The following is a 230,686-nucleotide window of genomic DNA, read 5'->3' as shown; positions in this document are numbered from 1 at the left end:
ACAAAAAATATGGTATTTTCACAGTCTGCCGTTCGTGGAAATTACAATAGATAAAAAATGAAAAAAATAAATAGTTATTTTGCAATAGGATTGCTTTGTGTTTTTGGTCAAAACGATGTTTTGGCACAATGGGATACTGATAATCAAAACCGGATTTTCGTTTCCATAAACCCAGAAGGTTGTCCTGTTTACGATCATCCTGATAATCGTGAACTAATTGATACTATTCCATTTGGTAGGCTTCTTTCTAAAACCAACATCAGCGAAACAAAGTACGATTCGATTTACTGTGGTTCATGGGTTTCACGGGGCATTTTGAAGAAAAACCCTAATTCATCCCCAACATTATGTGCTGGATATTGGCTAAAAATTAACCTCCAAGGCAAAGTAGGTTGGATTTGGGACGGGTTTATAAGAAACTTGGATCATGTTGTGGATAGTGGGTTGGGGATGGTTAAGCAATTCTATCAACCAGAATTTCGAAGTGATTTTATTTTATTGAGAGCAGGAGTATCTTACCAATCAGAATTTAAATACAACCATGAATGGCATTGGTACGGGCTTTCCCAGGTAGGTTGTAATACTGTTCTACATGAAATAAGCGGTTTATCTCATTTTATTTCAATCGATGGGGACAAAATGAAATAACGGTATGTTACGACTGCATACTCAAACTACGAACTTGATTATATTATTGGTTCCAAAAACCAATTGAGAACTGGAATTTTGGTTGGTAGTTTTCCTGAACTGTCTGACGCTATTGAACAATCTGCTTACTTTGAGGCTGCCCGGCTTTGGGTTGACCCAATTTCGAAGGAAGTAAAAGATGGTGAAACTAAAATTGGAGAAGTATCAGATATCTATGTTGTTGGTAATACAGATAAAAAGCAAAAGTTAGATGCAGGAATAAGCGTTGGAACTTTTGGAGAAACCCTATATGGATTTGACAGATTGGAATGGTTTGGTCAGTTAGATGGCGACAATCAAACCGATTATATTATTTGTTTTTTATCCCCTCATGGGGATATGGTTACACGGCTTTATTTAAGTTCAACGGCAAAAGAGGGTGAATTAGTTTCGCCCGTTTCCGAACTGATTTACTTTGATGTCCCATAGCCTACTCTCAATGAATATTTCCTCGAACTCCATATGGTCGCCTATGTTTCCCAAAGCTCAACGCTCAAAGCCAACGCAGGGCAGTACAGTGTCCATACTCACGTTATTGGTAAATCTATGACGATAGTGCTAACCTGAAAGTTGGTACTAAAAACAACCGACGGCCACGACCAAACAATTCATAAATTGACAGTTGATAAATTATTTCACAGGACAGCTTGCTACTTCAAATCTTTATCGTAATATTGCAATCTAATTATCAGAAATGGGAGCGACAAAGAAAGAACATTTTACAGACAAACAAAATGCCATTGCGACACTCGCAAAGGCATTGGGACATCCTGCAAGGCTTGCTATTATGGAGTATTTAATGAAGGTGGACACTTGCATTTGTGGCGACATCGTTAATGAATTGCCTTTAGCACAACCTACAGTTTCTCAACACTTAAAAGAACTCAAAAACGCTGGACTTATTAAAGGCAGCATTGAAGGTAACGCAATTTGTTACTGCATTGACGAAAAAGCATTGAGTAAACTCCAAAGCTATTTCACAAACATTTCTGACAAATTAAAAAAGAAAAAAACTGATTGTTGCTAACACAAAAATTAAACAAAATGAAACTATCAACTTTCAAACAACACTTGAATAATTTAAACGCTGTAAACTTTATTCAACCAAACGGAATATATGTTCCAAGACATTTTCACTTAACAGAAGCAGGACTAATCACAAAATACTTTATTGACTGCGGTGGGACAGTAAGAGAAGAAAAGGTAATAAACTTTCAAGTTTGGGTTGCAAACGACACCGACCACAGATTAGAACCCAATAAACTTCTTCGAATTATTGAACTCACCCAAAAACTATTCGGAAACGAGGACTTAGAAATTGAAGTAGAATACCAATCCGACACAATCGGTAAATACGGTTTGGACTTTCAAGACGAAAACTTTTTACTGACAGCAAAACAAACCGACTGTTTAGCCAAAGACAATTGCGGAATACCGAAAGAACTACAATTTACCGAATTGGAAACAAGTCAAGGGTGTTGCACACCTGGAGGCGGTTGCTGCTAAACTTATGAAAGCGTATATCATTAAATATCGTAAGCCAATAGTCATAACGTTTGGCATTACACTCTTAAATATTGTCTTTGGATTTGATGCTAGGTTTACAATCATTAACTTACTTTGGCTGACTGTATGAAAAAAGTATTAGTACTATGCACAGGCAACAGTTGTCGAAGCCAAATTGCCGAAGCTTACTTGCGACATTTCGCTGGTGATAAAGCAGAAATATTTAGTGCCGGTGTAGAAACTCATGGAGTAAATCCAAGAGCAATTGCCATAATGAAAGAGGACGGCATTGACATTTCGAAACACAGATCAAAAAATATTGACGAATACTTTAATATTGATTTCGACTTTGTAATAACAGTGTGCGACAACGCCAAAGAAAGCTGTCCGTTCTTTCCGACCAAAGCCAAAAAAATGTTTCATCAAAACTTTCCTGACCCTGCAAAATCAACAGGGACAGAAGAAGAAATTTTAGAACACTTCAGACAAGTTAGGCAAATGATTAAAAGCTTTTCACAACAGTTTGTAGCCGACAACTTGTAACCACCGAGCATTGAACGAAGGAAGAAAAGCTACCGATAACACACAAGGATTGAACGAAACTTTCCTTCGATTTAATTCTGCGTTGAATGAAGCATAAGCCTCCAGCTAATCATCCGATCATATGGGAAATCAAAATTTATGGAAAGTGTAGAAATGGTACTCAAAAGATTTCATGTACTTCAATTTGATTATATTTCTTTTAATGTGGGTGCATATAGCGAGTTAGATTCTTAAATTGGGGCAATTGTATATCGACTCGATTATGGATTCACTCGTTTTGACTTCCTGTTTTTGCAAATGCAGGTGGAAAATCATCTGCGAAGTATTAGCGCTGAAGGTCAATATTCGGATCATCTTACCTGATTTACAACCAGGACATGAGTCCGGGTCGAAAATGACATCTGCTTTCAAGAAAGACCTTAGCATTTCTAAGAATTGGCTTGTATTAAGCCTGTAGGAGTGCTTATTATTCTGCGAACTATTCGGCCATCTAAAAAAATGTTGCCTTTTAGCCATCAAAACTCGGATATATTAATTATATCAAGGTATTCTATGTTTTCAGAAACAAAAAAATGGTATTTTCAAAGTCTGCCATTGCACAAGGCAATAAGTTAACGGCACGATGAAAAACCTATCAACTTAACATATAAAAATCGTAACTTTGAGAGACATAAGTCATTATAAAAAGTGAAACAAAGAATTTACATAGACACATCAGTTTTTGGAGGACTTTTTGATGAAGAGTTTAAAGAATATACAATTACCCTGTTTGAAAGAATTAAAGATGGTGAATTCATAATTCTATACTCAACTGTAACGCAGGACGAACTTGAAAACACACCTGAAAAAGTAAAAGACCTTGTAAAAAACCTTAAAGCCGACTTAACTGAGTTTATTGAAACAACTGATGAAGTAGTGGACTTAGCGAAAGAATACATAGCTGAAAAAGTTGTTGGACACACAAGTTTTGCTGACTGTTTACACATTGCTTTGGCAACTATTAACCGAGCAGACTTTTTAGTAAGTTGGAACTTTAAACATATAGTAAACATCGAAAGAATAAGGGGATACAACTCAATCAACATAAAAAAAGGTTACAAACAATTAGAAATACGTTCACCTAGAGAATTTGAAAAATATGAAGACGACTGAAAAAACATTTGACGCTGTAAAATTTATGCGTCAACAACGAGACAAATTGAGCGAGAAGTTATCCAAAATGACGAAAGAAGAAATTTTGGAATACTTCAAAAAAAGCAAAACACAGACTACAATAAAGCCCTGTGGATAACGTACAAAGCTTTAACAAAATATTCCTTCGATTTAATTCTGTGTTGAATGAAGCATAAGCCTCCAGCTAATCATCCGATCATATGGGAAATCAAAATTAAAGGAAAGGATAGAAATGGTGCTCGGAAGATTTTCATAAGCCAGATTTTATGGTTATTTGATTTGTATGGTGGTAGACAGGCGAGTATGATCTGTTTTAGAAACAATTAAAATCCTACCAGTAATTCAATGATTGATTTGGAGGTCGTAATGAAAATCAAATTGTCAATACAATCTTGTATAAAATTGAGCATTGTATTTTCAGATTGGATAATTCCCAGTAAAATTCAATAACAAAGATCGGTTTATAGCATGAACCGGACGAAGGGCTTGGTGCGGAAGCACGGAGCGAATAGCGAACCCCGCAGGAGGGCGACCCGCAGTCTGTTGCAGACAAGGGACATGCCCACATGGTGATTTGTATTGTGAAAACAGGGGATAGGCAATATTCGTATTGCGAGAACAGGCATTTCATAGAATCTTACTAACTTGGCAGCTAAAGCTAATCTCATACGATGGAGCAAACGAAGCAAACCAACTATGGCGCAATGTCTGTATTGATCACCGTATTTTTTTTCTGGGGCTTCATAGCTGCCGGAAATGGAGTATTTATACCATTCTGCAAACATTATTTTAAACTCGATCAATTTCAAAGTCAGCTCATTGATTTTGCATTTTATGGCGCATATTATATAGGTGCGCTGCTCTTGTTTATCTGGGCCAATATCAGCTCTCGTGATGTGGTATCGTCCTGGGGCTACAAGAAGAGTATCGTGTATGGTCTCTTGTTTTCATTATTGGGTGCCATAGCCATGATACTCGCTGTGTTGTGGAGTGATGCGGGTTCAGGTTTTGGGTTGTTTCTGGGAGCTTTTTTTATTCTTGCACTGGGATTTTCTCTCCAGCAAACCGCTGCTAACCCCTTTGCTCTGACATTGGGTGATCCTGCTAGCGGAGCTCATCGTATCACTTTGGGAGGTGGTATCAACTCATTCGGCACTGCGATCGGCCCTATAGTGGTAGCCTTGGCCTTGTTTGGCACACCAAATATCAGCGATACCATGATCCAATCATTGAGTTTGAATAAAGTGGTAATCCTTTATGTCTGCGTAGGTGCGCTTTTTCTGATCGCCGCCGGCATGTTTTGGTTTTCAAAAAAAGTACCGGATGGGGTTCAAGACAGCACTGTTGAACCGGCAAGAAAAGCGATGTTTCTCATGATTGCCATCACCTTAGTGCTCGTGATCTGTTTTCTTTTCGTGTTCAATAGTTACAAATTAACGGATGCCGGATTGACCGTGGATGCTCTGCACGAATTGGAATCATATCGGATGAAGTGGTTGATTGCAGCTTTGCTTTCAGTCATCATAGGTTTGCTCACAGCGCGTATAGCTTCATCACAGAATGCAGAAGGCTGGGGAGCACTAAAATATCCTCAACTCATCCTGGGCATGATAGCCATTTTCGTGTACGTAGGCGTAGAAGTCACGATACAAAGTAATATGGGTGAATTGTTACGCAGGCCTGAGTTTGGGTCCATCCAGTCGGCGGATATTGCACCTTATATTTCAATGTATTGGGGTAGTCTGATGGTAGGTCGCTGGACAGGGGCCATCCCTGTTTATAAGACATCCGCTAAAGTCAGAAATTTGTTGACATTCGGTGTGCCTCTGATCGCATATATAGTCGTCTTGTTGGTCAATATTATCGCACAAAAGAATGTATCCGCACTGTATTACTATGTTTTCTGCATTCTTGTAATGGTAGCAGCTTTCTTCATGACTCAGAGTAAACCCGTGGCAACACTTTTGTTATTTTCTTTACTTGGAATCGTTGCCATGTTGATCGGTATCATGACAAGCGGTATTGTATCGATATATGCATTCTTGAGTGGAGGTTTGTTCTGTTCAATTATGTGGCCATGTATTTTCTCACTTTCACTTGCTGGTCTTGGAAAATTAGAAACACAAGGGGCCGCATTTCTGATCATGATGATATTGGGTGGTGCCATTATTCCACCATTACAAGGGAAGCTGGCTGACCTTCCGGCGATTGGTATCCACAATAGTTATTGGATCACTGTAGCCTGTTTTGGATATCTTGTCTTTTTTGCCTGGCAAGTAAAAACTGAGCTCGCGAAACAAGGGATAGATTATGATCAACAAGTTAGTATGTCTCACGAATAAAATATTCTCCTATTAAGCAAATCAATATGAAAATTTTAAAGCCTATCATCCTGATCACATTTGCAGCCATTCAGTTGCTGTCTGCTCAAAGCGTAGGGTCGGAATTCTCCATTCAAAAAGATAAAAAAACCATCAGGCCATTAAATTCTCAGATGGATGTGGATCATGTCATCGCAATGCTGCCTCAACTCTTGCAACTCCAGGAAGGAACTCAAATGATCAGCATATCCAAGGAGAAAGATTTCATCGGGTTGACGCATGAAAAATTTCAAATGATTTATTCAGGCTATCCCGTTGAAGGCGCACAATATATAGTCCATTCGCGTGGTCAGATTTTTATAAACTCGAATGGTAAAATTCCGGATGCAGTTTTTGCTGATCTAGGAATAAATATATCACCTTCGGATGCGATTCAGATCGGTATGGGTGACAGACAGGCAAATGAATATGCCTGGCAAAATATTGAACTTGAGAACAGACAAAAAGAATTGGAGAATAATTCAAAGGCAAGTCTTTATCCAAAACCTGAATTGGTATGGGCTGATTTCGTCACTCCTGGAGTGTTCGAACTGTGCTATAAATTGGATTTGTTTTCGACTCAACCTGAAGCTCGGGAATGGATTTATGTTCATGCTTCAAATGGTGTGATCATCCAAAAAATAAATCAGATCTGTACTATTCAAGTGGAAGGTCTGGCTAAAACAAAATTTGCAGGAACTCAAAAAATTATCGTTGATAGTCTGGCAGCAGATCGATTCATTTTGAAAGATGAAAGCAGAGGAAATGGCGTTCACACACTCAACTCCAAAACCGCGAGCAGCTTCGAAGATTCTGAAGAATTTGTGGATTCTGATAATTACTGGAATAATGTCAACGGAGCTTTGGATGAAGTTGCGACAGATGCGCATTTTGGAGCGGAGAAAACCTATGATTATTTTTTTCAAAAATATAAGCGCAACAGTATTGACAATAATGGATTTAAGATTTATTCATTAGTGCATTACAATTCTAATTGGAATAATGCCAGTTGGAATGGACAGACGATGAATTACGGTGATGGAGATCGAACCACATATCATCCTTTTACTTTGCTGGACATTTGCGGTCATGAAATCACCCATGGTGTGACTTCCAATACGTCAAATTTGGTATACCTCAACGAATCCGGTGCACTGAATGAATCCATGTCAGATATTTTTGGAAAACACATCAAAACCTGGGTTTTCGATACGACTGCAAGTCAGTGGACATTGGGCACAGGATTGATGAAGTCAAATGCCAACTCCGGCTTGCGTTCATTTTCTGATCCAAACCTGTATCAGTGCCCAAAATACTACAAAGGAAAATACTGGATTTTTGGACCTGAAGACAACGGTGGAGTACATTACAATAGTGGGGTATTGAACTATTGGTTTTATTTACTTACAGAAGGAAAAAAAGCTAAGAATGAGATAGGAAAGACGATAGACGTCGCTAAAATCGGAATGGACAAAGCAGCAGAAATAGCATATCTGATGAATTCTGCTTATCTGACCAGCAGATCAAATTATGATGATGCTGTAGAAGCTTCCATGCTTGCTGTGGAAGCATTGTACGGTCAATGTTCTGCAGAAGAAAGTGCAGTACAGGCTGCTTGGTATGCTGTCGGACTGAGTCAAAATTCAGGCAAAGTTTACGATGTTTTTGCAGAGAATAATAATAGCATCAATTCAAGCTGTTATCTGGGAGCCAACGAAAAATATACTCATGTGCTCCGATATGAAAACTGCAATAGAGTCATTCCACAAGGGACAATTTTTTACCTGGGAGCCAAACTCGATAATTCAACTATCTGGACAGATACCATGGAGTTGAATCAAGATCTTAAAGCTGGTGATCGTCTAGAAATTGATGTACCGGTCAACATTGATCTGGATAAAATAGGAAAACACGTTTTGAAAGTGTATCACCAATTTTCTAACGATGGATTTTTGGAAAATGATACTGCAACCATATCAATCGAAAAGTACGATCCAAAAAATAGTGATACTCAGTTAAAGCTAGCATCTTTTGGAGCAATTAATTTAGGCTGTGAAGAATCAGGACCGCTGCGCGGTTTTTTTTACACCAAATACAATGGCTGTGATTCATTGACTACAAATTCACCGGTGAGCTTGGGTGCATCCATCAATGGCGAGATCGTCACCGGATCTATGAAATTAGGAAAGACTATATTCAGAGGGGATTCTAGTTTGAGTTATTTTGACCTGGACCTGACTAAGATTTTACCTTACACAAGTCTTGCTGTAAAAGTCTTTTTGGATCAAAATAAGGATGCAAATCCATTTAACGATACACTGCGCGTAAATCTCACGCGAAAGCGGGAATTGACTAAAGATATTGTACTCGAAATTTTCAATACCGTGAAGGCCAGAGATACACTCAATATTATTCCGGGTTTGAACGCAAATGCTACGGTAGGCAATAATCGTCCAATCGAGGGACCTGCTTCTATTAGAATGAGTGGTGGAAATATTAATGTTGAAGGAGAAAGGGTCGATGCTCCAAGGGATGAAAGTGAGATCTGGACAAAAAATCAAGCCAATCGCTCCAGGATTTGTATTTGTGCCAATGCTGAAAATATGACTCATGTCACATTACAGTTTGACTTAAAACAAAATGTGATTCAGACTCATGAATTTTATTTTAAGGATTACAATCATTTACTCTTTTCAACTTTGCGCGTCACAGTGGATGGAGTACAACAATCTCCTAATTTGTTTTTAGCTTCAAAAGAAGACACTTTAAAAGTGTTCAGGAAGGAAGTAGGTTTGGATGCATTTGCAGGAAAAGAGTTTGAGTTTTGTTTCGAAAATTTTGCAATTCTTGAACAGAATTATGATCAGCTTCGGATAGGTGATGCAACGTGGATCGACAATATTGTATTGAAGGATCAGGTGCTTGCAAGTAAGGATATCTCTACAGATGAATTTCAAGCGAATATCATATATGACGGTAAAGATGGATTGCCAAAGTTGTATCTGGAAAATGCACAAGAAGGGCAGATTTATATTGCAATGCACGACATTTTAGGCCGATCTGTGGGTAGTCTGAAACAAGGTGTCAATGCAGGTGACCGGATATTGGATTTGCCGATAGAAAAATTGGTTCCCGGTTTATACTCTTGTTCCGTTCGCAATGATTCAGGGAGAATTAAAAGCATGCTGTTTTACAGGTAAAAAAGTCCGTTAATATAATCGAAGTCGGAGATGAGAGATTTCGTCATGAGGAGTGACGCCTATGGCGAAACGAATGGATATATTTTCAATTCCTGTTTACCGGAAAATTGGCTTACAATCGTTCCAATACTGCAGCTATGCCCTGACCTCCACCTACACAGGCGGTAACAAGGCCATACTTCTGATGGCGTCTACCGAGTTCGGCGAGCAAAGTCATGGTCAAGCGAGCCCCACTGCATCCCAAGGGGTGCCCAAGCGCTATAGCTCCACCATTCACATTGACCCGATCAGGATCCAAACCCGCTTCACGAATGACGGCAAGTGATTGTGCTGCGAATGCCTCGTTGAGTTCTATCAGATCGATATCGGACAAATTTTTATTGGCCATCTGGAGCGCTTTTGGTATTGCTTTGCAGGGCCCTATTCCCATATAGAGAGGATCCACACCTGCGACTGCGCATGAGACCAAGCGACCCAGAGCTTGCAAGCCAAGCTGCCTGACGATGTTTTCACTACAAACGAGGGCAAATCCGGCACCGTCGCTGGTTTGAGAAGAGTTACCAGCAGTAACAGAACCTCCCAGGGCAAATGCCGGTTTGAGGGCAGCGAGTGCCTCCAAACTTGTATCCGCTCGTATGCCGTCATCAAGTTTTACAGTTGATTTGCGACTCGTCTTTTTGTCATTGACCACTGAAGTCTCTTCAATCTCAATCGGGAATATCTCGTCGTCAAAGAGATGATTTTGCTGTGCTTTGGAGGCGAGCTGATTGGATCGAAGCGCAAACAGATCCTGATCTTCTCGGCTCACATTATATTTTTTTGCCACCGCCTCTGCGGTGAGTCCCATACCAATGATATAGTCCGGATGCTCGCTGGCTACCATATAATTGGGAGCGAGTTTGTAACCTTCCATCGGAATCTGGCTCATGCTTTCTACACCGCCGGCTACGTAACATTCTCCCATACCTGATCTGATTTTTGCCGTCGCTATGGCAATAGTTTCCAGACCCGATGCGCAGTAGCGGTTGACAGTTACTCCCGGGGTAGATTGTCCCACTGCCCGCAATGCTATTTGTCTACCGATTTGTAATCCCTGCTCACCCTCTGGATTTGCACATCCAACGATGACATCATCTATGAGCGAGGTATCCAGTTGAGGGGTCTTGGCAAGTAATGCCTTGATGATGTTCACCGCAAGATCATCTGATCTGGTAAATCGAAATCCTCCTTTTTTTGCTTTTGTAACTGCACTGCGACAGAACGAAACGATGAATGCATCATTCATACAATCTTGTATTTAGAAGGGTAAATATAATACCAAATAAATGTTGGATCAAGAAAAATAAATGAGGTCAAAAGAGCTTGTCACAAAAATCCCGCACCATGCTTCCACCTGAAAAAGGCCTGAGTCGTTCTGTATTTGCGGAACTATTTGGAAGTCATTTATTTCGTGCTGCTCTTGGATCTTTTTGACATAAATGGTTTTTCAAAAAAAATGAAAAACAAGGTGGAAACCATCATTACTGCAGAGACCAGAATCGCAGTATATTGGATAAACGTTTTCGGGAAAGAGTTGTCATGATATACATTGAACATGAGATGACCTAGTCCCTGAATAATCGGATTGTGCAAGAGATAAATAGAGTAACACATCCCACCGATTATACAAATCAAGCTGCTTCTGGTAAACAAGCTTCCCCATCCTTTGATCAAGATCAGATAAAAGAATAATATCAATAGCAGTAATTGTAAAGTGCTGAGAAGGACCTTGAGCGAAGGATGCATAGAGCCCATATAAGTGATGTCTGTATGCTTCATACCAATCATAATGCACGCGAGTACCGGCAATAAAAATGTTGATCTAAGGAAATCATTTCTTTCGGGAGATGCGAGGAAATTTTTATCGAGAAAATATTCGCATATTAAAATTCCTATCAGAAAAAAATGGAAGTATTCATACAAACTGATGTATTGAGGTTTTGTAAATTTTGTCAATGCAGATAAAGAGAGTATGAGAACCATCAACAATATTTTACGGTATTGAGCTTGCTTGATTTTGTACAATAAAATCATCAGGAACGGTGCCAGAATATAGAATTGAATTTCTACTTCAAGACTCCAGGTGACATTGTTTATCAGAGGTAAAAATGATCTGTCATGTAAAAAATTATGACTATAAAATAAGGAAGCCAAAAAGCTCTTCCACAATTCCTGAAAGCTGTGAATTTTTAGTAGGAGTAATGCAATAAAGAAGATGAATAAACTGATTACATAAGGCGGCTCCAGACGTGTAAGCCTTCTCCGAAAGTAGGAACGCAAGGAAGGAAAAGTGGAACCATTGCGCAGCGATTCAGCGAATGGCAGTGCAAGTATAAATCCACTGATTGCAAAGAAAATATCTACACCAAAAAAACCGTGACTCATCCAGCTGTGCAATCCTGAATAATTTGATTTGTTCTGTATAAAAAAAGATTGCGGTTGCCGAAATATTAATTCACTGATATGAGAAAATACGACCATCGCGATTGCAATGAAACGCAAAGCATCTATTTCCGGTATATATTTTCCGGAACTGGTGACACGTTTTAGAGAACTGAATAACATGTAGAGATCAAAATCTTTCCATCATGAGGATGGACATGAATCCCCACATGAGCTTGTAAAAGTAAAAAATCTCACAGAATTGAGATGATTTCTGGGAATGGTCTTCATGAATCAGAGAGCAGCGGGATCCGGATGTCACCTGGAAGAAAACTTGATTTTAAGCGCTTTTTGCAATGACATAGTGGAGGATGGCTTATTGAATATCCATTTTTCGGTTTTTTTTATCGAATCGGGATTTATACAGGTTCTATAAAGCAAAATCGGATTGTCAGGAAAACAGGTATTTTTTATATATAAATAATCCTTAATATGATAAAAGCGATTAATTTTGCCAATTGACTCAAGGTCTTATGTGGTACTTTTCCACATTCACTTACAAGAAAAGGCGTAGAGTTCAATATTAATCGATCATAGTATGTCAGAAAAACAAAACTCGGAATCTCATCAGGGACATATCACGACACTGGATGGAATGTACCAGGACTATTTTTTAGACTATGCCAGTTACGTGATACTGGAAAGGGCGGTACCGGCTATCGAAGATGGACTCAAGCCTGTTCAAAGGCGAATATTGCATAGCATGTACGAGGCTGAAGATGGGAGGTATCACAAAGTGGCCAATCTCATCGGGCAGACGATGCAGTTTCACCCTCACGGTGATGCAGCTATAGGTGAGGCTCTGGTCAACTTGGGTCAAAAAGATCTGATGATCGACACACAGGGCAACTGGGGAGACTATAGGACCGGAGATTCGGCTGCTGCACCGAGATATATCGAAGCCAGACTGAGCAAGTTTGCACTTGATGTGGCCTTCAACCCGCAGCTTACTGAATGGCAGCTTTCTTATGATGGCAGAAAAAGAGAACCCGTAGCCCTCCCTATGAAATTTCCTCTGCTTTTGGCACAAGGAGTGGAAGGTATAGCCGTGGGACTTGCTACAAAAATACTGCCTCACAATTTTATAGAACTGATCAAAGCGAGTATTCAAATATTAAAAGGCAAAAGCGTTCAAATTTATCCCGATTTTGAGACCGGAGGACAGATCGACATCAGTGATTACCAACAGGGATTGCGAGGCGGTAAAGTAAAAATCCGTGCGAAGATGGAGGTGGAAGACAAAAAGAACATCATCATTCGCGAATTACCCTATGGCGTAACTACAGGCTCACTGATCGAATCCATCATCAAAGCCGCGGATAAGGGAAAAATTAAAATCAAGCAAGTCTCTGACAACACTGCAAAGGATGTCGAAATATTGATCGAACTTCAAAGCGGAGTCTCTCCCCAGGTGACCATTGATGCGCTGTATGCTTTTACACAATGCGAATTCTCGGTTTCGCCAAATGCCTGCGTGATCGTTGACGATAAACCCGTGTTTCTGAAAGTAAATGAGTTGTTGCGTATTAGTACCGAACATGCCAAGTATCTTTTGCTCAAGGAATTGGAAATCAAGAAGAGTGAAATTTTGGAAAAATGGCATCTCAGTTCCCTGGAAAAAATATTTATTGAAAATCGCATATATAGGGACATTGAAGAGTGCAATAGTTTCGAAGCAGTAATAGAAACCATCCACAAAGGCTTGCGCAAGTTCGTTGCCACTCCTTCAGAAAAAGCAGTTGCTTCTGACAAACGCATTAGACTCAACCGAGAAATAACCGATGATGATGTCACTCATCTGACAGAAATCCGTATCAAGAGAATTTCCAAGTACAATAAATTTCAGATGGATGAAAATCTGAAAGCGCTCGAAAGTGAGTTGAAGAAAACGGAACATGATATTGAACACATTACAGACTTTGCGATCCATTATTTTGAAAATTTATTAAATAAATATTCCAAAGGCAGAGAACGCAAAACGACAATCATGGAGTTTGAAGCCATACAGGCAGTGCAAGTTGTCGCAAATAATTCAAAACTGTACGTCAACAGAGAGGATGGCTTTGTAGGATATGGCTTAAAGAAAGATGAATTCATCAAAGAATGTTCTGATATAGACGATATCATCGCATTTCGGGGAGATGCGAAAATGATGGTTACACGCATTGCTGAAAAAACATATGTGGGAAAAGATTTACGTCATGTAGATGTCTGGAAGAAAGCTGACGAGCGCACAACGTACAACATGATTTATCTTGACGGAGAAACGGGTAGGGCAATGGCTAAGAGATTTAATGTCACGGGAATTACCAGAGACAAAGAATACGATCTGACAAAGGGTCATCCCAAATCGCGATTGCTTTATTTTTCTGCAAATCCTGAGGGCGAGGCAGAAATCGTATCAGTTTATCTTACTGCAGGATGCAGTGCAAAGATCAAGCAGTTTGATTTTAATTTTGCTGAACTTGAAATCAAAGGTAGATCGTCCCAAGGAAATATTGTCACCAAGTATCCGGTTCGCAAAATCAGCCTGAGGGAAAAAGGGCAATCTACTTTGGGATCTCAAAATGTCTGGTTTGATCCACACACGGGCAGACTCAATGCTGAAGAACGAGGTTGGTTTTTGGGAGGATTGAATAAAGGTGATAAATTACTCGCTATCTATAAAGACGGCAGCTATGAAATTACAGAATACGATATGCAAAATAGATATGCTTTTGCTGAATTGTATTCTATGGTAAAGTTCAAAGAGGATATTGTAGTTTCCACAGTTTACTTTGAAGGTGAAAAAAAATGGTCCATGGCAAAGAGATTTAAAATTGAAACCAGTAGCCTCGGACAAAAATTTCAGTTTATCACTGATCACAAAGATTCAAAAATGTATTGGGCAGGAACAGGGGAAAATCCTGAAGTGCTATTCAGTTACAAACGCAAAAATGAGAAATCAGAAGAGATCCTCACACTTGTTGAATTTGTCGATATAAAAGGCTGGAAAGCCATCGGCAATAAAATCGAAGATATACCATTGGTAAAAGTAGAATCTTACCAGCAAACCAAGAATCCTCCGGGTCCAAAATTGAAAATCGGAGATACCCTGGAGTTTGATTTTTAATTCGAGAGATCGTATTTTGTGTAGAAAATTTTTGTAGCATTGAGTATTGCAATTAAGGAAACGCCTACATCAGCAAAAACTGCTTCCCACATAGTCGCCAATCCTCCTGCGCCAAGTACCAATACGATGGCCTTTACCAAGAATGCCAATGCAATATTTTGCCAAACAATTCGCTTCGTTTTTTTGCCTATGAGAATAGCGGTCAGAATTTTGCTGGGATGATCGTCTTGAATTACTACATCAGCGGTTTCAATAGCAGCGTCACTACCTTTGTCTCCCATCGCAATTCCGATATCGCTGATCGCCAATACGGGAGTGTCATTAAATCCATCACCAACGAAGGCAACGCTTTGATATTGAGATTTTATTTCTTTTAATTTCTCAACTTTATCTTCAGGAAGCAATTCTCCAAAAGCGTTTTTTATTCCCAGTTGCTCTGCTATCTTTTGGACAATTGTATTCTTGTCACCGCTTAGCAATGTGATTTTAATATTCATTGACTTCAATCGTTCTGCGGTCATTTTTGCGTCAGATTTTAAGCTATCGGCAATGGTGATATAGCCTACAAATTTTTTATCAAGTGCTATAGCTATTGAAGTGTGGAGAATAGTGGCAGGGTCAATGTCATATTGAATATTATTTTTGTCCATGAGTTTAAAATTTCCACATAGAAAGTCCTTATTTTGGAAAACAGCCTTTAATCCATATCCACCGATTTCTTCTACATTTTCTAAACGTATGCCGTGATCTATTTTGCCAACGTAGTCATGGATAGCAGTCGCCACAGGATGTGTACTATGACTTTCCAACGCGTTGACCAATTGCAGAATTTCCTCTTTGTTCCATTCAGGTCCAAGGGCAATCTCTTGAACTTTAAATACTCCTTCAGTAAGTGTTCCGGTTTTGTCCATGACCACATGTTGCACATTGGCAATTCTGTCAAGAAAATTTCCGCCCTTAAATAATATTCCATTTTTACCGGCAGATCCGACTCCACCAAAATAAGCTAAAGGAATGGAAAGCACCAGAGCACATGGACAAGAAATTACAAGAAAAACCAAAGCTCTGTAAAACCATTCATTAAACACATACCGGCTGTCAAGAAAGAAGGGGATGATAGTAATGGCAATGGCGATTATAACAACAAATGGAGTATAAATTTTAGCAAATTTTCTTATAAATAGTTCTGTAGGAGCTTTTTGCAAGGAAGCATTTTGGACCAAATCCAGTATTTTGCTCAGCTTGCTGTTTTGATAATTGCTCGTCACCCTTACCAATGTGGTAGTATTTAAATTGACAATACCTGCAAATACAGTTTGTCCTTTGGTTTTTGTTTCAGGTAAACTTTCTCCGGTAAGAGCAGAGGTGTTGAAGGAAGCTTTTTCTGATATCAATTCTCCATCCAATGCCAATTTTTCTCCGGGTTTGAGTTGTAGTATATCGCCAATATTGACTTCTTCTGCTTTGATGATTATCCTCGAATTATCCTTCAGAATACTCACTTCGTCAGGTCTTTGATCCAGTAATGACTTGATGTTGGCTTTAGCTCTCCGAATAGCCAAAGTTTGAAATACTTCACCTATTGCATAAAAAGTCATTACTGCTACACCTTCCGGATATTCACCTATGACAAATGCGCCGATAGTAGCTATTCCCATGAGAAAAAACTCTGAGAATATTTCTGCTTTACGCATCGCCTCAATAGCAGATTTGAGGACCGGAAATCCAACCGGCAAATAACCAATCAAATACCAGAGCAGTCTAATATGAGATGTAAACCATGTGGGTTTTATAAAATTGTCCAGAGTCAATCCGGTGATCAATATGAAAACTGAGATTGCTGGTGGAAGGAACATTTTTAATTTGCCGTACTCGTCGTGTCCGGTGACACTCTCATGTTCGTGATCATGATCATGATGGTCGTCAGTTTGATCTGCAGTATCTGTTGGGTATTGAATTAATTTTTCTGCCCCTGCATTTTGATATATTTTTTGCGTTTGAGTACAACAGAGTTGTTTGCCTTGTGAATCGTATTTGTGTTTATGTTCCATTTTAATGTTGGCCGGAAATTTTGTTTTAAGCAATATATCATTATCATTTCATAATTCGCGTCCTCAGTATTTACTCAATCGGTTTAATCCATTAATAATCAATTTGATTTTGGGATATGAAATGGTATTGAATTTAATAGACTTCACACTGTTAATAAAATAGTTTGGAGAGCAATAAGTTGATTGAATTGTGGATATATTATTACTAATTTTTTGAAGTGGAAGAAAGTATCTGGTTTGTCCAAACAGGTGGTGGATATTTTTATTTGTATCAATGAACATGACCCGGTGCTGTATTGAATTTGGCATTGATAAAAAATGCACCTTTGGTCACAATTTTTACATCTTTCGGTAAGTTAGAGAAAGGAGTAATCGCTGTGTAACCCATATTTGTAATTCCCTTTGCTACCTCGATTTTTTCAAAATTCACGACCGCCTGATGTTGGTCCTGTTCTTCCGTTTGATGATCCATATGATGGTCCTCGTGGTGAGTCTCTGCATTTTTGTCTGTAACTATAAATATATAGAACTTTCCCTGAGATTCAACGATGGCATCTGAGGGCACTGCAGTCGTTATGTTCTTGCTCATGCTTACCATAGCAGTGATGTTCATACCATCTATTAAGTTTGATTTGTTTCCGCTGACAGCACAATGCACTGGAATTGTTTTGCTCTCATTTTCAAAGGCGGTCCCTATACTAAAAACAGTAGCGTCGTATTCCTGTGATGGATTATTGGTCAATGTGAAGTGAATCGTCTGGCCGATTTTAATCAAAGGCAGATCTTTCTCAAAAACATTTAAATCCAAATGCAGGGCATTATTGTCAACAATTTCTGCTACAGGTGAGGCGACGTCGATATAACTTCTGATTTTTGCAAATACATTGCTGATAGTTCCCGGAATTGGGCTGGTGACAAGCAATGCTGATTTCAAATTACTGTTTGATATTTGACTGGGCTTGATACCCATCAGCTCAAGTTGTTTGTGGAGACCGGCTTTGCGCGTCAGGAGAATTTTCAATTCACTTTCGATATTTTGTAAATTCTTTTTTGCTCCTGCTTGACCTTCGACCAATTCTTTTTGTCTGTCTAACTCTTGTTCAGCTAAGTTAATCTTACTCAAAATAGTAAGGTACTCCTCTTGTAGTTGGATAAATTGAGGATTTACAATAGTGGCCAGTACTTGTCCTTTTTTTACCTTAGTTCCGATCTGCGCATGTAGTGATTGGATTACGCCACCGTAAAGGGAGCTGGCGTTGGCTTTGTTATTGTTAGGCACTTTAAGCACTCCCGTAGCTTTGAGAGTAGCGGTAAGTTCTTTTGATTCTATAGTGCCAAAATTGATACCGACTGCTTTGATTTGTTCCTCTGAAAGTTCAGCGATCGTTGATGATTCATCTTCATGATTGTCTTCCGGATCAGTTTTTATTGTCTCATGTTCTTCACCATGAGAATGATTATCACCCTCCTTGTGATTGTGACAAGAAGTTAGACTTATGAATATGCAACAAGCAATAGTCGGAAGCTTGGATAAATATATTTTATCGGATTGTAGTATCATCAATTTTGGTTTTTATTGATTAGTTAAATTTAAGTAGGCGATTGCAGATTGGTTAATCTGCAATATGCTTTTCAGGTAATTTAAACGCATGTCTTTTGCCGTTTGGAGAGTGTACAAGTATTCTACATAACTGATCTCTCCTGTACGGTATCCAAGTTGTGCTGCTTTCACTGTTTCTTCGATCTTGGGAAGTGCAAGGTCCCGATAATAATTAAATTGCAGAACATCTTGCCTATATTGAACTAATATGTTTTTTAATTGCGCTGATAGTAAAAGTTCTTGTTGTTTTACATGTGCATCCCTGGCTTGAATTTGATATTCGAGAGACTTCAATTTTGCTTTGTTCGTACCATAACTGATTGGAATGCTAATTCCCAGACTGACCGAACTGAAGTGATCTTTTTCATCAAAGTACACCTCCTCATTATTGATCGTCTGTACACCTGTGATGGATTGATTGTTGTAAGCTATACTAAAATCCGGCATGGCTATAGCTTTCTCAACTTTTTTAGATTGTTTTAAAGCAGACAACTCTTTTTCTAATGCTTGCAAGCTGGGATGAATGGAAATAAAATTTGTATCCAAGATCTCGTTTATGACTATTGGACTATAGATCAATGGATGGATGATATTTAAACTGTCAGTAGTATTGAGCAAAACCTTCAGGTGTTGGTAAGCATTTTCCAGAAATACCTGATTCTGTAACATCAATAAATTGATTTCACCTTTTCTGGTTTCTGCTGAATAAAATTCTATTTTACTGGTTTCTCCGGTTTTATATTTGAGTTGTGCTACCCGGATAAATTCATTGTACAAGCTATCCAATTCCCATAATACAGTCTGATTGTTTTGATAAAATTCGATTTGGGAGTAATAATTTCTTACCTCTTTTTTCAACTCATTTTTTGAAATTTGGATCTGTACCTCCTTGCTCTCGGTTTGGACTCTGAGCAATTCTTTTTTAGCCTTGAATACTGTTGGAAATGGTATGGTTTGCGATAACAATATTGCATTGTCAAATTGATTACTGTTGAATTGGCCGAGTTGGACATCCAATGCCAGCTTGGGAAGTTCAAAGGCAGTTCGCTGTAACGCTTGTTGTGCCTGTACTTGGAGAGAACTTTCTTTTAGGCTAAGATTATTTTTAAGTGCGATGTTGATTGCATCATCACTATTTCTAATGATTAAAGTCTGTGCATTTGTTTTTGCTGAGATCAGTATGCATAGAATCAGCATGCTGTTGATAGCAATTTTCATATTTGAGCGTGGATTTAATTTTGAATTGAATATGATGTATAAAGCAGGCAATACAAATAATGTCAAAAAAGTGGCAGTGATTAAGCCGCCAATAACAACGGTCGCAAGTGGCTTTTGAACCTCTGCACCGGCACCTGTACTCAAAGCCATCGGAAGGAATCCTAAGCTTGCTACCATGGCAGTCATCAGTACCGGTCTTAATCTGATTTTAGTACCTTCCATAACGCGTTTTATAAGGTCTGTCCAACCTTCTTTTTCCAGCGTATTGAATGTGCTGATGAGCACGATACCATTGAGTACTGCCACGCCGAATAATGCAATGAAGCCGATCCCTGCACTGATGCTAAAAGGCATTCCTCGCATCAGCAATGCAAAAACACCACCTATGGCACTCATAGGAATGGCAGTAAAAATTAAAAAAGTTTGCCTCATACTGCGAAATGTGAAATAGAGCAAAAAAAGTATGAGAAATAAAGCAATGGGTACAGCTATCATCAATCGATTGCTGGCTTTTTGAAGGTTTTCAAATGTACCACCATATGTGAAGTAATAGCCGCTGGGTAAATTGATTTGGCTTGATAGTTTGTCATGTATTTCTTCCACAATACTTTGCACATCTCTGTCTTTCACATTAAATCCAATGACAATTCTCCGCTTTCCGGATTCACGACTGATTTGTGCAGGTCCTAGTTTATAGCTCACGTCAGCCAGCTGGGATAAAGGTATTTGATGACCACCGTGAGTTGGAATCAACAAATGAACAACATCGTCAATATTGCTTCGAAAGTTGCTGTCTAGTCGCACCACCAGATCAAATTTTCTTTCATTTTCGTAAACTACTCCTGCTGTTTTTCCTGCAAATGCCGTACTGACGATATCGTTGATATTTTCAATGTTGAGCCCGTAGTTTGCAATTCTGGCTCTGTCATATTCTATATTGATTTGTGGTAAGCCTGTTATCCTTTCTACCTGGGGCGTGGTAACACCGGACACGCTTGATACAACATGGCTTACCTGATTGGCATAAAAGAATAAACTGTCCAGATTTTCACCAAATATTTTCACAGCTACATCCTCTCTGATACCTGTCATAAGTTCATTAAATCTCATCTGGATAGGCTGATTTTTTTCGAAAAATATTCCGGGTATTATTTCCAGTTTTTCCATCATTTCGTCGGCCAAATCTTCGTATGATTTATTGTACTTCCATTCTTTGGGAGGTTTTAATATGATCATCATATCCGTTGCTTCAGGAGGCATTGGATCAGTAGGAACTTCCGCTGCGCCTGTCTTGCCGATAACCATTTTTACTTCATCAAAATCTTTAATGATTCTGCTCGCTTGCATTGAAGTTTCAATACTTTGACTAAGAGAGCTCCCTTGCGGCAGAATGCAGTGAAACGCAAAGTCACCTTCATTTAATGTGGGAATAAATTCTCCGCCCATTTTGGAAAATATATATAAGCTGATGAAAAAAAGAATTGCAAATATTCCTACAAGTAAATATTTAATTTTTAGCAACTTTGTTAAAAGCGGTTGATAAAATGAATACATAAAAATCATCATTTTGTCTGAGAAATTTTGTTTGTAATTCATCTTTTTGGAAAGAAATAATGAGCACATCATTGGGATATATGTGATCGAAAGCAAGAGTGCTCCAAGAATTGCAAAACTTACAGTTTGGGCCATAGGTCGGAACATTTTACCTTCAATACCTACTAAACTGAGAATAGGAATATATACAATCAGAATAATGATCTCACCGAATGCAGCACTATTGCGGATTTTGGAAGCAGACTGAAAAATCTCAGTATCCATCTCCTCTTGTGTCAATATGTTTTTATCTTTTCTCAAGCCCAGATGATGCAATGTGGCTTCTACTATGATTACGGCGCCATCTACTATCAAGCCAAAGTCTATGGCACCCAGACTCATTAAATTGGCACTTACTTTAAATACATGCATGAGACCTAAGGCAAACAACATCGAAAGCGGAATGGCAGATGCTACAATCAAACCGGCTCTGAAATTGCCTAAGAAAAGTACCAGAACAAAGATCACGATCAGTGCACCTTCAATGAGATTTCTCTCTACTGTACTCATGGCACTTTTTACCAATACAGTCCTGTCCAGGTAAGGTTCGATTACGATGTCTTCAGGCAGAGACTTTTGTATTGTAGGTAATTTTTCTTTGATTTTATTCACCAGTTCATTGCTGTTCTCTCCTTTTAACATCATTACCACTCCTCCTACTGCATCAACTTCGCCATTGTAAGTCAAAGCGCCATATCTGGTTGCACTGCCGAATCTCACTTCGGCTGCATCTTTGATGAAAATTGGAATACCTGTATTTTTTATGGCAATGTTTTTTACATCTTCCAATGAAGTCAACAATCCAACACCGCGAATAAAATAGGCATTGGGTTTTTTATCGATATAAGCACCACCCGTATTTTGATTATTATGTTCCAGAGCCAAAAAAATATCTGTAATACTTACACCCATTGCTTTTAATCGATTTGGGTTTACAGCAACTTCATATTGTTTTAATTCTCCGCCAAAACTATTTACCTCAGCAATGCCGGGAGTACCTCTCAATTGTCGTGCTACAATCCAATCCTGCATGGTGCGGAGATCTTTGGCATTGTATTTTGATTCACTCCCTTTTTTGGGATGGATGATGTACTGATAGACCTCACCAAGTCCGGTACTGACGGGAGCCAATTCCGGAGTTCCAATTCCTCTTGGGATATTTTCACTTGCTTCAGTTATTTTTTCATGGATCAATTGTCGGGCAAAATAAATGTCCACATCATCAGAAAAAACTAAAGTAATGACAGAAAGTCCAAATCTTGAAATGCTTCTGGTCTCTTCAAGCTGAGGAAGATTTGCAATACTTTGTTCAATGGGAAAAGTGACAAGTTGTTCTACTTCCTGACCTGCGAGTGAAGGACAAACAGTGATGATTTGTACCTGATTGTTAGTGATATCCGGGACAGCGTCTATGGGCAATTTCGAGGCGCTCCAAACGCCCCAAATGATGAGCAACAAAGTCACCAGACCTATGACCAGTTTGTTGCTTATACTGAATTTTATAATTTGATTTAGCACTAATTTTCTTCTTAATGTTGATAAATGGAATAGGCTCCAAAGCACATACTCATGTATGGTGTGGTATCATGCAGCAGAACAATTTGTAGAAGCGCTCTTCAGCTTGTACAAATCAAGATTTAACGAGACAAATTTTTCTAATAAATTAAGCAGAAAATTTAGGAGGCTGCCAGATATTGGCTACAGATTCATTGGATAAAGTTTCATTATAGTAAGGTATCATTTTTAATGCAATACCAATTCTCTGGATTTTGATGTGAAAATTTTTGAATACTGTGAGCAATGCAGCTGTTCCGCAACAGCTACAGCTACAGAGCGGATTGCAATTGTCTTTGTGTGGATGACGCTCGTGTCCATCATGTTCTGAATCATCAGGAAGATTATCCTCCAATTGATGTACATGAAAAAAATCGGAAGAATTATTGCAGTTTTGAATAAAATCCCGGCATGGTACAAAACTCAAGCCTAAAAGATATATCAAAAAACTGATTGCAAAAGATTTCACTTTACAAAACTAACTATAAGGTTGAAATTGTCGATCAATTACATTTTAATTTTTTGTTAAAGTAAATTTATATTATAGTATTTTTGAAAAATATAAATGAAAATAGCAGCCTATGAATAGAAAAAGATATTCATGTCACAAATGGATTCATTGTGAACAATCCAAATTGGAATTTGCGAGATGAGTTTTGCTTTGCAAATGACATCCATTGCGCATTGATTTTTGGTTCATTGTGCCACAGAATGAATCATGGGATCTGAGTTTTGGATTCTATTTTAGAATTTTTCAATAAACATTAGGCAGCTATTTCAGGTTTTAAGGATTCTATTTCAACAAAAGGTGTTACTATGTTTAGGAGTATTTGGATTTGGATTGTGCTTCTGATTGCCCACTTTCAAGTGAAAGCACAGATTGCTTGTACTCATGTAGGGGATTCATTGATTCTGGTGGAGCTGTATCAGAATACGAATGGACCGGCGTGGACCCGTACTTGGGATCTCAACAGCCCTGTAAGCACCTGGTTTGGGATTAGTCTGAACGGAAATGGTTGTGTCAGCGGAATAGAATTAAACAATAATCGACTGACAGGAACATTGCCTGAAAGCATTTGTGATTTGGGAGGATTGCAGATATTAACCCTGAGCAACAATAAGCTCACAGGAAATTTGCCTCAGTTTTTGGACCGACTCAAATCGCTTGAAGTACTTGTTCTCGTTGGAAATCATCTGAATGGATATATTCCGCCGACTATTGGCCTATTGCCTTCGCTCGTAACTCTGGATTTGAGCAAAAATGATTTTGAAGGAGAACTACCATTGGAGCTTGGATACTTGCCTATGTTAACATCTCTCAAAATATCTGAATGTATTTATTTATGGGGTGGTCTGCCTGAAGAGATTGGAAATCTCAAATACTTAGAAGTCCTCATGATCACTAAGAATAATATCACCGGAATCATACCAGAGAATTTTAAAAAACTTGAATCTCTCAAGCGTCTGGATTTGTCAGATAATCACTTGAGTGACACATTGTCGGCAGAATTTGGCAAACTGAATAAATTAGAGTACCTGTACTTGGATTTCAATCAATTGACAGGATCCATCCCGGCTACTTTTGGCCAGCTCAGCGAACTTGTACATTTTTCCGCTTCGCACAATAATTTAAGTGGTACCATCCCAACAGAACTGGTTCAGGCAAAGGCGATTACAAATCTGAACCTGGGGAATAACAATTTGAGTGGATCAATACCTCCCCTGAGCAATAGTTTGTATCAGTTGAGTTTGAAGTACAATCAACTGACAGGGACTATACCTGAAAGTATTTTCACAAGAGGAAGTCTTGCTGCACTTGATCTGTCTCATAATCAACTTACTGGTAATTTGCCTCTTGGCATAAAATACTCACCCAATCTTTTCCATTTGGATGTCTCCTACAATCAACTCAGTGGTCCGTTGCCGTACACGATGTCAGAACTCCGCAATCTTAGTTATCTGGGGCTTTGTCCAAATAATATTTCTGCTCCTATCCCTGACCTGAAGGCGAACAGAAGATTGGACCTTTCCGGAGTTGATTTTTCCTGTATCATGGGCAGGACGATCTCAGGACATGTGTTTGCAGATCCCAACATCAATTGCAATGCACTGGGTGGCCGGCCTTTAATTGATAAACGAGTCACGCTGGATACAAATTATTTTACTTTTACTGACGCACAAGGTTATTATTCTTTTTTTGTGAATGACGGTGACCATGTATTGGAGATGCCGGATTCATTATATTTATATCAGCTGGCTTGTCCGGCTTCAGGCAGACATGAATTCAATATCAGCGCTGCAAATACTCGCTTAGATACTTTTGACTTTGGTCAACGCACTGTAAAAGATTGTGCGTTGCTGTCAGTGAAGGCAGTCCTTTCCAGAATGAGATTGTGTGAGATCAACAATGTCACTATCCGAGTGAGGAATGAGGGCAACGCCACCGCGCAATCCGTTTTTGCTACGATCAAGATACCTGATTTTATACATAATGTGCTTGTCAACAGACCATTCGTCAATAACTTTGGTGGTGAGTATCGGGTACAGCTGGGCGATATCGGCCCCGGCCAGGAAAATCAGTTTTTATTGAGTTTCAAAATACCATGCGACTCAATGATTCTTGGACAAAAATTGTGCATCCCAATATATGTGACACCAGATCACAACTGCAGTCCTGTAATTGCAGGTAGCGACCATGATATTTACATTCAATCATTTTGTCAAATGGACAGTGTGAGATTCAGAATATTCAATCATGGCAGTACACCGATATTTTCAGCCTATGAGATTTTTAAAAATTTTCTCAGAACGGATTCTGTGCCAATTATTTTAGCAGCCAATTCATATCAGGATATATTAACTGAAAATAATGCACAACAAATTTCAATTTCTGTAGACGATCTGACAGGTGATCAAATTATTGAAGATTGGGAAGGAATCGAAAACTGCACAGGTAATGAATTTAGTTCATACGCAGATATTTTTAGCGGTGTTTCTAAGCCGACACAAACCATGATCTGCGGGATCATCAGGGGCTCATTTGATCCTAATGAAAAATATGCTGTACCCATTTCTAAAGCAGAGATTGCCAGCGTGTTGAGAAATCAACAACTGCAATATATTATCCGGTTTCAAAACACAGGAAATGATACGGCATACCGGGTGCGCGTGACTGACGTCATTGATACCAGTGTGCTGGATATTAAAACCGTCCAGCTCGGATTATCCAGTCACCCTTTCAAATTGCAGGTAGAAGGCAATACCATGAATTTTGTGTTTGAACCGATCGCACTCGTTGATTCAAAAACAGATGAAACAAATAGTCACGGATTTGTCCAGTTTTTTATACAACAGAAGAAAGATTTGCGCGTAAATACATTGATCCACAATCGTGCTGGAATTTACTTTGACAGCAATCCTGCAGTGATCACCAATGTCGTTTCTCTGCTGGTAATCAATCCTGAGAAAAAGACTACGGGAACCAAAGATATTTACCTGCCTTCGGTCATCTCTGTTTATCCGAATCCATCTACCGGACTGATCAAATTATCATATGAAAATGATTTTGTGCCATTCCGGATCGTGGACAGTTACGGGCAGTTGATCCTTTCTCAAAATTCTCCTGTGAATGAAATTTTTATTACACAGCCGGGAATTTATTTTATCCAATCCCAAGGTGTGACAGCAAAATTTGTAATTACAAAATAAAAGATCCTGCTCTGAAATAAATCCAGGTTGCAGCTCAGGAAAATAATCTGATTTGACGATTACAAGCCTGCTATTTCTCGCACTTCTTTGACAGTCTGCCAGGCACGCTCGCGTATCTTTTCAGATGATGCCTTGATTTGATTTTTGATGTCTTTTTTGTTTTCCTGAATTTGTTGTAAATTCTCGTGGAATGGTTTAAGTTTTGCAACCAGCGCCTCAGCGACGGCTTCCTTGAGAGAAGAATACTTCAATGGTTGTGAGTGATATTCCCGGATCAGAGAATTGTATGAGTTTAGATCACCGCAAGCCTTCAAGATTTCGAACAAATTTTTCACACCTGCGCTCATTTCATTTCCTGATGATTCACCTGCATCCGTTACGGCAGATCGTATTTGTTTGCGGATCTGAGCTTCTTCGCCGAAGACATTGATATGATGTTTTTCTCCCAGAGATTTACTCATTTTTCGTGTGGGATCTGCGAGTGAAAGTATTTTTGGCGTCTCAGTAAAGAGAGGATCGGGATGATGAAAATATTCTTTGTTGTACAGAAAATTGAATCGTTGCGCGATGTTGCGCGAGAGTTCGAGATGTTGTTCCTGATCTTTTCCGACAGGTACCAGGTCAGCATGGTAGATCAAGATATCGGCAGCCTGAAGCACCGGATAATAAAATAAACCTGCTGAAATGACCGAATCCTTGCCTTTGTCGTTGAGTTGTTCGGATTTGTCTTTGAACTGTGTCATTCGCGATAGCTCTCCATACGAGCATACACATCCCAGAATCCAAGCCAGTTCTGTATGTTCCGGGACAAGCGATTGAATGAAAAGATTCTCGACCTTTACGCCACAGGCGAGTATCTGGAAGGCCATTTTCCAGGTATTTTCCTTGAGTTTCTTAGGGTCATAAGGCATAGTCATAGAGTGATAATCCACGACACCATATGTACAAAGGTAGTTGTCTTGCAACTTGACCCAATTGTCGATAGCACCAAAATAGTTGCCAAGATGTATGTCCCCTGTAGGTTGGATACCTGAAAGAATTTTTTTCATCAAAAATGAATTTGGATTGGACGGCAAAGTTAACATGTTCTCCATGCAAAAAAGTACGAATCACTCATCCAATTTGCATATTTGCAATTCATCTTTGATGAATACCAGAGCTCTTGATCTGACCAAATGGTTTCGCAAATCGAAAATCTGGTGGATGTTTCACCCGATCTTGCAGGAACCGGGCAATACTTTGCCGGGCCTTATAATTGACCTCAGGAGATTAAATCAGTGATCTCTTATTCTTGAGTTTAGATTCGTTTTGAAGGAACCAAACACATTACACTATCTTGAATAATTCATTTCTTTGGAATCAAGCAAAGCATATAGACTTGAGGGTGCAGATCAAATGGATCATTATTGAATTTCATCTCATAATCTTGATGGAAGCATTTTTGCGGGTAGTTAAAATAATTTTTAGAAGCGATTTTGCAGTACCGGCTTTGGGAAGTTGTAATTCATTTTCTGTCCTTTATTTCTGAGAAAATTCTAATACATCGCTGCAAGAACGAATATCGCGGGATTGTCTTCCAAGAGATTGAAATCATTTGTTTTTTTCCATTGCTTGATGGTGTAAGTGTGGATATACTCTTTGTCAGTTTCCAGTCCTGCAGCAACACAGAGAGTAAATTGATCCGGTACATGGCCCAGCAGCATCTCCATCATCTGTGTGTTCCTGTAGGGAGTTTCCATGAAAAGATAAGTTCTTTTGTTGAGTCGGATTTCATTTACAAGTGAAACAATTTTCTGACGCAGGGCATCTTTCTTTGCCGGAAGATATCCCAGAAAACAAAAGCTTTGTCCGGGTAATCCTGAGGCCATCAGAGCCATCATCATCGAGTTTGGGCCACTCAGCGGCACTACCTGCACCCGATTGATGTGTGCCTGTGCAACGAGTTCTGAGCCCGGATCTGCTATAGCCGGCATCCCTGCCTCAGACATCAGTCCGACATCCTTTCCTTCTTTGATGAGAGAGTATAATTCCGGCCACACAGCCAACGGCGAATTCCGATCTATTTCAACTATCTGGTATTGGGAGATCGCTTTGGCTGTGCCTGATGCTTTAATGAGTTGTCTCGCTGTTTTGGCATTTTCCACTACAAAAGTATCCAGCTGATGTATCATGGCGATGACTTTAGCTGAAAGCACCTCCATTGAACTACCACCCAAAGGTACTGGCACGAGATAGATTTTACCCTGGATCATGTATCGCTTTACTTTACAGGGCAAATTTCATCAAATAAACGCAAACTCTTCAGATTTACAATCCAAATTCACGTATAGATTGGTTTTCCATACCATCTGGACTAATAAGTTCTAAACCATAGAATATGAAAATTATATATATATAATATTTATGTATATGTGGTTTGAAAGTGTTTACGGTACAGGGTAGACATGCATCGATTGAACTGCCTGAAATTGGAGAATTCACCATACTGGGCAATTGCGATTGTATTCAAAAAAATGGAATAGCTATGGGATTTAACATACCGTATGGATAAATGAGTCATTTTTGCGCTATCTTCGCCAACCCAATCGGAGAGCTTTGGAAAGTTATAAAATCAAATTGCAACAGTTCGAGGGTCCCTTTGACCTGCTATTGTTCTTTATAGAGAGGGACGAGCTCGATATTTATGACATTCCGATCTCTCGTATTACTGAAGAATTTCTAGAATATATCAGACAATGTGAGTCATTGAATCTTGACCTTGCAAGCGAATTTATCCTCGTAGCAGCAACCCTGATTCGCATTAAAGCCAAGATGCTCATCCCACGTAAAGAACTGGACGAGAACAATCAAGAGATAGATCCTCGAGCCGAGTTGGTTCAAAAGCTTTTGGAGTATAAAGCTGTAAAGGAAGCTATCGATGATCTCAGCAAGATGGAGGATGATCGGTATTTTAGGGTTACAAGAGGCAATATTGTCTCAGAGTTCAACCAACTGGCGCAACGGGCACTGGTCGATGCAGAGTGGGAGACTCTCAATCTTTTCCACTTGCTAAAGGTGTTCCAGAAGTTGGTTGACAAGTTTCAGCAACCCACCACAGTCGTACACCAGATCTACAATTACGAATATACCATTGCAGAGCAGCAAGCCAAAATCAATCATATTCTCTCGACCAAACCTAAAGCAGCGTTCGAAGAGATCTTTGAAGATTGCGAAAACCGTGTGCATGCCATTATCACCTTCCTGGCTCTCCTGGAATTGATCAATCTGCAGGAAGTCACTCTCGTCAATGGCAATCAGGTCAATCAATTCTGGCTGGAATTCAAGCCGGAAGATGAAAGGGAAGAAATCAACATTCCTACACTAGAAGAGGAGTAATTTTCAAAATAAAATGGTGAAACCATGAGGAATCACACATAAACTTTTATTCGCCATAACGAATGAGTCGGTTGGATCGTTATAAACGTATTCCATTCATCCAAACCATTGCACAAATGACATAAGCGATACTTACTCATCACAAATCCTCGGTACCTATGCAATCCATAACCTTTAGATTTAAACAAAGCTCATTTATATTTTCCCTGTTACTATTCGCCCTGATTTTGGGGATTAGTTTGGTGATTGGCAAGTTCTATAGCATTGACGGACCTGCACATATGTATAATGTGAAAATCATGACCGATTTTCTTAAAGGTGGAAATAATTATGCAGAATATTTTAAGGTAAATTCATGGACGATTCCCAACAACTTGAGTCATTTTATATTGATGGGACTTTGTCAGTTGTTTTCTATGGAAAAGGCAGAGATCATTTTTCAGTTTTTACTCTGCGTATCTATCCCGCTGAGCATTGTCTCTTTTTTAAAAAATTGCGGTACAAAACTTCATCTCGTCCATTTAATATTATTGATTATCGTGCCGTTCAATTTTTTCCTGTTGATGGGTTTTTACAATTATCTGTTGGCTGTTGCACTCATGTTTTGGACACTGGCTTGCCTGTCTCGTTATATGCTATCTGATACCTGGTGGAACAGAAAGTTGATGTTGATCTTCATTCTGTTTTTACTCAGCTTTCAGGCACATGTGTTTGTATTTATATTTTTATGCGCATGCTCAGTTTTATTGGTGATTTCTTATTCCATATCAAGTCAAAACAAAATTAACCGGAAGAAATTACTAAATTTAATTCCGGTCACTATTCTACCCGTTTTTCTAACAGTGCGTTATCTGGCAGGCAGAGATAATTCTCTTCAAAAGGAATATAAAAAATCATCAGAGATACTAACACATTTTGTCCAACTGGATATTTTTGGATTATTGTCTGAGAGGGAAAGACTATATACCTACCTGATGTTCATTTCGCTGTTTTTTTTACTCAGTGCAGTAATTTTTTTGATATTCCAAAAATTAAAATCCGGTCAGGAAAGTTGGAGAAGGTGGTCGCCGACTCGGCTATTTTTTGTTTTGGTGTTTTTGATGTTTATTGTGAGCGCATTTTCGTTTCCTGACAGTGATGGACATGGAGGATTTATTACCTATCGACTTATATTTTTCTTCTATTTGTTCCTAATTGCCTGGCTCATCAGTGAGGCAGAAATTGTCTCAGCGATCTATCTCGTAGCGCCATTTATTGTATTGGCGATGTATTTGAGAATAGATTATTACCGATATGAGATGAAAAAATTGGCAGCTCTGACGGATCGGGTTCATCATGCGATAGAGGATATTCCGGAAGGATCATTGGTATTGCCGATCGATGCGACGAATCATTGGATGTTGGGCCATTTGGGAAATCATTTGACTTATTCTGACAAAAAGATAATCATACTCGAAAACTATGAAGCTACAGTAGATTATTTTCCTTTGAGATGGATCAGTGACAGAATGCCATTTTCAAATTTTCAAGCTTTGATGTTGCAGGCTTGCTCTAATGAAAGATTCGTGTACGACAGCCTTGCTTCACGCCGTATCGATTATTTGTTCGTTGCGGGGCAGGTAGAAGCTAATCGGCATCCTTGTCAGACACAGTTGCTTGCAGTTAAAGATAATTTGGAATTGTATAAAGAGTATGATGGATTCAAACTTTACAAATGGAAATCAGTGAAATGATAGGTTTCATGTAATCGGCTAAATATGGTACGTTTTTTGTAATAGATTGCAAGTTTTACAGCGATGGCTACACTTTCTATAGTTATACCGGTTTACAATGAGGAAAGGACAATACATCTCATCCTCGACAAAATCATTCAGGCTCAACTGCCTGAAGGTATAGATCGTGAAATAATTCTGGTTAATGACTGTAGTAAAGATAATAGTGAAGGGGCGATTCAGAAATACATGAATGCGCATCCCGGAGAACAATTTTCCTATTACAAACATGAAGTTAACCAAGGGAAAGGAGCTGCTTTGCATACAGGGATCAGAAAAGCTCAGGGAGACTATATCATCATCCAGGATGCTGACCTAGAGTATGATCCGGAAGAGTATCGTCTTATGCTCAAACCCATCTTGGATGGATTTGCAGATGTGGTCTTTGGTTCACGTTTTATGGGAGGGAAACCGCATCGAATCCTGTTTTTCTGGCATTCTATAGGGAATAAAATTCTCACCACAATATCCAATGTATTTACTAATCTCAACCTGACCGATATGGAGACCTGTTATAAGTTGTTTCGCAGGGATATCATTCAGTCATTGGATTTGAAGGAAAAGAGATTTGGTTTTGAGCCGGAGGTTACAGCTCGGATCGCTCGCATTCCAAATATCCGTATTTATGAAATAGGAATCTCATATTATGGAAGAACCTATGCTGAGGGAAAGAAAATAGGCTGGCGCGATGGTTTCCGAGCAATATATTGTATTTTGAAATACAATATATTCAGGTAGAGTATTTTGTTTGCCTGTATCAAGTTTGAACATGATTTTATTCGATAGTCCACCCCTTTCATTATTCATGCTTTGTGTAGAGCGGCACTGCTGATTTCTGTGATGAGCTCATTCCACCCAAATGATGTTTAAATCAAGATTATTTGTTTTTAGCAATACTGATTAAAAATATTATCCAAAATCTTACTTGACTTAACAACATCCTCTGCATCAATTTTTGTGCCATCGGGATTGCTTTCTTTGCCGTTTTTGAGGGTAGCAAATCTTTTAGCAAGTCAGATAGCTACACTCTAGATGGCGGACTTAGCTGAAAACTCCAAAAGTAGAAATTCTTGATGGAGATACCGAAATAATTTTGACCGTCTAATTTTCAAGCTGAGCATTATATGTAAGTACCAATTTTGGTTTATTTGGATCAAGACAAATGGACAATGAGAACAGTCAACCAATAATTAAATTGGTTCAAAGCCAAAATCATTGAAAAAATATTCAATATCTAAATCCGGCCTTTTTCATTTTAGTTTTTGAATGAATACAAAGTCGTTAAGAAATGAAAACAGCCTTGATCTTTTGGTTCTTTTGGATCAAGCCAAAAGAACAATGAAAACCATAGGCCAAAAGTCAAAGAACTCCAGGCTAAATTAACTTACTCCGAAGTTTAATAAAATACTCAATTAGTTTAAGCACATGGTTAGAATAAAGAATAAGCATTGCATTTTGAATACACTCCTTCAAAACTTGCGCTATATCGAGTCAGTATCATTGATTTCTTATTGATCACTGCTTCGTTGTTGATCACTTGTATATGGGTCTTTGCCGATTATGAAAGTGTCATCATTTGATGCTGTGAGACCGTAAGATGAGTTTACTGATTTATGTGCGACTGCATAGTCGAAGATTTGCACATCTTGGATTGGGACAGGAGTAACAAGTGGAAGAGCCGCCAATGTATAGGCTGCGGTGGTGTTTTTAAGGCTTTCACAAAGCTGTGCAAAGCTTTGCACAGTTCGCTCACTAAATCGTGACTCCGTGTCACGATTTTCCGATTGAAAATCGGATCGTTTACTCACTATTAAGATAGGGACGTCTTTGATGATACAACTGTAGATTCCATATAGGCAAAATCCGGACAAATATCATATTCACAAGGTATAGTAGTACCTTCCAAAGTTTTCATTTCAGCTATGCCAAGCCAAAAGAGTTCGCCATTATCCCCGATTTGCACTTCTTTGAACTTATCCCCTTCAAATACTTTTTGAGCGAATGTTCCATTTCTGTCAAGAACATTCTCAAGATTTAACATCCTTGTCTCTCCATTATCAAATTTGCATATGACTACGTATGGATGTGAAATTTTTATCTCAACTATCTTTCGCATTATTGTAGAGGGTCTATTGTGTGAAAATTTTTAGAATGCCACATTTCATTAAGTTCATCTTTGTGAATTTCTGCCCAGGCACTCACAAGTTTTAACTTACTAACAGGTAGATCACCATCTAAAATGGACCCATTGCTTATAAGAACATTAGCTTCGAATTCAGCATATTTTACTTTAAAATGAGGTGGATTATGATCATTAAAGAACATATAAATAATTATCCCATAAAATCTACTAATCTCCGGCATAAATCTCCAATTTACAAAGATAATGCAAAAAAGTGGTAGCGCTTTAGGACATCGGTGAGGGATAACTTGCTTTTGATGTCTTTGATCTCCATAAATTTTACTTTGTGAGTATTTAGAACATCGCAAAGTTAAATAAAAGTTCTATATTAGAACTATTTAGTTTTCTATTTTAGATCATTATTGCATTTTTTGTGCTACTATCGTACCTTTGTGCGATAATTTCATAATCATGAAGATAGGCGATAGTCTTAAAAAGCTTAGGGAAAGTAAGGGTTACACTCAGCAGCAAATGGCTGATCTTATCCATACTCATCGGTCTTGTTACTCCAAAATGGAAAACAATCAATAGGAAGTACCTATTGATTGTCTTATCCTTATCGCTAAAAATTTTGGTATGTCTGTAGATAATGTCATCTATTTCAATGATACAAGGGTATTTCTAAAAACCATCTTTTGTAACCATCCGCTAAAATTGTGTTGTTAATTTTCATTTTTGTATAAAAAGTGGCTAAACTTTGAACCGATTATGTCGGTTTTGTTTTCTTATTTTTTGTTTTAGCTCGTTTTGGTCAATCATGGACACACGTATCCCATCAAGCCTTCATATAATAACTATATCGGAATAAATTGTATGTTAAATTCAACAAACCGATTTTTAATTTAGCTCCTATCGTTCTTATTATAACCCCGCCAGTACTTTGATGCATAAACCCAAACACATGTTCCACTCGTGCTCGGATTTTACTCTTCTTACTATTCATTTCTTTCTGACCTTCACTTAATGGATTATTACGATAACCCTTCTCGTGAATTTTATTTTTCATACCTATTTTACTTACCGCCTTTTCAAATGCCTCTCCCGTATATGCGCTGTCTGCATGAAGGGATTGTCCTTTATCCTTCTTGCTCAATAAATCTAATGCCCCTACACTATCATGAACACTAGCCTCTGTAACCTGGTAGCTATCAATAAATTTTTTCTTGCCATCCACCTTCACGTGATCCTTGTATCCAAAATAATTCTTGTTGTTCTTTTGTGTCCATGTCGCATCTACATCCTTATGACTAGATTTCTTATCACTCCATTCCTCTGGTATTTCACCTCTTTTAATTTGATTATTCTCCTCGCGACTATTGCGTTGCTTCGGAGCGTTCATTATTGTAGCGTCTATTATTTTTCCTTTATTCACAATTAAACCTTGTTTCACTAGTTCCTTTCCAAATTGATTAAATAACTTTTCCATCAATGCGTCTACTTTCATCTTCTCCCGAAAATTCCATATCGTATTTCTATCCGGTACTTTGCTATGTATGCGTAACCCTAAGAAACGCATAAAACTGAATCTGTCTGTTATTTGATATTCCATCTGTTCGTCGCTCAATCCAAAGTATTCTTGCAATATCAAAATCTTGAACATCATTACATAATCAAATGGCGGCCGACCACCTGGTGCAACTCCTTCAACTTTCAAGTGCTTGTTTAATATTGAACGAAAAATCTCCCAGTTTATCGTACTGTTCAATTTCTCTAATGGGTCGCCTAACTTACTAATTCGTTCTAACTTGTACTCCTCATCAAACAATCCAGCTCCTTTATTCATATAATCTATTTTTTACACAAGATAATATTTTCATTCATTATATCCTAGAACATTCATTGAGTTTTTGGAACTACCCACAAATTCTATTCCTGCTGATATCTCCATTGCTGATAAAGCTGCTATCGAACAACTCCAACTCATCAACGAACTCGATGAAGAAGAAAAAAATATTCTCCTAAAGCTCATCGAGACTTTCGTATCTAAAAAAAGATTTAAAGAGTATTTGCAGCAAAATATTGCTACGCTTTGATGACTAAATCTTTACAACCATAATCTTTATAAATTATACTTGTTAAGATGTTGTTTACGTTTACTCCATAATACATCTTATCATATCCAATCCATCTAATTTCTTGTAAACTACAACGACAAAACTGTATTACTAAATCTTTCGAAGTAGTGCTGATTTTTAAGTTTTTGCATTCAAAATTTATTGATTTAGAAGCAAATTCAATTTGGCCGTAATTAAAACATGGAATTCCTATTTCAATATTTGATATAACTATATCATTTATAAATGCAATCTCTTTATAAATTAATAAATTTACTTCATATAAATATCCAACTTCATCGGCCCATATTTCTATATCTGTGCCTTTATGGTTTGTTATACTTATAAATTTTGTCTCGCTGTCAGATTTCAAGTAAGGAAATTTCAAGGTAATAGTTGGGTCATGGTATGAACATGAAGGAATGACTATACTTTTTAGTCTTTCAGTCATATTCTTGGTGTCCATCAATTCTATTTTGAGTTTATTCAAATTTTGCATGATACATTTTGATTAAATTGCCATTGCCATCTCCTGCTTTAAATATGAATTCCCATTTACCAGAATATATTTTTTTGTCATACTTGTTATTAGTTATTACATCTTGAATTACATTATTGATATTGGGTAACATATCACTCATCTCAATTGCAAATCTATTTTCCGCATCTTTAATTGGAATTTTAAAAGTAAATTTATCGTTATAAGCATCAAAACCTGGTTTGAACATCGTTTCATATATATGCTTAAATCCAGATTCTGGGATGAAAATATCACCTGCGGTAGTTTCTAAATTTATCCTTTTAGGAATATTACTTCCCTTTAATTTAATTACGTTTTTGAAAAATGCCAGTAGATCTGCAAAGCTACATCCATTATGCACCACAACACCCACATCACCTACTAAAAAATTATGCAAATCTTTAATCTCCAGATTATACACCGCTTCACTGCCAGCCTTCTTTTCATTGCTGAGTACAGTCGCTTCACCATGATAGGTAAGTACTTTCTCACCGACTTCAAGGTCTCCAGCCAGTCGCCAGTCATTGTGAGTGGTAGAGAAGATTGGATGCGGAGCAGTGACTCCGAGAGTCTCGTTATTATCAAAAGATATATTGTGTACTTGATTACTATGATGGATGAATAAACCTGTGACCGGCCTATATTCCCACTCATCATTTGGGTCTTCATCCACAGGTTTTTTCTGCGGTATGATGTGCTTGATAGATGTGATTTTGAATGGCCCTGAGATGCCTTGCTCAGTTAGGTTCATGTTTATGATACCATCGACAGTATAGTCATGATTTGTAATCCAGTCATTATGCAATGCAAGTTTACAAGTCGATGATCCATTGACTTCTTCAAAGGCTACTTCATTCCAATCAGTATCGTTGATTTCGTATTGATCTCGGCTTCGTTGCTGATCACTTGTGTATGGGTCTTTGCCGATTATGAAAGTGTCATCATTTGATGCTGTGAGACCGTAAGATGAGTTTACTGATTTGTGAGCGACTGCATAGTCGAAGAGTTGCACATCTTGGATTGGGACAGGAGTGACAAGTGGAAGAGCAGCAAGGGCTAAAGAATAGCCGGTATTCTTAAGGCTTTTGTATAAGCCGAGCCAAGCTTGGCTCGGTTCATAATCTATGAAGCCATCTCGTATGGCTTCATTCTCAGCTTGCAGCTGAGATCGATCACTCACCATTAAGACAGGAGTATTTTTAGTAAAGCACCCGAGAAAACTAGTACATTTGCGCACATCGCTACCTTTTTTGATACAAAACTCCCCACTTATTTTAACCAATTCGTATCCTTCATCCAATTTTTTTAATATAAACTTTACAGCAAAATTGTTCTTTAGAACCTCTCGCATGAGATTTATGCCTACCTGAGCATACATCATAAATCTGGTCATCGCAGTAGCTAATTTTGTAAGGGGGATAAGATTAGCGATAAGTGATACAATGGATATGACGGCTGTAATATAATTGATCACCGGTTGAGTAAACTCTAATATAATGTCCTTCATACTGACAAATAATCCATATCCTCCCATTTCAAGCAATACATCTAATATAATCGGACCCAATAAATGTGCCAAAAGTATTCTTCCTTCAGGAGTACTCACCATGGTGACGATATTCTGAAATGTACCTACAATAAATGAAGTGGTACTTTGCACTACTTCTTGAAATATCATACTTGCGAAATTACTAAAAGAAAGAACAAGAAAGCGCGCATTTCCACTTTTTGCTTTATTGTATAACTGTAGGCATAAATCGTTATACTTTGATTTGTTTTTGAATAATCATTAAATTACCCTGATAAGCCCGAATTAGCTATAATAATGTTTACATCAAAAGCTTCGCATCTTGTATTAATTTTATTTTCCCACAAAGATTTTTCGTATCTACTTAGGTCAAAAATAATATTTTATCTCGGAATTAAAAAAATAGGTATATTTGTGTTCCTACCAATAGAAGATAATTGAATCAATACTCATCAAAAGATTCAAGTTATCCATAAATTAGAAGAAATATTATTAGAATTAAATAAACTACGGCAAGAAGTAGTTGAACTTAGAGCAGAGAATGCCCAGCTTCGAGTGGAGAATGCAATACTAAAGGAGAGAATAAAGGTATTAGAACTTAAAAATAAGCAAAATAGTAAAAATAGTCATATGCCTCCTTCTTCGGACCTATACAAGACTAAGAAGATAAAGAGTGCATTTACCAGGAAACAGAATAAGAATTCAGGTGGGCAAAAGGGTCACGAGGGAAAGACTTTAGATAAAGTAGAATTTGTGGATGAGGTTATAGTTTTGGAACCGAAACGATGTCAATGTGGAGCAGATCTTACAAAAGTCAAAGGTGTAATAATTGAAACAAGACAAGAATTTGATATTCCTCCACAGGAGATCCGGATAATAGAATATCAACGTAAAGAATGTATATGTCCGTACTGTCAGGCTATAACTGCCGGACATTTTCCAAATCACATACAAGCGCCGACGCAGATGGTTCAACCATAAAGGCTGTATGTGTAATAATGAGTGTAAATTATAAAATTCCACTGGCAAAGATTGTCCAGTTGATGGAAGATCTATATCAGATCAGAATAAACGAATCCAGTATTATCAATTGGTTGAAACAATCTTATAACTTAATGAAACCAACAGAAGATCAGGTAAAAGAACATTTACTGAATAGCAAATTAGTGCATGCGGATGAAACAGGAGTTAATATCAATGGTAAAAATTATTGGAATCATGTAGTATCGACTGACAAACTAACTCACCAGTTTATAAACGAGAAAAGAGGTCAAAAAGCAATTCGAAATGAAGCTTCCATATTACCATATTATAAAGGAATACTAGTGCATGATTGCTGGTCTAGCTATTTTACATTAGAACAAGTTAAACATGTAATATGCGGAGCACATCTCATAAGGGAACTCAATGCATTAATAGAAGATAAATCAAAGTGGGCTTTTCGATTTCAAAAATATTTATTAGAACTACATAATTCACCGATAGCTAAAAATAAGAAAAATAAAAAACAAATACTTCTTGACTATAACAAAATACTACGACAAGGAATTCATGAAGAACCGCCACCAAGAAGAACAAGTTACAGAGGTCGAATTAAAAATTCAAAAGGATTGAACTTAATCAACAGACTAATTAAATATAAGGAATCTGTATTGGGATTTGCCTTCAGCAACTTAATACCATTTACAAACAATCAAGCAGAACGCGATATTCGCCATTGCAAAACAAAACAAAAAGTGGCTGGATGCTTTAGATCTCTGGAAGGTGCGAAATACTATATGCGTATTTCCTCCATAACAATCACTTTAAGAAAAAACTCAGTGAATGTGCTCGATTGGATAAAATCTCTATTTGCTGAAGGTATTTTTACCTTACCTTTGACCTAAGTAGTTACGATTTTTCTATTTTATGAGCTAATAATGCCGCACGTGCTATTGAAAACTTCGACAATCGGATTGGAATTACAAAATTTACAAACAGCGGCTTAATCCTGAAATGTACCAATGCAAAGTGGGTCCTTTATCCAATAATCGGACTGAAAAGCTTGAAACAATTTTTGGTTACTAATGGAATCTAAGTAGGTAAAATAAAATTTTATCTTCGATAACGCATATGATCCATTTTTTTCTTGTTTCTCTATCAATTCAAGTTGAGAAATTTTTACTTCCGTTAAAATACTTAACATATCAAGAATTAATATAAATTCATAATTAATATTATTGCGTAATTTGGATGATATCACAACTCCTCGACGAACGCTAACTAGCAATTCAAGTGTTTTGTTATTTCCTTTATTTTCAAGAAAAATTACAAAAGCTGATGGGCCAAGACTAATTGATGCATTCTTTTGAAAATCATATGAGTAAAATAGTGATGTATCTTTTACGGATAGATTCTTCAAAAAAAGTACAAAAGCATCAAAACTGAATTCATTTACTTGAACTATATTTTCCATAATTATTTTTTTTTAAATTAAAAGATAAATGCTACAATTAATAAAATGATGATATATATTCTCCTATAATATATAATTATTCCGTTCTTCACATCATTTATTAGCTAGTATTTAATATCTAATATTCATTAAATGTTCAGTAAATGAAATATTATTATTTATAATAAGGATCTAAATAAAATGGATCTTTAATCCATAATTTTCCTTGAAAAACTTGATGTATTAAATCACTTTTAATATTATCTAAAAAGCTAAAGTAATATTTTATATTCTCATTTGGATTTGTCAATTCTAATACCTGCATATTGTACAGATCATAACTGGTGATTTTTACTTTTAGTACTACATATATCAAATTATTTATATATATTTTTTGTTCATCAATAGTATTATATATTGAACCATCTCCTACAATTCCCTGATTTAAAAATACCATAATATTAAATACTTTATTATTCGCTTTATTTTCAAAAAAAAGATCTAGAATATCTGGTTTAATTTCAACTGTTTTTTCCTGCATGAAAATGTAAGAATAAAAAATTGAATTCTTGTTTTTGGAAAGTGTATCCATGAAGAGTAAAAAATTGTTTAAATTTAACTTTTCTTTTTTATTTAAATCAAATTGATGGTTGCTGAATAATTTTCTAATATTCATATTTGTCGGTTTTGAAGTTACTTAAAACCAAGGAGCGATTTTTCCATTTCATAGAAGAAACTTAAATGTTTCCCCAAAGGATTTCCCATATCTATTATGGTATATCCTTCATACAATAATTTTTTAATCCATTCTTCATTCATTTTAAACAAAGCCGAAGCTTTTGTATCTATCTCACTTACTCTATTTGGTTTAGTCTTAGCGATTAATTCTTCAAATTTTTTTAAAGCTGCCTGATAACCAGAGGTATTTGTAAATAATTCCACAGCAATATTTTGTTCATGCAATATATTAGCTGCTGGTGATACAACATCATCCATACTTCTTCCAATAATAGCAATTTTATCACCACTACCATGCTTGACATTTTGAATTGCAAAGCTACCAATTTTTACACCTTTAGCAAACAAATATTCAGTTATTCGCCTTGTAATACCATTTTCAGAGATATGTACTGCTCCATTAATTTTTAAAATTCTGGCTTCGCCGCTTAGAATTTTAGCTTTGACCAAAGTTGACAATTTGCTTGAGTTTTTAAAAATTATCAGCAATCTACCGATCCCTATTGCCCCTTCTATGCCCTCTTTCAATACTCCTATTATCTCGCCTACAACTACAAGATCTAATATTGCTAGGCTTATATCTATTATTCCTGAAATATAATTTCCAGCATAAAAATTAATAGCAGCAGATCCTAGGTTTATTGAAATGGAAGTTAATGGATTGAGATGTCCAAAAATTTGTAAGGTAATGGATGTTACAGTCAATCCTAGTAAGGTCCAATCTTCAATACTCTTTGGCGCGAATTCATTAATTAGATTGAATAGTTTGACTTTTATTGAATTAAGACCTTCATAACATATGTTAAATGTATTGTATAGTTCTAACCAGGAATATGGCGTATTAAAATTTCTATAATTATTTTGATTTAGCTGTAAGATTTTGTTAAAGAAATTATTATATGAATTTGAGCCGCCATTCTTATTAAAGTCATCCAGATAATCACTTAATCCAGTATAATTTACCGCCTCTTTTATATCTAATAAATTTGCTCTTGAACTTATTTTTTGTTTTTGTAAAGCATCAACTGTTTTATATAGAATCAGTGCCGTTTGAGCAATTTTTAATGTTACCTCTGTTGGTTTTCCTTTTTTATGAATGTTTGCTAGAATTTCACATTGTAATTCCGGCTTTGATTTTAAGAATGATTCCAACTCAGACTTTAAAGCTCCTTTAATGTTCAAAAGATTTAGTAGATTATCTCTTCCATTGCATTGACCCTTAGCACAGTCCTGCTGAAAATTAATTGCGTAACAGCAACTTTCGGTCATATACTTGAAGTAATCCCTCAGATCGGCCGTGGCCTTAGCGAGATTGGTGATATAAGTAGTAGGTCCTGTGTTTTCGTTATTCAGCAGATTCTCGAGTTCCTGAGCCTTGATATCTACATCTTCCTGTGACAGACAGTTGGCTACTAAGGGTATCTTGAGCTTGACGGTAAATCGATTGAGGACGCCTTCCGGATTGCTTTCTTTTCCGACAAGGAGGAAGTATGGACTTTCGCTCGCGGCTTGTGTCTCTGCGTTGGCCATGATCTCTTCTGTGAGGCCTTGCTCACCGTTATGGATATAGTACCCGAAGTCAATGACTTTGAAGGATCGGTAGATTTCGGGCAGGGCTGCATTGGCTTCATCGGCCAATGTCGCTATGTTGCCCGTCCCCGTATTGTATCCTGACATATCTGCCAGTTGGACATAGTTGGATTGAGCTATGACCAAGTTCCGGCACAGCAGCACCAGAAAGAGGTGAAGAATGATATTTTTCATGATGTTTCTGTTGAGATGTTTAATTATTGATTTTGATCGTCCGGTACACGTTTACGCCTGCAAATGGAATTTTGTAATTCAGATCCAAATACAATGTATGATCTGAATCAATAGTGAATTCGAATTCTTCAGACCAAAGGAAGGCTATTCGGTTTCCAAAATTCTTTGCAATTACGTCTTCAGGAAGATTTAATCCATGTGCTGTGCCATCCATAACAACCTATGATACCTTGGCAAAACTTACAAACTAAATACTATGGTGCTCTTTAAACTTGTACTGATTACTTAAGGGCTATTATACTTTGGTCTTCTAGTAAATACTATCAAATTCCTGACCAATCCATGGAGCATGGATAATGCTTTCCTAATATAGCTCACTTGAAAACTGCACCTACAAGGGGATCGTTTAGTACATTTTAGTTGAGTTCTGCAATTAAATTCATTGGGTATTCTAAAATAATAAAGCCGCCTTTTTTGCTATTAAGAACAATATCAATTTTCTGAGTTATTAAAACGGGATAATTTTTGGGATAATTTGTTGACTCGAATTTTATTTCTTCATTTAATTGGATCAGGATTCCATTTTCAGAATTGCAAACCAAATCAAAAAATATTTTCTCACTTTTAGTATAAACTATTTTATCCAAATTGCTTATGTCAAAACCGCTATGTTTAAACTTGGTACAAATAATTTTCATTATCAGATGACTCTCATCATGACCAATTACTTTAAGACCATCAACTTTAACACTGATACCTTGGATGCTGATCATTGATTTAAAAGAATTGATACCATTTTTTCTTATTCAGTGGCTCTGATTTTTTATTCGGTCTATAGATGATTCCTTCCTGGTCATCAAAAACTACAAGATTATATTTATTTGCCGTTTTTACTAATTGTGGCATCACCTCTTCAACATATCCTGAACTTATTCCAAGTACTGACATTTCACTATGCACACTTGTAGTTGGATCGTCTAACCAAATATCATCATCAAATACTTCTTCATCTTCTATTGAATCAAGTCTAGATTTTTGCATTGGATATTCCTGCAACATTTCTTCTAGAAATTTCTGCAGTATTGGATCAGGTGTATTTTTATCATCGTGATAGCGCTCGTACATTTCCCAATTTTGCTTCCAAGCTATGTCATCATCTGATGAAATTACATTTTTCGTTATAGATATTACAAAACTCATATTGAATCAGTTTGACAAATAAATACAAATTTAATATATATTCTTTAAGTGTCATATTATTCTAAATTTATATTGGGATCATATTGATTTAATGCATTCTTTAGATTATTATAATAGTCGATTCCGGCTTGTTCTGTGGCCTTTGATCGATAATTGTTAAAGATATCTTTAAACTCAGGATGCTTAGAAATATATGCGAGTATTATTTCTTGATACGGGTATAAACTTAAATTATATATATTTTTCCCATTTGATCGAAAGACTAAATTAGCACATTTTTCTACCGATGAATTGGCCAAATAGAAATCTTCTACAATATTCCAATTTGATTTAAGATGTGTTGCCATATCTATCAATTGCTTTTCTGTAGAGAAGTGATCTTCTGAATTTCTATCTTGTTTATATAAACCTAATTTGGATCCATTTATGGCATAAACACTCCGGTATCTCCAGTTATCTTTTGGATTTTTTATAAAGAGGTTATAGATATCAGAATAGACGACAAATTTTACTCCGACATAATAACTAAACTCAAACCAAGGCCCACTCAAATAGGTTACATTAAAGCTAAATTCACTATGGCCTTCAGCAACTTCTCTTCTATACTCCATATCTTTTGGAAAATATTCAAATCCTCTTTCTAGTAAAAAATCATGGACTTCTATCTTAAACCTCATGTAAATATCTCTTCTAGTCTTTTTCATTATTATTACAATTTATTTAAAAATAAGGGGAGGAATTAAATCATTATTAACATCGTTGGTGACAACTTTAATTTTATTTGATATCAATATTTCATCTCCCTTGAAATATGTTTCGCCTCCGATTTTTGTATCATACTCCAATTTTACCACTTTATTTCCATTTGAGTTAGCTATTTTGGGAAAAGCCACTTTTTGGTTGGTGGTATATTTCAATCCTTCAGTATACTCTCCATTTTCCAATTCATATTTTGTGCCAGATTTATGTTTTGCTTCAATAATTTCAAAAATTATAGGTGGACCTTTTTGAGTAATTTTTAAACCATCAGGTTTAATTACTGTACCATCAACATTCAAAGAAACTTGTCGTGCATCTACTTTATAAATATCCATTACTTTATCTTCATGTTGCTGCCATAATAGGTTGCGTACCTTAACAACATCCTCTGCATCAACTTTCGTGCCATCGGGATTCTCTATTTTTACTTTTCCGTCTTCGTAGGTGGCTCTACCTCTTTTTTCGTTGAGGTATTTTCTCAGTTTGGCCATACCTGCAGAGCCGTACTTGTCGATAGCCAAATAAAATTTGCGTAATGGCCCTACAGCCTTCACCAGCTCTCCTATACTCTTCCAGACCTTTCCCCAGGGGACGTAACCCGCTATGGTGGTGATAATATCAACCGCTCCCCAAAATACATTTCCGGCTGCGATGGAACTGGCTGCCTCAACAAGGCTTTGCAGGTCAGAGAGCTTCGGCATGAGTACAGCAAATGCTATGGTGGCAGCTACTCCAACCAGGACGTAACAAATTAATTGTATGTCTTCGCGACTTAGTTTTCTGATTGTATTTAAGAAGCTTTCAAACTGGCCGGCTATCTGACAGGTTATCTCTGATAGGGCAGCAAGTGGTTCAATCAAGAAATCGATAGCATTCAATTGGGAACCAAAGGCAAGACCTCCGCATTCTTCGTATAAGCTGTTAAAAATAGTATGGTACTTTGCTTTTTTCTGATCATATTGAAACAAGTAATCACTTAGTCCTCCTGCTCTGAAGTAGTATTCTAAATCCAGGGAGCCTCTGATTTTAATCCTGTTAAAGTAAAGAGAATAAGCATCCTTGGCCATTAGCATAGCCGTTTTGATCATTGCCTTTTTTACTTCTTTTGAACTATGTAGTTGTACAGGGTTGTTGTACAAATTGTAAGCCTTACAAACTATTTCATCATGAGATTTAAAAAACTTAAGGTCATCATTGGTAAAATTGAGTTGGGGTAAAAAATCCGATGGCACATTGCACATAATGCCGCTACACATTTCTCCCGTAAAGCCAGATATGCCGGCGTAACAGCAGCTATCGGTCATATACTTGAAGTAATCCCTCAGATCGGTCGTGGCCTTAGCGAGATTGGTGATATAAGTGGTAGGGCCTGTGTTTTCGTTATTCAGCAGATTCTCGAGTTGCTGAGCCTTGATATCTACATCTTCCTGTGACAGACAGTTGGCTACTAAGGGTATCTTGAGCTTGACGGTAAATCGATTGAGCACGCCTTCCGGATTGCTTTCTTTTCCGACAAGGAGGAAGTATGGACTTTCGCTCGCGGCTTGTGTCTCTGCGTTGGCCATGATCTCTTCTGTGAGGCCTTGCTCACCGTTATGGATATAGTACCCGAAGTCAATGACTTTGAAGGATCGGTAGATTTCGGGCAGGGCTGCATTGGCTTCATCGGCCAATGTCGCTATGTTGCCCGTCCCCGTATTGTATCCTGACATATCTGCCAGTTGGACATAGTTGGATTGAGCTATGACCAAGTTCCGGCACAGCAGCACCAGAAAGAGGTGAAGAATGATATTTTTCATGATGTTTCTGTTGAGATGTTTAATTATTGATTTTGATCGTCCGGTACACGTTTACGCCTGCAAATGGAATTTTGTAATTCAGATCCAAATACAATGTATGATCTGAATCAATAGTGAATTCGAATTCTTCAGACCAAAGGAAGGCTATTCGGTTTCCAAAATTCTTTGCAATTACGTCTTCAGGAAGATTTGATCCATGTGCTGTGCCATCCATAACAACCTATGATACCTTGGCAAAACTTACAAACTAAATACTATGGTGATCTTTAAACTTGTACTGATTACTTAAGGGCTATTGTACTTTGGTCTTCTAGAAAATACTATCAAATTCCTGACCAATCCATGGAGTATGGATAATGCTTTCCTAATATAGCTCACTTGAAAACTGAACCTATCGAGGTATTAAGTAAGCGATATGAAATTCACATAGTATTAGAAGCATAATAAATATAAGCTGTTAGCGTATTTATTATGAATTTTATACAGAGTCTGTTAACTCAAGATCATATAATGGCAATTCAGTAACTATCGCAGTTATTTCATGTTCAAGGACATCGTTTATGTTTTGAATAAAAAGTCCTTCATTGTTTATATAGAAAATATATTTAAATGGAACTTCACATTTTTCGCCCATTAAAATAGCATCATCATCAGTACAAATTGTTAAACCTGTTTTGAACAAGTCTTTTACTTTTGAACCAATTCCAATGCCATGTATTGTTTTACCTTTATACTTACCAAAGTAAACAGTTCTAAAAATGATGCCAGATGCTATATTAATCGAAACACGAATTGAGCCAAAGAATGATATATTAATCTGGAAACCAAATAGGGATATTTCTTTTTCATCATTTGATGTATCATGAAGAATATCAATAAGACTGCTCATATTTTTTCCTATTTGAAATTCTTTTGTTCCGAAATAGGGATGAATTGTTTTATTTAGTAAGTCCATATAATTTAATTTTTTAAGACCTTTCCTGTAGGCCCATCTATGATTTTTGAATTCTCAAATCTCCACTCGTCGCCATAGTTTTTTACATCTATAACTTTCGTATTTTTACCTGTAAATTTCACTATTTCAGCACCTTCTAGTTTATAATATACAGCATTTTCATGTCTGCTGCCCTGGTAATTGAATACTATTGAGCTTTTGCCTGCTTTCCCTCCATCAAATGTATAAAGAACAGCATCTGAATTTCCTTGATATTCAGATTTTTTCCATCCTTTGCTTGTTAAAAGATCATCTAGATCTGTGTGCTTCTTACCCCAAATTTTAGAAGGGTTTTTGAATAACTCTTCTAAGTTTGTAATACCAGCTCTTACAACATCCTCTGCATCAATTTTTGTGCCATCGGGATTGGATATTTTTATTATTCAACCTTAGAGGGTAGAGAGAATCAACATTTTCATCTACCGACCAAGCTTAAACTGTCCGATTTAATTGAAATCTTCCAATGCGAAAATATTGAAAACCAATGGACAAGTATAAAAAATATTTGTGGCATTTCAGTGTTCTTTTAGATTTTGGGATTCTATTTGGAATTGTTATTAAGACTTCTCCACTTTTCAAGCTGTTCTGCCCATTCTTTCATGAACTGATATATTTCTGATGAGGGCACTTCGTTACTACATTCATTATTAATTTAATGGTAGTATTGAATTATTCCTATAATTACAGCAGGTCGCTGTAATTATTAGTTTCCAACTGTAAAGAACTTCAGCAAAAATTATAAATCTATATAGTCTATTCTCTGGTTATTAAATATTGGTTAAGTATATTAACATCTAATTTACATCGGAACAAGAATATCTTTTAAGCTTTTAATTTGTAAATTTGATATCTTCTCCTTTAGTAGTAGTTTGCGGAGATTAGCTGTAATTAATAGTGATAAATTGTTAGATGCCATAAATATATCAGATCCATCCCAGCCATATATTTTTTTATTTGTATAATAATTTGCCCAATTTCCAGAGTATGTGTTTTGAACCGGAATGATATCATAATGATCTTTTAAGCTATCATTACAACGCCCTGTTATTCCTAATATTTTATAGTCTGTCCTAACCTCACCATTTTTTTGCCGCAACTCAGCGTCATATAATTTGAAACCGCTAATTTCATTATCATCTAGTATCCTTTGCAATTTACTTGAAATTAAATATACGAATCCATAGGGACGCAGAATGTCGGTGAAATTTTTTCCTCCGTAATAAGAAAATTGAAATATTCTATTTGAATTATCAACTTTACCATATAAAATTCGCAAACTCATGTCATAATCTATTTCGTCACATTGAAAACAAATGTTACTGTTGTTATCTGAAGTATAAATTTTATAGAAATCCATTGTTTAAAAATTTACTTTAAATCCATAATCCTTCATCAGCTCTCGTCCTTTTTTAAGGACTTGTTCTTTATTTGTAAAGCGATTTTCATCAATCCATTCTTTCCATTTTAAATTATACTCATATGCCTTTTGTTGATGTGCAGGAGTAGGCCACCAAGTGCCATGCACAGGATCATGAATATCAATTCCTTTGGATTGGAAAAATTGTGCCAAATCTGTTTGTTGAGGAAAAACATGATGTGCTTGGGAATTGGCAGGTATTTCATCAGTTAAAATTGCTAAGTTATCCCTAAAATTATCTTTGGTATAAGGCTTTTTAAATACTTTACCAGCTCTTACAACATCCTCTGCATCAATTTTTGTGCCATCGGGATTGGATATTTTTACTTTTCCGTCTTCGTAGGTGGCTCTACCTCTTTTTTCGTTGAGGTATTTTCTCAGTTTGGCCATACCTGCAGAGCCGTACTTGTCTATAGCCAAATAAAATTTGCGTAATGGCCCTACAGCCTTCACCAGCTCTCCTATACTCTTCCAGACCTTTCCCCAGGGGACGTAACCCGCTATGGTGGTGATAATATCAACCGCTCCCCAAAATACATTTCCGGCTGCGATGGAACTGGCTGCCTCTACAAGGCTTTGCAGGTCAGAGAGCTTCGGCATGAGTACAGCAAATGCTATGGTGGCAGCTACTCCAACCAGGACGTAACAAATTAATTGTATGTCTTCGCGACTTAGTTTTCTGATTGTATTTAAGAAGCTTTCAAACTGGCCGGCTATCTGACAGGTTATCTCTGATAGGGCAGCAAGTGGTTCAATCAAGAAATCGATAGCATTCAATTGGGAACCAAAGGCAAGACCTCCGCATTCTTCGTATAAGCTGTTAAAAATAGTATGGTACTTTGCTTTTTTCTGATCATATTGAAACAAGTAATCACTTAGTCCTCCTGCTCTGAAGTAGTATTCTAAATCCAGGGAGCCTCTGATTTTAATCCTGTTAAAGTAAAGAGAATAAGCATCCTTGGCCATAAGCATAGCCGTTTTGATCATTGCCTTTTTTACTTCTTTTGAACTATGTAGTTGTACAGGGTTGTTGTACAAATTGTAAGCCTTACAAACTATTTCATCATGAGATTTAAAAAACTTAAGGTCATCATTGGTAAAATTGAGTTGGGGTAAAAAATCCGATGGCACATTGCACATAATGCCGCTACACATTTCTCCCGTAAAGCCAGATATGCCGGCGTAACAGCAGCTATCGGTCATATACTTGAAGTAATCCCTCAGATCGGCCGTGGCCTTAGCGAGATTGGTGATATAAGTGGTAGGGCCTGTGTTTTCGTTATTCAGCAGATTCTCGAGTTCCTGAGCCTTGATATCTACATCTTCCTGTGACAGACAGTTGGCTACTAAGGGTATCTTGAGCTTGACGGTAAATCGATTGAGCACGCCTTCCGGATTGCTTTCTTTTCCGACAAGGAGGAAGTATGGACTTTCGCTCGCGGCTTGTGTCTCTGCGTTGGCCATGATCTCTTCTGTGAGGCCTTGCTCACCGTTATGGATATAGTACCCGAAGTCAATGACTTTGAAGGATCGGTAGATTTCGGGCAGGGCTGCATTGGCTTCATCGGCCAATGTCGCTATGTTGCCCGTCCCCGTATTGTATCCTGACATATCTGCCAGTTGGACATAGTTGGATTGAGCTATGACCAAGTTCCGGCACAGCAGCACCAGAAAGAGGTGAAGAATGATATTTTTCATGATGTTTCTGTTGAGATGTTTAATTATTGATTTTGATCGTCCGGTACACGTTAACGCCTGCAAATGGAATTTTGTAATTCAGATCCAAATACAATGTATGATCTGAATCAATAGTGAATTCGAATTCTTCAGACCAAAGGAAGGCTATTCGGTTTCCAAAATAATATGTAATTACATCTAACGGTTTTTTATTTCCATTTGACTTGCCATCTATAACAACCTATGATACCTTGGCAAAACTTACAAACTAAATACTATGGTGATCTTTAAACTTGTACTGATTACTTAAGGGCTATTGTACTTTGGTCTTCTAGAAAATACTATCAAATTCTTGACCAATCCATGGAGCATGGATAATGCTTTCCTAATATAGTTCACTTGAAAACTGCACCTACAAGTGGATCGTGTAGTACTTTTTAGTTGAGTTCAGCCTCGTTTAAAATCGTGACTCAGTCTTGCATCGCCTCTGCCTTACAGCGACCTCCGATGAACAAGGGAATTAATTATCATGCTAAATGTCTGACCTTTTTGATACAAATATTGAAAAAAACGGGTGTTATTCCGTTTCAAAAAGAACCAAATCTTTTGGGTAATACTGGCAATCTATAAAGCTACTATCTTCCAAACCCATTATTTTTACCACTGCTGCAGTTTCAAAACTCCAATAACCACAATATATATCATGTTTACTTTTATGACTATTATACCAACCAGCTTCTTTATGATTTGTGTACCAAACTTTGGTAATAAATTCTTGTACTAATTTTTCAGCTTTAGTTTTGTCCGTTTCATTAATGGCTAGACGTAGCTTTTCAAAAGTATGCTTTACATGGAAAAAAGTTTGGTAGCTTTCTTCTAATATTGCCTCCCTATTTTTGAACTTTGCTCTAATGATAAATTCATATAAATAATCTTTTACTCCATCTCGGTCTATTACTTCAACTAATTTTAGAAAATCCTCATTAAGTACATTTAATAAATGGCTTAATGATAACAATGATAACATTTCTTCGTAACCAGATAAGGTATATTGATTTAATTTTTTACCGTTAAAATTGTAATTCCAAAAGCCGTCCCAACTTTCATTGCATATTTTAATACATTTTTGTAAATCTTCTTTTAAACTGTTTAAGTCATAGTTATTGGAATATTTGCATTGTATCAAACAAATATAATCTTGTACTATTCCACGCTTTACATAATTAATTCTTTCTTGAGGTGTGGTTCCAATTTCGATCCAGTTCAATTGGGTTTCAATACTCTCATTAAAGGTATTAATCATTTTATCAAAATAAGCCTTATTTTTTAATTTGTCTCTCATTTTTTAAGGGTTAAAGTTTCCAATTACATTAGCGGCTGCATCCATCTCTTTATAGACGATTGTTCCATCGGGTGCTGCTTCAGCCAATATTCTTCTGTAACCGGAATTTCTTATTGCATTTACAGTAGGTTGATCTCCTACAGCAATTCTCAATCTATTGCTTCCGTTGATCCAAGGATCACTCATTTGCTTTCCATCTGCAGCGTAATTTAAAGTCGCTGTGCCTTTGTATTTTGCTTCCACTATATAATAATGACCATTTTTTTCAAAAACTCCATCGATACCTTTTTCACCCCAACCATCATTTATTGAGGTTTTTCTAGAATGCAATGGTTTAAACCCTTTTTCAGTTAAAGCTACATCAGAGCTAATCTCTCCAAAAGCACCTTTGGCATTAGAAGAAGCTTTAGAAATAATATTTTTGTTTTTTTCAACTACAGATTTTTGAAGATTATAAATATCATCCAAAATCTTACTTGCTCTTACAACATCCTCTGCATCAATTTTTGTGCCATCGGGATTGGATATTTTTACTTTTCCGTCTTCGTAGGTGGCTCTACCTCGTTTTTCGTTGAGGTATTTTCTCAGTTTGGCCATACCTGCAGAGCCGTACTTGTCGATAGCCAAATAAAATTTACGTAATGGCCCTACAGCCTTCACCAGCTCTCCTATACTCTTCCAGACCTTTCCCCAGGGGACGTAACCCGCTATGGTGGTGATAATATCAACCGCTCCCCAAAATACATTTCCGGCTGCGATGGAACTGGCTGCCTCTACAAGGCTTTGCAGGTCAGAGAGCTTCGGCATGAGTACAGCAAATGCTATGGTGGCAGCTACTCCAACCAGGACGTAACAAATTAATTGTATGTCTTCGCGACTTAGATTTCTGATTGTATTTAAGAAGCTTTCAAACTGTCCGGCTATCTGACAGGTTATCTCTGATAGGGCAGCAAGTGGTTCAATCAAGAAATCAATAGCATTCAATTGGGAACCAAAGGCAAGACCACCGCATTCTTCGTATAAGCTGTTAAAAATAGTATGGTACTTTGCTTTTTTCTGATCATATTGAAACAAGTAATCACTTAGTCCTCCTGCTCTGAAGTAGTATTCTAAATCCAGGGAGCCTCTGATTTTAATCCTGTTAAAGTAAAGAGAATAAGCATCCTTGGCCATAAGCATAGCCGTTTTGATCATTGCCTTTTTTACTTCTTTTTGAACTATGTAGTTTTACAGGGTTGTTGTACAAATTGTAAGCCTTACAAACTATTTCATCATGAGATTTAAAAAACTTAAGGTCATCATTGGTAAAATTGAATTGGGCTAAAAAATCCGATGGCACATTGCACATAATGCCGCTACACATTTCTCCCGTAAAGCCAGATATGCCGGCGTAACAGCAGCTATCGGTCATATACCTGAAGTAATCCCTCAGATCGGCCGTGGCCTTAGCGAGATTGGTGATATAAGTAGTAGGGCCTGTGTTTTCGTTATTCAGCAGATTCTCGAGTTCCTGAGCCTTGATATCTACATCTTCCTGTGACAGACAGTTGGCTACTAAGGGTATCTTGAGCTTGACGGTAAATCGATTGAGCACGCCTTCCGGATTGCTTTCTTTTCCGACAAGGAGGAAGTATGGACTTTCGCTCGCAGCTTGTGTCTCTGCGTTGGCCATGATCTCTTCTGTGAGGCCTTGCTCACCGTTATGGATATAGTACCCGAAGTCAATGACTTTGAAGGATCGGTAGATTTCGGGCAGGGCTGCATTGGCTTCATCGGCCAATGTCGCTATGTTGCCCGTCCCCGTATTGTATCCTGACATATCTGCCAGTTGGACATAGTTGGATTGAGCTATGACCAAGTTCCGGCACAGCAGCACCAGGGAGAGGTGAAGAATGATATTTTTCATGATGTTTCTGTTGAGATGTTTAATTATTGATTTTGATCGTCCGGTACACGTTAACGCCTGCAAATGGAATTTTGTAATTCAGATCCAAATACAATGTATGATCTGAATCAATAGTGAATTCGAATTCTTCAGACCAAAGGAAGGCTATTCGGTTTCCAAAATAATATGTAATTACATCTAACGGTTTTTTATTTCCATTTGACTTGCCATCTATAACAACCTATGATACCTTGGCAAAACTTACAAACTAAATACTATGGTGATCTTTAAACTTGTACTGATTACTTAAGGGCTATTGTACTTTGGTCTTCTAGAAAATACTATCAAATTCTTGACCAATCCATGGAGCATGGATAATGCTTTCCTAATATAGTTCACTTGAAAACTGCACCTTTCGAGGTATTAAGTAAGCGATATGAAATTCACATAGTATTAGCAGCATAATAAATATAAGCTGATAGCGTAATTATTATGAATTTTATACAGAGTCTGTTAACTCAAGATCATATAATGGCAATTCAGTAACTATCGCAGTTATTTCATGTTCAAGGACATCGTTTATGTTTTGAATAAAAAGTCCTTCATTGTTTATATAGAAAATATATTTAAATGGAGCTTCACATTTTTCGCCCATTAAAATAGCATCATCATCAGTACAAATTGTAAAACCTGTTTTGAACAAGTCTTTTACTTTTGAACCAATTCCAATGCCATGTATTGTTTTACCTGAATAAATTCCGAAGAAGGAAATACTAAAAATACATCCAGTTGAGATATTTATAGAAACTGTTACAGCATTATATAAGGTAATAAATATTTGATTATAAGTAAGTTCTATTTTTCTATTTTCAATTGAAATGTTTTTAAGAAAATTATTTAAAATATACATATGTGCACCTACACGAAAATTTTTTGTTCCAAGAAACGGATGAATTGTATCATTTAAAAAGTCCATAAATCAATATTTTAATATTTTACCTGTTGGTCCATCAATTATTCTAGAGGTTTCTTTATCATAAGAGCCATAAGTTCTTTTATCAATAACTTTCGTATTTTTACCTGTAAATTTCACTATTTCCGCCCCTTCTAGTTTATAATATACAGCATTTTCATGTCTGCTGCCCTGGTAATTGAATACTATTGAGCTTTTGCCTGCTTTCCCTCCATCAAATGTATAAAGCACAGCATCTGAATTTCCTTGATATTCAGATTTTTCCATCCTTTGCTTGTTAAAAGATCATCTAGATCTGTGTGCTTCTTACCCCAAATTTTAGAAGGGTTTTTGAATAACTCTTCTAAGTTTGTAATACCAGCTCTTACAACATCCTCTGCATCAATTTTTGTGCCATCGGGATTGGATATTTTTATTATTCAACCTTAGAGGGTAGAGAGAATCAACATTCTCATCTACCGACCAAGCTTAAACTGTCCGATTTAATTGAAATCTTCCAATGCGAAAATATTGAAAACCAATGGACAAGTATAAAAAATATTTGTGGCATTTCAGTGTTCTTTTAGATTTTGGGATTCTATTTGGAATTGTTATTAAGACTTCTCCACTTTTCAAGCTGTTCTGCCCATTCTTTCATGAACTGATATATTTCTGATGAGGGCACTTCGTTACTACATTCATTATTAATTTAATGGTAGTATTGAATTATTCCTATAATTACAGCAGGTCGCTGTAATTATTAATTTCCAACTGTAAAGAACTTCAGCAAAAATTATAAATCTATATAGTCTATTCTCTGGTTTTTAAATATTGGTTAAGTATATTAACATCTAATTTACATCGGAACAAGAATATCTTTTAAGCTCTCAATTTGTAAATTTGATATCTTCTCCTTTAATAGTAGTTTTGCGGAGTTTAGCTGTAATTAATAGTGAATAAATTGTTAGATGCCATAAATATATCAGATCCATCCCAGCCATATATTTTTTTATTTGTATAATAATTTGCCCAAATTCCAGAGTATGTGTTTTGAACTGGAATGATATCATAATGATCTTTGTAAGCTATCATTACAACGCCCTGTTATTCCTAATATTTTATAGTCTGTCCTTATTTCCATTTTTTTGCGCAATTCAGCGTCATATAATTTGAAACCGCTAATTTCATTATCATCTAGTATCCTTTGCAATTTACTTGAAATTAAATATACGAATCCATAGGGACGCAGAATGTCGGTGAAATTTTTCCTCCGTAATAAGAAAATTGAAATATTCTATTTGAATTATCAACTTTACCATATAAAATTTGCAAGCTCATGTCATAATCTATTTCGTCACATTGAAAACAAATGTTACTATTGTTATCTGAAGTATAAATTTTATAGAAATCCATTGTTTAAAAATTTACTTTAAATCCATATTCCTTCATCAGTTCTCGTCCTTTTTTAAGGACTTGTTCTTTATTTGTAAAGGCATTTTCATCAATCCATTCTTTCCATTTTAAATTATACTCTATGCCTTTTTGTTGATGTGCAGGAGTAGGCCACCAAGTGCCATGCAAAGGATCATGAATATCAATTCCTTTGGATTGGAAAAATTGTGCCAAATCTGTTTGTTGAGGAAAAACATGATGTGCTTGGGAATTGGCAGGTATTTCATCAGTTAAAATTGCTAAGTTATCCCTAAAATTATCTTTGGTATAAGGCTTTTAAATACTTTAGCAACTCTTACAACATCCTCTGCATCAATTTTTGTGCCATCGGGATTGGATATTTTTACTTTTCCGTCTTCGTAGGTGGCTCTACCTCGTTTTTCGTTGAGGTATTTTCTCAGTTTGGCCATACCTGCAGAGCCGTACTTGTCTATAGCCAAATAAAATTTGCGTAATGGCCCTACAGCCTTCACCAGCTCTCCTATACTCTTCTAGACCTTTCCCCAGGGGACGTAACCCGCTATGGTGGTGATAATATCAACCGCTCCCCAAAATACATTTCCGGCTGCGATGGAACTGGCTGCCTCTACAAGGCTTTGCAGGTCAGAGAGCTTCGGCATGAGTACAGCAAATGCTATGGTGGCAGCTACTCCAACCTTGGACAAGTATTGGATATTTAGAATCTAATGTTGGAAGACTTCAAACCAATGACCAAAGCAGGTTGAGGTTCTTTGATGTCCCTTTTCTCTATATTGATATGATTAGAGTGAGAGGCTCCATTTGAGATCAAGTCATGCGATAAATCGCAAATGATTAAGGAAAGTTTACTTTACATACGGATCGTAGGGCGGAGGTTCTAAATGCCAGTATGGAGTTTGAAAAACCTCTTTCAATTTTGGACAGTCCATTGAGTTTAAATAATGTAAATAATTTCTTAATCTTTCGTATAAATCATTGCCCCCATATTCCTCCAATTTCACAGAAATTTCTAACTCTGATGAAATGCCACATAAAGAATACAATATATTGCCCACTGTTAGTTGCTCATCCGAGTTCAAATTTAATACATCTAAATATATTTTCTCATGCCCTTCGGTTACTAATATATTAATAATTTTCCCCGAATGGATATTAGACAATTTAATACTAACAGAAGGGATGTAAGAAAAGTCTTTAAATTTAATAATATGATAATTATATAATAAGCAATTATCAAATGAATTTTCCTCGATAATAATCTTTTTTATTTTCTCTATTTCCATCTTAGTAATTTCTTTTATACATTTACTTATACTTAGGATCCCAAGGGTATGGATCTGAACACCAGTAGGACAGTCGAAAAATTGCTCCCAGTATTGGACTGTTAAATGTGTTCAAATAATGAAAACAGTTTTTTATTCTCTCAGCAATATCATTGCCGCCAAATTGCTCTAATTTGGCATGCATCGATAAATCTGTCGAAATTCCACATGAAAAATACAAAATTCTACCCACTCTAAGTAACTCATAGGTGTTTAAATCGAATATTTCTAATAATATTTTTCCATATCCACCATATATTGTTATATTAATAATTTTACGAGCATGGATATTTGATAAAGTAAAGGTAACGGCAGGGGAATATTGAATATAATTGAAATCAATAATATTATAATTATATAATAAACTATTGAAGTCATTATTTTCATTTAATATAATTTTCTTAATATTCTCTATAACCATCCTAACAATTTTTTTTCTGCATTATAAAATATACTAATTCCTAGACCTAGAGGATCCCCCATATCAATTATTGTATAAGCTTCATCCAGCATTTTTTTAATCCATTGCATATCGGCTTTAAAAAAAGCGGCACCTTAAATTACGGACTTTGTTAGTTTACATAAAACACCAAAATTTTATTGTAGAAATTTCAGTGGATTTTTGATGTAAATATTATAAAGAATTGCGATAATGAAGTGTATTTCTTTAAATGCTGGATTTTTTAAGTTCTTCATATGCTATCTTTGCATGATATGTTGTTTGGTAGCAATACAGAAACTATTCAGGAGCATCCATCAGAACCCTTCGTGGAAGGAGTTCGGCTTTGGTCTGGATCACTGCCCGGTCAGAGTGAATTACTGGATGGCTTTTCAAGCCTGATGGCACAAGGGCGAATGCCCCACTTTCTCGTTTTGGGAGGCCAGACCGGTTGTGGACAGTTGATCGCTGCGCTTAGCATTGCACAGACATTGTTGTGTTCAAATCCGACAGCTCCTTGTGGGCATTGCCGGGCTTGCAAAAGAGTGGGGGACCTCAAACACCAGGATCTGCACATTACATTTCCCACCATAGGCGCAAAAGCGGTTTCACTCGATTTTTATGCTCAATGGCGGGATGCCTTTTTTGAAAACCCCTATATGAATGTCACGGAATGGGTCTCCGTGATAGACAAGGAGGGGAAGCTTCCCAATATCACGGTAGCTGAATGTGAGGCCTTTGAAGAACAATTCAGCATGAAAGCATTCCTTGGGGACAAGAAAGTTTTTGTCATTTGGTTGCCCGAATATTTGGGAAAGGAGGGAAACAAACTTCTTAAAATCCTTGAGGAACCACCCGCAGATAGTTATATTATCATGGCTACTGACAATGAATCTGCTCTACTGCCAACGATCAGATCAAGAGCACAACGCTATCCGATGTATTTGCCTCATGTAGACCATTGCATCGAATATATTGTAAGGTCACAAAATGTCAGCGAGATTGAAGCAAGGACATGTTTGTTGATTGCTGACAATAACCTCGCACAAGCCTTGCATTGGAGCCGGGATACAGAAAGCCCTTATCTGGAATTGACTAAAGCACTTTTTAGGAGTGCATATACCGGGCAAACTGTCGGTATGATGGAATGGGTGGAGAAAGTCAGTACACTCGGACGAGATAAGCAGAATGCTCAACTCAAATACATATTGCAAATGCTTTCTCTGGCATTGAGAATGAAAAATAATGTATTACATCCGGTTGAGTTCCAGAACGATATGCTGGATTATGTGTTTAAACTCTCTAATGGCTTGTCAGAGCCGCAGATCGAAAAAATCTCGGATCTGATTGATGATGCAATCGTGGCGGTCAATCGCAATGCAAACGCAAAGATCCTCATGACAGATTTCATCATTCAATTAGCCGCATGTCTAGTACTTAAAAAATAAATTCTTATTATGGCGTGTACTTCATGCTCAACAGGAAAAAATGGTATGCCCTCGGGCTGTGGAAATAAAGGACACTGTTCAACCGGTGGATGTAATAAGCTCAACACTTTTGACTGGTTGACGACATTAGACATTGAGGATCCGACAGTTTCTAATTATGCAGAAATTAGTTTTAAAAATGGAGCCAGGAAGTCGTTTTACAAACTGCCGGTGTCGTATAGATTTACGACAGGAGATTTGGTTCTGGTAGATACTGGTAGTGGTGGATATGATATCGGTAGAGTGAGCCTCATGGGAGATTTGGTTTTGCTCCAGATGAAACGGAAGAATTATTCCAAGGACAAAGTCATGTATGAGGTCATTCGCCAGGCTAATCCCAGAGATATCGAAAAAATGGAGGAAGCCAGAGCTATGGAAGAACCCGCTCTGGTAAAAGCTCGTGTCATAGCCAGAACGCTCGGTTTGAACATGAAAGTGGGTGATGTAGAATACCAGGCCGACCTCAAGAAGGCTACTTTCTTTTACACTGCGGATGGATGGGTTGATTTTAGGGAATTGGTGAAACAGTATGCGAGAGAGTTTAGAGTAAAAATCGAAATGAGGCAGATTGGAGCACGACAGGAATCCGCTCGAATCGGTGGAATAGGTGCTTGCGGACGGGAACTCTGCTGCTCTACATGGTTGACAGATTTTAAATCGGTAAACACTACTGCTGCCCGATACCAGAATATCGCTATCAACCAATCGAAACTCTCAGGTCAATGTGGCCGACTCAAGTGTTGCCTGAATTATGAGCTGGATCTGTATATTGACGAACTCGATAAGTACCCCTCTGATGTAGAAACACTGAAAGCAAAAAATGGTAGAGCTTCATTAGTCAAAATCGATATTTTCAAAGGCATGATCTATTATCAATATGAACCACTCAAAGGGAGAAGTATAGTGATGCCGCTGAGCCCGGATGAAGTCCGTAGAATAAAATCACTCAACGATCGTGGAGAAATGCCGGATGATATCGTCGCTTCCCAAGAGGAGAAAGCTGATGATGCAGAAGCTGAACAAGGATATGCTGACGTGACAGGAGCCATAGAACTACCTGCTGATAAAAGGAGGAAAAAGAAAAAGAACAAAAACCGCCAGAATAAAAATCCAAATCAAAATCAGGCTGGGCAAACTCAATCCCAACAGCAAAAGCCTCAAAACAAAAACACGCATTCAAATCAAAACAATCCAAGAAATAACGGAGATCAAAACCAGGATACCAAATCAGCAGATTCAAATAAAGGTAATGGTGGCCAAAATCCTAATGAGCGAAGACCGGAACAAAACAGACCAAAAGGACCGCAACCACCTCAACATAAAAATCGGGGGGATCAGCGCCACCACAACAGACCCAACAGAGAGCAAAATCCAAAAGATCCTCCAACGGACAAACCGGTAGAATAAATCATGAAAAAAGTATTAATCATCGGTTCCGGACCCGGAGGGTATGTCTGTGCGATCAGGTGTGCGCAGTTGGGCATGGACGTGACTCTGGTCGAAAAGTATGCTTCGTTGGGAGGAACTTGCCTCAATGAGGGATGTATTCCATCTAAGGCTTTGCTGGATAGCTCCGAACACTACCATTATGCAAAACATCAAATGGAAGTGCATGGTATCCAAGTTTCAGAAGTGAAGCTGGATTTTGCAAAAATGATGGACAGAAAGAAGTCGGTTGTTGAGCAAAATACCAAGGGTATTGAGTTTTTGATGAAGAAAAATAAAATCCATGTAAAGCATGGGTTCGGATCCTTTGTCAATGGTCATACGGTAAGCGTAAAGACTGAAGCAGGATCTGAAGAGCTAATACAGTTCGACTATTGCGTCATTGCGACAGGTTCAAAACCTTTCATTCCCCAAGCTTTTGGGTTTGATGGACATCGGGTGATTAGTTCTACCGAAGCCCTTTGTTTAGAAAAAGTTCCCGGGCATCTCGCGATTGTAGGGGCAGGAGTGATTGGTTTAGAATTGGGTTCAGTGTTCGCTCGGTTGGGATCGAAAGTGAGCATGATTGAGTTTCAGGGTCAAATTTTGCCGGGTATGGATACGGATGCAGCAAAAGAACTTCAGAAAATCCTGCAGGGTTTGGGCATCACTTTTTATCTCCAATCAGAAGTAAAAAGTATCCTTACTCAAGGAGAGCAAGTTGAGCTCAGTTTTACGGTAAAGGGTAAAGAGGACGCTGTCCAAGACATACGAGCAGATTATGCACTCATCGCTATAGGCCGCAGGGCTTATACTGATGGCTTGCAGCTTGAGAATATAGGTTTGAAGTTAGACGCAAAAGGTAAAATTCCTGTGCAAGACAACTGCTGCACTTCAATCCCTCATATTTACGCGATTGGTGATGTCATAGACGGCCCGATGCTGGCGCATAAAGCAGAGGAAGAAGCCGTTTTTGTGGCGGAAACTATAGCAGGACAAAAACCGGTTTTGCACTCACATTTAATACCCGGAGTAGTGTACACCTGGCCGGAATTTGCCTCAATAGGTTATACCGAAAACCAACTCAAAGACCAGGGCAGACAGTACCGAATTGGAAAGTATCCTTTCAAAGCTTTGGGAAGGGCTAGGGCGAGTATGGATACGGATGGATTTGTGAAGGTGCTGAGCGATGCAACGGGAGACGAGGTGTTGGGTGTTCATATCCTGGGTCCAAGGGCCGCAGACCTTATTATGGAAGCCGTTGCAATAATGAACTTCAAAGGTGCTGCGGAAGATATAGCAAGGATTTGTCATCCTCATCCGACATACTCTGAGGCAATCAAAGAGGCGGCCTTAGATGCATGTGGTTTGGGAGCCATTCATAAGTAAGTTTAGACCATAAGTTTAATATATTACTTTCACATTCAATTAATTATTTTTGTGCGGTGAGCAGACTTTTATCTGTTGGTTTAATATTTTTAATTCTTTCCATCGCTTGGAGGGATCTACTCATTTGCGCACAATTTATTATTGAACGTGAAGAGATCTCTTCAAAATGGTGCATCAATAGAAGTAAGCCTTTACTCATGTGTAATGGCAAATGTTTTCTTCAAAAATCATTAAAGACGAGTAAAGAAAACGAAAAAAAGTCCACGGTGAATGGAAGAGTTGACTTTGCCAAGTTCGTTTGTGCTAAATTACCTCAGATTTTTAATCACGTTGATTTTTATATCAAATATAAAGTATATCCCTTTATATATTTTAAACAGATAATTTCTCAAGATTTCCTGCTTTCCATATTTCATCCTCCACAGTTGATTTAATTTAACATAGTTTTATTTATCAGGAAAATTAATAAGTATGAAATTGATTACAATTTCTATCATAGTTATTTTATTCGCTATGACGGAAAAATTATATGCTTGTGATGCCTGTGGATGTAGCATCCATAATTCTGAAATAGGTCTTATTACCGATTTTAAAAAGAATTACTTCAAAATGAGTTTTAGTCGTTTTGGATTTTATTCATTTTCTGAAACCGGTAAGGGTTCAACCGATTTTTTTAATAAAGGCAATTTGTCATTTCGGTTTGGATTGGGTAAAATGAAGAAAATTCATCTTGCAATGCAAGTTCCATACATAGTAAATTCTAGAAAGGGACAAGAAGGATATCAAAGCGTTAAGGGGATTTCTGATGTAAATATGAGTTTGTATTATGAATTAATACCAAACAAATGCTTAGGGTCCGCAGGGAGTCTTTATTTTGAAGTTGGAGCTGGAGCCAGCGCCCCCACAGGATATTATAATGCTCATATACATAATGAAAACTTACCTGAAAATTTTAATATAGGTAAGGGTACATTTTATTTCAACACACAAACGAATTTGGTTTTTAGGTGGAATCAAAGTGGATTAGTATGGAGTAATTTTTTTCAATGGCTTCCAAAAAGTAAAGATGATTATCAATTTGGTAACTCGTTAAGTACACAGCTTACAGTATTCCATGAATTTGGATTAAATAATGTCAAATTCATCCCAAGTACAGGGGTTTATATGGAGTCTGTCGCAAAGGATGTTTTTCCTTCAGGTTTGAGTGTTGTTGAATCTGGTGGAAGATCAATTTTTTGTGGCTTTGGTACAAATATTAAATTTTCAAAATGGATAGCAGGCTTTATTCTATCCAAACCTTTAGTGAATTCTTATGCGAACGAATCCGTCCAAGCAAAACTTAGATGGACCAGTCAGCTTTCTTTTAATTTTTAACAAAAAAAAAGTTTTATTATGAAAAAAATATTATTATTTTCAGTTTTATTCAGTGGTGTTTTATTTTTTTATTCTTGTAAGAATGATGATGACTCAAATGTCGATTATGAGTATCATGCACATGTTCATTCTCCCAATACTGATAATAAATATCTGGGAGATACACTGAACCTCGATATAGCTTTTGAAAGCCACAGCGGCCTTACAGTACACCATGTTAACGTTCGCATCTATAGAAAATCAGACAAAGTAGTGATTTACAGTATGCCCGTTGATGAGAATATAAATGCTACTAGTGGTACATTCGAATGGAATGATACTTTTGTCCTTTCTGTGGAAAATGGTGTCACAGCTAATACAGATTTAGTACTTGAAGCAAAAGTTTGGGGAGAAAAAGAAGGGGAAGGTGAGGAAATTGAGACTGTGCAATTCCATGTGCAGCCGTAGCTTTCTCTTTAAATGAATTTATTCTTAAGAGCAAGTCGATATTTCGCTTGCTCTTTTTTTAACTATAAGAATTTCCTTAGAAAACCAGGTCGTGGGAAACAATTTCATAATAGCAAAGTTATAATACTACACATTCCTTGCATGTTTGAAAGGATTTCCTCAAAAAATTTGAAATTTATGCGCTCCATATTTTCATTACAATACTTATTTATTTTCATATTGTTAAGCGGATATTATACTGTTTCAACAGGACAATCTGAGTCAGATTCTATTAAAATTCAAACCTTGAGTCCTGTGACAATTCAATCCTGGAGAGTAGCTACTGATGTAGCCAGATTGAATGCAGTCATTGGGACATATCTGGTTGAAGGAAAAAAGAATGAAGTAATCAGTTTAGATCAGATGTCTGCAAATGTAACCGAAAAAACTGCGCGACAAATATTCGCAAAAGTACCGGGAATTTTTGTTTACGATATGGATGGTGCAGGCAATCAAATCAATATTGCTACCAGAGGTTTGGATCCTCACCGGGGATGGGAGTTTAATATTCGCAAGGATGGAGTCATCACCAATTCTGATATGTATGCTTATCCTGCAAGTCACTATAGTTTGCCAATGGAAAGCATCGATCGCATTGAACTGGTACGTGGAACAGGATCTCTTCAGTATGGAGCTCAATTTGGTGGAATGTTGAACTATGTAACTAAACAACCCGACAGCCTGCGGCGTATTGCTTATCAGAGTTACAATACTCTGGGTTCATATCATCTTCTGAGCACTTATCATAACCTCAATGGTACTTTAGGCAAATGGAATTATTACGCCTACTTTGCAAAGAGATCCCGGGATGGTTATCGACGCGGAGAGCATACGGATTATGATGCCGAAGGTTTAATTATACATGGTCATCTTTTGAAATCTCTGGCTATGCGGGCGGAGTGGTCTCGATCCAACTATCTGTATAAAATTCCTGGGCCACTTTCTGATGCCATGTTCGAATCTGATCCAAGACAAGCAAGTCGCACGAGAAATTATTTTAGTCCTGCAATCAATATCCCCTCATTAAGGTGGATATGGACTCCTTCGAAAAGTACTACACTGGAATTGACGAGTTCCGCAGTGATTGGCAAGAGAAACAGTGTAATGTTTGATAAACCGGCCACAACAAAAGATAGCATCAATGCATCTACATTGACTTATAACCTGCGGCAAGTGGACATTGATCATTTCAACAGTTATACGAATGAGCTGAGGGTATTGCAAAAGTATAATTGCTTTGGCCACCAACACATTCTTATCGCAGGAGCGCAAGTAATGTATAATGATTTGCACAGGACACAACAAGGCAAAGGAAGTGCAGGAAGTGATTATGATCTTGACTTGGTCGATCCGAATTGGGGAAGGGATATTCACTTGAAATCAAATAATACTGCTGTATTCGCAGAAAATAGTTTTAAACTGATTGATAAACTTACGATAAATTTTGGTGCCAGAATGGAGATAGGAAAAAGTGAAATGTCAGGCAAAATTGTTTATCTGCCCAATGAAAAAGTACCTCTTACTTTGGATAGAAAATTTGCCCTTTTCGGCGGATCCTTACAATATTCAGGATTAAAGAATGCAAATATTTATGCCGGTATTGCTCAGACCTACCGACCTATGATATTCAAAGATCTGGTGCCTTCAGATGCTTATGAAAAAGTAGATCCGGATTTGAAAGATGCCAATGGGTACAATGCAGACTTTGGAATCAGAGGAAAATATCAAAGGATACAATGGGACATTTCAGGGTTTCTGTTACAATACAATCATCGATTTGGAATTTTACTCCAGCAAGAATCTAATGGCGAAATTTATACATTAAGGACTAATATCGGGGATTCTCGAACTATAGGAACTGAAATTTTTGCTCAAGGTAAATTTCCATTGAATAATAGACTTCACCTCACTTTATTTACCTCTACGACATTAATGGACGCTAAATATATTAAAGGAAGTGTGAAGTCCGGAAACCAGAATGTCGATATCAATGGAAATAAAGTCGAGAGTGCTCCGGATTTGATTTCTCGCAATGGTGTCACACTCCAGTATAAATCATTCGCATTGTCTGTATTGTACAGCTATACTTCGTCTTCTTTTGCGGATGCACTCAACACCAATACTCCTTCTGCTAGTGGCTCGGTAGGTCTCGTTCCCTCGTATGGCTTATTGGACATCAATTGCAGTTTTCCTATAAATAAGTATTTGCGTTTGCGAACAAATTTCAATAATGTATTCAACAAACAGTATTTTACAAAGAGACCATTGTTTTATCCTGGACCCGGCATATGGCCTTCAGATGGAAGAAATGCTAGCGTTTCATTTGTGATTAGTTTATAAAGTAATCCGTATTGTTCCATATTACTGTTGTACTTTGAGCTCAAATTAAATTGCATACATTCCAATTTGTGAAAAAGTATCAGAAATTTGAGACAGAACGATTATTTATCAGACCAACAACAGAGGAAGATGCGGCTTTTTTGTTGGAGCTGATGAACAGCCCTAAATGGTTGAAATTTATAGGAGATCGCAAGGTCCATTCCATACGTGATGCATTGCAATATATTCGTGCAAAAATGTTACCACAACTGCGTCACTTAGGTTTTTCAAATTATACAATTCTCCTTAAATCAAACCAACAGAAAATTGGCACCTGTGGCTTATTTGATCGGGAAGGTCTTGAGGGTATCGATATAGGTTTTGCATTATTGCCTGATTTCGAAAAACAAGGATATGCTTTTGAGGCAGCCAGCATTATGCGCGATTCTGCTTTTGAATTATTTGGAATCCGATTCCTCAGTGCGATCACCACTGATGACAATCATTCATCCCAGAAACTAATCACCGCACTGGGTTTGGTTTTTGATAGGCATATCAGCATTCCGAATGATGAGGCAGAATTGAGACTGTACACGATGAACATAGACCAATACAAGAATTTGATTTCCACAACTAATCACTAGCGGAACGATCTTGCAACTTTCTTGCACTCCTCGCGGCTTCCTTTTAGGAAATTATTTGCCTTTTTATATAGAAAGATTTATTTACTGATTCCTGATAGATAAAGCTTCAAAATAGTAAAGTCCGTAATCTAACAAGGAGGATAACGTAGCTAAAAAACAACAAATGGCAAATAAAAATTGGGAAAACCGAATTAATCCTCCTAGGTATAGAATGAAATAATGAAATAATATGAAATTACAGAATATAGTATTGTAATTTGTTAAAAATTTAGCTTATATACTTAAATTATCTAAAAATAAGATATATTATACTTGATGAAGATGTATTTATAAGTAATTATTTGTGAAGATTGTAGAAAAATAAAAAAAAATTTCGCATTATGCTTTAAAAAACTAATCTTTTTAAAACCCATTTTGTTGAATATCTGGATGAGAGATTAAAATGAAAATGATCGATTTTAGCCAAAATGCAATAGTATCAAACAATTAGACATAAATCCAATATGAAAAGAATTTTGATTTTAGGAGCAGGTACAGCGGGTACAATGATGGCAAATCATCTGCACAAGGAGCTTGACCCCAAAGAATGGGAAATTATCATCATAGATGAAAGGAAACTACATTATTACCAGCCAGGATTTTTGTTTCTCCCTTTTGACATTTATGATGAGGACGACATCTACAAAAACATTGATGATTTTATCCCAAAGGAGGTAAAATTGTACAGGGAAAAGATTGAGAAAATTGTTCCTAAGGAAAATGTAGTTAAGCTTTACAATGGTGATCAGTTTCATTATGAAATATTGATTATTGCAACTGGTGCAAGGATTGCTCCTGAAGAAGTTGCAGGAATGCAAGGTAGCGAATGGCAGAAATCGGTATTCGATTTTTATACCTTTGAAGGTTCTCTGGCTCTAAGAAATAAACTGCGCAACTGGGAAGGAGGAAAATTAGTAGTTCATATAACAGAAATGCCAATAAAGTGTCCTGTAGCCCCTCTTGAGTTTTCATTTTTAGCAGACAGTTATTTCAAAAATAAGAAAATGCGAGATAAGGTTGAGATTACTTATGTTACACCGCTGAGTGGTGCATTTACTAAACCAAAAGCTACTGAAACATTGGATCATCTTTTGCATGATAAAAATATCAGCATCGTCAGCGACTTCGCCATTATGGAAGTCGATAATGAAAACAAGAAAATTATAGATTATGGGAATAAGGAAGTACCTTTTGATTTATTGGTGACTGTGCCAACTAACAAAGGGGATGATTTGATTGAAAGATCCGGATTGGGCGATGAGTTGAATTTTATTCCTACAAATAAGGCAACATTACAAAGCAAAGCTAACGAAAATATTTTTGTGATCGGAGATGCTACTAATATACCTGCATCAAAAGCTGGTTCAGTAGCGCATTTTGAAGCTGAGATTCTGACAGAGAATATTATCAGATATATCAAATCTGAACCTTTGAAAGAAGAATTCGATGGACACGCGAATTGTTTTGTCGAAACAGGTGGTGGTAAAGCATTGTTGATCGATTTTAATTATACGCATGAACCGGTTGAAGGAACTTACCCATTTCCGGGAGTGGGACCATTGAGATTGCTCCAGGAAAGTAGGATGAATCATATGGCCAAGCTAGCTTTTAGATGGATCTATTGGAACATGTTGTTGAAAGGAACACATATTCCATTTACAACTGCAACTATGCAAGAAAGCGGAAAAAAATTTGATTAAAAAAACTAAATAAATAAACCTTATGGAAAAAATTGTCAATGGAATTGGTATAGAAGTCAACGAAGAAGGATTTATGATCAACTTCAACCAATGGAACGAAAATATTGGGCAAGCACTAGCTATAGAAAATGAAATTCAATTGTCCCCAAAACATTGGGAAGTCATCAAATATTTGCAGACAGAATACAAAAATGATGTTCCGCTGAGTATAAGGAAAATTGGAAAGAGTGGTGTAGTGGATATAAAAGAGTTTTATGCATTGTTTCCTAATGCGCCTCTAAAAACTGCCTCAAAAATAGCAGGGATACCTAAACCGGCAAGTTGTATTTAAACCTATAATTAAATAATCTAACGATGAAAGAATTTCATGGAGAAGTAAGCAAAATGATGATCATCCTTTCCAAAGCCACTCTGGAAAATGTTTATGCAGCATTTGTGTTGGCGAATGGTGCTAGAATGGAGGGGATAGAAGCTGAGATATTTTTTACATTTTTTGGTCTTGAGGCAATACACAAGGAGAAATTGGAACATCTGCATGTTGCTACGGTTGGAAATCCAGCGATGCATATTCCCACTTTGATCGGAGGCCTTCCGGGTATGGAGTCATTGGCAACAAATATGATGAAAAAGGAAATGGAAAAATTGGATTTGCCCGGTGTTGAGGAGTTTATTGATATATTGGATGCGTCCGGTGTGAAAATGTGGGCTTGTAAGTTGGCAATGGATATGTTTCATTATAAAAAAGAAGACCTCCACCCCGCAGTTTCGGAAGTAATAACTGTAGGGGATTTTTATAAAAAAGGATCCGGACTAGGGACGCATATGCTGTTCATCTAGTCAAAAATTTATGTAGGTCTAAATTATTGGAGAATTGGAAATACTTTGATTTTTTTCTTTTGAAGAAAATGTGTATTCTCCAATTCTTTGATATTGGACACAGATGGCAATTCGTGTTTTTAAGGATTCTGATCATTTGCTTATATCTGTTTTGAGCGTGTGTTTTTTTCAAATTTCGTCAGGTAGATTTAGCACCCCTGCCTTCAAGATAGAGGATATAAAATTTGAAATTGCAGTTTGGCCTTGTTTGATTTCCATCTGAATAAGTTAGGTTTTTATTATTTGGCAGTTCAAAAATGGCAGAGCTTATTTTTTTTGATTCAGAAATGAGTTTCAGACAGTGGTTAGAAAATAATCATGACAAAGAAACTGAGTTGGAGGTAGGGTATTACAAAGTAAATTCAGGAAAACCAAGCATGACCTGGTCTCAGTCTGTAGATCAGGCTTTGTGTTTTGGTTGGATAGATGGTGTCCGTTATTCTATCGATTCAGAAAGTTATAAAATTCGTTTCACTCCTAGAAAAAAAACGAGTATCTGGAGTCTGGTCAATATTAAAAAAGTGGAACATTTGATCAAAAGTGGTTTGATGCATCCCGCCGGACTTGACGTTTTTAATTCGAGAAATGAGATCAAATCAGGCAGTTATTCTTTTGAACAGGAGGAGATCAAACTGTCCGAGGAATTTGAAAAAAAATTTAAGAAGAATAAAATTGCCTGGAAATATTTTGAAGCACTACCCAAAACTTACCGCAATCCTTCAATGCATTGGGTCATGAGCGCAAAACAGGAATCGACTAGACAGAAACGCTTGGAAGAGCTTATGAAAGATAGCGAAAATGGCACAAACAAATGGAAGCACAATAAATATAAAAAATAGATCTTTCTTTAAAAAAAATGGATTGTTATAAACTCAAATAGATTGGTCAAATCAGTAATTTTTGTCCGTCAAATTTATGGTTAATTCAACGATTTAATGATTGGTAGAAAGATGTAGCCAAACATATATAACTAACTAGATTTGAAATGAGCTAAGTGCTGTTTTTTTTTATTTATATACTGTGGTAATCCGTATTGAATTTTACATAAGCCTAAAAACGACAATAGATAGAGCGAGACGATAGAATTTCATTCTACGAATAATATAAATAATTGGATAACTCTACCCTTTAGGGTGGAGTTAGAATGAACATATAATAAAGAGTTTTTAGCCCTGAAATCAACTTTAAATGCATTGTGTACTTATACCGGTATGGACTTGTCTTTGGTGATATAGAGTCATTATTGAGTTGCAGGCTAATTTAGTCAATTTTAAATTGCATTTGTGATATGCATCTGTAATTTATTGTAAAGTTTTGGGTATTCGTACTAAATTTGGCTGGTCAATACATTTTCATTTTACAAAGGATGAATCAGGATATATTCCATTACCACAATAGTCTTCCTGCTGAAGATAAGATAGTTTGTGATCAGCTATATAGTATCATTGATGCGAAACTTCCTGATGCAGTTTCGAAAGTATGGCATGGACATCCTGTTTGGTTTTTGAATGGAAACCCCATTGTAGGATATAGCAAACAAAAGAGTGGAGTCAGGCTGATGTTCTGGAGCGGGGCTGGATTTGATGAAAGCGGTTTGAATGTAGTCGGAAAAAAATTTAAAGATGCTTCTGTGTTTTATCAATCTGTATCTGAATTAAAACCGGAAGAGATGCAAAGATGGCTGGACAAATCCCGAATTATCCAGTGGGATTACAAAAACCTGGTAAAGAAAAAAGGTCAACTGGATAAATTATTATCAAATGAAAGAATCTGAAAAGCAAAACGAGAGAATAGCTCATATGACCTTTGCTTCTGTTTATCCATACTATATCATAAAAGTGGAGAAAAAGGGGAGAAGCAAGGTTGAACTAGATAAGATCATCTCATGGCTCACCTCTTATTCTGAATCTCAGATTGCAGAACTCGTCAAAGAAAAGGTCACCTTTGAAACGTTCTTTGAAAATGCAAAATTGCATCCCAATGCAAAACTCATTACAGGACTCATCTGTGGGTACAGAGTAGAAGATATTGAAAATGAACTTACCAGAAATGTGAGATATTTGGACAAGATCGTCGATGAACTGGCAAAGGGTCGCAAAATCGAAAGTATCATGAGAACATGATCCGATTATCTTCTATTAAATTGAGTTTGGTAAGCTTTCAATAAATAAAATTGAATTTTTTATATTTTTACCAAAACAGGTAAAGCATGAAAAGAATGATGGACAAAACGCCTACAAGAGAGACGACAAAAATGTAGTCGGCTATCGTTTCAAGCCTGATCGAATATCTGCTGTTTTCAGTCCTCAATGAAAAAAAAGAAAAAATCGATGAGACAGCAAGTAATAATGCTACCAATGAGGTAAACTCGTCAATCAGGTTGTCGTCGGCCTTATTGGAGAAGTGCAAGGAAGTAATTACAAATAGACAAAATCCAAGCAAGTTCGTGGATGTGGATAAGATGTGTTGTGATGTTTTAGAATTCATCAGGATCATAATTTATTTTCTAAAAACGGATAATAAGATATCATACTATAAAAAAAATGTTAAGTATTTTCTGTTTACTTTGATTGGGAACTAAAATATAATCGTATGTCAAAATATGGATTAATTCTAAGTTTGCGAATCAGGCGTTGAAACAAAAGCAACAGACAACTGTTTAATTTTACTCAAAACAACTGCTTAAATCAACTTTTATGGAGTGGATGCAACAACCGGAAATGTGGATGGCTTTCCTGACTCTGGTAGTCATGGAGATTGTCTTGGGAATCGACAATATTGTTTTTATTTCGATTCTCACCGGTAAGTTGCCCAAAGAGCAACAGAGAAAAGGTCGCATTTTCGGTTTGGCTTTTGCGTTAATTACAAGGATACTTTTGTTACTATCCATCACCTGGGTGATGACACTTACCCAACCATTATTTAATGTGGCAGATTGGTTTAATATCCATGATGCCGACTGGCACCACAGGTTGGAAATTTCCGGCCGTGACTTGATACTTATTATAGGAGGATTCTTTTTATTGTATAAAAGTATTGTCGAGATTCATGGCAGTTTGGAAGGTGATAGCGAAGTAAAAGATGTAAAAGGACTGACATTTATTAAAACTATCATTCAGATTGGTTTATTAGATATAGTATTTGGATTGGATTCCGTGATTACTGCGATAGGAATGGCGGAAGATGTGAATGTGATGATTGCGGCTGTGGTAGTTTCAATGGTATTTATGGTTTTTGCCGCTCAACCTGTCGGTGATTTCGTAAATAAACATCCGAGTATAAAAATGCTTGCACTGTCATTTTTAATTTTGATCGGAATATCGTTGATGGCAGAAGGAATTGAAAGACCGATAGCCAAGAGTAATATTTATTTTGCAATGGGATTCTCAATTTTTGTTGAAATACTTGTGATTCGAATGTCTAAGGGCAAGAAAGAAGATCCGGTACAATTGAAGAGAATGATCAATGAAGAGTATATCGAACGTTAAATGATTTTGCCTTAATTTTATTTGGTATGTACAATATTTGCATAATTTCTTCCAGCGTGCGGATTGATAGAATGAGTCATAGAGCCGCAATGTATTTTCAAAATCGACTTGAAGCTCATCCGGAGTTTGAATCCGAAATTTTAGACCTGAAGATCTACAATTTTCCGATCTTTGAAGAGAGGCTGAGATTTCTAAAAAATCCGGATCAAAATATATTGGATTTCGCCGCCAAAATTAAAAATTCTGATGCTGTCCTGATTGTTACTCCGGAATACAATGGCAGTATGCCTGCATCTTTGAAAAATTGCATTGATCTCTTATACGGAGAATGGAAAAGGAAACCTGTCGGCATTATTACCTGTTCGTCAGGTAGTTTCGGTGGAGCTCAGGTACTTGGTGATTTGCAATTCGTATTATGGAAAATCGGCGCACATACAATCCCTGCTATTTTTCCGATTCCGAAGATTCAGGATGTCTTTGATGAAAATGGAAAGGCAAATGACCCGGATGCGATGACGAAAAGAGTGGAGCCTTTCATTGATGAATTGATGTATTGGTTACAATCGAGACCCGCCAGGACTACCGATGGCTAGCTTTTGCTTCGGTTATAAAATACATGAGGTGAATGTAGCGCTTCAGGACACATTTCTCAGCATTTTCTCTATCGAGGGATGACGGCATTCCATTTTGAATACTTGAAATTTAATCAGATATGGATTATATTTGATGAAGCAATATCCTTTATTGATTACCTCATGACCTGGTTCAAGAATGGATGTCCTTAAATTGATAAAGAATAACTATTATGCATAGAATTTCCATTTCGGTGTTGAATGTTGTAGGGCTCATATTTTTAATGAGCTCGAGTAATGCATTCGGTCAATGTGATCGAAAAACTGATTCACTTGAGCTGGTAAAAATTTACAATAGCACTGTAGGATACAATTGGAGCTCTCCCTGGCCTCTGTACAAACCAATCAATCAGTGGCAGGGTGTCCATCTCAATATTGATGGCTGCGTAGATTCCTTGGAGTTAATTGTGCAAAACCTTGGAGGTCCATTGCCGGATTTGAGTTTTCCGGAATTGAAGTATTTTGAAGTAACTCATAACGAACATGAAGGACCGGTGCCTCAATTGGAATGTCCCAAACTCAAGTATTTGGAATTAGAATTGTGCAGTCTGGTGGGTAAGATACCGGATTATCAAAATTTAAAAGAACTCGAATTTCTCTCTTTATTGGACAATCATATTGAAGGTCCAATACCGGATTTTAATATGCCAAAACTTGAGCATTTGTTGCTGGGAAGGAATAATATAGCTAGCTCAATTCCTCCGTTCTCCAAACTGAGTAAGTTGAAATATTTAAACTTGAATATAAATCAATTTTCAGGAGAATTGCCCCATTTTAGTTTGCCTGAACTTGAGGTGCTGTTTCTGGGTGGTAACGAGCTAACCGGTGGATTGATTAATTTGGAAGGTTTGCCAAATTTGAGAAAATTATATGCAGGCGGGAATTATTTTTCAGGGGAAATTCCCGATTTTAAGAATCTGGATAGTTTGGAAATATTGGATTTGGCCGATAACTGTTTAACTGGAAACATGCCGGCATTAGCTGGTTTAAAAAAATTGACCTTCATCAATGTTTCAGGAAATCAATTATCGGGGAGTATTCCGAATTTCAATTTACCCGAAATTACTGCCCTCGAAATGAATAATAACTATTTTTCAGGTCAGTTACCACATTTTAGTTTTCTCAAAAAGGTAAGCAATCTCGATGTGAGTACCAATCTTCTTTCAGGGAGCATTCCTTCATTTGATGAGAATAAAGCATTGATGTTTTTAGATTTAAGTAACAATAGATTGTCTGGTGAAATTCCGGTTTTAGATTTGCCATCTCTAAACTTTTTATACCTGAACGGAAATCGCTTTTCAGATAGTCTGCCCAATTTGAATTCACTCCCTGTGTTGAGTAGGTTGAGGATTCAGGATAATCAATTTACGTTTACAGATTTGTACAAAGCAAAAAAGATAAATAAATTCTTGTATTCACCGCAATTATCTTTTTATCATGATACAACATTTTATTGGAAGAAAAATGAGCTGGGAATCATTGATCTTAATATTGATTCATCTATAGATAGCAATCAATATCAGTGGATTAAAAATGACATCCCTTGGTCAGTTCCTCCCGGGAATTCAAAGCACTCTAATATGCTTATATTTCAGAACCTGAATCATGATGATTATGGTAGATATTACTCAATTGTAACTAACCCTGAGTTTCCTGATGTAAACCTGATGAGCAAGGAAATTTCTGTGCGAGTGTGCGACGTAGAACAGGATAGTTTGCAATTGGTCAAGTTGTATCAAGCCACATCAGGTGACAGCTGGTTCAACAGATTGAATTGGCTGCAGTCAGGTACGTCAATTTCTGATTGGTATGGTGTCACAACGGATAAATTCGGTTGTGTGCGATCATTGCAGTTGAATGGAAATAACCTGACAGGAAATTTGCCTGATTTAGAAATGAATACTCTGGACAGTTTAGATGTTAGTTCCAATAATTTGCAAGGAAATTTGGCACATTTCAATATCGATTTCATCAAATTACTCAATTTGAGATCTAATTATTTGACAGGAAATTTACCAGTAGAAATTAAAAACTGGAAAGAGTTGGAGCATCTGGATCTGGGAGACAATCAATTTACAGGAGAACTTCCTGAATATATTGGAAATCTACACGATCTAAAGACATTGAGATTAGATCATAATTCTTTTTTTGGTAAAATTCCGGGGAGTATTTCCAATTTGGAACATCTTCGCATAGGACAAGTGAACTTAAGCTTTAACCAATTTGATACTTTAAATCAGAGCATGGTACTATTCTGCCCTCTTGGCGTTAAAATTCTTGAGAATACTCCTGTTGATAATCAATTCATACAAATTTGCAGTGCTAGATGTAATGGATTAGATTGGGAAGATATGCTAAAAGCCTCATGGCTAAAGGATACATTAGCTGCATTACTTTGCGCTAATCCTGACCACATTGTAAGGAGGTTCAGATCAAATGCAGGTTTCGTTGAATTCAGGGGATTGAAATTGGTTTATACCAAAACATCGTATTATGATGTGTCAAAAAATACATACCGGAATATCGAAACAAATTTTTATGATTGTGCTGGAAATTTGATAGAACAAACAGTAGAGGAAGGCAATAGTTACAATTCGCGTTTTGGTAATTTATCGGATGAAATGTACAGGCAGTTGAATTATGACGAGGAGTGGTTTTGTTGCAATAGTATACCTATTCCAACTGATAATGAAGAAACTGTTCCGGAAAAAAATAAAACTGTTCACTCGGTTACTCAGCTCAACTGTTTCCCCAACCCTGTAGGTGATTATTTGAAGTGTTCTGTTGATGCCCTTGTGACACAAATCAAACTAATAAATCTCCAGGGAAGGATCTTTGCAGAGTTGGATCGGGATAGAATTCAGGATAATCAAGTCGTGGTAGATTTTCAACAGGTTCCTTCAGGGATTTATTTTATTGTAATAAACAGCAGCTCAGACAGAAATTGTTTTAAAGTAATAAAACCTTAGTTTTTATTACCTGATTTTTGTCAAAATGTATTCATAAGGATTTAATGTTGATCTGATGCATGCCATTCTGCAAACGAACTTGGAGTTTCTCTCAAGACGATTCTACAGAGCTTCTCTTGACCTCCAAATTGATCTTTGATGTTTTCTAGAAAATGGATCAATAAATTTTCACAGGTAGGCTGGAATGGCACAAGAATTACTTTTTCAAATTCATTTGTCAATATTTCTGCTGTAACATATGGAGCATTTTCATTTAAGACTAGCGCATGATCAAACTTATTGATGATTTTCTCCTGTATGATTTTTTTTAATTGACCAAAATCAATGACCATACCATTTTTTGGATCGGCAAGTTCAGTTATAGGTGAGCCCATCACGGTTACTTCCAAATGGTAAGTATGCCCATGAATATTCTTGCATGGACCATCATAACCATACAGAGCATGAGCCATGTCTATTGTAAAATGCTTTGTGACTCTGATGATTTGATTGAAGTTGAACATGTTTGTTTTTATTTACTGGTTTGATGGATCTGAATAATATGGACAGGGCAGTTGTCTGCTGCTCTTCGATTTTCGTCATACTCTTGATCCTGTATTTTAGTAGTGAAAATTCCGTTCTTTGATTCAGCACCGACGAGGGAGCATTTTCCGTCCTTACGAGAAATTCTCCATCTTGAAGGAGCAGCTTCCACACATGCATTACAGCCTATACATTTTGCTCTATATTGAATTATGGTGTATGACATTCAGATAGTTTTTATGAATTTACGAGTTTATACAATTTATCTGAAGGTCGAATTTTTTGTGCCATTGGAATCGTAAAATTCTGTCCTTGTTCTGCAGTAGGTACAGATGTTCGATTCACATGAATGACATCCACCTCCATTTGGATGTAGCCGGTGGTTGGTCCGCTGATGATGATTTCATCACCCACAGATATTTTGTGAGCTTCGCATTGGAATTCTGCTACCTGAAGTTGATCGTAATACTTGACACCTTTTGCAAGGTATATTTTTTTCTTTGTTGCTTTGGATCCATAAGCATCACTCCACTCACCCATCTTTCGCCCCAGGTAATATCCATCCCAAAAACTCCGATTATAAACAGTACTGAGCTGAACTTTCCAGGATTCAATTTTTTCTTTGGAGTAGGTTCCTGCATGAATAGAGTCCAAAGCTTCCCTGTAACATTTTGTTGTGGTGTACACATATTCTGATGCTCTACCTCTACCTTCTATTTTAATCACCCTTGTACCGGAATCAATGATCTTGTCAAGAAAATCAATCGTGCACAAATCCTTCGCAGACATAATGTTTTCGTTTTCTATCTCAAACTCTATGCCTTCCTCTTTGTCTGTGACGATATAAGATCTCCTACAATTTTGTACGCATGCACCTCTGTTTGCGGATGCATAATGAGAATGCAGACTCAGATAACATTTGCCTGAGACAGCCATACACAAAGCACCATGTGCAAAAATTTCCAACCTCACGAATTCACCACCTGGGCCACGGATATCCCTACGGCGAATCTCTCTGGCCATATCCTTAACCTGCATCAGACTCAACTCTCTTGCCAATACCATTACATCCGCATACACCGCATAGAATTCTACCGCTTCCACATTAGAGATGTTTGCTTGAGTAGAAATATGTACCGGCATATTTTTTTTTCTGCAGTAGTTCATTACAGCATGATCCGAAGCGATGATGGCATTTACTCCTGATTCTTGTGCGCGATCCACTATGTCACGCATCACACTCAGGTCATGGTCATAGAGGATTGTATTCAGTGTCAAGTAGCATTTTTTATTATTTTCCCGGATGATTTCAGTGATTTGAGGGATTTCGTCCAGGGTAAACAAATTTGCTGAGCGGGCCCTCATATTGAGTTGTTCTATACCAAAGTATACAGAATCACAACCGCCCTGGATCGCAGCTCTAAGCGATTCAAATGAACCTGCGGGTGAAAGCAATTCTACGGTCTCTTTCATCTTTTATTAAAACTTTAAAAAGGCTGCAAATTTATACTATTTTTCAGGCAAAGAAAATCACTCATCTGATTTTAGTCATATGCTGATATAGTCTCTTGTTACACATTCTCTCCCCAATTTTTTAGTTCTTCCTCACTCCACAATTCCGGAAAGAATATTCTCCTTTGATATTTTGGTAACATGTATTTGCGCCAGTCCGAACCTCCTGTCGCTTCTCCACCACCAATATATTTTTCAGCTGCATGATAATGTGCCATCACCCACGATATATTTACCGTATAATCGTAATGTCTCATCATTTTGATAAGCTCCGGGTTAGATTGAGTTTCTGGCGGCAGACTTTTATATTTTGTATAGAGATTGGTTTTATTGTATGATTCCATCTTCATCAGAAACATATCTTTATATTTTTTCTCAAAAAGTCTGATCAGAATAGATTTTTTTCCGGTGATGTGGTCTTTACCGGCTGCTTGCCAATACAAATGATCATATGCATGTTCATAAGGAGTATTGCGGTCTATCGTTGCTCTGAATCTGTAATCGATCAGATTGATTAATTCAGTAGATGCAAATTCAATAAGCCTGTATTGGGCACTCTGAAAACCGCTTGCCGGAGTCAGTGTATTGCGGAATTTCATGTATTGCGCTTTTTCCATTCCATCGCCCATGATGTCAAATGAACTTGACAACATGTCAAAATATCTGGAAATTCGCCTGAGTTTTTCTATGAAAAAATTGGCTTCGGGTTGATCACTTTTACTTACCTGATCGATTTCCCAAAGGATCATTTTGAAAAGAATTTCATTCACCTGATGATACATCACAAAAACCATTTCATCGGGCAAATTTGTTCGTTGTACTTGCAAATTGAGCAAGGCATCGGTCATTATGTAATCCCAGTAGGTTATCGGTTTAGCAAATAACAGACCTTCAAGATGCACATCTGTAAGCTGATCGATGGATTGAAATTTTTCGTCCAACTTTTGAATTAAATTCTCTCGATTTGTCATGACAATTGGTAGTGGTAATTTTTAGTTTTGTTTAAATTTTTGGTGTATGATAGCGTCGATTTCACTTTCACTTGTTTCAGGGTTTATCTTGTAAGTTTTGATCATGTCTCTGATGCGTTCTTCTTGTTCATTTCCTTTTTCCAGAGCAGTGCGATATTCGATTTGTGAAAAGGAAACCATACTGTACAATGGAAAATAAGATTCAGGATATAAATAATTAATTCTTCTCTCCAATTTCTGAACCAACTGAAAATGTGGGTCCATTACTTTGTCTCGCATCACAATATAATTCTGGAGACTCAAATCCTGTACTGCATCACCGTTCGGCTTCCTGAGAAGCTGATATTGTTCGAATATAGTACTCCAATCTTGTCCATGGCTTTGCATCAGTTGCCACAATATTGTACAATCCTCAAAACCGCAATTCATCCCTTGTCCAAAAAATGGGACAGTCGCATGAGCTGCGTCTCCCAGTAGAGCCAACTTCCCGTCAGTCCATGGAAAACATCTGATGATTGCCAGTGAGGATAGTGGATGTTTGTCCCAATCATCGGCAACAGAAGGCATGAGCTGATAAAAGTCCGGAAATACTTCCTCAAAAAATTCTATAATTTTAGCTTTATCGGTGAGCTGATTGAATCCATATTTTTCATCTTCAAAAGGCATGAATAATGTACAGGTATAAGAGCCATCCAAATTGGGCAATGCGATCAGCATAAATCTCCCTCGGGGCCAAATATGCAGTGTGTTCTTTGCCATTTTTTGGTCTACAGCTTCAGTGCGTGGGAGCAATATCTCTTTGTATCCGTCAGGCAAATATTTTTGGGAATAATCGAAGCGATCTTTCTTTTGTAATCCGTGGTATCTACATGCTGAAAAAGCGCCGTCTGCTGCAAATACCAAGTCTGCGCGATCCTCAGTAATTGCTCCGGTGATCGTATTTTTAAACTGGCAATATCCATCTTCAGGCCTTACCGCAACACATTCCTCATCAAACAGGATGCGGACATCCTGATTTGAGGATGAGATGTCCATCAGTTTTTTATTGATCTCTCCTCTGGACACAGAATATATCGCCTGTCCGTGATTACCATAAGGCTGGTAGTTTTGGCTTCCGTCAGGATGATGTAAATTGCGGCCATACATAGGTATGGCAATTTCTCTGATATCCTCGCCTATACCCATTTCGTCCAGAGCTTTCCAACCGCGATAAGAGACGGCGAGATTGATGGATTTTCCAGCAGAAATTCTCGCTTTTCTCATGTCAGGTCGTCGTTCGTACACCTTGACCTGATAACCGGCTTTGGAAAGGTATACGGCCCAAAGCGACCCAACCAATCCGGCTCCTACAATGATTACTCTCTTTGTTTTTCCGGCATTTGACTCTGATTTCTGTTGCTGCGACATATTTACTCCTTCATTGAGAAAAGCAAATGTACTGATATAGTTTTACAGTGTGCCGCGTCTTGCCTGTTCAGCTTCTATACTTTCAAATAATGCCTGGAAATTGCCTTTGCCAAAAGATTTGGCTCCCTTGCGCTGAATAATCTCAAAAAACAGAGTCGGTCGATCCTCCACCGGCTTAGTGAAGATTTGGAGTAAATATCCGTCTTCGTCACGATCTACCATAATCCCCAGAGATTTGAGAATCGCGAGATCTTCAGCAATAGATCCCACTCGGGCTGGAACAGTATCATAATATGTTCCGGGAACATGGAGAAATTCTACTCCGCGTTTTCTCATTTCGGATATAGTATATACTATGTCATCTGTTGCTACGGCAATGTGTTGACAGCCTGCACCGCCATAAAAATCCAGGTATTCCTCTACCTGAGATTTTTTAAGTCCTTTGGCAGGTTCATTGATAGGAAATTTTATTCTTCCATTACCATTGGTCATCACTTTACTCATCAGCGCTGTGTATTGTGTGGAGATGTCTTTATCATCAAAGGTGATCAGATTGGCAAATCCCATTACCTTTTCATAATAGGTAGCCCATCGATTCATGTCACCCAATTCGACATTACCCACCATATGGTCGATATATTTTAAGCCTGTGGTGCCGGGATTATACTCGGATTCCCATTTTTCGAAACCAGGTAAAAAGATGCCTTTATAATTCTTTCTTTCTACAAAAATATGGATCGTTTCTCCATAAGTCTTGATACCGGATTTGATCACTTCTCCGTCGGTATCCTGAAATACGGTGGGTTCCATTGCAGATTCAGCTCCCCTCTTTATGGTCTCCTCGTAGGCTGATCTCGCATCGTTTACCCATAGTGCAATGATTTTTACACCGTCCCCATGTTTTCTGATGTGATGTGAAATTTCACTTTCAGGATTGAAAGGTGTGGTGAGTACCAGCCTGATTTTATCTTGTACCAGGACATAGGAGCAAAACTCTTTGTTGCCGGTTTCCAATCCTGTGTAAGCGAGCGATTGAAATCCAAATGCAGTTTTATAATAATGTGCTGCCTGCTTCGCATTTCCTACGTAAAGTTCTACATAATCAGTACCTTGGATAGGAAGAAAGTCCTGAGCTTTGTCAAAAATTTTATCTTCAGAATAACTGTAATTTTTGACGTCGGTCAAATTTTTTGTTTCCATATCAAATTGAATTAATTCATGTTGTTTAAATAATGAGCAATGCCCTCAGCTGATGCTACAAGACTATCCTTTTGAGGATTCCAGTTGGCAGGACAAACGTCACCGTTTTCCTCATGAAAATTAAGAGCATCTACCATCCTCAATGCTTCATCTACATTGCGACCCAACGGCATATCATTGATCAGCTGGTGACGTACAATACCTTTTTTATCGATTAAAAAAAGACCTCTGTAAGCTATCGGATTTCCTTCAAAAAGCAATTGATCTTCTCTCACGGTATATTCTCCCGCGAGTACGCCATATTTCATGGCGATCACCTTGGAATGATCGGCCACTATAGGATAACTGACACCCATGATTCCTCCGTTTTGTTTAGGAGTGTGAAGCCATGCCCAATGGGAATATTGTGTATCGGTAGAACAAGCGACGATGACAGTATCTCTCTCTTCAAAATCTTTTATTCTATCTTGGAAAGCAATCAACTCTGTAGGACATACAAACGTAAAATCCATCGGGTAAAAAAAGAAAATTACATTCTTCTGTCCCAAATAATTTTCGAGGCTAAAGTTTTCTACGAATTGATTACCGTCTATCACCGCTATTTCATTGAAATGCGGTGCTTTTTTTCCAACGAGAACTTCCATGTTGAGAACGTTTTTATTTTTTGCAATTGATTTTATAACCATGATTTGTAGTAGTCCTGCACCTCTATGTCGATGGCATCCTGTGTGACCATCACCGGCATGAAAGGATCGATCATGACTGCCAGTTCTTCTGTTTCTTTTTTGCCAATACTTCTTTCGATCGCCCCCGGATGTGGACCATGAGGAATTCCTCCCGGGTGCAATGTGAGCTGACCCTTTTGAATATTGTTTCTGCTCATAAAATCACCGTCCACGTAATACAGAATTTCGTCACTATCAATATTGCTGTGATGGTATGGCGCAGGAATTGCCGAAGGGTGATAATCGTAAAGACGAGGCACGAATGAGCAAATCACAAATGTTCTGGCTTCAAAATTCTGATGGATAGGAGGAGGCATATGGATTCGACCAGTGATAGGTTCGAAATCAAAAATTGAAAAAGTATATGGGTAAAAATGGCCATCCCAACCTACCACATCGAAAGGATGATTCGCATACACATAGGGAAACATAGTGCCTTGTTTTTTGATAAAAATGTCAAATTCCCCTGCCTCATTAAAAGTGCGCAGATTCTTCGGACGAACGATGTCTCTTTCACAAAATGGGGAGTGCTCCAATAATTGTCCAAAATCGTTCCTGTACCTCCTGGGTGTAAAAATGGGATCAAATGATTCTATGTAAAGCAAACGGTTGTCTCTTTCATCAAATTGAATTTGATAAACGGTTCCTCGTGGTATCAAAATATAATCTCCGTACTTGAAATCAAGTTCACCAAACATCGTCAATACCTTGCCACGACCTTTGTGTACGAATATCAATTCATCAGCATCCGCATTTTTATAAAAGTAGTTAGTCCCACTTGTTGGCGCTGCTAATCCGACATGGAGTCCACTGTTTACAAAAAGCGTTTTTCTGCTTTTCAAATAATCATCATCCGGATTGACCTGGAAGCCGTTGAAACTCATTGCGTTCAGACTATTTTCGATGACGATTTTGGGTTTGACGGAGTAGGGTTCATCCTTTTGTCTTACCCTGGTCGGTGGATGAAGGTGATAAACCAAAGAAGACATTCCGGCAAAACCCTGTGTTCCCACGAGCTCTTCCTGAAGCAATTGGCCTCCACTTGTCTTATTGACTACGTGTCTTTTGTGTGGGATATCGCCCAGCTGATGATAGATTGGCATACAGATTAATTTTAATTGATCGTCAAGACGATTTTGACCTTGCAAAAATATCGGACCATTTACTCCGAAAATGTGACCCAGATCACATTGTGTAAAAAAATCAGACTGGTGAGTGCAAGACTACTTTAGATTCGGTAGCACGGCTGATCAATGGAAAGCTGTCCGAAGTAATTCAGGTTGTATAATTTGGATATTCTTTCCTTGAATTTGTATGGCACCAAGGGTAGTCAAGTCTTTCAACATCCTTGTCACCGTCTCTCGAGTGGTACCTGCCAGAGCGGCCAGGTCTTCTCTGCTCAGATGGACATTGAGTGTTTTTTGGTCGGCCTTGTAACCGAAGCTGTCGATGAGTCCTAATAAAACAGAGGCTAGTCTGCTCCTCACGGAGGATTGTGCCATATGGGTGATTTTCATTTCAGCTTCCTTAAGTTCGTCAGCGAGAAGCTCCGCGATCCGAAAGGAAAGCTTTGGAGAGACATGTATAAGCTGCATGAATACTTCACGGGGAATAAGGCAGATCCTGCTGTCCTCCATTGCCACGCCGGAACAGGAGAATCTGTCGCCGCCACAAAGTGCCCGATGACCCATGATATCTCCCTTTCCGATCAGATGTACGATTTGTTCCTTGCCGTCGTGGCCTGACTGAAATACTTTTACTTTCCCTTCAAAGACACAGAACAAAGCTTTGGGAAATGAATTTTCCTTGAATACCAGCTCTGATTTTTTGTAAACTTTACATTGCTTGTTTTTATCCAAAAAGGCAATCTCTTCTTGAGTCAAATGCTCTAGAATCCTGATTTGCCGTAAAGGATGGAGATCTGCCATAAAACCGAGAGAATCTTCTACAAATAAAGGGAAAAATTATGAGGCAGCAGATGATATTTAAACAAAGGACCAGACCATTTCTCTTTAGAGCAATGAAGGAATGAAATACCCGATCAATTGATATGAAGTAGCTTTTGTATTGAATGATTTGCTAGCCCTGATACCATCTATTCCTTTTGGTATTGTGTTTTAAAATCTTATACCTTTGCTACATGCATCTTCCAGGATTTGCAATATTATTCGGAATACTGTTTTTTGGTGGTGGGCTCAGCACTCAGCCTTCTCATGACAGTTGGACCATTGAACTGAACAAATTTGTCGACGAAAACGGGTTTGTAGATTATCAGTCTTGGAGGAATGACAGAGATGGACTCACAAAATATTTGGCAAGCCTACAAGCTTATCCACCTCAATCCTCATGGTCGCGTTCAGAGATCACGGCTTATTGGATCAATGCTTATAATGCATACACGATTGCTTTAATTCTCCAGCATTATCCTGTGCGTTCCATCAAAGAAATTGGTGGCAAAATACCAAAAATCAATTCTGTTTGGGACATCAATTTCATCCCCTGGAATGGTCGGACGATCAATTTGAATGAAATTGAACATAACATTTTAAGGAAGAAATATCCGGATCCCCGCATCCATGCCTGTCTGGTATGTGCTTCTTATTCTTGCCCTAAGCTGAGACGAGAGGCCTTTGTCGCTCGTGATTTGGATGCACAGATGGATGATGCTTGCCTGAGATTTTTAAAAGATCCAAATAGAAATCAGTATGAACCTTCCGGGTCGTCATTATCGATGATTTTTAAATGGTACGCTTCTGATTTCGGAGGAATTGAAGGTGTGAAGAAATTTATCAAAAAATATGTTCCCGAAGCTTTCCCTCATCCAAAAACCAAAATGAAATATCTAGACTACAATTGGGCTCTCAATGATTCGAAAATCTATAAGCAACCTTAATCTATGAAGTGGTCAGCTCAATTGGTTTCCATTCTGTTTCATCCGCTGTTTTCTGTATTTTATGGATTGTCAGCCATGCTATTGATAAAACCACACTGGTTTTCGGTGATATACTGGCAAGATGCGCATCTGATCATGTTGTATGTTTTTATTTACACCATTTTTATTCCTGCGATAGGAATTTTTCTTTTATTGAAAACAGGCTTTATCAAAAGCCTCGAGATGACGCAAAAATTTGAGAGAATCGCACCACTTATACTGTGCATGATTTTTTATTTTTGGTTGTTCATCAATTTAAAAAATCAAAATAATATTCCAAAAGTTTTTCAGACTTTTCTCCTCGCCTCGGTGATCTCTCTTGCACTGAGTTTTGTGTTAAACAACTGGATCAAAATCAGTCTGCATATGGTTGGAGCAGGAGCATTGGTCATGCTGCTTTTTTTTATAAGATTTTCTTTTTCAGAAGACGGTTTATTTTATTTGAGATTTCATGCAAATCAAGTATCCGGTTTTCATTTGAATTCTCTCATCGTTTCTACTTTAGCCATCAGTGGGATAATAGGTACTGCCAGAATGATTCGGGAAGCGCATTATCTTGAAGAAATCGCTCTTGGATTTTTTATTGGTGGATTTTCCACTATTCTTGCATTTTCATACAGTTATTAGTCAAAAAAAATGAATCCATTATTACAAACCATAGAATCAGCTTGGCAGGACAGAAATCTGTTGCAAGATAAAATAGTACAGGATGCTATTCAAGAGACCATTGCTCTGCTGGACAACGGAAAGCTCCGGGTTGCTGAATGTATCAGTCCGGGAAATTGGAAGGTGAACGATTGGGTGAAGAAAGCCATCCTCTTGTATTTTCCCATCTCACAAAACAGATATATCCGTGCAGGTGATCTCACTTTTTATGATAAAATCCCTGTGAAGGGCAATTACGAAGAAATCGGCGTTAGAGCGGTGCCTCATGCGATTGCCAGATATGGTTCGTTTATCGAAAAAGGAGCTATCCTCATGCCCAGTTATGTCAATATAGGTGCTTATGTCGGATCAGGAAGCATGGTCGACACATGGGCCACTGTCGGCTCCTGTGCACAAATCGGTAGCAATGTTCACCTTGCAGGCGGTGTTGGTATCGGTGGTGTCCTCGAACCTCCACAGGCACAACCCAACATCATTGAAGATAACTGTTTCATAGGATCCAGGTGCATCATCGTAGAAGGGGCGGTCATAGAAAGTGAAGCAGTTCTCGGAGCCAATGTCGTCATCACAGGATCGACTTATATCATCGATGTGACAGGTCCGGAACCGATACGCTACCAGGGGCGCGTACCAGCAAGGTCTGTGGTGATACCCGGTTCTTATACCAAATCATATCCTGCTGGCGATTATCAGGTGCCTTGTGCTCTGATCATAGGTCAACGCAAGGAATCTACAGATAAAAAAGTATCCCTCAATGATGCATTGAGGGACTTCCAGATCAGTGCTTGATCATTTTTCAACTATGCATCTTTCTGGTTGTTAGATTAGACAGCTACCGGGAATTTTTAAACCTTTTCTTACGTTCAACAGATTGAAGGAGAATTATGCAGTGGAACCAAAATTATTATGAAGAACTCATCCACAAGGTGGATGCTTTCACGCGGAAGTATTATATCAATCAACTGATCCGCGGTAGTCTTTATTTTATAGGGCTCGTTACAGTAGTGTTCCTAGCTTTCAACTTGCTTGAACATTATTTCTATTTTTCTAAGGCAGTCAGGAAAATTTTATTTTTTAGTTTTATTGGACTCTTTGGACTCAGTTTGTGGCATTGGGTGATCACACCGATGATGCATTATTTTAAACTGGGCAAACTCATCAGCCAGGAAGAAGCCGCTAAAATCATAGGCACGCATTTCTCTAATGTTAAGGATAAGTTGATCAACGTACTTCAACTTAAATCTCAGTCCGTAGGTTATACCGATCGCACGCTGATCGATGCGAGTATCCAGCAAAAAGCTTCAGAACTTAAACCCGTTCCATTTGTCGCCGCCATAGACCTCCAGAAGAACAGAAAATACATTCAATATGCGATACTGCCATTGTTCCTCCTGGGTTCACTGTGGCTGTGGTCTCCTTCGCTGATCAAAGATCCAACTACAAGATTAATTCAAAATGACAAGGAGTTTGAACGTGAGGCATTATTCCATTTTGAACTTTCGGCTCAAGAGCTCAAAGCAAGGCAGAATTCTGATTTTACGATACATGCAAAAGTCAGTGGAACTGTCATGCCTTCGGAAGCCTTTATCGTAATTGATCAGTTTCCTTATCGAATGCAGAAAATTTCTGACGACGAGTATAGCTATACTTTCAACAATATCCAACACGACACTGAGTTTAAACTGAAATCAGGTGAAATAGAATCATCCGCTTTTCAATTGAAAGTCATCAGGCAGGCAGTGTTAGAAGGATTTGATGCGAAGTTGAATTATCCGGGATACACTGGGAGAAAAAACGAGACACTTCGGAATACAGGTGATTTGAATGTTCCTCAAGGCACTCGTGTCGATTTTCTTTGGAATACGATAAATGCAGATGAATTGAAAGTGCGTTGGGGCAATCAGTGGAACAATGAACTTCAGCGGAGTGGAGAGAATAGCTTTCAATCTTCTTATAGAGCGATGAAAGATCAATCGTACACACTTTATTTTAAAAATGCAGAAGCAGATTCTTATGATTCTGTGACTTATTCGATCAGTATCATTCCTGACCAATATCCTGAAATCAGGGTGGATCCTTTTCAAGACAGTACCGACACAAAAGTAGTTTACCTCGCAGGGGATGCATCGGATGATTATGGCCTGAATAGACTTGAATTTTTGTACCAAATCAAACATGCAAACGGCCAGCCGGAAGCTTTGCAAAAAGTACCAGTAAACTTACAATCCGGACAAGGCACAAATTCGGCTTTCAGACATGTCTTTGATATGACAACACTGAATCTCCTTCCGGGAGACATGGTGAGTTATTATTTTGAAATTTGGGATAATGATGCGGTCAATGGAAGCAAATCCTCAAAGAGCAGCATGCTTGAGTTTAGACAACGTTCCACCGAAGAGATGACAAAGCAGGAAGAACAAAATAATGCTGACATCAAAGCAGAGATGGAGAAATCAGTAAGGGATGCCAAAAAATTACAACAAAAACTAGCTGACTTCAAAAATAAAATGCTGCAGGAAAAAGACGTTCAGTGGCAAAATAAAAAGGATCTCGAAAAACTTATGAAGGAACAAGAAGACATCCAGAAAAATTTTGAGGATGCAAAGAAAAAGTTTGACGACAATCTAAAAAACCAAAATCAACATAGCCAGCCTGACGAAAATCTACTGGAAAAACAACAGCAATTACAAAAAATGATGAATGAATCTATGTCTGATGAAATGAAGCAACTCATGAAACAGATCCAAGATCTCATGCAGGAGTTGAACAAAGATCAGGCTGTTCAGATGTCAGAAAAATTTGAAAATAAAACTCAGGAATTGACCAAAGAGATGGATCGCCTCCTTGAATTATTCAAAGAACTGGAATTGGAAAAAACAAGAAAAGACGAGATAGATAAGTTGCGGGAATTGGCAGATGAGCAGAAAAAGCTTGCTGAAAAAACAGAGAAAAAAGAAGAGTCTAAAGAAAACCTGGAAAAGAAACAAGATGAACTCAACAAGAAGTTTGACGATATTCAGAAAAAACAAGAAGATATCCAAAAGAAGAACAAAGAGCTAGAGAAACCAAAGGATATCAAGGATCGTAAAGCTGAGAGTGAAAGTATCAAGAAAGATATGGAGCAGTCTAAGGATAAGTTGAATAAGTCTGAAAACTCATCTGCGTCAGAAAAACAAAAAGAGGCAGCAAATAAAATGGAAGAGCAGGCTGAATCGATGGAACAAGAAATGCAATCAGGAGAAAAGGAACAACACGAAGAAGATATAAAAGTCATCAGGCAGTTGTTGGAAAATTTGGTTGCACTGTCTTTTGATCAGGAGTCGTTGATCAAAGAAATGTCACAAACCAATCCTCAGACACCACATTATGTATCGTTGGTGCAGGATCAATTCAGGTTAAAAGACAATTTTAGACTCATCGAGGATACTTTGACAGAACTAAGCAAGCGAGTTTTTGAGATTTCAACTTATGTGATGGACAAGGTCGATGAGATCAATGACAATTTTAAACAGACCATAAATCACCTTGAAGCCAGATCAGTCTCAGCGGCGAGCGGAAATCAGCATCGAGTGATGAAAAATGCGAATGACCTTGCTGTGATGCTCTCAGAAACTCTATCTAAAAAACAGAAGAAAGCTGCATCCTGTAATAAGCCCGGAAACGGTTCCTGTAACAAACCCGGTGGTACCGGAAAGAAGCCTGGAAAGAGTAAAAGTCCGAGTGATAAAATTTCTCAGGGGCAAACAAAACTTGGTGATGATATGAAAAAGCTGCAACAAAAAATGCAGAACGGCGAAGGGAAGTTGAGCAAAGAGTTTGCAGAGCTTGCTGCTAAACAAGCACAGCTCAGAAAAATGCTCCAGGAACTCGAACAAGAGAAGAAAGAGCGTGGAGAGGGAGGAGGCCAACTGAAGGACATCCAGAACGAAATGAACAAAACAGAAAAGGAGTTGGTCAACAAGCAGCTTACAAATGAAACGCTCAAAAGGCAACAAGAAATAACCACTAGACTTCTGGAGGCTGAAAGAGCAGAAAGAGAACGAGAATACAAAGAGGAGAGAAAATCAGAAACTGGTACGAATATTGATCGAAAATTTCCGCCACAGCTCGAAGAATATATCAAACAGCGTCAAGCAGAAACAGAATGGTTCAAGCAAGTATCTCCGGATCTGAAACCCTTCTACAAGAAGTTGGTCGAAGATTATTATCAAAGTCTGAAATCCCGTTAATGATTAGAATTGCATCATTGCCGGCTAACATTTGTCTGATCGAAGGATATTTGGATCGGATTTTTGACGAGTATCATCTGGACAAACGCATATACCCGAATGTACTCGTGACACTGACCGAAGCTGTCAATAATGCCATCATACACGGTAATAAATCTGATGAAAACAAATTTGTGAATCTCAAGACCGTTTATGGTCCTCAATTCATCACGTTCCGCGTATCTGACGAAGGTAGCGGATTCGATCCCCAGGCTATTCCGGATCCTACGCTCCCTGAGAATCTCGACAGATGCGGTGGTCGAGGTGTATTCTTGATGCAAAAATTGTCAGATCAACTTGTTTTTTCTAATGATGGAAGAACTGTGGAGATCTGTTTTACGATCAATAGTTAATTTCTATCAGTTTTTCTTTATAAAGAGTTACTTGTATTATTTCTTTTGCGTTATGTCAAATCTGCCATTGCGAAAGTCTTCCACCGCTTGAATAATTTCCTCGTTTGTGTTCATCACAAATGGACCGTACGCAGCAATAGGTTCATCCAAAGGCAGTGCCGATAAAATTAAAACAGTCGCATCTTTTGAACTGCTGATGTCGAATTCATCACCGTCATATGACATAAGAACCAATTGATTGTTTTTTACGGATTGGTCGTCATTTATTTTTATTTCTCCTTCAAGTACCAACAATGCAGTCCTGTAGTGTTTTGGAAATTCCAGACGTATGGATTTGTTTGAATACAAACTCAATTGCAAAATATGGATCGGAGTAAAAGTCCTGGCAATACCGTCGATACCTTTGTATTGGCCTGCAATCACTTTTAAGTTTCCTCCTTCCTCAGGTAAGGAAATCATAGGAATATTCTTACCGGAAATGCTTTGGTATTGAGGTGCAGTCATTTTTGAACTTGAGGGCAGATTGATCCAAAGCTGGACCATTTGAAAATCTCCACCTTTTTCACTCCATTCTTTTTCATGAAATTCCTGGTGTAAGATTCCGGATCCAGCTGTCATCCATTGAATGTCGCCTTCTGCTATTATCCCACCTCCACCTGAATTGTCTTGGTGTTCTACTTTTCCTTTATAGGCAAATGTCACTGTTTCAAATCCTCTATGTGGATGTATTCCTACCCCGCGAGGAGTTTTAGAAGGTTCGAAATAGTGAGGAGCATTGTAATCTAATAGGATAAATGGATTCATTTCTTCCATGCTCAGACCAGCTTGTGATGGTATGAAATTGTGTACTAAAAATCCGTCTCCTACAAAATGAGCTGTTGGTGCACTGTATATCTTTTTAACATTTTTAGTATTCATAATGATGATTCAACAATGTACTTTGGAAAAAGATGATTCGGTACAATAAAAAAGGCGTCCATCTGAACGCCTTTTTATATTAAAAATGTGATAGGTAAAATCTGAATCGATCATTGTTTCACAAATCTTAGACTGATTTGTTCTACATCTGATTGGATCATTGCTGTATAAACTCCCGGTGCGAGGGAACTGAATTCATCCACATTTTCGTAGACAAGACCTTCTGTGATCTTCAGCTTGCGGTTCAATAATATTGTTCCTGTTGTGCTAGCTATCTTGAGATCTGCTTGGGTTCCTTTCAATTTTCCTTTGATGACAGCTGTAAGATTGACAGGATTTGGTTGAAGAAGCAACTCTGATTTTGGTTCATTGTCTACATCATTGTTCGCAGTAGTCGTGCCAATGGTGAGAACCGGTGCAGCGAGTTCCAGATTTTCGTCAATGACCAAAAGCGGAATCGGATATTGTCTTATGTCAAAGGCCTCACTAACTCTGCAGGATTTCAAACATTGTATGGTGAGTTTGATGAACGATCCTTGAACATTAAAAATAGATGCTGAAGGAGACATTACAAAACTTCTCCAATCACTGGAATTGATTATATAATCTACTTGCGGAACCAGATCAATATTCGGTAAATTTCCTTGAATATTTTTGAGGGATATTTTTGTAGAATCAAACAACTGTCCAATTTGAAAAGCATACAAGTTGTAAGATTTGTTTGTCTGTAGCCACAAGTCGTAGGTTTTTCCGGCCTCAAGATTTTGTTCTTCTATAAAAAATTGGAATTCCAATCCCTCTCTAGCATTGATTTTTTCATCTTTAAAGAGATAACCTGTACTATTTACATCACCTTTCAATACGGCCACAAAGTCAACATCTTTGCGTGGTAAGCCTGTAAGTAGAGTTGAACTCAACAATTGAGGATTTTTTGGATCAGCTGTGTAACATTGTACGGAATTACAACTAAATTGATTTATAAGACCAAGTATTATTCTGCGAATATCAAATAAGTCATATACATTGATCTCATCATCGCAATTCACATCTGCGGCGATTTTTTGGAAAGCATTTAATTTGCTATTTCCAAATAAATACTTCATTATATAAGCAATGTCTGCCGCACTTATTCCATTCAGCCGCCAGTTCATATTGTATTTTGGATGAAGATAGCCAGAGGTGATATGATAGTTTGTGTCAATACAAGTTTGATAATTATTTCCTGAATCTATAGGGCTACAGTTTGCTAATTGAATTAAAGGATTCTGATTTCCGGGATCAAAAGTAAAATCAAACTGATTTACCAAATGCCTTGGATTGAGATAGTAATCAAGTACATTGCCTCCAATGAAAGCGGTTTTCCCTGATTGTGTTGGTTTACCAATAACGTGCAGTGTAGTTGTACACATGCTTACATTACCTGATTCGTCAGTGACAAATACATTGAGGTGAATATCTTGTTCTCCTAAGGGTGTGTTGATAGTCTTTGTTGATTCTGTACCTAATCGATCAAAGCTAAACGAAACTGAACTACATACGTCATAGCTTCCATTGTCAAAATCATCAGCCCAAACAGTTGCTTGCGATAAATTTTGAAGATCAATTGTCAAAATTTGTACACAATTTGCGATGGGAACATCGTTGTCAAGAGAGCAAGACACTTCAATGGTCTGAGTTTTGTTGTAAATGGTTTGGGTACACAAATCTTCGATGGTCCACTTTCTATAATAGCTTGTAAAGTCAGCGCAATTTGAATTGTTTACTACTGCAGAGTCAGTAAAACTATAGTTCAAATTACTGCTGACAGCTACAGGAAAGCCCGAAGATTCAGGATCAGGTGCTCCATTGGATAGTTTTTTCCAGCTATTGGAGCAATCGAATTTTGCGACTGGTTGCAGTAGCGGAAAGTTAGGATCTATTTGTCGAATAACTTTGATGATTTGTGTACAAGTGGTAAACTGTCCATTGGGCAATTGAGCTATCCAGTTTCTGCGTAATATTGCTGTGAATGGATTAGAACAATCCAGGTTTTCAACACTGTCTTTGTATGTCATTAATATTGAACCACATTGACTGGAATCTAAAATTGCTAGAATGTTTTTGCCTTGAATGTTTACTTTAAATCTTGGATCAATGGGTACACCAATAGCACTTGGCGAACTGCTGGAAGTAATTGGAATTATTTTTTCTGTACAATTAAATTTAAAATTTTCAATAAGATCGCAATCGTATTTAGAAAGCTTTGCAATTCCCCAGCAAGAATTTAGTGTCTTGCTATCTATAATTCTAAATTGGAATCGGCTTGGTAATTGATCATTGATGATAGTTAGTTCAGTCCAATAAGTGGTATTAGGGTCGCTTTTCAAGTATTCAATTTTATATTTTCTATCGGGACAATAGCTACCTGCCAAAAATAAGCCAGGTTCTGCATTAATATTTTTTCCGGGAGGCACCGCAATATTGACTTCATCTAAACATACCATTGAAACAGGACAATTAATAATGGATACTTGGCTTGTGACTGCTGTAGTGTTGCCACTAAGATCACTTATATAACAAATGATAGTCATCGGGAAATTTGAATTCCTTGAGATGATCAGAATACTGTCTGAGCTGCGAGGATGAAAAGAAAAGTTGATTTGGTCCAATGGAGTGCAATTGTCAAAGACAAAACTTACGAGTTCTTTTGCATGGAGCCTATAGTTTTGGAGGGTGTCTAGTGGAATATCATATTTTCCTATTGGTGAAACAGAAGGTGGTTCAATGTCCGGATTACACTGAGCATTTGCTGAGAAAAATCCAGATAACGATGTCCACAACAGGAATATGAGTAATAATTTTTGTGGCATGTGTCTTGAAATAATAGTCATAATTGATTACTTTTATGTGTGAATTAAATAGATTAAGCAATTGATCTGGAGGTCGGCATGCCCGCCGGCCTTTTTTATTTTCGTTTAAAACTTCATTCTTATTCCGGAAACCAGTCCCCAGGAACTGTAAGTTTCCTGAACTGAATTCTCCGTAGTTTTGGAGAGACTCATTTCCATTTGTCTTTGGAGCCCTACGTTTAGATCCCATCTGCGACGTATATGATAGATTACCTCTACACCCATAGAAACGTTGCATGTCCATGGAGATTTTTTTGTAAAATCTGCATAATCCTGAAGTTGAATATCATGTGCCCCAGTCTTAATGATTCTCCCTGATCCTTGTGTATATACAGGGATAAGAACTCCAATATTTGCTGAGAAATCCAAACTATTGTAGAGTGAACGCGCATAACGCAATTGAATCGGAATCGAGATTCCGGTGCGGTAATTATTGAGTCTTCTATTGATTTGCGAATATTGCTTCACTTGGATTGTTCCTGTATCTCTATTCGTCTGTCCAAGCGAATTTGTTTTTTCTGAAATAATCTGGCCAGACATCCAAACCTCGGATGTGTCCTTGAAATTCTGGGAAAACGAAATTAAATCCCACCTGTAATCCATTCCCGTACTTACTCTCCAATGAGGCATAAATGAGTATTCTGCCAAAGCTTTCCACGAATGTCTCCACAATGCTGTTTCTGTTTCTGACCGGCCTGTTTTTTGACTTCCATATCCTTTGAAATGTTGTGTCAAAAATCCGTTATACACTTCTACTGCAAGCAAAAACTTAGATGCTTTTTTGATCGGATCCAGTTTATGTTCAGCCATTTTCACCAAAGGAAGGTCGTCCGGATAATGATTGATTGCAATGGTTTGCATGAGACTATTAATTGTTTCCATGCTGCCGGTGTGAAGTGGGATGACTTCCTCTTTTTTTGTTATCAGTAAGGATGGTAACATGTCATTATTCGAAAGAGGAGAGTTTTGGATGAGCACAACAGTACTATTATTTATTGGATTTGTTGTGGTTTGGGATGAAAGGTCTTGATTCTTGTTTGAGGTATAATTAAATTGAAATTTTACATCCGAAATTTTATTTTTTTGTTTGCTTGTTTGCACTGTTGCAGATTTTGGATTTGGGGTATTATATGGCACTAATAAATTTTCTTCATTTTCAGAAGTGAGTTCAGAATTTTGGCTTGCATTGTCATTTGGATTAACTGCTGGCGATGCAATTGAGTTATCTGAGAGCGCAGATATTTTATGTTTTGCAGTATCAATCGATCCATACTGATTTTCAGATGTTGGTATTGATATGTAAATGCCATAGCCCAATAAAACGAAAGTAGTTGCAATACCCAGCCACCAAAAAGGAAAGAGAAATCGTCTCGATTTCTTTTTTTCTTCCAGATGAGGCAATAACAAATCCCATTCTTCATCCAAGTTTATCGTTTCTTTGTGAGAAGAGAAGATGTTTCTTAACCAAGTTTCAAATGATTGTTTTTTCATATTGATGCGAAATATGGTTTTCAATAATTTTTTTTAGAGAGAGTTTCGCTCTCATGTATTGAGATCTGGAACTAGATTCTTTGATTTGAAGGACGTCTGCGATCTCTTTGTGACTCATTTCTTCAAATACGTACATGTTGAGTATGGTTCTGTAACCTTCAGGCAATTGTTTTATCAAATCCAACAGAGATTGTGAATCAAGGTCGTAATTTTGAAATTCTTCTTCTTCATTCAAATCTACTGATGAATCTAGTTCAGTAAACTTAATTTTATTCTTTTTTAAATAATCGAATACAACATTTTTTGTGATAGTATAAACCCATGCATCCAGATTACCTAAAGTTAGATTGAATTGATCTATGTTTTTGAATATGCGTATATAACTCTCTTGAAATAAATCTCTAGCCTGCTCCCGGTCAAAACAGTATCTCTTGCATGTACTCATGACTTTTGGAGATGTCAATTCAAATAGTTTCTTCTGTGCAAGCCTGTCATTGGCTTTGCAGTCAGAAATTAATTGTTGGAGATCATCCTGGGATTGTTGGACCATTCGGGAACTGAATTCAGTTGATTACTGCTTTGAAATAAATCAAGGATGATATGCTGTTTTGCTGAGTTGTTCTATTCTGTACTGCCAGATTAGGAAGAGAACATTCTAATATTTTAAAATTTCCATCCTGAATAAATTGCATTTCAGGTGGACTGATTACCTCTTTGAAAATGTACTTGTCATATAGAAAAGTACCTTGAGTGATTTTCCACAATTGGCCACCCTGCGGATGCGCTGACCTTTCCAGGAATATTCTCTCTGCAAATTGATTTGATTCACTACCAAATTCGAATATAAATACTGCATTCGTCTGATTGGGCTGTGAAATTATTTTAACCCTGCAGTTCATGAATATTGTGTCCACAGTTTCAATTACAAATCTGGCTAGACCCATTGATTTATTTTCACAAATCCGAAGGTCTAAGGTTCGCTTGGTATTTGTACTGATTTCAAGAGGTGAACTTCTTTCACTTGTTTCTGGATGAATTACAGACACTATTAATTTTTCATTGGCACAGGGAAAAATATTGAAGTGGAAATTTCCATCTCCATGTATTGGGAAATCGACAATACTATTTTGGTCGAATTCCACTCTCAAGTATCCATTTGTAATCGTAAGCCCATTGCAGTCGAGGGCAAATCCATTTAATGCATATGCCTCAATCGAATTTGAATCGCACACAATGTCGAAATTCTGATGAGTTTTTTGGGTCTGAAAAGATGCCGAATAGATGTGGTCCTTGCAGGTGCTTTCCACGCTAAGCTGATACTGATTATCGGACGGTAGTACCCATCTGAAGCGTCCTGAAGCACTAGTTAGCGTATTTTGTGATCTGGAATGTTGATCTTGTGTCTCCAGTTCTGAAAATGCCAAGCCCCATCCCTTTTTAGTTTTTGCAGTTCCTTCCACAATGCTGAACTCTGATTTCTTTCCAATTGAAATGAAATCTGTTTTTTTCAAATTTAAATATGTGCGACCTTCTGAGTTTTTGTGTATCTCTGTAGGTGACCATTTGCGCAAGTCAAGCTCGTAAACTATAGCAGCATGTTGATCATCCTGAACCATAGAGCTTGGTAGGAAAAATTCTATTTCTTTGCTCAGAAAAAGTCTTTCATTTGTTTTTACAGACCTGAATTCCATAGCAAAGCCACCGGTCTCTGACAATAGATTTGCTGAACCCTTGTCTGTAAAAACTAAATTTTGGTTTGCATCAATGCCTTTTTGAAGTGAATATTTGGCAGAGACTTTATAGATACCTGAGAAACTTGAACCATTGGCAGTGACCAAAGCCTGTGCAGGAATATTGACATCGTAAACACCGGCATAATCAAATGTCGCAGGAGAATCACTAGAAAAAGAACTGGAAAATATTTTATCTACCAAACCGATTTGCTGGTAACTGTAATCCCCTGCAAAAGCATGGACACTAACTTGTTCCATGAAGAAACCATCTTTCGAAACGATCAAATGATCTTGTGGATCCGAGACCCACACATTTGAGAACTGAAAATGACCATATTCATCTGTTTCTGTACTTTCCTTGCCTACACTCACTTTAGCCCCGATAACAGCCTTGCCATAAGCATCGAAGACTGAACCTGTGAGATTGGATTGGATATACTTGGGCGGAAAAGGTATGTCTACTTTAGTATCCACCTCGTCCGTTTGTCTGCAGCCCGCCAATAAAATGGTCAGGAGACAGATACCAAGGAATATGAATTTCTGATGAAAGAGGCTTTTCATATAGGTAAATACTCAGTAGGCTACCAAAACGTTGCACGCGGTTGCAAATTTATCTATTCCCTATGAAACATAATCCTTTGTGTCTGAAATTAAGGATAAAGCATTGAGTTGAGTTGTTTTGTTCCTTCCCTGGTGGGTGTAAGGTGAAAAATGAGCCGGTGGAAGACATTTTTTTTAATTAAAAATTTTATAGGACAAAATAGGGATATTTCGATCCAAAATTCTGAAATATATAAAAACGATCATGCTTTGTTTCCAAGCAGAGAGGAAAGGCAAATGATCTTTTTGAGCGCAAAAGGCGCTTACAGGTAATCCGCGAAAGGTTTGTCAAATTGATGTATGAATTTAAGAATTTGAGAAGTAGCTTTGCAACAACTCAAAAATTTACTACTCATGGGTTGGTTATCCAGGTTTTTAACTTCCTCGATTGGCCAAAAGCTGATTATGAGTTTGTCGGGCATATTTTTAATGGTATTTCTCATTATTCACTTGCTCGGAAATTTACAGCTTTTGAAGTCAGACGGAGGTGAAGCATTTAACACTTACGCTTACCTTATGACGCATTTTGTTCCGATCAAAATCGTCTCCTATGTCCTTTATTTGTCTATTTTAGTACATGCAATTCAAGGTACTCTGCTCTTTATAAAAAATCGTGGAGCCAAGGGGAGCAAGTACGCTGTCAACTCTAATATCGGCTTGCATTGGGCATCCCGTTATATGATGCATTTTGGGGCAATCATTTTTATATTTTTGATGATTCACCTGTACCAGTTTTGGTTGCAAATGAAAATGGGAGTATTGGAGCAAGTGGAATATACCTCGCTTGACCATAAAGTGTACAATTTGTACAAACCTTGTATAGAAGTGTTTTCCAACCCTCTGTTTGTCGCTTTTTATGTCGTTTCGATGCTGGTACTCGCCTTTCACCTGGCACATGGATTTTGGAGCGCTTTTCAGACTTTGGGTATCAGTCACAAAAAGTATCAGCCTTTGATTAAGTTTGTGGCATTGGTTTATTCTATACTCATTCCTCTGGGTTTTGCTGCAATTCCAATCATTGTATATTTCAGCAATCAATAATTCATTGTAAAAACCAAGACCGGAGAAAGTCCGGGAATATAAAAATTGCGGTTTTATGTCATTAAATTCAAAAATTCCTCAAGGAGAACTCGCTTCCAAATGGACGAAGTACAAATCCAGCATACCTCTGGTTTCTCCTGCAAATAAAAGAAAACTGGATGTAATCGTCGTAGGTACTGGACTCGCAGGAGGTGCAGCAGCTGCCAGTCTGGGAGAGCTCGGTTACAACGTGCATTGCTTCACCTTTCATGATAGCCCTCGGAGAGCACACAGTATTGCAGCTCAGGGAGGAATCAATGCAGCAAAAAACTATCAAAACGACGGAGACAGTGTGTACCGCCTTTTCTATGATACCATCAAAGGCGGTGATTACCGAGCTAGGGAGGCTAACGTATATCGTCTTTCTGAAGTCAGTGCGGCAATTATTGACCAAGCCGTTGCACAAGGTGTTCCTTTTGCCAGGGAATACGGTGGATTGTTGGAAAACAGGTCTTTTGGTGGTGTTCAGGTATCGCGAACATTCTACGCAAGGGGGCAGACCGGTCAACAATTGTTGATAGGCGCCTATCAGTCCTTGTCACGTCAGATTGCTTTGGGAAATGTAAAAATGTACAACAGGCACGAGATGTTGGATTTGGTCATCATCGATGGCAAGGCCAGAGGCATCATTGCCCGCAATCTGCTTACGGGCAAGCTGGAAAGATTTGGTGCTCACGCCGTGGTACTTGGTACGGGTGGATATGGCAATGTATTTTATCTCAGCACAAATGCCATGGGTTCCAATGCTACAGCTGCCTGGAAATCCGTGAAAAGAGGAGCTCTAATGGCCAACCCTTGCTTTACCCAGATACATCCGACATGTATTCCGGTTTCCGGTGACTACCAGTCCAAATTAACGCTCATGTCCGAGTCCCTCAGAAATGATGGCAGGATATGGGTACCAAAGAAAATAGAGGATGCCAAAGCCATCCAGCAAGGTCAAAAACTAGGATCGCAGATTCCCGAAGAAGATAGAGATTATTTTCTGGAGAGGAGATATCCTGCTTATGGTAATCTTGTACCACGGGATGTCGCCTCCAGAGCCGCGAAAACCGAGTGTGACAAGGGCCATGGAGTATCGCCTACCGGTCTGGCGGTGTTTCTTGATTTTTCTTCTGCGATAGAGAGGTATGGACGGTCAAAGGCCAATACCTTGGGAATCCATGATGTCACAGCGGACAAGATCAGGGAACTAGGGGAGCAAGAGGTATCAGAAAAGTATGGTAACCTCTTTGAGATGTACGAAAAAATTACAGGTGAAAATCCGTATAAGACACCTATGAAAATCTATCCGGCGGTTCATTATACCATGGGTGGATTATGGGTTGATTATAATCTGGAGACGAATATACCGGGCTTGTTTGCAACCGGAGAATGCAATTTTTCGGATCATGGTGCCAACCGATTGGGAGCATCGGCTTTGATGCAAGGGCTTGCAGATGGTTATTTTGTTTTACCATATACGATAGGTGTATTTCTGTCTCAGGAGATCAAAACGCCGCACATCGACACCAATCGTCCTGAGTTTATTGATGCAGAAAAGTCTGTCAGACAAAGTCTGCAAAAATTACTTGATATTAAAGGTAATCAGTCTGTTGAATCACTCCACAAGAAGCTGGGCAAGATCATGTGGGATTACTGCGGAATGGCGCGTAACAAAGAAGGATTGGGTAAGGCAAGAGAAATGATTCGTGAGTTGCGAAAAGAATTCTGGAATGACGTGTTTGTTCCCGGAAGTATGGAGGAGTACAACCCTGAGTTGGAAAAAGCCATGAGGGTAGCAGATTTTATGGAGCTCGGTGAACTAATGGTAGTGGATGCTTTGCAGCGCAATGAATCCTGTGGAGGACATTTTAGGGAAGAATATCAGGAAGCAGATGGTGAGACCAAGCGTGATGACGAAAATTACAAGTATGTCGCTGCCTGGGAATGGACAAATGTCGACCAGGAGCCACAACTCACCAAGGAACCATTGGATTATGAAGTAATCAAAATCGTGGCCAGGTCTTATAAATAGGAATATATTTTAATAGTAAAGAAATTTAAATGAGTTTTATAAAAAACTGAACATGTCAAATCTGAATCTCACTCTCAAAGTTTGGAGACAAAAAAATAAAGACACCGAAGGTAAATTGGAGACATACAAAGTGCAGGCAAATGAGCACATGTCTTTTCTTGAAATGATGGATGTGTTAAATCAAAACCTTATCGAACAAAAGCTAGAACCGGTGGCCTTTGATCACGATTGCAGGGAAGGTATTTGTGGCGCTTGTAGTATGGTCATCAACGGCAGACCTCATGGACCTCAGGGAGGGACCACTACCTGTCAGTTGCATATGAGATTCTTTAAGGACGGCGAAACCATCACAGTTGAGCCCTACCATGCCAAGGCTTTTCCAGTGATCAGAGACCTGACTGTGGATCGCAGTTCTTTTGACAGAATTATCCAATCCGGAGGATATATTTCGGTCAATACTGGCCAGGCACAGGATGGAAATGCTATCCCAATAGACAAGGATACTGCGAGTAAGGCTTTCGATGCAGCGGCATGTATTGGGTGTGGTGCTTGTGTTGCCGCCTGTCCCAATGGATCTGCGATGTTATTTACAGCCGCCAAAGTGTCCCATCTAGGATTGCTGCCTCAGGGTAAAGTGGAACATTCCAGGAGAGTGCTGGCTATGGTTCACCAGATGGATGAGGAAGGATTCGGCAGATGTAGCAATGTTGGCGCCTGCGAGGCAGAGTGTCCTAAAGGGATTAGCCTTGAAAACATTGCCAGGATGAACAGAGCATATATAGGAGCCAATTTGGCTAGTGATTTTTAATCCCGGATTTTTTTTCGAGGTACCAGTGGATTAGTTGATGTCCATTGCAGCTGTTAATTATAGTGCTAGAAAATTTATTCTTTCAGCTTGACGAATTTCAGTCTTTCGTGTATGGTGGAAATTGTGGATTTTACCGGATCCAGGTATGGAATATCCCCATAAATCTTTCACAAAATCAAATCTGAATTTTTGGTCTGCATGAGATTCTCCAATTTTTTGATACGCATTGACAATCCATAAAATAATATCTTTCCTTGTTTTCAATAATTCCTCGAATTAACACATATGGATATCTGTAAGCAGCCGAATTAACTTCGGATCTCATAAATCCTCCTTACAATCATTTTCAGGTAAATCCGTGCTATCGGTTTTCCTTGGATATGAACAAGCGGATAGAAGGCCAAAAATATATCAGACGAAAAAAGCAGTAAGCTCTGTATTATTGATTGCACGCAGAATATTTTTCCAAAACGGTCAATCATCTTCATCAATTACTCCTAATGTCAATTCGGCATACTACCTGTTATTTCAGGGAGTTTTGAATCGCTTTTCTTGGGATCTATTTTAGACCAAATTGCAAGGTCAGAAGTGACTGGAAGTGTATTTTTCTTGAGTAGTGGACCTGCCTGGAAAAAACCTTTGGACCGGAATTTCATCAATTCAAATGGCACAGGGTTCTCAAGTCAAGACTAAAGCTATTTCTGATACAGATGTTGCCGTTTCACCATGGAAAAGTATTAGATCGGGAATATAATTCTGTGTCAATTGCAGGAATTCGTTTTTGATTATTGAAAAGAAAGAGTATCCATGAAGTATCCATGATGATTGAAATGGGCAGACAAAATCGGGATTTTTATCTTTTTATCCTTCGTCTGTTCTCATCAAATTTAAAAATTGCCAAAATTTATAGGTCAGAGGTCGGGTAAGTCTGAGGAGTGTCATGATATTATTTCACAACACGTCCTGATTGGAATTCGATCACTTTTTGAATGTTGTGGCGATCTAGCCTTTATGGTTTGAAAAATCGAAAGATTTTAAATTGGTTTGCAGACCGGATTTGCAGATAGTAATAACCAGGTAATAGTTCAAAAAGATCAAGAGTAGATTGACCATTCAACTGCCTTGAAAAATATTCTCTTCCTTGTAAATCATGACAGGACACAACATATCTTGATTCCGAATTCTCCGGTACTATTGTGACCTGACTCGCATTAGTGTTATATTGAACCTCAAGATTTTGTAATCCTGTAGTTTGATTGATTGCCGTTGTTGTTTTGGTCTGACTAAAAAATCTCCAGATTTCTTTGCTGGCGGAAATATCCTGATTGGTCACTCCAATGTTGATGATTGCACCAGGCCAGGTATGTCCTCCGCCGATAATTTTGAAATGCTCCACCGAAGCAGAGCTACCATAAGCTGGATATATGTAATGTTCGGCTGTGCTGTTATCGTTGACATTCGTGTCCAAGACTTTAATCACCTGAGGAGTGGTTGGAGTTTTGTTGAGTTGTATCCAAAACTTCAGGACTTCATTTATGCTTTCTACTCCTGAAGAACCATCATATGGCACCACTTCATCCGCAGTACCATGGATCTCCAGGACAGGGATCGGAGTACTACGCCCACAGTTTTGCAACATCGGCGTCGTCATGCTGCCGGTCACTGAGGCTATAGCAGCAAATCGGTCGCTGTTACAGGCCATAAAGTAGCTCATAAAACCACCATTGGACATTCCGGTACAAAAGACCCTCGAGAGATCGATGGGATACTGAAAGCTCAATGTATCCAGAAGTGCCTCCAGGAAGCCCAAATCATCAACGCCTGAAGGTTCAACCCCGACATTCCAGTAATTCTGTCCCAGTGAAGGATGCTTGGTGCCATCCGGATGAACGATGAAAAAACCTGCCGTATCGGCTATTTTTCTGAAATCTCCGTAAAATTCTTGTTGGATTCCATTTGAACCAAGACCATGAAGATTGAATACCAGAGGAAGTTTCTGGCCGGCATTGAGATTCTGTGGGATATAAAAACGATAAGTTCTTTGCAAACCATCATGTGTGATTTTTCCCGTGACAGTGCTTTGCGCTGACAGCGTAAGACCAGTGGTCAGTACCAAGAAAAGAGATAGCATCCAATTTTTCATAATATCTAAATACAGCCTAAATATAAGCTAAATGTCTGACAATGGAAATTCGTCCTTAAACCGCGGTTTGGAAGAAATCTATAGCCACATGAGCAGGAAACTGTGTTTTCTTTTCTGTCTAAAATGTCATTTTGACTTATCTTTGGGGCCTTTCAAAAAGAGTTCGTTTGAATCCTACAAATACATCTAATCCGGAGTATTATCACAAGGTAGTGGACTGTCAGTATGCCTGTCCCGCCCATACTCCTGTGCCGGAATACATCCGACTGATTGCCGAGGAGAAATTCACGGAAGCATATATGATCAATTGGGTTTCCAATGTTTTTCCAGGTGTGCTTGGGAGAACCTGCGACAGACCTTGCGAGCCAGCCTGTAGGCGGGGTAGAGTTGAGGAGGAACCTGTAGCCATTTGCCGCCTCAAGCGTGTTGCTGCAGATTACAAATCCGATATAAGTCATCTGTTACCGGAAATCCCCAGCCAAAAGAATGGGAAAAAAATTGCCCTGATCGGAGGTGGTCCTGCGGCTTTAACTGTAGCGAGAGATCTAGCTCCCTTGGGTTATGAGATCCATCTTTTCGACGAGCAGCCGGCAGGTGGGGGCATGATGCGCAGCCAGATACCTTCATTCAGATTGCCCGCTCAGGTACTCGATGAAGAAGTGTCTTATATACTCAACATGGGAATTCATACTCAATTCAAACGCTATATTAAAAGTCTGAAAGAAGAAATCCTCGCGGCAGGTTATGATGCCATTTTCGTGGGAACTGGGGCTCCAAAGGGCAAAGATCTGCTTGACTTACCAGGCCGAAAAGAAGCGGATGCTCATGTACATATAGGGATCAATTGGTTGGCAAATGTGGCTTTTGGTCACAATGACAAGATTGGTAAAAAAGTCCTCGTCATCGGAGGAGGAAATACAGCTATGGATTGCTGCAGAACTTCTAGGCGTGTCGGAGGTGAAGATGTCAGAGTAGTCGTGCGAAGCCCTTTCAAAGAGATGAAGGCATCGCCTTGGGAGATCGAGGACGCACAAAGAGAAGATATTCCATTCTACAATATGCACTCACCCAAATCTTTTGTCATCGACAATGGCAAAATGAAGGGTATGACTTTTGAAATTGTTGAAGCCAAATACGACAACGGAAAACGCACACTGGTACCTACAGGCCAGGAAGTCACAATGGAGGCAGACGAAGTACTCATGGCTATCGGTCAGGAGAACAGCTTTCCATGGATAGAACGCGATCTGGGCATTGAATTCGACAAGTGGGATATGCCAAAAATTGATCCCGTAACGTACCAGTCCACATTACCAAAAGTTTTTTTTGGGGGTGATGCGGCTTTTGGACCGAAAAATGTCATTACAGCAGTAGCTCAAGGTCATGATGCAGCTATATCCATAGATTTGTACTGCCAAGGCAAAGATCTGGTAGCCGACAGACCATCTCCAATGACCAATCTCGTCAGACAGAAAATGGGAATCCATGAATGGTCTTATGACAACCAGACCATCAATGATTTGAGATATGCCGTGCCTCATGAAGAAAAAGAGAAAACACTGAAAAATCGTCTGGTTGAAGTAGAGCTTGGGTTTGACAAAGCAATGGCTTATAAAGAAGCACGTCGATGCCTGAATTGCGATGTACAGACGGTATTCACCACTTCAAAATGTATTGAATGTGACGCCTGTGCGGATGTTTGTCCGACCAGTTGTATTACTTTTACCGACAATGGTACCGAAGAGGACCTGAGAAGCAGGTTGAATGCCCCTGCTAATGACCTCAGTCAGGATTTGTTAGTATCCGACCCGCTCCCTACCAAGAGAGTGATGGTCAAAGATGAAGATGTCTGTCTGCATTGTGGATTATGTGCTGAGAGATGTCCTACAGCAGCATGGGATATGCAAAAGTTCTTTTATTCCGCAGCGAAAGCATGTCAAATATGAATGAAAAAAATTTGATCAATGACCTGGTCGTAAGGTTTGCCAATGTAAATGGTACAGGCTCGGCCAGTGCCAATAATCTCTTTGCGCGAGCAATATACACGATGGGTGTACCGGTGTCACCCAAGAATATTTTTCCTTCCAACATTCAGGGCTTGCCAACATGGTACGAAGTGCGTGTCAGTGAAAAAGGCTACCTGGGAAGAAAAGAAGGGATAGACATTATGGTGGCAGTCAATGCACAGAGCTTCGACGCAGATGTAGCTTCGGTCAAATCAGGAGGCTACCTAATCTACGATTCCACCAAAATGTTGGCAGAGGAAGACAAGCGTCCGGATATACATTATATTGGAATACCGATGATGAAGATCTGTCTGCAGCACTATAGTGATGCAAGGACGCACCTCCTCATGAAGAATGTCATCTATATCGGTGCTCTGGCAGCTTTGCTAGATATGGAGATTGATGTCTTTGAGGCATTGATCCAAGACCAGTTCAAGAAAAAAGAGAAATTGATTCCGGGCAATATCCAGGCGCTGCATTTAGGTGTCGATTTTGCAAAACAGCTGGATTGCTGCCCTTTGCCTTATCAGATTAAAAGGGCAGACCTGATTGGTGACAGGATCCTGATGGAAGGAAATAATGCATGTGGTCTGGGTGCTCTGTTTGCCGGTGCGACCTTTGGTTCATGGTATCCGATCACACCATCGACCTCTGTGATGAATGCTTTTGAAAAATGGTGTTATCGTTTTAGGGTTGATCCTGATTCAGGAGAGCGTAAGTTTGCCATTATCCAATCTGAGGACGAGCTGGCAGCTATCGGAATGGTACTAGGAGCTTCCTGGAACGGTGCTCGCGCTTTTACAGCGACGAGTGGACCGGGATTATCGCTGATGAGTGAATTTCTGGGATTGGCATATTTTGCTGAAATTCCGGCTGTACTTGTTGACGTACAACGCGGTGGGCCATCTACAGGTATGCCCACAAGAACACAGCAATCGGATCTCCTCTCGGCAGCCTATGCATCTCATGGCGATACGAAGCATCTCCTGTTGTTTCCTGCCACTCCAAAGGAGTGTTTTGATATGACGGCGGATGCGTTTGATTTTGCTGAGCGATACCAGACACCCGTTATCTTAATGACCGATCTTGATCTCGGAATGAACGATCACCTTACAGATCCTCCCGTATGGGACGACGCCAGAGTTTATGACAGGGGAAAAGTACTGTCTGCTCAGGATTTAGACCATATGGAAAAATTTGGTCGTTATCTTGATGTAGATGGTGATGGTGTGCCATATAGGACAATTCCGGGAGTGCATCCCAATAAGGGATCCTATTTTACAAGAGGAAGCTCCAAGGACGAATATGCCCGCTACACAGAAGACAATCACGCTTACCAAAGAAACGTAGATCGCCTTCAAAAAAAATGGGAGACGATTCGGGAAAATACCTACCATCCCGAAATTACCATCCATTCAGATTCATCAAAACTCGGAATGATTTATTTCGGCACCTCTTCATACGCTGCAAAAGAAGCCATAGACCTGTTGAGGTCAAAATCTTTAGTGATGAATGAAATGCGATTGAAAGCATTTCCTTTCGGTAGTGAAGTGAAGGATTTTATCGACCAATGCGACCTTGTATATGTTGTGGAACAAAACCGTGACGGACAATGCCGCAGCTTATTGATCAATGATCTCAATATCAATCCATCCAAACTGACCAGTGTACTTAATTATGATGGATTTCCGATTACGGCAAAATTGATCTCTGAACTGATTTTACAAAATATTGAAAAAACAGAATCTGTACTTTCTTAAACAGATTTCAGAATAAGCTGAAAATATGACATATCAAAAACCAAGTTTTCGCCATCCGGATTTAGGCAAAAATGAAATCGGCTTTTATAGAAAAGATTATGAAGGGGCAATATCTACCCTGTGTGCCGGATGCGGGCACGATAGCATCAGCTCGTCCCTGATCCAGGCATGTTATGAGCTGAACATCGAACCTCATCGCCTGGCGAAATTGTCGGGGATTGGATGTTCATCCAAGACACCTGCATATTTTCTCGGTAACTCTCATGGTTTTAATTCAGTACATGGTCGGATGCCTAGTGTTGCAACGGGTGCTGTGATGGCAAACAAAGATTTGCATTATCTTGGTGTCAGTGGAGATGGTGACACTGCTTCTATAGGTATGGGCCAATTTGTCCATGCAGTCCGTAGAAATCTCAACATGCTGTATATCGTGATGAACAATGGATGCTACGGATTGACCAAAGGCCAAGACAGTGCTACAGCTGATTTGGGATCAGTCAACAAGTCCGGTGTGGAAAATAGTTTTCAGGGCATTGATTTGATTTCCCTTGGTTTGGAGTTGGGTGCTGGATTTTTGGCGAGAAGTTTCAGCGGTGATAAAGCTCAGTTGATCCCCTTGATCAAAGCCGGCTTATCGCACAAGGGCTTTGCTCTGATAGACGTCATTTCCCCTTGTGTAACCTTTAACAATAATGTCGGATCTACTAAATCATATGATTATACCAGAGAACATGTTGAGGCTACGGGAGCAATAGATCTTGTACCATTCAAATCTGAAATTGTACATAAACAATCTGAAGGATCCACTCAAACTATTGAGATGCATGATGGCTCAGAGATTCTCTTGCATAAATTATCGGGAGACTGGGATCCAACGAACAAAGAATCAGTGCACAAAAAAATATTTCATAGCAGGGCAGAAAAAGAAATTCTCACCGGTCTCATTTATTTCAACCAGGAAAATAAAGACTTGCACGAAATCTGTAAGACCTCTTCAACTCCTCTGAATGCACTGACACAAGCAGAATTATGTCCGGGATCAACTGCATTAGATAAAATATGCGCTTCAATGCGATAGTTTAATTTTTATTTACAAATCAATTCATTATGTCAGATTATCGACATCTCGTCACCATGATGAAAGAGAAACTCAATCATCAACATATCATGGTGATCGGTGATGTCATGATCGATCGATACGTTACTGGCAGGGCGGAGCGCATCTCCCCTGAAGCACCTGTACCTGTATTGAATTGGAGAGGTGAAAAAATTGTACTTGGCGGTGCTGCAAATGTAGTAGGCAATCTACGTTCATTACAATGCAAAGTCAGTCTGATCAGTGTTTGTGGAAAAGATACAGAAGCGGATGAATTAGAAAATTTGCTGGCTCAGCTCGAATTGTCAAATCTCGCTTTGATTCGAGAAGAAAAAAGATTTACGACTGTCAAGACGAGATTCATTTCTGATTTTCAGCAAATGATCAGATTGGACAAAGAACATACTCATTGGATACAGTCTGATACAGAGCAAAATATTATTTCACACACAAAAAAAATATTATCCTCACAAACTATCGACGGAGTTATTTTGCAAGATTACAATAAGGGTTTGCTCTCAAAAAAGTTAATTGCCGAATTATTGAATTTATTTGCGCTTTATAAAGTCAAGGTTTATGTTGATCCTAAGGGTTTGAATTTTTTTGAATTCAGAGATATTTTTTTATTTAAACCCAATCTCAAAGAAATTTCTCAAGCTTTGCAAACTGTAGAGAGTACGGATGAAAATCATTTGTTCGAAATTTCAAAAGATCTAACCGGTAGAATTCAGTGTCAAAAATTAATGATCACCTGTGGTGCTCGTGGCATATGGATTTACCAGGAAGGGAGTGGCAAGTTGTATCCCACGTCTCCACGAATGGTCAAAGATGTCAGCGGCGCGGGCGACACCGTAATTTCATTGGCTGCAGCATCTTACGCGGTCGGCTGCAATGATGATGAGGTGGCGTTGATTTGCAATATTGGCGGAGGATTAGTGTGTGAACAACCCGGAGTGGTTGCTATCAACAGGGAAGAAATCTGGCATGAATTGTCTCACCATTCTCTTTGAACAGATTTTAAACAATAAACTTTAATTACATAGCAAACAGGATTATTCTCATTAAATACAAGCAATGAAAAAATTTTACAGCTCAATTTTATTTTCCATTTTATCAGTCTTGTCGATTCATGCACAACAGATCATTTGGGGTGGACCTCAGGACAAAAATTCCACATTTGATTCAGGTCTCAACGATTGGACAACAGTAGGGATTTCGTCGGGTGACACCTCCAAAACGGCAGCTGCAGTGTGGACCTGGACTATGGGTGGCGCAGTAAATTCCGGAGCCTTTTCTAAAGGAATTTCCGGAATAAAATCTCCAACTGCTACAAATGGTGCAGCCATTTTTAACTCTGATTTTTTAGACAACAACGGTGATAAGAATAATCTAGGCAAAGGCCTGAGTCCTGCACCCCATTCAGGAGCGCTGATCAGTCCTCGTATTGATTTGACAGGAAAAAGCAGTGTAGCATTAAGTTTTTATCAATTTTTCAGAAATTATCAAGGGCAATGTTTGGTAGAAATTTCTTCCGATAATGGTGCAAGTTGGTCTTCTCCTATTGATGTCAATCAAAGTATTGGATTTGAAGAGAGAACAGTACAAGACAGCAGGAGAATAATAGACATTACGTCTTTAGCTGCAAATCATTCAAGTGTCAGAATCAAATTTGTGTTTGATGGAGATTATTATTTTTGGGCTATAGATGATGTCACATTGGTGACTTTGCCGGATGCAGATATTAAGTTCAACAAAACGTATTATCCGGCATCAGCTTACAGAACGCCGGCTTCCTTGTTCTGTAAAGATTCTATGATTTTCAGAGCAGAGGTATCCAACGCAGGAGCAAAAGACATCAGCAACGCTTCTTTACAGGTAGAGATAAAAGATGCTTCAGGTAATAAGATATTTTCAGAACAAAACCCACTGTCTGTAATTACAAGCCCGGAAGACCAGAAAGATATTTTTCTGAATAAAGCATTCGTCCCGAATAGCTCTTTGCCGGTTGGAAAATATTATATTTTTTGGACCTTGATTCTTCCTTCAGATGCAAATACTCCTGACAATTTTGCAATAGATTCATTTGAAGTGAGCTCATCTGTTTATTCATTAGAACCCTCACCCAATAGAGGGATTAGAAGTTTTCAGACAGAGGAATGGCAAGGATGCCTATATAGAATTCCGGAATGTAACTCAGGGGACAGGAAGCCACTCGCAAAATCAATTGAGTTTGCTGCTACGGCAAACGATACAGGAAAATCTTTAAGTGGGCTGAATGTGAAGGCTTATTTGATGAGAGTGAAAGATGAAGTGCTTTTAGATTGGTCCAATTTTGATCTGACAAACGGCTTGAATTCTTCATCCGTGGACAAGGTAGCGGAAGGATCCTACACGTTTACGAATGAAGCTAATTATCAGTTCGTGAGTGTAGCTCTTGTGGACGCTCAACAAGTTGCTCCGGAAATGGATTTTGGTGCCAGATATTTTGCTGTCATCGAATATCCAATGGAGCCAACCAATGATCCTAAGAACTGGAAATTTCAGGCTGTGTCATCTGATTTGAATTATTTTCACAAACCATATAGCGTGGTTTTGATTGACAATGCAGGGAGCTGGTTTCCAGAAGGATGGCTCGAAGGATTTGTGCCTGCGATCAGACTTAATGTTCAGATAAGAACCAATAGCGATGATGCTAGATTAGGGGATCAGATGATGCAATTATTGGATAATCCAGTATCCCAAAGTCATTTGCGCATCAAACTAAATATGGATCGGGCAGAATCTGTACAGCTCTCTGTAGTGGACATTTTGGGAAATGTCGTCCATACGCAAAAACTGAATGTAATTGCAGGTGAAAATGTTCAGGATATCAATATCGGTAGTCAGTCCTCCGGTATTTTGTTTGTAAGATTATCCACCCCTCATGGGAGTTTGACAAAGAAACTAATGAGAGCTGAATAAACTAAGCTCTTCAGAAAAATAAAAACCGAATGTCTTCAATGACATTCGGTTTAAGCCATTGATTGATTAGAGATTCGTCGTCCGAATTAAATTGGCAAAAAATCAGCATGGACGTTCATCAGTTAATCATCATTAAAAATTGGATTCATTATATGATGAATTATTCCCAAAGACCTGCGTCTTTTATTTTAAAAAATAAATCATATACAGCTGCCAATCCCAATGTCCCTCCTTTCGCATAATCGACGATTTTATATTCGGTACCGTCCTTATATTTTACCTGGAATGTGATGATTTCATTCGCTTCGGCGCTGCCGTATTTCATTTCTTTTTTTGGAAATTTGAGGTATTTTACCAAATTGAAAAACTCAGGCAACAAATCAGGATCAGCCTTTGCCTTATAAACTTTTTGGTCATCCGAACTTTTGCTGATATTGTGGTGAATCATGTTGCCTGCGCTATCTATTTTAATCCTGTAATCAGGACAACCTCCAAACTGACAATAAGGATGTATCTGAATGAAATCGATATCTGCAGTTAAGGGTTTGGGGTTGAACTCAATCATAAAACCGGATTTATAGACAAGGGTATCTTTTCTAATAAACCCTAGTTTGTAGTAATCATTATAGTTTTTTGGGATTCGTTGAGGCATACCGTTTTTTACAGTTTCTTTGACTTCACTCGTAAATTGCTTATAAATGACCAGTGGCTTAGTTTTGTAATCTTCAGTGACGACGACGTGAAAATTTCCAACATCTGTAGGTGGGATAACATGTACCAATGTAAAACTTTCGTCATCATCCGCAGCAAGTACAATATAGCTGGTATAGATTTTTCTTTCCATTCCGGTGACAAAGAGATCTGTCAATCCGTCATCATTAAAATCACCCGTAAACCAATTGGAAAATTCAATAGAATCTAGATATACCTGATTTTCAGGTTCTTGAACTTTTGTTTCCAGTGTGAAATTGCGCAAATCTTTAAAATATTTTTTGAGAAAAATCAACACTTCTTTATCTATGGTAAGATCGTCAATCTGCTGCGCAAAAGTAGATGTAGAGGAAAGCAGAGAAAAGAATAAAATGCTTACAATTAATTTTTTCATTTTAATACATCAATTCATCAGTCGATAATACACATGCAGATCAGTCAGTTCTTTGAGCAAATCAGATGTAATGTGAACTTTGATTTTTTGGTTGTGAAATTCCAACATAAAGTCATTAGAGCTGTCATAGATTTCAAAGTGTACAAATTGGTTTCCGCGATGTTTTTTAAACACGTTGGAGAGGGCAGCACCAGATTTGTCAGTCAGATGTGTGACGGGAATGCTAACGGCAATTTTGTTATAATAATGTTCAAGTGCTGTGGACAGCAACTGAATGTGTGATATTCTAAAATCATAGGCATCACTGTCTTGTTTCCATCTTTGTTTTTCTACCGAACATTCGATGAGGAGAACTTTGCCCTTTTCCAGAAGGCTTTTGAATTTCAAATAGTTTTCGCTAAATATTCCGAATTTCAGGCTGCCGTGAAAATCATCCAAAGTAAAATTGCAATAACCGTCACCTTTAGCGGTTGTACGATGCACGACGTCTGAGACCATGCCACACAATTTTAATTTTTTCCCTTCAAAAATTTTAAGATCAGCATCATTGAGCTGTTCGAGAGAATAGGAGGAAAGGTGTTTGATTTCCAATAAATAATCATCCAAGGGATGACCACTGATGTAAATTCCTGCAATCTGGAGCTCGTTATCCAGTTTTTGCATCGTGGACCATTCCGCTACCTGAGGTGCAGTAGGAAATTCAAGATTTCTATTCTCCTCTTCACCAAAGAGTGATCCAAATGCGCTGTTGATCGTATTATGAAAATTGTGCCCCCATTTTAATATACACTCTATGTAAGTTGGATACTTGTCAATCGGTGCAAAATATTGGGCGCGATGCATCTCAGCAAAGCTGTCAAAGGCTCCACCCATCGCACAGGCTTCTGCAATTTTTTTGTTCATCACCTTTGAGTTCAACCGCATGACCATGTCCGGGAAGTTTTTGAATTTTCCCTTGGCATTTCTCTCCGCAATGATATCTTCTACAGGGCCTTCACCAATGCCCTTCAATGCTGACAAACCAAAGCGGATCGCACCATTTGGACTAATGGTGAAATCCATATCGCTTTCATTGATATCGGGCCCCAGCACTTCTACTTTCATCAACTTGGTTTCAAGTAAATATTTGCGTAGGTCGCCGATGTCATTCTTGTTGGCAGTGAGTACCGCTGCCATGAACTCCGCAGGATAATGGCATTTGAGATAACCCGTTTGAAAAGCGAGGATGGAGTAGGCTGCTGCATGGGATCTGTTGAAACCATATGCAGCAAATTTGGCCATGACATCAAATATTTCCTGAGCTTTCTCCTGAGAGATGGATTTTTTCATAGCTCGCTCGACAAAAATTGCCGACTGCTTGTCCATTTCATCCTTCTTTTTCTTACCCATCGCCCTCCTGAGGATATCCGCTTCACCCAGACTGTAGTCCGCCATAATTTGTGCTGCCTGCATGATCTGTTCCTGATACACCATGATCCCATAGGTAGGTTTGAGCAGTTCCGTGAGCCATTCATGCGGGAAGGAGACGGCTGTTTTGCCGTGTTTGCGCGATATGAATTCATCGATATAGGCCATAGGCCCTGGTCTGAACAATGCATTCATCGCGATGATGTCTTCTATATTGCTGGGTTTTAAGTTGCGAAGGTGACCGCGCATTCCATCACTTTCGAACTGAAAAAGGCCCACTGTAAGGCCTTGTTGAAATAGCTGGAGCGTTTTTTCGTCATCGAGGGGAATTTCATCGAGTTTGATTCGTTTTTCCTCTCCGTGGACTTTGACGATATTTTCCAAGGCATCATCAATGATGGAAAGTGTTCGCAGTCCAAGAAAGTCTATTTTGAGGAGTCCTGTATTTTCAATAACTGATCCTTCAACCTGAGTGACCCAGAGTTTGGAATCTTTTGAAGTTGCGACAGGAATGATCTTCATGATATCTTCAGGAGCGATGATCACACCGGCAGCATGCAGTCCTGTATTGCGTACAGATCCTTCAAGTTTCATCGCTGTCTTGAGCACATCTGACTCTGCAGTATTTTCCTTTACAATATTTCTCAGCAGCTGGATTTTTTGTTTTTCGTCAGGATTGAAGTCGTCAGAAATGGGGGTGTTGATATCAATGATTTCCTTGAGTTTGACATTGGGTCTAGTAGGGACAAGTTTTGCCAGATAATCTGCTTTGGAAAGTTCTACATTTTTTACTCTGGCCACATCGCGTATGGAGGATTTGGCGGCCATAGTACCAAAAGTCACGATCTGCGCGACCTGATTGGATCCGTATTTGTCGACGACGTAATCCAGTACTTTATCTCGGTTGCGGTCGTCAAAGTCAATGTCAATGTCGGGCATAGAGACGCGCTCAGGGTTGAGGAAGCGTTCGAACAGAAGATTGTAGCGCAGCGGATCGATATCAGTTATAGTAAGGCAGTATGCGACTGCAGAGCCTGCGGCGGATCCGCGGCCCGGGCCGACACCTACCTTGAGTACTCGCGCAGCATGGATAAAGTCCTGAACGACCAAAAAGTAACCGGCGAACTTCATTTTACTGATCACTCCCAACTCGTAATCCAGACGCTCTCTGACTTTTTCTGTGATTTCCCCATAGCGCGATTGAGCGCCTTCGTACACCAAAAATCTCAAATATTCATCCTGAGTACCGAATCCCGGTGGAAGTGGAAAGTTAGGAAGGACGATTTCTTTGATCAGGTTGGGATGAAAGACCTTTTCTGCAATCTCTACAGTTTGCTCAATCGCCTGAGGTACATCGGCAAACTTCGCTGCCATCTCCCTGGTGGACTTAAAAAAATACTCGCTGCTCGAAAAACGAAATCTGTCTTCATCACTGACATTGGACGCCGTGTTGATACAGAGCAGAATATCATGTGATTCAGCGTCATCCTGTTCCAGATAGTGAACGTCATTGGTAGCGATCACTTTGACCTGATACTTGGCAGCAAGCTGAAGTAGCTTTTGGTTGACTTCTTCCTGACTGATGCCCATGCCGTCAATATTTTCGTTGCCAGCTTGTCTTTGGATTTCGATATAAAAATCTTCACCGAGCAAGTCTATCCACCAGCGCAATAGCGATTCTGCCTCTTCCATATTCCCATGGATGATGGCCTGCGGTATTTCGGCACCTATGCAGCAGCTGGTAGCAATCAAGCCCTTATGATGTCTCAACAGCAACTCCTTGTCAATCCTTGGAAATTTGCCATACATGCCTTCGATGAATCCCAGACTACAGAGCTTGGATAGGTTTTCGTATCCTTCCTGATTTTTTGCAAGCAAAAGTTGGTGAAATCTCTCGTCTTTTTCACCTGCTGACTTCACAAAAGATTGTTTGTGCCTGTCTTTGACCATATAGAATTCACAGCCGAGTATAGGTTTAATTTTATTTTTTTCTGCTTCTTTGACAAAATCGAAGCAACCAAACATATTGCCGTGATCGGTCAGTGCTACAGCCATCATTCCGTCTTCTTTTGCTTTCTTCATCATCGAAGAAATGTCCGTAGCACCGTCCAGCAAAGAAAATTGTGTATGACAGTGGAGGTGACAGAAATGAGAAGACATGATGGAGTGTGAGTTGGTCAAGGTAAATATACAACAGATATGCGAATTGGGTTTCGCCCTAGAAATAGAAATCCAAAATGGTTCCAACAGCCAAAAGTATGGATGCTACGCCATTGGTCGTAAAGAAAGCCAGATTGATATGACTCATACCGTACTTGTGCACAACCCAATGCTGATATATCAACAGTCCCAGAAAGAATAAGGTGCCGGCTTCAATCCAATAGTCAAGATGAAACTCGCGTATTAAGATGAGAGAACAACTGATGATTAAAATCGCACAAATAGCATGTAGGACTCCTGATATCATCCGTGCATGATGGATGCCAAATCTCGCAGGGATCGAGAACAAAGACTGTGATTGGTCAAACTCGATATCCTGCAAAGCATACAGAATGTCAAATCCCGCTACCCAGCAAATGACAGCAAGGCCATATAAAACAGGTAAATAATCAAAGTGACTGGAGACTGCCAGATAAGCGCCAACAGGAGCCAGTGACAAACCTAAGCCTAAGAATAGGTGACAAAGCCAAGAGAATCTTTTGGTCAGGCTGTATCCAAACACTACGAGGAGTGCCACAGGAGATAGGGCAAAGCAGAGTGGGTTGATCAGCGCTGCAAAACATATAAATAACACCGAATTGACGATTATGAAGATCATACCTGCTCGAGAAGAGATCACTCCGGAAGGGATTTCACGAGTCGCTGTCCTAGGATTCAGTGCATCGTATTTTTGATCAGCCCAGCGGTTGAATGCCATAGCAGCATTGCGAGCCGTCACCATACAGGCCAGGACGAGCAGTAAGAGTCTGGGATTTATCGCTCCATTGCCATATCGCTGCAAACTGACAAAGAATCCGATCAGTGCAAAAGGCAATGCAAAGATGGTGTGGCTGAATTTGACTAAGGATAGATAAGATTTGATCTGCATAAAATTTCGCTGCCGAAAGGTACGTCGAAGCGTAAAAAGAAAAAGCCTTTTCTGTTGAGAAAAGGCTTTTTGCAAGAATGTATTTTTAAAAAAAATTATTTCTTTGTAGCGTCAGCTGCTCCAGGAGTTTTCTTTACTACACCTGTAATTGTAAGGTAAGACTGAGTCGGGTTTGTGTTAGCTGTAACAGTAACTTTTTTTGTTTGCTTTGAACCATCTTCTGATCCTTTACCCTTTGAGTCAAACTCAACTTTGATCTCTCCAGAAGCTCCCGGTGCGATAGGCTCTCTCGGCCAATCAGGAACTGTACAACCACAGCTACCCTTAGCATCAGAAATGACCAGAGGCTCGCTTCCGGTGTTTTTAAATTTGAAGGCATATTTCATGTGATCGCCTTCTTTGATTTCACCCCAGTCGTGAACCATTGTTTCAAATTCTACAGTTGTAGTTGGGCCGGATGGTGCCGGTGGAGTTGTCTCAGCAGTTTGTGCTGCAGCAGGATTTGAAGCATCAGCAGGTGGAGTGGTAGTAGACGTTGCGGCAGCATCTGTTGAAGATGCTTTGTCATTTTTGCAAGCTGTAAGTTGAAGGGCTAGACCGATTACAGCAAGGCCAAAGATTTTGTACATTTTCATTTTTTATCAGAATTAATTAATTGAATAAATATCTGCATGTAAAATTATGGCGAGGTGCGGGTACAGATTTTATTTTGATGCAAACGTCTTGTTAATGATCTTTTAAATGACCGCCTTTAACTTTTCTTTAAAACAAATGCCAGACTTGGAGGAGTCGTTTCTTTGGGAATCGAAGGAAATTAAAAGATGTGGTTTGAGTTCTTCCTTCCGGAGACCCAGGAATCAAATTCCGCTAAAGGAAGTGTGTTGATGCAATCCGCTTTTGACAAGCCAGCTTTGCGAGCCATTTTTACACCCCAATGAATATCTGTAATACCGCGTAGATTGTGCGCATCAGGGTTGATGGAGATCTTTACATTTTTGCTGGTGGCATATTCCAGCCATTGCCAATCCAGATCCAACCTCATCGGATTGGCATTGATTTCAATACAAACCCCATATGCCGCACAATGGTCTATCATCATCTTGTGATCGACAGGATAGGCTTTTCGGGATAGAAGCAATCTACCCGTAGGATGTCCAAGCATGGAGGTGTATGGATTTTCAATAGCCCTCAACAATCGATTCATCGCTTTTTCTTCAGTCATGTTGAGCTGGGAATGAATGGAAGCGATCACAAGGTCAAATCCTTGTAAAACCTCCGACTCATAATCCAAAGCCCCATCAGAAAGGATATCGGATTCTATGCTTTTGAATATCTTGAAGGGCTTTAGCTCAATGTTGAGAGTGTCTATTTCATTCCTTTGTGCCAGGACTCTTTCCACCTGTAGCCCACCAGCATAGGCTGCCGTTTTAGAATGGTCAGAGATGACCAGATATTCGTATCCCAGTCGGATGCATTCCATAGCCATCTCTCTAAGTGAATACATACCGTCACTGTATTTGCTGTGTGCATGCACGACACCTCTGATGTCGTTTTCCTCTATCAGATACGATGCTTTCTCCGCCCAGGAACTATTCATGTCCCGACATTCAGCGGGAATAATTGGCAGGCCCATCTTCTCAAAGATCTCTGCTTCGGTACTGTAAGTTTGATCAGGTTGAAAGTAATACTCAGACATGAATGCCTCACTCCCTCCTGTAGTCATAAAATGATGCCGGCCGAAGTTTGACGAGGGGACGATATCTACTTTGACCGGATATTTATCATCAAGCAGTGCACTTACTTCACTGTCGTTTTCTGAGAGTATGGATAGATTTTCAGGCCATTGTCCTGGTTTTTCAGAACATAAGATGTGGATCTTGTTGCATACAGGCATCCACCGTCGGGCTTCACCGGTGAGCTCAAATTGAGCCTCTGGTTTGAGTTGCCTCAGTGCGGTGAGGAGAGCATCTGCAGCCGGAATGATCTGAGACAGGAGGAAGGAATCTTTGTGTTGCTGAAAGAAGAGCAAATTCTTCATGATCTCCTCCTGAGTCTTCAGTCCAAAACCGGTGAACATGAGAAGTCGGTTCTCCTGACAGGCGTAGAGGAGTTCACCTGGATTTTCAATATTCATGTCATGCCAGATGATCTTCAGTTTTTTAGGTCCCAATCCTTTGATCCGAAGCATTTCGCGGACACCTTCAGGAGTTTGAGACCGCAATGATTCCAGGGCAACTATGGTTCCGGACGATTTGAGTTCCTCAATTTTTTCGGCGATCGATTTTCCAATGCCTTTTACAGCTTCATTTTCTTTTTGGCTTTGAGAGAGCAAGGGCAGGTCCATTTTTCTTATGGCGAGACCGGCATTGGCATAAGAGCGAATTTTAAATTCATTCTCACCGTGTAGTTCCATCAACTGAGCGAGCTCGTCAAACAGGCGACCGATGTCTTTATTGGTCAGATTCATACTGCAAGGTACATGATCACCGGCAAAATTCAAGGAGTTGGCTTCCACGATAAAATCAGCGGTAGATTGAGAGATAAAGTTGAATAGGGAAAGTGGATGCTGGTCTGAGCTGTCCCCGCGGGTAGCGGGGCCGTCGCCCTCTATGGTTCGCTATTCGCTCCGTCAGACAAACATGTCTGACCTGCTGTGCAGCACACCGGACGACTCATCTGACTGAGGAAAAACTCACGGCTTAGTCGGCTTTGCTCCCTGTCTCGGGAGCTTGACGCAGAGGGGATCATTTGATGGAAACACTAAGTTTGCTTTTTGGCACAAATGAAATCGTGAGGGGGAGATACTGTGAGCGTCATGGTTAAATCCTCCTGTGATGCTGAGGATTCCGCAATCTGGTTTGGATGTCTCGCTTGTTCATTTGGGAAAAATGTCCTAAATTTGCAGACAAGTGTCCAAAAACATAAAATGATGGCAAGCACAAGTATTGACTTTAAAAGCAGACTGGACAAGGAAATCACAAATGTGGTCAGGCATTCCAAAATTGACCGTCGCTTTCTTTCTCAGAAAAAAAGTATCACCTATTCAGACTTTTTGACCAACAAGATGCTGATGATACTTGTCATCAGAGAAGGAGTACCTTATACTTTATTTCAATTAATTCAACAACTAACTCCTTTTTCAGAGGACAATTGGGCGGATTTTCTGGATATCTCCACAAAATCACTCCACAGATACAAGCAGACCTTAAAGAAGTTTAAACCCATTCAGTCTGAAAAAATTATAGAAATGGCTGAGGTTACTAAGGTGGGTATTGACGTATTTGGAGATATGGAGAAGTTCAAACTTTGGCTCGAAACACCCAATTTCTCCCTAGGCAATTTAAAACCCATGGAACTCCTCAAAGACTCCTATGGAAAGGAGTTGGTGATCAGCGAATTGACGAGAATAAACTACGGAATTCTGCTGTAGTGGAAGCATTTCGATTGTCGAGAAAAGCATTTGCGCAGACATTGTCCGGCAAAGGCGCAGCGATCAAAGGTGCCAGATGGAATTCAATTGGAGTTGAAGTCATTTATACCGCAAACAACCGGTCACTTGCCATGGCGGAAGTTGCAGTACACTTCACATTAGCGACTTTGCCGGCAGATTACATGATGGTCACGATTTATATTCCAGATGATATTTCACTGATGAAGCTCAGGGAATCAGACTTGCCTCCCGATTGGAACATGTTTCCACATCCATTTTCAACACAAAGCATTGGTGATCAATTCGTGTCAGAGAATAAATATTGTGTGCTTCAGATTCCATCAGCTGTAACTCATGGAGATTATAATCTTCTCATCAATCCCAAACACCATGAATTTCCGGAGTTAAAAATAATATCTGTCGTAAAGTTTCCATTTGATAAAAGGATATTTAAATAGGATGGTGAACTCCAAAATAATTAACTTGAAATGGAAATCTGAATATTTAGCAGTATTATGGTATGGAAATCTGGACATTCTAGCTTGTTAATTAAAGGGTATTTTACTTCCTGAAAAAAAAAGAACGGATTCGAAGGCAACATCAAATTGGCCGGTGATATCATTGGAATATGTTATATACATAATTGTTTTTAATTTTAGATTTGACAATAGTGCCATAACTTGGGTACTCGGCTTTTCTGAGTTGCGTTGAATAGGTACACGAATCTCCCTCTGATGAAAGGTACATGCCTGACTTGTGTTTTAGGGTGGCAGGATTAGGTCTGAAAAGAACGCAGAAGCCTTGGGCCATAACTCTATCAAGACTATGGAAATATACACCCATGTGCAGGATACGAACAGATGCTGCTTGAGCAGCCCGATAGACGATATGGACCTTTCGAAAAAAATCTCTCATTTGTTATCAAAAACGAAATAAATCGAATAATTTTGTATAAAGACCTTGAAATGCCTTAAAATATGAAAAGAAAGCCCATCACACATAGAAGATATCTACGCCATTATGGGGTATATAAAGATGTTGGCGTGTATGTAAAAAGACACTCCGAAACATGAAACAGATATTTATAATATTCGGATTTCTTTTTTCTGGATTTATTTACGGACAAGAGACTAAGACAACGGCTTTTTTGAGTGAAATAACAAAATACGATATTTCAGATTTGTGGACTTTAAAGAAATTTCGGACAGAATTTGAAAGTGATACATCTTGGATTGAAAGACTGGAACCATTTGGATATATTGGTGAAAACTATCAACGGTTTTATATTCATTTTACTTCGGTGATTCAAAATCCGAATAATATATTAGAATACTTTGTTTATGGAAAAACCCGAGTAAAAACAAATATTTGTTCGTTTCAAGGATTGATAAAGATTAATGATTCTAAAACATATAATGACAATGAGATTCCATCGGTAAAACAGGGATTCGTGCTTGGAGTTTATGAGTTTTACGAAGATAAGGACCAAAACGGCACAGGGATTTTAAAAGGTAAATTCAGGACTGATTTTTATTTCGATAAAAACGGACAGATTAAATATAATTCGTTAATGTTTATAGCGGATGGATTTAAAAACAACCAATTTGAAGGAACATGGATAGGTTACAATTCAAATGATTCTAAAAACTGCAATTGGGGAGACTATCGGATTCCTGATAGCAAGAATTTAGATTGTGGCACTGGAGAATTTGGTGTTTCTGACAAGTATGTTTCAAACGGCTGAATTGAATACACTCACTAACCTCAGAGAACAATACGAAGCTGAGGTGAATAATAATGAATCACAAAGAATAGTCACATTGAATAACTTGAATAATCAAGCATTGTCATTGACTACTACCAATGCTATACAAGTAGAAGAAAAGGCAATAAATCTTCACTTCATACAATACTTGATTCAGGGCAAGGATTATCTTACTTCCAACATTCTAGCTAATATTTTTACAATAGCTAATCAGTGTATTCATCAAAATTCCTACACTGTATCTATTGCAAGAATGTTATATAACAGGATAATTATTTATGAATTCAATGATGATGTTCTCTGTTTTACTTCACAGCCAGTGATAACGAGTTCGAAAGACATCAACCTTGAAAATCAAATTAGAATATACCCTAACCCTACCAAGAACTGGGTAATCCTTGAAAATTTAAACAAGGAGTCAGACATTCTCAAAGTTGAAATATTGGATATACATGGTCGTCATATTCAAAGTGAAATAAATACAAAATCACTGTCAATGATTAATGTAAGTACTGCCAATCTTAACAGTGGCATTTATTATTTGAAAGTTGAATGCTCAAATGGAAAGGTCATCATAAAAAAATTATTGATTGAATGAACATAGTAGCAAGAGTTCTATTAATTATTATATACTTGATAAATCATACCGCAGGCAATTGCCAGCGGTATGATTTTAATTGGGTATTTGGATATGCAGGTGGACAAGGTGATACAAGATGGGGTACAACTTTTGTAGATTTTAATTCAGGAAATCCAATAGTCACATACCAAGACAAAGGAAGAATGTATATCTACGAAGCAAACGCCTCCTTTTCGGACAGAGAAGGAAATTTATTATACTACACCAACGGTTATGATGTAGAAGATGTAAATTTCAAGAAAGTACCTGGCGCAACTAATTTAGGAATTAGATATTGGGATGGGTTAGTACAAGATCAAGGAGTGATGTTTTTAAATGAACCCCTTAATCCTTCCTTATACTATTTATTCTATGTTAATAAAGTATTGAGCTCTCCAAATTTTTACATTCAAGATTTAAATTATCTTGTAATTGATTCCAAGCTCAATAAAGTGATTGAGAAGTCTACGCTTGTCCATGATACCTTAAATGGAGGATGCTTGACTGCTTGTAAGCACGCCAATGGGAGGGATTGGTGGATAGTTTTGAATAAATGGAATACTAGTTTATTTTATAAATATTTATTGACTCCTGAAGGTATTAATTTAATTGGTCTACAAAATATTGGGCCAATAATTACTGATGGTGCAGGTCAAGCTGTTTTTTCACCAAATGGAGAATATTTTGCATTATTGGATGCAATTGATTTTAGAGAAGGATTATACATTAAGCTATATAAATTTAATCGTTGTAATGGAGATCTTGAATTTATTAGATTAGAGAATTATCCCACCTCAGGATTTTCAGGAATTAGTTTTTCACCCAATTCAAGATATTTGTATTATAGTGAGCAAAAGAATCTATACCAAATGGATTTAGAAAATTTGGAATCCTTCAATTCACCGGAATTGATTGACACCATTGAGAGCCAAACTCAATGGGGATCCCAGTACAATCTACATCAGCTCGGCCCTGACGGCAGAATTTACATTTCAAATGCTTACAGTAACTTTGTAATGCATCGAATCAATAAACCAAATGAGAAAGGTATAGCTTGTCTAGCTAAATCAAACAGTTTCGCCTTGAAAACATTAGGCGGCTATGGCATCCCCAATATGCCTAACTTTCGCCTCGGTCCCTTGGATGGCAGTAGCTGTGATACTTTGGGATTAGACAATATACCTTGGGCATGGTGGAGGCATGATCCGGATACAACTGATTATCTCAAAATTGAATTTACGGATCTCAGTGCATATGAAGTTACAGAATGGGAGTGGAGCTTTGGAGACGGGATGACGAGTAATTCACGAAGTCCAATCCATCTGTACAATAAAAATGGAATATATGAAGTGTGTCTGATTGCAAAAAATATAAATGGAGTAGATACATTATGCAAAGTTCTGAATGTAGGTACAACTAAGACAATCGATGATAAAAAACATATTAAAATCGAAATGTTTCCCAACCCATATAAAGATTACTTTGTTATAAATGTATTGGATTATAGTCCAGAAAAAATGTATCTCCAATTGTTTGATATAAATGGAAAATTAATTTTATCTCATAGATTGTTTGAAGGAAGTAATGAAATTGAGCAAGAATCCTTTTCTAATGGTGTTTATTTTTTAAAGATAATTGAAAATGGTAGAGTTATTAGAAATGACAAATTGATCAAATTGTAATAATATTATCTTGCAATAATATTATGTCTCATACAACAATATTTTTATCAAAAATGTTGTTGATAATTGTTTCAACAATCTAAACTTGAAAATGAATCTGCAATTGGCAATTTATGGACGATTATGCCACCAAGTTGCTTAATTTATCAGGTCAATCATGAAGGTTAAATATATTTCACTTTTGATTTCGTTTAAATGGCAGCTACCTTGTCAATACTAAACCGTTATTTGGAATCATTTTAAGGATACTTATAAAGAGCAATTCACAAAACCTGCTCCCCCAGAGTCATTAGATGTTTATATGAAAGACGATTATTTTGATTTTGGAGATGAAGCTAATAATGTAAGTGCTGACTTATATTTAAGTGAAGACATATGGGTAAGAAATTCCGATGATAATCAGCCAGTTCATCAAAATCCTGAATACAAAGCCAACAGTCCTAATTTTGTTTATGTTAAGGTAAGAGATCGTGGCTGTAATTTTCTACAAAATGGAATACTTCATCTATATTGGTCAAAAGCTTCAACAGGTTTGAAATGGCCATATAGTTGGACCTATACTGCTGGAAATCCTAATACATGCACTATTATGACTTCTTCAGGACCACGGCCATGTGGAGGTGAAATAGCCAGCGGAATGCCTATACCAGCAATTAAGCCCGGCGAAGAAGCTATCATTAAATTTCCTTGGTCACCTCCTAATCCAGCTTGGTATGATGATGTAAATGACCATCATTATTGTCTGTACGCAAGGATAGTAGCAAGTGATGACCCTATGTTTCTTAATGAATCCGAAGCTGTTTGGCTCAATACTAAAAATAATAATAATATTGCTTGGAAAAATGTGAGTATATTTGATCTAGATCCAAATAATTTTGGGTATCCTGATGAGGCCATTAGTGTTTTTGTAAATGATGTGGATAATGTACCTGGGCCTGTTACTTTGACTTTTAAAGATTCAGATAAGCCACATTACGGTAAGGTTTTAGACAATGGGGATGCTTACATTAATTTACGTGAACCTTTAAGAACGATTTGGGAAATTGGAGGTAGTCAAGGTACAGGAATAATTGTAACCGAATCAAACAGAATAAAAATTATTAATATGCCAGCCCAATTAACAAACTTGAACCTTTTATCAAATACTAATTATTCTATAGATGTCGAATTCGAGGGAAATCAAACCATTAATCCTTTCTCCTTTGATCTTGTACAATCTAACATGATGAACCAACCTGTAGGAGGAGAACAGTTTTTATTTCCTGGCAATGGTGTTAATTCTCTTCCAAGAATCGGTATTCAACAAATAATTTTAATTGAAGATTATATAGTAACTCCTAATCCATCGGAGGAATATTTTATCTTAAGGATAAAAAAACCAGTTGCAAATATTCAAGTTAGTATTCATAGTTTAGATGGAAAGGAATTACTCAATGCTAGAAATTATCATATGAAAAGAGAATTAGATGCAATACAGATAGATTGGCCTAAAGGAGTAATTTCTGGTATTTACTTGCTCAAGATAAACTCAGATAACAAAACAGATGTAATTAAAATAGTGAAATATTAAGTAAATAAATAGGTGGTTTCAATTTAGAAACCACCTATTTCATTTTTATGGAAAGATTAAAAATTATACTTTGCCTTTTTTTTTCTATTATTATATTCAATGGCCTTTTCGCAAATTGAAATATTAAAAACTGTCCCAATATCAGGTGCTTCATTTTATCCAGGAATCAAAGATAACAAAAAGAACACTTACATAGGACTATTTGCCTCACGTGCCATTAATGACTCGGTTTATGTCGATAATAAATTTGTTGTTAAATCCAAAGGAAAAATACATCCTATTTATGGAAAGTCATCAGCTTATATTTTTCTGACTCTTGATTCTAATTATAATGCATCCAAAGTGCATCAGATCTATGGAATTAGGGATGTTAATGGATCAAGATTGCTTTTAGCGAGTGATTCTTGCATTTATTTTTCGATTCTTGCATATGACTCAGTTTATATTAATGAAGAATTAATTTTTCATGACACTAAACGAGGCTATTTTGTCCTCCTTAAATATAACATTAAAAGAGATACACTTTCTATAATAAAAGAAATACAATCTGAATATGGCTTAGGAGATGGAAATTTCAAGGAATTCAATAATAAATTATATACTAGATTCCATAAATAAGTGCGACAGTTAATAAAATATTCTTTTGGAGAAAGACCTATTCTAAAAATAGGTACTTTCCCCTCAAGATTTTTAACTGTACACAAATGTATAAACAAATCACCTACCCTCAAAGGGTATTAATTGAACAATTTAGAAGGCAAGGAATGAGCATTATTCAGATAGCTTTGGAATTAGGGTTTCATAGAAGCACAATATATCGGGAACTCGATAGAAACTCTTCACCTGGTTCATACAAGTTATATGGAAGCGCAAGAGCGCAGGATCGGAGTGAACAGAGAGCACAAGGAAAGGGAAGGAAGAATAAAATTACAAGCGATCTTAGATGCAAAGTGGATCAATTACTTAAAATCAAGTGGAGCCCAGAGCAAATCGAAGGTCGAGCGAATATTGATAAGTATGAAAGGGTTAGTAAAGAGTGCATATATCAATATGTATATGAAGATAAAAGGAAAGGAGGTGATCTATGGAGTAATTTAAGACATTCCCACAGAAGAAGGCGAAGACGCAAAAATACCTATAAACAAAGGGGAATTATCAAAAACAGAGTATGTATTGAAGATAGACCAAAGATTGTTGAATCTCAAAAAGGTATGGAGATTGGGAAGGAGATACTATAGTAGGAAAGAATCATAAGTCTCAAATTGCCAGTATGGTGGAAAGAAAATCCTTGTTTGTAAAGATTATTAAGCTGGAGTCCAAAGGAGCTAAATTCACAGCCAAAACAATCAGTTGCAAATTGAAAAAATATAAAAACTTATGCCATACAATTACATTAGACAATGGAAAAGAAAATGCAGATCATCAAACATTGGCTAAAGCATTGAATACTAAGATATACTTTGCTCATCCATATTCTGCTTATGAAAGAGGTTGCAATGAAAATATCAATGGTTTAATACGGCAATACTTGCCAAAAAAATCAGACTTTTCCATGCTCAAGCAAACTGACTTGGATCGAATTGAATCCCAAATAAATAATCGACCTAGAAAAAAATTAGGTTACAAAACACCAAATGAAGTATTTTTGAACCTTGTCGCACTTAAATGTTGAATTCAGCTATTATTCTTTTTATTTTCAAGGGAAAATTCAAATAGATGGATTAGAATTTACCGCAGGATTGGGACAAGCTGACAGAAATCTTTTAATATTAAATTTAAATAGATTAGATTACAAAGTAGAAAAGTCGTATTATTTTGAAGGAGACGATGAAAAAACCATACAAGACTTTTTATTTGATCAAAATGGAATATTGCACATTATAGGGACATTCTGGGGCTCATCTATAATATCGAATGGAGATACAATAAGAAATACTCAAACCAGAAGTTATGATGGATTTTATTTCAAAATTGATAGTAATAAAAATGTCTTAGCAAACAAAAGAATTGGTGGTCCAGATTGGCAGTTTCCAGATCAATTATTTTTAACTCAGGATGGGGTGAATATATTGGGCTATTATAATGCTGACTTTATAGAAGTCGATGGAGTGAAGTTATTAAATACCTCAAATTCTTATAATGTTTTTTCCTTGAGTATGGGCTCTGATTCTCGATTATTATCTCTAACTCAGTTGGACCAGAAGACATTCATACTACCTTATAATTTTGCGCAATAATTTCAGTCAGACTTAAGTTATTTATTAGCCGGATATTTTTTTGGCGAGCTAAATGTTGGCAATGGTCGGATATTGAAAAATCCAAATGACAAATATGATGCATTTATATTATTGATGGATGCCAATTGTGGTCCTATTGATGGGTACCAAATATCTGGAGTAGAGGGAGAGTCGGCTTCTATAATTAACAACGGTAATGGTTTATACACTATCTGGGGAAATTCTGAAAGTGACACAACTTATTTTGTAAATTTCGATCAGAAATATAGAGCAGGATTGGGTCAGTTTTTTATGGATATCAGGTTTAAATCATCTACGAGAGTAGAAGAACTTGAAGAAGGACTGAAGAATATTGAAATATATCCAAATCCTTCCAATGATTTTGTTACGATTAAATCTTTTGATTTAAATAAGTCAATGGAGATGGAAATTTTTGCCATTGATGGAAAGAACGTTTACCAAAAAGAGATAGATATTTCGACGGATGAAATTATATTCCGATGGCCATCAGAACTAAAAACAGGAATTTATTTCTATAAATTTAAATCCAAAAATGCAATGAAAATCATTAAGGTAATAAAACAATAATTCTATAGAAAATTCGCATAACAAATTATTTACAGAAATAGCCTCCATAAGCTTTAAGTGATGTGAATAAGTGGAAAGTAAAGATACATCTTAATTCTTGGCATTACGGATGGCAGCTACCTCGTCAATACTCCTCCGTCGGTAACAATAAAATGGAATTAAAACCGTTCTAAAATGAAATCAAAAATACAATAAAAAGAATTATTTTAATCTCTGTCCTATTAGCTTTTGGAATTACCGAATCAATGTTTGGGCAAATAAGTTTGAATTTTTCTTCGGGAATGAATTATTCAAATTGTAAGTTTGAAGAATTTGAAGGTATATCTCCAAAAGGTAGATTTGGATATTTCATTGGAATAGCTCCAAGTTATCAAATTAACAAAAAAATACAGCTTCAAGTTGATTTTCAATATAGCTTAAAAGGGTATGACACGGGAATCGACAATAATCCTATACCATCAAGGAATAGATACGGATATTTAGACATTATTCCGGAGGTCGAATTTGATTTACTGAGATATTTGGTGCTTGGTATTGGTCTGAATTATGGAATAAAAGTAAACGAGCAAGTCAAAATTAACAATGGCGATTGGTCAGATCCGATTGTTGAAAGTATAAGGTCAACTGACTTTGGATTGGTATGTAAATTAGAAACAAACTATAAGAACTTATTTGCTTTAGCGAGGTACAATATTGGATTGATTAATGTTTCAGAATTTGTATTTACCGATGATAATGGACAGGTCAATGATAATGCAAAACAATTTATTCGCAATCTGCAAATTGGAATTGGATATAAATTAAAATTTAAGAAAGTGTAAATACTGCCTCCAACATGGCTGGGCAGCCCATAGCCAACAAAAGCGGGTTACGTCAGGTATGCTGGCAGTTATGTGTAACCCTTAAAATCGACTGTGCGACTATTAAAAGTTAGTTTTGTAATAATGATTATCTGCCTGCTCACTGTTTTTACCCAGGTGGGCGGACTTGTATACTTACTTTCCATTTTGACACACAAACTGACTGACAAGTGGACAAGTAACAACTATCTAAAAGCGACCTATAGGTTTACTTCCTTTGTTGCACTTTATTGCTTGACGACTTTTTTGATAGTTCCCTTAATTGCAAATCCACTTGGACGTATTCAGCTTCCTTTGACGGAGACGAATCATCTGCAACCATTAAACATCTTGACTTGCTTACTCAATCGCAATTATGTAAGACCAGAGTTAAAGCAGGCAGTATTTGATGTTGCAAAACAAATGAACGACAAGTTCCCAGGGACGACTACAAACTACTTGGACGCTAACTTTCCTTTCATTGACAAGTTTCCTCTTATTCCTCACCTTAGCCACAATGACGGCAAAAAACTTGACTTTTCTTTTTGTTATCGTGACTACAAAACAGGCGAATCTACAAATGAATGTCCATCGTTTATTGGTTGCGGTATTTGCGAAGAGGCACTACCTGATGAAAAAAACACCGCTGATTTTTGTGTCGGCAAAGGATTTTTGCTGTATACTTTCATGACTAAAGTTATAGCGCAAGACAACAAACAGGACTTCACACTTGACATCGAAAAGACAAGAGAGTTAGTAAACCTTTTTTCGACACAGCCGGCCATTGGAAATATATTTATTGAGCCGCATTTAAAGACACGTCTAAACTTGACTTCGGACAAAATCAGGTTTCACGGTTGCCAAGCGGTTAGACATGACGACCATATTCACGTTCAACTCAAATGACAAACAGAAGGGCTACACATAACATACAAGGATTAAACGAAGCTCTGCTTCGATTTAATCCTGTGTTGAATGAATCTCGGGTAAGCCTGCTTTGAGGTCAATAATATGGGTAATAAATAATTTTATAATGGGATGTTGAGTGTGCTTAGAGGATATTCATGAGATCGATCAGTGATTTATCAAGCTTCACCTGGGATTGGAATTGAATACATGGTTTCATTTTTATATATTTAGTTGGTTTTTTGAAATAAGTGGTTATGTAGTTTTCAAGTATTATTTTATTTGTGCAATAGGATCTTAGCTCATATCACAGATACAAGTCGTTTATAGTGCATTGATCTGTAAAATTTGGAGATTCGCTATCGGTGGTGGTAATGAACTAAAGCTCAGTATTCGGATCATCTTGCCTGTCTTCCAACAAGGACATGAGTCCTGGTCGAAATGGTATCTCTCCACCCTGGAAAGACCTTATCTTAGCTCAAAATTGGCTTGTTTTTTGCCTGTGGGATAGCTTAATTTTTAAGCAAACCATTTGAGGTCTATAAAAATAGTGCCTTTATCACGACAAAAATTCGGTTATATGAAATTTTACCAGGTGTTTTATGTTTTTGGAAATAAAAAATATGGTATTTTCACGGTCTGCCGTTAGTAGTATACATATAGATACAGCGTAAAAATGAGAATAGAGGAAATTATATTTGACACAGAAGACAAAAATCTATTTCTAATAGACGACCTACAATTAAAAGCAGACGCAATTAGATATTCAATATTACCAAAATTAGAAATTATTAATAACGAAATTATTTCCCGAATTGCTGAAATGTATAACTATGATTTTTTTGAAAATTGTACAATAGGAAAATCACCACAATTTAGAACATCAAAAAGTCAAAGAACTAAACCGGTAAACATTGATTATGAACATTCAAGTATTTGGATTTATGGACAGAGAGCGAAGAACAAATGGAAAGGATTACAAAGGGTAGATAAAAAAGAAGCACAAATTACACCAACCTTAATTGGAATAGATTTAACTACAGCAGGTATAAATTCAGTTTTTTATTTCGGATATGTGAAAAGATTTACAAAAGAAACATATAGAAAATTTTATGATTTTTTAGATGCAGAAATAATAAATTTCCTATCAATCATTAATCGTTCAAATTGTAAATATCAAAGAGAATATTTTGAAATTTTAGACATACAAGAAACATTAAAACAAAAATTTAAGAATAATGATTTTGATATTCTTATAAGTTCAAAACCGTTTGATTATCCAATAACTTATGATAGTTTAAATGAAATTATTTTATCTAACTTAATGCTATTCCCGCTTTTAAAAGCATTTATAAATATCTCATTAGGAATTGAGCCAAACTTAAAAAGTGATATTGAAAAAATGGAACTAAGATTTCAGCTCTATTTCGAAAAATATTTTTTGGAAAAGGAAACAATCTTATCTGACATAACTGGAAGTGAATTACAATCATTAAGATCCAAAGCAGACAATAAAATAAAAGTACAAGCAGGCGTAAGATGGCAGGTTTTCAAACGAGACAATTGGAAGTGTGTAGCTTGTGGCAGAAATGCAGAAGATAATATCATTCTTCATATAGACCATATTTTACCTCGGTCAAAAGGTGGTAAGGATGAAATGAAAAATTATCAAACATTGTGTGAAACTTGTAATATTGGAAAAAGCAATAAAGATGAAACAGATTTACGAAGAAAGTAATGCCTACTGCTAACATACAAGGATTAAGCGAAGCTCTGCTGCGATTTAATCCTGTGTTGAATGAAGCTCGGGTAAGCCTACTTTGAGGTCAATGCTATGGGGAATAAATAATTTTGTGATGGGATGTTGAGTGTGCTTAGAGGATGTTCATGAGATCGATCAGTGATTTATCAAGCTTTAATGGGATTGAATTTGAATAAAAAGCTTACATTTTTATATAGCTAATTGGTTATTTGAAATAAATGGTCATGTAGTTTTCAAGAATTATTTTATTTGTGCAATAGGATCTTAGCTCGTTCACAGATACAAGTCGTTTATATTGCATTGATCTGTAAAATTTGGAGATTCGCTATCGGTGGTGGAAATGAACTAAAGCTCAGTATTCGGATCATCTTGCCTGTATTCCGACAAGGACATGAGTCCGGGTCGAAATGGTATCTCTCCAGCCTGGAAAGAACTTATCTTAGCTCAAAATTGGCTTGTTTTAAGCCTGTGGGAGAGTTTATTATTCAGCGAACTAGTCGGTGATCTATAATAATGTTGCCTTTTGGCCTTAAGAATCCGAGATATTATTCATTAAAAAGTGATTAATGTATTTGGAAATAGAATAATTGGTATTTTCACCCTTTGAAAATGTAGCAACTCTAAACATTTGACACTGCAAATGAAACTATTTACAAACAACAAAACATATAACCAGTTTCAGTTTGACAAAGAAGCAGACTTTGAGAGAGAAGTTGTTCTAAGTTCTAAACAGTTCTTTGGTACAAATTCAATATATATTGATTCAAAACGAAAAATTGAAACCAAAAGCTTAGGTAATTCAATTCCTGATGGCTTTTTATTCGACCTTTCAGACAAAGAAAACCCTGAATTTTACATTGTTGAAGTTGAGTTAGCCAAACACGACTTTTACAATCACATATTTCCACAAATTACAAAATTTTTCGGTTTTTATAAAAACCCTAAGAACCAGAATGACCTTGTTGAAAAAATCTTCTCCTTTATCACTAATGACGGCGATATTAAAAAGGAATTCAAAAAACATCTAGGGGAAAAAGAAATTTATAAATTCATAAAAGACACCATTGAACGGAGCCAAAATATTTTACTTGTAATTGATGGAGATAAGAAGGAGTTGCCAGAAATTATGGAAACATATTCTGACACTTGGGGTAAAATGGTAAAGTTAATTTTAATAAAAAAATTCTTTAATAACGGAGAATCAATTTACACAATGCATCCAGACTTTGAAAACATAGAATTTGCCAGCATCGAAAATGAAATTTCTGTTGACATGGAAGATGTTGAATATAATGAAAATTATCATCTTGACGGTGTCTCAGTTATCGTAAGACAAATCTATTTTGACATAAAAACCGATTTGATAAATGTAAATTCCAGCTTAGTTTTCAATTCCCAGAAACATTACATTTCAATACGCAAAAATAGGAACATTGCTTTTTTCATAACTGGCCGCAAGAAAATAAGATTGGTTGTAATGCAGTCAGATGTAGAGACAAAAAGGGAAATTACTCATCACCCTGTAAAGACATTGACAGCAGGAGTTCAAAAATTTTGGAATGGACCAAGCTGTGCAGTTATCATTGAAACAACCGAATATTTGGAAGAAGTAAAGACACTTTTAAGAAAGCTTGTTGCTAAAAGTTGACAGATATTAATTAACTGAACAGAAAACCCTACACATAACATACAAGGAATAAACGAAGCTCTGCTTCGATTTAATCCTGGGTTGAATGATGCTCGGGTAGGCCGGTTAGGAGGTCAATACTATGGGTAATAAATAATTTTGTGATGGGATGCTGAGTGCGCTTAGAGGATATTCATGAGATCGATCAGTGATTTATCAAGCTTCAATGGGCTTGGAATTGAATACTTGGTTTCATTTTTATATATTTAATTGGTTTTTTGAAATAAGTGGTTATGTAGTTTTCAAGTATTATTTTATTTGAGCAATAGGATCTTAGCTCATATCACAGATACAAGTCGTTTATAGTGCATTGATCTGTAAAATTTGGAGATTCGCTATCGGTGGTAGAGAGTTTGCAGAAATCTTTTAAAGATGTGTAAATAAAAACTTATTTTTGTAGGATTCAGAATAACGGGATTTATATCATACAATATTGTTCAAAATATTTCTATCAGAAAATTAGGTAAATAAAAAATGTTTTATGACAAAAGGTAATCGCAAAAAGCTAAATGATCAGGAAAGAGATGAGCTCCTGAAAACGCTAAAATCAAGATTTATAAAAAATAATTCCTGGCATAAAAACATAGACTGGGCAAAAGTAGAATCAAAGCTTAAGGCTAATCCTGAAAAGTTGGCCGTACTATATGGAATGGAAGAGACTGGTGGCGAGCCTGACGTCGTCGGATACAACAGTACCAAAGATGAATATATTTTTATGGACTGTTCAGCTGAAAGCCCTAAAGGGAGAAGGAGCTTTTGTTATGACTCTGAGGCTCTGGATTCTCGGAAGGAACACAAGCCGGAAAATAGCGCTATAAGTATGGCAAAAGAAATAGGTGTAGATATTTTGACTGAGACACAGTACCGTGCACTTCAAAAATTGGCTCCTTTCGACACCAAAACATCGAGTTGGATTGAAACACCTGCCGGTATTCGAAAACTGGGTGGAGCTATATTTGGAGACTATAGATATGGTACGGTCTTTATCTATCATAATGGGGCTGAATCTTATTATGCCGCGCGGGGATTTAGAGGAGCATTAAATGTGTAGTTTGGATTTCATGCATAAGTTTTTTAGATTTTTGGATACTGTTTGATCTCCCGTAAGCTTATTCTGCTGAGCTGGTTTGAGCAGGGTACCCATCTCCTCTTTGCAATCGTCCATTTCATCAAAATGACGGCTTCAATGGTACAGAGTTCTTCATTTTTAGAAAATTCGTTACTCACCAGTGATAAAAAAAATATAAAATACTTTTTTATTTCACTAAAAGAACCTAATATTGTTGTAAATACTTACTATGATTCGCATGGATATCGCTTTATGGGTCACTGGAGAGAATTTCAAAGAGCATTCTGTGGCTCCTTATTTCAACCTATATAAATCAGGCTATATAATAATTCTGGTTTGGATTGAAATATTTAGACTGATTGGGCTAATAATTGTTAATAGTATCGCAGTCTTTTTTGAATTAAATTAATACATAAATTTATTATTATGAACAAGCTATTTTACACATTTGTCATTTGTCATTTAACATTGATCGCTGTTTCTCAATGCAGAGTTGATTCTACTTTGTTCTTTAAGTATGATTTAGGATCGACAACAAAGGAACCTCTGAACCTCACAGTTTACAGTTATAACCTGGATAATTCAATAGGACATGAGATATTATTTCACTGGGATAAGACACACTCAGTTTGGAATAGTACAAACCAGACTGAATATGCATACAATGGTGAAGGTATGCTGACCGAAGAATTGACTCAAGAATGGAATGTTGCGTCTAACTCCTGGAAAAATTCATTTAAGTTTAATTATCATTATAATTCGAATGGTGAACTAATCAATTCATTTTATAATGAATGGGATAGTGCCACTTCGTCATGGAAAAATTCATTTTTGCGAAGTTACTATTATAATTCTAAAGGTGATCAAACTCAGTATCTATTTCAAAATTGGAATGAAAGTACTTCATCTTGGATGAACTCTTCCAAGTATGAATATACTTATAACGTCGAAGGTAAGATTCTGTCAGAATTATTTCAAAAATGGAATGCATCCTCTTCACTTTGGATTAATGGAAATAAAACGGATTATTTTTACAACTCAAATAGTATAGTAACGCAAGAAGTAATGCAAATTTGGGATACTTCCTCTGTGGCTTGGTTGAATTCTGTAAAAGAAATATTTACATACCGTTTGGATGGAAATTTATCTTTTGTAAATCATGACCTGTGGAGCAGAAACAATATGGATTGGGTCAAATTTAGATTGGAGAGTTTTACTTATGATGGGAATAATGATAAAGTTGGAAGATTAAATCAAGCTTGGGATGATTTAGATTCCGCATGGGTCAACGACTTAAAAGATACTTGGGAGTACAATGCCAATCGGGATTTAGTCGCTAATGATTTTTATTATTTCTGGGATGAATCAAGTATGCGTTATAATTTTCATTATCGTGAAGAGTACATATGTGCTCAAATGACACAGACCAAGGATCCAAACAAGGACAAGGCTTATTTTATCTTCCCGAATCCTGTATCTAATAATACAGTTACAGTACATTCCGAATCCGGCGATGAGTTCCGTCTTTTGGACATTTCGGGCAATACGGTTTTTCGGTCAATTTTGGATAAAGGTGCCAATCAAGTTAAGTTAGGCTCACTAACGAGCGGAATTTATATTGCCAAGGTAGGAAAGAAGATCCAAAAATTGTGGGTAAAATAGTCCTAAGCTTTGATCTTTAGGGAGTTTGGATGTAGGGCTGGCAGGTGTGAATTTGTTCGGTTAATCGGGGTATTGGGTAGGTTTGGTTTTCTATTATCTCTACTTGGCGTATTAGTTTTTGCATTGAATAGAGAATCTCTATGAAGTAGTTTCTAGAGGCATTTGTATTACTCTACTCGAGCAATTTCCAATGTCCTGGAAGACGATATATACAACTAACCGTACTCAGTAGGAATTCTCTTTTTCCGGATAAGGAAATTAGTTGGACTGATATCTTGGAAAATATTATGTTTGTCTTTTCAAATCGACTTGATGCTGTTGATAGCTGGCGATATTTGTTCTCTGTTATCATATAGGATTAGTAATTTTAGTATTGATTTTTGAATGGAAGAACCGACAACCATATATATATACTTATATCATCATATCGTTAATTTATGAAAAAGGAAAAGATTATTTTTTGGATTGCTACAATCTTGATTGCTTTGTTTGAAGGATTGATGCCACTTTTGACTTTTCAAACGGAGATGGCTAAGGAGGGAATTAGGCACCTCGGTTACCCGGCTTACTTTGGCAATGCTCTGGTAATTTTCAAAGTTTTAGGCTCAATTGTCTTGATCGTACCCCAGATCCCAAGAAGAATTAAAGAATGGGCTTATGCCGGTTTTGCTTTTGATTTTGTGTTTGCTTCTATAAGTCATGCTGCGGTGGATGGTTTAGGGTTTCAGGCATTTTTCCCTTTTATTGTATTGGGAGTCCTGGCGATATCTTATATATATTTCCACAAGATAAATTCATCTCGAGTATAATTATTGTGTTTTTTTAGTGAGGTCTGCTCATCAAACATTTGCTAAAAACTCATGATTTATATTCAAACTCATGCAGAGTTAGAGCGAATCTTTGAAAATGCTTAGAGTGGAAAACTTATCCATGATGTATGGAATAATAGCAGCATATTGATTTTCTAGTCAAGAGCTTTAATTTTTTTGGGATTGTTTGGGGCTTATTTAGTTAGGATGATTTTTTCGCTACTTTACCATTGTGAATTGTGAGTCCTTATTGAATTCTGAGGGGTCCATTTTACAGGGAAATTTTAGATTATAATGTTGAAAGTTTGTATTTTAGATGATTATCAGGATGTTATCCGGCATCTCAAATGTTTTCAATTATTAGATGGCTATGATATTGTTCTGAGTCATCGCGCGGAAAGAAATCCGCAGGAACTGGCTAAAATTATTGGCGATGCCGAAGTCCTGGTGCTGACCCGTGAGCGAACGGTGATCAATGAGGAGTTGCTTCGGTTGTTGCCTCATTTGAAATTGATCAGCCAAACGGGAAAAATTGCTCCACACCTGGATCTAAATGCGTGTACAGAGCGCGGTATTTGTGTTGCTGAGGGCATTGGCTCTCCAATTGCCCCGGCCGAGCTATGCTGGGCTCTCATCATGAACTCAGTCAGAAAATTGCCCGAGGCGATGATCGCTATGAAGCAAGGAAAGTGGCAGATCAATATCGGCCAATCCATTTATGGGAAGACAATTGGAATTTGGGGATATGGTAAAATTGGACAGAGGATTGCGCGATATTCCAAAGCATTTGGAGCGGAAGTTTTGGTTTGGGGTAGTGAAAGTTCAAGGCAGAAGGCTCTCGAACAGGGATTTACCGCTGCGGCTTCCAAAGAGGATTTTTTCCGTAATGCGGATGTGGTAACACTTCACTTGAGACTCCTCCCACAAACATTTGGATTGGTAAAAACCGAAGATTTGATGATGATGAAAGATGGCGCTTTTTTTATAAATACTGCAAGAGCAGAACTTGTCGAGAAAAATGGCCTGGAAAATGTTCTGAAGAGTGGAAAAAATATTTTTGTAGCCCTGGATGTATTTGAAAATGAACCGATATACGATCCGGATTTTCCGCTTTTAAAATATAATCAGGTAATTTGTACGCCCCATCTGGGTTATGTCGAGTGGAACAGCTATGAGTTGTATTTTTCTAAAGCATTTGAGAATATTATTCGCTTTGATAACGGAACCCTTGTTGAATTTGCAAATCCGGAAGTATTGAAGAAATAAATTTTAACTTTCAATGAATTACCATTCTAAGGTTCTTGTGCAGAATTTGTCTGGATAAAACCTTACACTTAATAATTTTGGAGGATGGTGCACTGTTTTACAGGTACAAAAATAACCGGATGAGTTTGAGTTGAAGATGATGCATATTTAAAGTACGAGCAATGGAATGGGAAAGTTCGACTGTGGCATATAAAATTGAAATTTTCAATGTAGCTGACTTGATGACCGGTGCTGTGATGTAGAGATCAATATTTGGGTTGATTTGATGGAAATTTTCTTATTTTATCTATAAAATTTGGGCATTATTCATCTGGTTTTGGTTTTTTGCTTGTCATGTACAACAAGGTAGGGTCTGTTGCGTTATTCTTATATAATAATGATTCTTATTTAGAACTGAATCATGGTAAGCAAGTCTGAGATAATCGAAAAATTGAAGGGGAAGCAACTCAAGGTTACTCCTCAACGTGTGGCGATATTGGAGGCTTGTTACCAGCTCAATAATCACCCTGGTGCAGAGAATATCATCCATTTTATCAAGGACCACCACCCGCATATCTCGGTTGGAACGGTATACAAGGTTTTGGATTCATTGGTAGAGAATAAGCTTTTGAAGCGCGTAAAAACCGAAAATGGTATCATGCGCTACGATGCTGTACTCAGCAGTCACCATCATTTATATTGTGAGGAGACAGATCGGATAGAAGATTATGTAGATGTTGAGCTCGACAGTATATTAAATAATTATTTCAGAGGGAAAAAAATGAAAAATTTTAAAATTAAAGATATCAAACTTCAAATCACAGGAAAATTTAAATAGTAGGAAAAATGGAAAACAAAAATTCGGGCAAATGCCCATTTCATCAGGGAGCGAATACAGGTATGAAAAATTCGGTCACAGAGTGGTGGCCCAATTCGCTCAACCTTGATATTTTACACCAGCAGGATACCAAGACCAATCCTTATCAATCGGATTTCAGCTATAGGCAAGAATTCAAAAAGCTTGACCTTGAAGCTGTAAAAAGTGATCTGAAAAAATTGATGACAGATAGTCAGTCCTGGTGGCCTGCGGACTGGGGACATTATGGAGGTCTAATGATAAGGATGGCCTGGCACAGTGCAGGGACCTATAGAGTGGCAGATGGCCGTGGAGGAGCTAATACAGGCAATCAGCGGTTTGCACCATTAAATAGCTGGCCTGATAATGGTAATCTGGATAAAGCACGCAGAATTCTGTGGCCGATCAAAAAAAAGTACGGAAACAAACTTTCATGGGCTGACTTAATGATCCTCGCTGGAAATATGGCCTACGAATCGATGGGATTTAAGACGTTCGGTTTTGGTGGAGGTCGTGAGGATATATGGCATCCTGAAAAGGACATTTATTGGGGTGCAGAGAAAAAATGGTTGGATAAGACTCGTTATGCTGATAATTCCAATGAAGAGACTTTGGAAAACCCATTAGCAGCTGTTCAGATGGGATTGATCTATGTTAATCCGGAAGGTGTAGATGGAAAGCCGGATCCACTCAAAACAGCACAGGCAATGCGTACTACATTCAAGCGTATGGCAATGAATGACGAGGAGACAGCAGCTTTGACTGCAGGCGGGCATACCGTAGGTAAAGCTCATGGAAATGGAAACGCAGCAGTTTTGGGATCTGATCCCGAAGGAGCAGATTTGGAAACGCAAGGATTTGGCTGGATCAATCCTCAAGGCAAGGGCAATGCTGAAAACACTGTGACCAGTGGATTGGAAGGAGCATGGACTACAACACCGGATCGATGGAATCATACTTATTTTCATTTGCTTTTGAATCATGACTGGGAAAATAAAAAGAGTCCTGCCGGAGCATCTCAGTGGGAACCAATCAATATGAAGGAAGAAGACAAACCTCTGGATGCACATATTCCCAATGTGCGTAGAAACCCTATCATGACAGATGCGGATATGGCCTTGAAAATGGATCCGGAATACAGAAAAATTTCAGAGCGTTTTTACAAAGAACCAAAGTATTTTGAAGAAGTATTCGCTAGAGCTTGGTTTAAACTGACACATAGAGATTTAGGTCCTAAAAGCAGATATCTGGGAGCGGATATTCCTACGGAAGATCTGATTTGGCAAGACCCAATTCCAGCAAATTCAAATGCTCTGTCCAATTCAGATATAGAAGAGCTAAAATCAAAACTACTCAGTTGTGGACTTTCAGCCAGCGAGCTGATCTGCACCGCATGGGATAGTGCCCGAACATATCGTGGTTCAGATTACAGAGGGGGTGCCAATGGGGCCAGAATCAGGCTTGCACCACAAAAAGATTGGGAAGGCAATGAGCCTCAAAGACTGGCAAAAGTATTGGCAAAATTGGAAGAAATTCAATCAGGCTTCCATAAAAAAGTAAGCATTGCAGATTTGATCGTATTGGGAGGAAGTGCAGCCATTGAAAAGGCTGCAGAAGCTTCAGGGATAACTGTGAAAGTGCCGTTTATTCCAGGCAGAGGTGACGCAAGTCAGGAAATGACCGACATCGAATCTTTTGATGCATTGGAGCCTTTGCATGACGGGTATAGAAATTGGCTGAAAAAAGATTATGTGCCGAAACCTGAGGAATTACTGCTCGACAGAACGCAGCTGATGGGACTTACCGCACCTGAGATGACAGTGTTGATCGGCGGTATGCGTGTTTTGGGGACGAATCATGGAGGAACGAATCATGGTGTTTTCACAGAACGAGTAGGCATGCTTACGAATGATTTTTTTGTGAATATAACAGATATGAATTATATGTGGAAGCCTATATCAAGCAATTTATACAATATCGTGGACAGAAAAACCGGCATCACAAAGTGGACTGCGACAAGAGTGGACTTGGTATTTGGATCCAACTCGATCCTGAGATCTTACTCTGAAGTATATGCACAGGATGACAACAAAGAAAAGTTTGTAAGAGATTTTGTTGCAGCATGGGTGAAAATCATGGATGCTGATCGGTACGATTTGATGTAAAATAATATTTAGAACAGCTGCTGGTACAGTCTTGAATAATTGTGGATTGAGCTCATCAGCTGAGAATAAATCAGGTGCATCGGCAGAATTTCCGGTGCACTTTTTTTTTAAAAAACTTATTTTATTGAATCTGGGCGGATAGTTTGATTTTTTGAACCTGATCCGTACGATTTATAGAATATCAGGGATCTCAAGTCATAAAATCCCTGACTGTTCATCCTTAATACAACATGTAGTCAAACTATCTTACTTCAAAGCAATATGACGCTCGATTGTAAAATTTTGTAATTGAATCTGAAAGTACGCTATAATTTGGATCAATGAATCTATATTTCCTCATCAACTCTATACTATTATCCGGAGATAATAAATTAAAAAGTATTTCTCTACCAGGACGACAATTAAACATACTATTTCTCTGTAAACTACAATTTCTACTGTAACCACTTTCAATATAAAGCCATAAGTTAGCTTTTCGATTTAACTTAAATTTGACTTCCAAAAAAAATACTGTCTCTATCTATAGAATATTCACCATTTAAGTAGGAAGAGTTTTCTGGACGAGAAAATGAATTTAGGTCAAATTTTACGCTATCATCGACGATCAGCTGTGCATAATGGGCAAATTGAGTTCCCCTATAAGGGATATTTGCACTATCTACAGCACTAAGTTCAATTATTGGTGAAAATCTATAATCGCTTGCATCATAAAATTACCCAGTTTTTTGATCATACAATAACTTATGGAACTTTGAAGAGATGGTAATCGTATCGCCGATATTATAATAGGGTTTGTAAGGATTGATTGACACAGGTAATTTAATATCTCCAGGACAATTTGATCCAGAATCTATGCATGAGTATAATGAGAAAAAAAGGCAAAGCAATTTATTAATTTCAAGTACATAATATCAATATGAATTGAATAAATTTTCTAAATCTTGAACTAAGCTTGGATTGTTGCTACTAAATGTTGATTTGAATTTTGTATAAAAATTGTTAGGGGATTTGGTACTTTATCCTAGTAAATTGAATATCTGACTGCTGTCAAATCCCTGTACATTGTCATTGACAGGAAAGCCACCAAAACAGCAATAGCCTCCTTTGTATTGTATCCCGAATGGCTCAGCATCTTTGAGATCTTATAAGACACCACAAGGCATATGTCCATTTTCATGATTTCGTATTTTATCTAAATAGTAAAACAATGGTAAAAAATGTATTGCAGAATAGTGTTTTTCGGCAAAGAACCAACCTACACGATAAGCCCAAGCTTTTGATATATCGACTATGCCTCCCGACTGGTGGTATGGATTTCCGCCATGAAACAAGATGCCGTTTTTCTCAGTTTGCACCAAATCTATCCAAAACTGGGCCCCGCCTTGATGAAGTGAGATGCATGAGCCGTCTCGTGATAGGTAAGCGCCTTTATCGATCCGAATTTATAGAATTGGCTTCCAATGAAATTATAAGTTTAGATGCCTCAGCGCCATAGTAAAAATGATCAATTGAAATCCTAAATATTTTTCTATATAAAATGCCTCATCTAATTTACACAAACAACATTGATTGATAGAATTATTCAAGATATTCCATCAACAAATATAGAGTAATCGATCTAAAAACAAAATTTAAATCGGAATACATTGCAATTTGTAGTGGCTAGTATCTGTAAATTCTATTTATTCTATTAGTATTTCTGGTCGCATCATTTAATTCAACTCAATGGTCGATATAATACCCAGACTTACTAATTTAGTTTAATAGTCCTCATCAGAGAAATGAAATTATTCATCATTTGACAAAATTTATTTGCTGTATATAAACTTAAAGCATACACTGGTTATTAATTATTCTTGATGAAGCATATTGTACTATTTCCGCTATTGATTTGTCTGCCTTTATGGATGTTTGCACAAACAGACCCAGCAGATTTTGGCTCAATCTCTAAAAAATTGGAACGAGTTTCGTTTTCCGGATATGGTGCCATGAATTACTATAATTTCAATTGGCAGACAGACTCTATAAAGAGGAATGCTATTGATAATGAACGTTTTATACTTGATTTTGCTTATCGTTGGACGGATCGAATCAAACTCAATACTGAGTTGGAATTCGAACATGGGGGGACTGGGGTCAGTGTGGAATTTGACCGATTCGAAGAATTCGGAGAGTTTGAGTACGAAGTGAGCAAGGGAGGTGAGGTCTTGATTGAACAAATGAATGTAGAGTTTGGATTGAAAAAGGACATTCAGCTTCAAATAGGAAGAGTGAAGATGCCTTTTGCAATGATGTTTGAGAAAGATGAGCCTACAGATTACCTTACCGCTGTTATTTCTGAAACTGAAATTCAAATACTCCCTGAAAACTGGACCGAAAACGGTTTATTGTTGTACGGCAAATTTGGAAAGAAAAGAAATTGGCAATGGCAGCTCTCTTTGGTTAATGGTTTGGACAACAGTAATTTTAATTCGAATAACTGGATCAAACGTGGCAATCAGAGACGATTCGAAATGGTGAATGCTGAAAATTTTGCCTTATGTGGAAGATTGGATTATAGAAAAAGCAAAGTTTTCTTGATTGGCATTTCTGCTTATGGCAGCAATTCATCATCAGCCAACAGGCCTAAACCGGACCTAAACATTCAGACTCCGATCGGAATGGCTGAGCTACATGTTCAGTATAATCATGAGCCTATTCAGCTGAGTGCGATGGCTTTTTATGGAGAACTGGGAAATTCAGAAGCATTGTCAAATCAAAATCGCAATCTTTCAAATAATCTGAATGTCAAACGAACTCCGGTAGGTGCTGCTGCTATTGGAGGATTTTTTGAGGCAGGTCTTTCCATTTTTGGCGAAAAAGGTTTGCTTCTGACGGAAATGAAAAGAGACTTTTTACTATTTGGACGATTTGATTATTACGATACGCAGTTCAAAACTCAGGGATTAATTTTCAATAATCCTCGTTGGGAACGACAATCCTGGACTGTGGGTATGGTGTGCAAATGGATAGACGAAGTTCATTTTAAGGCTCAGTATTCTGATAGAGTTGTAGGTGCTCCGGCACCAACCAGTGTGCAAGGAGGCAGACACGAACGAACATTTATTGCCGGTTTTGCGTTTGAATTTTAATTATAAAAATTTAACCTAGAATGTAATGATTAGAACCAAGATTAACCAATTGATATATTGCTTGACGATAAGTATTTTATTGTTTGCTACCTGTAGGAAAGAAGAAAATATTACAACAGATTACAGCAAGATCTTGCTGAATTTAGCTAATGATGTGATACTTGTCACCTATGCTGAACTGGACACAAAAACCCAGGATCTGGTTACTGCCCTGACAAATTTAGAAACTCACCCTTCTGAAACAAATTTGGAACTTGCAAGACAAGCTTGGCGTGATGCTCGCGTTCCCTGGGAGCAGTCAGAAGGATTTTTATTTGGACCAGTTGACCAACAAGGTATAGATTCTGCTATTGACAGTTGGCCTGTCAACCAACCGGATCTGGATGCGGTGTTGGCAAGCCCGGAAGTGCTCTCAAAAGCCTATATTGATGGATTGGATGGGACACTGAAAGGCTTCCACACCATCGAGTACCTCATTTTTGGAGTTGGCGGTTCAAAAAGCTTTAACAGTTTTACTTCGCGCGAATTCGAGTATCTGCGAGCTTGTGCACAGAGTCTTGAGGGTGCTACACAACAATTGTATTATGCCTGGAAGCCGGATCAGCACAATTTTCTAGCAAATGTAATCAATGCTGGAAAAACAGGTTATACCAGCGTTTATCCTTCCCAGAAGGCAGCGTTGGAAGAGATAGTGAATGGTTTGGTTGTGATTGCCGATGAGGTAGCTAACGGCAAGATCAATGACCCACTGAGCCAGCAAAACGTTAATTTGGAAGAAAGCAGATTCAGTTCTAACTCTAAGCAGGATTTTGCCGATAATATCAGAAGCATTCAGAATGCATACACAGGAGTTTACAAAGGAAGTACAGGCTTAGGGATTTCGAATGTCATTTCATCGTCCAATAGCCTTGCTGACAAGAAAGTAAAACAGGACATTGAAGATGCTATTATAGCAATTGAGTCCATCCCGGGCTCATTCACCTCAGCGATTTTCAATGCTAAATCAAGCGTTGAAAATGCCCAACAAAAAGTTCGAAATTTGCAGCAGACCCTGGAAGAACAAATATTGCCAATCATTTCAAATCTTTAAAAGATGATGCGTTTGAATGTTGTCTTGTTTGCATTAGTTTGTGCCTTCTTTGGATGCAAGAATGAGGTAACGGTACTTGAGGAAGTGGAGGACTTAAAATTAGGAGGGGAAACTTCAATTACCGGTACATTTATCAAAATTTTCGAACAGCCTGCTCCAAATTTGAGTTCTACAGAACTGGATTTTCATCGCGATGCAGACAAAGCGTTCGGCGATATATTCGTGACAGCACCCAATTTCATCAATGGTGGTCTGGGACCTGTGTTTAACCAAAATTCCTGTGAAAGTTGTCACCTCTCTAATGGCCGATCACCTTTCCCTATTGATGCCAATGACTTAAGAGGACTGTTGATAAGGATTAGCGTCCCGGGAGCTGAACCTACTGGAGAACCATTGGGGATACCAAATTTTGGGGGGCAGCTTCAAACCAAAGCCTTATTTGGCAAAAAGGCTGAAGCCAAATTAGAGTGGCAACATTATTCCGCTACTTTGCAGTATGTTGATGGCGACCAGATCACTTTGACAAAACCGAATTTTAGCCTTGTCAATCCGTATTTACCTTTACCGGACCATTATCTTATGTCTCCGAGAATAGCGCCTCCTGTGATAGGATTGGGGCTGATCGAAGCCATTTCAGAATCCGATATATTGACTCTGGCAGATCCAGATGATTCTGATGCAGACGGAATCTCAGGAAAAGCGAATTGGGTATGGGACCACCACACCAATGGCAGGTCTCTGGGAAGATTTGGGTGGAAAGCAGGACAACCGAGTTTATTGCAACAAACAGCGGGAGCATACAATCAGGATATGGGTATTACCAATCCCAGGTTTCCAATAGAAAATTGCTTCGGACAAAGTCAAATGGACAACATAATGGATGACCCTGAGATAGACGAGAACACATTGAAAGCAGCAACTTTTTATACTCAATCACTTGCGATTCCACAAAGGAGAAATACTACTGATCCACAGGTGAGGAAAGGAAAGAAGTTGTTTTATGACCTGAACTGTACAGCTTGCCACCAACCTAAATTTGTGACAGGAACACATGCAGAGTATAGTTTTCTTTCTAATCAAAAAATCTTCCCATACTCAGATTTGCTATTGCATGATATGGGTGATGGGCTTGCCGACAACCGTTCGGAATTTGACGCCAACGGAAACGAGTGGCGCACTCCACCACTTTGGGGCTTGGGATTGACTAAAATTGTAGGAGGTCCAAATGCAAATTACCTCCATGATGGCAGGGCAAAAACCCTTGAAGAGGCTATCATGTGGCACGGTGGCGAATCTGAGACCAGTAAAGAAAATTTCAGAAAGCTGAGTAAAACAGACAGGCTTGCTTTGGTCAAGTTTTTGGAGAGCTTGTAAGCTTGTAAATTCAATTAGAATTTTGTGCTTTTATTTATTCGCCCGATAGCTGCATTTTAACCTATTGACATAGGAAAAGATCCTTGCCAAAGGCGTGAAGATTCTATTTAAGTTCTTGCAAACACCAGAATCCCAAATACATCATCTCGCTCAAATACGGATATGTGGAATAGCATTTCCAAGTCAATACTTCACGATTAATCTCGAAAGAAATCCAATGGATTGAAATAACAGATCATACCATCGACAGAGAAGTCGATGCATTTTGCAGATCGAACGTTAGATTCTTTATCAGGATTCAGCTGCTGTAGATTCTGCTGCAGGAATCACAACTTGGCCTTTGTAGTACATGCTGCCTTCATGCCAATATGCATGATGATACATGTGTACTGCTCCTGTAGTCTTACATGTAGAGATCTGTGGCGCTTCTGCTTTATAATGCGTTCTGCGCTTTCTTTTTCTGGTTTTGGAATGTCTCCACTTCGGATTAGGCATTGCAAAAAAATTTAATCTGTTTCTTTCAGTTTTTTCAATTCGTCCCAAATTGGATTTTCACTGACCTCATTCAAGCTGTCCAACCTCTGTAGCACTAGCTCGTCGCACGGTTTTGGTTGCATCTCCTGACAGCCTTCCAACGCATTTGATAAAGGTAGAGAAAGGACAACGAAGTCATAAATCAATGGCGCTAACTGGAGCTCGTTTGCTTCCGGATGAATGTAGATGAGGTCCGGATCATCGCTCTCTTCATCACCATTTTTGAGAATAACCTTGTATAGACTTTTGATCGGTAGATGAATGGTGGATAGACACCTGTCACAAACCTCCTGAAGTGAACCGGCTAAATCAATAGACAATTCGCTCAAGTCCGGACGCTTGTTGAGCTCTAACGCTACCTCCATCTTCAACTTGTCTCCCAATTCTGATTCAAAATGCCTGAAAAAACTTCCATCCAGTTCAAATTCAAACTGATGCAGTCCATCTTTCATTCCTCTCAAGGGGATACAATAAGCCTTCAGTGAATCCATTTGAAGAACGTTTTCCAAATTTGGATTGCAAAGATACACTTAGTTTTTTATTTGTTGATTAAAAAAGACTACTTTTGCCCTATAAATCAAAAAAAATGGGAAAAGGAGATAAGAGAAGTGCTAAAGGCAAAAGAAATATCAAGTCTTACGGTAACTCTCGTCCTAAGAAAAAGTCCTGATTTCAGGTTCAAAAGTGCTATCAGCCTTCATAAAAAGCTGACGCTAGTTTATTGATGTCAATTCCTGTTTACCATCTTCTGATAGGTAACAGATTAAGGCAAATACCAGTCCCTAAGCCGTGTTTGGATATTTTCATTCCTCAAAGTGAAATTCAATTATGAAGATCTTGCACATCTCAGCGCTATTGCTTCTTTCATTATTACCTTCTTGCAAGCAAAATACATCTGCGAAGCAAAATACACCAAGAGACATCATCAGTTCCAATGCTGATACCACAGTCAGCCCGGCAAATGATTTCTTTTCATTCGCGAATGGCTCATGGGTGAAGAATAATCCCATTCCACCGGAAGAAACAAGCTGGGGAATTGGCAATCTGGTTGTCAACGACATTCAATCGAAATTGAAAACAATTTGTGAAGAGCTTTCTTCCCAATCAGCAGAGACAGGTAGTTCTGGACAGATGGTAGGTGATTTTTGGAAAACCGCTATGGATAGTGTCAAGTGTGACAAGTTGGGTATTCTTCCTTTGGAGACCATACTGGCTGAGATCGATGCGATCAACGACCTCCGAGGCTTGAGTAAAGTTATAGGAGAACTGCAAAGTATTGGTGTTTCAGCTCTGTTTGATATGTATATAGCTCAGGATGACAAGAACAGTGATAAAATGGCGCTTTACCTGTATCAGGGCGGAATTGGATTGCCTGATAGAGATTATTTTTTTAGAGAGGATGTAAGAACAAAATCTATACTAGAAGAGTATCCACATCATATCGAACGCATGCTGCAACTCTTGTCCCATCCAGTTTCGGTTGCCAAAGATCAGGCTGAAAAAATCGTGGCTCTTGAGACAATTTTGGCTCACAGTTCTCGTAAGCTGGAAGATTTGAGAGACCCTTATGCGAATTACACAAAGATGAGCATCTCCGCTCTCAACAAGCTATCTCCTTCTATCGATTGGAAGTCTATTTTGCAAATTTGGGATGCCGAAAATCTTGATACTGTGATCGTAGGTCAACCTGAGTTTCTCAAAACTGCGGACCATCTATTTGCCAAAACACCAATGGTGGTTTGGAAATCCTACCTTAAATGGAAGCTAATAAATGCTTTTGCGCCAACACTGAATTCTGGAGCAGACCAGGAAAATTTTGCATTCTATGGCAAAATAATTCGAGGCGCACAAATACAAAAACCGAGATGGAAGAGAAGCTTAAATGTGTTGGAAGTAAGTCTGGGAGACCAGTTGGGAAAAGAGTTTGTCAAAAACTATTTTGGCGAGACAGAAAAAAAACGCTACAGCGATTTGGTTGAAGCAATTCGTCAGGAGATGGAGTCACATATTCAAAAATTGGATTGGATGAGCCCTCAAACAAAAGAGAAAGCCTTGATCAAACTGAAAACCATGTCAAAAAAAGTTGGCTATCCTGACCGGTGGAAGAATTATGAGGGAATGAAAATCTCCAAGAATTCATTTTGCGAGAATGTAATTCAAGCAAGGAAATGGAATTTTAAAGATGAAATTAAGAAATTATTCAAACCTGTGGACCGGACAGAATGGGGTATGACTCCTCAGACCTACAATGCATATTACAATCCCAGCAATAATGAAATCGTGTTACCCGCTGCAATTTTTATTGTTCCCGGCACGAAAGACTCAGAACTCGATGATGCTACAGTCTACGGATATGCAGCTGCTTCTACAATCGGCCATGAAATGACGCATGGTTTTGATGATACAGGTAGGCAATATGACGAAATGGGCAATTTGCATAATTGGTGGACAGCTGAAGATGAGAGGCAATTCAATCTCAAGGCAAAAAAATTGGTCAATCAGTTCAATGATTTTGTTGTGTTGGATAGTCTCAAAGTCAATGGTCAGGCAACTTTAGGGGAGAATATTGCGGATTTGGGAGGAGTGGTTTTAGGTTTGGATGCATTCAAAAAAACTAAACAGTTTCAGGAAGGAAAATCAATTGATGGATTCACTCCAATACAAAGATATTTTATGGGATACGCATTGGGTTGGTTAAGCCATACCCGATCCGAAAGTCTAGCTGACCAAATCATGACAGATGTTCATTCACCGGCTTTTCTCAGGGTAAACGGACCTATGGCAAATATTCCGGAATTTTATGAAGCTTTTCATTTGAAAGCTTCAGACAAAATGTACAGAGCTGATAGTTTGCGAGTGAGTATTTGGTAATCCTTGATCCTTACAGGAGAATACTCGCTGAAATCAATTCATTGATTTGGGAAATTGAAATTTCATTTCCGAGTTTTAAAAAAAATTATTCATTACTAATCATTTATTGACATAAATTGGAAGTTCATTGCAATTCATCAATTAATCTAATCTTGATTTGGAAATTCTTTGTAATCTTTTCTAAATTATTATTAATTTGATTGATGTATGATGCTTTTCGTAATTGATGTGATTAAATGATGGTATTTTAAGTCAATTTGAACTATTCTTGTATTTTTGTCATCTATAGAAATAATGGAATCTCAATCATACTTTGCTGAACCGGAATACATCGAAATCATAGGTGCAAGAGAACACAATCTGAAAAATCTGAGCCTTAACATTCCACGCAATCAAATGGTCGTGATCACCGGATTGTCCGGTAGTGGAAAATCTTCTTTGGCTTTTGACACGATTTATGCTGAAGGTCAACGCAGATATATGGAGACGTTTTCACATTATGCGCGTCAATTTATTGGAAATTTGGAACGTCCTGATGTAGAAAAAATTGACGGTTTGAGTCCTGTGATCTCAATAGAGCAAAAAACGACAGGTTGGAACCCCAGGTCCACTGTCGGTACAATTACAGAAGTTTATGATTTGCTGAGATTACTTTATGCTCGTACCGCAGATGCCTATTCCCACATTACGGGAAAAAAAATGGTGCGATATTCTGAAGATCAAATGATAGCTCTTATCAAAGAGCAGTTTGATCAACAAAATATTGTCATTTTAGCTCCAATTGTTCGTGCCAGAAAAGGACATTACAGGGAGCTCTTTGATCAAGTGAGAAAACAAGGTTTTAATAAAGTTAGACTGGACGGTAAAATTATCGATTTGTCACCCGGATTGCAAACGGATAGATTTAAAATACATGATATCGAAATTGTGATCGATCGCATGCAGGTGAAAGAAGAGCGGATGGACAGATTGAGCTACAGTATCCAGACCGCACTTAAAATGGGTAATGATGTTTTATTTATTCTGGGTCAGGACAACAACGAATTGACACCATTCAGCAAAAAACTCGTTGATCCTGAAACCGGTGTGTCTTATGATGAGCCGTCTCCAAACACTTTTTCATTCAACTCACCTTACGGTTCATGCCCTCATTGCAAAGGGTTGGGTACAGTGCACGAAATTGATCTAAAGCAACTGATCCCAGATCCTGAGGTCAGCATTGCTGATGGTGGAATTGCCGCTATCGGTGAGTTGAGAGATAACTACACGTTTAAGCAGTTAAAGCAAATCGCAGATCGACATCATTTCACCTTGAAGACAGCCATTTCAAAAATTCCCAAAAAAGCCTTGGATACTATTTTGTACGGAGGAGATGATAGTTATCCATCACCTGCAAATGGATATTTGGAAGGAGTATATCATCTGGCTTCAGAAGGATTATGCAAGATGTTGCACAGATGGTACGAGGAGACAAGCTCTGAAAAAATAAGAAAATTTGCAGAAGATTTTATGGTGATTTCTTTGTGTCCTACCTGTGAGGGTAATCGCTTGAAGAAAGAATCATTATATTTCAAAATCGCTGATAAGCATATTGCCGATTTAGCGCGGATGGATATCTCTGAACTTTATGCCTGGTTGGAGAATGCCGAGAATACTTTTTCAAAAAAACAATTGACAATTGGAAAAGATGTTCTAAAAGAACTGCGAATCAGAGTTGGATTTCTAATGTATGTAGGTTTGGATTATCTCAGTCTCAATCGGTCAGCAGTCAGCTTATCCGGGGGAGAATCTCAGCGCACTCGTCTGGCTACACAAATTGGTTCGCAACTAACAGGTATCACCTATATTCTCGACGAACCATCCATAGGATTGCACCAAAGAGACAACCATCGTTTGATAAAATCTCTCAAAGAACTTACTTCAATAGGGAACACTGTCCTTGTTGTAGAACATGATAAGGATATTATGTTGGCATCGGATTATATTATTGATTTGGGTCCTGGAGCTGGTAAACACGGAGGTGAAATGGTCGCAGAAGGAACCCCGCGACAATTTTTAAAATCAAATTCGCTTACTGCACAATTTTTAAACGGAAATTTAAAAATCGAAATTCCAAAGAAACGAAGAAAAGGAAATGGCAATTTTTTAAAATTGTATAATGCCAATGGAAATAATTTAAAGCAATTGAGTTTAGCATTTCCACTCGGAACATTTATTTGTGTGACTGGAGTTTCTGGTAGTGGAAAATCGACATTGATCAATGAAACTTTATATCCAATATTGAGGGAGTATTTTTACAATAGTCTCCAACGGCCACTGGCATACGATAAAATAGAGGGAATTGATTTTTTGGATAAAGTTGTCGAAATAGATCAAAACCCTATCGGAAGAACCCCAAGATCAAATCCGGCAACTTACACCAATGTTTTCAGCGATATTCGCAATTTGTTTTCCAATCATCCCGAATCTAAGATCAGAGGATATAAACCGGGAAGATTTTCATTTAATGTGAAAGGAGGGAGATGCGAGACCTGTGAAGGTGGTGGAATGAGGGTGATTGAAATGAATTTTTTACCTGATGTTTACGTTCACTGCGAGAGCTGTGGAGGAAAAAGGTACAACAGAGAAACACTGGAAATATTATACAAAGGAAAATCCATTGGTGACGTATTGGATATGACAGTGGAGGAAGCAGTAGTATTTTTTGAACACGTGCCATCCATTTATCGAAAATTAAAAACATTGCACGAAGTAGGGCTGGATTATATTACTCTGGGTCAACAGGCTACAACATTATCCGGTGGTGAAGCTCAAAGGGTAAAATTATCAGAAGAACTTTCTAAAAAGGATACAGGAAAAACTCTTTACATTTTAGATGAACCTACGACTGGATTGCACTTTGAAGACATTAGACATTTATTGGCTGTATTGCAGCGCTTGGTTGACAAAGGAAATACAGTCATGGTTATAGAACATAATTTGGATGTGATAAAAGTTGCAGATTATGTTTTGGATTTAGGTCCCGAAGGTGGTAAGAATGGTGGTCAGGTAGTTGCATTTGGTACTCCGGAACAACTCACTAAAATAGAAAGCAGTTTTACCGGACAATACCTCAAGGTCGAACTTGGAGCAAATTTAATGTAAGGGCATTTAATGAATATGTTGATTCACTTTTCTAAACAAAAAACAAAGGATCTGAAAGTTTATATTTATTCAAAAAGTACAAGTCGGCAAGCTGACTTTGGATGCAAAATGACAGTTAAATGATCGTTCGTACTTTGCTCAAGTTGTATTTAGTAGCTCTAATTATATTTACGATTTTCAGACTGATATTACTAGGTATTCATTTTGAAGAAGCTTCTCATGCGATTTCTTTGATTCCACAAGCACTATTGATGGGTCTGAGGTTCGACATGGTAATTTTGGCGTATATCTTTGCTTTGCCAATGTTGGTGGCCGTAGTAGGGGAATCTTATTCAGGCAAAAACGCATCAAAAGCGTTCATTTACTTTGCAGGCACCATGTGTTTATTGGCTTTTATTGTTTCGACCATTGACATTATATATTTTGGGCAATATGCACAACGATTGAATTATGCAGTTTTCCATTGGATAGATTCACCTTGGTTTGTAATCAGATTGGTTGTACAGGATATTGCTTTTTTGTTGCCATTGATTGGCATTTTGATTATAGGCATATTGTGGATGAGGTATGTTCATTATTTGGCTTCGCGATCTGAGAAAAATGCATTAAATTGGATCTGGAAACTCGGACTCGTCTTTTTTTTATTTCTTTCTATGAGGGGAAGAATTGATATTAAATCTCCGATACGAGTCGGAACTGCGTATTTTTCAAACCATCATTTTATTAATGAATTGGGGCTTAACCCAAATTTTACATTGATCAGATCTGTGTTGGATCAACGACAAATTGTAAAAAATAAATTATCTCTTACCGACAATGAAAGAGCTGCGAATTATTTCAGGCAGTGGATAAACTCAAATTCTGCAGATCCATGTTCGATTGAAAGACAAGTCCGATATACAGCAGCCAGCAGAAAAAACATCATCCTCATTCTGATGGAAAGCATGGGAAAATGTTGTTTTACTAGCCAAATGAAATTAAACACAACACCATTTCTTGACTCTCTTTCCGATTTAAGCAGAGTGTTTTCTCCTGTTTTCTCAAATGGTATTCATACTTTCAATGGAATATTCAGCACCTTATATTCTTTTCCCTCCATTTCAACCTATCACCCTTTAAAATTCTCTGAAAAGAAATACCACGGTATTCCTGCCGAGCTTAAAAAGCTAAATTATACCAATTTGTTTTTTACCACCCATGACGGTCAATTTGATAATATCGAGGGATTTTTATATAAGAATGATTTTGATAAAGTTTTTTCGGACGATGAATACAAGTTTGAAGATAAACACACGAACTTAGGTGTTGTGGATGATGTGATGCTTCGACATGCTGCTGACCTAATGGACCGTGAAACAACTCCATTTTTTTCGGTGCTCCTTACTTCGAGCCATCATACACCCTTTTACACTCCACCATATTTCAAACGCGAGTTTAGTGATGATCGGACCAATGCCATTCATTATGCAGACGCGGCATTGAGGATTTTTATTGAGAGGGCAAAAAAATCACCCTGGTACCAAAATAGTATTTTCGTTTTTGTAGCTGACCACGGGATTCCACAAACGACAGATTTACCTGTGGCGCTTAGTTATAATTCAATTCCATTCATTCTGTTTGATCCTTCAGTGACTGTCGGTAATTTGGTTTCTGGATTTGGTACCCAAATCGACGTAATGCCTACGATACTTTCTTATTTAAATTTGAGCTATACGAACAATACTTTTGGTGTGGATTTAAACAACAGTAAGCGGGATTTTGCTATTTACAATTATGATGACCGTTATGCGGTGATAGATTCTTCATTGATCTTTGTACAAAAGTATGATAGATCGTTTGCAGGAGTTTATTCACTTAAAAATGCTGAGGCAATCAATTGTAAAGAGTTATCACAGGAATGTGACAAATTGAAAAATGCCGGTCAGAGTATTCTGCAATTTTATAGCAATTTTGAAGCAAATTGTATGAAGTAATGAATTACTATCGCACTAAGGCATAGTGAAGTTCATTGTAGTAATTTCCGTTTTTATAAATGGATTTTGTGGAGCTGCCTTCAAAAAGAAAACCGTTTTTTTCCAAAACTTTCGTCGATGCTTTGTTGTAGTCGAATACACTCGCATATATTCTAACATATTGGAAATTTGCAAAAGTATATTCTACCATGATCGCTACTGCCTGCGTTGCAATCCCTTTGTTCCAATGATCTTCAGAAATGAAGTAACCCAACTCTGCTGATTTTCTATAGACATCCTGCCCTGGATGAATGCCAATATTACCTACATAATGATCATTACACAGAATAGCCATTAGTTGTGAAGGTCTTGCAGAAATCGCCTTTTGGAGAAATACCTCAGCATGTTCAGAAGTATATGGATGCGGGAAAGCATCCCGGAGATTTGTATAAATGTTTCTGTTGTTAGCGATTTCTATCAGTCGATCCTTGTCAGTTAGAAGGAAAGGTCGAATTGAAATTTTGTCTGTCATCCGGCAGAAATAAGGTTTTAATAAAAGATCGAAATTGAGCAATAAAACAATATTTAAAAGCTATTTGTTTAAGCCCTTAATTTTGTATTTTTACGCAGCATGACGGTAAAATATGACCTTGGCGATTTCAAGATGGCAATCCTCTTTTTTACGAGGACTGCCAAAGTCGAGGCTATGGCCAAAATCTTTTCTGCACATGGAGCTTCCAATCTAAATCTTATCCGATCTTTGATTTGTCACACAAGATCTGAACTTCAAAAGTCCGGTTATGATTATTTTGAGGTAGACGAAACAATGCAAGAAGGTGCTGACTTTGCTGAGAAATTGAATAATGCTTTTGATAAAATATTTTCTTTAGGCTACGAGCGTGTGGTTGCCATAGGCAATGATTGTCCTTCAAATGACGCCACCAATCTTAAATTGGCTCTTCAAAATTGGTCTGCAGACTGTCCACTTTTGACGGGTAAGACTCAGAGAGGAGGAGTGTATTTGTTAGGACTAACACAGGATGCTTTCGAGAAAATAAATTTCAAAAAACTTCATTGGCAGTCTGAATATTTGTACTCGGATCTGGTAGCCTATTGTCGGAATTTAAATCTGGGAGTGTTCGAAACATCTGGGCTTTCTGAGGTTAATGAGTTAAAGGATTTTAGTACTTTTAATATTCAAAAATTGAGCTTTGCAATATTTAGGATATATTCTGAAGTTTGTAAAGCTTTGGTTAGAATCATTGAAATTAAAATTATATCTGCACTATCCCCAGATATCATCGCTCCATACTCGGATCGTGGACCTCCTCGGACTTCACAATTATAGGAATAGTTTTAGCACCCTTGTTTTTCGTTATATTAATTCATTAATTATAAATTCATATCTTATTTTTATGGAAAGAACTACTTATTATCAACCAAAGGATCTAAAAAATTTTGCCAATATATCGAAGTGGGATGGAGAATTGGGAGATGCATTTTTTAAGTATTATGGAAAAGTATTTGCTGAAGGAGCCCTGACTGCTCGTGAAAAATCATTGATTGCATTGGCAGTTGCTCACGCTATTCAATGCCCATATTGTATAGACGCATATACACAAGATACAATGGAGAAAGGCTGTGATGAGGAACAAATGATGGAAGCTATCCATGTAGCTGCGGCTATCAGGGGAGGAGCTTCATTGGTACATGGCACTCAAATGATGGCTAGATTTGATGAGCTGAATATGTAATCTTTTAATGGAAAATTCATTATGCATTCACAGAAATCACTGCATGCTCAAAAGCATGCCCTGGCTGTTTCTTCATATCAATTGAAAGTACTCAATCCTGTTGTTGAGAATCACCAGCATTTCATTTCATTCTCAGATGCTTTATCGAAGAATGATTTGTTCCCTTTGAAACCTGTTCCCTTAGAAATATTTCAGGTTAATCTCGGGAAAATGTGCAATCAAACCTGCGCACATTGTCACGTGGATGCAGGCCCTGACAGAAAGGAAATTATGACCAAAGAGACAATGGAATTATGCCTCGAGATTTTGCAAAACACAAATATTCAGATAGTCGATTTAACAGGTGGAGCGCCTGAAATGAATCCTAATTTCAGATGGTTTGTGGAGGAAATTTCTAAATTGAATAAAAAAATATTAGTGCGTTGTAATCTCACTATTATTGTTTCAAATAAAAAATACAACGATCTTCCAAAATTTTATTCAGATCACAAGATAGAAGTCATTTCTTCTTTGCCGTATTATACACAAACCAGAACAGATAAGCAACGAGGTGATGGCGTATTTGATGCTTCAATCCGGGCATTAAAACTATTGAATGCTGAATATTATGGAGTTGAAGGTTCCGGCAAAATTCTCAATTTGGTTTACAATCCAAGTGGAGCATTTTTGGCAGGAGATCAAAAAACTCTGGAAGCTCAATTCAAGAAGGAATTGTTAAATCGTTTTCAAGTACATTTTAATCAATTGTTTTGTATAACGAACATGCCGATTTCCAGATTTCTTGACTATTTAATTCAAAGCGGAAATTATATAGAATATATGCAGAAATTAATTGATGCATACAACCCTTTGGCAGCAGAAAGAGTCATGTGTAGAAATACTATTTCTGTGTCCTGGGATGGATATTTGTATGATTGTGATTTCAATCAAATGTTAGATTTGAAAATAGATCTTGCGAATGCAGTTCATTTGAAACAATGGAACGAAGAGATCTTACAAGGTAGAAATATTATCGTCAATCAGCATTGTTTTGGTTGCACAGCAGGTAGCGGATCTAGCTGCGGAGGGGAGGTAGTTTGATTACAATGCAGAAAGCATAGTATTCTTGATTTAATCTGTATATGATTTTGCGCTTAAATTGAGAAGAGCTAATTGTAAAAAACAAGACAGAAAATTGGACTACAAAAGTTTCCATCGCGCGCTAATTCGGAATTTGCACCATTTTAGTATCCTGTAGTATGCCTTGTAAACATATGAAAATCAATGCGTTAGGAAATATTGCTGAAAATAGATTGCATTTTGCTGAGTAAAATGTATTATCTTTGCGTCCCTGATTAATATAAGGTCTTTAGGTATGTCAAAAAAGCGCATTCTTTTCATTACACAGGAGATGGATCCATACCTGGACCTCGACGGCATTGGCTCATTAATCCAGAAGCTTCCCGCAACTGCACAAGATGAAGGCATGGAAATTCGAATCCTTATGCCGCGATTCGGAGTGATCAATGAACGAAGACATAGACTACACGAAGTTGTTAGACTTTCGGGAATGAATATCATTATAGACGACGATGATTATGCACTTATTATTAAAGTAGCTTCATTGCCCGGAAGTAGAATTCAAGTGTATTTTCTAGACAATGACGAGTTTTTTAAGAGAAAAAATGTTTTCCTTGATGATGAAGGACAACCCATAGATGATAATCAGGAGAAAACTGTTTTTTTCTGCAAGGGTGCACTCGAGACAGTAAGAAAATTCGGATGGTCTCCTGATATTGTGCATTGTCACGGATGGATGACAAGTCTTATCCCATTTTATTTGAAGACAGCATACAAAAATGATCCAATCCTTAAAGGAGCCAAGGTAATTTTTTCAATTTATGAAAAGAACATTGATTCCACATTTACAGACGAGTTTATCAAGAAAGCCGCCATCAATAATCTCAAGCAAGATCAACTTGCCGCATTTAAGAATGGCACCGGCATCAATCTATATAAAGGTGCTATTCAGTATGCAGATGGAATTATAAATGGGAGTCCCGACTTAGAAGCAAATATTCAAAAATCTATTGAGGAATCTAAGAAACCATTTCTTCAAACGGAATCAGAAGATTATTTAAAAAGCTACATTCAGTTTTATAAGAATTTTATCTCATAAAGCGTTTGAATGTGCAAAGCATCAAAACTTATATGTTGAATAAAAAATCTACATTTTTCGGATTGGTTATAACTTGTCTGATAGGTTTGGGGATTTCCTGTAACAAACTGGAAAATGCCGGTGGAGATTTGCTAAATGGTGAATGGATTCATGCTGACGGATTGGATTACAGTAAACTTTCAGCCTCAGGATACAAGTGGGATAGCATTCTTACATTTGAACCAAATCTTTCCTACGTTCTCAATAATTTTTTGGTAGGACGGACAGACGGACCTGTTTTTGGAAAGACAGAGTATGGCTTCAATGCACAACTCAGATTTGTACCGGATAAAATTAATAATTTTCTGAAGCAACCCATAGATTCAATTGTACTCAGCTTGAAATATGATTCAACAGAATTCTATGGTCCTGTTGATCAACCGATGGATGTTGAAGTATTTGTGTTAGACCAACCCTTGGATATTTCGAATGTGTATTATGCAAACCACAAAGCATCAGCTTCAAAGAAATTGGGTGGTTTATATGGCTTTGTTCCAAACGGAAGAGATTCAATAGAAGTTCAACTCGTCAATCAAACAGTGAAATTGGCGCCTCAATTGAGGATGCGATTGGATACCGCATTATTTATGAGTATGCTGCGATCCTATCCGGATACAGTATACAATTCTGCAGATTATTTTGTCAAAGCTTTTCCTGGAATTGCAGTAAGACCGGCAAATTCAAAATCAGTAATTTCCGTTAATCCGACAAACATTGACAGCAAAGTAACTATATATTACAAAGCGACTGTAGATTCTGTTATACAATCTCAATTTGAATTTATCATTTCAACATCTAGTGTTCAAATTCCTTACTTTGATCATCAAACTGTGGGAAGCTATTCGGAACCTTTTGAAAAAAACACAGAAAAAGGAGATAGTTTGATCTATATCAATTCAGGAATAGGTACAGATGCACAGATTATAATTCCTTATGATACTTTTCTGCAAAAGAGGTTTATTAACTATGCTGTGCTTGAGTTTTATTCCGTGGAATTACCTGGGGATAACATAAACGTTTACAAGCCTATCCGATATTTTAATCTGGATGATCTAAGTTCAGGAAAACCTGAAACCGTCATCGATCTTGCAAGGGCAAATGCTGCCGGAGGAGGTGTTTTTTCAGAACTGTTTTATCATTTGTATTTTGGATCAGTACCTGAAGAAGTTATTGGAACGAATCCAAAAGTGTACAAATACAAACTCAACATCACCAGTCACTTTAAAGAAAATTACAGATTGAGAAAAGACTTAAATTTGAGACTCTCTCCGCTTTTCAAAACAAGTTCAGCTAATAGATCTGTTTTAGGAGGTACTCAACATAGCCTATATCCAATGAAAATTAAGGTGACCTATTCTGAATAATGTTTAAAACACATTAACTTTGGTATTAATATGTGTGGAATTGTAGCATATATCGGCAAAAAAAATGCATATCCCATCCTTATGGAAGGATTGAGAAGGCTGGAATATAGAGGCTACGATAGTGCTGGAATTGCTCTCTTGGACGAAAGAATAGAAGTCTACAAGAAAAAAGGAAAGGTTCAGGAACTGGCTGACTATACAGATCCCAAAAAATTATTTGCCACAGTAGGTATGGGGCATACTCGATGGGCGACGCATGGAAAACCGGATGATATCAATGCACATCCACATTTTTCTGAATCCGAGAGATTAGCTATCATACACAACGGAATTATTGAGAACTATTCCACTTTAAAAACTGCCCTTCTCAGGATGGGTCATAGATTCAAAAGTGAAACTGATACTGAAGTTCTGGTACACCTAATTGAAGAAGTACAAAAAAGAGAAAATCTTAGCCTTGAAGACGCAGTGCGCAAAGCCTTATCGCGTGTACATGGAGCCTATGCTATCGTAGTATTGGACAAGCAAGACAAAACAAAAATTGTTGGTGCGAGAAAGTCAAGCCCTTTGGTAATTGGCATTGGGGATGATGAATTTTATATCGCTTCTGATGCATCACCTATCATCCAATACACCAAGAAAGTGGTTTATCTCAATGATGAAGAAATCGCAGTACTGTCGTTGACTAATGGTATGGAGATCACTACCATTGAAAATGAGGTACAAGAGCCGGTTATTCATAAACTGACAATGAGCCTTGATGAAATAGAGAAAAGCGGTTATCCACACTTTATGCTCAAGGAGATATACCAACAACCCCAGACTATATCAGATTGTATGAGAGGCCGGTTGAATGCAACTGAAGGTTGGGCAAGGCTGGGTGGATTGCAGGAACATGCAAACCGTGTTGCCAACGCAAAGCGTATAATTATAGCTGCATGTGGCACCAGCTGGCATTCTGCTTTGATTGGGGAATATCTGATCGAAGAATTGGCTCGCATTCCTGTAGAAGTAGAGTATGCTTCCGAGTTCAGATATCGTAATCCAATCATTGGAGAGCACGATGTTGTGCTGGTGATTTCTCAATCAGGAGAAACCGCTGATACATTGGCAGCAGCAGAGTTAGCCAAATCACATGGAGCTCTTGTTTATGGTATCGTAAATGTGGTGGGATCAAGCATAGCTCGTTTAACTCATGCAGGATCCTATACCCACTGTGGCCCGGAGATCGGTGTCGCCTCCACCAAAGCATTTACCGGACAAGTTACTTTATTGACATTGATGGCAATTGTCCTTGGGCATGGCAATGGATCTCTGAGCAATTCATATTATCACGAGTTGATAGCCAACCTTGCCAGCATTCCGGAGCAAGTGGATACAGTGCTGAAGTCAGCTGACAAGATAAAATATCTCGCAGGTGAAATCAAGCACACCAATAATGTACTTTATCTGGGAAGAGGATTTAATTTCCCGGTTGCACTTGAAGGGGCACTGAAACTCAAAGAAATTTCGTATATTCATGCTGAAGGTTATCCTGCAGCTGAAATGAAGCACGGACCTATCGCCCTTATCGACGAAAACATGCCGGTAGTGGTGATAGCGACCAATATAAGTGCTTACGAAAAAATTGTTTCCAATATCCAGGAGGTGAAAGCTCGAAAAGGAATGGTCATTGCATTGGTTACTGAAGGTGATACTGAGATCAAAAAAATTGCAGACCACGTTATTGAGATCCCTCATACCCTCGAACCATTTACACCATTATTGAGTGTAATACCTTTGCAATTATTATCCTATCACATTGCTGTGATGCGTGGTTGCGATGTTGATCAACCTAGAAATCTCGCAAAATCTGTAACAGTTGAATAAAAAATGAGAGAAGTTAGTTTTCTGTATAATACTCAAAATGCACGTCTGATCATGCCTGAATATGGACGGACGGTTCAAGATTTAATTTGGCATTGTAAGCGAATTGAAGAGGATGGATATCGCCAAGCTTTTGCTGAAAGCGTCATCGAAATCATGCAGATCATGACTCCATACAACAGGAATATTGAGGAAAATAGAAAAAGACTTTGGCATCATTTGTTCAGGATAGCAGAGTATGATATCAAGGTGACACCACCGCCAGGATGCGAAGTGACCGCAGAATCTGATACTATCCACCCGGAAAAAGTAAAGTATCCAAGAATCAACAATCGCAACAGACATTATGGATCTTATGTCAGCGATTTGATCAAAAAAGCTGTTGAGATCGAACCGGGCCAAAAACAAGACGAATTTGCAATGATTATTGGGTCCTTCATGAAATTGGCAGTAAAGACCTGGAATAAAGAGCACTATATTAACGACGAGGCAGTCAAAAATGAATTGTATTCGATGTCAGGAGGAGTCTTGCAACTCGATCCTGAAGTATCTCTCGATAGCTTTTCTGCAAATCCTAAGTTTCAAAAAAGAGTTGGACAAGTTCAAATGTCCAAACTCAATCCAAATTATAAGCAAAAACAAGGCATCAACAAGAATAAAAACAAGAAGAAGAAATTTAAAAAATATCAACCGGGTCTGTAATACAGCTCTGCGTTTTGACAATTTCATTCGCCTTAAACCTTTTTTGATTTTTTCTGACCGGTTCTGTTATTCACAATACAGCTTCTACACTGTATTATTTTAAGATGATTGACACACCAGTTTTTAGCTCAAACTAAATATCAATGATTTTTGATGTTTTTAAAAATTGATTTAGTATTCTAGCTCTCAAGTCAAATTTTGTAGATTATTTGGCTCCTAATAGAATTTTAACTGCAAAATCCGAATATACTGCACTAGCTACCAGAAAATTTTTACTTGAATATTCAAATTGTAATAGACGTGCGGATTTAGATATTCCAAATGATCATAGCAATTAAATATGAATTTAAGTTCAATCTATTGGCTCAAATAAGGTGAATCCTATCATTATGAATCTATCCCATCGGCTGTCCAAAAAATCTTCATACATTAGACTAAACTTTTAGAAATTTACCTATTGGTTATGATTATTCTTCACTCTTTTTAATCAAATAAACATGAAAGATGAAATGCTTGATCTGTTGAAGTCTGAAAATGAAAATCTACAGAAATTACACAGTATCGTAAGTAAAGCCATTCGAGAAGAGAAACTAGTCATGGAGAACCTTTTGCATCCACCAAAAGACATCTTGACAGGAGGGCAGAAAGTGTCAGATAAAATGGCCCGATTTGGAGGGAGTTGGAGTTTTATACTAATCTTCTTTTGCATATTGCTTGTATGGATCAGCATCAACGTATTTTTGCCCGTTCAAAGTCGATTTGATCCTTATCCATTTATACTGATGAATTTAGTACTCTCATGTGTGGCAGCCATTCAGGCACCAATCATAATGATGAGTCAAAATCGACAGGAGGAAATAGACCGCAAAAGAAATGAGAATGATTTTCTGATCAACTTAAAAGCGGAGATGGAAGTGAGAATGATCAATCAAAAAGTTGACCTTTTGCTGGAAGAGCAAATCAAGATTTTGATAGAAAGTCAGGCGAAGCAATTGGAAATATTGAAAACCATCGAACAAAAAATTGAAAGCAGTAAATAAATTGTATGACATTAATTGATTTTGGCACCAGATTACTCGTTGGGCTGGTTGCAGGGTTTATCATTGGATTTGAACGTCAGTGGAATTATAAATCGGCAGGTTTAAGAACCAATACATTGGTTTCATTGGGGTCCACTATTTACGTAGTCTTGTCCATCAGTATTACCAATGCTGCTGGAGATGTCACGAGGATTATTGGTCAGGTAGTTACCGGAGTCGGCTTCCTGTGCGGTGGGGTTATTTTTAAGGAAGGTTCTAGTGTTCATGGTCTAACCACTGCAGTGACGATCTGGTGTAGTTCAGCAGTAGGTTGCCTGGCTGGAGCAGCCTATTTTAAAGAAACAATGATAGCGACTACACTTGTGGTTTTTGTAAATGTAATCCTGAAACCTATTGATAGTTGGTTGAACAGATCTAAGCCAAACCAAAGAATTCAGTCTTCACAACCTAATGGGCCAACTATGTGATAAATAGGTTTATAATACTGTAATCATTCACAGTTCTAACGTAGAGAGGGCAACCAGCTTTACCTTCTGGAATAGTTTGGCGACTCTTTGGTGATCGTAATATTGTGTGGATGGCTTTCTGTAACACCTGCGTTGGTGATCCTTACCATTTTTGCATGTTGGAGATCACTTATAGTTTTAGCCCCTACGTAACCCATGCTGGCTTTGAGTCCACCGATATATTGAACCATGATCTCACTTACCTTTCCTTTGAATGGAACGCGGCCTTCGATGCCCTCCGGCACCAACTTCTTGATGTCTTCTTCAACATCCTGGAAATATCTGTCTTTAGAACCTTTTTGCATACTGCCCAGAGATCCCATACCTCTATAAACTTTGAATTTTCTTCCATCGAAGATGATGGTTTCCCCTGGTGCTTCCTCTGTTCCAGCAAACAAGGATCCTGCCATGACGGTACTGGCTCCTGCTGCCAAGGCTTTGGGGATATCACCGGTGTATCTGATTCCACCGTCTCCAATCACAGGAATGCCTTTCTTTTTCAAAGATTGGGCTGCTAGGCTGATTGCTGTCAATTGAGGAACACCAACACCTGCGACCACTCTTGTTGTACAGATCGAACCCGGTCCTACACCAACTTTCACAGCATTGACCCCGCATTCAGCAAGGGCGATTGCAGCCTCTCCTGTGGCAATGTTGCCCGCAATGATTTGTAGGTATGGATGTTGTCTTCGGACGGTTTTGACCATGTCAAGTACACCCTTAGAATGTCCATGAGCTGTATCAATACAAATGACGTCGACATCGACTGAGACAAGCGCTGCAACGCGATCTAATGTATCTTCAGCGATGCCAACAGCCCCTCCAACGACTAATCTTCCCAGTTGGTCTTTACAAGAGTTAGGGTAGCTTTCCAGTTTCATGATGTCTTTGTATGTGATGAGACCGATTAGTGTACCATCGTCTTTGATGACAGGTAATTTTTCGATCTTGTGCTTCTGCAGGATCAGTCTGGCTTGTTCCAAAGTCGTACCCGCCGGAGCGGTGATGAGGGGTGTTTTGGTCATTATTTCTGCAATGGGTCTGCTCGGATGGACCTCAAATCTCAAATCCCGGTTGGTCAATATCCCTACCAGTTTGTTGTTTTTTTCCACTATAGGTATACCGCCAATTTTGTGTTGCGACATCAGCTGCAATGCATCCAATACTTTTGAGTCCGCCATGAGCGTGACCGGATCTATGATCATGCCGCTCTCGGATCTTTTTACACTGCGAACCTGAGCTGCCTGAGCGTCTATGCTCATGTTTTTATGGATAATTCCAATACCACCTTCTCTGGCCATTGAAATGGCGAGATCTTTTTCTGTGACTGTATCCATTGCTGCAGAGACAATCGGTACGTGTAACAGTATATCAGTGGTTAATTTTGAACTGATGTTTGTTTCTCGGGGCAAAACTTCCGAAAACGCGGGGACGAGTAAAACATCGTCAAAAGTGAGGGCTTCAAGTGTTGGAAATTGGGATGCGAAAAAGTTTGATTCCATGTGCAAAGATAGGGAAAGAAATTTTTGTGGGTTCAAATTTTTATAAGATATTGCGAAGGCTGAAACTGTAGAAATTTGAAGCAATTCATAACTTGTTATACGATAATGGAAAATTACATTTCGATCAAAATAAAATTAGCTCCCGAATCAATAGAGGAGTGGATAGCTTATCTGAGTGATATCGGGATTGAATCATTTTGGGAGCAGGAAGATGGCTTGGAGGCATTTGTGCCCACAAATCAAGTGGACGAAAAATTCAAATCTGAGCTACATAAATTGACTTCAAGTAAAAATATAAGTTATCAGGTCAATACACATGATTCTGCAGATTGGAATAAAGTTTGGGAATCAAATTTTGATGACATCGTTTTGAGGGATAAGCTTCAGATCAGAGCGCCTTTTCATGAGCGGAGATCAGAATGCGCTGAACAATTATTGATTTCTCCCAAGATGGCTTTTGGCACCGGTCATCATGCCACTACTTCTATGATTTTGGAATGGATGATGGATCTGCATTGCACCGGAAAAACTGTGCTCGATTTTGGTTGCGGTACAGGTATCCTTGGGTGTTACGCGTTAATCAAAGCAGCAAAATCCGTTTGTTTTATTGATAATGAAATAGAGGCTGTAGAAAATGTCAGAGAGACCTTAATGCTCAATGATTTGAAGAGTGATAGCATCTATCTTGGGTCAGCAGAACAAATCCCTTCCGGACAACAATATGACCTTATACTTGCAAATATTACTCGCAATGTACTATTGGAATATGGCAGTATTCTTTCAGATCACCTTCTCTCCGGAGCTAGCTTGATTGTTTCAGGATTTCTGATGGAGGATGTTGAAATAATGACTGCTAAATTTAATACTTATGGATTACACTTGGTAGATAAAATGCAAAAATTGGATTGGGCTGCTCTCGTATTTCTGAAAGAAAAGGAATAGAATAAAGTTTCCTGCGGCAGTAGCTTGCAACATTTAATTCAGAGTGTAATTTTTTTTGATTATCGGAAAAAACAAAGCGGGGCCGATTGAGTATCAACCCCGCTTTCCTAATCCCCGTGGAAAAACGAATCAATTAATTATTCTACTACAATCTTTTTGTTTGGTGCTGAACTTGGTGTTTTTTTAACCATAGTCAATTTCAGAATCCCATTTTCATAGTTGCCTGTAATATTTTCCTGATCTACAGATTCAGGCAGCTTGTAAGATCTTTTGAATTGCTCGTAACTAAATTCCTTTCTAGAATACTTTTTGTCAGCTTGCTCAGATTCTTTTTTCTTTTCACAGCTGATGGTCAGATAATTATTTTCGATTTCGATATTGAAGTCGGATTTATTTAATCCCGGAGCGGCTAATTCCAATTGGAAATTTGTTTCTGTTTCGTGGATATTTGCAGGAGGTAATCCTGTATTGAATAATTGTCCACCTGCGGTATCTACTGCCTGAAATATTTCATCAAGCATATTTCCAAACTGATTGAATGCCGGAAAAAATGAAGGATATTGATTTGTTTTCATGATTGAAAAAATTTTAATAATGCGTTAGTTTAAAGAATTTCGATTTTTTTGCTTTGTTTTTGCTTTTTGGGTACTACGATATGCAATACTCCATCAGCAAATTTGGCACTCACTGCTCCTTCTTCCACTTCTTCCAAAAACTGTATGCTTCTGGAAGCTGGCCCTTGCCTGAATTCCTGGTGTAACCATGTTTTGCTTTCAGTAGAGTTCGGCTTCGTTTTCACCGTAAGAATTTGGTTTGCAAAATCTACACTTACCTCTTCTTTGGTCAAACCTGGAACAGCCATTTCTAATTCGTACTTGTCTTCAGTTTCCTGAATGTTAATTTTTAGTCTTAATGACTGGGATTGATGATCGAATCTTTTTCCCTGGTGAGGTCCACATGATCTGTGAGAACATCTTGTGTGCATTGGATACATTGTTTTAGTCCACATTTTTTTTCTTTTTTATTTGTTACAATTGTTTTCTTCCCTAAAGAATCAATGCTTGTGCCAGTAAGCTCCAACAGCTATAATGTCTGATTTAAGTCGCGATAAATGCCAAAATGGCATATTAAACTCAAACAATATGTCATAATGACATGAATCAATTCAAATTCAGCTTTAGACTCGTAATTGATTTCAGCAGCAGACCCGCTTAAAATAAAAAAGCCCACTCATTGGAGCAGGCCTTTCCAGAAATATGGTCGTTCCTTATTTATTGGAGAAATATTTCATCCCCATTTGTAATAAATCATCTGTGATATTTCCATCACCATCCTGATCGAGAAGTTTGCTGAACACTCCTAAACCTGGCATTTGGGCGGTTTGCTGTTGTGTAGCATTGCCCAATACATTTTGGATATTGGTCTCATTGATTTGGTTGTTGGCTCTCATTTTACCTAACAGACCCATAACTACCGGTGCAAGGCTGACGAGTAAACTCATCATCTTTTGAGGCTCTATTCCTAGAATCTGGCTAGCTCCCTGAACCGTTTGGTCTTGTCTATTTCCTAAAATATGCCCTAATATTCCTGATCCATCTGTTGTTCTTGGATTTGCTGCCGGTTGCTGCCCATTGACCATACCGAAAATATCATTCAGTATGCTTCCATCATGATCACGGTCCAATGCTCCCAGGATGGATTGTACTCCTGCGGCTTGTCCGGCATTGTTGGACATACCTTGTAGTATGGTTTGAATTGCTGATTTTCCTGCCATAGCACCTTGCTGAGGAGAAGATATTCCGGCTTGTTGAGCGATTTGGATAAGTGTGTCTTCTGGTAGATGTTGAGAAATAAGATCTGTGATTTGCATTGTAAACTTAATTTGTATTAGATTAGACAATTATAACACACAACTGGACATTTTAATTCCTTCTTATTGATGATTCAAGTTAAAAAAGTTCGGCAATTGGGCTTGTGCAATCTCAGTCAGCATAAGTTTCCAGCTTTACATATATGCATATTATATATATTAAATATTTACTTTTGTCGGATGAAGGCAAAGCAAGAAGGCATTGAAGGGCTGTCTCAGGATAATTCAGCTTTCTGGGATGAATTGTGTGGGAGTAGTTTCGCTCATGAACTTGGCATCGTAGAAGTTAACAAAGAAAATTTAAAGAAATTTGATGAAGCATTTTTCAGATATTATCCTTACCTCAAGCCTTATTTGGGAGAGATTCAAAGTGACAATAAAATTATTCTCGAAATAGGTCTGGGTTATGGTACAGTTGGACAAGATCTGGCAACACATGCGAAATCTTACACAGGTGTAGATATTGCAAATGGTCCGGTTGCAATGATGAATTATAGGTTGGCTGATAATGGATTGCAAAACCATTGCCATGCTGAACAGGGAAATGCTCTAGATTTAAAATTTCCTGACCAACATTTTGATCAGATTGTAAGTATCGGTTGCTTGCATCATACGGGTAATCTTAAGCTCGCGTTAGAAGAAGTTCAAAGGGTGTGCAAGCCCGGCGGGCTTATTCTTTTCATGGTATACAACCGATATTCATTAAGAACTTTGGCGGCACCTTTGATTTATTTGTTTTGCAGAGTTTATATGTTATTTAATCGGAAATTCAAAGTTCCATCTGAATATGGTGCATTCAAGAGATGGCAGCGGGATTCGCGGATGGATGGCTCGCCTCCACCTGCAACGGAATTCATAACTTTAGATGAGATAGGAAATCTATTTTCTCAATGTGAAATATTGAAAAAAGAAATCAGAAATTTAGGCAAGTTCAAGATACCTGGAACATCCGTTAAACTACGACACTATTTGCTTGGCTGGTTTGATCGGATATTGGGTTTGGATATTTATGTGATTGCCAAAAAAAATTAAAACAACTAATGAAAAAAATACTTGCAGTAGTAGGGGCGAGACCACAGTTTATCAAACATGCTCCCATGGAATTTGCCTCTGAGGGAAGGTGTGAGATGATCACCATTCATACTGGTCAGCACTATGACTATAGGATGAGTCAGATTTTTTTTGATGAATTAGGAATGAGTAAACCCCGATACCAACTCGAAACCGGCGGTGGTATGCATGGTGAAATGACGGGGAAGATGTTGCAGGAGATAGAACCGATAATCATCTCGGAAAATCCGGATGCTGTATTGGTATATGGAGACACCAATTCTACACTGGCTGGAGCGTTGTGTGCAGCAAAACTTGAAATTCCTGTAGTTCATGTGGAAGCAGGGCTTAGATCATATAATCGTGCCATGCCCGAGGAGATCAACCGCGTACTCACTGATCATATTTCTTCATTACTGGTGGTGCCGACGAGCATAGCCATAGATAATTTGAAGCAGGAAGGTATAAGCACAAATATCATCAGAGCGGGTGACGTCATGTGCGACATGATCCGCATTTGCAAAGAAAGGAATATGTTGCAGGAAAAAGATGGAGGATATTATTATCTGACATTGCACAGACCTTATAATACTGATGATCCCGGAAGGTTGATTCAAATCGTAGAATTATTGGATTCTCTGGATAAACCTGTTCATTTTTTTGTGCACCCACGTACTCAAAAAAAATTGGGTGAGCTCGTAGATACTTCCAAATTCTCCAGGATTCAATTCAAAGATCCACTATCATACTTCGACAATATTGTTGAAATGGCAGCGAGCAGCAGAGTGATTACCGATAGCGGAGGAATTCAAAAAGAAGCATATATTTTAAAAAAACCCTGTGTCACAATTCGATCAGAAACGGAGTGGAAAGAAACCTTACAAGGAGCATGGAATCAATTGATCTGGGATGATCTAAATATTCTCAAAGAGGCATTGAGTGTAATTCCAAATCAATATCAGGAAGAATTGTATGGAGATGGGCATGCAGCAGATTATATTATAGATCAAATCGTGGAATTTTTGAATAAAAATAGAACTCGTTGAGACTACTTTTTATATATCACCAAAAACCCAGAAAGCAACGCAAAGCAATTTCGTCACATCTACTTGCATTCAAAAAAATGGATGATGCAGATATTTATTATTGGAATGTGGCTTATGGAATCCCTGACCTGGTCAGCAAATGCGAATTTAATGCTGTTCTTTTTCACTTTACATTTTTCCTACCAAATATTAATCAGGAATTTAGTGCCTCCTTCTATCAGTGGAAGAATCTGAAAAACTTAGATATTCCGAAATTTGCAATGATTCAAGATGAATATGTAAACACAAATTCTCTGTGCAAATTTTTGAAGGAGTTTGGAGTTGAACATGTATATACTTGTTTGCCTGAGGATTTGTGGCAAGTCGTGTATCCTTTCGAAAAAAGTGGCGTAACATCATTTACTCAGGTCTTGACAGGTTATATTGACGAGGAGATGTTCAGCATCTTTGGATCTGAAATTAGAGCACACAGATATCGCAGAGTGGATATCGCTTATCGAGCCAGAAAAATGCCATATAATTTGGGTATGCATGCAACATATAAATGGATGTTGACCCAAAAAATTCAAGAAGCTCATCCTGCATTAAAATTGGACCTTTCAAACGATCCCAATGATTTTATATTTGGGGAAGAATGGTATCATTTTGTAAAAAATACAAGAGTAATGCCGGGTTGTGAAGGTGGTACTTCAATGCTTGATCCGGATGGATCTATTCGTAGAAAGGTGAATAATTATATGCTCACCCATCCCAATGCAGAGTTCGGTGAAGTTGAATCTCAATGTTTTCCAGGCATGGATATGAAGTTTCCTTATTATGCACTTTCTCCAAGACACTTTGAAGCTGCAATTGCAAAAACCTGTCAGATATTAATTGAAGGTGATTATAATGGTGTTTTTGTCGCGCATCAGCATTACATTCCAATCAGGAAAGACTGGAGTAATTTGCAAGAAGTTCTTGAAAAATGTAAAGACATTGACTATTGTGAATCCATTGCTGAAAATGCCTACAGGGAAATTGCTTTGAATCCTTTGTACACATACAGCTCATTTGTCAATCAGGTAGGTGCAGCCGTTCGATCAAAAATTAAAAGTAGTGGAATACTATCGGGTCAGGCTAGCTCACATCTAAAAAAACTTCAGTATTACTCAGAGCATCCGTTTTGGATTGCTCCAAAAATGGTGATTCGTAATCAAAGTGTCGAATGGCTCAAACAAATCATCTTTATCTCAGGAATGGATAAGCATAAATGGTTCAGAAGACTGGAACTCAAATTATTTGGATCCAACTCCACGAGGTAATAGATCATTCTTATTCCTATTCAATTCAATACTAAGAGGTGTAGTAATATTATAAGTCCGATTCAATAATATGAAGTATAATATTCAGGTAAAATTGAATGGATCCTCTAAAGCTCTTTTCCTGGCTTCTTCTTCTGCCTCAATTCTTTTTTGTTCCAAAGTTTTATCAAATAAATCGGAAGAAAAATATGCCTGACTTCTTGTTCTGTCTTTACCTTGCCAGTCGAATTTTTGGTTTTCGTCGGCTTCTTTAAAATTGCGAAAAACAAATGCGGTCCACATTCCCACCAGACCTCCGAATAAATGACTTTCCCAGGAAACATTGGGTTGTGTGGGCAGCATTCCTGATAAATAACCACCGCCATACATGATCAGCACGATAGCCATCAATACTATTGATTTTGCATTTCGCCTGAATATTCCTGAAAAAAAAACAAATCCAATAAAACCATACACCAGTCCACTTGCGCCTATATGAATGCTATTGCGCGCAAACATAAAAACAGCAAATCCTGTCAAGGCCCATATCATTACAAAAACTGCCCATGATATACTTCTGTAAAAAAAGAAAATCATAGTCAATGTAACGAACAATGGTGCCAGGTTCGCAAATAAATGTCCCCAACTATTGTGAATAAAGGGTGAGGTAAATATTCCGTACCAGTGTGAAAGTTGTCTGGGATAAACTCCCCATTCATGCTTATTGATCAACCATAGGTTGCCCATGACATGCATCACAAAACAAAATAAGCAAACAGCAGCTGCAAAACTCAGACTGAGGTAGAGATTGTTTTTAGTTTGATGTAAATCGTTCATAAAAAGCGCCTGTAAACTGTCAGCACAAATTTATCAACTATATGCTCTTTGTCCGGACTGTCCCAATTGTATTTAGGGATGATGTCACTGCAAAGGAATTTTTTTGCTTCATCAAAATTATTACATTGGTTGAGTCGCTGAAGGGCGGCATCCATATCATTCTGGTCTCCTCTGAATAAATCATTCTTGACTACGATTTTCTCATTTAGTCCCATGCTCACTCGGATATCTTTGATCGGAGTTAAAGTCAATTTTTGAGATAAATCCGAGATATTCAGATGGTCGAACAATGAGGGGTATGTACTATAATTTTCTTCAACAGGATTGGGGATTTCGGGAATGTGAATTTGCGGTTCCGGGTTTGATTTGACCGATACTTCCTGCTGTTGACTTGCTTTCGATGGTGCAATGTCTTCAGATTTGACTTCAGGTACAACCACTATGGGTTGGGGCTTTTCTACCTTGGGTACAACTTCATCGCTGACCACTCTTGAAGCGTTCGGTACATGAGCCGGCAGTGCATCATCATCAACAGGCAGTGCATCCACGTGTTTTTTGATCCTTCTTATATAATCAAGTAACAAGTCTTTCTCTTCTTCTGTAAAGCTTTCGCCGTCAGCATAAAGATCCATCAACTGGTTCATCTTATTCATCCATTTGCGGATTGGGCCAAAATCTATCATATCATTGAATAAATTCTTTTTCTAACTTCAAAAATAATCAAAACGTTCACAGAAAATGCCTTTAATCGCTTGCGGCTGACCTTGAATTTCAAGCATCTGAGTAACTTTTGATACCTCATTTGTTTTATAAAATCACAATGAGGCTTGGATCTTCAGCATTTTTTTGGCTATCAGCTCTAAGAGCTCTAGAGCCAAATTTTATTTTTTCATGAAAAAGGTCAGGCAATTCATGTTTTATCAGCTTACCCCTCATTTACAGTTCTTGCTCTTAGTCACTTCCTGATATTAAGAATCAATATATATAATATTTTTAGATATTTGTGCTATGTTTTTAGAGCCCGGTTTTGGTAGCCAACGTTCTGGATGGATAGAAGTCATTTGTGGATCCATGTTCAGCGGTAAAACAGAGGAATTGATTCGTAGGCTGAAACGAGCGAGGATAGCCAATCAGAAAGTTGAAATCTTCAAACCGAGCAAAGATACCAGATATGATGACAGAAAAGTCGTATCACATGATGAAAACGCATTGCTCTCCCAACCGATAGAACATTCCAAAGATATCTTGCAGGTCTCAGAAGAAACCAAAGTGATCGGAATCGATGAAGCCCAGTTTTTTGACCTGGAACTTACGCAGATTTGTGAACAACTCGCTTTACAAGGCAAGCGTGTCATTGTAGCCGGACTTGATATGGATTATAGGGGCATCCCATTTGGTCCAATCCCTCATCTTCTGGCCACAGCCGAATACATTACCAAAGTACATGCGATCTGTCCTCATTGTGGAAATCTGGCCACACATTCCTATAGACTTTCTCAGGAAGGAGATCAGTTCCTTTTAGGAGAAAAAGATCTATATGAACCCCGTTGCCGAACTTGTTTCAGTATGGGTAATATTTTAATTTTTAAATGATAAAACCTCATGCCTGAATTACAAAAACGCGTCCATTCGGTATTGATATCTGTTTATGATAAGACCGGACTGGATGAATTGGTGCGACTCTTGACTGAAATGGGAATAGTTATCTATTCAACGGGGGGAACCCAATCTTATATAGAGGGACTTGGCTTGCCATGTGTAGCAGTGGAACAGGTGACCTCTTATCCTTCAATATTGGGAGGAAGGGTAAAGACATTGCATCCAAAAATATTTGGTGGGATTCTTGCTATGAGGAATGATGATCACCTCAGCCAGCTGGCACATTTTGAAATACCAATGATTGATATGGTGGTGGTTGATCTATATCCATTTGAAGAAACTACAAAGACAACAGATGACCACGATGCCATTATAGAAAAAATCGATATAGGAGGTATTTCTCTCATCAGAGCGGCAGCTAAAAATTATCGGGACGTGGTAGTCATTCCTTCCAAAGAGTATTATAAGGATTTGCATCAGATTGTTGCTTCTCAGGGATTGAGTAATATAAGTCATCGAAAAAAGCTGGCTGCAGCTGCTTTTCAGATTTCGAGTAAGTATGATAAGTTGATTTATCAGTATCTCAATGGAGGGACAAATCAAATGTCAGAACTTAGGTATGGAGAAAATCCGCACCAGAAGGCTTGGTTTAAAGGGGATATTAATGAGGTTTTGGAAGTCAAAGGTCAAAAAGAACTGTCATACAATAATCTCCTGGATATCGACGCAGCATTGCATATGATGAATGATTTTAAAGAGGAGCACTCTGCTTGTGTTGCCATTTTCAAACATAATAATAGTTGTGGCTTAGCATTGAGAGACAGCTTGTCAGAAGCCTGGAAAGCAGCCTTAGCCGGAGATCCTCAATCTGCATTTGGAGGTGTGATAATTTGCAATAGGGAAGTCGACAAAGAGACAGCACACGAGATCGACAAATTGTTTTACGAAGTTCTCATTGCACCGGGTTTTGAAGAAGGGGTAGAAAGTATGCTGCTGAACAGAAAAAACAGGGCTTTAGTCAAAATTAAATCCTGGGACTTAGCTCCTCTTATCAAAAAGAGCGCAGTGAATGGTGTTCTGATTCAAGAAGACAACCTGAAAAAACAAAAAAAAGAAGATAGCAGACTCGTCACTTCCAGGGCCATAACGGATGCAGAGTGGGAGGATTTGATCATAGCAGTAAACTGCGTGAAGCACCTCAAGTCGAATGCCATCGCACTTGTCAAGGATAAGCAATTGATAGGAATGGGTTGCGGTCAGACTTCCAGAGTGGACGCTTGTAAGCAGGCAATAGAAAAAGCAGTGAGAATGGGATTTGATCCCGCCGGTTCATGTATGGCAAGTGAGGCATTTTTTCCATTTCCGGATTGTGTGGAATTGGCACATGCAGCCAAAATTAAAGTGATCGCGCAACCGGGTGGTTCTATACAGGACCAAAAAAGTATTGATGCTGCTGAACTTTACGGTATCTCTATGGCTATGACCGGTATCAGAAACTTTAAACACTAAAAGGGGTGTATGTCTGTAACACTATTGGCAATAGATGTTGGGAATACAAGGATAAAATGTGCTCTTTTTGTGCAGGGTCAAATGATTGAGGACATAGCTTTTCTAAAAGATGATGCTGATGGGATTATACATTGGTTTGATAAGAGGCACTACAATGAAACAATTGTGAGTTCCGTTGCTGACTTCAGAGCTGAATGGAAAGATATAATAAGCAAAAAGGGGGAAATTTATTTTTTGAATCACGAACTCCGGATGCCCATACAGCTGGATTACAAAAGTCCTGAAACCCTGGGCAGAGATAGGATTTCTGCGTGCTGTGGAGCAATGCACCATTTTCCCCACAGAAACTGTTTGGTAGTAAATGCAGGCAGCTGCATTACTTTCGATTTGCTCGACAACACCGGGCACTTTAAAGGGGGGAATATTGCACCCGGAATGCAAATGAGATGGAAGGCGATGCATGAGTTTACTACAAAATTACCATTAGTTTCAGCACCTGATGGAGCAACGCCAACGATTCTGGGACAGAATACTGAAGGTGCTTTGCAGCAAGGAGTACTCTTTGGGATAAAAGCTGAAATCGAGTCTTATTTCCACGAACTATCCGCAAAATACAATGAGTTGATTTGCGTTCTATCAGGCGGGGATTCAAATTTTTTGGCCAAAACCATAAAAATAAAGACATTTGTGCGACCTTTTCTTGTGCTAGAAGGACTTTACGCCATCTGGCAGTGGAATCAGGGAAATTCTTTGGATAAGCATTGAAAAGAAGAAAGTAATCGATGGACGTGCTGCCCGGACGAATTTGTAAGTGCAGCCTGGTTTTGATTTGTGTAGAAAAGGTATAAATAGAAATTCATGAACAAATTTTTACAGACTAGCTGTTTATTGTTGCTCACCCTGACGATAGGAGCGCAAAATATTGAGTTTTCACCCCTATCAAAATATGGATGGGGCGATCTTCAAAACGTCAATAATGGGGTGATTCAACAAATGGGAGGCGCAAGTGCCGGATTTGTAGATTACAATACTTTCAATTTTGAAAATCCTGCTTCCCTCGGTTTTTTGCGCATGACCGACATAGAGGTAGGCTTGCGTGCAAAGTATAAAACTGTCAAAGACAATCAAAACCGCACGAGTAAAGATTGGTCAGGCAATCTGGATCATGTTGCCTTGGGTGTACCCTTAAGAAATTCAATCAATGAGATTCTCAATAAGAAACCATATAAAAATTATTACGGCATTGCTTTTGGGATGAAGCCATATGCCACTACAGGTTATAGTTTTATTACAGATGACTCGCTTGCCAATATAGGTGATATCCAGAGAAGGCTCGATGGTAGTGGCTCTTATAATCATGTGTTTGGAAGTTTTGGTTATCAAAGAAATAATATTGCTGCAGGGATCCAGATCGGGTACATTTTTGGGGTGCAACGATTTGAGCAAAGGTTACTGTTTTTGCAACAGTTTCCTGGAGCAGACAATTACCTGGATGACCAGGCATCTATGCGCGCATTGTCTGTAAAGCTAGGCAGTATTTACAGGTGGGTGCTCAATCAAGAAGCTATCAAGAAAGACAAATCGATCAAGCCCCAATCCGTCAATTTTGGCGCTCACGTAGGACTTCCAACCTATGCAAGATTCAAAAGTTCGAGTTTGCATACTACGATTTATGATGTACCAAACTACGAAGTAGATACAGTGTATTATACAGATGGACAAATAAGCAATTCCAATCTACCTTTTCAGATTTCATTAGGTGCGTATTACAATCACAAAGAGAAATCAGGATTTTCATTTGACTATAAATTTGAAAATTGGAAAAACAGCAAAACGCTTTTGCAGGGGAATGTGTCACTAGCGAATACCAATGCTGTTTCTTTGGGCTATTGGTATAGACCGGATATTTCAGGTTACGGCAAGTTTTTTGAACGGATCAATTATCGTGCTGGACTTCATTTCCAAAATGACTATCGGGAGATAAACGGTAAGAATCCAATAGCCTGGCATGCAACGCTTGGTTTCGGCGTCCCATTCGTGTTCCAACGTCAAATTTCTATGGTCAACCTTGGGTTTAGTTATGGTGAATTTAGTTGGACTGAGGCTCTCCGCCAAAATTATTTTGCAATTCATCTCGCATTCAGCGTTTTGGATAACGAGTGGTTTCTCAAAAGACGTTATGATTGACGAAAAGAAGAATTGTTCTTAGATTCGTAAAATCGAATAAAATCAGAGATATAAAATTAGGCTTGAGATTTTTTCTCACCGGCTTTGAATACTTCAACTTCTTGCAGCTCAACCGTTAAATCTGTGAACTGCCCTTCATACCTTGTTGCTCTTACGATGTGGTTGTCGATCCAATGATAATTTCCACCTCTGGGCTTGTTGAGCAACAGTGCGTGATATTTAAATCCATGTTTGTGCAGCCAGGCTTCAGTGATTTCTTTGTGAGCATCTGTGCGTGAAGTAAAAAATGTAATTCTATGGCCTTCATCATACCATTTATTTAGAATTTGAAGTGCATCAGGGTATGGGGCTACATGCACCATCCTTTCGGGTTCCTCATTAGGTACATCATCACAGATTGTGCCGTCAATGTCTACCAAAAAATTCTTGATGTGTTGTGGTAATAAAGGACTGAGTTTGTGTCCTTCCGCATCAAACGCATTTTGTAGTATCAAATCATTGGATGTAGGTATTGACATCGTTAATCTTTTAGATAATTGGAATTACTTATTTCGAAAATACAGAAGCAATTTTTTCGACTAGCTCCTCCGCAATTCTCGCCTGAGCTTCTTGTGTCGATGCACCGATATGTGGGCTGATACATACGTTTGGATGCTGGATGATTTCAGGATTGATATTTGGTTCATTCTGAAAAACATCCAAACCGGCGGCCCGGACTTTTCCAGAGTTTAAATTATTTATCAGTGCGGCCTCGTCTATATTTTCACCTCTTGATGTATTGATGATGATAACTCCCGATTTCATTTTTTCAAAAGCTTCCTCGTTCAGGATGGCTTGTCCTGAAAAAGGTGCATGCAATGAAATATAATCTGCTCTGGCCAGGCCTTCTCCAAATTCTATCATTTCCGGTTTGAAGACTATTTTATGAGAACCAATATTCATTTCAACTGAAGCTTGTTCGATAAAAGGATCAAAAACCAAAATGTTCATCTCAGAACCCAGAGCCATTTTTGCCAACTCTGAGCCTATCCGGCCAAATCCCAGAAGAAGTAAATTTTTTCCTTTGATTTCACGACATTCAGAAAGAGTTTTTTTTGTGGATTGAAAACTGGAGGGGTCATGGACTGATCTGATCGAGGAAGCTAAGCCTCTTGTACATGCTAATAAATGAACCATAGCCAACTCTGCAACCGATCTTGAGGAAGAAGCTGGAGTGTTGATGACTACAATATTTTTTAATCTGGCGTATTCTACGTCAATATTATCCATGCCGACTCCTCCTCTGGCGATAAATTTTAATTGCGGGCATGCATCGATCAATTCTTTTCTGACTTTTGTCGCACTGCGGACTATTATTCCATCGAATTGTTGCAATTCATTGAATAGATCCTCCTGAGCAATTTTTTGGGTAATAACTTCGAAGCCATGTTGACGCAACGCCTCAATTCCACTTTCTTCCATTCCGTCATTCACTAGAATTTTCATGCTTGATTTGATTTAATTAATTGGGAGAGGCACAAAGGTATTGAATAATGAGTAAATGGTGAAACCCGAGATTCTTATTCGTGATCGCGGATTTCAAATCGTGAGCCCGGAATTACAGTTGAATCTACGGATACAATGTCCGGTTTTTTGATCATCTCTTTGTAGTCGGGTTGACCTGCATCGACCCACGCACTCAACCACACGGATCCCAGGGAAATTATGGAAGCTCTCATTCTTTTTTCTACCTGATTGTCAATTTTGGTGTGATATGCTTTTGTATATTTTTCACAAGCTAATTTTGTGGTAACGCCTAATCTGTCTTCATAACAATATTGCTGATCTGCCGGAAAAGACACGCTTAGTTCTCTTTCTATTTTGAGGGTAGAATCCACATAATGGTGACTGGATTGTATCACCTCCCAAATATGTGAACGAATGTCAGGCAAATATTGGGCAGCGCCAATAATAAAGTCGAATTCTTTTTCTGCAAATAATTCAGGTACTCTGGATTCCCAAAAAGCATGGATGCCTACCTGATTGGTGAGTTGTCCATTGTAATTTTTTGTGGTGTGGAGCGGCACGTGAGCGTCTCCAATGTAATGCCCGATATCTGCTGAGTATCTTAGTACCAAATCAAGATTTTTGTTTTGCCACGCTGCAACAAGATTTCTATACACCCTTTCAAAATTATAAGGCAATATTCCATGATTACTGAATTTGTCATCGATCCATATGCTTTGTGCATTTGCAAGTTGAGGAAAGATTGTGCTGTCACCTAGAGTGATATCAACCAACCATTGATTCTGATCATATTCTTTAATGGCAGTTTGATTGACCCATCTCGAAAGTCGGAATGAATTTACCGAGGATTTAAATACTGTAGTGTTTAATTGTAAGTTTTGAGTGTAAACGTATTCTTTTTCAGAAATTTGATTTGTATCAAATATTAATATGGTGTCTTTTGCTCTTATATAATAAAATGCGGCATTCCTGCAGATTGCATCACCAAGGTTCCTTGGCAGATTTTGGCCAGCATCCACACCCCAATGGTCTAGATCTATGTAGTGACGGATTGCTTCACCTCTTACCGCATATCTTCTTTTGTCAGGATCGACTGCATGTTCGACGATGTAATCCAAATGAGATTTGTAAAAAGGTCTCAGTTCATCAGGCAATGTGAATATTGCATTTTTATTGATGAGTCTGTGCCCGTAAAATCCCCAGGCTTCATCGCGAAACGTAAATGAATAAGAAATTAATACCAGTATACCTATACCTATAAGAGTGCGCATGTCTCTATAGTTTATTTCATAAAATCAGATTTCTTACTTAATAATGTGGGCATTTGTTGGACTTGAGCCAACAACAAATCACCGTCCTGACGCAACACATAAAATCTAAAGAGTTTATCGCTATGCACAAATTCAGGACTGATGTCAATTTTGCTCTCAATGTCGGGATTGATCGGAAAAATTTTCACCCAATACGTTTGATTGTGAATATCAGCATAGCTGAAAGTACTGTAAGGTGTCATTTGTTCTATTTTGGATTTGAGAACATTCCCATTTTCAAATGCCTCACATTTCATTTCTTGTAGGGAGTTGACTAATCTAAGTAGAATTTTTTGATCAAAATTGGTAATTGGTGCTTCCTGACCATCAAATGCAAACCATTGTTTATTTTTTTTCTGAAAATGAATAGACAATATACGGCCCTTTCATCATTCGTAACTCCTCCAATGTAATAAGTTTTTGCCGGAACATCTCCTCCGGTATATATTTCAACTTTGGTTCCGATGGTAGCCATCTCTTTCATGATACTTGTATACGCTGATTTGGGTGGAATAGAAGCCATCCGAATATTCTTGATAGTATTGATCAGGTTGTCGATTTGATTCTTTCCTACTTTATATTTATTATTTACATACCATCCGTCTGATTTTTTCTCAAGCAGATTAGGTTCAGTTCCTCTCTTTGCTATGAAGACTTTGGTGATTTCATCGATGTTGCTCACCGCGAAATTTCTGTCCGAACTATCTACACTGCTTTTTGTATTCTTTTTCGTTATGAGAAAATAACTTGCCAAGCCCAAAAGAACGAAGAGTATGCTGAGTAAAAGGATGGAATACTTTTTCATTCTATGGATTGGTTTGAGAGTTAAATGAAGCATATTTTCGTTTTCGATAAAGAAAATTGATGATTCCCAATAGGATCAACACGAGTAAGGGTAATCCTATATTCAGAGATTGCCAAAATAATTTGTCCTCTTCGATTTTGACTTTGTCCAAAAGTCGCAACTTGATTTGTTTTGTCCTTGCAGCCATAATATTTTCATCATTCGTAAGATACTCTATGGCATTGGAAATAAAATCTTTGTTACCAACGTAGCTTGTCTTTTCATATTTGTTATAACCCAGAGGTGCGAATTTTCCGGTTTCTTTATCATATAAATTTTTTATAAGATCACCATCACTTGCTATGATCATTTTGGTAGGTGAACTCTGAGATTTAAATTCCTGACCAATTGCTTTCATTCCTGAAAGCATAGATTCTTCTACTCTGTTTTCATAATTGGAAGAGAAAACACCTTCTAACAGATAGGCCAATGGTAGGTGTTTTTTGTCAAACTTGGAAGGATCGGGTTTGTATCTGAGAATGTCAAAACCCACTCTCATAGGTGACAATTGATATCTGCTGTACTCTGAAGATTCCAGTAGTGCAGTTTTTTGTATTGCATTAGCAGTCCTTATGGTGTCGATGCTGGAAGGAAATTCGAACATGATCCTATCGAGATTTCTCACAATCGGGTGATCAGATCTTGGCGACACCAAAGGAAAATAATACCAGGGAAATAATTCTATCTGAGGTTTGCCACCTTGTTGGCCAATCACTTGTGGGATTTTGCTGCACTCCAAGTCTAGCACAAGGTTAGGTTCTATCCTTACTCCATATTTATACAAGATATCGCTTAGATTTACGTCTAGGGGCTGAGGAATAAATTCTGCAGTATTATTCATGCTGTCCAGACTCATTGCCATACCATCGACCAACCATAGTATCTTGCCCCCATTCATGAGATACTGATCTAATTTGAATTTATCCTTTTCCGAAAATGGTGTTTGTGGCCTTGCTATGATGATTCCGTCTATTTCTTTCCTGATAAATCCTGCACTGTCCAGATTTATTCTGCCAAAATTATAAAAAGGATTTAGTACGGATTGTATGGACATTGTTTGTTCGTCGCTTAACTCGCCATGACCATCAACAAACACGACATTTTTCTTTTCATTGGACAATAATTTTTGAATTGCATTTGCAAACTTGTATTCCAGCTGGCTGATGGAATTGTTGAGATTGGTTTCCTGGTCATATCCCGGAATATTTTCTAGGAGATTTACAGCTATTCGTCTTTCGCCATAATTGAATACCGCATACGGGTAAATCAATTGCTCTTTGTTTTCAGTCCCTGATTTAATCATGAGATTGATTGGAAGCAGGCCTCCTTTTTTTAGTTCTTCACGAGTCTTATTGATTTCTTCTATAGAGCCTTCATTTGGATTTTCAAAACCAAACGAGATATATGCATTTTCACTTCTGAATTGATTAAGTAATTCTTTGGTTGAGTTTTGCAATCGTTTAAATCCCGCAGGGAAGTCACCTTCCAGAAGTACCCTGGCATAAATGACATCAGGCACTTTATGCAGCATTTTTTTTGTAGGTGAGGTAAGCCGGAATCTTTTTTCTTCTGTAAGGTCAATATTCGAATAAAAATATGCAGAGATAATATTGATAAACACCAGTATCCCCAACACTAAAAGAATCTGAACTGGCCTTTGCATTTCTGAAAAAATTTTCTTCATGATCAGAACTTTCTGCTTTTGAGTTGTTGAATGGTCATCCAAAGAAAAAATCCAATGAATGTTAAAAAATATATCAATTCTCTGGTGTCAACTACTCCTCTTGACATTTTGGTATAATGGTCCTCCAATCCAATCTGTTGTATGATATCATCTGTTTTTCCAAAAAAAATCGGCAATTTAGATAACATAAAAAAAGCATAGAAAAACAGATAACTCAGAAATATGGAGAATAAAAATGAAACGATCTGGTTTTTTGTAAGAGAGCTACTGAATAGTCCAATTGAGACAAACGCACCGGCAAGAAACAATAAACCGATGTAAGAACCTAAAACTGAGCCCGTATCAATATTGCCAACAGGGGAACCCAATCTATAAATGGATATATAATAGATCAGTGTAGGCACTAATGCAATGATTACTAAAGTAACACATGCAAAAAATTTGCCTAAAACAATATCCGTTTCTGTAAATGGTTTGGTGATTAAAATTTCGATAGTTCCCTGTGACATTTCTTCTGAAAGCGAACGCATCGTTATAGCCGGTATAAGAAACAGAAAGATGATGGGTGCTAAATAAAAAAGTTGATCTAAGGATGCAAAATTGTATTCCAGAAGACTGCTGTCAGGGAAGACCCACATCATCAGTCCGAGAATGATGATGAAAAGTCCAATCACCAGATAGCCGATCAGAGAGCTAAAAAATCCTCTTATTTCTTTAAAAAATATTTCTTTCATCTCAACTGATTATGCAGAATATTTTTGTTGACCTGTCAAAGTTGTAAAAATTTCTTCCACACTATGTTTTTCTTTCACCAATTCTCTAATAGTGGTGCCTTGATCGATGGCAAACTGAAAAATTTTATCTGCAACTGCATCAGGATCTTTTACCTGAAGTTCAAATCGATTAAGTCCGTTATTTTTTAAAGCAAATACTCCCGGTAGTTTTTTCAAGGTTGATTCTGAAACCGGGGAGCTGAATTCTATATTCATCAAAGAATGTCCAAACGACGTTTCCTGAAGTGATGCTATGGATTGGTCAGCAGCGATCATACCTTTATTGATGATTACAACACGATCGCAGAGTGCTTGAACTTCTTGCATTATGTGTGTCGAAAAAATCAGTGATTTCTCTTTGCCTATCTCGCGTATCAGTTTTCGAATGTCAATCAGCTGGTTGGGATCCAAGCCACTGGTAGGTTCATCCAAAATCAGCACTTGTGGATCATGGAGAAGAGCTTGTGCCAAACCGATTCTCTGCCTATATCCTTTAGAAAGTGCACCAATGCTTTTATTCATTTCAGGGCTAAGTCCTGTCATTCCAATGAGCTCACTTGCCCGTTTCATCGGTTTTTGAATGCCATACATTCTTGCCATACCTGTGAGGTATTCGACGACGAACATATCTTTGTATAAGGGATTGTGTTCCGGCAGATACCCGATTTGGCGTTTTACTTCTATCGGTTGGTTGAGAATTGAGTAGCCGCAGACTTCAGCTGTTCCTGAACTGGGTTTGAGGTAGCAAGTAAGCATTTTCATCGTGGTCGTCTTTCCTGCGCCATTTGGTCCAAGGAAACCCACAATCTCTCCTTTGGCTACCTGAAAACTGACCTCATTGACAGCGATTTGCGATCCGAATAATTTGGTAAGTCGATCTATTTTTACAGACATGGGGCGAAAATATGAACATATAACGAATCATTTCTCTGATCGTTGTCACGATTGCCGAAGTCTGTCGATAAGTTGATTGTAAGTCCAGGCGTTTGTTAATCTGAAATTGCCGATCTGGGTTCGGACCAAAGAACTGAGATAGGCTCCATTCTCTAACCTTTTGCCGAATTCGTGTGCAATGGATCTGATGTAAGTCCCTTTGGTGCAGTGGATTCTGAATCGGATTTCAGGGAATGCGTTGCAATCAATATCGAAATCATGGATATGCATCGGTCTTGGAGGTAAGTCACTGATCTGATCTTTTCTGGCATAGTGGTATGCTCGTTTACCGTCTATTTTTATAGCCGAATGGACCGGAGGTGAGATCATTTGAAGACCCATGAAACTGTCTCGTGTTCTAAATAGCGCTTCGGTTTTTAGTTCAGAAATGGAAAAGTTTTGGTCAATCTCCGTTTCCATATCGTAGCTGGGTCTTGAAGCCCCCAGTGCAAAGCTGCCTTCATAGATTTTGTCTGCTCCTTGGTATTGTTGGATTTGCTTGGTCATTTTGCCTGTGCAAAGAATGAGCAATCCACTGGCCAGTGGATCTAGGGTCCCTGCATGTCCGATTTTGATTTTACTTTGAAATCGTGTAGAAAGAGCTTTCCGCACTCCGGCAACGACCTGAAATGAAGTAAACCCCAGAGGTTTGTCAATCAGAATAACAAAGCCTTCTTCTGGCAAAGAGTCGGGAAGATTTTGCTCGTTAAGAAACAATGCTTTAAGCTTGATGGGTGTAGTAATATATGAGAAATGAAATACTTACAATGGTGCAATAAACTGCAAAATGCAACAATCGAACTTTACTGACAAGACTCACCATCCATTTACATGCAAAAATTCCACTAATAAACGCGGCTACAGAACCTGCCAGTAAAGCTGTAATATTTAGTCCATTTAGACTTGGCATTCCAAACAATAGATCTTTAGCAACTTTCCCGAAAATTAAGGGAACAACCATTAAAAAGGAAAATCTTGCTGCCTCAGCTCTTGATACATTCAACAGCAAGCTCGTTGCAATGGTACTTCCGGATCGGGAAATGCCCGGAGTGATGGCAATAGCTTGAGCCACTCCTATGATGAAAGCTTTGGTATAGCTTAGTGGTCCATCAGATTTTTTAGCAAAATGCACTGCTGACAGAAGTGCTGCTGTGACCAGTAGCATCAACGCTACAAAGACGTATTTCCCTTCAAAAAGAACATCAATAGCATCTTCAAAAAAGAATCCAACAAATGCAGCAGGGATCATTGATATCACAATTTTATAAATATATGCTCTGGATTCGGCTCCTCCGGATCGGTCAAAGAGTCCTGCAATGAGTTTGGCTATTTCTTTGCGGAATACTACACAAGTCGAACAAGCTGTAGCAATATGAAGGATAACGGTTACCATCAAATTATCCCCACCTTCAAAATGGGATCCCAGAAAGTACTTGCTCAATTCTAAATGGCCGCTACTACTAACCGGTAAAAATTCGGTCAATCCTTGGACGACTCCCAGAATAATCATCTGGACAATATCACTCATCTTTTGACTTTACCGAAAGAATTGCATAAATCTGTACGATCAAACCTGCCAAAATGAATATCGGTGCTAAGACAGTACGTCTGGCGCTATAGATGATCGACTCATCCCACACATCTGGTGAAGGCATCCAGCCTCCTGACATGAGGATCATTCCTAAGGCGATTAAACCTAAACCGATAAAAACATACATAAACTGTTTTTTCCCATAGGTCATGACAGGATGTGTATGCACATTTGGACTGAATGAACTTTCGTGTTTCCAATCCGCCGGTTTGTTTCCGGAGACAGGCTGGGAAGGCGTGTTTGCTTTCTTGGATTTTGATTGGGACATAATGAATGATTATGTTTGAATGAATTTTAGAATATGCAGTTTTACAAAAAAACTATGAATGACAGGACCCGCAAGCAGTAAGACGAATAGAGTTATAAAAAAATTGTTTAACTCAAAAAGTTCACTGAACCACTTGAAAGTTGTAGTAAGTACAAGTAAAATGAGCCCAATGCAACCAATGGCGATCAAAGCACTTGCCAGCCCAAAAATAAGTGATCTTTTCCGGTAGGGTGACAAAATTGTTTCTCTCTGTGCACCCATGTTCACCAGTGCTGTGATAACCTGCGAACGATCCTTGACGTATACTCCACTGAGATACCACATGATCAATCCACAAATCAATCCAAATAAGATAAAAGAGAGAAATCCAATTCGACTCAATTTTCCCAGGAGCTCGCCACTGCTGGCAGGAAGGCTGTCAGAAGGAGAGATATTGGTCCACCATGTAGAATGACCAAAATGCTCATTGATATCTTTTTTGATTTTTGCGGAAGCTTCCGGCGATACAGATTGATACAAAAGCAAATCCAGGAAAGGATTTTCTCCTGCTTCGATAAGTTCCGGTGGCAACTCTGCTGACATCTCCCGAAGCGCTTTCTCTTTGCCCACAAACTGAATACTGCCGGAGCTTACGTCAGATCGGGCTTGAAGCCAAGACTGCAGCAACTTTAAACTATCAGCAGGATAATTCCTCGACAATTCAATGATGTCGGGAGATTTTCCAGACAGGCGACTATTGATTTGAGAGGTCTGAAGCCAAAACAAAAGGCTGATTCCTACGAGGAATAAGACCATAGCCAAGGTGAGTACATAGGAAAAGTACCCTGAATTTTGCTCTGTATTGACTTTGGACATAAGGCCCAAAGGTAAAGATATTGTTCTTTTTTATATATGAAAAAACAACATTTAAAGATGCATTTTCTTTTGAAATCTACACCAATTGCATGAGGGGTCAAATATTGTACTAGAATACACGCTTCAAATTATACGTTAGTTTGAAGAGGTGATGATGTCAAAAGTCCAGGCTGATGCTTTCTCAGTAAAAAGAGGCTTGGTTTTAGACCAGGTGCTGCGAAACAAGTCCGACTGCCTGTATTTTTCCAGAGCCTCGGCGTTCTGCCATGTGCTCCATGTACATAGGCAAAGTGGTTCGTCCGCATCAGCCAGCAAATCCAATTCTATACAGCCTTCAAATGCTAAAATATGCGATTTTGTTTCTTCAAAAAGGGTACGGAACAAGTGGATGCTTTCCACAGAAAATTTCATCCTGACGAGTCTTCTTATCATGAGCCCTGTTGTACAGTGATCGAAATGTGAGAGATGTGCGAAATGTCATCAGAATGTCTCATTTTTTCAGGGAGTAAAAAACAGAGGTATCCCGAATCATTAAAAAAATATTTACTGTTCAAATCGCTTTTGCTTTTGAATTCTGAAGGACCGGCCATAATGGACTCTTTCTGAGGAATAAATATTTCAATTTGCTTGTCAATAAAATGCTTGAAAAAGAAGTCCCGATGTAGATTGGTCCAGGCATGATAAAATTTATCAATAAAAAAAATTCTGCAACTGAATCTTTCCTGTGCAAACAAAGGTTTGAGAGCTAGTTTAACCTCTCGTTCATCTGCCTGTGGAAATTCAGATCCAACGCCCCATTCGTTTCTTTCAATAGCATGGATGGCACGTGTTACAGAATCCGTGAACATATTGCTGTCTTCACTTAGCTTGAGAATAAAATCCGGTTTTTGATCACCTGAGATCAAATCCAAAAGTCCGCTATCCTGACAAATAATATAATGTGACAAAAACTTACCCATTAAGATGGCCGGCTCTCGGTTTGCATCTTCCAACCAGATGATATGGCAGCTGCCTTCCGGAAAATTGGTAAATACGTTTTGAAAAATATAAGCTGCTTGCATCAAGTCGCCATCATTCAAGTTGTGATAAATATCTTCCTGAATGGCAGTAGGGAGCGATTTCAAAATCCTGGCTTTCCAAATGGCCAATTGAATATTTTGATTACCCAGATTGCTGGTCCAGGTAATGATTGTCGGTTGATGGCCGGATTGAGTCATTTTTTAATTGAAAATAATTTGCCAAATTACGGTGTTACATGCCAAATCCAGTCAATCCGGTCTTCGTTTTTTTTGCAAAAAAGGCGATGCAGCAGTGCCTATGGTAAATTTATCTCCATGAAGGATTAAAATGCGTTGATATATTGATCCGTCAATTCTAAGCATGGTTTTTGGAAGCGAAGCTGTTGATAGGAGAAGAGTGAGATTTGAAGAAATGAAAAATATTGCCGATGATTTGAAAAAAAATCCATTGAACTTTGGGAGGCTGTAGAATTCGCCATACCTTAAAGCCTCAGCAAAAAACGAAATTATTATGACAAAAGATCCCAAACATCTGCGCAATATTGTCTTACTTGGGCATAGCCACTCAGGAAAGACCTCCCTTGCCGAAACGATGTTATACGAAGCTAAGGCTATAGGCAGAAAAGGAAACGTTGAAAACAATAATACGGTATCAGACTATACTGATATTGAGCAAGAGAGGAGGTCAAGCCTTTTTAGTACTTTGATGCATGTGGGTTGGAAGGATTCCAAGATCAATATTATAGATACTCCTGGATCTGATGATTTTGTAGGAGAGATACTTTCTTCAATGAAAGTTGCAGATTTAGGTGTAATGGTCCTAAATGCTGCACATGGTGTTGAAGTAGGTACTGAATTGATCTGGGAATATCTGGAAGAAATCAACCTTCCGACAATCATTGTGATCAATCAATGTGACCATGAGAAAGCCGATTTTGATAATACATTGGAGCAAGCCACTGCAAGATTTGGACCCAAGTTGATTCCATTCCAGTACCCCTTAGGAGCGGGTTTGGGATTTCATCAGATCATTGACGTTTTGCGGATGGTGATGTATGATTTTTCGCCAGATGGTGGAAAACCAATCAAAAAAGAAATACCTGAATCCGAGAAAGCAAAAGCACAAGCGATGCACAATGCAATCGTGGAGGCTGCTGCAGAGCATGATGATACTCTGATGGAGCATTATTTTGAAACAGGCACTCTGGATGAGATTGAACTTGCTTTTGGTCTCCGCAAGGGCATTGCTCATCACGATATCATACCGGTTTTCTGTGCATCTGCTACAAAAAATATGGGTACGGGGAGAATCATGGGATTTATCAATGATGTCTGCCCCTCGCCAGACGATCGGCCAGCAACTAAAACTAAGCAGGGGGAGATATCCATCAAGGCTACCGGACCTACATCGATTTTTATATATAAAACTATGACAGAACCCAAGGTTGGAAGGGTATCTTATTTTAAAGTGTATTCCGGAACTTTGAAGTCGGGAGACGAGCTTATCAATGTCGGCAATCGAGCCACAGAGAGGATCAATCAGATTTTTATCTCCAATGGAAAAAATCGCGAACCTGTACAAGAATTGATAGCAGGAGATCTGGGCGTAGTAGTAAAACTGAAAGATAGCCATTCAAACAACACACTAGCTGCCAAAGGTATGGATGTCGAGATATCGCCAATTCCATTTCCGGAACCCCGAATTCGTACTGCTTTCCAAACCGCCAATAAAAATGATCTCGAAAAGCTGGTGAAGGACATACATGACTTACAAGAAGAAGATCCTACATTGATTCTTGAACAGTCACAGAGGTTAAAACAGAATATTTTGCATGGCCAGGGCCAAATGCATTTGGATCTTGTCAAGTACCGAATAGAAAAGCTTCACGGAGTTTCTATGGAGTTTATTAAACCACGTATTCCTTATCTTGAGACCATCACTAGGGCAGCTGATACGATGTATCGCCACAAAAAGCAATCCGGTGGAGCAGGTCAGTTTGGTGAAGTGCATATGCGAGTAGAACCCTACTACGATGGTATGCCGGATCCCGCAGGTTTGACCACTAGGAATAAAAGTGTCGAAGATCTGCCTTGGGGTGGAAAACTGGCCTTTTATTGGTGTATAGTAGGTGGATCCATCGATGCAAAATTTTCCAATGCTATCCACAAGGGAGTGATGAACAAAATGATGGAAGGTCCTCTGACCGGTTCATATTGTACAGACGTTCGAGTCTCTGTATTTGACGGTAAGATGCACCCTGTGGACAGCAATGATATGGCTTTCCAGATAGCCGGTACGATGGCCTTTAAAGAGGCATTTCATCAGGCAGGGCCTCAGATTCTGGAACCAGTTTACGATCTTGAGATCCTCTGTCAGGATACAGCCATGGGTGATATCATGGGTGATCTCCAAACCAGGAGGGCAATCATCATGGGGATGGACTCTGAGGGGCATTATCAAAAGATCAAAGCGAGAGTGCCTTTGGCTGAAATGCACAATTATTCTTCAACTTTAAGGTCTCTCACTCAGGGTAAAGCAAAATTTAGTATGAAATTTGCAGAATATGGTTCTGTGACTCCTGATATCCAGCACAAACTTATAGAAGATTACCAGGCACATCACAAAGAACACGAGGAGTAAGTATATCAAACTGAGTATATGATACTATTTCCGGGGAAGAAATAGTAGGATGATAATTTCAGCAAGCTACTGATTTTACACAGTATCGTTGTTGTAAAAATGGCTCAATAAGAGGAGTCTAAAGGCTAGCTATTTGTTGATGATTGTGTTTACTTATTGGTGGAAGGATAAATATTCGTAATGAGTATTTACATACTACAGAAGGTAAAATCTTTCTGCTATATCATCGCAGCTATGGAAGCACAAAATTGGATCTGATTCGTTCTTCTTATACATCAATTTTAAATTCAATGATAAAAGATTGTAATTTTTGGATGTTTATCCCTTATTCAAATTTTTACGATCTGATGGATTTTTATATTGGTATTGACATTGGAAAGGGTATGTCTCCAGCCTGAAATGATATCAGTTTTTTAGCATTGTAAAAAATTCTTTTTACCTGATGTTAGAAGTGATTTTTTCTCAAGCAAGTTTGTATTAGGAGAATTTCTTATAAAGCTCGTTTGTAAATATTTTGATTTTATGAAACAACTATATAAATTTTTGTCTTCGAGGTATCAGAATTTATTTTTGGAGTATAAAGTAAATTTTGCACCAAGATATGGAAATGGTTTGCCACCTCATCTTCAATTGTATGAATTGATCAATTCTCAGAGATCGGATTACAAGCGATTATTGGAGCAATGTCTGGAGTTCAAAACTCACTTTTTCGAATTTAAAGTGTTGAAAGATGAATCGAATCCGGAATTACCCGCTTGGAATAATGGATTTTTACCGGGATTGGATATTGTAACATTGTATTGCTTAGTGGCTTTGATCAGACCTAATGTTTATCTGGAAATTGGTTCAGGAAATTCTACGAAAGTCGTTAGACAAAGTATTCGGAAAAACAATCTGCAAAGTAAAGTGATTTCAATCGATCCACAACCTCGAGCAGAGATTGATGCACTCGCGGATGTGGTCATTCGACAAACTCTGGAGACTGCGACTTATTCAATCACAGATGCTTTGGATGAGAACGATATTTTATTTATTGATAACTCACATAGGATTTTGCCGAATTCAGATAGCACTGTTTTTTTTCTGGAAATACTTCCGAGGTTGAAGAAGGGGGTAGTGGTTCATTTACATGACATCTATTTGCCCTATGATTATCCGCAGTTTATGTGCGATAGATTTTATTCAGAACAATATGGATTAGCGATTTATTTGTTGGCCAACCCTGATAGATATAAATTTATACTCCCGAATTATTTTGTTTCGGAGGATTCAGAGTTGTCCGGAGTGCTCGACGAAGTTTGGGAAAATCAAAGTCTCAGGCAGGTAGAGAAGCATGGTGGCTCATTCTGGTTTGTAATACAATAAGCAAATTTTTCCAGGAGCAGTGTGGTACAGAAAGATGCTGTCGTTTACTTGAGAGGGAACACCTCAGAGCTAAATATGGTCTGGAACAGGACTTTTTATAAGTTTTTTGATCTTAATATTTTTCTGGGTTTATTTCAAAATTTCAGGTATGTTTGTGATGTACAAACTACTTATAATTATAGATGAGCAAGAATATCCAATGGAGTGCCCTACTCCTCCTGAGTATTATGCTGAGCAGCTGTTTGCCATTTAGTAAGCTGGATAAAGAGATGAATTCTAACAAGTATTCTCTTGAGTATGTGAGCGATTCGCAGATAAGGTATAACCAAGGGGACATTGCGGTGAGGCTGGATAGTATTATTATACCCGAGAATCTTTTAAAAAAGGAAACTGTTGGGAAAACAAAAGTTTGGGTTGTTATTCCTTTAATTCTGATTAATTTTTGGTTTTTCAAAGGAGAGTATACACCCGGATATGCAATGTTTAATCAAAATGTGAACAGAGTGATTGAAAAGACACTCTATGATGAAATGACCAGAGCTGGTCATTTTAAAATTAGTGACTCTAGTGAATATTCTTTAGTGATTCAAGTAGAGAAGTTTGAAGTAAGAAACTGTTATTATAGAGGCGGCATGACTTTATTAGCAAAGTTTTGGACTGGCGGATTTTCAGAAGATGTACCCGGAGAAGGAAATTCGGGTATGAAGATAAAGTATACAGTTTTGAAGAATGGGCAAGAAGTCCATTCCAATATCATCAATTCCAAAAACACAGTTCCGGATTTAATGAATGAGGACTTCGAAATTTCGAAGCCGTATTTAATTTTTGCCAATAATGTAGCTGTAGCATCCTCTCAAAATTTAAAATTGAGCTTGGGAAAATTGATTGAGGATTTGAATTCCTATTTTGATCAGCTTGAAAGAAAATGAATTATTAGGATGGTGTCTTTTGATCTATTCTTTCTAAAGTAGTGTGATTTTAATGAATGATAGTTTATTCATTCTTGAAGACTCTCCTTTGAATTTCGTCTTCTCATTTTTTACAAATTGCCGGTTTTGCCCTTTTTTCAATTAAATGTAGAAGACTTGGAAATTACTCAATTGTAACGAATATATTGTTTCTCATCTGGAGAAGTATTCATGTTATTGAGTGTCAAGAGAATTTTTTGGATTTTACTGACTACAGTTATTTGTAGCTTAATGATTGACCAGTGCGCCTGTTTGACAATTTTGGTCAATATTTTGAATCCTCAATTTCTATTGTTTAAAGTTTCACCAGAGAGAATTGAAATTTGTCAAGGAACTAAATTTTTAATCTTTATCAGTTAAAGAGGTGAGGAAATACGGTTTTTGTTATTATTTGAGTTTGGAGCAAGAGTCACCATATCTTATATATTTTTAGGGAATTACTAAGAATATGAAAAATAGTATATATATTTGCTTATAGACTTATTAATCATCTGATACAAAGTACCCACCCAAATCAGAGAAATTTGCACCATAAATGCTGAAACTCCTAAAAGGTTTAAATGATGTATTTGAATTGTTAAACAAAAATCTTATTTAAAATGAAAATTAAAAACGCAGTTTTTGTTGGTATTTTAAGTCTTACGATGATAGCTTGTAGTCCCAAGTATTATTCTCCGAATACGCAAAATGTTCCATTGATCACTGAAAAAGGAGAGACCAATCTTACCCTTTCGGGGAATGGAAATCAAATTGAAATTCAAGGCGCATACGGCATCAGTCAAAGTATTGCACTTAAGGCAAATGGGGGTTTGTTTATACCAAAGGATTTGAAAAATGGGAATGGAGGATCCGGAAAATATCTCGAAATTGGTGGTGGGTATTATAAAGCTTTGAGCAACAACTTAGTGTTTGAGACTTACGGGCTCATTGGTTTTGGCAACTTCGAGAACCACCTGCCATCTACCACAAGTACCAATCCCCAGACCAAGGGTGATATATCTGCAAGTTTATTTAGGATCGGAATTCAGCCCAATTTTGGCTATAAATCAAAATATTTTTCGGCAGCATTGTCTTCCAGATTTGTTAATTTGTCTTACAGCAGCATTGAGGGCGATCTCATTTTTGAAAACGAAAATCAAGCTGAATACTTAGACAATAATGCTTCCAATTTCTTAATTGAACCTGCAGTAACGATAAGGGGTGGGCTTGAAAAAGTTCAGCTTCAGTTTCAAGCAGGAGTGAGTATGAATGTCTCGAATAACAACTTTAGACAGGATAAATCATTTTTAACACTAGGATTGAATTTTAATTTCAGGTAACTGAGGAGATAGAGTTCACACGTTTAAGCTATATTGATTTAGTAAGGGTCATTATTTAATCAAGGCTTGAGGATTCAATTTTGACCCAATGCTGTGTGAAAATGTGAACGAAAAAGAAAAGAGAACTTAGTCCAAAATGGGATGACTTAAGAATTAGGATCAGATTCTACAAGTACTCTATAATGAATAGATCTAATTTAATTCATGACCTTCTTGCGTTTGTTTATGAAGAGAGGTATTGTTTTTATTATGACTGTGCGTAGTTTCCTAGCATTTTGATCTTGATAGATTGTATACAACTTTAACTTATATTGATCGCAGACTGTTTCATATTAAAGGCCTTATGTATAGATGGTGAGAACGGTGGTTATCGTGAAACCATTTTTAGGTTTTGGATATGTAGGATTATTTTAAGATTAAATCTTGCCAATTCTGTTTTAGTCAGTTGCCATGTTGAGTGATTTCTTTTGGAAATTTGTCAGCGATAAGGTTCAAATTTATTCCATGTTCCATATAAGCTTTGAGTCCATCTAAGACTGTTGTGAATCCACCAACACTGTCTTTAATAGTTGCCAGCAATTCGTTTCCTGTTTTATGGAACCCGGAGTGCATTATCATGACGTAAGTATCACCATTCATTAAGGATTTAAAATTAAACTCGACAGTCGTTGTTGGGACTTCCCATTCAATCACAATTTTCTCATTTGGTTTAATTTGGCGTACGAAAACTGAAGTAGAAACATTATACATTTCCCATTCCCAGTGGATTGTGTTTCCTTCTATTAATTTGTCACTTCCTTTTGTAAACCAGAAGTGTCGGGTAATTTCGGGGTCTACAAATGCATTAAATACTTCGTTTGCCGGTTTCCTGATGAGCATTCCTGCCTCAGCAGTATTTGGTTGATTAAAATCCATAGATGATTATTGAATTGGTTTTGAAATTATAAATGAGGTGCAATAAAATTTAAATTAGATTGAACTCCTATTTCCGCTTTTGGTTATCCAGATTTTCTAAATGTTGGCATGCGGTTTAACCAAAGTATACAATTGAAAGTAGTACTTTGTTTAGATTTATTGATTGAAATAATGTGCAAGTGTGAATTGTAGGATGAGTTTGATTGGTAGTTTTCTTTCTAATTGTTGTTTCGCTTGAGCGAAATTTACACTGTCTTTTAGGAAGTCTAAATCGGTGAGGTAAAAGTGTCATTGATTTTCCGCATTCAGGGCAGGATATGTTTGTTCAGAGCCACTGTGAAATGGTCTGTTAAGTGTCTATCTACATTCTAAACATACTTTTTTATGTCCCATTACTTTCCGGTGTAGTGTCGTTGTTTAAGCTGCCGCAGAAAGTGAGTATCTGCGCTGATTACAGTTGCGCTTGGCTTGCGAGTTGAGCTTTATGCAAATAGGCGCAGATACTTTGTTCGATGACTATCTTTCATTTTTTCTCTTCTTATAAAGAGGGGCGGGCTTATTTCGGATATTTTGAATGAGATTCACTACCAAAACATTTTTCGCATAGTGTCATCTGAACTCGGTGGCTCAACAGGTCTAAATTTTTCAGGTACAAATCCTTCGGCGTGTTTTTGAAAATGCAAATAATGTTTACCGCCTTTTGGGTGTTCAATTTCAAGGGAATAATCTCCATCTGAAAGGCAAAGCGTATCAAAAAGCATTTGGGTATTTCCGCTTACTTTTAGTTCTACAAGTTCTTGTTCTACAATATCTTGTGTCAATTTATTGACAATTTTATAAATGCCATAATCACATTTATTGTACTCAGATTTTGGTAGCCAAACTTTCAGTTGTTGACAATCTGTATAATGAACAAATTCGGCAGTGAGCAACCCTATTTTATCGGCATTCTCACCTGTGTTTTCTATCAAATGAAGTTCGATAAAGCCGTTGTGTTGCGCCATTTTATTTTTTTAGTTGTTGTGTGTGTAGCTTGTTGCTTGTCTAACCTGTTTTATACTATCTCCGTTTTTTTCATTGTGAAGTCAACCATTTATCTACAGCCGTTTTGTATTTATTTCGTAGTGCTATAAATCCAGGTTTAGGCTCTTTGTTCAATTCTTCTTGAATTCTTAACATGTTACGGCGAAATTCATTTTTGTATGCTTTAAATCGGGTATCTAATACTTGGCATATTCCATCAACATGTAACAATGTTACTTTATATTTTTGGTTTTCTTCTAAATCGAATTGTAATAGCTCAAGCTCTGTTGCCACACGCTCCAACGTGAAATTTAGAGGTTTTATAAATAATTGGGGATTTTTTACTTCGTTGTGCACCATATAAGCATACACCGCCATATAGTCATAGTTTGATTCACAATGGTTTAAAATTTCTATAAATACTGAATCTATGTTTTCTATACGCTTCAAGCTTGTTAGGGCCGCCTCTTTAAGTTGAACATCTTTATCGTCTATATAACTTAAAAGCCGATTGACATTTGTTGTTTCTTGCATTTCCTTCAGGATGTTTTCATAATGCAATTTTTGTATTGCCTTCTCGTCTTTTAATAATTTGCCCAAAAGCTCCCTTGGTAAAAAGTGAAAGGCCAGGCCAATAAGACACCCAGTCAATAAAAGATTTTTATATATATTGGGTGAATCGGTATTGTGCCATTCAGTATTTGACATGACAGCATATGGTATAAGCATTAATAAAGGCATCCAAATGGCTCCATATTCTACCACGATAAGTCCTAACATATTGTTAGTACCGGCTACCTTCACATCCACATTAATTGAAGTTGTATAATAAATTCCTGCCATCAAACATAGCCAGCCAATGCAAATGATGATGTTTCTTTTAACTTTAGTTTCAGCAATCCAGTCAAAACCTCCTTTGTACGCAATATTTATTGTGAGCATCAAACTGGATACAATATATGCCGCCAACACAACAAAAATTATTAAACTCCAACCAACGAGCTGATCGCCTGTTCCTTTAGGTTTGTAGAGATTAATGATAAGTAGACCTATATAAGATATCCCTGTAAGCACAAAGAGCAGATTGTTTAACATCGGTTTAATATTTGTATCATGTAATTTTTGATTTTATTTCATAAACGTCAGACTGTGAAAATACCATTTTTCTGTTTTCAAATGCATAAATCACCTGGTAAAATTTCATATAACCGAATTTTAGACGTGATAAAGGCAGTATATTTATTGACTGCTGAATAGTTTGCAAAAAAATTAAGCCCTCCCACGAGCTTAAAACAAGCCAATTTTGACCCGGACTCATGTCTTGTTGCTAGCGGGACAAGATGTTCTGGATATTGACCTTCAGCACGAATCTTCCGACACGGGTTTTCCAACTACAATTGTAAAATCCAGAAGCAAGCAATACTTGTATCTTTGTTCCGGCTGATATGCCATTGCAATCATTTAAAGATCTATAAAATCCAATAGCCGGAAAACTCGTTTTTTTTATCCATAAATCCAAACTTGCTACTTGTACTCTTTATAATACAGGTAGACTCAAAGTGGAGCTCATGAAAATCTTCTGAACATCATTTCTATCCTATCCCTTAATATTGAGTCCCCATATGATCAGATGATTACCTGGAGGCTTCCGCTTCATTCAACGCAGGATTAAATCGAAGCAGAGCTTCGTTTAATCCTTGTATGTTAGTGACTGCCTTTCTTTACGTCCGCTGTTTGTCGTTCATAAATAGTCGTCAAATTTGTCTCAAATGCAGGAAAAGCAACAACTGTAAACCAGTCCTTTTTGAAGTTGGTTAGTTTACTTGATGCGGTCTCCATAAATTTCATATGCCCTGTTGTTTGGTCGTTGATTGAAATAAATGTTTCTGCTAAATGAATTTCAATTACAATACGGTCAATGGTATAATTGTCAATTTTATATGCTTTGATTAAAGTTATGTCGTCCCAGCTTATAGTCTTAGTTTCATTGTTAAGTTGAATTTTAAACGAATTTTTGTCATAAGAAAAAATGCCGTCTTGATATGCAGGGAAATTCTCTTGAGGAGTATTTTTAATATCCTCAATCATATCGTCCATATTTAGAGTGTCTGAAAACCAAACTTTGGGATGCTCAACAGCAATAGCAGTCAAGACAACTGCCGATAAACTTATTAGCAGCATAGGAAGTCCGCCTGATGTGTCTTTGTCCCTAAAAAATATCGCAAGTCCACCCACTAAAAATAGAGATGAGATGATGAAAATAAGCAGTGTCGAAAAAGATGAAAACGGAAGTTGAAAAAGTCGGTCTGCTTTTCGAACTTTTTTATTGTCATTAAACTCAACCCTTTTGTCAAGGAGAAACCAAGCAAATAAAAGTGTCGGTATGCCGAAAGCAATTATTAATAAGATGTTTTGGTCAAAGCGATTTTGTTCTTTTGAATAGAGGTTGTAAAGTCCAACGCCTGTAATTGCAAGGCAGGGAAGAATTAAATTGTCGGTTAATTGCTTTGATATTGGGACTTTCACTCTGTCTTCTTTTGTAGTTGCTACCAACGTCAGACTGTGAAAATACCACTTTTCTGTTTTCAACTTCAAAAATCACCTGGTAAAAATTCTTATAATATAATTTTAGACGTGATAAAGGCAATACATGTATGGACCGCCGAAAATAGTTTGCAAAAAAAATTAAGCCCTCCCACGGGCTTAAAAAAAGCCAGTTTTGAGATGGGCTTGGGTAGTTCCAGCGTGGAAAAACACCATTTCGACCCGGACTCATGTCCTTGTTGCAAGTCAGGTAAGATGATCTGGATATTGAGCTTTAGTTCAGTTCAACCACCGATAGCGAATCTTCAAATTTTTAAATGCAATGCACAATAAACGACTTGTATCTGTGAACGAGCTAAGATCCTATTGCACAAATAAAATAATCCTTGAAAACTACATGACCACTTGTTTCAAAAAACCAAGTAGCTATATAAAAATGTAAGCTTTTTACTCAATTCCAATCCCATTGAAGCTTGATTAATCACTGATCATTCTCCTGAACATCCTCTAAGCACCCTCAGCATCCCCTCACAAAATTATTTATTCCCCATAGGATTGACCTCAAAGCCGAGCTACCTGAGCTTCATTCAACACAGGATTAAATCGCAGCAGAGCTTCGTTTATTCCTTGTATGTTAGCGGTTCGGTGTTTTTATTCGTTTATTAATTTCATTAAAGCGTCAATAAAGTTATCTAATTGATTTTTTGTTTCATTGTCAATTAAATTACCTTGTTTGTCAAATTTCCCTTTTATTCCTTGAATTAGTAAACTTGTCTTGTCAGTAAATTTTGCCATTGCAGTTTTCATAATGAGTTGCAATTCTTCGTGTCCTTTTTGTCCACTTGCAGAAGCCGTTATCAACCCAATTGGTTTCTCTGAAAATATTGTTGTCGAAATACACCATTCAATTGCGTTTTTCAGACCACTTGGAATACTAAAAATATATTCTGGTGTACATATAATAATTCCGTCTGCTTCTTCAACACTTTTCCTAAATTCAATTATTTCCTTTGGTGGATTGTCTGTCGAAAGTTCTGGGTCAAAATGTGGTAATGTCTTTAAGTTGTTATATATCGTCAAGTTAAATTCATTTTCTGTTAGACTGGCAATTTTCCCAACCAATTTTAGGTTTGCAGAATTTGAACTTGCACTTCCAATAATTGCTAATATGTTTTTCTTGTTTGTCATTAAATTCAATAGATTTTTTTCTTTGTCGAGATTTTCATACGCTACACTGACCGCTAACGTCAGACTGTGAAAATACCATATTTTTTGTTTTCAAGTACATAAATCACCTGGTAAAATTTCATATAACCTAATTTTAGACGTGATAAAGGCACTATTTTTATAGGCCGCCGAATAGTTTGCAAAAAAATAAGAACTCCCACAGGCTTAAAACATGCCAGTTTTGAGAAAAATTTGGGTCTTTCTAGTGACTATTCTGGTAATCAACTTACTGCCTGATTATCCAAAAGTGAACTTTCTTGCGTGGTAACCCTTGCTCCGAATGATACACGTCATGCGGGATATTTGTCCCATCGAGGTAAAAATGAACGTATTGCAAAGTTGCATAATCTATTGAAACTGCCGCCACCAATGCCAAAAGTGGAAATACCAATTCAATTGCGCGTATTGATCAAAACAGGAATTGACATAAGTCTATGTCCCATCTGCAAAACTGGAAAATTAATCCTGATCAAAACAAGTATTTGCATCAACGGCATTTTGATCGATGTCAAGACCATACAAAACAAAGGCTCTCCATTAATAAACATGGACATTCCATGAAAATTACCCTAAATAAATATTGTTATACATTTACTTACAGAAAAATTAATGTAGATTTTTCTGTGGCGAAGCTATGCAAAAAACTAATAATTGTACTACTAAAAAAGTAAAAGCTTGACCTAAAAAAACTCAATTGATATACTATGACACCTAAGAAGAGGTCTCGTTGAATATGAACGAATGAAGTCTTGAATTTTATTCAAGACCAGATTCATAGAGATGCATCTGATGAGAGAACTGAGAGACCCTTCTCTCAGCTTACGAATGAAGTCTTGAATTTTATTCAAGACCAGATGCATAGAGATGCATCTGATGAGAGAACTGAGAGATCTTTCTCTCAGCTTTATAGCAGAAAGCCCGTTGTAGTTTTATTTTATCATTATCTGTAAGTGACGATTAGCTTTTTATTGTATTTTTCCTTTGGACTTTCTTCTATACGGCTAAATGTTATGTGTAGGCCATTTATGATAGCAAGGCTTGTAATTTCGAATCCTTTAAATGTTCGCTTGTTTCAATGATTTTATTGGGGTCTAGTCTGTGAGTTGTTTGAATCTCATTTTTAAGCTTACCAAGTAGTTCCTTTCCCGGGCAGAGCTCATTCTTAAATTGTGTATACCATTCGTCAACCATTTTATTAATTATAGCAATGTCTTGCTTACCATCTTTATTAAGAGACAAGTCCTTTCTTTCTCGCAAGATAAAATTGCTTAGTTTTCTCTTAGTTTCTTCAGCTAACGAAGCCACAGAGTCGTCATAGAGCTTTGAACATATTGCAATGTCTAATCCATATGTCTTTGATATATGTTGAGGTTGACAAAAATATGATTCAACTTCCTGGTACTTTGTAACAAATAGCAAAAGTTCTCTTTTCTCACAGTCGTCTTCCAATTTAATCAAGTCTCGATCACCATCCACCTTTTGATCTCTGTCTATATGAACGATTACCTTCACACCAGGAATTTGCTTTCTAACAAATCCTTCAAGAATTTTTGCAAAATCTACTTTAGTACATCCTTCATAAGAATGTAGCACAAACTCGTCTTCAGGCAAGCCATTAGCAATTAGAAAGTTTTTCAAAAAACTCTTTTTCTCAGCGATGTTGTCAACCTTATCTTCAGTCACAACAATATATTTAAGATTTTTCTTTGAGAATAAATAATCAGCGTCAGCAGCGCCTATGTCCAATAGGATTTTGCTGCCTTGAATACTTGGAAAGGACTTTCCATTTTGAAAATGAATTACATTGGCTATATTTTCTAATGCCTCAAGAATATATCTTGAGTGTGTTGAAAAAACTACCTTTAGATGCAGATTTTCAGTTGTTCTACGAAGTAATTCATTTGCTAAATGTTTTTGTTTCGTAGGGTGCAAATGGGAATCTGGTTCATCTAAAAGTATAATTCTTGGATTGAAGTATTCGATGTAAGCAAATATTTGAATTGTTTGAAGAAGCCCTGTACCAATGGAGTCGAGAGGGAGTTCTATGCCTTCATTTTCTACAAAAACATCAATAAATTCCGAAATGCTATCTCTAAATTCAACTCTGATATTAACGTCCGAATAAATCTGATTTATTGAATAAGAAAATGCATTCCATTTGGACTCGCTTTTCGAAATGTCTAATAAGATATTTCTTAAGTAGTTATTACTGTCGCCCCGAGTCGCAGATTTTTTAATAGCAATTGGAACTTCAAATTTCTCTTGAATTGGAATTCCAGCGATTCCAGGAACATAAACACAAAAGGGATTGTCAATATCATTTACTTTTTGACCAAAATTCTTACCAGTTACGACCGTTGCAAATCCTCCGTTTTTTCCTCTTGATACATTAATAGATGCCTGCTCACCGTCAGTGAAAATAAAATTCATTGATATCCTATCTGATCTTCTTCTAGAAGTTACAAGTCGCTTACCGTGGTAAAGATTTTCTATGTGTCTTGTGGGTGTATACAGAAAATCTGTCGAATCCAAATTAAGCGTTTGTGAGTCATTTTGAGTTCGCCAAGGCACATTTTTTAACCTAAGAGTCTGGGCACTTGAAATTGCAAATTGAATACCTTGTATGAAACTACTTTTTCCGGAATTATTAGTTCCAATAAATATGTTTAGTGCTTGAAGTTCAACTTCTACCGAGTCAATCTTCTTAAACTTATCAATCTTAATTTTCATCTATGTCGGTTGTATTTGGCTTACACATAACGCTTAGTGTAAACGTAGGCTGACGTTAGGAAGCTTATCGTTTTACACATTGTTATAGGCTTTTTGTTCTTTGTCTCGTAGGCATACGATGGAAGACTTGGTAAACATTTTTATTAATGCTCTTATCAATTGGGTTCGATTCCCAAAAAGAACACTATTCGTTTTCAAAGTATTTGCTAATTGTTGTATCATCATTTAGTATTTCTTTGTAAGCGTCATTTGTTAATATTAAATCAACAAACTTGTTATAAGAGTAACATAGTTTTTCGGTGAGTTTAGCAATATCAGGGAATAGCACGAGGATATTTTTCTGATTTTTTAACTTATCATATAGTTCTTTGTTTTGTTTTTTCTGTTTATCTGGGTCTGAAAGTCCTTTATAATATTGTTCAACAAACTGTTCGTTAATGGTTATTGAGAATTGCACATCATAAGGTGTTCCACTATTTTCAAAATCATAAGTTGGGTGGTGAGTAAGAATAAAAGACTTAGGGTGCTTTATAAAATTTGCCCATTTTCGTATTTGTTGGAAAACTTTAAAATGCTTCTCTCTATATGTTTGTGGTAGTTGAATTATGTCGAAAACAATTTCTATCCTTTCCACAAGTAGATAAAGTATTAGCAAATAAATTGTGAAGTCTTGTTGTATATCTGTAAGTTCATCATTCTTTTCTAAGTAGCGTGAAATTAGGGTTGTACTATCGGCAAAATTGCAACCTAAACAGTTGTGATGTTCACCATCTTGTCCACCGAATGCATTATGTATTTTACAAGCATTTGGCGTATTGTATTCGTCAAATGCATTAACAGAAAAAATATCAAAACACTCTTTAAATTTTTGTGTTACTTCCATATTCAGTTTGTTTTAATTGCCTATAACGGCAGACTGTGAAAATACCATATTTTTTGTTTTCAAATGCATAAATCACCCGGTAAAATTTCATATAACCTAATTTTAGACATGATACAGGCACTATTTTTATAGACCGCCGAGTAGTTTGAAAAAAAATAAGCTCTCCCAAAGGCTTAAAACAAGCCAGTTTTGAGAAAAATTAGGGTCTTTCTTGTAAGGAGAAACCCAATTTCTCAATTTTTCGATAAGCATCGGAACCCCAAGTATAGAGAAACATCGTTTGATGTTGTATACAAGCATTATTAGACTGTGTTCACCATTGACTTTTACTAATCCTTTAAGGTTGGTGTAATAATATCCCCATTTTCTTTTTATGGTTCCAAAGATATGCTCATTAATTTCTTGTCGCTTACGGTACAATACTGCATTGTCTTTATAGCGTTTATTGTTCTCTTCTACCGCAGAAGCAAATTCACTTCTCTCTATTTCTCTGCCTCCACTTGCTCTACCTGTACAGAGATGTTTTACCGGACATGTTTTACAGTCGGGTGTTCGGTATTTTTAAATCTATAACTGTTATGATTATCTCTTGATTTTTTATGCCAGGAACCGGTTGTATTTAAAATATTTCCTTGTGGGCATGTATAACAATCGCTTTCTTCATTATAAATGAAATTCGTTACTACGTATTCTGGTGTGGTTCCATGTGTGTTGCTATTCACTATTTCAGAAGGTGCAACGATTGTAACAATATTTGCATCTTTGCATTGCTGAATTTCTCGCCCATTGTGATAGCCTTTATCTAGAATAGCAATAAAATTATCTGCAGCTAAATTTGCTTTTGCTTCGAGTGCGATATCGGTTAAGGCATTCCGGTCATTGCGATTTATGGTATGAGTGGCAATGACCAATTTATGTTTTCATCAACCGCAGTTTGGACATTGTAACATACCTCCTGACTTGTCCATGAACCAACAATGCTCTGGAATCCGGATCAGTAGTACTTATCTGTGGTTCGTTTGTAGTAAGGAGTTGTTCCTGAAGAATTTCATACTTAATTTTATTCTTCTTAAGTCTATTTATTTTTTCTTGGATGTCAGAAACTTTGATTAAGTCGTCCTGGGAATCATTTTGTTCAAGTAGATTGATGTATTCTGTACTTTTCTCTTCAATATAGGCTAAATGTCTCTCAATTTTCTTTTGATTGTAATTATTCTTTTTGCTGTTGTGGGCTCTTGACTTTGTGCCATCAATAGCAACAACTTGTCCACTGACTAAATCGATATCCTTCAAAAAGGAAACAAATAATTTGAACACGCTTTTTAATGCTTTAGGATTGTCTTTTCTGAAATCAGCAATGGTATGATAATTTGGTTTCAAGCCTAATGTTAACCACTGAAGTTCGATATTGCGACAGCATTCTGTTTCTAATCGGCGACTACTTCTCAAACCATTTAAATAGCCATACAAATAAATTCTAAGAAGTGTAGCAGATTCAAAACTTGGTCGACCCTCATTCTTTAAAGTCTTTACTTCAAATCCAAGTTTTAACAAATCTAATTGCTCTACAAATGCGTCAATAAATCGAACGGGATTATCCTGTCCTATTGAGTCTTCCAATGAACTCATTTGCATTTGTAATCTTGGTATGCCGGTAACATGATTCATAATGTATAAAAATACAGATTACAATGAATATAGCTACGATTTATTTATATTAATTTTTTGGTAGTTTTTTCACAACCTGACGTTTTGCAGATTTGCGATGGGCGGGCTTTTCAGCACAAATGTTTATGCGGAGCACAAAACTTTCTGCTACCACAAAACTGTCTGCGGAGCACGAAACCCCGCCTATTGCAAATGTGCTGTTATAAGCCGTTTTTCTTCTGTCCACAAGGGTTTGAGTTTCCATTATACAGTTAGCTTTATTTTGTGTCGTTGTCCGTTGAGTATAAAGTCAATTTGCTTTTTGTCGTGAAGTTTAATTTCAAGATGTCCAAAGTCAAACTCTTTATGATGGTTTGGGCAAAGTAAAATTATGTTGTCAAGTGTTTCTCGTCCTTTTAAGTGTTTGGCTTTTATATGTGCAGCTTCAATATACTTGCTTCCGTCTTTTTTAATTATTGTCGTTGAACAAATTTGGCATTTAAAGTCACGGAGAATTTTTATTTGTGCAATTGTTTTGTTGTCACGTTTATATGTTTTGTGATTGACTATAATTTCTTCAGGGTCGCTGTCTTGAAGGTTCTCTAAGTCCTTTAGAATGTCTGCCTTTGAATTATTCTTTTTGAAAAATTTCTCAAGTTCAATTTGTTCCTTTTCGTCATTTGAAACAAAGGTCAGTTTGAATTTTTTACCAGTATAGTATTCGTAAATTGCTAAAAGTTTATTGAAATCTTTTTCGTTTGTCCCTGCTTTAGATAGTTCGGTTAATTCGTCAAAAAGTATTTGTTCTGCAAACGTGTCGTCTTTGTATGTGAAACCAATTTGCCCAACCATTCTGTCGCTTGAATTGTCTTTGTAGTTGTTAGCGTCAAGTGGTAAAGGAAATAAAATAGAAAAATCCCTTTCGGCTTTGATGTTCGTCCAATAAACATTTTTTTGAAATGGAACTTGAAGTTTTCTTGCGTCACTGAATGTTTCCGCTTTGCCATATACTCCAACTATTTGTCCTTTGTTTTCGTCAGTGTTCCTTGTATAGAATATTATAAGTCCGCCCTTTTCAAATTTCACTGGAGCATTTTTCCATTGAACAAAACTGTTTACAAACTTGTCTGTGTCAACTGCTTTTTTGTTAAAGTTGAAATTTAATGATTCACCGCCAACATTATCTTGGGCGTATTTATGTCCAGCTTTGGGATTTATATAGCTGTTGTTTCTCCAACCGAATGGATTCCAAGTAATGTTTGCGATTATTATTTTACTCATTTTTGTCGTCTGTGTTAGTTTGGTTGTGTGTCGTCCTAAAATGGCTTATAACTATTCGCTTCCCGCAAGTTCAAACTTGCAGCAATCTACTATTATCCGAGAAATATGCGCAATGCTTAGGGCAAAAAATTATGGGATATCGGGGCAAACCCATGTTTCGAATCTGTAGTTTTTCCATATGTCAGGACTTGCCTTAATTTGTAAGGCAAATATACATTTTTTCTGTTTTATTCTTAATGATATAAGCTGAATTCAACATTTAAGTGCGACAAGGTTCAAAAATACTTCATTTGGTGTTTTGTAACCTAATTTTTTTCTAGGTCGATTATTTATTTGGGATTCAATTCGATCCAAGTCAGTTTGCTTGAGCATGGAAAAGTCTGATTTTTTGGCAAGTATTGCCGTATTAAACCATTGATATTTTCATTGCAACCTCTTTCATAAGCAGAATATGGATGAGCAAAGTATATCTTAGTATTCAATGCTTTAGCCAATGTTTGATGATCTGCATTTTCTTTTCCATTGTCTAATGTAATTGTATGGCATAAGTTTTTATATTTTTTCAATTTGCAACTGATTGTTTTGGCTGTGAATTTAGCTCCTTTGGACTCCAGCTTAATAATCTTTACAAACAAGGATTTTCTTTCCACCATACTGGCAATTTGGGACTTATGATTCTTTCCTACTATAGTATCTCCTTCCCAATCTCCATACCTTTTTGAGATTCAACAATCTTTGGTCTATCTTCAATACATACTCTGTTTTTGATAATTCCCCTTTGTTTATAGGTATTTTTGCGTCTTCGCCTTCTTCTGTGGGAATGTCTTAAATTACTCCATAGATCACCTCCTTTCCTTTTATCTTCATATACATATTGATATATGCACTCTTTACTAACCCTTTCATACTTATCAATATTCGCTCGACCTTCGATTTGCTCTGGGCTCCACTTGATTTTAAGTAATTGATCCACTTTGCATCTAAGATCGCTTGTAATTTTATTCTTCCTTCCCTTTCCTTGTGCTCTCTGTTCACTCCGATCCTGCGCTCTTGCGCTTCCATATAACTTGTATGAACCAGGTGAAGAGTTTCTATCGAGTTCCCGATATATTGTGCTTCTATGAAACCCTAATTCCAAAGCTATCTGAATAATGCTCATTCCTTGCCTTCTAAATTGTTCAATTAATACCCTTTGAGGGTAGGTGATTTGTTTATACATTTGTGTACAGTTAAAAATCTTGAGGGGAAAGTACCTATTTTTAGAATAGGTCTTTCTCCAAAAGAATATTTTATTAACTGTCGCACTTATTTATGGAATCTAGTTAACAAATATTTTCTCAAGGGGGCTGATTTTGTACAATTGAATATAGTATTACTATTTGGTGCTATTATTTAGGGTATGCTCAAAACTATGTTCGCTCTATAAATACTAAGTGCTTGGCAAAGAATTGCAAGAGCAATTTTAATATGCTACATACATTAATTTTCTTTAAAGCTGATTTATGGATAACACCGAATTCTACAACTGCTGATTCATATTTATGGTAGATTTCTATTCGGATTATTTTTTCACAATTTCTAAATTTCCTTTTTTGTCCATCTGCTTAACTGTCCAAGCCTTATTTAATTCGATAATATAATTTTCGCCAGTTATGATATTGCCCTCTATTTTTATGGGTTTAGGAAATGTGAGCTTTTCGAAATCGCTTGTAATTAAAATTCCTGTTTTTCCAATTTGCGTTTCTCCTGTTGTTTTAAAATTGCCAAAAACGAATTGATTTGTAGAGGAGCTTGATATTGCTGAATATACTATCCCTTCTTTGCCTAGCGTGAAGGTGCTATTCATATCATAGGACATATAATAGGTCTTGTCTGATGTGTCTCTATGCACAACCAATACAGGCTGCTGGACAAATATATTTTTATAGAATTGTCTTATACTATCATTTGTAAGTTTTCTTTTGCTTTCTTCTTTTTCAATTTCATAAAATTTATTTCGCTGCTTTATAGCTTCGGCTTTATTGTTCTCAGATTGTTTAAATATTTTTTGTTGCTTATAGATATCACTGAAGGAGTATATATGTTTTAAATCCGTTCTCCATTTTACTTGAAAATGATCAAATAATAAGCCATAAGCTAAACCTGTGGCATAAGCAAAAGAACGATTTAAGCCAGTTGGATTTTCTCTTCCATTGAGTTCTAAAATTGCCATTCTATACAAATCTTTATGCGCAGACAATTTGTAACCAGTGTAAGAAGCAAGTCCTTCCAAAGTCTCTAGTTTCAAGGCAAAATGGTTTTGACTTTTAAATTGTTTTTCTCTTTTAGTTCTAAAATAAATGGCATCACTTAAATATTGTTTTGTCGCTTTGTCATCGTTTCTTTGCAATGATTTGATGCTGTTCCTCAATGCTTCAAATTCTGAACGCAATAAAATTTTAGCTTTATATTCATCTAAATATTCAACAATATTTCCTGCTATATTTAGTTGTTTGGAATGAAATAAATGGAATAACTCATGAATAGGAGTTTGACAACTATCAGATGGTGTCATGTCATAATTCTGTACGATTGCCCATTTTTCTCCTTCAAATTCTTGATTGGTATTGGTATGTAAAAGTGTTTTTTCTGCGACTTGCTTATAATATAACAAACTGTCTCTCCATGCATTGCTGAGATCTTTGTTCAAGGTATACACCATTTCATTTTCATCTAAAACCAAAATATTTTCACTCCAAAGATTTCCATTCCACAGTTTCCCATTGTCAGCAAGTAAAAGATTTTTGGTTTCGAGTAGTTCTGTCTGAATTTTTGTTCGTCTTCGCCTTGGAAGGGTCTCCTTATTTTTAATTACGTTCTCTAGTAGTGATTTCCATTCTTCTAGCTGATGTAAATTTTCTAAATCTGCATCCGTACTTATATGGTCTTGATCTGAGTAAAAATATTTGTCTGCTAAGATGTTTAAATAATGTATTGCTACTTTTATTTCACCATTCAGGGAATATACACAGCTTGCATTGTACAATATATCTGGATCCTCACTGCTGCTTGATGATAGCACTTTGTCAAAGAGTAGAGCAGATTGTTTATAATTTTTTTGCTCATAAAATTCCATAGCTTTGCTGTACAAACTGTCTATTGAATCTGTTTGTGTAAAACAATATGGCAGGAATTGAAAAAGGCTGATAATTGCAAAAAATATTTTCATTATATTTCTATTTATCTACTTGGATTCTCACTTTAATTCTACAGCAGCTCATCTTATAAATATATACCAAAAGTCCCTTCAACATTAACTAATTTATGAGAATGAAGAAGGGATTTATTGAAGTTTTTCAATTTGATTTTCTTGTGCATGGTTTATGGATGGAATCAATTATTTCTTTATTTCTTCTTTTATAATTTTGTCAAAGTTGTCTTTTGTTAGCCCAATAAGTTTGTGGAGAATAGCAAAGTAGTTGTCATCACTTTCACCAGAAGAAATTAACTCTAATACTTTTTCAAAACCAAATTCCTTTTCTACGCGTCTTATTAACAATGCTGAAAGTGGATACTTGATTGGAATCGGATATTTTAAGATTATGTTTTTTTGAAAAGCGTCATACAAAGAAGCAGTTGGATTTTTTATAATGTATTCATTCAAATACTTGAAAATAGTTTCAGTTGATTCCCCCCAATAATCTGTGGTATAAATATTATAGCCTTCTTCTGCAGTCCAATTTCGAAGACTGTCAGCAAATTTTAAACTAAAATATCCATGCGTTAGGTCGTGTTTATATTGGTCTGTATTTGTCCCTGCAATAAATAGTTTATTTGTTATATCAAAAGAACCAGAACGAACCTCGCCATTCCTCGAGATATCATAATCAACGCCCAGTACCTTGTAAACTTCTTGTATATCTTTGCAATTGTAAAAGTCAAACTGAATCGGTTGTAGTTTCAATTTATTCGCTATGGTTATATTGTATTTTTCAAAATCTTTGGCAACTGCTTCATTTAAGCTTCCTTGATAATGAAAAGTAATGTTGTCCAATTTTGTCGTTTTCCAATGTTTTGTATTTTGCTCAAAGGGGCAATAAAAGACAAAATTGTTCTTAGTCTCTTTTGCTAACAAAGAGATACTTAATCTATGGACGATTTCATTACTTTTGGTAATCCCAAAATAGGAGAGATCAACTTGAAAAGAATTGTCGGGCTGCAATACAATATTTTTCAAGTAACATCTAAAGAAATTGTCATCATTGTATCGCTTACTTTTTTCAACATTTTTAAAAAGCTCAAAAAAATCTGTATATCGTTTATAATGGTTGCTATCCATTACAGACGATGACTTTAAGCTCTCATTTTTATCAGTTAGAAATTGATTCAGACTTTGTATAAGTTTCTTGCTAATTACACTATCATTTGGCAGTTTGATTTGAGGTAAAATTGTCAGCTGTGCGTTTTGAGAAAAGACCTGTGTCGCACATAAAAGACAAGTAAAAAATGTCAGTATTTGTTTTAATTTTAAAGTCATATTAGTCAAATTTGCATAGTTAAACCCATTCGTTTCAGCTTGCCACCAACTCAAAAGAATTTGCCGTCCAAAGAATTACTCCCAAACATAATTCTCCCTGAATCAACTTTTGACTTGCGCCTATTTTATTTTGTCTCGCCCAATCTTCGATTTTATTTGTACAAAACTGGAGTGTAGAGCGGAAATAAGCTGAAAGCCTTAGTGAGCCATAATTCATTAGATTGAATGTGTGATGCTTTTTTTCTGTAAAATTAAGGCCTTGGATTTAGATGTGCAAGAGTTTGATGTATTAAAATTTGATTTTTAGAAGCTAATAAAATTCATGCATAATTTCTTGGATGGATTTACAGCAAAAAGTCCTTTTAATTTTCGTATTTACCTTTACTGGTTTGTGAAGATTAGCTTTTCATTGTATCTTATTCTTTGGATTTTCTTCTATACGGCTAAATGTTTAAATATTATGCGTTCGGTTTTTATATTTTGCTTATAAGTTTCAATGTCTTTAAATCGTAAATTCCAATTTCGTTTTTGTCTGTCTTGTCGTGTTTACCATTGTTATTTGTGTCGTAATGTCCAGTTATCACAATTGTTCCTGTTTCCTTATTTACTATCCAAGTGCTTACAAATAATTTGCTATCTGTAAGTTGTGTTTTTTGCTTTCCGTCTGTTGTTAAAACTATAATTTGAGTTGGATCATTCCAGTCAATTCCTTTTTTTCCGTCTAAATCTAATGTCTGTGCTGAAACAAGTAAACAATTAATTTCTAAACTATCAATTTTAACTTGTTCTATTTTCTGAAAATATCCATCATTTGGAAAATCAACTTGGTTTGTATGTCCATTTTTTGTATCAATAAATAATAGGTATCTATTTTTTAAGCCTTCCATTTTACCCCAATTCTCAATACGTGCAAGTACAAATTCAGTTCCTTCAATTTCTGTCAATTTGTTAAAACTGACATAGTTGTATTTGTCTTGTCCATATGTTGTCAAAGACAAAGTTGTCAAAATAATTATAAGTACATTTTTCATTATCTCTAGTTTAATTTTTTCTATATAATAGTACTATAAGCTGACACACAACACAAAAAAAGTTGATACCCAAAGAAATCTTCCCAGACAGCCAATCTCTTCACATCAACTTTGCACATTGAACGAAGCTTGAGAGCAGAGATGATATAAGGGTAAGTCTTTATGGGTCATATTTCAGTAAGACGAGTGCACTGTCTCTTTTTTTTTGTAAAAATAAGGCTTTGGATTTAGTTGTGCAAGAACTTTGTGGTGAATAATTTAAATTTTGAACGCTATAAACAAAATTGATGAAAAATTTCAGAGGATGAGTTTTTAGTAATAGCCCTTTTAGTTTTTAAATTTATCTTTACTGGTTTGTGAAGATTAAGCTTTCTTCTATACGGCTATATGTTAGCGGTTCGTTGTTTTTCTTTATTAGTCATTTATGAATGTTAAGATATATTCTTGAATTTCCCTTCGTTGCTCGTCATTAGCATTGTTGTCCATTTCATTGTGGGTCGTATTTGCCAATTTTACTATTTTCATTTTATACTTTTTAGTCTCCTTTACAGTCGGTAAAACACCTTCATCTGCTGGTTGGTCGCTTGAACGTAAGGAGTAAACTTTAACTTTTTTTGATTTAGGCAATGCCTTTCTTCTGTTGTCCAAAGTGATTATTTTTTCAACAATGTTCGGATATTTTTCTGGGAAAAGAGCAGTCATATCTCCACCATTAGAATGTCCTATAAGTGAAATGTGGTTGAAGTCTAAATCGGGATTTGATCTTTTGAGTTCGTTGATAACGAATAAAATATTGTCAGCTCCTCGTTCCCAAAATGGACGTCTTACAATTTGTGGATTTCCTTTCAATGGCAATAAACTGTCAGTTGCAAGTTCGTGTTGAATGCTTACAACGAAAAATCCTATTGCTGCTAAATATTCTGTCAAATATGTATACGCCAAATAATCTCCACCTTTATTTTGTCCATAGCCGTGACTGAAAATGATAACTTTTTGTTTCCCAGAAACTTTTGAGCTAGGCTTAAAAATTGCAATTGGAATTTCTCTTTGTCTGCTTTGGTCGTATAGTCTTAAAGTGTCCAAACTAAACTCATATTGAAATTTGTTTTCAACAGATTTTCCAAAAGTTGAATCAAAAATCTTCAGTCCACTAGAGCCAGGTAATAGAATAATCCATTTGTTATTGGATTTATCCAAGTCAGGTTTATAAAAGTAGTAGTTATCTGAAAATAACTGTCCTAGGATTATGTTTGTGGTAAAAAAGAGTAAAGTTGTAAAAACGAATCTAGTTCTTGACATTTCTTAATATTGACTTGACCGTGGTTCAATGATTGAGAACAATTTATTTTGCAATTGTTTAAATTTCTAGCAATACCTATTTGTTAAATAATGACATTAAATTCGTTTGCATTACTATGTGTTGCGCTTTGTTGAAGCATTGTTTTGTTATGTATTTTGGAATAGATGTTAAAAATCAAACAAAGCATAAAACGGTTATTGGTAGCCTTCAGCTTGTAGATTAAAAAGCTCAGCGTAGAGGCCATTTTTCGATAAGAGATCATCATGGCTGCCCTGTTCTAACAATGCACCATCTTTGAGCACTATGATGCGATCGGCCATTCTTACAGTACTAAATCTATGTGAGATGATCACTGCAGTTTTACCAACCGTCAAGGCTATAAATCGCTTGAATGCTTCAAACTCTGCTCTTGCATCCAAGGCTGAAGTCGGCTCATCTAGGATCAAGACTTCTGCATCTTTCATATAGGCTCGAGCCAGTGCAATTTTTTGCCATTGACCGCCAGACAATTCAACACCATTTCTAAATCGGCGTCCTAGCTGTTGCTCCATACCGTTGGGCACAATCTGGATCACTTGATCAGCCAAACTTTTTTCAGAAGCTTCTGCAATAACAATATCATCGGACAAGGCTTCTATCTTCCCAACCGCAATATTTTCTCGCAGTGTCAATTCAAATTTGACAAAGTCTTGAAAGATCACTCCAAAATATTGTTGGTAACTTGTGCGATCAAAACACTTGATGTCCACATCATCCAATAAAATAGTTCCTTCAGTAGGATCATAATACCGCAGTAGTAATTTGATGAGCGTTGTCTTGCCTGCACCATTTTCACCAACAAATGCCATCTTTTCTCCAGCTCCAATGTTGAAATTGAGATTGCGGACCACCCATCGCTCCGTATTTGGGTATTTGAAACCTACGTTTCTGAATTCAAATCCTTTCAAGATTTTTTTAGGCACTTGTACTAATTGGTCAGCTGGTGGATCGCTATTAGTCAATGCTAGAAATTCAAAATAATCCTGTAGATACATTGAGCTCTCTGTGATGTTTGTAAATCTAATAAAGAATCCTTGTAGCTTAGATCTTAAGCGATTAAAAGATCCAGATAAAAAGCTTAGGTCTCCAATGCTAAGTATGCCAGAGATGGTTCGAAAAATGATCAATAAATAAGCCACATAATAGGCTGACGTCCCCAATATATTAAAGCTAGATCCCCAGAAACTTCTTTGGATGGCCAACTTTTTACTTGCATTAAAATACTTGTCTGCAAGCTCTTCAAATCGCTTGGCTAAGTATCCTGAAAGTCCAAACAGCTTGACTTCTTTTGCTGTGACATCACTAGCCCCAGCATATCGAAGATAATCTAGCTCTCGCCTCTCTTGAGTCCAACTTCGAGATAAAGAATAGCTAGTCCCACTAAATTTTATTTCATTGATGATGGTTGGTAAGATCGAAAAAATGAGCAATAGCAATAACCATGGTTCGAAAAGCACAACCCCTACCAATAAACTAGAAATCACAATAATATCTTGAAACTGAGCTAAAATATTGGACAGTAAACTTACTCGATTACTGGTCTGTTGGCGAGCTCGTTCTAGCTTATCATAGAATGTGGGATCTTCCAATTGTTCCAGATTCAATTCCGCAGTCTTTTTTATTATTTCTACTGAAGAAGCATTGGAATATTTATCACCCAAAAGTCCATCGCATAAATTGATAATGCGATTCATGATGTCCGACAAAATAGCGAGGCCAAACTCTAAAGCAACCAATAGGAGCACTTTGTCTAAACTTTTATCGCCACTTCCTATTTGTTCTACGATCTGATCAATAATCTGCTTGGCTACCCATAACTGTGCGACAGGAATAATGGCATCAATAATGCGCAATGCAATATTGAGATAAAATAAGCTTGGACTTACGTTTTTGACTTTCTTAAAAAATAGCGGTACAAACTGTAAGGCAGATAAATTTTCTTTGAAATTTATTTTTTTGGGGACTAAGGTTTGAATTGGCTTACTTCGCAAATGAATATCTATATATTGTGAAATAATAGAACACAGAAATCGATCCACAAGTTCTAGTGAAGAAATTTTTTATTGGCAAAGGCAATTTTCTTTAATATTGCCGTGGGCTTTGATTTTATTTTCTATTAAACTATTATATTTTGCGAAAATAAATATGTTAATTTTTTATTGTTTGAATTGGGATAGAAAATAGCTTTGAAATCGGTTATTAAAATGCTCACTGTGCTCTTTGTGCTATGGGTAGGCTATTAGTTTTTATGTTTATCTTTAGTGGTTTGTGAAGATTGCTTGTCACGGCATCTTTTTCTTTGGGCTTTCTTTTGTATGGCTAAAAATTAGTGGTTCGTTTTTCTTCTTTACGTTGCGATTAAAAAGTATCCTCCGTTTTCAATTCAGTATACTCAAGTTTGATATTCTCAATATCGTAAACACTAACTTCTAATCCTTTGAATTTATGCGGATTGAAAATTGCAAGATTTACCCCGTTTTGGTATAATGAACTTTTAAACTCAATTCCGTCAAATCCCATTGATTTTATTAACTCTGAAAGATATTGTGTTGGCAAATAATCTAATTCGCTGTCGCTTCTTCTTCGTGGTTTTGAAAGTTCTTGTTCTAATTTGTCTATGAAAGAACCATGTATCATTACTTCTTCTAAAGATTCCAATTCTGCAAGTCTAAAAACATCATAAGTAAAGCGACTTAGATTTACAACACTTATGTTTTCTTCAAGCCTAAATGTTCCAACTGTAACATAATCAAATAAACTCGCTCTTACTTCGTATAATGTTGTTGTTATATCGTTTGCCAAATATAGATACGAAATGCCGTTGGGGTTCGCTCTACCGCTTTTTGCTGATGTGTTTGGTGGATTACCCATTTGTGCAATCTCATAACCTTTGGAATTATCCGTAATTCTTGCACGGTAAAATTTCTTCCCTTTTGGTAAGTCTTTTTGAAAGTGTTTGAATAAGGATTTTAGTTTTTCCAAATCCAATGGATTTTTCAAATGAAATCTGTTTACCGTTTTTATTTCCTCCGAAAACTTGTCCCAAGAAAGGAAAAGTGTTTGGTTCAGATCTTCTTCAACGCCTGAATTATGAAATTTTAATTGTACAGGATTGTCTAAAAGGTTTTGATAATCGGCAATATCATCTGAAATGATTTCGGAAATGAGCTGTTTGACATTGTTTGTATCAATCAAATTTTGAGTAAATACCTTTTTATGAAAGTCGTTAATGATTTGAGTTTCCAATGGTTTGCCATTTTCGGCATCAACTTCATACAAATCAATAATACCCACAAAAAAGCGATTTAATTCGGAAGCCTCATAAATGGAAACATTTTTGGAATTACAGTAATCACAATTTCCTATCGTTTTGTTATTCAGAATGATAGAACTTATGTATTGACTTTCAAAGCAATTTATACAACAATTCATATCAATTTCAAAACTAAGTCAATGTGGTTCATTAAGGAAAGTTTCTTTAACGTTCCTAATCCCGGAAAGTGTCCATTATTATGATACTCTCTAAATATAGGGATAGCAACAGAATTATAGCCTGTTTGGTCGCACCAAGCAATCAGCTTATTTAATGCTTCTGCAAATTTTCCTGCAATATCCGATGTGTCGTCATTGGAATCGGAAACAAAGTGTTTAACTTTTATTTTTTTTGTTTGTTTCTCATCATAAGACAAGTGAATGGCCACTGCATAAGGCAAAAATCCTGTTTCTGAGTATTCCTCGCCTATGGAAAGATAATCGGAAAAGCCTGTAAATCCTTCTTCTTGATAGTAAATATGTTCTTCTGAAAAACTACTCTCATCTACCTGTAAGTAATCGGAATTTTTTGTTTGAGCGTTGAAATAATCATCAAGTTCAACACGGGTACTTTCTTCAAAATTTCTGTGATATCGTTTACTTGTAGCGGATAGATTGATTACATTGTATTTAATCGAAAAATGCTCCTCATATAATGCAAGAATGTCTGCAATGTTGTCAAAAGTTGCATTGTGTACAATGGTTAATGCAGGAACAATATCGGCGTATTTTTGTAAAACCTCTATCTCTTGATTGTGGTTACTTCTGTTGTGAAAAATTATACCGACTTGGTAATTTTTACTTTGGCCAACTGAACTTTTAATTGCCTTGAAAACAGCATCAATATCAGTAAACGTACCAACTTGCGGATTTGCAATAATTGTAAAGTTAATATCGCTATCAACCAATGTTTTTATTGTAGTTTTAAGTGTTGATGAATCCTTTACAGGTTCAATAATAGGCGACACTTTTGCTTTGTTTGGAATAAGAACATCAGGCGTTAATTCCCTAATTCCAATCAATTCAAACTGCTTACCTCTTATATATGGTAGGTACATACTCTTTCAGTTGCTAAGAAATTATATAATTTATGATACTCCTGTTCGTTAAAGTCCAAAGAATTACAGATGTGTTTTAACTCTCTCGGTGTATTTGAAGATTTGAGTAGGTCGGGCTTATGTAGTTTACGTTTTTTTAACTTATTCAAAACTTGTTTTTGGAAAAAAGTTATATCAATACATGCAAGTAATTCATAACAAGCCTTAAAGATTAACGTATTAGGAACATCCGGAATATACCCGAAATTATCAGCAACCAAATCAAGATATTCTTGTTTTCGTAGAATTTTGAAGATAGTATCAAATTCAAATAACGCTGTATTGCTGCTTGCTTCTTTTATCGTTTGCAATTTATTCTTTGTGTCAAGTACAATAATTCCAATGTTTGCATCTTCATACTCAACTTTTAATTTATCTGCATTTTTTTTATCTGTTACAATATTAACTTCATCGGCAAATTTTTGATAATCAGCTAACTGTTTTGATAGCTTGGAAAAATCGTCAAGTTCTGTTTTAATTTCAAAAATTCGTACAGCACCATTCAACATAACCAAGTCGGCTTTTGAAGCACTAATTTTTAGCTCGTTTAAAATGAGCGTTGTTTTTAAACTATGTTCTTTGGTTAGATTTTGCACCAAGTTATTTTTATAGACATATTCACATCTGTATTGCTGTTGCAAAGTTTTGTACAAAGATTTGATGATATCCAAATTTGTTTCGTAAGATGAAGCATTGAAATACTTGGTTGTCTGTCTTTCAAAGAGTACAGTATCGTTTTCCCGCACTATCTTTTGAAACATAGTCGGTGAAAAAATTTGAGATAGAACTCTTAAATGCTGTACAGTCTCCATATTAATTTAGTCGTTACAAAGGTAAGGATTTATTAAAAACTTACCTACATATAACTACAAATAATCAACCTTATTATGTTAATAGCTTGTAAGCCAATAAAAACAATATTGTGGTGATTGTAAGTTGCATATTCTGCGTCTTTTTGTTGTTAAGTAGTTTGTTGAGTGGCGTGGCATCCTAAAATGACCGCTAACACAAAGGAAAGTTGATGCCCAAAGAAATCTTTCTTGTCAGTTATTCTCCTCGCATCAACTTTTGACTCGCGTCATTTTTATTTTTAATTTGCCTCGCCCAATCTTTGATTTCATTTGAACGAAGCCAGAGTGCTGAGAGATTATAAAGGTAAAGTTTTTGTGAGCCATATTCATATGGGTTTTGAACATGATGCTTTTTTTTTTGTAAAAATAAGGATTTAATTTCAGTCGTGCAAGAGGAATGTAAAAAGGACTGCTGACGAATTTATTTCAATATTCAGATTTACCATATTTTTTTTATAAAAATGTAACAATCAATCAAAAAATAAAAAACATCAATCAAATAGCTTAACTAAGTGTCAAAAATTGGAACGACAATTCCATATCCTTCTTTGGTCTTCTTCATTTCCTTTTTTGATAAAACCAGAGCCTGCAAATCCGTCAAAATATAAAAGCTTCCAATTGTATTTTGTTGCATATGTGTTCATAATATTTAAATAGGCTTTCGCATATTCAACTAAAATTTCTATTTTGTTTTCAGTCCAATTTCCTCCAAAATTATTCATCTGTTAATGCTTATTAGGGACGTTTATATGCTTATAGTCAACGTCGAAGTATTAACGCCGTTGCTACCTTTGGGGCTGCTTTTAAAGTGGAGTACAAAATACTAGATTTTAATTTGCGTCTAAAACTGAAAGCAGCTATGATTGGGAATACAATGTTATAAGAATTTTTAATTAGCATTTATGTATATTTTTAAAGTATCCAATTAAATTCAAGAGTATAGAGAGCCGAAATGATCATTGTATTAATATTTTTAATGATGGTTTTTTGAAACTAATATTGATAGTTCAAAGTCAATGCAAATTAAAGATGCTGTCAAATCTTTCAATTCAGAGGTTGAGTTTATTGAGCATCTCCGTAACCTTTAAATATTTGTTCATCAAACTCTGGTAAAGTTTTGTTTATAAATTCGTCATAATCTTGTTGAGTTTTAAATGAAACTTCATAAACTCTTTCAAATTTAAAATCATAATATGTATCATTAATCTTTCTTATACCAGAACTGTAAAAAGTAATGGTTTTATCATCGTTGGGGCGAGCATAAGCACGATAAGATGTTTTTAAATAATCCCAAATTGTACCAGTTTCTTGGGAAACTAATGAAGTTAGTTTAATAATTGACGATATTAGTTTCATATATTAAATATTTTTTTAATTTCTTATAACATCTTTATCTACGCCATAAAATATATACGCCATTATGGCGTATATATTTTATGGCGTAGATATCTTCTATGTGACCAGGGTTTCCTTTCATTTTATAAGGGCGGTTTAAGCTTTGCTAAGCAAATATAAGGAGGATAATGTCTCATAATATAGGGTAGATAGCTGATTATTTTTGAGCTGGCTTCCCCCGAGTGAGCCGGCCGGAGTGCTGCGCAGCAGGTCAGCCTTACGAGGCTGACGGAGCGATTAGCGAACCACGCAGGACGGCGACCCCAAGGACTATGTACGTAGGGGGCACTCCCTCAAAAACTGAAAGTATGTGCTTGTGAATTCAGCTGTGAATTCAAGCCTAAGATGAATTAAGCTGCAGTAGCTCCCTATATGTCCAGCGGCTGTTCGTCGGGTCCCTCGTCAAAGTTGATCACAGGGCGATCGTCCTGATCTCCCTGGACGTTTGGTGATTCTTTTTCTTTGGCTTTGACGCTTTTTGTGGCGTGAGGTACCAGCATCAGCCTCTGCTTGTCGATCAACTCTCCCGTCACCGTGCAGATCCCATAAGATTTGTTTTTGATCCTCACCAGCGCCATCTCCAGATTCTGGATAAACACTCTCTGCCGCTCCGCCATCTTGGTCAAAAACTCTATCTCCGTATGAATAGAACTGTCATCAAACCAATCTCCACCTTGCTCATCAGCCATGTTTTCCCGCATCTCCATCATCTGATGCTCTATGTCCTCCAGCTCTTTCTTTGTGGTGGCAAGCTTGTTGTCGATCAGTGTCTTAAATTCTGCCAGTTCTTCGTCGGAGTATCTAATCTTATTATTCATCTGATCATCATTTTGCGGCAAAATTAAAGCAAAGCTTATAATTCACTTGTTAATTTTAATAATGTTGTGTAAGTCGCAGATAGTGAATATTATACATATATACAATTATCTATATCTGTATCGTCATTTCAATCCTCTGTCAGCTTTCCTCACAGCGGCCTGAACGGGTTGTCGGCCGACTATTGTTTGATCACTTTTTGGGAGAACAACTGACCGTCCTGAGCTTTCAGACTCAGTATATACATACCGGTTTTTAGTCCGGAACCTATCTTGATATTTTGTACACTTGCTGACCTGTGAAGTTCAAGGCTTTGAACCATCTTGCCTTGCATGTCTGAGATGATCAGCTGCTGATCCATTCCGGAAACAGAGTGGATGCGTACAGTAGTTTCGGTCTCGAAAACGACCGGATTCACCTCAAATCCCAAGATCTCTGTCTTAGGATCATTACTGGCCACAGGCCGCGCATCAGTCACCGAAAAGCCATCAAATGCAGCTTCTACGATGTGTCCTTCAGGTGTATCGCCCGTCTCTACGGTGATCCAGCAAGCTTGTGTCTTGTCAAACGTCGGGGAAAGCTTGATCTCTCTTAGATTCCAGCTCCTGTCTGAACTCAACACGCTGTCCAGCACAATGCTGCCGCCGGCACCATTCAGCCGGACATAGAGCTTGTCGTTTGGTGTTCCATTGCCTCCGGTATTGCAGAACCACCTGCTGAAATGAAATACCGGCTCACCATAGCTGCTCAGATCCATCATCGGTGAAACCAGGATCGTGTTGCCGCCATCCACGTCGTCAACTGAGGCTTCTGTGCTGCCGTTGCCGGTGACATAGCACGTATTTCCCAGGTCTGTATCGAGATCAAATTCCGGTTGACACTGCTGCCCTTGATTTCGGGTTCCTACAGGTTCTGCTCTTACCCAGCCTCCTGTGGTGGCATCACCATACACTGTCCAGCCCTGGTCGATGATGAAATCATCATGGTAAGATTTGTCCAGATAGATCACTTTCTGGCTGACGGGAAGGTTCACATCAAATGTATCAGAACCCTCTTTGTAGCCCCATTTACCGGCGTAGATTCTAAAATTACCTTCTGCAGCAGGCAGTTTTACTGTAGCAACCCCGGAGGTATTGGTCACGAGTTCTATATTCCTGCTGGAATTGGCATAGAGGACTTTTGCTCCCGGTATGATGTCGTTTGTTTTGCTGTCTTTGACCACAAGGGTAGTCACTATTGAGGATTTGGAATTGAGCAGAGCCTCTACTGCAGTGACTATGCCGTTTTCCATTGTGACTTCGATCTCCTTGCTGACATAATCCGGATGGGTGAATATCGCTTTGTATGTGCCGGCAGTAGCACAACCCGTCTTGAATACTCCCAAGCCATCGGATACTTCCTTGTTCTTGCGGGTACCTTGGATGATGACCGTAGCTCCTGCTATCGGGTCACGGGTGATGCTGTCCAGCACCAGTCCTTCGAGATAGCAAGCTCTGATATAAGTCGGACGGATGACGAACAATCCTCCTTCAATATCTGAGGCGATGATCGTTTTGCTGGGTAAAAAAGGACTTACTCCCCAGCAGCCGTGAAAACCTCCATCCGGACCGCTGTAGGTGTCTATGCTGCCGACCTCAACGATGTTGTCAGGGCGGTGCACGTCACAGATCTTGATGCCGTCAGTATAATAACTGGTGATGATATATCCATCCAGATACCTCACGTTATGTGGGATCACTCCCAGCCCATCCGTGTCCAGAGGTTTGTATCTGTCCAGCAGTTTTATTTTGGAGTAATCACTGATGTCATAGGAGGCAACATAGGCTTCCTCTCTTTCATCAGTCGTGAAAATGTACTTGGCATCGTCTGAGATCCACACATTGTGCGTGAATGCAAAAGGTGTCTTGAAGTTGGTCAATTCTATCGGATTCTTCTTGTCCTTTACGTCGTAGATGGTCGTCAGACCTTCATAGATATCTGCAGTGTACAAGGTATCTCCTCTCATGTACATATCATGGCAGTAGCGTTTGAGCTCAGCGCCTAGATATTTTGGATTATTAGGGTCGGGTTTGAGGTCAAAAAACAAAACTCCCTGCCATGGATTGCAACCATTGAGTGTGAGTATCCCGTTTTCATCCACGAAGTTGGTATGGCAGGTATTGAGTGTCTTCATTTCATTGTTGTATGGAATGTCAGCCCGCCAAAACTTAAACTGTATGTCGTTTGGAGCTTTTGTCATATCGACGATGATCAGACCGTCAGAGACCTGATCAGTTACTGCATAGATAAAGTCTTTGTACGAAAAACACTCGCGCCAGATGGTGTTGACACCTGGAATTCTTTTTCTTTCGATGGGTTTTGCAGGGTCTTCCAGACTGTAAATGACCAATGCGGACTGGAGCCCGATGCAGGCATATTCGATGCCGTTTTTATCCACAAAATGCCAGATACCGCTTCCCAGACCGGGCACGTGTGCGATAATTTCCATATTGAGGTCACCGTCTTTTTGTCCAAATAGACTCAAAGACAGCGAAAAACAAAAGATGAATCCGAATAACTTGTTGAGCATAAAATAAAAATTGTGCAAATATAATGTTTTCAAGATTCTGCTTTTGAAAATCGAATTTGCTCCCTGTGAATTGATTAATTTACGATACTTTTGGCCAAAATTTCTGAAGGAAATGACAGTAATCAGTAAAAAAGTAGATCAGGGTGTATGTATTCTCACTCTGGAAAGAAGCGAAGCTCTCAATGCCCTCAACAAGGACATCATGAATGAGCTCGATGGACACTTAGCAGAGATAGAAACGAATGCCAAAGAATACAAAGGTCTGATAATCACGGGTTCGGGCCCAAAAGCATTTGCTGCGGGTGCCGATATCAGTGAGTTTGACGGCCTGAGCGAGATACAGGGTAGGGGAATGGCTGAAAATGGTGCAGCGATCTTTGACCGGATCGAGCAGCTGCCTATCGTCACCATTGCCGCTGTCAACGGCTTTGCCCTCGGTGGAGGTTGCGAGTTGGCGATGGCCTGTCACCTCAGGTTAGCATCCTCCAATGCCAGGTTCGGTCAGCCCGAAGTAAACCTGGGATTGATTCCGGGTTATGGCGGTACGCAACGACTGATCCGCTACATAGGCAGGGGAAAAGCTCTGGAACTCATGATGACAGGAGATATGATAGACGCTCTTGAGGCACAGCGCCTGGGTCTGGTCAATAGGGTCTTAGAACTCGACCAGTTGCTTCCTGAAGCCATACAGCTCGTCTTGAAGATTGCAGCTAAAGGGCCACTGGCAGTAGCGCAGGTGATCCGATGTGTCAATGCGTATTTTGAACCGACAATTGGGGCATTTTCTATCGAAGCAGATCGCTTTGGCAACCTGATTGCCTCTGCTGACGCTCAGGAAGGCGTCCATGCATTTTTATCCAAGAGAAAAGCTGAATTCAAAGGACTGTAATGTACGAGTTCCACAGCAACCTGGAGCTGTATTTCAATATGCAGTTCTGGACTACGAGGGATTTTATTCTCCCTGAGGTACAAAAGCTCAGGAGCATCGGCCCCCGGTCTCGGGTCTTGGAGTTGGGCTGTGCAGAAGCAGGAGTGCTCAAGGCATTTGTAGATCTCGGATGTACCTGTGTAGGATTGGATCTCAGTCCCGAGCGGATAGCTACCGCTACGAAGTTTCAAGCTGAAGCGGTACAGAGCGGTCAGCTCCGCTTCATTTCAAAAAATGTGTACGATATCGACGTCGATGCTGACTTTGGCGGCAAATTTGACCTGATTTTGCTCAAAGATGTCATAGAGCATATACCGGATCAGGAAAAATTTATCCCAATTTTGAAAAATTACCTCAATGATGATGGTATCATTTTCTTTGGATTTCCACCCTGGTACATGCCTTTCGGTGGACACCAGCAAGTGTGCAGGTCTAAGATTTTGAGTAAACTGCCTTGGTTTCACCTCCTGCCAAAATCTATATATAGGGCGATTTTGATTAGAGGGGGAGAATATGGTGCGAGCTTACAAGACTATATGGATATTCACGATTGTGGGATCAGCATAGAAAGGTTCGAGCGCATTGCTGCAAAATCGTCATTTCGCATCCTCAAGAAAATCACTTACTTCACCAATCCTATTTATGTGTATAAGTTTGGTGTAAAACCGCGAAAGTGGAATTCATTTTTTTCAGGAATACCTTTTTTAAGAAATTTTTATTCGACAGCTGTTTATTATTTTTTGTCCAAATAGTTTGGACTGCCTTCTTCATTTTTCTATATTGTTACACAATTTAATTGAAAATGCGTTCGGGACAGGATGTTGAGTTTATACTTTATGTAAAAGATCAGAAAAGATCCACCGAGTTCTACAAGCTTTTATTGAGAAAGGAACCTGCTCTGGAGGTGGAGGGAATGACAGAATTTGTACTCAATCCGTTTAGTAAACTTGGCTTGATGCCCAATCACGGGATAGCAAAGATCATTTCAGGTCCATGTAACCATCCTGATATGGGTCAGGGCATACCCCGATGCGAGCTTTACCTTAAGGTCAGCGATCCACATGAGATGTTCAAACTGGCTCTGTACAATGGTGCAAGTGCTGTCAGCGAAGCGCAGCCCAGAGACTGGGGAGACTTGGTGGCATATGTCAGCGATCCTGACGGCCACATACTCGCTTTTGCAGCGACTATTGGGGAGCTAGCCTAAATGCGGATGTAGCATTTGATTTGATCCACAAGAAAACTTCAAAGCAGATTTCAAGGAAAGAGAAATTTCCCATACATGATCCGTGAAGTATCCATGAAGAATCCCTGAAACCCTATAAGGAGACGTGCGGTCCCATTCAATGTTCGATCAATATCTTCTCAAATCTGTCCCTTCGATTTATTTCAGAAATCTTGAGAAGGTACATGCCTGCCGGAACGGAGCGGACATTGAGCACATTGCTACCGCCAAATAGTCTTTGATGCAAGAGGGCTTGGCCTTGAATGTCGAGTAGAGTACAGCTCATCTTTTGAGGGATATAGTCCAACACGTTGACTATGAGATCAGAGTGAGCAGGTTGAGGGAAAGTCTGTAGATTGATCTGAGAGTGTTCAGCATACTCATCAGTAGAAAGTGTACCGATGTGCAAGGTCCTGCAGAGAGTGTCAGCGCCGTGGCGGTTGTTGACGATAAGGCATACCCTGTACACGCCGTTGGAGTCGAACTGATGCACAGGATTAGGCTCTGTGCTCTGGTGGCCGTCACCGAAGTCCCAGAGCCAACGGCTGACCTCATAAGCACTCGCATCGGTAAACTCAAAGAGGAGATGGTCCGAGCTGTCCTGATCATGACGCCACCAGCACCAGGGCAGAGGGTCTATGCCAAGACTGTCGCAGTCAGAGTCCTCTACGGGCCCCAGTCGGTAGTTGGGAAAGGTGGGCATGCACCGATGCACCTGACATTGGATATCCATTCCGGCGATATCCAGACCACAGGCACTGCCTTCTTTGTTGGGGTGGCGGATGCGATGGAGCAATGAGGTGTTGAGCGTGAAGGTATTGAGATACAATCTCCCGTCGGGTCCTGACTGCCCACTCCAAAAAGTATGGTAGTAGAGATGATCTGCCGGATTGCGGCGGATGGAGTCTATAAAGACCCGATCAGCGAATACATTCGGGCCCACTTCTGTCTGCTCCATGCTGATCCCATCCTGGGACATATAGATATACTTGGAGTCTGGCGAGAAAATGGCTGCACCGGGAGCATTGAACTTGAAATCTATGCTGTGGAATACGCGGATATTGCGAAATCTCCCTACGCAGCGGTCAAAGTCTGCGAGGTAATAACTAACAATTGTATCTCTCTGGGGACAGCTCATCGAGAGAAAATGATTGCCATCCAGAGAGAAATGGCTGTCGCAGACGCTTC

General features: G+C 37.8%; 208 protein-coding genes and 1 pseudogene. 101 read left to right on the top strand and 108 right to left on the bottom strand.

Annotated elements, in window-relative coordinates; all coding sequences use genetic code 11:
• Nucleotides 1-57: 57 nt before the first annotated feature.
• The 8 genes from IPI99_01515 (at nt 58) to IPI99_01480 (ending at nt 9,469) form a co-directional block, all read left to right on the top strand.
• Nucleotides 58-648, top strand: coding sequence for a hypothetical protein (locus IPI99_01515; GenBank protein ID MBK7339187.1), 591 nt, complete (start codon nt 58-60; stop codon nt 646-648).
• A gap of 63 nt (nt 649-711) precedes the next feature.
• On the top strand, nt 712-1,116 hold the full coding sequence (locus tag IPI99_01510; GenBank protein MBK7339186.1) for a hypothetical protein: 405 nt from the start codon (nt 712-714) through the stop codon (nt 1,114-1,116).
• A gap of 265 nt (nt 1,117-1,381) precedes the next feature.
• Entirely contained in the window at nt 1,382-1,714 is a 333-nt protein-coding gene (locus tag IPI99_01505) for a winged helix-turn-helix transcriptional regulator (protein MBK7339185.1), read from the top strand.
• Between the two features lie 17 nt (nt 1,715-1,731).
• Nucleotides 1,732-2,193, top strand: coding sequence for a hypothetical protein (locus IPI99_01500; protein ID MBK7339184.1), 462 nt, complete (start codon nt 1,732-1,734; stop codon nt 2,191-2,193).
• Between the two features lie 126 nt (nt 2,194-2,319).
• Nucleotides 2,320-2,736, top strand: a complete 417-nt coding sequence (locus IPI99_01495; protein MBK7339183.1) for an arsenate reductase ArsC — start codon at nt 2,320-2,322, stop codon at nt 2,734-2,736.
• Between the two features lie 687 nt (nt 2,737-3,423).
• Nucleotides 3,424-3,888, top strand: a complete 465-nt coding sequence (locus IPI99_01490; GenBank protein MBK7339182.1) for a type II toxin-antitoxin system VapC family toxin — start codon at nt 3,424-3,426, stop codon at nt 3,886-3,888.
• Between the two features lie 692 nt (nt 3,889-4,580).
• Entirely contained in the window at nt 4,581-6,251 is a 1,671-nt protein-coding gene (locus IPI99_01485) for an MFS transporter (GenBank protein MBK7339181.1), read from the top strand.
• 26 nt (nt 6,252-6,277) lie between these two features.
• Nucleotides 6,278-9,469 carry a M4 family metallopeptidase gene (locus IPI99_01480; GenBank protein MBK7339180.1) on the top strand — a complete coding sequence of 1,064 codons (3,192 nt, stop codon included), beginning with the start codon at nt 6,278-6,280 and terminating at the stop codon, nt 9,467-9,469.
• A 112-nt stretch (nt 9,470-9,581) separates the two neighbouring features.
• On the opposite strand, the gene IPI99_01475 is transcribed toward IPI99_01480, so the two are convergent.
• Nucleotides 9,582-10,754 (bottom strand): thiolase family protein, encoded by a 1,173-nt coding sequence (locus IPI99_01475; protein MBK7339179.1) that lies wholly within the window; start codon nt 10,752-10,754, stop codon nt 9,582-9,584.
• Between the two features lie 158 nt (nt 10,755-10,912).
• Nucleotides 10,913-12,073, bottom strand: a complete 1,161-nt coding sequence (locus tag IPI99_01470) for an acyltransferase (protein ID MBK7339178.1) — start codon at nt 12,071-12,073, stop codon at nt 10,913-10,915.
• 415 nt (nt 12,074-12,488) lie between these two features.
• Between IPI99_01470 and IPI99_01465 the strand changes: the two genes are divergently transcribed.
• Entirely contained in the window at nt 12,489-15,062 is a 2,574-nt protein-coding gene (locus IPI99_01465; protein MBK7339177.1) for a DNA gyrase/topoisomerase IV subunit A, read from the top strand.
• Here IPI99_01465 and cadA read toward each other — a convergent pair.
• The 4 genes from cadA to IPI99_01445 all read right to left on the bottom strand — a co-directional run bounded on the left by cadA (nt 15,059) and on the right by IPI99_01445 (nt 23,547).
• Nucleotides 15,059-17,113: a cadmium-translocating P-type ATPase gene (gene cadA / locus IPI99_01460; GenBank protein ID MBK7339176.1), complete on the bottom strand. Its 2,055-nt coding sequence runs from the start codon at nt 17,111-17,113 to the stop codon at nt 15,059-15,061. The genes IPI99_01465 and cadA overlap by 4 nt on opposite strands.
• A 271-nt stretch (nt 17,114-17,384) precedes the next feature.
• Nucleotides 17,385-18,674: an efflux RND transporter periplasmic adaptor subunit gene (locus tag IPI99_01455; GenBank protein ID MBK7339175.1), complete on the bottom strand. Its 1,290-nt coding sequence runs from the start codon at nt 18,672-18,674 to the stop codon at nt 17,385-17,387.
• A gap of 12 nt (nt 18,675-18,686) precedes the next feature.
• Complete coding sequence (locus tag IPI99_01450) at nt 18,687-23,042, bottom strand: CusA/CzcA family heavy metal efflux RND transporter (protein ID MBK7339174.1); 4,356 nt, start codon at nt 23,040-23,042, stop codon at nt 18,687-18,689.
• 145 nt (nt 23,043-23,187) lie between these two features.
• Nucleotides 23,188-23,547 carry a hypothetical protein gene (locus IPI99_01445; GenBank protein MBK7339173.1) on the bottom strand — a complete coding sequence of 120 codons (360 nt, stop codon included), beginning with the start codon at nt 23,545-23,547 and terminating at the stop codon, nt 23,188-23,190.
• Between the two features lie 347 nt (nt 23,548-23,894).
• Between IPI99_01445 and IPI99_01440 the strand changes: the two genes are divergently transcribed.
• Nucleotides 23,895-26,786 (top strand): hypothetical protein, encoded by a 2,892-nt coding sequence (locus IPI99_01440; protein ID MBK7339172.1) that lies wholly within the window; start codon nt 23,895-23,897, stop codon nt 26,784-26,786.
• Nucleotides 26,787-26,845: 59 nt separating this feature from the next.
• On the opposite strand, the gene trpS is transcribed toward IPI99_01440, so the two are convergent.
• The gene (trpS, locus tag IPI99_01435; protein MBK7339171.1) at nt 26,846-27,838 is read right to left on the bottom strand and encodes a tryptophan--tRNA ligase; all 993 of its coding nucleotides are present in this window, start codon (nt 27,836-27,838) and stop codon (nt 26,846-26,848) included.
• 483 nt (nt 27,839-28,321) lie between these two features.
• A complete protein-coding gene (locus tag IPI99_01430) occupies nt 28,322-29,038 on the bottom strand; it encodes an SAM-dependent methyltransferase (protein ID MBK7339170.1) in 717 nt (238 codons plus the stop codon).
• Between the two features lie 343 nt (nt 29,039-29,381).
• Between IPI99_01430 and IPI99_01425 the strand changes: the two genes are divergently transcribed.
• The 3 genes from IPI99_01425 (at nt 29,382) to IPI99_01415 (ending at nt 32,671) form a co-directional block, all read left to right on the top strand.
• Nucleotides 29,382-30,161 carry a segregation/condensation protein A gene (locus IPI99_01425; protein MBK7339169.1) on the top strand — a complete coding sequence of 260 codons (780 nt, stop codon included), beginning with the start codon at nt 29,382-29,384 and terminating at the stop codon, nt 30,159-30,161.
• A 158-nt stretch (nt 30,162-30,319) separates the two neighbouring features.
• Nucleotides 30,320-31,894: a hypothetical protein gene (locus IPI99_01420; protein ID MBK7339168.1), complete on the top strand. Its 1,575-nt coding sequence runs from the start codon at nt 30,320-30,322 to the stop codon at nt 31,892-31,894.
• 63 nt (nt 31,895-31,957) lie between these two features.
• Entirely contained in the window at nt 31,958-32,671 is a 714-nt protein-coding gene (locus IPI99_01415; protein ID MBK7339167.1) for a glycosyltransferase family 2 protein, read from the top strand.
• A 770-nt stretch (nt 32,672-33,441) separates the two neighbouring features.
• Here IPI99_01415 and IPI99_01410 read toward each other — a convergent pair.
• From IPI99_01410 to IPI99_01400, 3 genes are read right to left on the bottom strand one after another with little or no spacing between them, the layout of a single operon-like run.
• Nucleotides 33,442-33,741, bottom strand: a complete 300-nt coding sequence (locus IPI99_01410; GenBank protein MBK7339166.1) for a hypothetical protein — start codon at nt 33,739-33,741, stop codon at nt 33,442-33,444.
• A gap of 2 nt (nt 33,742-33,743) precedes the next feature.
• Complete coding sequence (locus tag IPI99_01405) at nt 33,744-34,049, bottom strand: DUF2442 domain-containing protein (protein ID MBK7339165.1); 306 nt, start codon at nt 34,047-34,049, stop codon at nt 33,744-33,746.
• Nucleotides 34,049-34,297: a DUF4160 domain-containing protein gene (locus tag IPI99_01400; GenBank protein ID MBK7339164.1), complete on the bottom strand. Its 249-nt coding sequence runs from the start codon at nt 34,295-34,297 to the stop codon at nt 34,049-34,051. The genes IPI99_01405 and IPI99_01400 overlap by 1 nt, the downstream gene beginning before the upstream one ends.
• A gap of 229 nt (nt 34,298-34,526) precedes the next feature.
• Here IPI99_01400 and IPI99_01395 point away from each other — a divergent pair, with 229 nt between their 5' ends.
• Complete coding sequence (locus tag IPI99_01395) at nt 34,527-34,646, top strand: helix-turn-helix transcriptional regulator (GenBank protein MBK7339163.1); 120 nt, start codon at nt 34,527-34,529, stop codon at nt 34,644-34,646.
• A 244-nt stretch (nt 34,647-34,890) separates the two neighbouring features.
• On the opposite strand, the gene IPI99_01390 is transcribed toward IPI99_01395, so the two are convergent.
• Entirely contained in the window at nt 34,891-35,898 is a 1,008-nt protein-coding gene (locus IPI99_01390; GenBank protein ID MBK7339162.1) for an IS5 family transposase, read from the bottom strand.
• A gap of 64 nt (nt 35,899-35,962) precedes the next feature.
• Here IPI99_01390 and IPI99_01385 point away from each other — a divergent pair, with 64 nt between their 5' ends.
• Nucleotides 35,963-36,148 (top strand): hypothetical protein, encoded by a 186-nt coding sequence (locus tag IPI99_01385; GenBank protein MBK7339161.1) that lies wholly within the window; start codon nt 35,963-35,965, stop codon nt 36,146-36,148.
• Here IPI99_01385 and IPI99_01380 read toward each other — a convergent pair.
• Nucleotides 36,138-36,635: a hypothetical protein gene (locus tag IPI99_01380; GenBank protein ID MBK7339160.1), complete on the bottom strand. Its 498-nt coding sequence runs from the start codon at nt 36,633-36,635 to the stop codon at nt 36,138-36,140. The two genes, IPI99_01385 and IPI99_01380, sit on opposite strands and share 11 nt — an antisense overlap.
• Before the next feature lie 16 nt (nt 36,636-36,651).
• Complete coding sequence (locus IPI99_01375; GenBank protein ID MBK7339159.1) at nt 36,652-38,367, bottom strand: hypothetical protein; 1,716 nt, start codon at nt 38,365-38,367, stop codon at nt 36,652-36,654.
• 480 nt (nt 38,368-38,847) lie between these two features.
• On the opposite strand from IPI99_01375, the gene IPI99_01370 reads away from it, so the two are divergent.
• Both IPI99_01370 and IPI99_01365 read left to right on the top strand, forming a co-directional pair.
• Nucleotides 38,848-39,198 (top strand): IS66 family transposase zinc-finger binding domain-containing protein, encoded by a 351-nt coding sequence (locus tag IPI99_01370; protein ID MBK7339158.1) that lies wholly within the window; start codon nt 38,848-38,850, stop codon nt 39,196-39,198.
• Between the two features lie 17 nt (nt 39,199-39,215).
• Complete coding sequence (locus tag IPI99_01365) at nt 39,216-40,103, top strand: IS66 family transposase (GenBank protein MBK7339157.1); 888 nt, start codon at nt 39,216-39,218, stop codon at nt 40,101-40,103.
• A 98-nt stretch (nt 40,104-40,201) separates the two neighbouring features.
• Here the strand turns inward: IPI99_01365 and IPI99_01360 are convergent, their stop codons facing one another.
• The 23 genes from IPI99_01360 to IPI99_01250 all read right to left on the bottom strand — a co-directional run bounded on the left by IPI99_01360 (nt 40,202) and on the right by IPI99_01250 (nt 58,352).
• The gene (locus IPI99_01360; GenBank protein ID MBK7339156.1) at nt 40,202-40,672 is read right to left on the bottom strand and encodes a hypothetical protein; all 471 of its coding nucleotides are present in this window, start codon (nt 40,670-40,672) and stop codon (nt 40,202-40,204) included.
• Nucleotides 40,673-40,826: 154 nt separating this feature from the next.
• Nucleotides 40,827-41,327, bottom strand: a complete 501-nt coding sequence (locus IPI99_01355) for a hypothetical protein (protein MBK7339155.1) — start codon at nt 41,325-41,327, stop codon at nt 40,827-40,829.
• Between the two features lie 17 nt (nt 41,328-41,344).
• Nucleotides 41,345-43,153: a hypothetical protein gene (locus IPI99_01350; GenBank protein ID MBK7339154.1), complete on the bottom strand. Its 1,809-nt coding sequence runs from the start codon at nt 43,151-43,153 to the stop codon at nt 41,345-41,347.
• A 19-nt stretch (nt 43,154-43,172) separates the two neighbouring features.
• Complete coding sequence (locus IPI99_01345; GenBank protein MBK7339153.1) at nt 43,173-43,367, bottom strand: hypothetical protein; 195 nt, start codon at nt 43,365-43,367, stop codon at nt 43,173-43,175.
• A gap of 202 nt (nt 43,368-43,569) precedes the next feature.
• Nucleotides 43,570-43,926 carry a hypothetical protein gene (locus IPI99_01340; GenBank protein MBK7339152.1) on the bottom strand — a complete coding sequence of 119 codons (357 nt, stop codon included), beginning with the start codon at nt 43,924-43,926 and terminating at the stop codon, nt 43,570-43,572.
• A 4-nt stretch (nt 43,927-43,930) separates the two neighbouring features.
• On the bottom strand, nt 43,931-44,353 hold the full coding sequence (locus IPI99_01335; GenBank protein ID MBK7339151.1) for a hypothetical protein: 423 nt from the start codon (nt 44,351-44,353) through the stop codon (nt 43,931-43,933).
• A gap of 56 nt (nt 44,354-44,409) precedes the next feature.
• Nucleotides 44,410-45,057: a hypothetical protein gene (locus tag IPI99_01330; protein ID MBK7339150.1), complete on the bottom strand. Its 648-nt coding sequence runs from the start codon at nt 45,055-45,057 to the stop codon at nt 44,410-44,412.
• A gap of 12 nt (nt 45,058-45,069) precedes the next feature.
• Nucleotides 45,070-46,911 (bottom strand): hypothetical protein, encoded by a 1,842-nt coding sequence (locus IPI99_01325; GenBank protein MBK7339149.1) that lies wholly within the window; start codon nt 46,909-46,911, stop codon nt 45,070-45,072.
• Between the two features lie 19 nt (nt 46,912-46,930).
• Nucleotides 46,931-47,125, bottom strand: coding sequence for a hypothetical protein (locus tag IPI99_01320; GenBank protein MBK7339148.1), 195 nt, complete (start codon nt 47,123-47,125; stop codon nt 46,931-46,933).
• Between the two features lie 264 nt (nt 47,126-47,389).
• Nucleotides 47,390-47,866, bottom strand: a complete 477-nt coding sequence (locus IPI99_01315) for a hypothetical protein (GenBank protein ID MBK7339147.1) — start codon at nt 47,864-47,866, stop codon at nt 47,390-47,392.
• 838 nt (nt 47,867-48,704) lie between these two features.
• Entirely contained in the window at nt 48,705-49,262 is a 558-nt protein-coding gene (locus IPI99_01310; protein MBK7339146.1) for a hypothetical protein, read from the bottom strand.
• 3 nt (nt 49,263-49,265) lie between these two features.
• Entirely contained in the window at nt 49,266-51,020 is a 1,755-nt protein-coding gene (locus IPI99_01305; protein MBK7339145.1) for a DUF2380 domain-containing protein, read from the bottom strand.
• Nucleotides 51,021-51,576: 556 nt separating this feature from the next.
• Complete coding sequence (locus tag IPI99_01300) at nt 51,577-52,341, bottom strand: DUF1911 domain-containing protein (protein ID MBK7339144.1); 765 nt, start codon at nt 52,339-52,341, stop codon at nt 51,577-51,579.
• 3 nt (nt 52,342-52,344) lie between these two features.
• Entirely contained in the window at nt 52,345-53,535 is a 1,191-nt protein-coding gene (locus IPI99_01295; protein ID MBK7339143.1) for a hypothetical protein, read from the bottom strand.
• Nucleotides 53,483-54,247: a hypothetical protein gene (locus IPI99_01290; protein ID MBK7339142.1), complete on the bottom strand. Its 765-nt coding sequence runs from the start codon at nt 54,245-54,247 to the stop codon at nt 53,483-53,485. Before IPI99_01290 ends, IPI99_01295 begins: the two co-directional genes overlap by 53 nt.
• 478 nt (nt 54,248-54,725) lie before the next feature.
• A complete protein-coding gene (locus IPI99_01285) occupies nt 54,726-55,202 on the bottom strand; it encodes a hypothetical protein (protein MBK7339141.1) in 477 nt (158 codons plus the stop codon).
• Nucleotides 55,203-55,205: 3 nt separating this feature from the next.
• Nucleotides 55,206-55,466, bottom strand: a complete 261-nt coding sequence (locus IPI99_01280) for a hypothetical protein (protein MBK7339140.1) — start codon at nt 55,464-55,466, stop codon at nt 55,206-55,208.
• Nucleotides 55,467-56,399: 933 nt separating this feature from the next.
• The gene (locus tag IPI99_01275; GenBank protein ID MBK7339139.1) at nt 56,400-56,591 is read right to left on the bottom strand and encodes a hypothetical protein; all 192 of its coding nucleotides are present in this window, start codon (nt 56,589-56,591) and stop codon (nt 56,400-56,402) included.
• Between the two features lie 3 nt (nt 56,592-56,594).
• Nucleotides 56,595-56,804, bottom strand: coding sequence for a hypothetical protein (locus IPI99_01270; protein MBK7339138.1), 210 nt, complete (start codon nt 56,802-56,804; stop codon nt 56,595-56,597).
• Nucleotides 56,805-56,869: 65 nt separating this feature from the next.
• Complete coding sequence (locus IPI99_01265) at nt 56,870-57,103, bottom strand: hypothetical protein (GenBank protein ID MBK7339137.1); 234 nt, start codon at nt 57,101-57,103, stop codon at nt 56,870-56,872.
• An 18-nt stretch (nt 57,104-57,121) separates the two neighbouring features.
• The gene (locus tag IPI99_01260) at nt 57,122-57,295 is read right to left on the bottom strand and encodes a hypothetical protein (protein ID MBK7339136.1); all 174 of its coding nucleotides are present in this window, start codon (nt 57,293-57,295) and stop codon (nt 57,122-57,124) included.
• Between the two features lie 159 nt (nt 57,296-57,454).
• Entirely contained in the window at nt 57,455-57,892 is a 438-nt protein-coding gene (locus IPI99_01255) for a hypothetical protein (GenBank protein MBK7339135.1), read from the bottom strand.
• A 22-nt stretch (nt 57,893-57,914) separates the two neighbouring features.
• Nucleotides 57,915-58,352, bottom strand: coding sequence for a hypothetical protein (locus IPI99_01250; protein ID MBK7339134.1), 438 nt, complete (start codon nt 58,350-58,352; stop codon nt 57,915-57,917).
• A gap of 275 nt (nt 58,353-58,627) precedes the next feature.
• On the opposite strand from IPI99_01250, the gene IPI99_01245 reads away from it, so the two are divergent.
• From IPI99_01245 to IPI99_01185, 13 genes are all read left to right on the top strand, one after another.
• Nucleotides 58,628-59,818, top strand: coding sequence for a hypothetical protein (locus IPI99_01245; protein ID MBK7339133.1), 1,191 nt, complete (start codon nt 58,628-58,630; stop codon nt 59,816-59,818).
• Between the two features lie 9 nt (nt 59,819-59,827).
• Nucleotides 59,828-61,264, top strand: coding sequence for a hypothetical protein (locus tag IPI99_01240; protein MBK7339132.1), 1,437 nt, complete (start codon nt 59,828-59,830; stop codon nt 61,262-61,264).
• 3 nt (nt 61,265-61,267) lie between these two features.
• Nucleotides 61,268-62,671 carry a dihydrolipoyl dehydrogenase gene (gene lpdA, locus IPI99_01235; GenBank protein MBK7339131.1) on the top strand — a complete coding sequence of 468 codons (1,404 nt, stop codon included), beginning with the start codon at nt 61,268-61,270 and terminating at the stop codon, nt 62,669-62,671.
• A 471-nt stretch (nt 62,672-63,142) separates the two neighbouring features.
• Nucleotides 63,143-64,045 carry a hypothetical protein gene (locus IPI99_01230; protein MBK7339130.1) on the top strand — a complete coding sequence of 301 codons (903 nt, stop codon included), beginning with the start codon at nt 63,143-63,145 and terminating at the stop codon, nt 64,043-64,045.
• Between the two features lie 18 nt (nt 64,046-64,063).
• Nucleotides 64,064-64,492, top strand: coding sequence for a hypothetical protein (locus IPI99_01225; protein MBK7339129.1), 429 nt, complete (start codon nt 64,064-64,066; stop codon nt 64,490-64,492).
• A 177-nt stretch (nt 64,493-64,669) separates the two neighbouring features.
• Nucleotides 64,670-66,871 (top strand): TonB-dependent receptor, encoded by a 2,202-nt coding sequence (locus IPI99_01220; GenBank protein MBK7339128.1) that lies wholly within the window; start codon nt 64,670-64,672, stop codon nt 66,869-66,871.
• A 68-nt stretch (nt 66,872-66,939) separates the two neighbouring features.
• A complete protein-coding gene (locus tag IPI99_01215; GenBank protein ID MBK7339127.1) occupies nt 66,940-67,494 on the top strand; it encodes a GNAT family N-acetyltransferase in 555 nt (184 codons plus the stop codon).
• 503 nt (nt 67,495-67,997) lie between these two features.
• Nucleotides 67,998-69,233 carry an NAD(P)/FAD-dependent oxidoreductase gene (locus IPI99_01210; protein ID MBK7339126.1) on the top strand — a complete coding sequence of 412 codons (1,236 nt, stop codon included), beginning with the start codon at nt 67,998-68,000 and terminating at the stop codon, nt 69,231-69,233.
• A 22-nt stretch (nt 69,234-69,255) separates the two neighbouring features.
• A complete protein-coding gene (locus IPI99_01205) occupies nt 69,256-69,564 on the top strand; it encodes a TusE/DsrC/DsvC family sulfur relay protein (GenBank protein MBK7339125.1) in 309 nt (102 codons plus the stop codon).
• Between the two features lie 23 nt (nt 69,565-69,587).
• Nucleotides 69,588-70,070, top strand: coding sequence for a DsrE/DsrF/DrsH-like family protein (locus IPI99_01200; protein ID MBK7339124.1), 483 nt, complete (start codon nt 69,588-69,590; stop codon nt 70,068-70,070).
• A 296-nt stretch (nt 70,071-70,366) separates the two neighbouring features.
• Nucleotides 70,367-70,948: a YdeI/OmpD-associated family protein gene (locus IPI99_01195; protein ID MBK7339123.1), complete on the top strand. Its 582-nt coding sequence runs from the start codon at nt 70,367-70,369 to the stop codon at nt 70,946-70,948.
• 527 nt (nt 70,949-71,475) lie between these two features.
• The gene (locus IPI99_01190) at nt 71,476-71,883 is read left to right on the top strand and encodes a DUF1801 domain-containing protein (protein ID MBK7339122.1); all 408 of its coding nucleotides are present in this window, start codon (nt 71,476-71,478) and stop codon (nt 71,881-71,883) included.
• A complete protein-coding gene (locus IPI99_01185) occupies nt 71,870-72,232 on the top strand; it encodes a DUF2200 domain-containing protein (protein ID MBK7339121.1) in 363 nt (120 codons plus the stop codon). The genes IPI99_01190 and IPI99_01185 overlap by 14 nt, the downstream gene beginning before the upstream one ends.
• 67 nt (nt 72,233-72,299) lie before the next feature.
• Here IPI99_01185 and IPI99_01180 read toward each other — a convergent pair whose 3' ends face one another.
• Complete coding sequence (locus IPI99_01180; protein MBK7339120.1) at nt 72,300-72,596, bottom strand: hypothetical protein; 297 nt, start codon at nt 72,594-72,596, stop codon at nt 72,300-72,302.
• Nucleotides 72,597-72,805: 209 nt separating this feature from the next.
• On the opposite strand from IPI99_01180, the gene IPI99_01175 reads away from it, so the two are divergent.
• The 3 genes from IPI99_01175 (at nt 72,806) to IPI99_01165 (ending at nt 77,198) form a co-directional block, all read left to right on the top strand.
• Entirely contained in the window at nt 72,806-73,597 is a 792-nt protein-coding gene (locus tag IPI99_01175; protein ID MBK7339119.1) for a TerC family protein, read from the top strand.
• A 26-nt stretch (nt 73,598-73,623) separates the two neighbouring features.
• On the top strand, nt 73,624-74,190 hold the full coding sequence (locus IPI99_01170) for an NAD(P)H-dependent oxidoreductase (GenBank protein MBK7339118.1): 567 nt from the start codon (nt 73,624-73,626) through the stop codon (nt 74,188-74,190).
• A gap of 212 nt (nt 74,191-74,402) precedes the next feature.
• Nucleotides 74,403-77,198, top strand: coding sequence for a T9SS type A sorting domain-containing protein (locus IPI99_01165; GenBank protein MBK7339117.1), 2,796 nt, complete (start codon nt 74,403-74,405; stop codon nt 77,196-77,198).
• A 41-nt stretch (nt 77,199-77,239) separates the two neighbouring features.
• Here the strand turns inward: IPI99_01165 and IPI99_01160 are convergent, their stop codons facing one another.
• The 9 genes from IPI99_01160 to IPI99_01120 all read right to left on the bottom strand — a co-directional run bounded on the left by IPI99_01160 (nt 77,240) and on the right by IPI99_01120 (nt 85,463).
• The gene (locus tag IPI99_01160) at nt 77,240-77,701 is read right to left on the bottom strand and encodes a 6-carboxytetrahydropterin synthase (protein MBK7339116.1); all 462 of its coding nucleotides are present in this window, start codon (nt 77,699-77,701) and stop codon (nt 77,240-77,242) included.
• 8 nt (nt 77,702-77,709) lie between these two features.
• Nucleotides 77,710-77,946 (bottom strand): ferredoxin, encoded by a 237-nt coding sequence (locus tag IPI99_01155; GenBank protein MBK7339115.1) that lies wholly within the window; start codon nt 77,944-77,946, stop codon nt 77,710-77,712.
• Between the two features lie 11 nt (nt 77,947-77,957).
• A complete protein-coding gene (locus IPI99_01150; GenBank protein MBK7339114.1) occupies nt 77,958-79,193 on the bottom strand; it encodes a U32 family peptidase in 1,236 nt (411 codons plus the stop codon).
• A 98-nt stretch (nt 79,194-79,291) separates the two neighbouring features.
• The gene (locus IPI99_01145; GenBank protein MBK7339113.1) at nt 79,292-80,203 is read right to left on the bottom strand and encodes a tryptophan 2,3-dioxygenase; all 912 of its coding nucleotides are present in this window, start codon (nt 80,201-80,203) and stop codon (nt 79,292-79,294) included.
• 21 nt (nt 80,204-80,224) lie between these two features.
• Nucleotides 80,225-81,610, bottom strand: a complete 1,386-nt coding sequence (locus IPI99_01140) for an FAD-dependent monooxygenase (protein ID MBK7339112.1) — start codon at nt 81,608-81,610, stop codon at nt 80,225-80,227.
• A 42-nt stretch (nt 81,611-81,652) separates the two neighbouring features.
• Nucleotides 81,653-82,810, bottom strand: a complete 1,158-nt coding sequence (hppD, locus tag IPI99_01135) for a 4-hydroxyphenylpyruvate dioxygenase (GenBank protein MBK7339111.1) — start codon at nt 82,808-82,810, stop codon at nt 81,653-81,655.
• A gap of 11 nt (nt 82,811-82,821) precedes the next feature.
• Nucleotides 82,822-83,454, bottom strand: coding sequence for a peroxiredoxin (locus tag IPI99_01130; protein ID MBK7339110.1), 633 nt, complete (start codon nt 83,452-83,454; stop codon nt 82,822-82,824).
• A gap of 32 nt (nt 83,455-83,486) precedes the next feature.
• Nucleotides 83,487-84,638 carry a homogentisate 1,2-dioxygenase gene (locus IPI99_01125; GenBank protein ID MBK7339109.1) on the bottom strand — a complete coding sequence of 384 codons (1,152 nt, stop codon included), beginning with the start codon at nt 84,636-84,638 and terminating at the stop codon, nt 83,487-83,489.
• Nucleotides 84,639-84,785: 147 nt separating this feature from the next.
• Nucleotides 84,786-85,463 carry a Crp/Fnr family transcriptional regulator gene (locus IPI99_01120; protein MBK7339108.1) on the bottom strand — a complete coding sequence of 226 codons (678 nt, stop codon included), beginning with the start codon at nt 85,461-85,463 and terminating at the stop codon, nt 84,786-84,788.
• A gap of 212 nt (nt 85,464-85,675) precedes the next feature.
• On the opposite strand from IPI99_01120, the gene IPI99_01115 reads away from it, so the two are divergent.
• The 5 genes from IPI99_01115 (at nt 85,676) to IPI99_01095 (ending at nt 91,754) form a co-directional block, all read left to right on the top strand.
• Nucleotides 85,676-86,428 carry a DUF547 domain-containing protein gene (locus IPI99_01115; GenBank protein ID MBK7339107.1) on the top strand — a complete coding sequence of 251 codons (753 nt, stop codon included), beginning with the start codon at nt 85,676-85,678 and terminating at the stop codon, nt 86,426-86,428.
• 3 nt (nt 86,429-86,431) lie between these two features.
• Nucleotides 86,432-87,094 carry a hypothetical protein gene (locus IPI99_01110; GenBank protein ID MBK7339106.1) on the top strand — a complete coding sequence of 221 codons (663 nt, stop codon included), beginning with the start codon at nt 86,432-86,434 and terminating at the stop codon, nt 87,092-87,094.
• Nucleotides 87,095-87,103: 9 nt separating this feature from the next.
• Nucleotides 87,104-87,922, top strand: a complete 819-nt coding sequence (locus tag IPI99_01105; GenBank protein ID MBK7339105.1) for a 2,3,4,5-tetrahydropyridine-2,6-dicarboxylate N-succinyltransferase — start codon at nt 87,104-87,106, stop codon at nt 87,920-87,922.
• Nucleotides 87,923-88,017: 95 nt separating this feature from the next.
• On the top strand, nt 88,018-91,362 hold the full coding sequence (locus IPI99_01100) for a DUF4175 family protein (protein ID MBK7339104.1): 3,345 nt from the start codon (nt 88,018-88,020) through the stop codon (nt 91,360-91,362).
• A complete protein-coding gene (locus tag IPI99_01095) occupies nt 91,362-91,754 on the top strand; it encodes an ATP-binding protein (GenBank protein MBK7339103.1) in 393 nt (130 codons plus the stop codon). Before IPI99_01100 ends, IPI99_01095 begins: the two co-directional genes overlap by 1 nt.
• Nucleotides 91,755-91,790: 36 nt before the next feature.
• On the opposite strand, the gene IPI99_01090 is transcribed toward IPI99_01095, so the two are convergent.
• The 5 genes from IPI99_01090 to IPI99_01070 form a co-directional block, all read right to left on the bottom strand.
• A complete protein-coding gene (locus IPI99_01090; GenBank protein ID MBK7339102.1) occupies nt 91,791-92,672 on the bottom strand; it encodes a pirin family protein in 882 nt (293 codons plus the stop codon).
• A 110-nt stretch (nt 92,673-92,782) separates the two neighbouring features.
• Nucleotides 92,783-95,542 (bottom strand): hypothetical protein, encoded by a 2,760-nt coding sequence (locus IPI99_01085; GenBank protein MBK7339101.1) that lies wholly within the window; start codon nt 95,540-95,542, stop codon nt 92,783-92,785.
• An 84-nt stretch (nt 95,543-95,626) separates the two neighbouring features.
• Nucleotides 95,627-97,051, bottom strand: coding sequence for a hypothetical protein (locus IPI99_01080; protein ID MBK7339100.1), 1,425 nt, complete (start codon nt 97,049-97,051; stop codon nt 95,627-95,629).
• Nucleotides 97,032-97,601 (bottom strand): sigma-70 family RNA polymerase sigma factor, encoded by a 570-nt coding sequence (locus IPI99_01075; protein MBK7339099.1) that lies wholly within the window; start codon nt 97,599-97,601, stop codon nt 97,032-97,034. The genes IPI99_01080 and IPI99_01075 overlap by 20 nt, the downstream gene beginning before the upstream one ends.
• A 13-nt stretch (nt 97,602-97,614) precedes the next feature.
• The gene (locus tag IPI99_01070) at nt 97,615-99,345 is read right to left on the bottom strand and encodes a carboxypeptidase regulatory-like domain-containing protein (GenBank protein MBK7339098.1); all 1,731 of its coding nucleotides are present in this window, start codon (nt 99,343-99,345) and stop codon (nt 97,615-97,617) included.
• Nucleotides 99,346-99,738: 393 nt separating this feature from the next.
• On the opposite strand from IPI99_01070, the gene IPI99_01065 reads away from it, so the two are divergent.
• Genes IPI99_01065 through IPI99_01055 form a run of 3 tightly spaced genes read left to right on the top strand, consistent with a single transcriptional unit; the run spans nt 99,739 to nt 103,289 of the window.
• On the top strand, nt 99,739-100,425 hold the full coding sequence (locus IPI99_01065; protein MBK7339097.1) for a succinate dehydrogenase cytochrome b subunit: 687 nt from the start codon (nt 99,739-99,741) through the stop codon (nt 100,423-100,425).
• Nucleotides 100,426-100,480: 55 nt separating this feature from the next.
• Complete coding sequence (locus tag IPI99_01060) at nt 100,481-102,481, top strand: fumarate reductase/succinate dehydrogenase flavoprotein subunit (GenBank protein MBK7339096.1); 2,001 nt, start codon at nt 100,481-100,483, stop codon at nt 102,479-102,481.
• A gap of 52 nt (nt 102,482-102,533) precedes the next feature.
• Nucleotides 102,534-103,289, top strand: a complete 756-nt coding sequence (locus tag IPI99_01055; GenBank protein ID MBK7339095.1) for a succinate dehydrogenase/fumarate reductase iron-sulfur subunit — start codon at nt 102,534-102,536, stop codon at nt 103,287-103,289.
• Nucleotides 103,290-104,298: 1,009 nt separating this feature from the next.
• On the opposite strand, the gene IPI99_01050 is transcribed toward IPI99_01055, so the two are convergent.
• Nucleotides 104,299-105,432, bottom strand: a complete 1,134-nt coding sequence (locus tag IPI99_01050; protein ID MBK7339094.1) for a prolyl oligopeptidase family serine peptidase — start codon at nt 105,430-105,432, stop codon at nt 104,299-104,301.
• Between the two features lie 167 nt (nt 105,433-105,599).
• Between IPI99_01050 and IPI99_01045 the strand changes: the two genes are divergently transcribed.
• The 5 genes from IPI99_01045 (at nt 105,600) to IPI99_01025 (ending at nt 113,255) form a co-directional block, all read left to right on the top strand.
• Entirely contained in the window at nt 105,600-107,378 is a 1,779-nt protein-coding gene (locus tag IPI99_01045; protein MBK7339093.1) for an FAD-dependent oxidoreductase, read from the top strand.
• Complete coding sequence (locus IPI99_01040) at nt 107,375-109,198, top strand: 2-oxoacid:acceptor oxidoreductase subunit alpha (protein MBK7339092.1); 1,824 nt, start codon at nt 107,375-107,377, stop codon at nt 109,196-109,198. Before IPI99_01045 ends, IPI99_01040 begins: the two co-directional genes overlap by 4 nt.
• 25 nt (nt 109,199-109,223) lie before the next feature.
• On the top strand, nt 109,224-110,276 hold the full coding sequence (locus IPI99_01035) for a 2-oxoacid:ferredoxin oxidoreductase subunit beta (GenBank protein ID MBK7339091.1): 1,053 nt from the start codon (nt 109,224-109,226) through the stop codon (nt 110,274-110,276).
• 29 nt (nt 110,277-110,305) lie between these two features.
• Nucleotides 110,306-111,304, top strand: coding sequence for a carbohydrate kinase (locus tag IPI99_01030; GenBank protein ID MBK7339090.1), 999 nt, complete (start codon nt 110,306-110,308; stop codon nt 111,302-111,304).
• A 64-nt stretch (nt 111,305-111,368) separates the two neighbouring features.
• The gene (locus IPI99_01025; protein ID MBK7339089.1) at nt 111,369-113,255 is read left to right on the top strand and encodes a T9SS type A sorting domain-containing protein; all 1,887 of its coding nucleotides are present in this window, start codon (nt 111,369-111,371) and stop codon (nt 113,253-113,255) included.
• A gap of 160 nt (nt 113,256-113,415) precedes the next feature.
• Here IPI99_01025 and IPI99_01020 read toward each other — a convergent pair whose 3' ends face one another.
• The 5 genes from IPI99_01020 to IPI99_01000 all read right to left on the bottom strand — a co-directional run bounded on the left by IPI99_01020 (nt 113,416) and on the right by IPI99_01000 (nt 121,316).
• Nucleotides 113,416-114,360: a hypothetical protein gene (locus IPI99_01020; GenBank protein MBK7339088.1), complete on the bottom strand. Its 945-nt coding sequence runs from the start codon at nt 114,358-114,360 to the stop codon at nt 113,416-113,418.
• 9 nt (nt 114,361-114,369) lie between these two features.
• Nucleotides 114,370-117,927 (bottom strand): DNA polymerase III subunit alpha, encoded by a 3,558-nt coding sequence (gene dnaE, locus IPI99_01015; GenBank protein MBK7339087.1) that lies wholly within the window; start codon nt 117,925-117,927, stop codon nt 114,370-114,372.
• Nucleotides 117,928-117,985: 58 nt separating this feature from the next.
• Nucleotides 117,986-118,855, bottom strand: coding sequence for a UbiA family prenyltransferase (locus IPI99_01010; GenBank protein MBK7339086.1), 870 nt, complete (start codon nt 118,853-118,855; stop codon nt 117,986-117,988).
• 95 nt (nt 118,856-118,950) lie between these two features.
• Complete coding sequence (locus IPI99_01005) at nt 118,951-119,484, bottom strand: DUF1573 domain-containing protein (protein ID MBK7339085.1); 534 nt, start codon at nt 119,482-119,484, stop codon at nt 118,951-118,953.
• A 185-nt stretch (nt 119,485-119,669) separates the two neighbouring features.
• Nucleotides 119,670-121,316, bottom strand: a complete 1,647-nt coding sequence (locus IPI99_01000; protein MBK7339084.1) for a DNA polymerase/3'-5' exonuclease PolX — start codon at nt 121,314-121,316, stop codon at nt 119,670-119,672.
• A gap of 468 nt (nt 121,317-121,784) precedes the next feature.
• Between IPI99_01000 and IPI99_00995 the strand changes: the two genes are divergently transcribed.
• Nucleotides 121,785-122,285 carry a DUF2384 domain-containing protein gene (locus IPI99_00995; GenBank protein MBK7339083.1) on the top strand — a complete coding sequence of 167 codons (501 nt, stop codon included), beginning with the start codon at nt 121,785-121,787 and terminating at the stop codon, nt 122,283-122,285.
• Nucleotides 122,285-122,743 (top strand): RES family NAD+ phosphorylase, encoded by a 459-nt coding sequence (locus IPI99_00990; protein MBK7339082.1) that lies wholly within the window; start codon nt 122,285-122,287, stop codon nt 122,741-122,743. Before IPI99_00995 ends, IPI99_00990 begins: the two co-directional genes overlap by 1 nt.
• Before the next feature lie 160 nt (nt 122,744-122,903).
• Here IPI99_00990 and IPI99_00985 read toward each other — a convergent pair whose 3' ends face one another.
• Nucleotides 122,904-123,200, bottom strand: a complete 297-nt coding sequence (locus tag IPI99_00985; GenBank protein ID MBK7339081.1) for a hypothetical protein — start codon at nt 123,198-123,200, stop codon at nt 122,904-122,906.
• Nucleotides 123,201-123,354: 154 nt separating this feature from the next.
• Here IPI99_00985 and IPI99_00980 point away from each other — a divergent pair, with 154 nt between their 5' ends.
• The 20 genes from IPI99_00980 to katG all read left to right on the top strand — a co-directional run bounded on the left by IPI99_00980 (nt 123,355) and on the right by katG (nt 143,746).
• Nucleotides 123,355-124,029, top strand: coding sequence for a hypothetical protein (locus IPI99_00980; GenBank protein ID MBK7339080.1), 675 nt, complete (start codon nt 123,355-123,357; stop codon nt 124,027-124,029).
• Nucleotides 124,013-124,648, top strand: a complete 636-nt coding sequence (locus tag IPI99_00975; GenBank protein MBK7339079.1) for a T9SS type A sorting domain-containing protein — start codon at nt 124,013-124,015, stop codon at nt 124,646-124,648. Before IPI99_00980 ends, IPI99_00975 begins: the two co-directional genes overlap by 17 nt.
• Before the next feature lie 35 nt (nt 124,649-124,683).
• Nucleotides 124,684-126,351: a T9SS type A sorting domain-containing protein gene (locus IPI99_00970; GenBank protein MBK7339078.1), complete on the top strand. Its 1,668-nt coding sequence runs from the start codon at nt 124,684-124,686 to the stop codon at nt 126,349-126,351.
• 301 nt (nt 126,352-126,652) lie between these two features.
• A complete protein-coding gene (locus tag IPI99_00965; GenBank protein ID MBK7339077.1) occupies nt 126,653-127,921 on the top strand; it encodes a T9SS type A sorting domain-containing protein in 1,269 nt (422 codons plus the stop codon).
• A 99-nt stretch (nt 127,922-128,020) separates the two neighbouring features.
• Complete coding sequence (locus tag IPI99_00960) at nt 128,021-128,539, top strand: hypothetical protein (GenBank protein MBK7339076.1); 519 nt, start codon at nt 128,021-128,023, stop codon at nt 128,537-128,539.
• An 86-nt stretch (nt 128,540-128,625) separates the two neighbouring features.
• Entirely contained in the window at nt 128,626-129,159 is a 534-nt protein-coding gene (locus IPI99_00955) for an IS30 family transposase (GenBank protein MBK7339075.1), read from the top strand.
• On the top strand, nt 129,120-129,593 hold the full coding sequence (locus tag IPI99_00950) for an IS30 family transposase (protein ID MBK7339074.1): 474 nt from the start codon (nt 129,120-129,122) through the stop codon (nt 129,591-129,593). The genes IPI99_00955 and IPI99_00950 overlap by 40 nt, the downstream gene beginning before the upstream one ends.
• Nucleotides 129,574-130,158 (top strand): hypothetical protein, encoded by a 585-nt coding sequence (locus IPI99_00945; protein MBK7339073.1) that lies wholly within the window; start codon nt 129,574-129,576, stop codon nt 130,156-130,158. The genes IPI99_00950 and IPI99_00945 overlap by 20 nt, the downstream gene beginning before the upstream one ends.
• Nucleotides 130,159-130,230: 72 nt before the next feature.
• Nucleotides 130,231-130,746: a T9SS type A sorting domain-containing protein gene (locus IPI99_00940; protein ID MBK7339072.1), complete on the top strand. Its 516-nt coding sequence runs from the start codon at nt 130,231-130,233 to the stop codon at nt 130,744-130,746.
• 281 nt (nt 130,747-131,027) lie between these two features.
• On the top strand, nt 131,028-131,567 hold the full coding sequence (locus IPI99_00935; protein ID MBK7339071.1) for an outer membrane beta-barrel protein: 540 nt from the start codon (nt 131,028-131,030) through the stop codon (nt 131,565-131,567).
• A 123-nt stretch (nt 131,568-131,690) separates the two neighbouring features.
• Nucleotides 131,691-132,491, top strand: a complete 801-nt coding sequence (locus IPI99_00930) for a hypothetical protein (GenBank protein MBK7339070.1) — start codon at nt 131,691-131,693, stop codon at nt 132,489-132,491.
• Between the two features lie 1,402 nt (nt 132,492-133,893).
• Nucleotides 133,894-134,229: an HNH endonuclease gene (locus tag IPI99_00925; GenBank protein MBK7339069.1), complete on the top strand. Its 336-nt coding sequence runs from the start codon at nt 133,894-133,896 to the stop codon at nt 134,227-134,229.
• A 273-nt stretch (nt 134,230-134,502) separates the two neighbouring features.
• Nucleotides 134,503-134,757: a hypothetical protein gene (locus IPI99_00920; GenBank protein MBK7339068.1), complete on the top strand. Its 255-nt coding sequence runs from the start codon at nt 134,503-134,505 to the stop codon at nt 134,755-134,757.
• Nucleotides 134,758-134,893: 136 nt separating this feature from the next.
• Complete coding sequence (locus IPI99_00915) at nt 134,894-135,901, top strand: hypothetical protein (GenBank protein MBK7339067.1); 1,008 nt, start codon at nt 134,894-134,896, stop codon at nt 135,899-135,901.
• A 520-nt stretch (nt 135,902-136,421) separates the two neighbouring features.
• Nucleotides 136,422-136,991 (top strand): DUF4256 domain-containing protein, encoded by a 570-nt coding sequence (locus IPI99_00910; protein MBK7339066.1) that lies wholly within the window; start codon nt 136,422-136,424, stop codon nt 136,989-136,991.
• Nucleotides 136,992-137,435: 444 nt separating this feature from the next.
• Entirely contained in the window at nt 137,436-138,671 is a 1,236-nt protein-coding gene (locus IPI99_00905; GenBank protein ID MBK7339065.1) for a T9SS type A sorting domain-containing protein, read from the top strand.
• A gap of 437 nt (nt 138,672-139,108) precedes the next feature.
• A complete protein-coding gene (locus tag IPI99_00900; GenBank protein ID MBK7339064.1) occupies nt 139,109-139,480 on the top strand; it encodes a DoxX family protein in 372 nt (123 codons plus the stop codon).
• A gap of 297 nt (nt 139,481-139,777) precedes the next feature.
• Complete coding sequence (locus IPI99_00895) at nt 139,778-140,746, top strand: D-2-hydroxyacid dehydrogenase family protein (GenBank protein MBK7339063.1); 969 nt, start codon at nt 139,778-139,780, stop codon at nt 140,744-140,746.
• A gap of 400 nt (nt 140,747-141,146) precedes the next feature.
• Nucleotides 141,147-141,563, top strand: a complete 417-nt coding sequence (locus IPI99_00890; protein ID MBK7339062.1) for a transcriptional repressor — start codon at nt 141,147-141,149, stop codon at nt 141,561-141,563.
• A gap of 8 nt (nt 141,564-141,571) precedes the next feature.
• Nucleotides 141,572-143,746, top strand: coding sequence for a catalase/peroxidase HPI (gene katG / locus IPI99_00885; GenBank protein ID MBK7339061.1), 2,175 nt, complete (start codon nt 141,572-141,574; stop codon nt 143,744-143,746).
• A 1,142-nt stretch (nt 143,747-144,888) separates the two neighbouring features.
• Here the strand turns inward: katG and IPI99_00880 are convergent.
• Nucleotides 144,889-145,101, bottom strand: coding sequence for a hypothetical protein (locus IPI99_00880; GenBank protein MBK7339060.1), 213 nt, complete (start codon nt 145,099-145,101; stop codon nt 144,889-144,891).
• A 504-nt stretch (nt 145,102-145,605) separates the two neighbouring features.
• Here IPI99_00880 and IPI99_00875 point away from each other — a divergent pair.
• From IPI99_00875 to IPI99_00865, 3 genes are read left to right on the top strand one after another with little or no spacing between them, the layout of a single operon-like run.
• Nucleotides 145,606-146,877 carry an autotransporter outer membrane beta-barrel domain-containing protein gene (locus IPI99_00875; protein ID MBK7339059.1) on the top strand — a complete coding sequence of 424 codons (1,272 nt, stop codon included), beginning with the start codon at nt 145,606-145,608 and terminating at the stop codon, nt 146,875-146,877.
• Between the two features lie 25 nt (nt 146,878-146,902).
• Nucleotides 146,903-147,967: an imelysin gene (locus IPI99_00870; GenBank protein MBK7339058.1), complete on the top strand. Its 1,065-nt coding sequence runs from the start codon at nt 146,903-146,905 to the stop codon at nt 147,965-147,967.
• Nucleotides 147,968-147,973: 6 nt separating this feature from the next.
• A complete protein-coding gene (locus IPI99_00865) occupies nt 147,974-149,341 on the top strand; it encodes a c-type cytochrome (protein MBK7339057.1) in 1,368 nt (455 codons plus the stop codon).
• Between the two features lie 291 nt (nt 149,342-149,632).
• Here IPI99_00865 and rpmF read toward each other — a convergent pair whose 3' ends face one another.
• Nucleotides 149,633-149,836 (bottom strand): 50S ribosomal protein L32, encoded by a 204-nt coding sequence (rpmF, locus tag IPI99_00860; protein ID MBK7339056.1) that lies wholly within the window; start codon nt 149,834-149,836, stop codon nt 149,633-149,635.
• Nucleotides 149,837-149,847: 11 nt separating this feature from the next.
• On the bottom strand, nt 149,848-150,366 hold the full coding sequence (locus IPI99_00855; GenBank protein ID MBK7339055.1) for a DUF177 domain-containing protein: 519 nt from the start codon (nt 150,364-150,366) through the stop codon (nt 149,848-149,850).
• Nucleotides 150,367-150,461: 95 nt separating this feature from the next.
• On the opposite strand from IPI99_00855, the gene IPI99_00850 reads away from it, so the two are divergent.
• From IPI99_00850 to IPI99_00835, 4 genes are all read left to right on the top strand, one after another.
• Nucleotides 150,462-150,545 carry a 30S ribosomal protein THX gene (locus tag IPI99_00850; GenBank protein ID MBK7339054.1) on the top strand — a complete coding sequence of 28 codons (84 nt, stop codon included), beginning with the start codon at nt 150,462-150,464 and terminating at the stop codon, nt 150,543-150,545.
• A 158-nt stretch (nt 150,546-150,703) separates the two neighbouring features.
• Nucleotides 150,704-152,746, top strand: a complete 2,043-nt coding sequence (locus IPI99_00845) for a M13 family metallopeptidase (protein MBK7339053.1) — start codon at nt 150,704-150,706, stop codon at nt 152,744-152,746.
• A gap of 294 nt (nt 152,747-153,040) precedes the next feature.
• On the top strand, nt 153,041-155,890 hold the full coding sequence (gene uvrA / locus IPI99_00840; GenBank protein ID MBK7339052.1) for an excinuclease ABC subunit UvrA: 2,850 nt from the start codon (nt 153,041-153,043) through the stop codon (nt 155,888-155,890).
• 119 nt (nt 155,891-156,009) lie between these two features.
• Nucleotides 156,010-157,863, top strand: a complete 1,854-nt coding sequence (locus IPI99_00835) for an LTA synthase family protein (protein ID MBK7339051.1) — start codon at nt 156,010-156,012, stop codon at nt 157,861-157,863.
• Between the two features lie 7 nt (nt 157,864-157,870).
• Here the strand turns inward: IPI99_00835 and IPI99_00830 are convergent, their stop codons facing one another.
• The gene (locus tag IPI99_00830) at nt 157,871-158,374 is read right to left on the bottom strand and encodes a GNAT family N-acetyltransferase (GenBank protein MBK7339050.1); all 504 of its coding nucleotides are present in this window, start codon (nt 158,372-158,374) and stop codon (nt 157,871-157,873) included.
• A gap of 174 nt (nt 158,375-158,548) precedes the next feature.
• Here IPI99_00830 and IPI99_00825 point away from each other — a divergent pair, with 174 nt between their 5' ends.
• The 9 genes from IPI99_00825 (at nt 158,549) to IPI99_00785 (ending at nt 167,232) form a co-directional block, all read left to right on the top strand.
• Entirely contained in the window at nt 158,549-159,190 is a 642-nt protein-coding gene (locus IPI99_00825; protein MBK7339049.1) for a DUF2064 domain-containing protein, read from the top strand.
• A gap of 67 nt (nt 159,191-159,257) precedes the next feature.
• Complete coding sequence (locus tag IPI99_00820; GenBank protein ID MBK7339048.1) at nt 159,258-159,596, top strand: carboxymuconolactone decarboxylase family protein; 339 nt, start codon at nt 159,258-159,260, stop codon at nt 159,594-159,596.
• A 21-nt stretch (nt 159,597-159,617) separates the two neighbouring features.
• Nucleotides 159,618-160,676 carry an arsenosugar biosynthesis radical SAM protein ArsS gene (gene arsS / locus IPI99_00815; GenBank protein ID MBK7339047.1) on the top strand — a complete coding sequence of 353 codons (1,059 nt, stop codon included), beginning with the start codon at nt 159,618-159,620 and terminating at the stop codon, nt 160,674-160,676.
• A 274-nt stretch (nt 160,677-160,950) separates the two neighbouring features.
• The gene (locus IPI99_00810) at nt 160,951-161,754 is read left to right on the top strand and encodes a glycogen/starch synthase (protein ID MBK7339046.1); all 804 of its coding nucleotides are present in this window, start codon (nt 160,951-160,953) and stop codon (nt 161,752-161,754) included.
• Between the two features lie 32 nt (nt 161,755-161,786).
• Nucleotides 161,787-163,157 carry a DUF4270 family protein gene (locus tag IPI99_00805; GenBank protein MBK7339045.1) on the top strand — a complete coding sequence of 457 codons (1,371 nt, stop codon included), beginning with the start codon at nt 161,787-161,789 and terminating at the stop codon, nt 163,155-163,157.
• Between the two features lie 30 nt (nt 163,158-163,187).
• Nucleotides 163,188-165,026: a glutamine--fructose-6-phosphate transaminase (isomerizing) gene (gene glmS / locus IPI99_00800; GenBank protein ID MBK7339044.1), complete on the top strand. Its 1,839-nt coding sequence runs from the start codon at nt 163,188-163,190 to the stop codon at nt 165,024-165,026.
• A gap of 3 nt (nt 165,027-165,029) precedes the next feature.
• Complete coding sequence (locus tag IPI99_00795) at nt 165,030-165,725, top strand: DUF4290 domain-containing protein (GenBank protein ID MBK7339043.1); 696 nt, start codon at nt 165,030-165,032, stop codon at nt 165,723-165,725.
• Nucleotides 165,726-166,222: 497 nt separating this feature from the next.
• On the top strand, nt 166,223-166,765 hold the full coding sequence (locus IPI99_00790; GenBank protein ID MBK7339042.1) for a DUF1003 domain-containing protein: 543 nt from the start codon (nt 166,223-166,225) through the stop codon (nt 166,763-166,765).
• A 5-nt stretch (nt 166,766-166,770) separates the two neighbouring features.
• Nucleotides 166,771-167,232, top strand: coding sequence for an MgtC/SapB family protein (locus IPI99_00785; protein MBK7339041.1), 462 nt, complete (start codon nt 166,771-166,773; stop codon nt 167,230-167,232).
• 59 nt (nt 167,233-167,291) lie between these two features.
• Here the strand turns inward: IPI99_00785 and guaB are convergent, their stop codons facing one another.
• A complete protein-coding gene (guaB, locus tag IPI99_00780) occupies nt 167,292-168,773 on the bottom strand; it encodes an IMP dehydrogenase (protein ID MBK7339040.1) in 1,482 nt (493 codons plus the stop codon).
• Between the two features lie 105 nt (nt 168,774-168,878).
• On the opposite strand from guaB, the gene prmA reads away from it, so the two are divergent.
• The gene (gene prmA / locus IPI99_00775) at nt 168,879-169,715 is read left to right on the top strand and encodes a 50S ribosomal protein L11 methyltransferase (protein MBK7339039.1); all 837 of its coding nucleotides are present in this window, start codon (nt 168,879-168,881) and stop codon (nt 169,713-169,715) included.
• Between the two features lie 137 nt (nt 169,716-169,852).
• Here the strand turns inward: prmA and IPI99_00770 are convergent, their stop codons facing one another.
• From IPI99_00770 to IPI99_00760, 3 genes are all read right to left on the bottom strand, one after another.
• The gene (locus IPI99_00770) at nt 169,853-170,236 is read right to left on the bottom strand and encodes an Hsp20/alpha crystallin family protein (protein ID MBK7339038.1); all 384 of its coding nucleotides are present in this window, start codon (nt 170,234-170,236) and stop codon (nt 169,853-169,855) included.
• Nucleotides 170,237-170,319: 83 nt separating this feature from the next.
• On the bottom strand, nt 170,320-170,724 hold the full coding sequence (locus tag IPI99_00765; protein ID MBK7339037.1) for an Hsp20/alpha crystallin family protein: 405 nt from the start codon (nt 170,722-170,724) through the stop codon (nt 170,320-170,322).
• A 258-nt stretch (nt 170,725-170,982) separates the two neighbouring features.
• Nucleotides 170,983-171,585, bottom strand: a complete 603-nt coding sequence (locus IPI99_00760; protein ID MBK7339036.1) for a DUF937 domain-containing protein — start codon at nt 171,583-171,585, stop codon at nt 170,983-170,985.
• 180 nt (nt 171,586-171,765) lie between these two features.
• Here IPI99_00760 and IPI99_00755 point away from each other — a divergent pair, with 180 nt between their 5' ends.
• Genes IPI99_00755 through IPI99_00745 form a run of 3 tightly spaced genes read left to right on the top strand, consistent with a single transcriptional unit; the run spans nt 171,766 to nt 174,982 of the window.
• Nucleotides 171,766-172,617 (top strand): class I SAM-dependent methyltransferase, encoded by an 852-nt coding sequence (locus IPI99_00755; protein MBK7339035.1) that lies wholly within the window; start codon nt 171,766-171,768, stop codon nt 172,615-172,617.
• An 8-nt stretch (nt 172,618-172,625) separates the two neighbouring features.
• Nucleotides 172,626-173,681 (top strand): UDP-N-acetylglucosamine 2-epimerase (non-hydrolyzing), encoded by a 1,056-nt coding sequence (gene wecB, locus IPI99_00750; protein MBK7339034.1) that lies wholly within the window; start codon nt 172,626-172,628, stop codon nt 173,679-173,681.
• Complete coding sequence (locus IPI99_00745) at nt 173,678-174,982, top strand: hypothetical protein (protein ID MBK7339033.1); 1,305 nt, start codon at nt 173,678-173,680, stop codon at nt 174,980-174,982. The genes wecB and IPI99_00745 overlap by 4 nt, the downstream gene beginning before the upstream one ends.
• A gap of 84 nt (nt 174,983-175,066) precedes the next feature.
• On the opposite strand, the gene IPI99_00740 is transcribed toward IPI99_00745, so the two are convergent.
• Together IPI99_00740 and IPI99_00735 are read right to left on the bottom strand one after the other, a co-directional pair.
• On the bottom strand, nt 175,067-175,798 hold the full coding sequence (locus IPI99_00740) for a rhomboid family intramembrane serine protease (protein ID MBK7339032.1): 732 nt from the start codon (nt 175,796-175,798) through the stop codon (nt 175,067-175,069).
• Entirely contained in the window at nt 175,795-176,451 is a 657-nt protein-coding gene (locus tag IPI99_00735) for a hypothetical protein (GenBank protein ID MBK7339031.1), read from the bottom strand. Before IPI99_00735 ends, IPI99_00740 begins: the two co-directional genes overlap by 4 nt.
• A 355-nt stretch (nt 176,452-176,806) precedes the next feature.
• Between IPI99_00735 and IPI99_00730 the strand changes: the two genes are divergently transcribed.
• The 4 genes from IPI99_00730 (at nt 176,807) to IPI99_00715 (ending at nt 181,093) form a co-directional block, all read left to right on the top strand.
• Nucleotides 176,807-177,391: a thymidine kinase gene (locus IPI99_00730; protein ID MBK7339030.1), complete on the top strand. Its 585-nt coding sequence runs from the start codon at nt 176,807-176,809 to the stop codon at nt 177,389-177,391.
• A 9-nt stretch (nt 177,392-177,400) separates the two neighbouring features.
• Nucleotides 177,401-178,906: a bifunctional phosphoribosylaminoimidazolecarboxamide formyltransferase/IMP cyclohydrolase gene (gene purH / locus IPI99_00725; protein MBK7339029.1), complete on the top strand. Its 1,506-nt coding sequence runs from the start codon at nt 177,401-177,403 to the stop codon at nt 178,904-178,906.
• A 9-nt stretch (nt 178,907-178,915) separates the two neighbouring features.
• Entirely contained in the window at nt 178,916-179,671 is a 756-nt protein-coding gene (locus IPI99_00720; protein MBK7339028.1) for a type III pantothenate kinase, read from the top strand.
• 93 nt (nt 179,672-179,764) lie between these two features.
• A complete protein-coding gene (locus tag IPI99_00715; protein ID MBK7339027.1) occupies nt 179,765-181,093 on the top strand; it encodes a hypothetical protein in 1,329 nt (442 codons plus the stop codon).
• A gap of 56 nt (nt 181,094-181,149) precedes the next feature.
• Here IPI99_00715 and IPI99_00710 read toward each other — a convergent pair whose 3' ends face one another.
• The 14 genes from IPI99_00710 to IPI99_00645 all read right to left on the bottom strand — a co-directional run bounded on the left by IPI99_00710 (nt 181,150) and on the right by IPI99_00645 (nt 192,074).
• Nucleotides 181,150-181,611 carry a phosphoheptose isomerase gene (locus tag IPI99_00710; GenBank protein ID MBK7339026.1) on the bottom strand — a complete coding sequence of 154 codons (462 nt, stop codon included), beginning with the start codon at nt 181,609-181,611 and terminating at the stop codon, nt 181,150-181,152.
• A 28-nt stretch (nt 181,612-181,639) separates the two neighbouring features.
• Nucleotides 181,640-182,578: a 3-phosphoglycerate dehydrogenase gene (locus tag IPI99_00705; GenBank protein MBK7339025.1), complete on the bottom strand. Its 939-nt coding sequence runs from the start codon at nt 182,576-182,578 to the stop codon at nt 181,640-181,642.
• Between the two features lie 74 nt (nt 182,579-182,652).
• Nucleotides 182,653-183,870, bottom strand: coding sequence for a hypothetical protein (locus IPI99_00700; protein ID MBK7339024.1), 1,218 nt, complete (start codon nt 183,868-183,870; stop codon nt 182,653-182,655).
• Nucleotides 183,871-183,881: 11 nt separating this feature from the next.
• Complete coding sequence (locus IPI99_00695) at nt 183,882-184,166, bottom strand: hypothetical protein (GenBank protein ID MBK7339023.1); 285 nt, start codon at nt 184,164-184,166, stop codon at nt 183,882-183,884.
• Between the two features lie 17 nt (nt 184,167-184,183).
• The gene (locus IPI99_00690; GenBank protein ID MBK7339022.1) at nt 184,184-184,714 is read right to left on the bottom strand and encodes a hypothetical protein; all 531 of its coding nucleotides are present in this window, start codon (nt 184,712-184,714) and stop codon (nt 184,184-184,186) included.
• A 1-nt stretch (nt 184,715) separates the two neighbouring features.
• Nucleotides 184,716-186,437 carry a gliding motility-associated ABC transporter substrate-binding protein GldG gene (gene gldG / locus IPI99_00685; GenBank protein MBK7339021.1) on the bottom strand — a complete coding sequence of 574 codons (1,722 nt, stop codon included), beginning with the start codon at nt 186,435-186,437 and terminating at the stop codon, nt 184,716-184,718.
• 2 nt (nt 186,438-186,439) lie between these two features.
• Complete coding sequence (gldF, locus tag IPI99_00680; GenBank protein ID MBK7339020.1) at nt 186,440-187,171, bottom strand: gliding motility-associated ABC transporter permease subunit GldF; 732 nt, start codon at nt 187,169-187,171, stop codon at nt 186,440-186,442.
• A 9-nt stretch (nt 187,172-187,180) separates the two neighbouring features.
• Nucleotides 187,181-188,104, bottom strand: a complete 924-nt coding sequence (locus IPI99_00675) for an ATP-binding cassette domain-containing protein (GenBank protein MBK7339019.1) — start codon at nt 188,102-188,104, stop codon at nt 187,181-187,183.
• A 45-nt stretch (nt 188,105-188,149) separates the two neighbouring features.
• Entirely contained in the window at nt 188,150-188,860 is a 711-nt protein-coding gene (truB, locus tag IPI99_00670) for a tRNA pseudouridine(55) synthase TruB (GenBank protein ID MBK7339018.1), read from the bottom strand.
• A gap of 4 nt (nt 188,861-188,864) precedes the next feature.
• Nucleotides 188,865-189,671, bottom strand: coding sequence for an undecaprenyl-diphosphate phosphatase (locus IPI99_00665; protein ID MBK7339017.1), 807 nt, complete (start codon nt 189,669-189,671; stop codon nt 188,865-188,867).
• Nucleotides 189,664-189,885, bottom strand: a complete 222-nt coding sequence (locus IPI99_00660) for a DUF3098 domain-containing protein (GenBank protein MBK7339016.1) — start codon at nt 189,883-189,885, stop codon at nt 189,664-189,666. The genes IPI99_00665 and IPI99_00660 overlap by 8 nt, the downstream gene beginning before the upstream one ends.
• Nucleotides 189,886-190,011: 126 nt before the next feature.
• A complete protein-coding gene (locus IPI99_00655; protein MBK7339015.1) occupies nt 190,012-190,857 on the bottom strand; it encodes a hypothetical protein in 846 nt (281 codons plus the stop codon).
• 135 nt (nt 190,858-190,992) lie between these two features.
• Nucleotides 190,993-191,289 carry an antibiotic biosynthesis monooxygenase gene (locus IPI99_00650; GenBank protein ID MBK7339014.1) on the bottom strand — a complete coding sequence of 99 codons (297 nt, stop codon included), beginning with the start codon at nt 191,287-191,289 and terminating at the stop codon, nt 190,993-190,995.
• On the bottom strand, nt 191,286-192,074 hold the full coding sequence (locus IPI99_00645) for an SAM-dependent chlorinase/fluorinase (protein MBK7339013.1): 789 nt from the start codon (nt 192,072-192,074) through the stop codon (nt 191,286-191,288). Before IPI99_00645 ends, IPI99_00650 begins: the two co-directional genes overlap by 4 nt.
• A gap of 313 nt (nt 192,075-192,387) precedes the next feature.
• Between IPI99_00645 and IPI99_00640 the strand changes: the two genes are divergently transcribed.
• The 4 genes from IPI99_00640 (at nt 192,388) to IPI99_00625 (ending at nt 198,169) form a co-directional block, all read left to right on the top strand.
• Nucleotides 192,388-194,517: an elongation factor G gene (locus tag IPI99_00640; protein MBK7339012.1), complete on the top strand. Its 2,130-nt coding sequence runs from the start codon at nt 192,388-192,390 to the stop codon at nt 194,515-194,517.
• 522 nt (nt 194,518-195,039) lie between these two features.
• Entirely contained in the window at nt 195,040-195,882 is an 843-nt protein-coding gene (locus IPI99_00635; protein ID MBK7339011.1) for a class I SAM-dependent methyltransferase, read from the top strand.
• Nucleotides 195,883-196,064: 182 nt separating this feature from the next.
• The gene (locus IPI99_00630; GenBank protein MBK7339010.1) at nt 196,065-196,811 is read left to right on the top strand and encodes a hypothetical protein; all 747 of its coding nucleotides are present in this window, start codon (nt 196,065-196,067) and stop codon (nt 196,809-196,811) included.
• 638 nt (nt 196,812-197,449) lie between these two features.
• Nucleotides 197,450-198,169 carry a hypothetical protein gene (locus tag IPI99_00625; protein MBK7339009.1) on the top strand — a complete coding sequence of 240 codons (720 nt, stop codon included), beginning with the start codon at nt 197,450-197,452 and terminating at the stop codon, nt 198,167-198,169.
• 441 nt (nt 198,170-198,610) lie between these two features.
• Here IPI99_00625 and IPI99_00620 read toward each other — a convergent pair whose 3' ends face one another.
• The 4 genes from IPI99_00620 to IPI99_00605 all read right to left on the bottom strand — a co-directional run bounded on the left by IPI99_00620 (nt 198,611) and on the right by IPI99_00605 (nt 202,696).
• Nucleotides 198,611-199,084 carry an SRPBCC family protein gene (locus IPI99_00620; GenBank protein ID MBK7339008.1) on the bottom strand — a complete coding sequence of 158 codons (474 nt, stop codon included), beginning with the start codon at nt 199,082-199,084 and terminating at the stop codon, nt 198,611-198,613.
• Nucleotides 199,085-199,668: 584 nt separating this feature from the next.
• Nucleotides 199,669-200,088, bottom strand: a complete 420-nt coding sequence (locus tag IPI99_00615) for a hypothetical protein (protein ID MBK7339007.1) — start codon at nt 200,086-200,088, stop codon at nt 199,669-199,671.
• Between the two features lie 70 nt (nt 200,089-200,158).
• Nucleotides 200,159-201,202: a hypothetical protein gene (locus tag IPI99_00610; protein ID MBK7339006.1), complete on the bottom strand. Its 1,044-nt coding sequence runs from the start codon at nt 201,200-201,202 to the stop codon at nt 200,159-200,161.
• A gap of 609 nt (nt 201,203-201,811) precedes the next feature.
• Nucleotides 201,812-202,696, bottom strand: a complete 885-nt coding sequence (locus tag IPI99_00605) for a hypothetical protein (GenBank protein MBK7339005.1) — start codon at nt 202,694-202,696, stop codon at nt 201,812-201,814.
• A 45-nt stretch (nt 202,697-202,741) separates the two neighbouring features.
• On the opposite strand from IPI99_00605, the gene IPI99_00600 reads away from it, so the two are divergent.
• Nucleotides 202,742-202,984, top strand: a complete 243-nt coding sequence (locus IPI99_00600; protein ID MBK7339004.1) for a hypothetical protein — start codon at nt 202,742-202,744, stop codon at nt 202,982-202,984.
• 318 nt (nt 202,985-203,302) lie between these two features.
• Here IPI99_00600 and IPI99_00595 read toward each other — a convergent pair whose 3' ends face one another.
• The gene (locus IPI99_00595) at nt 203,303-203,839 is read right to left on the bottom strand and encodes an NAD(P)H-dependent oxidoreductase (GenBank protein ID MBK7339003.1); all 537 of its coding nucleotides are present in this window, start codon (nt 203,837-203,839) and stop codon (nt 203,303-203,305) included.
• 300 nt (nt 203,840-204,139) lie between these two features.
• On the opposite strand from IPI99_00595, the gene IPI99_00590 reads away from it, so the two are divergent.
• Nucleotides 204,140-204,439 carry a hypothetical protein gene (locus tag IPI99_00590; protein MBK7339002.1) on the top strand — a complete coding sequence of 100 codons (300 nt, stop codon included), beginning with the start codon at nt 204,140-204,142 and terminating at the stop codon, nt 204,437-204,439.
• Nucleotides 204,440-204,901: 462 nt separating this feature from the next.
• Here the strand turns inward: IPI99_00590 and IPI99_00585 are convergent, their stop codons facing one another.
• From IPI99_00585 to IPI99_00495, 19 genes and pseudogenes are all read right to left on the bottom strand, one after another.
• Nucleotides 204,902-206,608, bottom strand: coding sequence for an AAA family ATPase (locus IPI99_00585; GenBank protein MBK7339001.1), 1,707 nt, complete (start codon nt 206,606-206,608; stop codon nt 204,902-204,904).
• Nucleotides 206,609-206,792: 184 nt separating this feature from the next.
• Nucleotides 206,793-207,491 carry a hypothetical protein gene (locus tag IPI99_00580; protein MBK7339000.1) on the bottom strand — a complete coding sequence of 233 codons (699 nt, stop codon included), beginning with the start codon at nt 207,489-207,491 and terminating at the stop codon, nt 206,793-206,795.
• A 210-nt stretch (nt 207,492-207,701) separates the two neighbouring features.
• Nucleotides 207,702-209,159 (bottom strand): annotated as a pseudogene (locus IPI99_00575) (IS1182 family transposase).
• Nucleotides 209,160-209,208: 49 nt separating this feature from the next.
• Nucleotides 209,209-209,403, bottom strand: coding sequence for a hypothetical protein (locus IPI99_00570; GenBank protein MBK7338999.1), 195 nt, complete (start codon nt 209,401-209,403; stop codon nt 209,209-209,211).
• Complete coding sequence (locus tag IPI99_00565) at nt 209,403-210,419, bottom strand: HNH endonuclease (protein ID MBK7338998.1); 1,017 nt, start codon at nt 210,417-210,419, stop codon at nt 209,403-209,405. The genes IPI99_00570 and IPI99_00565 overlap by 1 nt, the downstream gene beginning before the upstream one ends.
• A 329-nt stretch (nt 210,420-210,748) precedes the next feature.
• Complete coding sequence (locus tag IPI99_00560) at nt 210,749-211,144, bottom strand: IS30 family transposase (GenBank protein ID MBK7338997.1); 396 nt, start codon at nt 211,142-211,144, stop codon at nt 210,749-210,751.
• Complete coding sequence (locus IPI99_00555; protein MBK7338996.1) at nt 211,105-211,638, bottom strand: IS30 family transposase; 534 nt, start codon at nt 211,636-211,638, stop codon at nt 211,105-211,107. The genes IPI99_00560 and IPI99_00555 overlap by 40 nt, the downstream gene beginning before the upstream one ends.
• Before the next feature lie 342 nt (nt 211,639-211,980).
• On the bottom strand, nt 211,981-213,534 hold the full coding sequence (locus IPI99_00550; GenBank protein MBK7338995.1) for a hypothetical protein: 1,554 nt from the start codon (nt 213,532-213,534) through the stop codon (nt 211,981-211,983).
• A gap of 261 nt (nt 213,535-213,795) precedes the next feature.
• Nucleotides 213,796-214,935, bottom strand: coding sequence for a hypothetical protein (locus IPI99_00545; protein MBK7338994.1), 1,140 nt, complete (start codon nt 214,933-214,935; stop codon nt 213,796-213,798).
• Nucleotides 214,936-215,408: 473 nt separating this feature from the next.
• Nucleotides 215,409-215,966, bottom strand: a complete 558-nt coding sequence (locus IPI99_00540) for a hypothetical protein (GenBank protein ID MBK7338993.1) — start codon at nt 215,964-215,966, stop codon at nt 215,409-215,411.
• Between the two features lie 414 nt (nt 215,967-216,380).
• Entirely contained in the window at nt 216,381-217,265 is an 885-nt protein-coding gene (locus IPI99_00535; GenBank protein ID MBK7338992.1) for an alpha/beta hydrolase, read from the bottom strand.
• 195 nt (nt 217,266-217,460) lie between these two features.
• Nucleotides 217,461-219,296, bottom strand: a complete 1,836-nt coding sequence (locus IPI99_00530; protein MBK7338991.1) for an ABC transporter ATP-binding protein — start codon at nt 219,294-219,296, stop codon at nt 217,461-217,463.
• Between the two features lie 367 nt (nt 219,297-219,663).
• Complete coding sequence (locus IPI99_00525; GenBank protein ID MBK7338990.1) at nt 219,664-220,737, bottom strand: RES domain-containing protein; 1,074 nt, start codon at nt 220,735-220,737, stop codon at nt 219,664-219,666.
• Nucleotides 220,734-221,675 (bottom strand): sce7725 family protein, encoded by a 942-nt coding sequence (locus IPI99_00520; GenBank protein MBK7338989.1) that lies wholly within the window; start codon nt 221,673-221,675, stop codon nt 220,734-220,736. The genes IPI99_00525 and IPI99_00520 overlap by 4 nt, the downstream gene beginning before the upstream one ends.
• Entirely contained in the window at nt 221,657-222,526 is an 870-nt protein-coding gene (locus IPI99_00515) for a sce7726 family protein (protein ID MBK7338988.1), read from the bottom strand. Before IPI99_00515 ends, IPI99_00520 begins: the two co-directional genes overlap by 19 nt.
• Nucleotides 222,527-223,080: 554 nt before the next feature.
• On the bottom strand, nt 223,081-223,287 hold the full coding sequence (locus tag IPI99_00510; GenBank protein ID MBK7338987.1) for a hypothetical protein: 207 nt from the start codon (nt 223,285-223,287) through the stop codon (nt 223,081-223,083).
• A 340-nt stretch (nt 223,288-223,627) separates the two neighbouring features.
• Nucleotides 223,628-223,921 (bottom strand): hypothetical protein, encoded by a 294-nt coding sequence (locus tag IPI99_00505; protein MBK7338986.1) that lies wholly within the window; start codon nt 223,919-223,921, stop codon nt 223,628-223,630.
• Between the two features lie 407 nt (nt 223,922-224,328).
• A complete protein-coding gene (locus tag IPI99_00500; protein MBK7338985.1) occupies nt 224,329-224,778 on the bottom strand; it encodes a TraR/DksA family transcriptional regulator in 450 nt (149 codons plus the stop codon).
• 179 nt (nt 224,779-224,957) lie between these two features.
• On the bottom strand, nt 224,958-227,378 hold the full coding sequence (locus IPI99_00495; GenBank protein ID MBK7338984.1) for a choice-of-anchor B family protein: 2,421 nt from the start codon (nt 227,376-227,378) through the stop codon (nt 224,958-224,960).
• Between the two features lie 79 nt (nt 227,379-227,457).
• On the opposite strand from IPI99_00495, the gene IPI99_00490 reads away from it, so the two are divergent.
• From IPI99_00490 to IPI99_00480, 3 genes are read left to right on the top strand one after another with little or no spacing between them, the layout of a single operon-like run.
• Nucleotides 227,458-228,234, top strand: coding sequence for an enoyl-CoA hydratase/isomerase family protein (locus IPI99_00490; protein ID MBK7338983.1), 777 nt, complete (start codon nt 227,458-227,460; stop codon nt 228,232-228,234).
• Nucleotides 228,234-229,025 (top strand): class I SAM-dependent methyltransferase, encoded by a 792-nt coding sequence (locus tag IPI99_00485; protein ID MBK7338982.1) that lies wholly within the window; start codon nt 228,234-228,236, stop codon nt 229,023-229,025. The genes IPI99_00490 and IPI99_00485 overlap by 1 nt, the downstream gene beginning before the upstream one ends.
• A 50-nt stretch (nt 229,026-229,075) precedes the next feature.
• Nucleotides 229,076-229,480 (top strand): lactoylglutathione lyase, encoded by a 405-nt coding sequence (locus tag IPI99_00480; GenBank protein MBK7338981.1) that lies wholly within the window; start codon nt 229,076-229,078, stop codon nt 229,478-229,480.
• 136 nt (nt 229,481-229,616) lie between these two features.
• Here the strand turns inward: IPI99_00480 and IPI99_00475 are convergent, their stop codons facing one another.
• Complete coding sequence (locus IPI99_00475; GenBank protein MBK7338980.1) at nt 229,617-230,636, bottom strand: T9SS type A sorting domain-containing protein; 1,020 nt, start codon at nt 230,634-230,636, stop codon at nt 229,617-229,619.
• Nucleotides 230,637-230,686: the final 50 nt, after the last annotated feature.

The organism is Saprospiraceae bacterium (assembly GCA_016710235.1).
Lineage (GTDB): Bacteria > Bacteroidota > Bacteroidia > Chitinophagales > Saprospiraceae > Vicinibacter.
The sequence above is the reverse complement of the archived record's forward strand: the minus strand, read 5'-3'. Positions and strand labels throughout refer to the sequence as shown.

Excerpts from the sequence above, each read along its gene's own strand:
- IPI99_01515 (MBK7339187.1), top strand. The coding sequence starts at position 58 with ATGAAAAAAATAAATAGTTATTTTGCAATAGGATTGCTTTGTGTTTTT.
- IPI99_01505 (MBK7339185.1), top strand. The coding sequence starts at position 1,382 with ATGGGAGCGACAAAGAAAGAACATTTTACAGACAAACAAAATGCCATT.
- IPI99_01500 (MBK7339184.1), top strand. The coding sequence starts at position 1,732 with ATGAAACTATCAACTTTCAAACAACACTTGAATAATTTAAACGCTGTA.
- IPI99_01495 (MBK7339183.1), top strand. The coding sequence starts at position 2,320 with ATGAAAAAAGTATTAGTACTATGCACAGGCAACAGTTGTCGAAGCCAA.
- IPI99_01485 (MBK7339181.1), top strand. The coding sequence starts at position 4,581 with ATGGAGCAAACGAAGCAAACCAACTATGGCGCAATGTCTGTATTGATC.
- IPI99_01480 (MBK7339180.1), top strand. The coding sequence starts at position 6,278 with ATGAAAATTTTAAAGCCTATCATCCTGATCACATTTGCAGCCATTCAG.
- IPI99_01475 (MBK7339179.1), bottom strand. The coding sequence starts at position 10,754 with ATGAATGATGCATTCATCGTTTCGTTCTGTCGCAGTGCAGTTACAAAA.
- IPI99_01470 (MBK7339178.1), bottom strand. The coding sequence starts at position 12,073 with ATGTTATTCAGTTCTCTAAAACGTGTCACCAGTTCCGGAAAATATATA.
- IPI99_01465 (MBK7339177.1), top strand. The coding sequence starts at position 12,489 with ATGTCAGAAAAACAAAACTCGGAATCTCATCAGGGACATATCACGACA.
- cadA (MBK7339176.1), bottom strand. The coding sequence starts at position 17,113 with ATGGAACATAAACACAAATACGATTCACAAGGCAAACAACTCTGTTGT.
- IPI99_01455 (MBK7339175.1), bottom strand. The coding sequence starts at position 18,674 with ATGATACTACAATCCGATAAAATATATTTATCCAAGCTTCCGACTATT.
- IPI99_01440 (MBK7339172.1), top strand. The coding sequence starts at position 23,895 with ATGTTTAGGAGTATTTGGATTTGGATTGTGCTTCTGATTGCCCACTTT.
- IPI99_01430 (MBK7339170.1), bottom strand. The coding sequence starts at position 29,038 with ATGATCCAGGGTAAAATCTATCTCGTGCCAGTACCTTTGGGTGGTAGT.
- IPI99_01420 (MBK7339168.1), top strand. The coding sequence starts at position 30,320 with ATGCAATCCATAACCTTTAGATTTAAACAAAGCTCATTTATATTTTCC.
- IPI99_01415 (MBK7339167.1), top strand. The coding sequence starts at position 31,958 with ATGGCTACACTTTCTATAGTTATACCGGTTTACAATGAGGAAAGGACA.
- IPI99_01405 (MBK7339165.1), bottom strand. The coding sequence starts at position 34,049 with ATGCGAAAGATAGTTGAGATAAAAATTTCACATCCATACGTAGTCATA.
- IPI99_01400 (MBK7339164.1), bottom strand. The coding sequence starts at position 34,297 with ATGCCGGAGATTAGTAGATTTTATGGGATAATTATTTATATGTTCTTT.
- IPI99_01395 (MBK7339163.1), top strand. The coding sequence starts at position 34,527 with ATGAAGATAGGCGATAGTCTTAAAAAGCTTAGGGAAAGTAAGGGTTAC.
- IPI99_01390 (MBK7339162.1), bottom strand. The coding sequence starts at position 35,898 with ATGAATAAAGGAGCTGGATTGTTTGATGAGGAGTACAAGTTAGAACGA.
- IPI99_01380 (MBK7339160.1), bottom strand. The coding sequence starts at position 36,635 with ATGGACACCAAGAATATGACTGAAAGACTAAAAAGTATAGTCATTCCT.
- IPI99_01375 (MBK7339159.1), bottom strand. The coding sequence starts at position 38,367 with ATGATATTTCAAGAAGTAGTGCAAAGTACCACTTCATTTATTGTAGGT.
- IPI99_01370 (MBK7339158.1), top strand. The coding sequence starts at position 38,848 with ATGCCTCCTTCTTCGGACCTATACAAGACTAAGAAGATAAAGAGTGCA.
- IPI99_01365 (MBK7339157.1), top strand. The coding sequence starts at position 39,216 with ATGAGTGTAAATTATAAAATTCCACTGGCAAAGATTGTCCAGTTGATG.
- IPI99_01360 (MBK7339156.1), bottom strand. The coding sequence starts at position 40,672 with ATGGAAAATATAGTTCAAGTAAATGAATTCAGTTTTGATGCTTTTGTA.
- IPI99_01355 (MBK7339155.1), bottom strand. The coding sequence starts at position 41,327 with ATGAATATTAGAAAATTATTCAGCAACCATCAATTTGATTTAAATAAA.
- IPI99_01350 (MBK7339154.1), bottom strand. The coding sequence starts at position 43,153 with ATGAAAAATATCATTCTTCACCTCTTTCTGGTGCTGCTGTGCCGGAAC.
- IPI99_01345 (MBK7339153.1), bottom strand. The coding sequence starts at position 43,367 with ATGGATGGCACAGCACATGGATTAAATCTTCCTGAAGACGTAATTGCA.
- IPI99_01340 (MBK7339152.1), bottom strand. The coding sequence starts at position 43,926 with ATGATCAGCATCCAAGGTATCAGTGTTAAAGTTGATGGTCTTAAAGTA.
- IPI99_01335 (MBK7339151.1), bottom strand. The coding sequence starts at position 44,353 with ATGAGTTTTGTAATATCTATAACGAAAAATGTAATTTCATCAGATGAT.
- IPI99_01330 (MBK7339150.1), bottom strand. The coding sequence starts at position 45,057 with ATGAAAAAGACTAGAAGAGATATTTACATGAGGTTTAAGATAGAAGTC.
- IPI99_01325 (MBK7339149.1), bottom strand. The coding sequence starts at position 46,911 with ATGAAAAATATCATTCTTCACCTCTTTCTGGTGCTGCTGTGCCGGAAC.
- IPI99_01320 (MBK7339148.1), bottom strand. The coding sequence starts at position 47,125 with ATGGATGGCACAGCACATGGATCAAATCTTCCTGAAGACGTAATTGCA.
- IPI99_01315 (MBK7339147.1), bottom strand. The coding sequence starts at position 47,866 with ATGGACTTACTAAATAAAACAATTCATCCCTATTTCGGAACAAAAGAA.
- IPI99_01310 (MBK7339146.1), bottom strand. The coding sequence starts at position 49,262 with ATGGATTTCTATAAAATTTATACTTCAGATAACAACAGTAACATTTGT.
- IPI99_01305 (MBK7339145.1), bottom strand. The coding sequence starts at position 51,020 with ATGAAAAATATCATTCTTCACCTCTTTCTGGTGCTGCTGTGCCGGAAC.
- IPI99_01300 (MBK7339144.1), bottom strand. The coding sequence starts at position 52,341 with ATGAGAGACAAATTAAAAAATAAGGCTTATTTTGATAAAATGATTAAT.
- IPI99_01295 (MBK7339143.1), bottom strand. The coding sequence starts at position 53,535 with ATGATCAAAACGGCTATGCTTATGGCCAAGGATGCTTATTCTCTTTAC.
- IPI99_01290 (MBK7339142.1), bottom strand. The coding sequence starts at position 54,247 with ATGAAAAATATCATTCTTCACCTCTCCCTGGTGCTGCTGTGCCGGAAC.
- IPI99_01285 (MBK7339141.1), bottom strand. The coding sequence starts at position 55,202 with ATGGACTTTTTAAATGATACAATTCATCCGTTTCTTGGAACAAAAAAT.
- IPI99_01280 (MBK7339140.1), bottom strand. The coding sequence starts at position 55,466 with ATGGAAAAATCTGAATATCAAGGAAATTCAGATGCTGTGCTTTATACA.
- IPI99_01275 (MBK7339139.1), bottom strand. The coding sequence starts at position 56,591 with ATGGATTTCTATAAAATTTATACTTCAGATAACAATAGTAACATTTGT.
- IPI99_01255 (MBK7339135.1), bottom strand. The coding sequence starts at position 57,892 with ATGGAAATAGAGAAAATAAAAAAGATTATTATCGAGGAAAATTCATTT.
- IPI99_01250 (MBK7339134.1), bottom strand. The coding sequence starts at position 58,352 with ATGGTTATAGAGAATATTAAGAAAATTATATTAAATGAAAATAATGAC.
- IPI99_01245 (MBK7339133.1), top strand. The coding sequence starts at position 58,628 with ATGCTATCTTTGCATGATATGTTGTTTGGTAGCAATACAGAAACTATT.
- IPI99_01240 (MBK7339132.1), top strand. The coding sequence starts at position 59,828 with ATGGCGTGTACTTCATGCTCAACAGGAAAAAATGGTATGCCCTCGGGC.
- lpdA (MBK7339131.1), top strand. The coding sequence starts at position 61,268 with ATGAAAAAAGTATTAATCATCGGTTCCGGACCCGGAGGGTATGTCTGT.
- IPI99_01230 (MBK7339130.1), top strand. The coding sequence starts at position 63,143 with ATGAAATTGATTACAATTTCTATCATAGTTATTTTATTCGCTATGACG.
- IPI99_01225 (MBK7339129.1), top strand. The coding sequence starts at position 64,064 with ATGAAAAAAATATTATTATTTTCAGTTTTATTCAGTGGTGTTTTATTT.
- IPI99_01220 (MBK7339128.1), top strand. The coding sequence starts at position 64,670 with ATGCGCTCCATATTTTCATTACAATACTTATTTATTTTCATATTGTTA.
- IPI99_01210 (MBK7339126.1), top strand. The coding sequence starts at position 67,998 with ATGAAAAGAATTTTGATTTTAGGAGCAGGTACAGCGGGTACAATGATG.
- IPI99_01205 (MBK7339125.1), top strand. The coding sequence starts at position 69,256 with ATGGAAAAAATTGTCAATGGAATTGGTATAGAAGTCAACGAAGAAGGA.
- IPI99_01200 (MBK7339124.1), top strand. The coding sequence starts at position 69,588 with ATGAAAGAATTTCATGGAGAAGTAAGCAAAATGATGATCATCCTTTCC.
- IPI99_01195 (MBK7339123.1), top strand. The coding sequence starts at position 70,367 with ATGGCAGAGCTTATTTTTTTTGATTCAGAAATGAGTTTCAGACAGTGG.
- IPI99_01190 (MBK7339122.1), top strand. The coding sequence starts at position 71,476 with ATGAATCAGGATATATTCCATTACCACAATAGTCTTCCTGCTGAAGAT.
- IPI99_01185 (MBK7339121.1), top strand. The coding sequence starts at position 71,870 with ATGAAAGAATCTGAAAAGCAAAACGAGAGAATAGCTCATATGACCTTT.
- IPI99_01180 (MBK7339120.1), bottom strand. The coding sequence starts at position 72,596 with ATGAATTCTAAAACATCACAACACATCTTATCCACATCCACGAACTTG.
- IPI99_01175 (MBK7339119.1), top strand. The coding sequence starts at position 72,806 with ATGGAGTGGATGCAACAACCGGAAATGTGGATGGCTTTCCTGACTCTG.
- IPI99_01170 (MBK7339118.1), top strand. The coding sequence starts at position 73,624 with ATGTACAATATTTGCATAATTTCTTCCAGCGTGCGGATTGATAGAATG.
- IPI99_01165 (MBK7339117.1), top strand. The coding sequence starts at position 74,403 with ATGCATAGAATTTCCATTTCGGTGTTGAATGTTGTAGGGCTCATATTT.
- IPI99_01160 (MBK7339116.1), bottom strand. The coding sequence starts at position 77,701 with ATGTTCAACTTCAATCAAATCATCAGAGTCACAAAGCATTTTACAATA.
- IPI99_01155 (MBK7339115.1), bottom strand. The coding sequence starts at position 77,946 with ATGTCATACACCATAATTCAATATAGAGCAAAATGTATAGGCTGTAAT.
- IPI99_01150 (MBK7339114.1), bottom strand. The coding sequence starts at position 79,193 with ATGAAAGAGACCGTAGAATTGCTTTCACCCGCAGGTTCATTTGAATCG.
- IPI99_01145 (MBK7339113.1), bottom strand. The coding sequence starts at position 80,203 with ATGACAAATCGAGAGAATTTAATTCAAAAGTTGGACGAAAAATTTCAA.
- IPI99_01140 (MBK7339112.1), bottom strand. The coding sequence starts at position 81,610 with ATGTCGCAGCAACAGAAATCAGAGTCAAATGCCGGAAAAACAAAGAGA.
- hppD (MBK7339111.1), bottom strand. The coding sequence starts at position 82,810 with ATGGAAACAAAAAATTTGACCGACGTCAAAAATTACAGTTATTCTGAA.
- IPI99_01130 (MBK7339110.1), bottom strand. The coding sequence starts at position 83,454 with ATGGAAGTTCTCGTTGGAAAAAAAGCACCGCATTTCAATGAAATAGCG.
- IPI99_01125 (MBK7339109.1), bottom strand. The coding sequence starts at position 84,638 with ATGCCAATCTATCATCAGCTGGGCGATATCCCACACAAAAGACACGTA.
- IPI99_01120 (MBK7339108.1), bottom strand. The coding sequence starts at position 85,463 with ATGGCAGATCTCCATCCTTTACGGCAAATCAGGATTCTAGAGCATTTG.
- IPI99_01115 (MBK7339107.1), top strand. The coding sequence starts at position 85,676 with ATGCATCTTCCAGGATTTGCAATATTATTCGGAATACTGTTTTTTGGT.
- IPI99_01110 (MBK7339106.1), top strand. The coding sequence starts at position 86,432 with ATGAAGTGGTCAGCTCAATTGGTTTCCATTCTGTTTCATCCGCTGTTT.
- IPI99_01105 (MBK7339105.1), top strand. The coding sequence starts at position 87,104 with ATGAATCCATTATTACAAACCATAGAATCAGCTTGGCAGGACAGAAAT.
- IPI99_01100 (MBK7339104.1), top strand. The coding sequence starts at position 88,018 with ATGCAGTGGAACCAAAATTATTATGAAGAACTCATCCACAAGGTGGAT.
- IPI99_01095 (MBK7339103.1), top strand. The coding sequence starts at position 91,362 with ATGATTAGAATTGCATCATTGCCGGCTAACATTTGTCTGATCGAAGGA.
- IPI99_01090 (MBK7339102.1), bottom strand. The coding sequence starts at position 92,672 with ATGAATACTAAAAATGTTAAAAAGATATACAGTGCACCAACAGCTCAT.
- IPI99_01085 (MBK7339101.1), bottom strand. The coding sequence starts at position 95,542 with ATGACTATTATTTCAAGACACATGCCACAAAAATTATTACTCATATTC.
- IPI99_01080 (MBK7339100.1), bottom strand. The coding sequence starts at position 97,051 with ATGAAAAAACAATCATTTGAAACTTGGTTAAGAAACATCTTCTCTTCT.
- IPI99_01075 (MBK7339099.1), bottom strand. The coding sequence starts at position 97,601 with ATGGTCCAACAATCCCAGGATGATCTCCAACAATTAATTTCTGACTGC.
- IPI99_01070 (MBK7339098.1), bottom strand. The coding sequence starts at position 99,345 with ATGAAAAGCCTCTTTCATCAGAAATTCATATTCCTTGGTATCTGTCTC.
- IPI99_01065 (MBK7339097.1), top strand. The coding sequence starts at position 99,739 with ATGGGTTGGTTATCCAGGTTTTTAACTTCCTCGATTGGCCAAAAGCTG.
- IPI99_01060 (MBK7339096.1), top strand. The coding sequence starts at position 100,481 with ATGTCATTAAATTCAAAAATTCCTCAAGGAGAACTCGCTTCCAAATGG.
- IPI99_01055 (MBK7339095.1), top strand. The coding sequence starts at position 102,534 with ATGTCAAATCTGAATCTCACTCTCAAAGTTTGGAGACAAAAAAATAAA.
- IPI99_01050 (MBK7339094.1), bottom strand. The coding sequence starts at position 105,432 with ATGAAAAATTGGATGCTATCTCTTTTCTTGGTACTGACCACTGGTCTT.
- IPI99_01040 (MBK7339092.1), top strand. The coding sequence starts at position 107,375 with ATGAATGAAAAAAATTTGATCAATGACCTGGTCGTAAGGTTTGCCAAT.
- IPI99_01035 (MBK7339091.1), top strand. The coding sequence starts at position 109,224 with ATGACATATCAAAAACCAAGTTTTCGCCATCCGGATTTAGGCAAAAAT.
- IPI99_01030 (MBK7339090.1), top strand. The coding sequence starts at position 110,306 with ATGTCAGATTATCGACATCTCGTCACCATGATGAAAGAGAAACTCAAT.
- IPI99_01025 (MBK7339089.1), top strand. The coding sequence starts at position 111,369 with ATGAAAAAATTTTACAGCTCAATTTTATTTTCCATTTTATCAGTCTTG.
- IPI99_01020 (MBK7339088.1), bottom strand. The coding sequence starts at position 114,360 with ATGAAAAAATTAATTGTAAGCATTTTATTCTTTTCTCTGCTTTCCTCT.
- dnaE (MBK7339087.1), bottom strand. The coding sequence starts at position 117,927 with ATGTCTTCTCATTTCTGTCACCTCCACTGTCATACACAATTTTCTTTG.
- IPI99_01010 (MBK7339086.1), bottom strand. The coding sequence starts at position 118,855 with ATGCAGATCAAATCTTATCTATCCTTAGTCAAATTCAGCCACACCATC.
- IPI99_01005 (MBK7339085.1), bottom strand. The coding sequence starts at position 119,484 with ATGTACAAAATCTTTGGCCTTGCTGTAATCGGTCTAGCCCTTCAACTT.
- IPI99_00995 (MBK7339083.1), top strand. The coding sequence starts at position 121,785 with ATGGCAAGCACAAGTATTGACTTTAAAAGCAGACTGGACAAGGAAATC.
- IPI99_00985 (MBK7339081.1), bottom strand. The coding sequence starts at position 123,200 with ATGAGAGATTTTTTTCGAAAGGTCCATATCGTCTATCGGGCTGCTCAA.
- IPI99_00980 (MBK7339080.1), top strand. The coding sequence starts at position 123,355 with ATGAAACAGATATTTATAATATTCGGATTTCTTTTTTCTGGATTTATT.
- IPI99_00975 (MBK7339079.1), top strand. The coding sequence starts at position 124,013 with ATGTTTCAAACGGCTGAATTGAATACACTCACTAACCTCAGAGAACAA.
- IPI99_00965 (MBK7339077.1), top strand. The coding sequence starts at position 126,653 with ATGAAAGACGATTATTTTGATTTTGGAGATGAAGCTAATAATGTAAGT.
- IPI99_00960 (MBK7339076.1), top strand. The coding sequence starts at position 128,021 with ATGGCCTTTTCGCAAATTGAAATATTAAAAACTGTCCCAATATCAGGT.
- IPI99_00955 (MBK7339075.1), top strand. The coding sequence starts at position 128,626 with ATGTATAAACAAATCACCTACCCTCAAAGGGTATTAATTGAACAATTT.
- IPI99_00935 (MBK7339071.1), top strand. The coding sequence starts at position 131,028 with ATGAATTATTCAAATTGTAAGTTTGAAGAATTTGAAGGTATATCTCCA.
- IPI99_00930 (MBK7339070.1), top strand. The coding sequence starts at position 131,691 with ATGATTATCTGCCTGCTCACTGTTTTTACCCAGGTGGGCGGACTTGTA.
- IPI99_00925 (MBK7339069.1), top strand. The coding sequence starts at position 133,894 with ATGGAACTAAGATTTCAGCTCTATTTCGAAAAATATTTTTTGGAAAAG.
- IPI99_00915 (MBK7339067.1), top strand. The coding sequence starts at position 134,894 with ATGAAACTATTTACAAACAACAAAACATATAACCAGTTTCAGTTTGAC.
- IPI99_00910 (MBK7339066.1), top strand. The coding sequence starts at position 136,422 with ATGACAAAAGGTAATCGCAAAAAGCTAAATGATCAGGAAAGAGATGAG.
- IPI99_00905 (MBK7339065.1), top strand. The coding sequence starts at position 137,436 with ATGAACAAGCTATTTTACACATTTGTCATTTGTCATTTAACATTGATC.
- IPI99_00900 (MBK7339064.1), top strand. The coding sequence starts at position 139,109 with ATGAAAAAGGAAAAGATTATTTTTTGGATTGCTACAATCTTGATTGCT.
- IPI99_00890 (MBK7339062.1), top strand. The coding sequence starts at position 141,147 with ATGGTAAGCAAGTCTGAGATAATCGAAAAATTGAAGGGGAAGCAACTC.
- katG (MBK7339061.1), top strand. The coding sequence starts at position 141,572 with ATGGAAAACAAAAATTCGGGCAAATGCCCATTTCATCAGGGAGCGAAT.
- IPI99_00875 (MBK7339059.1), top strand. The coding sequence starts at position 145,606 with ATGAAGCATATTGTACTATTTCCGCTATTGATTTGTCTGCCTTTATGG.
- IPI99_00870 (MBK7339058.1), top strand. The coding sequence starts at position 146,903 with ATGATTAGAACCAAGATTAACCAATTGATATATTGCTTGACGATAAGT.
- IPI99_00865 (MBK7339057.1), top strand. The coding sequence starts at position 147,974 with ATGCGTTTGAATGTTGTCTTGTTTGCATTAGTTTGTGCCTTCTTTGGA.
- rpmF (MBK7339056.1), bottom strand. The coding sequence starts at position 149,836 with ATGCCTAATCCGAAGTGGAGACATTCCAAAACCAGAAAAAGAAAGCGC.
- IPI99_00855 (MBK7339055.1), bottom strand. The coding sequence starts at position 150,366 with ATGGATTCACTGAAGGCTTATTGTATCCCCTTGAGAGGAATGAAAGAT.
- IPI99_00850 (MBK7339054.1), top strand. The coding sequence starts at position 150,462 with ATGGGAAAAGGAGATAAGAGAAGTGCTAAAGGCAAAAGAAATATCAAG.
- IPI99_00845 (MBK7339053.1), top strand. The coding sequence starts at position 150,704 with ATGAAGATCTTGCACATCTCAGCGCTATTGCTTCTTTCATTATTACCT.
- uvrA (MBK7339052.1), top strand. The coding sequence starts at position 153,041 with ATGGAATCTCAATCATACTTTGCTGAACCGGAATACATCGAAATCATA.
- IPI99_00835 (MBK7339051.1), top strand. The coding sequence starts at position 156,010 with ATGATCGTTCGTACTTTGCTCAAGTTGTATTTAGTAGCTCTAATTATA.
- IPI99_00830 (MBK7339050.1), bottom strand. The coding sequence starts at position 158,374 with ATGACAGACAAAATTTCAATTCGACCTTTCCTTCTAACTGACAAGGAT.
- IPI99_00825 (MBK7339049.1), top strand. The coding sequence starts at position 158,549 with ATGGCCAAAATCTTTTCTGCACATGGAGCTTCCAATCTAAATCTTATC.
- IPI99_00820 (MBK7339048.1), top strand. The coding sequence starts at position 159,258 with ATGGAAAGAACTACTTATTATCAACCAAAGGATCTAAAAAATTTTGCC.
- arsS (MBK7339047.1), top strand. The coding sequence starts at position 159,618 with ATGCATTCACAGAAATCACTGCATGCTCAAAAGCATGCCCTGGCTGTT.
- IPI99_00810 (MBK7339046.1), top strand. The coding sequence starts at position 160,951 with ATGTCAAAAAAGCGCATTCTTTTCATTACACAGGAGATGGATCCATAC.
- IPI99_00805 (MBK7339045.1), top strand. The coding sequence starts at position 161,787 with ATGTTGAATAAAAAATCTACATTTTTCGGATTGGTTATAACTTGTCTG.
- glmS (MBK7339044.1), top strand. The coding sequence starts at position 163,188 with ATGTGTGGAATTGTAGCATATATCGGCAAAAAAAATGCATATCCCATC.
- IPI99_00795 (MBK7339043.1), top strand. The coding sequence starts at position 165,030 with ATGAGAGAAGTTAGTTTTCTGTATAATACTCAAAATGCACGTCTGATC.
- IPI99_00790 (MBK7339042.1), top strand. The coding sequence starts at position 166,223 with ATGAAAGATGAAATGCTTGATCTGTTGAAGTCTGAAAATGAAAATCTA.
- IPI99_00785 (MBK7339041.1), top strand. The coding sequence starts at position 166,771 with ATGACATTAATTGATTTTGGCACCAGATTACTCGTTGGGCTGGTTGCA.
- guaB (MBK7339040.1), bottom strand. The coding sequence starts at position 168,773 with ATGGAATCAAACTTTTTCGCATCCCAATTTCCAACACTTGAAGCCCTC.
- prmA (MBK7339039.1), top strand. The coding sequence starts at position 168,879 with ATGGAAAATTACATTTCGATCAAAATAAAATTAGCTCCCGAATCAATA.
- IPI99_00770 (MBK7339038.1), bottom strand. The coding sequence starts at position 170,236 with ATGCTTGATGAAATATTTCAGGCAGTAGATACCGCAGGTGGACAATTA.
- IPI99_00765 (MBK7339037.1), bottom strand. The coding sequence starts at position 170,724 with ATGTGGACTAAAACAATGTATCCAATGCACACAAGATGTTCTCACAGA.
- IPI99_00760 (MBK7339036.1), bottom strand. The coding sequence starts at position 171,585 with ATGCAAATCACAGATCTTATTTCTCAACATCTACCAGAAGACACACTT.
- IPI99_00755 (MBK7339035.1), top strand. The coding sequence starts at position 171,766 with ATGAAGGCAAAGCAAGAAGGCATTGAAGGGCTGTCTCAGGATAATTCA.
- wecB (MBK7339034.1), top strand. The coding sequence starts at position 172,626 with ATGAAAAAAATACTTGCAGTAGTAGGGGCGAGACCACAGTTTATCAAA.
- IPI99_00740 (MBK7339032.1), bottom strand. The coding sequence starts at position 175,798 with ATGAACGATTTACATCAAACTAAAAACAATCTCTACCTCAGTCTGAGT.
- IPI99_00735 (MBK7339031.1), bottom strand. The coding sequence starts at position 176,451 with ATGAATAAGATGAACCAGTTGATGGATCTTTATGCTGACGGCGAAAGC.
- IPI99_00730 (MBK7339030.1), top strand. The coding sequence starts at position 176,807 with ATGTTTTTAGAGCCCGGTTTTGGTAGCCAACGTTCTGGATGGATAGAA.
- purH (MBK7339029.1), top strand. The coding sequence starts at position 177,401 with ATGCCTGAATTACAAAAACGCGTCCATTCGGTATTGATATCTGTTTAT.
- IPI99_00720 (MBK7339028.1), top strand. The coding sequence starts at position 178,916 with ATGTCTGTAACACTATTGGCAATAGATGTTGGGAATACAAGGATAAAA.
- IPI99_00715 (MBK7339027.1), top strand. The coding sequence starts at position 179,765 with ATGAACAAATTTTTACAGACTAGCTGTTTATTGTTGCTCACCCTGACG.
- IPI99_00710 (MBK7339026.1), bottom strand. The coding sequence starts at position 181,611 with ATGTCAATACCTACATCCAATGATTTGATACTACAAAATGCGTTTGAT.
- IPI99_00705 (MBK7339025.1), bottom strand. The coding sequence starts at position 182,578 with ATGAAAATTCTAGTGAATGACGGAATGGAAGAAAGTGGAATTGAGGCG.
- IPI99_00700 (MBK7339024.1), bottom strand. The coding sequence starts at position 183,870 with ATGCGCACTCTTATAGGTATAGGTATACTGGTATTAATTTCTTATTCA.
- IPI99_00695 (MBK7339023.1), bottom strand. The coding sequence starts at position 184,166 with ATGAAATGTGAGGCATTTGAAAATGGGAATGTTCTCAAATCCAAAATA.
- IPI99_00690 (MBK7339022.1), bottom strand. The coding sequence starts at position 184,714 with ATGAAAAAGTATTCCATCCTTTTACTCAGCATACTCTTCGTTCTTTTG.
- gldG (MBK7339021.1), bottom strand. The coding sequence starts at position 186,437 with ATGAAGAAAATTTTTTCAGAAATGCAAAGGCCAGTTCAGATTCTTTTA.
- gldF (MBK7339020.1), bottom strand. The coding sequence starts at position 187,171 with ATGAAAGAAATATTTTTTAAAGAAATAAGAGGATTTTTTAGCTCTCTG.
- IPI99_00675 (MBK7339019.1), bottom strand. The coding sequence starts at position 188,104 with ATGTCTGTAAAAATAGATCGACTTACCAAATTATTCGGATCGCAAATC.
- IPI99_00665 (MBK7339017.1), bottom strand. The coding sequence starts at position 189,671 with ATGAGTGATATTGTCCAGATGATTATTCTGGGAGTCGTCCAAGGATTG.
- IPI99_00660 (MBK7339016.1), bottom strand. The coding sequence starts at position 189,885 with ATGACCTATGGGAAAAAACAGTTTATGTATGTTTTTATCGGTTTAGGT.
- IPI99_00655 (MBK7339015.1), bottom strand. The coding sequence starts at position 190,857 with ATGTCCAAAGTCAATACAGAGCAAAATTCAGGGTACTTTTCCTATGTA.
- IPI99_00650 (MBK7339014.1), bottom strand. The coding sequence starts at position 191,289 with ATGATAAGAAGACTCGTCAGGATGAAATTTTCTGTGGAAAGCATCCAC.
- IPI99_00645 (MBK7339013.1), bottom strand. The coding sequence starts at position 192,074 with ATGACTCAATCCGGCCATCAACCGACAATCATTACCTGGACCAGCAAT.
- IPI99_00640 (MBK7339012.1), top strand. The coding sequence starts at position 192,388 with ATGACAAAAGATCCCAAACATCTGCGCAATATTGTCTTACTTGGGCAT.
- IPI99_00635 (MBK7339011.1), top strand. The coding sequence starts at position 195,040 with ATGAAACAACTATATAAATTTTTGTCTTCGAGGTATCAGAATTTATTT.
- IPI99_00630 (MBK7339010.1), top strand. The coding sequence starts at position 196,065 with ATGAGCAAGAATATCCAATGGAGTGCCCTACTCCTCCTGAGTATTATG.
- IPI99_00625 (MBK7339009.1), top strand. The coding sequence starts at position 197,450 with ATGAAAATTAAAAACGCAGTTTTTGTTGGTATTTTAAGTCTTACGATG.
- IPI99_00620 (MBK7339008.1), bottom strand. The coding sequence starts at position 199,084 with ATGGATTTTAATCAACCAAATACTGCTGAGGCAGGAATGCTCATCAGG.
- IPI99_00615 (MBK7339007.1), bottom strand. The coding sequence starts at position 200,088 with ATGGCGCAACACAACGGCTTTATCGAACTTCATTTGATAGAAAACACA.
- IPI99_00610 (MBK7339006.1), bottom strand. The coding sequence starts at position 201,202 with ATGTTAAACAATCTGCTCTTTGTGCTTACAGGGATATCTTATATAGGT.
- IPI99_00595 (MBK7339003.1), bottom strand. The coding sequence starts at position 203,839 with ATGACAAACAAGAAAAACATATTAGCAATTATTGGAAGTGCAAGTTCA.
- IPI99_00585 (MBK7339001.1), bottom strand. The coding sequence starts at position 206,608 with ATGAAAATTAAGATTGATAAGTTTAAGAAGATTGACTCGGTAGAAGTT.
- IPI99_00580 (MBK7339000.1), bottom strand. The coding sequence starts at position 207,491 with ATGGAAGTAACACAAAAATTTAAAGAGTGTTTTGATATTTTTTCTGTT.
- IPI99_00570 (MBK7338999.1), bottom strand. The coding sequence starts at position 209,403 with ATGGAAACTCAAACCCTTGTGGACAGAAGAAAAACGGCTTATAACAGC.
- IPI99_00565 (MBK7338998.1), bottom strand. The coding sequence starts at position 210,419 with ATGAGTAAAATAATAATCGCAAACATTACTTGGAATCCATTCGGTTGG.
- IPI99_00555 (MBK7338996.1), bottom strand. The coding sequence starts at position 211,638 with ATGTATAAACAAATCACCTACCCTCAAAGGGTATTAATTGAACAATTT.
- IPI99_00550 (MBK7338995.1), bottom strand. The coding sequence starts at position 213,534 with ATGGAATTTTATGAGCAAAAAAATTATAAACAATCTGCTCTACTCTTT.
- IPI99_00545 (MBK7338994.1), bottom strand. The coding sequence starts at position 214,935 with ATGACTTTAAAATTAAAACAAATACTGACATTTTTTACTTGTCTTTTA.
- IPI99_00540 (MBK7338993.1), bottom strand. The coding sequence starts at position 215,966 with ATGAAAAATGTACTTATAATTATTTTGACAACTTTGTCTTTGACAACA.
- IPI99_00535 (MBK7338992.1), bottom strand. The coding sequence starts at position 217,265 with ATGTCAAGAACTAGATTCGTTTTTACAACTTTACTCTTTTTTACCACA.
- IPI99_00525 (MBK7338990.1), bottom strand. The coding sequence starts at position 220,737 with ATGAATTGTTGTATAAATTGCTTTGAAAGTCAATACATAAGTTCTATC.
- IPI99_00520 (MBK7338989.1), bottom strand. The coding sequence starts at position 221,675 with ATGTACCTACCATATATAAGAGGTAAGCAGTTTGAATTGATTGGAATT.
- IPI99_00515 (MBK7338988.1), bottom strand. The coding sequence starts at position 222,526 with ATGGAGACTGTACAGCATTTAAGAGTTCTATCTCAAATTTTTTCACCG.
- IPI99_00510 (MBK7338987.1), bottom strand. The coding sequence starts at position 223,287 with ATGAATAATTTTGGAGGAAATTGGACTGAAAACAAAATAGAAATTTTA.
- IPI99_00505 (MBK7338986.1), bottom strand. The coding sequence starts at position 223,921 with ATGAAACTAATATCGTCAATTATTAAACTAACTTCATTAGTTTCCCAA.
- IPI99_00500 (MBK7338985.1), bottom strand. The coding sequence starts at position 224,778 with ATGAATAATAAGATTAGATACTCCGACGAAGAACTGGCAGAATTTAAG.
- IPI99_00490 (MBK7338983.1), top strand. The coding sequence starts at position 227,458 with ATGACAGTAATCAGTAAAAAAGTAGATCAGGGTGTATGTATTCTCACT.
- IPI99_00485 (MBK7338982.1), top strand. The coding sequence starts at position 228,234 with ATGTACGAGTTCCACAGCAACCTGGAGCTGTATTTCAATATGCAGTTC.
- IPI99_00480 (MBK7338981.1), top strand. The coding sequence starts at position 229,076 with ATGCGTTCGGGACAGGATGTTGAGTTTATACTTTATGTAAAAGATCAG.
- IPI99_00475 (MBK7338980.1), bottom strand. The coding sequence starts at position 230,636 with ATGAGCTGTCCCCAGAGAGATACAATTGTTAGTTATTACCTCGCAGAC.